The 225,754-nt window shown below is 60.4% G+C and carries 203 protein-coding genes, 4 tRNA genes and 4 pseudogenes (2 of these 211 only partly in view); 115 read left to right on the top strand and 96 right to left on the bottom strand.

Annotation, left to right across the window (positions count from 1 at the left end; translation table 11 throughout):
- On the top strand, positions 1-342 hold the 3' end of the coding sequence (locus tag ACWKV4_RS02110) for an amino acid ABC transporter ATP-binding protein (protein ID WP_483830471.1). 396 nt of this gene lie to the left of the window's left edge; the window shows 342 of its 738 coding nt (coding positions 397-738); its start codon lies off the left edge, out of view; its stop codon occupies positions 340-342.
- Positions 343-384: 42 nt separating this feature from the next.
- Here the strand turns inward: ACWKV4_RS02110 and ACWKV4_RS02105 are convergent, their stop codons facing one another.
- The 3 genes from ACWKV4_RS02105 to ACWKV4_RS02095 form a co-directional block, all read right to left on the bottom strand.
- Positions 385-1,227 carry a helix-turn-helix transcriptional regulator gene (locus ACWKV4_RS02105; protein WP_483830470.1) on the bottom strand — a complete coding sequence of 281 codons (843 nt, stop codon included), beginning with the start codon at positions 1,225-1,227 and terminating at the stop codon, positions 385-387.
- Between the two features lie 107 nt (positions 1,228-1,334).
- Positions 1,335-1,916, bottom strand: a complete 582-nt coding sequence (locus ACWKV4_RS02100) for an anthranilate synthase component II (RefSeq protein ID WP_483830469.1) — start codon at positions 1,914-1,916, stop codon at positions 1,335-1,337.
- On the bottom strand, positions 1,913-3,382 hold the full coding sequence (locus ACWKV4_RS02095; RefSeq protein ID WP_483830572.1) for an anthranilate synthase component I family protein: 1,470 nt from the start codon (positions 3,380-3,382) through the stop codon (positions 1,913-1,915). Before ACWKV4_RS02095 ends, ACWKV4_RS02100 begins: the two co-directional genes overlap by 4 nt.
- 653 nt (positions 3,383-4,035) lie before the next feature.
- Between ACWKV4_RS02095 and ACWKV4_RS02090 the strand changes: the two genes are divergently transcribed.
- The 7 genes from ACWKV4_RS02090 to ACWKV4_RS02060 all read left to right on the top strand — a co-directional run bounded on the left by ACWKV4_RS02090 (position 4,036) and on the right by ACWKV4_RS02060 (position 10,528).
- Positions 4,036-5,385, top strand: a complete 1,350-nt coding sequence (locus ACWKV4_RS02090; protein ID WP_483830468.1) for a phenylacetate--CoA ligase family protein — start codon at positions 4,036-4,038, stop codon at positions 5,383-5,385.
- An 11-nt stretch (positions 5,386-5,396) separates the two neighbouring features.
- Positions 5,397-5,942 (top strand): acetyltransferase, encoded by a 546-nt coding sequence (locus ACWKV4_RS02085; RefSeq protein WP_483830467.1) that lies wholly within the window; start codon positions 5,397-5,399, stop codon positions 5,940-5,942.
- A 1-nt stretch (position 5,943) separates the two neighbouring features.
- On the top strand, positions 5,944-6,627 hold the full coding sequence (locus tag ACWKV4_RS02080) for an iron-containing redox enzyme family protein (protein WP_483830466.1): 684 nt from the start codon (positions 5,944-5,946) through the stop codon (positions 6,625-6,627).
- Between the two features lie 3 nt (positions 6,628-6,630).
- A complete protein-coding gene (locus ACWKV4_RS02075) occupies positions 6,631-7,233 on the top strand; it encodes a flavodoxin family protein (protein WP_483830465.1) in 603 nt (200 codons plus the stop codon).
- 15 nt (positions 7,234-7,248) lie between these two features.
- The gene (locus ACWKV4_RS02070; protein WP_483830464.1) at positions 7,249-8,157 is read left to right on the top strand and encodes a DMT family transporter; all 909 of its coding nucleotides are present in this window, start codon (positions 7,249-7,251) and stop codon (positions 8,155-8,157) included.
- Positions 8,144-9,013 (top strand): alpha/beta fold hydrolase, encoded by an 870-nt coding sequence (locus ACWKV4_RS02065; RefSeq protein ID WP_483830463.1) that lies wholly within the window; start codon positions 8,144-8,146, stop codon positions 9,011-9,013. The genes ACWKV4_RS02070 and ACWKV4_RS02065 overlap by 14 nt, the downstream gene beginning before the upstream one ends.
- A 441-nt stretch (positions 9,014-9,454) precedes the next feature.
- A complete protein-coding gene (locus ACWKV4_RS02060) occupies positions 9,455-10,528 on the top strand; it encodes an aldo/keto reductase (protein WP_483830462.1) in 1,074 nt (357 codons plus the stop codon).
- A gap of 49 nt (positions 10,529-10,577) precedes the next feature.
- On the opposite strand, the gene ACWKV4_RS02055 is transcribed toward ACWKV4_RS02060, so the two are convergent.
- Positions 10,578-11,333: an SDR family NAD(P)-dependent oxidoreductase gene (locus tag ACWKV4_RS02055; protein ID WP_483830461.1), complete on the bottom strand. Its 756-nt coding sequence runs from the start codon at positions 11,331-11,333 to the stop codon at positions 10,578-10,580.
- Positions 11,334-11,592: 259 nt separating this feature from the next.
- On the opposite strand from ACWKV4_RS02055, the gene ACWKV4_RS02050 reads away from it, so the two are divergent.
- Complete coding sequence (locus tag ACWKV4_RS02050; RefSeq protein WP_483830460.1) at positions 11,593-12,495, top strand: AraC family transcriptional regulator; 903 nt, start codon at positions 11,593-11,595, stop codon at positions 12,493-12,495.
- A gap of 39 nt (positions 12,496-12,534) precedes the next feature.
- Here the strand turns inward: ACWKV4_RS02050 and ACWKV4_RS02045 are convergent, their stop codons facing one another.
- The 4 genes from ACWKV4_RS02045 to ACWKV4_RS02030 all read right to left on the bottom strand — a co-directional run bounded on the left by ACWKV4_RS02045 (position 12,535) and on the right by ACWKV4_RS02030 (position 17,464).
- On the bottom strand, positions 12,535-13,728 hold the full coding sequence (locus tag ACWKV4_RS02045; RefSeq protein ID WP_483830459.1) for an MFS transporter: 1,194 nt from the start codon (positions 13,726-13,728) through the stop codon (positions 12,535-12,537).
- Positions 13,729-13,797: 69 nt separating this feature from the next.
- Positions 13,798-14,634, bottom strand: coding sequence for a DeoR/GlpR family DNA-binding transcription regulator (locus ACWKV4_RS02040; RefSeq protein WP_483830458.1), 837 nt, complete (start codon positions 14,632-14,634; stop codon positions 13,798-13,800).
- A 52-nt stretch (positions 14,635-14,686) separates the two neighbouring features.
- On the bottom strand, positions 14,687-16,033 hold the full coding sequence (locus ACWKV4_RS02035; protein WP_483830457.1) for a GntT/GntP/DsdX family permease: 1,347 nt from the start codon (positions 16,031-16,033) through the stop codon (positions 14,687-14,689).
- 57 nt (positions 16,034-16,090) lie between these two features.
- Entirely contained in the window at positions 16,091-17,464 is a 1,374-nt protein-coding gene (locus ACWKV4_RS02030; RefSeq protein WP_483830456.1) for a hypothetical protein, read from the bottom strand.
- A 240-nt stretch (positions 17,465-17,704) separates the two neighbouring features.
- Between ACWKV4_RS02030 and otnK the strand changes: the two genes are divergently transcribed.
- On the top strand, positions 17,705-18,994 hold the full coding sequence (gene otnK / locus ACWKV4_RS02025; protein ID WP_483830455.1) for a 3-oxo-tetronate kinase: 1,290 nt from the start codon (positions 17,705-17,707) through the stop codon (positions 18,992-18,994).
- Positions 18,991-19,629 (top strand): 3-oxo-tetronate 4-phosphate decarboxylase, encoded by a 639-nt coding sequence (gene otnC / locus ACWKV4_RS02020; protein WP_483830454.1) that lies wholly within the window; start codon positions 18,991-18,993, stop codon positions 19,627-19,629. Before otnK ends, otnC begins: the two co-directional genes overlap by 4 nt.
- Before the next feature lie 62 nt (positions 19,630-19,691).
- On the opposite strand, the gene ACWKV4_RS02015 is transcribed toward otnC, so the two are convergent.
- The 9 genes from ACWKV4_RS02015 to ACWKV4_RS01975 form a co-directional block, all read right to left on the bottom strand.
- Positions 19,692-20,510, bottom strand: coding sequence for an ABC transporter permease (locus ACWKV4_RS02015; protein ID WP_483830453.1), 819 nt, complete (start codon positions 20,508-20,510; stop codon positions 19,692-19,694).
- A gap of 1 nt (position 20,511) precedes the next feature.
- On the bottom strand, positions 20,512-21,366 hold the full coding sequence (locus tag ACWKV4_RS02010) for an ABC transporter permease (RefSeq protein ID WP_483830452.1): 855 nt from the start codon (positions 21,364-21,366) through the stop codon (positions 20,512-20,514).
- A gap of 75 nt (positions 21,367-21,441) precedes the next feature.
- Positions 21,442-22,470, bottom strand: coding sequence for an ABC transporter substrate-binding protein (locus ACWKV4_RS02005; protein WP_483830451.1), 1,029 nt, complete (start codon positions 22,468-22,470; stop codon positions 21,442-21,444).
- Between the two features lie 191 nt (positions 22,471-22,661).
- Entirely contained in the window at positions 22,662-23,594 is a 933-nt protein-coding gene (locus tag ACWKV4_RS02000; protein WP_483830450.1) for a 2-hydroxyacid dehydrogenase, read from the bottom strand.
- On the bottom strand, positions 23,591-24,052 hold the full coding sequence (locus ACWKV4_RS01995; RefSeq protein WP_483830449.1) for a type II 3-dehydroquinate dehydratase: 462 nt from the start codon (positions 24,050-24,052) through the stop codon (positions 23,591-23,593). The genes ACWKV4_RS02000 and ACWKV4_RS01995 overlap by 4 nt, the downstream gene beginning before the upstream one ends.
- Before the next feature lie 15 nt (positions 24,053-24,067).
- A complete protein-coding gene (locus ACWKV4_RS01990) occupies positions 24,068-24,685 on the bottom strand; it encodes a glutathione S-transferase (RefSeq protein ID WP_483830448.1) in 618 nt (205 codons plus the stop codon).
- Between the two features lie 45 nt (positions 24,686-24,730).
- Positions 24,731-25,723, bottom strand: a complete 993-nt coding sequence (locus ACWKV4_RS01985; RefSeq protein ID WP_483830447.1) for an NAD(P)H-quinone oxidoreductase — start codon at positions 25,721-25,723, stop codon at positions 24,731-24,733.
- A 12-nt stretch (positions 25,724-25,735) separates the two neighbouring features.
- The gene (locus tag ACWKV4_RS01980; protein WP_483830446.1) at positions 25,736-26,896 is read right to left on the bottom strand and encodes an ABC transporter ATP-binding protein; all 1,161 of its coding nucleotides are present in this window, start codon (positions 26,894-26,896) and stop codon (positions 25,736-25,738) included.
- A gap of 182 nt (positions 26,897-27,078) precedes the next feature.
- Entirely contained in the window at positions 27,079-28,329 is a 1,251-nt protein-coding gene (locus ACWKV4_RS01975; protein WP_483830445.1) for a flavin-containing monooxygenase, read from the bottom strand.
- Positions 28,330-28,656: 327 nt separating this feature from the next.
- Here ACWKV4_RS01975 and ACWKV4_RS01970 point away from each other — a divergent pair, with 327 nt between their 5' ends.
- The 5 genes from ACWKV4_RS01970 to ACWKV4_RS01950 all read left to right on the top strand — a co-directional run bounded on the left by ACWKV4_RS01970 (position 28,657) and on the right by ACWKV4_RS01950 (position 33,991).
- On the top strand, positions 28,657-29,631 hold the full coding sequence (locus ACWKV4_RS01970; protein ID WP_483830444.1) for a LysR family transcriptional regulator: 975 nt from the start codon (positions 28,657-28,659) through the stop codon (positions 29,629-29,631).
- 281 nt (positions 29,632-29,912) lie between these two features.
- A complete protein-coding gene (locus tag ACWKV4_RS01965) occupies positions 29,913-31,436 on the top strand; it encodes an amino acid ABC transporter permease/ATP-binding protein (protein ID WP_483830571.1) in 1,524 nt (507 codons plus the stop codon).
- Between the two features lie 33 nt (positions 31,437-31,469).
- The gene (locus tag ACWKV4_RS01960; protein WP_483830443.1) at positions 31,470-32,342 is read left to right on the top strand and encodes a phytanoyl-CoA dioxygenase family protein; all 873 of its coding nucleotides are present in this window, start codon (positions 31,470-31,472) and stop codon (positions 32,340-32,342) included.
- A 27-nt stretch (positions 32,343-32,369) separates the two neighbouring features.
- A complete protein-coding gene (locus ACWKV4_RS01955; RefSeq protein ID WP_483830442.1) occupies positions 32,370-33,203 on the top strand; it encodes an ABC transporter substrate-binding protein in 834 nt (277 codons plus the stop codon).
- Positions 33,204-33,259: 56 nt separating this feature from the next.
- On the top strand, positions 33,260-33,991 hold the full coding sequence (locus ACWKV4_RS01950; RefSeq protein ID WP_483830441.1) for a class II aldolase and adducin N-terminal domain-containing protein: 732 nt from the start codon (positions 33,260-33,262) through the stop codon (positions 33,989-33,991).
- Positions 33,992-35,082: 1,091 nt separating this feature from the next.
- Here ACWKV4_RS01950 and ACWKV4_RS01945 read toward each other — a convergent pair.
- From ACWKV4_RS01945 to exaC, 4 genes are all read right to left on the bottom strand, one after another.
- On the bottom strand, positions 35,083-35,235 hold the full coding sequence (locus tag ACWKV4_RS01945) for a hypothetical protein (RefSeq protein ID WP_483830440.1): 153 nt from the start codon (positions 35,233-35,235) through the stop codon (positions 35,083-35,085).
- Positions 35,236-35,484: 249 nt separating this feature from the next.
- Positions 35,485-36,009 (bottom strand): inorganic diphosphatase, encoded by a 525-nt coding sequence (gene ppa, locus ACWKV4_RS01940; protein WP_483830439.1) that lies wholly within the window; start codon positions 36,007-36,009, stop codon positions 35,485-35,487.
- Positions 36,010-36,161: 152 nt separating this feature from the next.
- Positions 36,162-36,809, bottom strand: a complete 648-nt coding sequence (locus ACWKV4_RS01935) for a DedA family protein (RefSeq protein ID WP_483830438.1) — start codon at positions 36,807-36,809, stop codon at positions 36,162-36,164.
- A 233-nt stretch (positions 36,810-37,042) separates the two neighbouring features.
- Positions 37,043-38,563, bottom strand: coding sequence for an acetaldehyde dehydrogenase ExaC (gene exaC, locus ACWKV4_RS01930; RefSeq protein WP_483830437.1), 1,521 nt, complete (start codon positions 38,561-38,563; stop codon positions 37,043-37,045).
- Positions 38,564-38,758: 195 nt separating this feature from the next.
- Here exaC and mpl point away from each other — a divergent pair, with 195 nt between their 5' ends.
- The 3 genes from mpl to ACWKV4_RS01915 are packed head-to-tail and all read left to right on the top strand — an operon-like array spanning position 38,759 to position 41,011.
- The gene (gene mpl / locus ACWKV4_RS01925) at positions 38,759-40,108 is read left to right on the top strand and encodes a UDP-N-acetylmuramate:L-alanyl-gamma-D-glutamyl-meso-diaminopimelate ligase (RefSeq protein WP_483830436.1); all 1,350 of its coding nucleotides are present in this window, start codon (positions 38,759-38,761) and stop codon (positions 40,106-40,108) included.
- Entirely contained in the window at positions 40,105-40,734 is a 630-nt protein-coding gene (gene ubiX / locus ACWKV4_RS01920) for a flavin prenyltransferase UbiX (RefSeq protein WP_483830435.1), read from the top strand. Before mpl ends, ubiX begins: the two co-directional genes overlap by 4 nt.
- Complete coding sequence (locus tag ACWKV4_RS01915) at positions 40,727-41,011, top strand: YceK/YidQ family lipoprotein (RefSeq protein ID WP_483830434.1); 285 nt, start codon at positions 40,727-40,729, stop codon at positions 41,009-41,011. The genes ubiX and ACWKV4_RS01915 overlap by 8 nt, the downstream gene beginning before the upstream one ends.
- Before the next feature lie 3 nt (positions 41,012-41,014).
- On the opposite strand, the gene ACWKV4_RS01910 is transcribed toward ACWKV4_RS01915, so the two are convergent.
- From ACWKV4_RS01910 to ACWKV4_RS01900, 3 genes are all read right to left on the bottom strand, one after another.
- A complete protein-coding gene (locus ACWKV4_RS01910; RefSeq protein WP_483830433.1) occupies positions 41,015-41,656 on the bottom strand; it encodes a Rossmann-fold NAD(P)-binding domain-containing protein in 642 nt (213 codons plus the stop codon).
- Positions 41,657-41,675: 19 nt separating this feature from the next.
- A complete protein-coding gene (locus ACWKV4_RS01905) occupies positions 41,676-43,403 on the bottom strand; it encodes a C13 family peptidase (RefSeq protein ID WP_483830432.1) in 1,728 nt (575 codons plus the stop codon).
- A gap of 72 nt (positions 43,404-43,475) precedes the next feature.
- A complete protein-coding gene (locus tag ACWKV4_RS01900) occupies positions 43,476-43,652 on the bottom strand; it encodes a hotdog family protein (RefSeq protein WP_483830431.1) in 177 nt (58 codons plus the stop codon).
- A 166-nt stretch (positions 43,653-43,818) separates the two neighbouring features.
- Between ACWKV4_RS01900 and ACWKV4_RS01895 the strand changes: the two genes are divergently transcribed.
- Genes ACWKV4_RS01895 through ACWKV4_RS01885 form a run of 3 tightly spaced genes read left to right on the top strand, consistent with a single transcriptional unit; the run spans position 43,819 to position 45,494 of the window.
- Complete coding sequence (locus ACWKV4_RS01895; protein ID WP_483830430.1) at positions 43,819-44,187, top strand: CidA/LrgA family protein; 369 nt, start codon at positions 43,819-43,821, stop codon at positions 44,185-44,187.
- Entirely contained in the window at positions 44,177-44,893 is a 717-nt protein-coding gene (locus ACWKV4_RS01890; RefSeq protein ID WP_483830429.1) for an LrgB family protein, read from the top strand. Before ACWKV4_RS01895 ends, ACWKV4_RS01890 begins: the two co-directional genes overlap by 11 nt.
- 10 nt (positions 44,894-44,903) lie before the next feature.
- Positions 44,904-45,494, top strand: coding sequence for an LON peptidase substrate-binding domain-containing protein (locus ACWKV4_RS01885; protein WP_483830428.1), 591 nt, complete (start codon positions 44,904-44,906; stop codon positions 45,492-45,494).
- A gap of 13 nt (positions 45,495-45,507) precedes the next feature.
- Here ACWKV4_RS01885 and ACWKV4_RS01880 read toward each other — a convergent pair whose 3' ends face one another.
- Both ACWKV4_RS01880 and ACWKV4_RS01875 read right to left on the bottom strand, forming a co-directional pair.
- Positions 45,508-46,824 carry a bifunctional DedA family/phosphatase PAP2 family protein gene (locus ACWKV4_RS01880; RefSeq protein ID WP_483830427.1) on the bottom strand — a complete coding sequence of 439 codons (1,317 nt, stop codon included), beginning with the start codon at positions 46,822-46,824 and terminating at the stop codon, positions 45,508-45,510.
- Between the two features lie 2 nt (positions 46,825-46,826).
- Positions 46,827-47,513 carry a DNA-3-methyladenine glycosylase gene (locus tag ACWKV4_RS01875; protein WP_483830426.1) on the bottom strand — a complete coding sequence of 229 codons (687 nt, stop codon included), beginning with the start codon at positions 47,511-47,513 and terminating at the stop codon, positions 46,827-46,829.
- A gap of 163 nt (positions 47,514-47,676) precedes the next feature.
- Here ACWKV4_RS01875 and ACWKV4_RS01870 point away from each other — a divergent pair, with 163 nt between their 5' ends.
- The 13 genes from ACWKV4_RS01870 to ACWKV4_RS01810 all read left to right on the top strand — a co-directional run bounded on the left by ACWKV4_RS01870 (position 47,677) and on the right by ACWKV4_RS01810 (position 59,891).
- Positions 47,677-48,951, top strand: coding sequence for a glutamate-5-semialdehyde dehydrogenase (locus tag ACWKV4_RS01870; RefSeq protein ID WP_483830425.1), 1,275 nt, complete (start codon positions 47,677-47,679; stop codon positions 48,949-48,951).
- A 20-nt stretch (positions 48,952-48,971) separates the two neighbouring features.
- Positions 48,972-49,634: a nicotinate-nucleotide adenylyltransferase gene (gene nadD / locus ACWKV4_RS01865; RefSeq protein ID WP_483830570.1), complete on the top strand. Its 663-nt coding sequence runs from the start codon at positions 48,972-48,974 to the stop codon at positions 49,632-49,634.
- Between the two features lie 54 nt (positions 49,635-49,688).
- Entirely contained in the window at positions 49,689-50,087 is a 399-nt protein-coding gene (gene rsfS, locus ACWKV4_RS01860) for a ribosome silencing factor (protein ID WP_483830424.1), read from the top strand.
- A 6-nt stretch (positions 50,088-50,093) separates the two neighbouring features.
- Positions 50,094-50,561 (top strand): 23S rRNA (pseudouridine(1915)-N(3))-methyltransferase RlmH, encoded by a 468-nt coding sequence (gene rlmH / locus ACWKV4_RS01855; protein WP_483830423.1) that lies wholly within the window; start codon positions 50,094-50,096, stop codon positions 50,559-50,561.
- Positions 50,562-50,580: 19 nt separating this feature from the next.
- A complete protein-coding gene (gene mrdA, locus ACWKV4_RS01850; RefSeq protein WP_483830422.1) occupies positions 50,581-52,476 on the top strand; it encodes a penicillin-binding protein 2 in 1,896 nt (631 codons plus the stop codon).
- Between the two features lie 31 nt (positions 52,477-52,507).
- Positions 52,508-53,611, top strand: a complete 1,104-nt coding sequence (rodA, locus tag ACWKV4_RS01845) for a rod shape-determining protein RodA (RefSeq protein WP_483830569.1) — start codon at positions 52,508-52,510, stop codon at positions 53,609-53,611.
- A 17-nt stretch (positions 53,612-53,628) separates the two neighbouring features.
- Entirely contained in the window at positions 53,629-54,639 is a 1,011-nt protein-coding gene (mltB, locus tag ACWKV4_RS01840) for a lytic murein transglycosylase B (protein WP_483830421.1), read from the top strand.
- Entirely contained in the window at positions 54,639-55,658 is a 1,020-nt protein-coding gene (locus tag ACWKV4_RS01835; RefSeq protein ID WP_483830420.1) for a septal ring lytic transglycosylase RlpA family protein, read from the top strand. The genes mltB and ACWKV4_RS01835 overlap by 1 nt, the downstream gene beginning before the upstream one ends.
- 130 nt (positions 55,659-55,788) lie before the next feature.
- Positions 55,789-56,949 (top strand): D-alanyl-D-alanine carboxypeptidase family protein, encoded by a 1,161-nt coding sequence (locus ACWKV4_RS01830; protein ID WP_483830419.1) that lies wholly within the window; start codon positions 55,789-55,791, stop codon positions 56,947-56,949.
- Between the two features lie 81 nt (positions 56,950-57,030).
- Entirely contained in the window at positions 57,031-57,306 is a 276-nt protein-coding gene (locus ACWKV4_RS01825; RefSeq protein WP_040261588.1) for a DUF493 domain-containing protein, read from the top strand.
- A complete protein-coding gene (gene lipB / locus ACWKV4_RS01820; protein ID WP_483830418.1) occupies positions 57,306-57,956 on the top strand; it encodes a lipoyl(octanoyl) transferase LipB in 651 nt (216 codons plus the stop codon). Before ACWKV4_RS01825 ends, lipB begins: the two co-directional genes overlap by 1 nt.
- A 1-nt stretch (position 57,957) precedes the next feature.
- Entirely contained in the window at positions 57,958-58,965 is a 1,008-nt protein-coding gene (gene lipA, locus ACWKV4_RS01815) for a lipoyl synthase (RefSeq protein WP_483830417.1), read from the top strand.
- The gene (locus tag ACWKV4_RS01810) at positions 58,962-59,891 is read left to right on the top strand and encodes a S66 peptidase family protein (RefSeq protein WP_483830416.1); all 930 of its coding nucleotides are present in this window, start codon (positions 58,962-58,964) and stop codon (positions 59,889-59,891) included. The genes lipA and ACWKV4_RS01810 overlap by 4 nt, the downstream gene beginning before the upstream one ends.
- A 143-nt stretch (positions 59,892-60,034) precedes the next feature.
- Here the strand turns inward: ACWKV4_RS01810 and ACWKV4_RS01805 are convergent, their stop codons facing one another.
- The 4 genes from ACWKV4_RS01805 to leuS all read right to left on the bottom strand — a co-directional run bounded on the left by ACWKV4_RS01805 (position 60,035) and on the right by leuS (position 65,745).
- Positions 60,035-61,327: a lytic murein transglycosylase gene (locus tag ACWKV4_RS01805; protein ID WP_483830415.1), complete on the bottom strand. Its 1,293-nt coding sequence runs from the start codon at positions 61,325-61,327 to the stop codon at positions 60,035-60,037.
- Between the two features lie 67 nt (positions 61,328-61,394).
- On the bottom strand, positions 61,395-62,432 hold the full coding sequence (holA, locus tag ACWKV4_RS01800) for a DNA polymerase III subunit delta (protein ID WP_483830414.1): 1,038 nt from the start codon (positions 62,430-62,432) through the stop codon (positions 61,395-61,397).
- Positions 62,433-62,463: 31 nt separating this feature from the next.
- The gene (locus ACWKV4_RS01795; protein WP_483830413.1) at positions 62,464-63,069 is read right to left on the bottom strand and encodes an LPS-assembly lipoprotein LptE; all 606 of its coding nucleotides are present in this window, start codon (positions 63,067-63,069) and stop codon (positions 62,464-62,466) included.
- A gap of 69 nt (positions 63,070-63,138) precedes the next feature.
- Entirely contained in the window at positions 63,139-65,745 is a 2,607-nt protein-coding gene (gene leuS / locus ACWKV4_RS01790) for a leucine--tRNA ligase (protein WP_483830412.1), read from the bottom strand.
- A 218-nt stretch (positions 65,746-65,963) separates the two neighbouring features.
- Between leuS and ACWKV4_RS01785 the strand changes: the two genes are divergently transcribed.
- Together ACWKV4_RS01785 and ACWKV4_RS01780 are read left to right on the top strand one after the other, a co-directional pair.
- Complete coding sequence (locus ACWKV4_RS01785) at positions 65,964-66,233, top strand: hypothetical protein (RefSeq protein ID WP_483830411.1); 270 nt, start codon at positions 65,964-65,966, stop codon at positions 66,231-66,233.
- 49 nt (positions 66,234-66,282) lie between these two features.
- A complete protein-coding gene (locus ACWKV4_RS01780; protein WP_483830410.1) occupies positions 66,283-67,044 on the top strand; it encodes a YdcF family protein in 762 nt (253 codons plus the stop codon).
- Here the strand turns inward: ACWKV4_RS01780 and lnt are convergent.
- Genes lnt through ACWKV4_RS01760 form a run of 4 tightly spaced genes read right to left on the bottom strand, consistent with a single transcriptional unit; the run spans position 67,038 to position 70,901 of the window.
- Entirely contained in the window at positions 67,038-68,576 is a 1,539-nt protein-coding gene (gene lnt, locus ACWKV4_RS01775) for an apolipoprotein N-acyltransferase (protein WP_483830409.1), read from the bottom strand. The genes ACWKV4_RS01780 and lnt overlap by 7 nt on opposite strands.
- Positions 68,577-68,584: 8 nt before the next feature.
- On the bottom strand, positions 68,585-69,424 hold the full coding sequence (locus ACWKV4_RS01770) for an HlyC/CorC family transporter (protein WP_483830408.1): 840 nt from the start codon (positions 69,422-69,424) through the stop codon (positions 68,585-68,587).
- A 33-nt stretch (positions 69,425-69,457) separates the two neighbouring features.
- Entirely contained in the window at positions 69,458-69,922 is a 465-nt protein-coding gene (ybeY, locus tag ACWKV4_RS01765) for an rRNA maturation RNase YbeY (RefSeq protein ID WP_483830407.1), read from the bottom strand.
- The gene (locus ACWKV4_RS01760) at positions 69,915-70,901 is read right to left on the bottom strand and encodes a PhoH family protein (RefSeq protein WP_483830406.1); all 987 of its coding nucleotides are present in this window, start codon (positions 70,899-70,901) and stop codon (positions 69,915-69,917) included. The genes ybeY and ACWKV4_RS01760 overlap by 8 nt, the downstream gene beginning before the upstream one ends.
- A gap of 238 nt (positions 70,902-71,139) precedes the next feature.
- Between ACWKV4_RS01760 and ACWKV4_RS01755 the strand changes: the two genes are divergently transcribed.
- From ACWKV4_RS01755 to ACWKV4_RS01745, 3 genes are all read left to right on the top strand, one after another.
- Complete coding sequence (locus ACWKV4_RS01755) at positions 71,140-71,409, top strand: hypothetical protein (protein WP_483830405.1); 270 nt, start codon at positions 71,140-71,142, stop codon at positions 71,407-71,409.
- Positions 71,406-72,164 carry a Fic/DOC family protein gene (locus ACWKV4_RS01750; RefSeq protein ID WP_483830404.1) on the top strand — a complete coding sequence of 253 codons (759 nt, stop codon included), beginning with the start codon at positions 71,406-71,408 and terminating at the stop codon, positions 72,162-72,164. The genes ACWKV4_RS01755 and ACWKV4_RS01750 overlap by 4 nt, the downstream gene beginning before the upstream one ends.
- Positions 72,165-72,253: 89 nt before the next feature.
- A complete protein-coding gene (locus ACWKV4_RS01745) occupies positions 72,254-72,583 on the top strand; it encodes a DUF1820 family protein (protein WP_483830568.1) in 330 nt (109 codons plus the stop codon).
- Between the two features lies 1 nt (position 72,584).
- Here ACWKV4_RS01745 and ACWKV4_RS01740 read toward each other — a convergent pair whose 3' ends face one another.
- The 4 genes from ACWKV4_RS01740 to ACWKV4_RS01725 form a co-directional block, all read right to left on the bottom strand.
- Complete coding sequence (locus ACWKV4_RS01740; protein WP_483830403.1) at positions 72,585-73,133, bottom strand: tetratricopeptide repeat protein; 549 nt, start codon at positions 73,131-73,133, stop codon at positions 72,585-72,587.
- Positions 73,134-73,311: 178 nt separating this feature from the next.
- Positions 73,312-74,592: a glutamate-1-semialdehyde 2,1-aminomutase gene (hemL, locus tag ACWKV4_RS01735; protein WP_483830402.1), complete on the bottom strand. Its 1,281-nt coding sequence runs from the start codon at positions 74,590-74,592 to the stop codon at positions 73,312-73,314.
- A 23-nt stretch (positions 74,593-74,615) separates the two neighbouring features.
- Positions 74,616-75,239 carry a thiamine phosphate synthase gene (gene thiE, locus ACWKV4_RS01730; RefSeq protein ID WP_483830401.1) on the bottom strand — a complete coding sequence of 208 codons (624 nt, stop codon included), beginning with the start codon at positions 75,237-75,239 and terminating at the stop codon, positions 74,616-74,618.
- A 39-nt stretch (positions 75,240-75,278) separates the two neighbouring features.
- Entirely contained in the window at positions 75,279-76,076 is a 798-nt protein-coding gene (locus ACWKV4_RS01725; protein WP_483830400.1) for a bifunctional hydroxymethylpyrimidine kinase/phosphomethylpyrimidine kinase, read from the bottom strand.
- A 246-nt stretch (positions 76,077-76,322) separates the two neighbouring features.
- On the opposite strand from ACWKV4_RS01725, the gene ACWKV4_RS01720 reads away from it, so the two are divergent.
- Complete coding sequence (locus ACWKV4_RS01720; RefSeq protein WP_483830399.1) at positions 76,323-78,707, top strand: hybrid sensor histidine kinase/response regulator; 2,385 nt, start codon at positions 76,323-76,325, stop codon at positions 78,705-78,707.
- A gap of 48 nt (positions 78,708-78,755) precedes the next feature.
- Here ACWKV4_RS01720 and ACWKV4_RS01715 read toward each other — a convergent pair whose 3' ends face one another.
- From ACWKV4_RS01715 to ACWKV4_RS01705, 3 genes are all read right to left on the bottom strand, one after another.
- A complete protein-coding gene (locus ACWKV4_RS01715) occupies positions 78,756-79,361 on the bottom strand; it encodes a pseudouridine synthase (RefSeq protein WP_483830398.1) in 606 nt (201 codons plus the stop codon).
- 54 nt (positions 79,362-79,415) lie between these two features.
- Positions 79,416-80,882 (bottom strand): AMP nucleosidase, encoded by a 1,467-nt coding sequence (gene amn / locus ACWKV4_RS01710; RefSeq protein ID WP_483830397.1) that lies wholly within the window; start codon positions 80,880-80,882, stop codon positions 79,416-79,418.
- A gap of 85 nt (positions 80,883-80,967) precedes the next feature.
- Positions 80,968-81,447 (bottom strand): Lrp/AsnC family transcriptional regulator, encoded by a 480-nt coding sequence (locus ACWKV4_RS01705; protein ID WP_483830396.1) that lies wholly within the window; start codon positions 81,445-81,447, stop codon positions 80,968-80,970.
- Positions 81,448-81,900: 453 nt separating this feature from the next.
- Between ACWKV4_RS01705 and ACWKV4_RS01700 the strand changes: the two genes are divergently transcribed.
- A complete protein-coding gene (locus ACWKV4_RS01700; RefSeq protein ID WP_483830395.1) occupies positions 81,901-83,094 on the top strand; it encodes a DUF6515 family protein in 1,194 nt (397 codons plus the stop codon).
- Here the strand turns inward: ACWKV4_RS01700 and ACWKV4_RS01695 are convergent.
- The 3 genes and pseudogenes from ACWKV4_RS01695 to ACWKV4_RS01685 form a co-directional block, all read right to left on the bottom strand.
- Positions 83,079-83,978, bottom strand: a complete 900-nt coding sequence (locus ACWKV4_RS01695; protein ID WP_483830394.1) for a cation diffusion facilitator family transporter — start codon at positions 83,976-83,978, stop codon at positions 83,079-83,081. The genes ACWKV4_RS01700 and ACWKV4_RS01695 overlap by 16 nt on opposite strands.
- 3 nt (positions 83,979-83,981) lie before the next feature.
- Entirely contained in the window at positions 83,982-84,401 is a 420-nt protein-coding gene (locus ACWKV4_RS01690; RefSeq protein ID WP_483830393.1) for a polyribonucleotide nucleotidyltransferase, read from the bottom strand.
- Positions 84,402-84,635: 234 nt separating this feature from the next.
- A pseudogene (locus tag ACWKV4_RS01685) lies at positions 84,636-84,976 on the bottom strand (transposase); the annotation flags it as partial.
- A 608-nt stretch (positions 84,977-85,584) separates the two neighbouring features.
- Between ACWKV4_RS01685 and ACWKV4_RS01680 the strand changes: the two are divergent.
- From ACWKV4_RS01680 to hrpB, 4 genes and pseudogenes are all read left to right on the top strand, one after another.
- On the top strand, positions 85,585-85,845 hold the full coding sequence (locus ACWKV4_RS01680) for an AbrB/MazE/SpoVT family DNA-binding domain-containing protein (RefSeq protein ID WP_483830392.1): 261 nt from the start codon (positions 85,585-85,587) through the stop codon (positions 85,843-85,845).
- Positions 85,842-86,189 (top strand): type II toxin-antitoxin system ChpB family toxin, encoded by a 348-nt coding sequence (locus ACWKV4_RS01675; RefSeq protein ID WP_483830391.1) that lies wholly within the window; start codon positions 85,842-85,844, stop codon positions 86,187-86,189. Before ACWKV4_RS01680 ends, ACWKV4_RS01675 begins: the two co-directional genes overlap by 4 nt.
- Before the next feature lie 170 nt (positions 86,190-86,359).
- A pseudogene (locus ACWKV4_RS01670) lies at positions 86,360-86,641 on the top strand (helix-turn-helix domain-containing protein); the annotation flags it as partial.
- Between the two features lie 81 nt (positions 86,642-86,722).
- Positions 86,723-89,224 carry an ATP-dependent helicase HrpB gene (gene hrpB / locus ACWKV4_RS01665; RefSeq protein WP_483830390.1) on the top strand — a complete coding sequence of 834 codons (2,502 nt, stop codon included), beginning with the start codon at positions 86,723-86,725 and terminating at the stop codon, positions 89,222-89,224.
- Between the two features lie 620 nt (positions 89,225-89,844).
- Here the strand turns inward: hrpB and ACWKV4_RS01660 are convergent.
- Together ACWKV4_RS01660 and ACWKV4_RS01655 are read right to left on the bottom strand one after the other, a co-directional pair.
- The gene (locus tag ACWKV4_RS01660; RefSeq protein WP_483830389.1) at positions 89,845-90,927 is read right to left on the bottom strand and encodes an endonuclease/exonuclease/phosphatase family protein; all 1,083 of its coding nucleotides are present in this window, start codon (positions 90,925-90,927) and stop codon (positions 89,845-89,847) included.
- Between the two features lie 59 nt (positions 90,928-90,986).
- A complete protein-coding gene (locus ACWKV4_RS01655) occupies positions 90,987-91,658 on the bottom strand; it encodes a hypothetical protein (protein WP_483830388.1) in 672 nt (223 codons plus the stop codon).
- Positions 91,659-91,855: 197 nt separating this feature from the next.
- Here ACWKV4_RS01655 and ACWKV4_RS01650 point away from each other — a divergent pair, with 197 nt between their 5' ends.
- The 4 genes from ACWKV4_RS01650 to rhlE1 are packed head-to-tail and all read left to right on the top strand — an operon-like array spanning position 91,856 to position 95,402.
- Positions 91,856-92,590, top strand: coding sequence for a DUF2076 domain-containing protein (locus ACWKV4_RS01650; protein WP_483830387.1), 735 nt, complete (start codon positions 91,856-91,858; stop codon positions 92,588-92,590).
- Positions 92,577-93,086, top strand: coding sequence for an NYN domain-containing protein (locus tag ACWKV4_RS01645; protein ID WP_483830386.1), 510 nt, complete (start codon positions 92,577-92,579; stop codon positions 93,084-93,086). Before ACWKV4_RS01650 ends, ACWKV4_RS01645 begins: the two co-directional genes overlap by 14 nt.
- A 58-nt stretch (positions 93,087-93,144) precedes the next feature.
- The gene (yedA, locus tag ACWKV4_RS01640) at positions 93,145-94,023 is read left to right on the top strand and encodes a drug/metabolite exporter YedA (RefSeq protein ID WP_483830385.1); all 879 of its coding nucleotides are present in this window, start codon (positions 93,145-93,147) and stop codon (positions 94,021-94,023) included.
- Between the two features lie 47 nt (positions 94,024-94,070).
- A complete protein-coding gene (rhlE1, locus tag ACWKV4_RS01635) occupies positions 94,071-95,402 on the top strand; it encodes an RNA helicase RhlE1 (protein ID WP_483830384.1) in 1,332 nt (443 codons plus the stop codon).
- Positions 95,403-95,417: 15 nt separating this feature from the next.
- On the opposite strand, the gene ACWKV4_RS01630 is transcribed toward rhlE1, so the two are convergent.
- Both ACWKV4_RS01630 and ACWKV4_RS01625 read right to left on the bottom strand, forming a co-directional pair.
- The gene (locus ACWKV4_RS01630; RefSeq protein WP_483830383.1) at positions 95,418-96,659 is read right to left on the bottom strand and encodes a TIGR03862 family flavoprotein; all 1,242 of its coding nucleotides are present in this window, start codon (positions 96,657-96,659) and stop codon (positions 95,418-95,420) included.
- Between the two features lie 91 nt (positions 96,660-96,750).
- Entirely contained in the window at positions 96,751-97,674 is a 924-nt protein-coding gene (locus ACWKV4_RS01625) for a histone deacetylase family protein (RefSeq protein WP_483830382.1), read from the bottom strand.
- Between the two features lie 159 nt (positions 97,675-97,833).
- On the opposite strand from ACWKV4_RS01625, the gene tesB reads away from it, so the two are divergent.
- Positions 97,834-98,709 carry an acyl-CoA thioesterase II gene (tesB, locus tag ACWKV4_RS01620; protein ID WP_483830381.1) on the top strand — a complete coding sequence of 292 codons (876 nt, stop codon included), beginning with the start codon at positions 97,834-97,836 and terminating at the stop codon, positions 98,707-98,709.
- Complete coding sequence (locus ACWKV4_RS01615) at positions 98,702-99,286, top strand: HAD family hydrolase (protein ID WP_483830380.1); 585 nt, start codon at positions 98,702-98,704, stop codon at positions 99,284-99,286. Before tesB ends, ACWKV4_RS01615 begins: the two co-directional genes overlap by 8 nt.
- 102 nt (positions 99,287-99,388) lie before the next feature.
- Here the strand turns inward: ACWKV4_RS01615 and ypfJ are convergent, their stop codons facing one another.
- Positions 99,389-100,267, bottom strand: coding sequence for a KPN_02809 family neutral zinc metallopeptidase (gene ypfJ / locus ACWKV4_RS01610; protein WP_483830379.1), 879 nt, complete (start codon positions 100,265-100,267; stop codon positions 99,389-99,391).
- Between the two features lie 298 nt (positions 100,268-100,565).
- Here ypfJ and ACWKV4_RS01605 point away from each other — a divergent pair, with 298 nt between their 5' ends.
- Positions 100,566-101,456, top strand: a complete 891-nt coding sequence (locus ACWKV4_RS01605; protein ID WP_483830378.1) for a DMT family transporter — start codon at positions 100,566-100,568, stop codon at positions 101,454-101,456.
- Positions 101,457-101,459: 3 nt separating this feature from the next.
- On the opposite strand, the gene ACWKV4_RS01600 is transcribed toward ACWKV4_RS01605, so the two are convergent.
- The 3 genes from ACWKV4_RS01600 to ACWKV4_RS01590 form a co-directional block, all read right to left on the bottom strand.
- The gene (locus ACWKV4_RS01600) at positions 101,460-102,311 is read right to left on the bottom strand and encodes a shikimate dehydrogenase (protein WP_483830377.1); all 852 of its coding nucleotides are present in this window, start codon (positions 102,309-102,311) and stop codon (positions 101,460-101,462) included.
- A gap of 243 nt (positions 102,312-102,554) precedes the next feature.
- Positions 102,555-103,637 (bottom strand): tRNA (uridine(54)-C5)-methyltransferase TrmA, encoded by a 1,083-nt coding sequence (gene trmA, locus ACWKV4_RS01595; RefSeq protein WP_483830376.1) that lies wholly within the window; start codon positions 103,635-103,637, stop codon positions 102,555-102,557.
- Positions 103,634-104,929, bottom strand: a complete 1,296-nt coding sequence (locus tag ACWKV4_RS01590; RefSeq protein ID WP_483830375.1) for an NCS2 family permease — start codon at positions 104,927-104,929, stop codon at positions 103,634-103,636. Before ACWKV4_RS01590 ends, trmA begins: the two co-directional genes overlap by 4 nt.
- Positions 104,930-105,234: 305 nt before the next feature.
- Here ACWKV4_RS01590 and ACWKV4_RS01585 point away from each other — a divergent pair, with 305 nt between their 5' ends.
- From ACWKV4_RS01585 to ACWKV4_RS01570, 4 genes are all read left to right on the top strand, one after another.
- A complete protein-coding gene (locus ACWKV4_RS01585) occupies positions 105,235-105,567 on the top strand; it encodes a hypothetical protein (protein ID WP_483830374.1) in 333 nt (110 codons plus the stop codon).
- 111 nt (positions 105,568-105,678) lie between these two features.
- Positions 105,679-106,197, top strand: a complete 519-nt coding sequence (locus ACWKV4_RS01580) for a (2Fe-2S)-binding protein (protein ID WP_483830373.1) — start codon at positions 105,679-105,681, stop codon at positions 106,195-106,197.
- Complete coding sequence (locus tag ACWKV4_RS01575) at positions 106,194-107,183, top strand: FAD binding domain-containing protein (protein ID WP_483830372.1); 990 nt, start codon at positions 106,194-106,196, stop codon at positions 107,181-107,183. Before ACWKV4_RS01580 ends, ACWKV4_RS01575 begins: the two co-directional genes overlap by 4 nt.
- A complete protein-coding gene (locus ACWKV4_RS01570) occupies positions 107,180-109,372 on the top strand; it encodes a xanthine dehydrogenase family protein molybdopterin-binding subunit (protein WP_483830371.1) in 2,193 nt (730 codons plus the stop codon). The genes ACWKV4_RS01575 and ACWKV4_RS01570 overlap by 4 nt, the downstream gene beginning before the upstream one ends.
- 64 nt (positions 109,373-109,436) lie before the next feature.
- Here the strand turns inward: ACWKV4_RS01570 and ACWKV4_RS01565 are convergent, their stop codons facing one another.
- Positions 109,437-110,681: an MFS transporter gene (locus ACWKV4_RS01565; RefSeq protein ID WP_483830370.1), complete on the bottom strand. Its 1,245-nt coding sequence runs from the start codon at positions 110,679-110,681 to the stop codon at positions 109,437-109,439.
- Between the two features lie 220 nt (positions 110,682-110,901).
- On the opposite strand from ACWKV4_RS01565, the gene ACWKV4_RS01560 reads away from it, so the two are divergent.
- The 6 genes from ACWKV4_RS01560 (at position 110,902) to ACWKV4_RS01535 (ending at position 116,458) form a co-directional block, all read left to right on the top strand.
- On the top strand, positions 110,902-112,335 hold the full coding sequence (locus ACWKV4_RS01560; RefSeq protein ID WP_483830369.1) for a cytochrome ubiquinol oxidase subunit I: 1,434 nt from the start codon (positions 110,902-110,904) through the stop codon (positions 112,333-112,335).
- 3 nt (positions 112,336-112,338) lie between these two features.
- Positions 112,339-113,346: a cytochrome d ubiquinol oxidase subunit II gene (cydB, locus tag ACWKV4_RS01555; protein ID WP_483830368.1), complete on the top strand. Its 1,008-nt coding sequence runs from the start codon at positions 112,339-112,341 to the stop codon at positions 113,344-113,346.
- Positions 113,347-113,358: 12 nt separating this feature from the next.
- A complete protein-coding gene (locus ACWKV4_RS01550) occupies positions 113,359-113,502 on the top strand; it encodes a DUF2474 domain-containing protein (RefSeq protein ID WP_483830367.1) in 144 nt (47 codons plus the stop codon).
- 115 nt (positions 113,503-113,617) lie between these two features.
- Positions 113,618-114,001 carry a GtrA family protein gene (locus ACWKV4_RS01545; protein WP_483830366.1) on the top strand — a complete coding sequence of 128 codons (384 nt, stop codon included), beginning with the start codon at positions 113,618-113,620 and terminating at the stop codon, positions 113,999-114,001.
- Positions 113,995-114,966, top strand: coding sequence for a glycosyltransferase family 2 protein (locus ACWKV4_RS01540; RefSeq protein ID WP_483830365.1), 972 nt, complete (start codon positions 113,995-113,997; stop codon positions 114,964-114,966). Before ACWKV4_RS01545 ends, ACWKV4_RS01540 begins: the two co-directional genes overlap by 7 nt.
- On the top strand, positions 114,959-116,458 hold the full coding sequence (locus ACWKV4_RS01535) for a glucosyltransferase domain-containing protein (RefSeq protein WP_483830364.1): 1,500 nt from the start codon (positions 114,959-114,961) through the stop codon (positions 116,456-116,458). The genes ACWKV4_RS01540 and ACWKV4_RS01535 overlap by 8 nt, the downstream gene beginning before the upstream one ends.
- 2 nt (positions 116,459-116,460) lie before the next feature.
- On the opposite strand, the gene ACWKV4_RS01530 is transcribed toward ACWKV4_RS01535, so the two are convergent.
- A complete protein-coding gene (locus ACWKV4_RS01530) occupies positions 116,461-117,585 on the bottom strand; it encodes a methyltransferase (RefSeq protein WP_483830363.1) in 1,125 nt (374 codons plus the stop codon).
- 114 nt (positions 117,586-117,699) lie between these two features.
- On the opposite strand from ACWKV4_RS01530, the gene ACWKV4_RS01525 reads away from it, so the two are divergent.
- Entirely contained in the window at positions 117,700-118,470 is a 771-nt protein-coding gene (locus ACWKV4_RS01525) for a ferredoxin--NADP reductase (protein ID WP_483830362.1), read from the top strand.
- A 139-nt stretch (positions 118,471-118,609) separates the two neighbouring features.
- Positions 118,610-118,849 carry a hypothetical protein gene (locus ACWKV4_RS01520; RefSeq protein ID WP_483830361.1) on the top strand — a complete coding sequence of 80 codons (240 nt, stop codon included), beginning with the start codon at positions 118,610-118,612 and terminating at the stop codon, positions 118,847-118,849.
- Between the two features lie 57 nt (positions 118,850-118,906).
- On the opposite strand, the gene mscL is transcribed toward ACWKV4_RS01520, so the two are convergent.
- Positions 118,907-119,353: a large-conductance mechanosensitive channel protein MscL gene (gene mscL, locus ACWKV4_RS01515; RefSeq protein WP_483830360.1), complete on the bottom strand. Its 447-nt coding sequence runs from the start codon at positions 119,351-119,353 to the stop codon at positions 118,907-118,909.
- 189 nt (positions 119,354-119,542) lie between these two features.
- Between mscL and radA the strand changes: the two genes are divergently transcribed.
- Together radA and ACWKV4_RS01505 are read left to right on the top strand one after the other, a co-directional pair.
- Positions 119,543-120,910, top strand: a complete 1,368-nt coding sequence (radA, locus tag ACWKV4_RS01510; protein ID WP_483830359.1) for a DNA repair protein RadA — start codon at positions 119,543-119,545, stop codon at positions 120,908-120,910.
- A 68-nt stretch (positions 120,911-120,978) separates the two neighbouring features.
- The gene (locus ACWKV4_RS01505) at positions 120,979-121,668 is read left to right on the top strand and encodes an HAD-IA family hydrolase (protein WP_483830358.1); all 690 of its coding nucleotides are present in this window, start codon (positions 120,979-120,981) and stop codon (positions 121,666-121,668) included.
- A 57-nt stretch (positions 121,669-121,725) separates the two neighbouring features.
- Here ACWKV4_RS01505 and ACWKV4_RS01500 read toward each other — a convergent pair whose 3' ends face one another.
- On the bottom strand, positions 121,726-122,079 hold the full coding sequence (locus tag ACWKV4_RS01500) for a PilZ domain-containing protein (protein ID WP_483830357.1): 354 nt from the start codon (positions 122,077-122,079) through the stop codon (positions 121,726-121,728).
- Between the two features lie 212 nt (positions 122,080-122,291).
- On the opposite strand from ACWKV4_RS01500, the gene ACWKV4_RS01495 reads away from it, so the two are divergent.
- The 3 genes from ACWKV4_RS01495 (at position 122,292) to yjiA (ending at position 125,640) form a co-directional block, all read left to right on the top strand.
- On the top strand, positions 122,292-124,358 hold the full coding sequence (locus ACWKV4_RS01495) for a carbon starvation CstA family protein (RefSeq protein ID WP_483830356.1): 2,067 nt from the start codon (positions 122,292-122,294) through the stop codon (positions 124,356-124,358).
- 13 nt (positions 124,359-124,371) lie between these two features.
- The gene (locus ACWKV4_RS01490) at positions 124,372-124,572 is read left to right on the top strand and encodes a YbdD/YjiX family protein (protein ID WP_483830355.1); all 201 of its coding nucleotides are present in this window, start codon (positions 124,372-124,374) and stop codon (positions 124,570-124,572) included.
- Between the two features lie 90 nt (positions 124,573-124,662).
- Positions 124,663-125,640: a GTPase gene (gene yjiA / locus ACWKV4_RS01485; protein WP_483830354.1), complete on the top strand. Its 978-nt coding sequence runs from the start codon at positions 124,663-124,665 to the stop codon at positions 125,638-125,640.
- On the opposite strand, the gene ACWKV4_RS01480 is transcribed toward yjiA, so the two are convergent.
- The 4 genes from ACWKV4_RS01480 to ACWKV4_RS01465 form a co-directional block, all read right to left on the bottom strand.
- Complete coding sequence (locus ACWKV4_RS01480) at positions 125,641-126,201, bottom strand: hypothetical protein (protein WP_483830353.1); 561 nt, start codon at positions 126,199-126,201, stop codon at positions 125,641-125,643.
- 137 nt (positions 126,202-126,338) lie between these two features.
- Complete coding sequence (locus ACWKV4_RS01475; protein WP_483830352.1) at positions 126,339-126,929, bottom strand: hypothetical protein; 591 nt, start codon at positions 126,927-126,929, stop codon at positions 126,339-126,341.
- A 170-nt stretch (positions 126,930-127,099) separates the two neighbouring features.
- Positions 127,100-128,353, bottom strand: a complete 1,254-nt coding sequence (gene glyA, locus ACWKV4_RS01470; RefSeq protein ID WP_483830351.1) for a serine hydroxymethyltransferase — start codon at positions 128,351-128,353, stop codon at positions 127,100-127,102.
- Positions 128,354-128,488: 135 nt separating this feature from the next.
- Positions 128,489-132,292, bottom strand: coding sequence for a sensor domain-containing protein (locus tag ACWKV4_RS01465; protein WP_483830350.1), 3,804 nt, complete (start codon positions 132,290-132,292; stop codon positions 128,489-128,491).
- 243 nt (positions 132,293-132,535) lie between these two features.
- Here ACWKV4_RS01465 and ettA point away from each other — a divergent pair, with 243 nt between their 5' ends.
- Positions 132,536-134,200, top strand: coding sequence for an energy-dependent translational throttle protein EttA (gene ettA, locus ACWKV4_RS01460; protein ID WP_483830349.1), 1,665 nt, complete (start codon positions 132,536-132,538; stop codon positions 134,198-134,200).
- Positions 134,201-134,319: 119 nt separating this feature from the next.
- Here ettA and ACWKV4_RS01455 read toward each other — a convergent pair whose 3' ends face one another.
- The 4 genes from ACWKV4_RS01455 to ACWKV4_RS01440 all read right to left on the bottom strand — a co-directional run bounded on the left by ACWKV4_RS01455 (position 134,320) and on the right by ACWKV4_RS01440 (position 137,822).
- Positions 134,320-134,820 carry a GreA/GreB family elongation factor gene (locus ACWKV4_RS01455; protein ID WP_483830348.1) on the bottom strand — a complete coding sequence of 167 codons (501 nt, stop codon included), beginning with the start codon at positions 134,818-134,820 and terminating at the stop codon, positions 134,320-134,322.
- Between the two features lie 84 nt (positions 134,821-134,904).
- Positions 134,905-135,261 carry a hypothetical protein gene (locus ACWKV4_RS01450; protein ID WP_483830347.1) on the bottom strand — a complete coding sequence of 119 codons (357 nt, stop codon included), beginning with the start codon at positions 135,259-135,261 and terminating at the stop codon, positions 134,905-134,907.
- A 110-nt stretch (positions 135,262-135,371) separates the two neighbouring features.
- Complete coding sequence (locus tag ACWKV4_RS01445) at positions 135,372-137,225, bottom strand: Lnb N-terminal periplasmic domain-containing protein (RefSeq protein ID WP_483830567.1); 1,854 nt, start codon at positions 137,223-137,225, stop codon at positions 135,372-135,374.
- A 108-nt stretch (positions 137,226-137,333) separates the two neighbouring features.
- Positions 137,334-137,822 carry a DUF3015 domain-containing protein gene (locus tag ACWKV4_RS01440; RefSeq protein ID WP_483830346.1) on the bottom strand — a complete coding sequence of 163 codons (489 nt, stop codon included), beginning with the start codon at positions 137,820-137,822 and terminating at the stop codon, positions 137,334-137,336.
- 235 nt (positions 137,823-138,057) lie between these two features.
- On the opposite strand from ACWKV4_RS01440, the gene ACWKV4_RS01435 reads away from it, so the two are divergent.
- The 4 genes from ACWKV4_RS01435 to bamJ all read left to right on the top strand — a co-directional run bounded on the left by ACWKV4_RS01435 (position 138,058) and on the right by bamJ (position 142,209).
- Positions 138,058-140,499 (top strand): Lon protease family protein, encoded by a 2,442-nt coding sequence (locus tag ACWKV4_RS01435; RefSeq protein WP_483830345.1) that lies wholly within the window; start codon positions 138,058-138,060, stop codon positions 140,497-140,499.
- An 89-nt stretch (positions 140,500-140,588) separates the two neighbouring features.
- On the top strand, positions 140,589-140,921 hold the full coding sequence (locus ACWKV4_RS01430) for a PA4575 family protein (protein ID WP_483830344.1): 333 nt from the start codon (positions 140,589-140,591) through the stop codon (positions 140,919-140,921).
- A gap of 118 nt (positions 140,922-141,039) precedes the next feature.
- Positions 141,040-141,528, top strand: coding sequence for a TIGR00645 family protein (locus ACWKV4_RS01425; RefSeq protein WP_483830343.1), 489 nt, complete (start codon positions 141,040-141,042; stop codon positions 141,526-141,528).
- 63 nt (positions 141,529-141,591) lie between these two features.
- Positions 141,592-142,209 (top strand): BamJ family beta-barrel-assembly machinery protein, encoded by a 618-nt coding sequence (gene bamJ / locus ACWKV4_RS01420; RefSeq protein WP_483830342.1) that lies wholly within the window; start codon positions 141,592-141,594, stop codon positions 142,207-142,209.
- A gap of 165 nt (positions 142,210-142,374) precedes the next feature.
- Here the strand turns inward: bamJ and ACWKV4_RS01415 are convergent, their stop codons facing one another.
- The 3 genes from ACWKV4_RS01415 to ACWKV4_RS01405 form a co-directional block, all read right to left on the bottom strand.
- Positions 142,375-142,617, bottom strand: a complete 243-nt coding sequence (locus ACWKV4_RS01415) for a PA4570 family protein (protein ID WP_483830341.1) — start codon at positions 142,615-142,617, stop codon at positions 142,375-142,377.
- Between the two features lie 75 nt (positions 142,618-142,692).
- On the bottom strand, positions 142,693-143,031 hold the full coding sequence (locus tag ACWKV4_RS01410; protein WP_483830340.1) for a zinc ribbon domain-containing protein YjdM: 339 nt from the start codon (positions 143,029-143,031) through the stop codon (positions 142,693-142,695).
- An 89-nt stretch (positions 143,032-143,120) separates the two neighbouring features.
- Positions 143,121-144,089 (bottom strand): polyprenyl synthetase family protein, encoded by a 969-nt coding sequence (locus tag ACWKV4_RS01405; protein ID WP_483830339.1) that lies wholly within the window; start codon positions 144,087-144,089, stop codon positions 143,121-143,123.
- Positions 144,090-144,396: 307 nt separating this feature from the next.
- On the opposite strand from ACWKV4_RS01405, the gene rplU reads away from it, so the two are divergent.
- The 5 genes from rplU to ACWKV4_RS01380 all read left to right on the top strand — a co-directional run bounded on the left by rplU (position 144,397) and on the right by ACWKV4_RS01380 (position 148,111).
- Entirely contained in the window at positions 144,397-144,708 is a 312-nt protein-coding gene (rplU, locus tag ACWKV4_RS01400) for a 50S ribosomal protein L21 (protein ID WP_483830338.1), read from the top strand.
- 36 nt (positions 144,709-144,744) lie between these two features.
- Entirely contained in the window at positions 144,745-145,002 is a 258-nt protein-coding gene (gene rpmA / locus ACWKV4_RS01395; protein WP_483830337.1) for a 50S ribosomal protein L27, read from the top strand.
- A 192-nt stretch (positions 145,003-145,194) separates the two neighbouring features.
- The gene (cgtA, locus tag ACWKV4_RS01390) at positions 145,195-146,412 is read left to right on the top strand and encodes an Obg family GTPase CgtA (RefSeq protein ID WP_483830336.1); all 1,218 of its coding nucleotides are present in this window, start codon (positions 145,195-145,197) and stop codon (positions 146,410-146,412) included.
- A gap of 110 nt (positions 146,413-146,522) precedes the next feature.
- On the top strand, positions 146,523-147,641 hold the full coding sequence (gene proB, locus ACWKV4_RS01385) for a glutamate 5-kinase (protein ID WP_483830335.1): 1,119 nt from the start codon (positions 146,523-146,525) through the stop codon (positions 147,639-147,641).
- A gap of 8 nt (positions 147,642-147,649) precedes the next feature.
- Positions 147,650-148,111: a CreA family protein gene (locus ACWKV4_RS01380; protein ID WP_483830334.1), complete on the top strand. Its 462-nt coding sequence runs from the start codon at positions 147,650-147,652 to the stop codon at positions 148,109-148,111.
- A 201-nt stretch (positions 148,112-148,312) separates the two neighbouring features.
- Here ACWKV4_RS01380 and rpsT read toward each other — a convergent pair whose 3' ends face one another.
- Complete coding sequence (gene rpsT / locus ACWKV4_RS01375) at positions 148,313-148,591, bottom strand: 30S ribosomal protein S20 (RefSeq protein ID WP_483830333.1); 279 nt, start codon at positions 148,589-148,591, stop codon at positions 148,313-148,315.
- 198 nt (positions 148,592-148,789) lie between these two features.
- On the opposite strand from rpsT, the gene murJ reads away from it, so the two are divergent.
- The 6 genes from murJ (at position 148,790) to ispH (ending at position 156,161) form a co-directional block, all read left to right on the top strand.
- On the top strand, positions 148,790-150,328 hold the full coding sequence (murJ, locus tag ACWKV4_RS01370) for a murein biosynthesis integral membrane protein MurJ (protein WP_483830332.1): 1,539 nt from the start codon (positions 148,790-148,792) through the stop codon (positions 150,326-150,328).
- A gap of 135 nt (positions 150,329-150,463) precedes the next feature.
- A complete protein-coding gene (gene ribF / locus ACWKV4_RS01365) occupies positions 150,464-151,390 on the top strand; it encodes a bifunctional riboflavin kinase/FAD synthetase (protein ID WP_483830566.1) in 927 nt (308 codons plus the stop codon).
- A 21-nt stretch (positions 151,391-151,411) separates the two neighbouring features.
- Positions 151,412-154,243, top strand: a complete 2,832-nt coding sequence (gene ileS, locus ACWKV4_RS01360) for an isoleucine--tRNA ligase (protein ID WP_483830331.1) — start codon at positions 151,412-151,414, stop codon at positions 154,241-154,243.
- Positions 154,236-154,748 (top strand): signal peptidase II, encoded by a 513-nt coding sequence (lspA, locus tag ACWKV4_RS01355; RefSeq protein WP_483830330.1) that lies wholly within the window; start codon positions 154,236-154,238, stop codon positions 154,746-154,748. The genes ileS and lspA overlap by 8 nt, the downstream gene beginning before the upstream one ends.
- The gene (gene fkpB, locus ACWKV4_RS01350) at positions 154,741-155,178 is read left to right on the top strand and encodes an FKBP-type peptidyl-prolyl cis-trans isomerase (RefSeq protein WP_483830329.1); all 438 of its coding nucleotides are present in this window, start codon (positions 154,741-154,743) and stop codon (positions 155,176-155,178) included. The genes lspA and fkpB overlap by 8 nt, the downstream gene beginning before the upstream one ends.
- A gap of 35 nt (positions 155,179-155,213) precedes the next feature.
- Positions 155,214-156,161, top strand: coding sequence for a 4-hydroxy-3-methylbut-2-enyl diphosphate reductase (ispH, locus tag ACWKV4_RS01345; RefSeq protein WP_483830328.1), 948 nt, complete (start codon positions 155,214-155,216; stop codon positions 156,159-156,161).
- Here ispH and ACWKV4_RS01340 read toward each other — a convergent pair.
- Positions 156,154-156,687: a GspH/FimT family pseudopilin gene (locus ACWKV4_RS01340; RefSeq protein ID WP_483830327.1), complete on the bottom strand. Its 534-nt coding sequence runs from the start codon at positions 156,685-156,687 to the stop codon at positions 156,154-156,156. The genes ispH and ACWKV4_RS01340 overlap by 8 nt on opposite strands.
- 134 nt (positions 156,688-156,821) lie before the next feature.
- On the opposite strand from ACWKV4_RS01340, the gene ACWKV4_RS01335 reads away from it, so the two are divergent.
- From ACWKV4_RS01335 to thiO, 7 genes are read left to right on the top strand one after another with little or no spacing between them, the layout of a single operon-like run.
- On the top strand, positions 156,822-157,310 hold the full coding sequence (locus tag ACWKV4_RS01335; protein WP_483830326.1) for a GspH/FimT family pseudopilin: 489 nt from the start codon (positions 156,822-156,824) through the stop codon (positions 157,308-157,310).
- Complete coding sequence (gene pilV, locus ACWKV4_RS01330) at positions 157,307-157,792, top strand: type IV pilus modification protein PilV (protein WP_483830325.1); 486 nt, start codon at positions 157,307-157,309, stop codon at positions 157,790-157,792. Before ACWKV4_RS01335 ends, pilV begins: the two co-directional genes overlap by 4 nt.
- Complete coding sequence (locus tag ACWKV4_RS01325; protein ID WP_483830324.1) at positions 157,789-158,523, top strand: PilW family protein; 735 nt, start codon at positions 157,789-157,791, stop codon at positions 158,521-158,523. The genes pilV and ACWKV4_RS01325 overlap by 4 nt, the downstream gene beginning before the upstream one ends.
- A gap of 12 nt (positions 158,524-158,535) precedes the next feature.
- Positions 158,536-159,012, top strand: a complete 477-nt coding sequence (locus tag ACWKV4_RS01320; RefSeq protein WP_483830323.1) for a pilus assembly PilX family protein — start codon at positions 158,536-158,538, stop codon at positions 159,010-159,012.
- On the top strand, positions 158,999-162,175 hold the full coding sequence (locus ACWKV4_RS01315) for a pilus assembly protein (RefSeq protein ID WP_483830322.1): 3,177 nt from the start codon (positions 158,999-159,001) through the stop codon (positions 162,173-162,175). The genes ACWKV4_RS01320 and ACWKV4_RS01315 overlap by 14 nt, the downstream gene beginning before the upstream one ends.
- Positions 162,176-162,183: 8 nt before the next feature.
- The gene (locus ACWKV4_RS01310) at positions 162,184-162,603 is read left to right on the top strand and encodes a type IV pilin protein (RefSeq protein ID WP_483830321.1); all 420 of its coding nucleotides are present in this window, start codon (positions 162,184-162,186) and stop codon (positions 162,601-162,603) included.
- Positions 162,604-162,625: 22 nt separating this feature from the next.
- Complete coding sequence (gene thiO / locus ACWKV4_RS01305) at positions 162,626-163,723, top strand: glycine oxidase ThiO (RefSeq protein ID WP_483830320.1); 1,098 nt, start codon at positions 162,626-162,628, stop codon at positions 163,721-163,723.
- A 97-nt stretch (positions 163,724-163,820) separates the two neighbouring features.
- Here the strand turns inward: thiO and ACWKV4_RS01300 are convergent, their stop codons facing one another.
- From ACWKV4_RS01300 to bamD, 4 genes are all read right to left on the bottom strand, one after another.
- Positions 163,821-165,161 carry a sigma-54-dependent transcriptional regulator gene (locus tag ACWKV4_RS01300; protein ID WP_483830319.1) on the bottom strand — a complete coding sequence of 447 codons (1,341 nt, stop codon included), beginning with the start codon at positions 165,159-165,161 and terminating at the stop codon, positions 163,821-163,823.
- 2 nt (positions 165,162-165,163) lie between these two features.
- Entirely contained in the window at positions 165,164-166,768 is a 1,605-nt protein-coding gene (locus tag ACWKV4_RS01295) for a two-component system sensor histidine kinase NtrB (protein WP_483830318.1), read from the bottom strand.
- On the bottom strand, positions 166,758-166,988 hold the full coding sequence (locus ACWKV4_RS01290; RefSeq protein ID WP_483830317.1) for a PP0621 family protein: 231 nt from the start codon (positions 166,986-166,988) through the stop codon (positions 166,758-166,760). Before ACWKV4_RS01290 ends, ACWKV4_RS01295 begins: the two co-directional genes overlap by 11 nt.
- Positions 166,989-167,102: 114 nt before the next feature.
- Positions 167,103-168,128 carry an outer membrane protein assembly factor BamD gene (gene bamD, locus ACWKV4_RS01285; RefSeq protein ID WP_483830316.1) on the bottom strand — a complete coding sequence of 342 codons (1,026 nt, stop codon included), beginning with the start codon at positions 168,126-168,128 and terminating at the stop codon, positions 167,103-167,105.
- 158 nt (positions 168,129-168,286) lie between these two features.
- Between bamD and rluD the strand changes: the two genes are divergently transcribed.
- From rluD to ACWKV4_RS01240, 9 genes are all read left to right on the top strand, one after another.
- Complete coding sequence (gene rluD, locus ACWKV4_RS01280) at positions 168,287-169,249, top strand: 23S rRNA pseudouridine(1911/1915/1917) synthase RluD (protein WP_483830315.1); 963 nt, start codon at positions 168,287-168,289, stop codon at positions 169,247-169,249.
- Positions 169,246-169,980 (top strand): peptidoglycan editing factor PgeF, encoded by a 735-nt coding sequence (gene pgeF / locus ACWKV4_RS01275; RefSeq protein WP_483830314.1) that lies wholly within the window; start codon positions 169,246-169,248, stop codon positions 169,978-169,980. The genes rluD and pgeF overlap by 4 nt, the downstream gene beginning before the upstream one ends.
- A gap of 323 nt (positions 169,981-170,303) precedes the next feature.
- The gene (clpB, locus tag ACWKV4_RS01270; protein WP_483830313.1) at positions 170,304-172,868 is read left to right on the top strand and encodes an ATP-dependent chaperone ClpB; all 2,565 of its coding nucleotides are present in this window, start codon (positions 170,304-170,306) and stop codon (positions 172,866-172,868) included.
- Between the two features lie 271 nt (positions 172,869-173,139).
- Positions 173,140-173,215 (top strand) — tRNA-Asn (locus ACWKV4_RS01265).
- A gap of 4 nt (positions 173,216-173,219) precedes the next feature.
- Positions 173,220-173,296: transfer RNA gene (locus tag ACWKV4_RS01260), tRNA-Pro, on the top strand.
- Between the two features lie 6 nt (positions 173,297-173,302).
- A tRNA-Lys gene (locus tag ACWKV4_RS01255) sits at positions 173,303-173,378 on the top strand.
- A 970-nt stretch (positions 173,379-174,348) separates the two neighbouring features.
- A complete protein-coding gene (locus ACWKV4_RS01250; protein ID WP_483830312.1) occupies positions 174,349-175,641 on the top strand; it encodes an MFS family transporter in 1,293 nt (430 codons plus the stop codon).
- 318 nt (positions 175,642-175,959) lie between these two features.
- Positions 175,960-176,457 carry a CesT family type III secretion system chaperone gene (locus ACWKV4_RS01245; protein ID WP_483830311.1) on the top strand — a complete coding sequence of 166 codons (498 nt, stop codon included), beginning with the start codon at positions 175,960-175,962 and terminating at the stop codon, positions 176,455-176,457.
- Positions 176,458-176,467: 10 nt separating this feature from the next.
- Positions 176,468-178,606, top strand: a complete 2,139-nt coding sequence (locus ACWKV4_RS01240; RefSeq protein ID WP_483830310.1) for a type III effector — start codon at positions 176,468-176,470, stop codon at positions 178,604-178,606.
- Positions 178,607-178,805: 199 nt separating this feature from the next.
- Here ACWKV4_RS01240 and ACWKV4_RS01235 read toward each other — a convergent pair whose 3' ends face one another.
- Positions 178,806-184,424, bottom strand: coding sequence for a putative Ig domain-containing protein (locus ACWKV4_RS01235; protein ID WP_483830309.1), 5,619 nt, complete (start codon positions 184,422-184,424; stop codon positions 178,806-178,808).
- Positions 184,425-184,853: 429 nt separating this feature from the next.
- On the bottom strand, positions 184,854-186,296 hold the full coding sequence (locus ACWKV4_RS01230; protein WP_483830308.1) for a SulP family inorganic anion transporter: 1,443 nt from the start codon (positions 186,294-186,296) through the stop codon (positions 184,854-184,856).
- 505 nt (positions 186,297-186,801) lie between these two features.
- Here ACWKV4_RS01230 and ACWKV4_RS01225 point away from each other — a divergent pair.
- Together ACWKV4_RS01225 and ACWKV4_RS01220 are read left to right on the top strand one after the other, a co-directional pair.
- On the top strand, positions 186,802-188,103 hold the full coding sequence (locus ACWKV4_RS01225) for an MFS transporter (protein WP_483830307.1): 1,302 nt from the start codon (positions 186,802-186,804) through the stop codon (positions 188,101-188,103).
- A 152-nt stretch (positions 188,104-188,255) separates the two neighbouring features.
- Complete coding sequence (locus ACWKV4_RS01220; RefSeq protein WP_483830306.1) at positions 188,256-189,440, top strand: amino acid aminotransferase; 1,185 nt, start codon at positions 188,256-188,258, stop codon at positions 189,438-189,440.
- Positions 189,441-189,532: 92 nt separating this feature from the next.
- Here ACWKV4_RS01220 and ACWKV4_RS01215 read toward each other — a convergent pair whose 3' ends face one another.
- The 8 genes from ACWKV4_RS01215 to pilB all read right to left on the bottom strand — a co-directional run bounded on the left by ACWKV4_RS01215 (position 189,533) and on the right by pilB (position 197,646).
- Positions 189,533-190,558 (bottom strand): branched-chain amino acid aminotransferase, encoded by a 1,026-nt coding sequence (locus ACWKV4_RS01215; protein ID WP_483830305.1) that lies wholly within the window; start codon positions 190,556-190,558, stop codon positions 189,533-189,535.
- 153 nt (positions 190,559-190,711) lie between these two features.
- Positions 190,712-192,010, bottom strand: a complete 1,299-nt coding sequence (locus ACWKV4_RS01210) for an NAD(P)/FAD-dependent oxidoreductase (RefSeq protein WP_483830304.1) — start codon at positions 192,008-192,010, stop codon at positions 190,712-190,714.
- Between the two features lie 308 nt (positions 192,011-192,318).
- The gene (locus ACWKV4_RS01205; RefSeq protein WP_483830303.1) at positions 192,319-192,948 is read right to left on the bottom strand and encodes a DUF1780 domain-containing protein; all 630 of its coding nucleotides are present in this window, start codon (positions 192,946-192,948) and stop codon (positions 192,319-192,321) included.
- Between the two features lie 77 nt (positions 192,949-193,025).
- Complete coding sequence (gene yacG / locus ACWKV4_RS01200) at positions 193,026-193,229, bottom strand: DNA gyrase inhibitor YacG (protein WP_483830302.1); 204 nt, start codon at positions 193,227-193,229, stop codon at positions 193,026-193,028.
- Positions 193,226-193,849 carry a dephospho-CoA kinase gene (gene coaE, locus ACWKV4_RS01195; protein ID WP_483830301.1) on the bottom strand — a complete coding sequence of 208 codons (624 nt, stop codon included), beginning with the start codon at positions 193,847-193,849 and terminating at the stop codon, positions 193,226-193,228. The genes yacG and coaE overlap by 4 nt, the downstream gene beginning before the upstream one ends.
- On the bottom strand, positions 193,846-194,721 hold the full coding sequence (locus ACWKV4_RS01190) for a prepilin peptidase (RefSeq protein WP_483830300.1): 876 nt from the start codon (positions 194,719-194,721) through the stop codon (positions 193,846-193,848). Before ACWKV4_RS01190 ends, coaE begins: the two co-directional genes overlap by 4 nt.
- Positions 194,722-195,948, bottom strand: a complete 1,227-nt coding sequence (locus ACWKV4_RS01185; protein WP_483830299.1) for a type II secretion system F family protein — start codon at positions 195,946-195,948, stop codon at positions 194,722-194,724.
- A gap of 3 nt (positions 195,949-195,951) precedes the next feature.
- Positions 195,952-197,646: a type IV-A pilus assembly ATPase PilB gene (gene pilB, locus ACWKV4_RS01180; protein ID WP_483830298.1), complete on the bottom strand. Its 1,695-nt coding sequence runs from the start codon at positions 197,644-197,646 to the stop codon at positions 195,952-195,954.
- A gap of 227 nt (positions 197,647-197,873) precedes the next feature.
- Between pilB and ACWKV4_RS01175 the strand changes: the two genes are divergently transcribed.
- Positions 197,874-198,302, top strand: a complete 429-nt coding sequence (locus tag ACWKV4_RS01175) for a pilin (protein WP_483830297.1) — start codon at positions 197,874-197,876, stop codon at positions 198,300-198,302.
- A gap of 390 nt (positions 198,303-198,692) precedes the next feature.
- Positions 198,693-198,768: transfer RNA gene (locus ACWKV4_RS01170), tRNA-Thr, on the top strand.
- A gap of 223 nt (positions 198,769-198,991) precedes the next feature.
- Here the strand turns inward: ACWKV4_RS01170 and ACWKV4_RS01165 are convergent.
- Positions 198,992-199,702, bottom strand: coding sequence for a methyl-accepting chemotaxis protein (locus tag ACWKV4_RS01165; protein WP_483830565.1), 711 nt, complete (start codon positions 199,700-199,702; stop codon positions 198,992-198,994).
- 171 nt (positions 199,703-199,873) lie between these two features.
- Positions 199,874-199,990, bottom strand: a pseudogene (locus tag ACWKV4_RS01160) (HAMP domain-containing protein); the annotation flags it as partial.
- Between the two features lie 888 nt (positions 199,991-200,878).
- Between ACWKV4_RS01160 and ACWKV4_RS01155 the strand changes: the two are divergent.
- The gene (locus ACWKV4_RS01155; protein WP_483830296.1) at positions 200,879-201,652 is read left to right on the top strand and encodes an EAL domain-containing protein; all 774 of its coding nucleotides are present in this window, start codon (positions 200,879-200,881) and stop codon (positions 201,650-201,652) included.
- Here the strand turns inward: ACWKV4_RS01155 and ACWKV4_RS01150 are convergent.
- Together ACWKV4_RS01150 and nadC are read right to left on the bottom strand one after the other, a co-directional pair.
- Positions 201,649-202,194 carry a cupin domain-containing protein gene (locus ACWKV4_RS01150; protein WP_483830295.1) on the bottom strand — a complete coding sequence of 182 codons (546 nt, stop codon included), beginning with the start codon at positions 202,192-202,194 and terminating at the stop codon, positions 201,649-201,651. The two genes, ACWKV4_RS01155 and ACWKV4_RS01150, sit on opposite strands and share 4 nt — an antisense overlap.
- Positions 202,195-202,236: 42 nt before the next feature.
- Positions 202,237-203,085: a carboxylating nicotinate-nucleotide diphosphorylase gene (gene nadC / locus ACWKV4_RS01145; RefSeq protein WP_483830294.1), complete on the bottom strand. Its 849-nt coding sequence runs from the start codon at positions 203,083-203,085 to the stop codon at positions 202,237-202,239.
- 352 nt (positions 203,086-203,437) lie between these two features.
- Here nadC and ACWKV4_RS01140 point away from each other — a divergent pair, with 352 nt between their 5' ends.
- The 3 genes from ACWKV4_RS01140 to ampE all read left to right on the top strand — a co-directional run bounded on the left by ACWKV4_RS01140 (position 203,438) and on the right by ampE (position 207,152).
- Positions 203,438-205,657, top strand: a complete 2,220-nt coding sequence (locus tag ACWKV4_RS01140; RefSeq protein WP_483830293.1) for a DUF1631 domain-containing protein — start codon at positions 203,438-203,440, stop codon at positions 205,655-205,657.
- An 80-nt stretch (positions 205,658-205,737) separates the two neighbouring features.
- Positions 205,738-206,319 (top strand): 1,6-anhydro-N-acetylmuramyl-L-alanine amidase AmpD, encoded by a 582-nt coding sequence (ampD, locus tag ACWKV4_RS01135; protein WP_483830292.1) that lies wholly within the window; start codon positions 205,738-205,740, stop codon positions 206,317-206,319.
- Complete coding sequence (gene ampE / locus ACWKV4_RS01130; protein WP_483830291.1) at positions 206,316-207,152, top strand: regulatory signaling modulator protein AmpE; 837 nt, start codon at positions 206,316-206,318, stop codon at positions 207,150-207,152. The genes ampD and ampE overlap by 4 nt, the downstream gene beginning before the upstream one ends.
- A gap of 7 nt (positions 207,153-207,159) precedes the next feature.
- Here ampE and ACWKV4_RS01125 read toward each other — a convergent pair whose 3' ends face one another.
- Positions 207,160-207,939: a TatD family hydrolase gene (locus ACWKV4_RS01125; RefSeq protein WP_483830290.1), complete on the bottom strand. Its 780-nt coding sequence runs from the start codon at positions 207,937-207,939 to the stop codon at positions 207,160-207,162.
- Positions 207,936-208,937 carry a catabolite repressor/activator gene (cra, locus tag ACWKV4_RS01120; RefSeq protein WP_483830289.1) on the bottom strand — a complete coding sequence of 334 codons (1,002 nt, stop codon included), beginning with the start codon at positions 208,935-208,937 and terminating at the stop codon, positions 207,936-207,938. Before cra ends, ACWKV4_RS01125 begins: the two co-directional genes overlap by 4 nt.
- A 359-nt stretch (positions 208,938-209,296) precedes the next feature.
- On the opposite strand from cra, the gene ptsP reads away from it, so the two are divergent.
- The 4 genes from ptsP (at position 209,297) to ACWKV4_RS01100 (ending at position 216,470) form a co-directional block, all read left to right on the top strand.
- Positions 209,297-212,161 carry a phosphoenolpyruvate--protein phosphotransferase gene (gene ptsP, locus ACWKV4_RS01115; RefSeq protein WP_483830288.1) on the top strand — a complete coding sequence of 955 codons (2,865 nt, stop codon included), beginning with the start codon at positions 209,297-209,299 and terminating at the stop codon, positions 212,159-212,161.
- Positions 212,161-213,117, top strand: a complete 957-nt coding sequence (gene pfkB, locus ACWKV4_RS01110) for a 1-phosphofructokinase (RefSeq protein WP_483830287.1) — start codon at positions 212,161-212,163, stop codon at positions 213,115-213,117. The genes ptsP and pfkB overlap by 1 nt, the downstream gene beginning before the upstream one ends.
- Entirely contained in the window at positions 213,114-214,844 is a 1,731-nt protein-coding gene (locus ACWKV4_RS01105) for a PTS fructose-like transporter subunit IIB (protein ID WP_483830286.1), read from the top strand. The genes pfkB and ACWKV4_RS01105 overlap by 4 nt, the downstream gene beginning before the upstream one ends.
- 72 nt (positions 214,845-214,916) lie before the next feature.
- Complete coding sequence (locus tag ACWKV4_RS01100) at positions 214,917-216,470, top strand: alkaline phosphatase D family protein (protein ID WP_483830285.1); 1,554 nt, start codon at positions 214,917-214,919, stop codon at positions 216,468-216,470.
- Between the two features lie 40 nt (positions 216,471-216,510).
- On the opposite strand, the gene ACWKV4_RS01095 is transcribed toward ACWKV4_RS01100, so the two are convergent.
- From ACWKV4_RS01095 to ACWKV4_RS01065, 7 genes and pseudogenes are all read right to left on the bottom strand, one after another.
- Positions 216,511-218,859: a PepSY domain-containing protein gene (locus ACWKV4_RS01095; RefSeq protein WP_483830284.1), complete on the bottom strand. Its 2,349-nt coding sequence runs from the start codon at positions 218,857-218,859 to the stop codon at positions 216,511-216,513.
- Positions 218,860-219,038: 179 nt separating this feature from the next.
- Positions 219,039-219,513 (bottom strand): annotated as a pseudogene (locus ACWKV4_RS01090) (REP-associated tyrosine transposase).
- Positions 219,514-219,744: 231 nt separating this feature from the next.
- Positions 219,745-220,908: a type III PLP-dependent enzyme gene (locus ACWKV4_RS01085; RefSeq protein WP_483830283.1), complete on the bottom strand. Its 1,164-nt coding sequence runs from the start codon at positions 220,906-220,908 to the stop codon at positions 219,745-219,747.
- A 320-nt stretch (positions 220,909-221,228) separates the two neighbouring features.
- Positions 221,229-222,386 carry an osmoprotectant ABC transporter ATP-binding protein OsmV gene (locus tag ACWKV4_RS01080; RefSeq protein ID WP_483830282.1) on the bottom strand — a complete coding sequence of 386 codons (1,158 nt, stop codon included), beginning with the start codon at positions 222,384-222,386 and terminating at the stop codon, positions 221,229-221,231.
- Positions 222,383-223,036 carry an ABC transporter permease gene (locus ACWKV4_RS01075; RefSeq protein WP_483830281.1) on the bottom strand — a complete coding sequence of 218 codons (654 nt, stop codon included), beginning with the start codon at positions 223,034-223,036 and terminating at the stop codon, positions 222,383-222,385. Before ACWKV4_RS01075 ends, ACWKV4_RS01080 begins: the two co-directional genes overlap by 4 nt.
- Positions 223,033-223,938, bottom strand: a complete 906-nt coding sequence (locus ACWKV4_RS01070) for a glycine betaine ABC transporter substrate-binding protein (RefSeq protein WP_483830280.1) — start codon at positions 223,936-223,938, stop codon at positions 223,033-223,035. Before ACWKV4_RS01070 ends, ACWKV4_RS01075 begins: the two co-directional genes overlap by 4 nt.
- A 22-nt stretch (positions 223,939-223,960) precedes the next feature.
- Entirely contained in the window at positions 223,961-224,680 is a 720-nt protein-coding gene (locus tag ACWKV4_RS01065; RefSeq protein ID WP_483830279.1) for an ABC transporter permease, read from the bottom strand.
- Positions 224,681-225,083: 403 nt separating this feature from the next.
- On the opposite strand from ACWKV4_RS01065, the gene ACWKV4_RS01060 reads away from it, so the two are divergent.
- Positions 225,084-225,754, top strand: the start of a protein-coding gene (locus ACWKV4_RS01060) for a peptide chain release factor 3 (protein ID WP_483830278.1). 913 nt of this gene lie beyond the right edge of the window; 671 of the gene's 1,584 nt are visible here — the first part of the coding sequence; its start codon is at positions 225,084-225,086; its stop codon lies off the right edge, out of view.

Raw genomic sequence — 225,754 nt, 5'->3', positions numbered from 1 at the left:
CACAAGGCTGACGGTTACCCGGCGCAGTTGTCGGGCGGCCAGCAGCAGCGGGTGGCCATCGTGCGTGCCTTGGCTATGAAGCCAAAACTATTACTCTTTGACGAGCCCACTTCCGCGCTGGACCCGGAAACCGTAAACGAAGTGCTCAGCGTGATGAAAGAGCTGGCCCAAGAGGGCATGACCATGATTGTGGTCACCCATGAAATGGGCTTTGCCCGAGAAGTGGCCGACCGGGTAGTGTTTTTCGATGGCGGCAAGGTGGTGGAAAGCGCACCGCCGGCGGTGATCTTCAGCCAACCGAAAGAGGCTCGGACGCGGCAGTTTTTGGCGAACGTTCTCTAGGTCACGGCGCGCTGTTGTTACACAGTGTCTAGGCGGTCGATGTTATGGAGGTATTGAATCACAGAGGAGACAACTCCCCGGGTTACAGCATGACTTGCCAAGAACAGGTGAAATAATTCCATTGGTGGCAGCGATGCTGACAGCCTGCTGTCGGCTGACCGAGCCAAGCTTGCGCCTAGCATTAAGTAAGTGAAAATCGACTGTTCGTTCAGCGCAAGAAAGGATGTGACTGATCTCCCAGCTCGTTTTTCCGGCACCGGCCCAGTACAGGCACTCTATTTCTTTCGGCGTTAGGTCCTGACGCACTGGCGTCAAGGCGTATAAACGGTGACGCATGCCAGCCAGCAAGTATGGTACGAGCATGAATAGCTGGCTTATCGCATCATTTGAAAGACGTCGTTGATTCTCGACGTGGCTTTCTTCGAATGCCACGCTTAGCGTGCCCCTCAATAGTCCATAATGTAAAGGTATGCTCAGGCCGTTACGAAGGCCATATTGCGCGCGCTGCTCCCAAAACTGCCGCGAATGGCCACGTGCCTTTCGGTGCTCGGCGGCCCAGAATATTGGTACCAGTTCACGACGGCAGTGGGTAAGGATAGGATCAATCTTAATGAGTTCATGGCTGCAATAATGTTCCAGCCAGAGCTTGGGAAATGTAGTGATGACGTCGGCTAACGGGTTCTTGTCGTATTGATGAACTGGGCCAAGACTAATTAAGTATCTTGCGAAGCCTAGTTGGCCAAGTATTTTTTTTAGCGAGCGTTCCCAGTCGCAACGGTTGACGTGTTTTGCAATGCTGGTGAAACTGGTTAAGAGTACAGAAGCCTCCGCTTGCAGGTGCGTAGAAATCGACGCATTTTGTTTTTCCATAAACATTTCGCTCATGTTGAAATTATAATCTTTCCAGTCTCATGTGGATGCCGCCAATTTCTTGGGAGCACGCTTTTTAAGAGTCGCTATATGGTTAAAGCCAGTTTTGGATATGCCTAAAATTAATTTACATAATGCCTAATAAAGCTTCGGAAAAGGTCAAAGCCATTTTCGGTGAGGATACTTTCAGGGTGGTATTGAACGCCTTCTACTGCTAAGTTGCGATGGCGAACACCCATTATGTAACCATCGTCAGTGGACCTAGAGGTAACTTCCAGGCATTGAGGTAGGTCGAGGTATTCGATCATCAGGGAATGATAGCGCGTGGCCTTGATCGGGCGGCCTCGAGTGTGGGCGTAGACGCCTTTACCATCGTTTTCTATTTCACTTACCTTGCCATGCATCACATGAGGAGCGCGGCCGACCTTGGCACCGAACGCTAGGCCGAGGGCCTGGTGCCCAAGACAGACACCCAGTAGCGGTAATCGACCTGCAAAATGGTGGATAAGCTCAATATAGCCAACATCCGCTGGATGCCCGGGCCCGGGGCCTAGTACACAAAAGTCAGGTGCGAATGCTTCGATACGTTGAATTAAGCCCGGTTGGTCATGCCGCTCGACACAGGTTTCTAGGCCAAGTTCTTCAAGGTATTGGCTGATGATGAAGACAAAGCTGTCATAGGCATCGATTAAGAAAGCTTTCATACGGCGATCTCCTTTCCAGTGACCGCGCGGTAAACGGAACCCATCTTGTATAGTGTTTCTTTCCACTCCATTTCAGGCGTCGAGTCTGCAACTACGCCTGCAGATGCGCGCAGATAGTAGGTGCCCTGGTTATGCACTGTGGACCGGATGCATAGTGCCGTATTGACGCTGCCATCGAAGCCGATCAGGCCAAGTGCGCCTGCATAGATGCCGCGCTGGTTGCTTTCCATACCTTCAATCAGCTCCATCGCTCTAATCTTTGGCGCACCCGACATAGTCCCGGCGGGGAAGGTTGCACGGATTACGTCGTAAGCATCCAGCCCTGGGCGGAGCAGTCCCCGAACATTCGATACCATGTGGTAAAGATGGGAATATTCTTCCACCAGCATGAACTCATCGACCTCAAGGGAGCCTGCCTGGCAGACCCGGCCAACGTCATTGCGGCACAAGTCAATGAGCATGAGATGTTCCGCACGCTCTTTCTCCGAACGTGTGAGCTCTAACACTAACTCGGTCGGGTCAACCCCCGGTTTCTTGCCCACTGTCCCGGCTATAGGGCGCATTTCGATCAAGCCTTCCTTGATCCTGACGAACAGCTCGGGACTAGCGCCGATTAGGTCAATACCCCCAACGTGCGCAAGGTACATGTAGGGGGATGGGTTTCGCATGCGTAAGCCCTTGTAAACGTCGAACGGCGCAATCTTCGATCGAATACGAATCTCATGGCCTAGCTGGATCTGATACACGTCCCCAGCACGTATATGTTCCATGGCCATTGCTACTCGATGATTGAATTGTTCAGGGGTAACAGTGCGTATTTCTTCGAATGCTTGCGGATAGCGTGGTGGTTGTTGCGCACCGGAAGGAATTGGGGCCTGTAGAAATGAATAGTCCTGAAGTGTCCGCGCGCTCCACAAAGGATGATTATTTATCAGGGTCTCAATCGTGCCGTTGCTGTAATAATAAATTAGGGTCTGGTAAACCGACAAAGCAATGAGCGGATAGCTATGGTTTTCTTCCGCTAGATTTGGCAGGCGCTCGATCAAGCGCACACTGTCATACGAAAAATAACCGAAGTAGGCCAGGCTATGTGGCGCGCTAGGCTGTGGCGCGAACAAGCCTTGAATATATCGCAACAAATCCCAGGCGGCTTCGTGGTCCCGAAGTTCAATCTGCAGGTCGGGATCTATCTTCAGACCATATTCGCGCAAACAGTCATAAATGTGCCTGCAAAGTTCGGGCTGACCGCAAAGGCGGGCCTGCCGTTCATCGATACAAACTTCAAAAAGTGGCTCAAGGCCAATGATGGTGGCACGGCGATCCCTGCTGGGGCCAGAAAGAGACTCAAGAATAAACACCGAATTCTGGCCGAATTTTGCAAGTGCATGCGTGTAGATATCAAGTGCATCGGCTGATTGACGTTCTTCATGACGAGTAACTTCCACGTCTAGTATATTTTTTTCCATTGCTATTGTCATTCCTAGATTCAGCAGTGCAAGCGTTTTCAATAGATACACCAAGAAATAGAAAATGCTTGGCAAAATTTAAATTGGCTGAGTAATAACTCATTGCTGGCCAACGGCTATTTCCGATTTTATTAGGGCTACCACCTGAAAATTGTACAGACTAATAGTCAGCAGGGCATGGCGCCGTAGGCTTCAGGATTTGGAAAAGAAAAACCGGCGGACGGCTGTTAGGCCACGGATACTGGCCGTCGCTGTATTAGCAACGCCAAGTATTACTCTTAAAGATAGCCAAGACGGCGCGAGAACAGCTATTAGGATAGCTCTTCAAGGACCGGATAGCAGAAAGGTAGTAATACATGTCGGATGTCTCGGTCTTGGTTGGGAGACTAAGTTTCTCGAAGTTACCAGCTCATATTTGATCTGTCAACCATCTTGAGGCTCATTGTCAGCGTTAAAATTAATCTAACTATCCAATTAGGTATTAAACTGTAACAGGTCCAGCAATAATAAGAATGCCATGCATGGTTAAGATTTCGCGAATAGCAAGAAATAGCTTTGCGCGCAACTGCGGAATACAACAGCTGTGTAACAAGAATTTCAGACATTAACGTACTGGTCGCTGAGCTTTATTTCCCTCGCCCGGAGCGCCAGAGATGAAAGAGCAACTGGACAATTTCAAGAAAAGATACGACCTGATTCATCATGCCTACTGGACTGATACGCTAACCGATGCTGCCCTAGCCGAATGGCATCAACAGCAACTGTGTAACGTGGTCAATCATGTTAAGAAAAATTCGCCATTCTACGCCCGGCACTTGGCTGAGATCGATGCCAGCAACCTGAAGCTGGATGCTTTGACGGCCTTACCATTTACCACCAAGAACGATTTGCGAAAGGCGGGCTTTGATATTTTATCTGGCCCTCTGGAGGATGCGATCTTTTACTACGAAACCACTGGCACTACTGGCCCGGCAACCCCTTGCCCAAGGGATCGCAAAGAAAGCCACGCCAGCAATCGTCAATTGGCCATGGCCTATCAGGCAGTGGTAGAAAAGCATTTTTCCGGTGAAAAGCCCGTGGTCGGCATCATGGGCCCAACTGAAGTGCACTCTTTTGGGGATACTTTGGGCGACGTTTGCACACAGCTCAATTTGTGCAATGCCAAATTATGGCCGCATTCCCCAGTAATTGGTTGGCCCAAAGCGCTGCAGCTGTTGAAGGATCTACGTATTGGTATTCTGGCGTCGGCGCCAGGTCTGTTGTTAGCAATGGCGAAGGAGGCCGAGCAACAAGGCTTCAACCCACGTGAAGACTTTAGCTTACGCGCGTTCATGATGAGCGGCGAGTTATGCACACCGGCGCTGAAGAACAATCTATTCAGCCTATGGGGAGCAGAAGCATACAACAGTCTCTATGGCTCGCAGGAGGCAATGATCATTGCAGCTTGTAATGCCAATGACCAGTTAGTGCCTCATCGTCTGAACTATCTCATTGAGGTATTAGATCCGGTAACCAGTCGTAGCCTTGGAGCAACCGGCGAGGGTGAGTTGTGCGTGACCATGCTGATTCCTGGCAGCAAGCCATTGATCCGATACCGTACAGGCGACTTGGTATCGATCCAACCGCGCCCAGGCTATCCTCAGTCCATGCGTCACATCGTCAAGATTGTCGGTCGGGTCAAGGACGCTGTACAACTGAACGATCGTGCGTTTTCTGCAGCGCAGATCGAGCAGGCACTGCTTGAAGGCGTCGAACAATGCCTTGGCTACCAAATTATCCTCAGCTGTGCCAACGGCCGCGACACTGTCATTGCCAAGCTTGAAATGTCGCGTTTCTTCGTAGGTGACCGAGTACGCTTGGTACTACTAATCAAAGAGCGGATGCGCGAGCGTCTGGGGGTCAATGCCACAGTCATGGTAGTGGAAGACCTGGCAGAACATGTGAACTTAGGTAGTTGGTTTAGTTGGAAAGAAGCACGCATTGTTGATCAGCGTAAAGGCTAGTGAGTGCAGTTATGGGCCTCTCCGTACGTGTAATTAGTGCTACCAACCACCTTTTTGAAGCCGTTAAGCAACTCCGGATGCTCCATCTAGGAGAAAATCCAGCGCAGGAGGATGATTACGAGCGCCGCGAGCAGTTGCGGGATGCACTTTCCTACCACTTAGTCTATCTGGACGACGGGCATGTGGTCGGCACACTCCGGATTACCCCGTTGGGGCACGGCCTAAGTTTCGTCGAGCGAACGGTTGATGTGCATTCGCATTTCAAGATGCCGACCGATGCTTTCGACGCCAACCGCTTGGTGTTGGATGATCGCTACCGCGGCGGCTGCCATCTGCGCACTTTTTTGTTAGAGGCGGCAATCTGGCTGAAGACTAACACCCACTTGAGATTCATCTCGGCGCTCTGCCGTGGGCAACTGACTGCTCTCTATGTTGGGCTCGGCGGGCGGGTGCTTGTGGACCAGGTTACCTGGGTAGGAATGCAGACAGAGCGTCGCTACAGCTTAATTTACTTGGAACTCGAATATGTTTACCACATCCTCAAAGGAGCCAATTGAAATGCGAGCATTTATCAAGGAACTTGACGCTATCGTTGAAGCGGGCTGGGCCCAGATTAAGCAGGGTAAGTACTGGAAGTTCAGCCTGTCCAATGCTACACCACCTGCGCTTTATCAGCAGGTGATGCTGCAGGTTTACCACTACACCCGTTACAACTCGCTAAACCAGGCTGCCTGTGCCTTCAGCGCAGCCCCAGATCAGACCGCGCTGCTTCGTTTCGTCTATAAGCACGCCTTAGAGGAACTGGGTCACGAGCGTATGGTATTGCGTGATCTGGAGGCTGTCGGTTTGCTGCCTCAGAAGATGCCGGCACCGCTGGCACCCACTCAGGCACTGATTGCCTTCCTAAACGATTTGGCTATTCGCAAGGGGCCAATAGCACGACTGGGCTACAGCTATTGGGCCGAGGACGTATATGAGCATATTCAGCCTGTACTTGACCGTTTTCGCGCCGATCTGAACCTCAACGACGAGCAGATGACCTTCTTCGTCGCGCATTCGACCATTGACGAAAAGCATGCTGAGGAGGTCCGCCTAGCCATGGAGCGTGCGGTCAATACCGAGGAAGATCGTCTTCAGATAAAGGAAGTTGCCCGCGTGACCTTATGGTTGACCGGGCAATTATTGGAGGAAGCGTTGAATACTTATCTAGCAGGCGAAGAAAAATCGAGGGAGGCTTCCTGAGCAATGAAACTGGCTATCATAGTCGGTTCAAGCCGGCCTTTTGGGGTCAGCGCACGGGTGGTGGCGCTGGTTCGCCGACACATGGGCGAAGAGGCTGATATCGAGGAGATCTGGCTCAAAGAATATCGTATCGACTACTGCGATGCGGACAATGCCTGCTCGACGAAAGATTGCGCCATACCTGACGATGTGGAGCAATTGGTATCGCGCTTGGACCGCGCGGATGCTTTGCTCTATGTGCCGGTCATGCATGCCTACGGGCTCAACAGCCGCTTCCAAGCATTCCTAGAGCGGGTAGGTTATGGATATATGCGCCCTCGCCAACGCCCGCTCCGCGACAAGCTCGCAGCAATTGCCGTAGTCGGGCGTCGCTATGGTCACACAACCGTATTCGCTCAAGTCGTCCTAAATGTGCTTTTGAACAAGATGATTCTTGTGGGATCGGGCTTTCCTCCCTGCTTCCAGACCCAATTGGTCCACGATCCAGAAGCCGAACAGGCGTTGTGCGAAACCTTAGACCGGCTCGTCGAGCACTATCGTAGGCTCAATGTAATCGACTCCCATAGGGCAAAGCGCAAAGCCTTGTACGCCCGACTCAACTACTGAAGCGAGATGTTCGCCATGTCATTAAAAGACTCCATCCTCGCGTTGCTAGTGGCTTTCCTATGGGGCGCCCAGGTTACCGCAGTTAAGATCGGCGGTGCTGAGTTGCCCCCGATTCTGATGGTCGCCATGCGTTACGCGATTATGGCACTGTTCCTAATACCTTTCTTAGGACGCTGCCAACGGACGCGGATTGTACCGATGACGGTAATCTCGACGGTGACAGGGACGCTGCACTTTGGCCTACTGTATTGCGGCATAGCTCGGGTGGATGCTTCAACATCAGCGATCATCTATCAGCTGGCCACCCCGTTCTCGTTGATCTTAGCCTGTCTGGTACTCGGCGAAGTACTAAAATTAAAGGTGATTGTGGGCATTGTTACGGCGTTTTCTGGTGTGCTGGTATTGCTCGCTAGTGATGAAGCCAACGCCACGCTCCCTGGTATGGTACTGGTCGCGCTGGCTGCCTTGGCGTTCGCTATAGGGTCGGTATTGACCAAGCGGATGGGGCCTCTGGATCCTCTGGCGTTGAATGCCTGGACGGCAATTGTCGCGGCGACGCAATTGTTACTCTGGTCCTGGGCACAGGAAAGTGAGCAGTGGCCCATGGTGGTAAGCGCAAGCACACAGGCCTGGTGCGCGATGATTTACACCGCCCTCAGCGGTGGCTTGCTTGGGTTTGGCCTTTGGTTTTGGTTGCTGGGGCGTAACAACATCCAACAGTTGGCTCCGTATTTGCTATTGGTACCGATCTTTGCAATTGCCGTAAGCCAGGTCCTGCTTGCAGAGGGTATTAGTCAGCGCTTGCTATTGGGAGCCGTGCTTACGCTCTTGGGGGTCGCGCTCTGCCAACTACGCCTGCCTACGCGTAACGTTCTTAAATCTGCGGATAATCATGACCAGGAGCCGCTTGATGAACGTCGTTGATTGTTTACTACTTACGGCACTACGTAAGGTTAACCGCTGGCGTGTGGCGCTGAAACTGCGGCGCTACGGACGCCTGGCTTATCTAGAAAGTAGGCCCCAGGCGGGACCCAGCCTAGTATTGCTTCATGGTCTGGGTGCTAGCAAGGATCAATGGGGCCCAGCGGTAAGCAAGCTTGCCCGTGAACACCATTGCCTGTTCATTGACCTGCCGGGGCACGGGGAGTCTGCTCACTCGCCCAAACAGGCGCTTGGGCCGCAAGGAATGCTTACCGAGCTTGAAGGCTTGCTCGACTGGTTGTCGGCACGCCCTATCGTGTTAATTGGTAGTTCGCTGGGTGGTTGTGTAGCGGCGCTCTATGCCGCTAAGAAACCTGAGCGCATCACGGGCCTAATACTGTTGGCCCCTGCCGGGCTTGGCGAAGCAGCCTTGGGCCCCGCTCTGCAGGCACAAGAGATGGACTTCGGCTATCGTACGGTCGAGGAAATGCAGCGTTTCTGGAGCTTCTTGTTCGTACAGCCTCCCCAAGTTCCCGGCTGCCTTGCCCGTGCATTGGCCGCCAGCGGCCGAGCCAGATACGCAACTGTTCAGAAAATAGTTGCCGACACGCGACAAGAGGGGCTTGATCTACTGAGCGAGAGATTGCCGTACATCATCTGCAATACGCTAGTAATCTGGGGCAGCGACGATCAAGTATTTTCTACCGATATGCTAGCGATAATATTAAGGCAATTACCCAACGCTAACGGCAAGATTATTGAGCACACAGGGCACGTGCCTTACCTAGAGCGTGGCAGTGAGGTTGTAGCAGTCATCATGCAATTTTTGAAAGGTTTGCCTGAGCGGAAGGTTGGTTAATACTCAAGGGGAGTATGAACGGTTACTTGCCGCGTCCTATAGTACCTATTGATCGCTTATGTCTAAAGCAGTCGGACGTTTACGGCTTAGGAGTGGACTAGAACGATTGGGTGAATCTCCCAATATGACATCGACTCGCGTCTGTACCTATTAGAATATCCCCTACAATATATTCTATACATGAGGATTATGGACTGTCGACGGTGTTCGTAGCGGCTTCCGTCTGCATTAATCCGGGTGATTCTGAAGCCAGCCTCATCACGTCGATGTATCAGGCTACCAAACTCTACGGCTTGTAATGCTTGTCCAGATGAGCAGATCATCATCCCCTACGAGCAGACCCGGTTGAACGATTAAGCGCCCCAGGCCGTCGGTACTGGAGAGTGGGGCATCATGTGCCTGGTGCCTCTCTCCTTGATTCACGCATTAAAGGAGAACCCTATGAAGTATCGTGCGCTAGGCAATACCGGTTTACTCGTATCCGAGTTGGTCGTGGGAACGGTCCCCTTTGGTGGGCGAGGAAGTTTCGAAAAAACGGGCAGCGTAGATGCCAGCCAAGCGGCCCGCATGTTTGACCTAGCGTTCGACGCCGGTGTGAATATGGTGGATACGGCAGACCTGTATTCCCATGGCCTGGCGGAAGAGATCGTCGGCCAGGCGCTGGGTGAGCGGCGCAATTCCATCATTCTCGCCTCCAAGGCCCGCAGCCCCATGAGCGAGAACCGTAACGACAGTGGCGCCTCTCGCTACCACCTGATTCGTGCCTGCGAGGCCAGTCTCAAGCGCCTTGGCACTGACCATATCGACCTGTACCAGATCCATAACTGGGACGGCGTTACTCCGGTGGAAGAAACCCTGGCGGCCTTGGATCACCTGGTGCAGAGCGGCAAAATCCGCTACTTCGGCACGTCCAATTACACCGCTTGGCAGATGATGAAAACCCTAGGCGCGGCGCGCTTGAATGGCTGGCAGCAGCCCGTTTCCCAGCAGATTTACTACACCCCGGAAGCACGCGAAGCCGAGTACGAGCTACTGCCCATGGCGCTCGACCAAGGCTTTGCCACGTTGGTATGGGGGCCGTTGGGCGAAGGGCTGCTGACCGGCAAGGTACGCCGTGGTCAGCAAACCCCACCGAACACCCGCCAGGGCAGCGACTGGCCAGAACCCTACGTTCACGATCAAGAGCGCGCCTACGACATCATCGAAACCCTGATTCAGGTCGGTGAGCGCCACGGCTGCTCCATCGCCCGTGTCTGCCTGGCTTGGCTCAAGGACCGCCCTGGTATCACCAGCGTGATCACCGCCGGGCGCAACGAGGAGCAACTGCAAGACAACCTCAAAGCCGTGGAGCTGGTACTCGATGAGCAAGACTACAAGCAAATTGAACAGGCTACCCGCTTGGCGCCCCAGTACCCCTACTGGCACCGAATCGCCGCTGGCATGGACCGCATCGACCCCGCTGAAGCGCCTTTCCTGGATCTGTACCGGGAAACCATGAGCCAGAACAAGAAGTAAGCCTCTGCCCCCGAGGCTGCGGCATGCAGGTGCCCTACCGTCTCGGTGGCTAGATGGACTGGCCGCCAGAGGCTTCGATGCGCTGCGCGGTCACCCAACGGTTGTTCGGGCTGAGCAGGCTTGCCACCACCGGGCCGATATCGTCTGGCATACCTACCCGCCCCAGCGCGGTCATCTCCGCGAACTGTTTATTGAGCGAAGGTATGTCGCGTACGGCACCACCGAGAAAGTCCGTCTCGATCGCGCCTGGGGCCAGAGTATTGACCGTAATGCCCCGCCCGCCGAATTCCTTGGCCATGTACAGGGTAAGCACCTCGACCGCTCCTTTAGCGGCCGCGTACGCGGAGAACCCTGCCATGGAGGTGCGGGTCAGCCCCGATGAAAAATTTATGATACGGCCACCGTCATTCAACAACGGTGCCAAAGCCTGAGTCAGGAAAAACACGCCTTTAACGTGGGTGTTAAACAGCGCGTCGAATTGCGCTTCGGTGGTCTCCAGCAGCGTGGCCATTTCGCCCTGGCCAGCGTTGTTGATCAGGTGATCGAACGTAGCACGCTGCCAATGCTTCGCTAAGTGCTGGCCCACCTCTTCAGCAAACGCCCGGAACGCGCCCACATCGGTCACATCCAGCTGGAGCGCCACGGCCTGGCGGCCCATGGCGGTGATCGCGGCCACTACCTCCTGGGCTTCTTCCACGCCCTTGCGGTAGGTAAGTATCACATCGCCGCCACTGCGCGCGATAGCCAGCGCAGTGTTGCGGCCGAGCCCACGGTTGGCCCCTGTCACGATAGAAACGGTCGTCATGGTTTTCCCCTTGTTAAGTGGCGAATAAAGGTGCTGCAACAATGGCGCCTAAAAGGCCTGGCAGGCTGCCTGATCATTGAAGCGCCTTGCCTGTTCAGCCAAGGTTGCGCTTGCCTAGGCATGGTGTGGCGAAGCAAGAGGCGAGGGCGGTAGCGGGCTTGCCTATTCCTGCAAATGCCTTGCGGGATTATCCATTTTGATTGCGTACCTACGCGTTGAGCGCTGCAATACGCCGGATTGGCGCAGCAGGGGATAACTTATGAACGAGCTTCTTGAAGCGGCCAGCCGTTATGCGGATGCCAACCACCGGGCTGGCGTAGCGCTCACGCCCTTCGCTGGCGTGGTTGTCCTCAGAGAAACCCAGCCCACGCCATTGCTCTACGCCATCTCCAAGCCGCTGGTGGCCTTGGTGTTGCAGGGCCGAAAACGTGTATCCATGGGCAATGACACTGTTGAGTTTGGTGCGGCGGAATCGTTGATCATTTGCGCCGATGTGCCAACGGTCAGCCAGGTTACCCACGCATCTGGGAGCGAACCCTACCTGGCCTTGGTGGTGGAGCTTGACCAGGCCTTGATAGAGTCGCTGGTGGTCGAGATAGGGTCAGCCCCCTTCAGTGTGAATCAACCGCTGAGGGTCGAGCATACGGAGGCCGAAGTCGCAGACACCGCGCTACGCTTGCTGCGTCTTCTGGATAAACCGGCGTCGATCGGCATCCTGCAAGCCCAACTGCTCAGAGAACTTCACTACTGGCTGCTGTCAGGGCGCCACGGCGGTGCAATCCGGGCCCTTGGGGTTACCAGCAGCCATGCCTATAGAATCAGCCGCGCCACCGCGTGCATTCGCGAACACTTCGCCCGGCCGTTGCGCATGGAGCAACTGGCGGAGGTAGCAGGCATGAGCCTCTCTGGGTTCCATACCCATTTCCGAATGATTACCTCCCTCACGCCGTTGCAATACCAGAAGCAACTACGCCTGATCGAAGCCAGGCGCGCACTCCTCGAAGGCTTGCCCATCGCAAAAGCGGCCTATGACGTTGGCTATGAAAGCATCCCGCAATTCACCCGAGAGTACGGGCGCCTGTTCGGCTTACCTCCCGCAACGGACATTCGCCACGTAAAGCTGAGGCGTTCGGCTGCGCGGTCCCACCCGAAAACGTTTTAAACAGGCCATAGCAGGCGCACCCCCGGAAATAAGGGTCCGTTATAGCTTCGAAGGCTTGCTTATCGACCCCCCAAGCACATACAAGCCACCGCCCACGATCAAGAAGGCCGCCAGTACGTAGAACATCGCAATGGGCGGCAGGTAGGCCAGGGAGATCCCGCACACGATAGGCCCCAGGGCGGCGCCAAGGTTGGAGAGGTTCTGCGCGGCGTAATACATCCCTCGCAAGTGCATTGGGGCGATGCGGTCGATAAACATATATTCGGCGGGGAACACGATGATCTCCCCCAGGGTGAACAGCACCATGGCCAGGGCCCAGGCGAGCAGGCTGTTGGCCATGGAAAACCCGACCAAGCCGGCCAGGAACAACGCGAGCCCTGCCATTAGCCACTGGGTGAGGTAGCGCTGGTCGATACGTTTGCCCAGCCAGTATTGCAGGGTAATGACCACGCCCCCGTTGACCGCCAACAATATGGTGATCACCGAATACACGTGCTGCGCGTCGGAGGTCACCACCAGGTACTGGGACAGGTAAGCCGCGAACTGGCCGAACATTACCGCGCTGAGTATGCCGCCGAAGGTGAAGCACACCAGGCGCCTGTCCTTGAGCAGCACCTTGCCCACCTGGGCGAATGAAAAGGGGCTCACGTTTGAGGGGGCATGGGCCAAGCCACGGTCTGCACAGGCGGCATACACGCAGAAGAACAAAGTGCCCAGCGCCGCCGATATGATAAAGGGCAGCTTCAAGCTTACCCCCGCCAACCCCGCACCAATGAACGGCCCCACCGCGTAGCCGATGTTGATCAGGGTGTACCGCATGGAATACACACGGCTTTGTTCATGGCTAGGCAACAACCGCCCGAAGGTAGCCTTGGCGGCCACGTCGATCACCGAGTAGGCGAAGTTGAACAACACCAGCGACAGGAAAAACACCACCAGGCTCGGTGCCAGGCACATGCCCACAAAGCCCGAAATAAAGCAGCCGGTGAACGCCAGGATCAAACGGAAAGGCTTTAACTGGTCGGTCAGGTAACCGCCGTACAGGCTCAGCAGCGAGCCTGCGATCATCGCACCCCCCACCAAGGCGCCTACCTGCGAGACCCCCATGGCGTAGTGCGACGTCAGGTAAACCACCAGGTAGGGCACAGTGATCGCACGGCCCATGGTCAACAGCAACCCACTGGCCAGCAGCAGGTTTACATCCAGGGGGTAGCGTTTGAGGGCGGCGATCATGCTGCATCCTTGCGGCGGAGGGTTGCTCGGATCCTATACCAGCCACCCTCCAGGCGCTACAGCGGTTGGCTAACCCGCTTCGAGGGTGTCCATGGGCGAAGGCTCGACCAAGTCCAGCACCAAGCCCTGCCCCCGAATGCCTAACGCGGCAGCTTCCGCCAGAGCGGTGTCAGTGATGATCAAATCGAAGCTTTCCAAGGGCGCGATCTTAAAAGTGCCGAAGGTGCCGTACTTGGAGCTGGTAGCGATCAGGACGGTCTGGGCGGCAGAGTCCAGGGCAGCCTGCTTGACGTCTACCTTTGACGCCGAGGGGGTGGTGATGCCGCGCTTCAGGTCCCAGGAGCTGGCGGAGATAAACGCAATGTCCGTGGCCACGCGGCGCAAGGTGGCAGCGGCCAAGGGGCCGACGCTTGAACGGTTGGGGTGGTCCAGCTGGCCGCCGGTATGAATCACCTCCACTTCAGTAGCGTCGGCCAGGGCCTGAACGATGGTGAAGTCATTGGTGACTACCGTCATGCCCCGGTGCTGGCGGATGTACGGCACCAGCGACAGCGTGGTAGTGCCGGCGTCCAGGTAGACCGTCATGTCCGGGTGCAGCAGGGCCGCGGCCCGTTGCGCCATGCCCTGCTTTTGCGGCAACTCGGCCACCGCCTTGAGCTGATGACTGGGCTCGCTGCTCACTTGGCTGGCAATGCGCACACCCCCGGGCACCGAGTAGGCCAGGCCATCGCGCTCAAGGATGGCGATGTCCCGGCGTATGGTCATGTGCGAGCACTGAAACATCTCGGTGAGCTGATGCACGCTTAGTACGTGGTGGCGGCGCAATTGCCGCCACATCAGCTCGCGGCGCTGATCGGGGATGATCGGGGCGCCATTGCTCACTGCGTTTTCGTCTTTGTTCGGCACGTACCGGGGCTCCAGGTGAACGGCCCCGACAAGCGGGGTGCGGCCAATGATATCAACGAATCACCGCCTCGATCAGTAACACACCGATCAGCCCGATCACCGACTGCAGCGAGAGCATCAGGGTCCAGGTACGGAAGGTCTGGGCCACGCTCAACTGGAAGTACTCCTTGAACAACCAGAAGCCTGAGTCGTTGACGTGGGACAGCATGACCGCGCCGGAAGCGGTGGCCAGCACCAGCAACTCTGGAGACAGCTCCGGGTGGACCAAGGCGAGCGGGGCAACGATTCCCGTGGCCGCGACGGTGGCCACCGTGGCTGAGCCCACGCAAATGCGCAGCAGGGCGGCGATGCCCCAGGCCAGGATCAGCGGGTTCACTGGCCAGCCAGAAGCATGGTGGGTAATCAACTGATCCAGCTCGATGGAAGTCAGCATCTGCTTGAAGCCGCCACCCGCACCCAGAATCAGCAAGATGGCACCCAGCGGCGCCAGGCCCTTGTTGGCCATCTTGCCTACCTGGCTCAGGTTGAAACCAGAGCGCAGGCCCAGGGCGAAGAAGGCGAAGATCACCGCCGCCAGCAGGGACAGGATAGGGTTGTTCAGCGAGCCGAAGAAGCCATAGGCAGACGTGCCTTTGGTGGTGTAGGCCATGCCTAGGGTGCCGATCAGCATCAGCCCTGGCGGCAGCAAGACCGAGATGATCGACAATGCCAGGGATACCGGGCGCGCTTGGGCGTCTTCAGTGGCGCCCACGGGGCCTGCGGACAGGTCTGGAGCCGGGCCGAACCAGCGGCTGATGGCCTTGGTAAACAGCGGGCCGCAGATGATCGCGGTGGGCACGGCGATCAGCAAGCCATAGAAGATGGTCAGGCCGGTGTTGGCATGGAACGCGGCCACCGCCAGCGTGGGGGCCGGGTGTGGGGGCAGCAAACCGTGAGACACATACAGCCCTGCCGCCAGGGGCAGGCCGATGTACAGCAGGTGGGTGTTGGTGCGCTTGGCCACGGTGTACACCAAGGGCGCGAGCATGATGAAGCTCACGTCGAACAGGTGCGGCATGCCGATCAACAGCGCTGCGGCGCATACGGCCCAGGGCGCGTACTGCACCGGCCGCTGGCCAATGAAGGCGTTGGCGATACGGTCGGCGCCCCCTGAACCGAGCAAGATGCCGCCCAGTAAGGTGCCTAGGCCGATGACCGGGCCGGTTTTAGCCAAGGCGCCGCCAAAGCCTTTGGCGAAGCTTTCAACGGTTTCGTTGGCACCCACGCCCGCTACCAAACCCAACCCTAAGGCGGAAAGGGTAAGGGCGAGGAAGGGGTTGAGCTTGAGCTGGGTGATCAGAAGGATCAACGCCACGATGGCGCCTGTGGCCATCGACAGGGTAAGCAGTTCACTGGTCATAATTGTTATGGAACTCTGCTGGTAAAAGTAGGCGCCTAGCCCGGCGCCCGTGGGGTATCAGCGGCCAGTCACACCCTCGGCCCAGGCCGTGGCCAGGTCGGCGTCGTAGTGCTCCAGGTCTTCCAAGCGCAGCAGCTCGCCCGCGGCGATCGCCCGTTTGGTCGTAGCGTGGGCCGCCAGGTACAGCGGCGCTACGTTCGCCGGTGCCTCGCTGCCTTTGAGCAACACAGCCTGTACGCCGGTTACGTCGTGGTGATGGCCGCCCATGGCAAGCACGGTGCCTGCGGGGATATCCACCGTGGTACGGCCTGCGAGCACCGTGCACTGGGTCGGTGTGGCACTGCCCGAAGCACGCCCATGTAATACCGCATTGAGCAGGCTGATGGGGGTTTCCACGCCCATGAAGTGGTACGGCAGGTAGAGGCAGGCATAGCGGCGGTTGCGGCTTACTACATGGCCTTTCTGTGCCAGCAGCTCCCAGGTTGGGGCGTCGTGGGTACGCACTATCACGAACACGCCGCCAGCAAAGCTGGCTTCGTCTGGCAGGCGCAACACGTTGAAGACTTCGATCACGCCGCTGTTGTGCAGCACGCCACCGTCCTCGCGCAGGGCGTAGATATCCGCCAGCTCCGCGGTGCGCGCGATGGGGTAGTGCAGCAGCTCAATATCAGGCACCAAGCCGGTATTGGTGGCGACCACGGACATTTCGCAGTAATCGGCCGTGGCGCTGGTTTTCAGGCCATTGAGGGCCGCTCGACGCGCTTGAAGGGTGGCTTGCAGGTCATCGCCCAATTCCAACAGGCCGGCCATGGCCGGTGCGTCGATGGTGTGATCCAGCTGGGTAATGGTGCCCCTGCGTGGGTCGAACACCAAGTCGTATTCGCTGGACTTGCCCGCGGCAACGATCTCCAGGCCCAGGGTGCGGGCCCAACTGACCCAACCGATCAGGTTGGCGGGCTGGTCGCCGTCGGCGGTGGTGTAAACCACCTTGTGCTTGGCGGCCAGGCGCGACAGGGAAATGCCTGCGACCGAGTCCACCTCCTTGCTGACCATGGCCACGTGCCGGCCTTCTTCCAAGGCAAGCCGTGCCACGCGATGGCCGATGGCGGGGTTGCCTGTGGCTTCTACCAGAATGTCGTAACGCTCCGCCGCCAAGAGGTTAACGTCGGCAATCAGTACAATGGCGTCCTCGGGGGCCTGGGTCACGGCTTCGGCATCCTGGCACTCCACCAGTTGCTCGGCGCTATAGCCCAGTTCCAGGCACAACGCGCGCAGGCCAGCGACGTCCAGGTCACAGAGGATGGCCGGGAAGAGCTTGGGCATCAGCCGGGTTTGGGCAAGGAGGGTGCGAGAGAAGCCCCCTTTGGCACCGGTCAGCGCGTAACGGACCGTAGTGTCCGCCTGATCGGCGAACAGCAGTTCGAAGTTCATGATAGTCCTCACATAGCTTTTGTTCTGGCCCCAGGTCACTCAGCTGGCGATCGGGTGGCGGTGGCCTACCTTAGTGAGCTATTAACAAATAAGTCAAATAATTTCACACTGATTCACAGATTGGTTTAGGATTCTGTGCATTAATCGACTACCGGTCCAAGCGGAGCGGTGGCGTATGTTAGATTTTGTGAATCCGCTGGTAGCCTTGGTTACCCGCCTGATAGCGCTTTTGGAGACCCCATGATCCCTGCTCGTCGCCCGCTGCTGGGGTGTATCGCTGACGATTTCACCGGCGCTACTGACCTGGCCAACATTCTGGTGCGCAATGGCATGCGAACCGTGCAAACCATCGGCATTCCTGATGCCGCCACTGCCAGCGACCTGAGCGCGGACGCCATCGTGGTAGCGCTCAAATCCCGCACCATCGCTCCCGCCGAGGCCGTGCGTGAGTCTTTGGCCGCGCTGGCGTGGCTCAAGGCCCAAGGCTGCGAGCAGTTTTTCTTCAAGTACTGCTCTACCTTCGACTCCACGCCCGCAGGCAACATTGGCCCGGTAACCGAAGCACTGCAGGCTGAATTGGGCGCGGGGCTTACCATCGCCTGCCCGGCGTTTCCCGAGGCGGGCCGCACGTTGTTCCGTGGCCATCTGTTTGTTAACGACGGTCTGTTGAGCGAATCGGGCATGGAGCATCATCCGCTCACCCCTATGACCGACGCCAACCTGGTGCGCGTGCTGCAACGCCAAACCCAGGGCAAGGTAGGCCTGTTGCGCTACGACCACGTGGCCGCCGGCCCTAAAGCCGCCAAGGCGCGGTTGGCCGCGCTGCGCCAAGAAGGTGTAGCGATTGCCATCGCCGATGCTGTGTCCGACAAAGATCTGCAAACCCTGGGCGCTGCCTGTGCCGATTTGCCCTTGATCACGGGTGGCTCCGGCGTGGCCCAAGGGTTGCCCGGTAACTTCCGCCAACGCGGGCTGCTGGCTGACGTGGATGCCTCTACCGTACCGGTGATCGAGGGCCCTGCGGTGGTGCTGGCCGGGAGTGCGTCCCGCGCCACCAATGGCCAGGTCGCTGCCTGGCTTGAGGCCGGGCGGCCAGGTTACCGGGTGGACCCTCTGCAACTGGCCAAGGGCGAATCGGTAGTGGAGCAGGCCTTGGCCTTCGCCGACCGAGATGAACCGGTACTGATTTACGCCACCAGCGACCCGGCCACGGTCAAGGCCGTGCAGGCCGAATTGGGCGTGGAGCGCGCTGGCGCCCTGGTCGAAGACGCCCTGGCTACCCTTGCTAAGGCACTGTACCAGCGCGGCACCCGCCGTTTCGTGGTAGCGGGGGGCGAAACCTCCGGGGCCGTCGTGCAAGCCTTGGGCATTACCGCCCTGCGCATTGGCGGGCAAATCGACCCAGGCGTCCCGGTCACCGCAGCCTTCGGCCAGGGTGAGCCGCTGGGCCTAACCCTCAAATCGGGCAACTTCGGTAGCCCGGACTTCTTTAGCAAAGCCCTGCGTCGCCTTTCAGGAGAGTGGACATGAGCCGTGAAGCCTCCCTACGCGAGGAAATCTGCACCGTCGGCCATAGCCTGTACGGCCGCGGCTACACCGTGGGCAGTGCCGGTAACATCAGCGCCCGGCTCGACGACGGCTGGCTGATCACCCCCACCGACGCCTGCCTTGGTCGGCTGGACCCAGCCGCCATCGCCAAGGTAAACCAGGCAGGTGAATGGGTATCCGGGGATAAGCCCTCCAAAACCCTGGCCCTGCACCGCCAAGTGTATGACCGTAACCCCAGCGTGGGCGGCGTGGTGCATACCCACTCCACCCACCTGGTCGCCCTCACCCTGGCCGGCGTATGGCAAGAAAACGACATTCTCCCTCCGCTCACGCCTTACCAAGTCATGAAGGTAGGGCACATTCCCCTGATCGGCTACCAGCGCCCCGGCTCCCCTCTGGTAGCCCAACGAGTGGCCGAGCTGGCCAACGCGGTACGCGGTGTGATGCTTGAGCGGCTAGGCCCGGTAGTGTGGGAACGCTCTGTAAGCAAGGCCAGCTATGCGCTGGAAGAGCTGGAAGAAACCGCCCGCCTTTGGCTCATGACCCAACCCCGCCCTGAGCCGCTGAGCCAGGCGGTGTTGGATGAATTGAATGAGGTATTTGGGGCGGGGTGGTAGGGCCATAAACTCAAGGTGAACCTGATCCCGTTAGGGTCCAGAACAGGGTTGCCCAGCGCCGATCAGCGCGCCCCTTCTACATTCAATACCCGGCTCAGCCCGAGGAACCGATTGGCCAGGCTCAGCAAGCTGGCGGTGGCGGCGATATAGATCACCGACAGCGCGGCCAGCGTAGGGTCTGCGAATTCGCGCACATAGTTGTACATGGCCACCGGCAAGGTTTGGGTGGCCTGGGTCGTCACAAACAGCGAGGCGGTGAACTCATTGAAGGAAAGAATAGCGGCAAATAGCCAGCCACCGAAAAGGCCTGGCATCATCAGGGGGATGGTGATGGTCCATACCACCCGCAAGGGGGAAGCCCCAAGGCTTGCAGCCGCCAGCTCGATCCGCTGTTCCAGGTTGTGCAGCGACACGTACAGGCTGCGCAGCACAAAAGGCAGCACCAGCACGATGTGGCAGAAAACCACCAGCGCATAGCCCCGGCCAAGGTTCAGCTGCGCAACCATCATCAGCAAGCCCAGGCCAATGGTGAAATGCGGAATGAACAGCGGTGACAGCAGTACCCCTTCCAGCAGGCGTTTGCAGCGAAACGCGTAGCGGTGGATCGCAATAGCCAAGGCGGTACCTATCATCACTGCCAGGGTCGAGGCCCAGGCGGTCACTACCAGCCCGGCGTAGAAGCCCTTGCGAAAGTCGGTGTAGTTCAGCGCCCGTTCGAACCAGCGCAGCGACCAGCCCTTCGGCGGGAAAAACAACACCGAGGTGCTGCTGAACGAAGCAATGATCACCACCAGGGTGGGCAGCAGCACGAACAGCAGGATCAAGGCCACCAGTAGCTGCCCCGCATGGCCGAGCCATTTATCGCGAGTCGAACGAGTCATGTCAGTGGCCTCCAACGTTATGCAGGGGACGGGTTATGCGCTTGAGCGCGGCCAGCAGCATCACGGTCAGCACCAGCCCGGCGATGCTCAGCGCGGCGGCGAAGGGGAAGTTCAGGGAGGAAAACCCCAGCTGATACACCAGTGTCGCCACGGTACTCACCTTGCCGCCGCCAATAAGCTGGGGCGTGGCGAAGGCACTGAACGTCCAGGCAAAGGCTGTGGTCACGCTGGCCACGATACCCGGCAGTGACAGTGGCAGGGTCACGGTCAGAAAGGCACGGATCGGCCCCGCGCCCAGGCTGGTGGCGGCCTTTTCATAGGCCGGGTCGATGTGGGAAAGGCCGGTGGCAAGCATCAGTACCATGATGGGCATGGTCACATGCACCAGCGCCAGCACCACGCCGGTTTGGGTGAACATCAGTTGCAAGGGCTTATCGATGACGCCCATGGCCAGTAGCAGGCTGTTAAGAAAGCCACTGCTGCCCAGCACGATGATCCACGAATAGGTACGCACCACTTCGCCAAGAAACAGCGGGGTGATCGCAATGATCAAAATGGCCGACTTCAACCAGCCCGTGCGTGCGCGTACCAGTGCATAGGCCAGCGGGTAGCTCAGCAGCAGGCCGAGCAGGGCGGTCTTGACACTCAGCGACACGGTCGTGAGGAAGGCCTCGGCATACAGGCTTTTGAACAGCCCCTGGAAGTTGTCCAGGGTAAAGCCGCCCACGTCCAGCGAACCGGGGATAAAGGCCCGCACGCTGTACTGGAGCACGGTCAGCAGGGCAATCATCAGGCCCAGCGCTGTTACAGCCGAGGGCAGCACGAACCATAGGACAAACGCAGGTTTCCGAGTCACGGGTGATTCCACCGGGAGGGCCGGGGCCGGCCATTACAAAAAGGCGCTCATCCGCTAGCGAGCGCCGGCCTCAGGTTAATGAGCCATGATGTTTTCCGAGAACCACTTGCGCCAGTCAGCGGTTTTCTCCGCCCGCAGCTTGGGGTCGATATTCAAGGTTGCGTCCCACTGGGCGGCGGTAGTGAGCATGCCTGGCAACGTGGCGATTTCCGGGTCCACGTGCGCATTGGTCACCACAGGGCTGCCGTGGTTGATCTTGGCGATCTGGGCCTGCACGTCGGGGGAGAGGGCTAGGTTCATGAACGTGTAGGCAAGCTCGGCATGTTTGCTGCCCTTGTTGATGCCCATGGCGTCCACACCTAGTACAGCGCCTTCCTTGGGAATGGCCAGCTTGATGTCCACGCCTTCTTCGATCATGTGATAGGCATTCATGGACAGCATGACCTGCACTGGCGTCTCGCCCGTGGCGATCAACTGCTGGCTGTTGGCATCGTTGGTGTAGAAGGACTTGATGTTGGGCACCAGCGCCTTGAGCTTGTCCTGGCCTTTTTCCCAATGCTCGGCATCACTGCCGGAAAGCTTGGCTGACACCGCGATGATATGGCTGGGGTCCCAGTCCGGCAGGGCCAGGGTGCCTTTGAGTTCCGGTTTCCAGAGGTCCTGCCAGCTGTCGAAGGTTTCGCCCTTGGGTACCAGGTCCGGGCGGTAGCCGATGGTGTACACATAACCCCAGACGCCCAAGTGGGCAGGGCTGAGCTTGGCTTGCTTAACCAGGTTCACGGCGTTGGGCAGCTTGGCCAGGTCAAGGGTTTCGAACAGCCCGTCGTTGGCATACAGCCAGCCCACGTGTGAGGTGGTGAAGGTCAGGTCGGTTTCCGCGGTACCGGCCAGCTTGGCCTTGTTGAGGCGGTCGAGGGTGCCGCCGGTTACATACTCCACCTCTACACCGGTTTGCTTGGTGAACTCCTTACCAATGGCTTCGTCGATCAGGTCCTTGAAGCTGCCGCCCCAGGTGCTGACGATCAGCTTGTCGGCGGCGTTGACATCGGCCGTTGCGAGCAGGCTCGCGGCCAACAGGGTCAAGGCAAAGGCATTGCGCGGCATCTTCTGTTCCTTCTGGCTGATCTGAAAAAAAAGGGGCGTGATCGCTGCAAGTAGTGGGCCTTGGCGGGTTCAGGTACGCGGGCCATGATGGAGCGAGGCAGTCGGCTCGGTAAAACAGGCTTTGCCACGGCTGTGCATCGGAATTTCCGATGCAGGCCGGGCGCAAGCCTTGGCGGCGTTTCGAGGGTGGCTCAGTAACCTCGGGCTGGGTCTACCTGATGCAATACCGGCTCGCCCCGCGCCAGGCGCTGGATGTTGTCAGCGACCTGCCGCGCCGCCGTGGAGGGTATGGCCACCGACGCCAGGTGCGGCGTGATCAGTACGTTTTCCAATGCCCATAGCGGATCCTCCGGAGGCAGCGGTTCGCGGTCGAATACGTCCAGGGTCGCTTCGCTGATCTGCCCGTTGGCAAGCGCCGCCGTCAGTGCCTGTTGGTCGACTATCGCGCCTCGGGATACGTTGATAAAACAGCTGCCCTTGGGCAGCAGTGCCAGGCGCTCGGCGTTGAGTAGGCCTCGGGTCTCCGGGGTCAATGGCAGCATCACCACCAGGATGTCGCTGCTCGCGAGAAATACATCGAGGCTGTCCATGCCATTTACACAAGCCACGTTGCTCAGCTGTTTTTGCGAGCGTGACCAGCCGCGCACATCAAAGCCCTGGCGGGCCAGTTCACTTGCCGCGTACGAGCCCAGTTCACCCAGCCCCAATACGCCCACGCGGATGCTGGCGGGCAAGCGTGGGTGCAGGTAATGCCAGCGTCGGTCTCGCTGGGCGCGCTCGAAGGCGGGAATGTCTCGGGCGTAGCGCAATACTGCAAACAGCACGTAGCTGGCCATCATGCGGCCCATGTCAGGGTCGGACACACGGGTAATAGGCACTGGCGGCAGGTCGTCGCGCCCGACCAGGGCATCCACCCCGGCCCCCAGGTTCACCAACAGCCGCAGATTGCCGAACCGGTCGAAGAAACCTTGGGGCGGTTGCCATGCCAGCACATAGTGCACGGTATTTGGGTCGACTACGTCCTGCGCCTGGCAGATGTCCACACCGGGAAGCAACGGCGCCAAGAGCGCGCGCCAGTCATCGAAGCTGTCGTGCTGGCTGTAGAACACCAAGGTCGAAGTCATTGGGTGGCCTCGGTGGGTGCTGCTTCCAGAAGCTCTGCCACGGCGCTGATCGCCAGCCGATAGCCCATCGCGCCGAGCCCGGCGATTACCCCGGTAGCCGCCTTGGACACGTAGGAGTGATGGCGAAAGGGCTCGCGCTTCCAGATATTGCTCATATGCACCTCGATAACAGGCCCTTTGAAGGCGAGCAGCGCATCGAGAATGGGCACCGAGCTATAGGTGAGGCCAGCCGCGTTAATGATCACCGCCTCGGCCTGCAGGCGTGCCTCCTGAATCCAGTCCACCAGCACGCCTTCGTGGTTGCTCTGGCGGAACTCAAGGTCCAGCCCAAGGCTAGCGGCGTGGCGCAGGCAGCCGGCTTCGATGCTGGCAAAGCTCTCGCTGCCGTAGGTGCCGTTGGTGTCTAGCCCGTAAAGGTTGGCGTTGGGGCCATTGAGAAAGTAGACGGTACGTGGCATGGCTGACTCCAGAGGTCACTCGAAAGGCCGGGTTGCGACCATGGCGGGGTGCTGGTCGAACGCGTCGAACCACGCGGCTGTGGCGGGGTGGTTGGCGCGCCAGGCCAAATGGTCGAAGCGAAAATCCAGGTAGCCCAGGGCGCAGCCAAGGGTGATCAGGCCAATGTCGTCCGGCGCGGTGCCGTAGTGCGCAACCTCCGCCTCAATCTGCGCCAGGGCAGCCTCGATCTTGGTCAACTGCCCGCGGCTCCAGTCATCCCACTGTTTTTCCGCCGGGCGGGCCGCGATTTCATAGCGGGCCAGCAAGGCGGCGTCGAGTAAGCCGTCGCCCAAGGCCTGGCGGACCAGGCTGGCCCAGCGTTGCTCGCCCTGGGGAAACAGCGAACCACCGGCGTGCTGGTCGAGGTATTCGCAGATCACGCGGCTGTCGTACAGTGCCAGGCCCCCCGGGGTTTGCAGGGCAGGCACCTTGGCCAGTGGGTTGAAGCTGGCGATGCGCTCGTCACGTTTAACGGGGTGGGCGGCCGAGCTGAGCTTTTCTATCTGCTCGGCCAGGCCAAGGCAGTGGGCGACGACCATGACCTTGCGTACATAGGGGGAGGTTGGGGCGTAATACAGTTTGAAGGTTGGCACTGTCCTGTTCCTCGATACGTGGCTGAATAAGCGTAGCCTGTGGCGCTAGGGTATTAGCAGCACCTTGCCTAGGTTGGCGTTGCTTTCTAGCAGGCGGTGTGCTTGGGCGGCCTCGCTCAGTGGAAGGCGTGCATGAATCAACGGCCGCACCTGCCCTGACGCCAACCATGGCAGCAGGTGTTCACCCATAGCAGCCGCCAGGCGGGCTTTCTCTTCGGCGCTTTTGGGCCGCAAGGTAGAAGACGTAAGGCTCAAGCCTTTACGCATCAGCAGTTGCAGGTCCAGCTCGATCTTTGCGCCCTGCAGGAACGACAGGCTCACGTGCCGGCCGCCAGCGGCCATGGCTTCGAGGTTGCGCGCCACGTAAGGGCCGCCCACATTGTCCAGCACCACATCCACGCCTCGCCCTTCGGTGCAGTCAGCGATCACTTGAACGAAGTCCTGCCGATGGCGGTCGACGGCGCGCCACACCCCAAGCGCTTCCAGCAGGGCGATCTTCTGCGCGCCGCCAGCTGTGGCGATAACCCGTGCCCCGGCGGCATGGGCGCATTGTACGGCGAGGCTGCCGACACCGCTGGCCGCGCCATGGATCAACACACTATCGCCGGGCCTCAGCCGCCCCAGCTCGAAGAGGTTGTGCCACACCGTAAAGGCCGCTTCAGGTACACCGGCGGCCTCTTCCAGCGAGAGCCTGGCGGGCACCGGCAGGCAATGGCCGGCTGGGGCGAGGCAATACTGGGCATAGCCACCGCCATTAAGCAGGGCCATAACCTGATCGCCTACAGCAAATGCAGCCACCCCGTGGCCTACGGCGACTACGGTGCCGGCAGCTTCCAGGCCCAGCACGTCGGTGACGCCTGGCGGGATGGGCATGCCGGCGCGCTGCATCAGGTCCGGGCGATTGACCCCGGCGGCGGCCACACGAATCAGCACTTCGCCGGCCTGGGGTTGTGGCATCGGGCGCTCTACGCGCTCCAATACGTCGGGCCCGCCTGGCGCGCGTGCGATCACGGCACTGATGGTCTTTGGAATGGGCATAGGGCGTTTGGCTCAAAGAGTGGATGGAGCTTTGGCGGCGAAAGCGCACAGGCCCTCGCTGTCGAAGCGCAGGCCGGCCACTGCACCTATGGGCCAGTGGGTAAGGGCGCCCAGCCCGGACTGGCGGACGAACAACCGGTGCTGGCCCAGGGTGGGCACGTCCAAGTGAATATCCACGTGGTCCCCCTGGAACACATGGGTGACCACAGTGGCGCTTAGCAGCGTGTCCGGGCCCAATGCCTCTAGGCGGATATTCTCGGGGCGCACATAGACATCCAGCCGTGCGCCAACCTCGGCATAGACCCGGTCGGCAGGCAGTCGAAGGGCACTGTCGCCCACGGCCACGGTGGCCAGCTCGTCGCGGCTCAGGTAGCGACCCGGAAGGATGTTCACGTCGCCCACGAAACTGGCCACGAAGCGGTCCTGTGGGTGGCGATAGATCGCGTCCGGGGTGCCCACTTGGTGAACATGGCCCGCGGACATTACCACCACCCGGTCACTCATGCTCAAGGCCTCGCTTTGGTCATGGGTCACGAACACAGTAGTCACCCCTAGCTTGCGCTGGATATCCTTGAGCTCGATCTGCATCGACAGCCGCAGGTTCTTGTCCAGCGCCGAAAACGGCTCGTCCAGCAGTAGCACCTTGGGGCGGATCACCAAGGCCCGGGCCAGGGCTACCCGTTGTTGCTGGCCGCCGGAGAGTTCGCGCGGCTTGCGTTCGCCATAGCCTTGCAGTTTCACCAGCGCCAGGGCCTGCTCCACCCGCTGGGCAATCTCGGCCTTGGGCGCGCCGCGCATGCGCAGGCCATAGCCCACGTTCTTTGCCACGCTCATGTGCGGGAACAGCGCATAATTCTGGAAGACAATGCCGATTTCCCGCTGGTAGGGCGGGGTTTCGGTGACCAGCTGGCCGTCGATAAAGATCTCGCCGTTGTCGGCAGCGGCAAAGCCGGCCATCAGGTTAAGCAGGGTGGTCTTGCCGCAGCCAGAAGGCCCCAGCAGGGTGACGAATTCCCCTTCTTCAATCTTCAGCGACACCTCATGCAAGGCGATTGAGCCTCCGAAGCGCTTGAGCACCCGGTCCAGCCGCACGGCGATATTCGGCCTGGGCGCAGCAGCCGTGGGGGTGGCAGCGGGCGTCGTTTCAGGCATCTTGGTTTGTGCGGTCGCCATGGCGGGCTCCGGTAGCAAGGGGCAGGGGTTCAGGTGTCGGTCCAGTCGCCCCACGCACGTCCTTTGAATAATGAGTGGATCGAGCTTCACACCGCCCTGGCTCAGGCGAAACCAGCATTTGGGCGAGGTAGTGATTAGGAAAAGCCGAAGCCCGAGGCCGGCAGGTGTGCAGGGCTGATTGCTCAGGATTTTTCGTAAGCCATGTACTCATTCTGCAGAACGATGTGGTCGGCAATGTATTTGGCGTCGTGCCACACCCCATAGATAAAGGAGGAAGCGCGATTGACCAGGTTCGGCAGGCCCAGGAAGTACACGCCACTTTCAGCGCAGATGCCGCGCTTATGGAAGGGCTCGCCCTTGTCGTCGAAGGCATTGACCTTCAGCCAGCTGAAGTCGAACTTGAAGCCTGTGGCCCACAGTATGGTCGTGATGCCGGCCTTCTCCAGGTCCAGGCTCAGGATCGGCTGGGTCAGGCACTCAGGGTCAGGCAACAGCTCCCAGGCCCGCGGCTCGGGTTCAAAGGGCAGGCCGTTCTGCTCGATGTAGGCATCTGCGTCGCGCAGCACATCGAAATAGGCCCGGTCCCCCTCGGCCACGTTGGCCGCAAGGCCTGGCTCGAACGCCATCACCTGGCCGTCGAAGGCCTTGGTCAGCCCCACCAGGGTGATGCCCTGGTGAGCGAGGCGGCGAAAGTCTACCGTTTTGCCGCCTTCATAGCCGCTTACCGCGAACGCCACGTGCTTTTTCTTGGGAGTAATGCGCACCTCGTCCCACAGGCCCAGCGCGCCCAGCCACCAGCAGTAGTCACGGCCGCGATAGGCGCGGGGAGGGCGATAGTGTTCCCCCACCGAGAGATAGACAGCCTTGCCAGCCTTTTGCAGTTCCTCGGCGATCTGCGAACCTGAAGCACCTGCCCCCACTACCAGCACCGCGCCTTCGGCCAACTGACTGGGGTTTTTGTAGGCGCTTGAATGAAGCTGCTCCACTTTTGTGTGTTCGGGAACAATCTTGGGCACCGCTGGGCGCTGAAACGGCCCTGTAGCCGACACTACATTGGACGCCTCGATCACGCCCTGGGACGTGGTAACCGTAAAGCCCGGGCGGCCCTGGTTGCGCTCTACCTTGAGTACGTCCACGCCGGTGCGAATCGGCGCTTCCAACATCGCGGCATAGGTTTCAAAGTAGTCCGCCATGCGCTCTTTGGGAGGGAAGGCTTCCGGTGAGATCCCGGTGAATTTCAGGCCAGGAAAGCGATCGTGCCAGGCCGGGCCGTTGGCCACCAGGGAATCCCAGCGCTCCGACCGCCAGCGCTCGGCAATCCGGCTGCGTTCCAGCACAACATGCGGCACCTTCATAAGTGAAAGGTGCTCGCTCATCGCTATACCCGCCTGGCCCGCGCCGACCACCACGGTGTTGATTTTTTCCACTGACATATGCGTTTCCTAGAGATAGTCGACCTTTAGCGGGTCGCCGATGGCTTGCAGCGGCGGCACCTCGAGAAGGCACAGAAGCCTTGCAGGGTTGCATTGAGCTACGGCGTCAGTGTGAGCAAGCGCAGGGCCTATAGGAATTCTGCTTTTTGAACGTAGAGCTTAGGAAAAACCGAACCCGGCCTTGGCACTGAGACTGGCCCGCGGTTGCAGGACGCAGCTGAAGGGACATACGAGCGACCCGGCATGAACCGTGCAAAGTGGTTGCATAAAACGGGCGCGATTGTAGCCATCGTGGCTCGCCGACCCTTTCAAGCTGTGGAGGGCGTGATGCTCAGTCGTATTACTCAACGCCAACTGGAATACTTTGTCGCCTCCGGGGAAGCCGGGAGTATCAGTGCCGCGTCGGAACGCATTCACGTGTCGTCGCCATCGATTTCCGCGGCAATCACCCACATGGAAGCGGAGCTGGGTATCCAGTTGTTCATTCGCCACCACGCCCAAGGGGTGTCACTGACCGCGGTCGGCCGCCAGGTATTGCACGAGGCCAGGCTCATTCTTGAGCAGATGAGCAACCTCTATACGATTGCCTCGGAGTCATTGAACACTGTCCGCGGGCCGCTGCGGGTGGGTTGCCTGCACTCGCTTGCGCCCATGATTACCCCTGAGCTGGTGTTCGGCTTCGGTAGGGCCTTCCCGGGTGTACGCATTACCCAGGTAGAAGGCGACCATGAGCAATTGCTGGAGAAACTGCGCAGTGCTGAGATTGATATCGCCCTGACCTACGACTTGGCGGCCAGCGACGACATTGACTTCCAACCGCTGGCCAAGCTTCCCCCCTACGTCATGGTTGGGGATTACCACCCCCTGGCCAACCTGCCGGCTGTCACCGTGCAAGACCTCGAAGCGCACGCCATGGTGCTGCTGGACATCCCTTGGAGCCGCGAATACTTCCTGAGCCTGTTTCTCCATGCCGGCATCACCCCCAACATCGTGATGCGGTCGAGCAACCTGGAAACGGTGCGAGCCCTGGTGGGCAATGGCATCGGCTATACCATCGCCAATGCACGGCCCAAGGCCAACTTGTCCCAGGACGGCAAGCGCTTGATCCGCATCCGCCTGGCCGGCGGGCTGCACCCGCTGCAACTTGGCTATGCCACAGCCACCAACGCACAGCTGTCGCGGGTAGTGGCGGCATTTACCGAGCGCTGCCGCATGTTTGTGTCCGACCAGTACATACCCGGCATGGCGGCGCCAAGCTTCTTCGACCCGCACGCGGTACGGGCAACCGTTGATGTGGGATAGCTAGCGTGATCCGCGCGCACCGGGACAAGGCGCTGGTCAACCCTTGCGCCAGTGGACGCCCCAACGCGGTGCACAGGCTCGCCGAGCAGGACGGCCAGTGGGTAAGTTGCACAAAAAACCTCATAACGCTGCATCGGTTCTACCTATTCACTGCTCCGGTTAATCCTAATTGACCCCAGGTGCCTGCCTCCGCGAACCTCGTTTAAACGGTGCACACCGTGATGCGCGTTTACGTGGGGCGCCAGGTTGCACATCCAGATTTTTACGTTGAGCGTGGCGCAATGACATTCGACTGGAATTACCTGTTTGGCTTGCTGTGGGATACGGAGTTCTGGCGAGCGACGCTGACCGTGATCAAGCTCAGCTTTGTGACATGGGTGATCAGTATCGGGCTGGGCTTCTTTGTAGCCTTGGCCAAGCAGTCGAAACGGCCGCTGCTGAGCGCGCCGGCACGGGCTTATATCTGGCTGTTCCGCAGCCTGCCGCTGCTGGTGCTGTTGATTTTCGTCTACAACATTCCTCAGGCGTTTCCTTCTGCGTCGGTAGTGCTCGGGGACCCCTTCTGGGCGGGGCTGCTGGCCATGGTGCTGTGCGAAACCGCCTATGTCGCCGAGATTCATCGCGGTGGCCTGCTGTCGATCCACAAAGGCCAGGCTGAGGCGGCAAGAGCGCTGGGGCTGAAGTTTCTCGGCACCCAGTGGCGGGTGGTCATCCCCCAGGCGCTCAGGGTGGCCCTGCCTGCGTTGGCCAACGAATACATCTCCATCGTCAAGCTCAGTTCGCTGGTATCGGTCATCTCGCTGACCGAGATCCTTATGGTGGGGCAACGGCTGTATTCGCAGAATTTCCTGGTGATGGAGACCATGGCCGGCGTTGCGTTCTATTACGTGCTGATCGTGACTGTGTTCGATTTCCTGTTAAAACGCTTGGAGCGCTTCTTGGACGTGAACCAGCGCAATGTTTCGCGGGTACCCGATGCCCAGGTACTGGCCCTGGCAACACAGGAACGCGTTTTGGTGCAGCGCGTGGCAAGCACCGAACCACAGGCCCCGGCCCTGCAGGCTACCCGGCTGCACAAGGCCTATAACAACGTGGAGGTGCTGGGCGCGGTCAGCCTGCAAATCCAGCCAGGCGAGGTGGTGTCTGTGATCGGCCCATCCGGCTCGGGCAAGACCACGCTTATCCGTCTGCTCAACGGCTTGGAGCAGATCGACAACGGCAACATCCAGATCAATGGCCAGCCATTCATCCACCTGCACAAGCAGGGCGCGCAAAAGCCGCAATACGTCGAGCACGCCGAACACCGTCTGAACATCGGCATGGTGTTCCAGAGCTTCAATCTGTTCCCCCACCTGACGGTGCTGGACAACCTGCTAATGGCGCCGCGCTACCACCGCCTGGACCGCCTGGACGCGCTCAAGCAGCAAGCTTACGCGCTGCTTCACAAGGTAGGGATGCTTGATCACGCCTGGAAGTACCCGCACCAGCTGTCCGGCGGCCAGCAACAACGGGTGGCCATTGCTCGGGCCTTGATGATGCGTCCACAGATCATGCTCTTCGATGAACCCACCTCGGCGCTGGACCCGGAGAAGGTCAACGAAGTGTTGCAGGTCATCGAGGCCTTGGCCCAGGACGGCATCACCATGGTGATCGTTACCCATGAGATGAACTTCGCTTTCAAGGTATCGGACCGGATCGTCTTTATGGAGAAGGGGCGCGTGGTCTGCGATGACAAGCCCCAGGTGCTGCGCAGCGGCCATAACTCACGCGTCGAAGCATTTCTCAAGGATGTGTCCCTGGCGTGACCCTTTATCGTTCAAATTCCAAGAGGCATGCACATGATTGAGCAATGGCAGGTTGAGCAATTTCATCGCGATGGGTTTCTGGTAGTAGAGGGTGTGCTGGAGGCCGATGAGGTGGTCGCCCTGCAGCATGACTTCGATCAGTGGGTGGCCGAGAGCCGCAGCCACGACCAAGGCTGGGGTGAAACCCTCGATGGCCGCGCGCGCTTCGATGTGGAGCGCGACCACCGTGCCGATCACCCTTCGCTGCGGCGGGTAAGCTCACCCACCGAGATCTCGCCGGCTTACCAGCGGGTAGCATTGCAGTCATCCATGGCAGCTATCGCGGCGCGGCTGATTGGTGGCGGTGGTACGCGCTTTCATCACAGCAAGGTCAACTCCAAGCTGCCCCACACCGCCACCCAAGTGAAGTGGCACCAGGATTTTCTGTTCACGCCTCACAGCAACGACGACATTGTCACCGCCTTGCTGATGGTAAGCGAGGTAACACCAGAGAACGGCCCGCTGACGGTGATCCCCGGCAGCCACAAGGGCCCGTTGTGGTCGCACTGGCATGACGGGCGCTTTACCGGCGCCGTGGACGAGCAGGTCGTGGCCCAGCACTGCCAGGCGCCGGTAGCCTGTTTCGGCCCGGCAGGGGCGGTGTGCTTTATGCATACGCGCTTGCTACATGCCTCAAGCCCAAACGAGACCGAACTGCCGCGCACCCTGTTCATCGGCGTCTATGCCGCTGAAGACGCGTTGCCATTCGGCGAAAACCCTTTGCCCAGCGAGCACGCCGGCCTACTGGTGGCCGGTGAAGAAAGTGGCCTGGTGCGTTCCACGGCCAACCAGATGCGCCTGCCGCAGAAGCCCCGTGGTGCCTCTTTTTTTGTGCAACAAGCCGGGCACGACCAAGCCACTGCCTAACTTCTTTCAACCTTGCGGGAATTTACCATGACAGCGTTGCACACGATCGTTCGCCCTATCGCCCTGAGCCTGGTGGGCACCGCAGTGGCCATGGCCTCAATGGCCGCCTCGGCTTTCCAGCAGGACGGCAAGATCATCGCCGGTTCCGACGTTACCTTTTTCCCCTATGAGTACATGGATAACAACAAGCCGGCCGGCTTTGATATCGAGTTCCTCGATGGCTTGGGCAAGGTCATGGGGCGCAAGGTAGAAACCGTGGACACGCGCTTCCCTAACCTGATCACCGGCTTGCAGGGCGGGCGCTTCGACGTTACTAACTCGTCCATGTACATCACCGCCGAGCGCGTGAAGGTTATCGACATGATCCCGTACCTCAAGAGCGGGGAATCAATCCTGGCGCTCAAGGGGGCTGAGTTCCAGCCCAAGCGCCCGGAGGATTTCTGCGGTCACAAGGTCGGTTCCATGGCGGCGACCTCCTGGCTGCAACAGATGCACAAGCTGTCGGACGAATACTGCGTGAAGAACGGCCAACAGCCCATCGCCATCAGCGAATACAGCACCGACCCGCAGACCACCCAGGCACTGCTGGCCCACGCCGTTGAAGCGCAGATTACCGACGCGGCCGTGGCCCGTGGGGTGATCGACAAGCTCGGCGGCCGGGTGGTGATCTCTTCCGACACCCTGATCTACCCGGTACTCAACGGTTGGGGCGTGAAGAAGGGCAATGACCAGGTCAAGAGCGCACTGGTGGATGCACTGGACAAATACCGCGCCACGCCGGAGTACACCGCGCTGCTGGAGAAGTACCACTTCCAGGCGCCGACCGCCGACGACATCGCCACCCTGATGCCTAAACCCTGACCCTAGAAACGTGCGTGCCGCACCCTGGTGCGACCACGCACGGCGGAGAAAGCCCCATGGCGTTATCTATCGAAGAACAGGCCCGCATCGACCTGGCGGCGACGTTTCGCATTATCGCCCACCTGGATATGCACGAGGCTGTGGCCAACCATTTCAGTGCCGCGGTATCAGCCGACGGCAAGCGGTTTCTGATCAACCCCAAATGGAAACACTTTTCTCGCATTCGGGCCAGTGACCTGTTGCTGCTGGACGCTGACGACCCCAGCGGTGCCGACCACCCGGACGTGGACCCGACCGCCTGGTCCATCCACGGGCAGATCCACCGGCGCCTGCCCCAGGCCCGCGCAGTGCTGCACCTGCACCCGGTAAATACCACGGCGGTGGCCTGCCTGGCCAACCCTCAGGTGCCGCCCATTGACCAGAACACCGCGCGCTACTTCAATCGCGTGGCAGTGGATGAACTCTACGGGGGCATGGCCGATACCGAGGCTGAAGGGGAGCGCCTGGCTGGGCTGCTGGGCGACAAGCGCCGCCTGCTGATGGGTAACCACGGGGTGATGGTGATCGCCCCCAACATCGGCGAAGCCTTCGATGACATCTGGACGCTGGAGCGTGCCTGCCAGATTCTCGTTACAGCGTGGTCTACTGGCCAGCCGTTGAGGGTGCTGTCTGACGAGGTGGCTGAAAAGACCGCCCAAGGCTGGGAGAAGATCGCGGACTTCTCCCGGCGGCATTTCGAGGAAATGAAAGCGCTGATGATTGAGGCTGACCCGTCCGTGCTGGATTAAGCCCGCACGCGGCCTCGGTCTCAGTGGGCCAGCAATATGCCTTGGTCTACTTGGCGGATGTCGGTTCTGCCACAGAAGGCCATGGAGAGGTCCAGTTCGTTGCGGATTAGCAGAGAACGCTTGAAAGACGCCGGGAGCGGTATAGCGGGGGAATTAGGCTGGACGCGCCCTTCGCAGGAGGACGGGGCCGTTACTCCTTCTACGCTGACACCCGAAGACTGGTAGATGAGCTGGTGCGAAAATTATGCGCTGCTGAATACAATTTCAAGCCAGGTAGCGATATTTCAGACGATTGCCGCTTAACCTGAGCCTTCATCCAGTGCTCAAGCGGATGCCGTCTGGGCCGTCGCCGTTTTGCGTGGCATTCCTACGCGCTAGAGCATAGACCGAAACAAATCGTTTCTTAGGACAGGAGGCGGGTCTCTAGAGCAGCGTCTAGATCCGTGCTTGAGTGCGGACCAAGGTGTGGGTCGCAGGTGGTATTTTGCATCAAGCCCACATTGTGCGTGGCCTACAGGCATTAAAAAGCCGGCTTGTGGCCGGCTTCTCGTCGACGAGTTTGGCTTATTTTTGGTAAGCCGTGCCCATCTGCAAAAGGGAGGGTGTTGCGCTGGGGCAACGGGCGGGCTGACGGGTAGCTTGCTCGCCGGGCGCGGGCTAGAGCCTGTGCCGAGGGCGCACAGGATAGCGGCGGATGACGGGGTTGGGTAGGGGGATTTGGCGAAGGCGCAACGTTATTACGCGATTATGTGTAGGCGCTGGCGACAGCCTGCGAATCGGCCACCGCGCAAGCCTGGTCGTAACAACGCGGTAGGCGCCTGTAGGTGCGAGCGTAAGCTCGCGAACATAGGGTACAGGGGGGCCAGTGATGTCCTGTTCACCAGCTGTGCTGGCTTTTATCAAAAACAAATTAACCCTCTGATTTTAAAGGAATAAAATCACGTCATTTCAACCCGGTCTACGCCCGGCTTCCGAGCCTTGCGCCCCCGTTCGCCAGCTTCGCTGGCTCCACAGGCTGACCTGCGCACCTATCCAACGTCATACACCTGTTTGCTGCGCGACAGCGGGGCGCCTTGGCGGCGGGACGGCTCCTACAGCAGACAGGTGCCGCCGTAGATACCGCCTTCGTCCTTGTCGCGCAAACAGAGCCACACCACCCGTAGCAGCCGGCCTTGGCCGCGACTAGGTTCGACACCGTAGTGCGGCCAGTCGCGAGCAACCTCGGCTGCTACGCGGGTACACACGTGCCTCTCATCAAACAAAACTTAACCCTTTGATTTTAAAGGACCAAGATCACGGCACTTCAACCCGGTCTACGCCCAGCTTCCGAGCCTTGCGCCCCCATTCGCCAGCTTCGCTGGCTCCTACAGGTTGACCTGCGCACCTGTCCAACGTCATACACCTATTTGCTGCGTGACGGCTCCCACAGTAATTGCACCTGCCCATAAAAAACCCCAGCACAGGGCTGGGGTTTCTATCACAGTACCGCTCGCTTACTTGTAAGCAGCCACGGCCTTGGTGATTTCGGCGCGGGCGGCGTCGGCGTTGCCCCAGTCCTTGAGTTTTACCCACTTGCCCGGTTCCAGGGCCTTGTAGTTCTCGAAGAAGTGCTGGATCTGCTGCAACAGCAGGGGTGGCAGGTCGGTGTATTCTTTGACGTCTTTGTACAGCGCGCTCAGCTTGTCGTGAGGCACGGCTAGTACCTTGGCGTCGCCGCCGCCTTCGTCGTCCATCATCAGCACGCCAACCGGGCGGGCGCGGATCACCGAACCAGGCACCACGGGGTATGGGGTCACTACCAGCACGTCCAGCGGGTCACCGTCGTCGGCCAGGGTATTGGGGATGTAGCCATAGTTGGCCGGGTAGAACATCGGGGTGGCCACAAAGCGGTCAACGAAGAGCGCGTCGCTGTCTTTGTCGACTTCGTACTTGATCGGCGCATGGTTGGCCGGGATCTCGATAACGACGTGAATGTCGTTCGGCAGGTCCTTGCCGGCTGGGATCTTGCTGTAGCTCATCGATAGTGCTCCCTTAACAGTCGGATCGTTAGGCCAATGTTTGGCAAAGTGGCGGGATTATAGGCCTATCCCGAATCAGGCGTCACGCTAGGACCACCGTCCGGCTCTGCGGTTGCACGCCCAGGCTCAAACCGCGCATGGGCCTGCTCTACTTAGTGGGTAGACCCCTTGCTACCGGTGCGGGCGCGTATCACGCCCATGACCATCGGCACGAAGGACAGCGCTACGATCACCAGCACCAACAACGTGAGGTTGTGCTTGATAAAGGGCACATTGCCGAAGAAGTGACCCAGGGTGGTCAGGCTACCGACCCAGGCCACGCTACCGACCACGCTAAAGGCTAAAAAGCGTGGGTAAGGCATGTGCGCCACGCCGGCAACGAAAGGGGCGAAGGTGCGAATGATCGGCAAAAAGCGCGCAAGGGTCACGGTTTTGCCGCCGTGGTGATCGTAGAAGGCGCGGGTGCGGTCCAGATAGTCTCGGCGGAAGATCTTGGAATGGGGGTTGGCGAAGAGTTTTTCGCCGAGGGTGCGGCCCACGATGTAGTTGGTGGTGTCCCCCAGGATCGCCGCGGCCATCAGCAAGCCTACCAGCAGCAGAGGGTCCATCGCGCCACCGGCGGCCACGGCACCGGCAATGAATAGCAGCGAGTCTCCCGGCAGGAAAGGCATCACCACCAGGCCGGTTTCACAGAAAATCACTGCGAACAGGATCAGATAGACCCACCCGCCGTATTGGGTTACCAACTGGTTCAAGTAAACGTCCAGGTGGAGAATGAGGTCCAGCGGGTTTAAGTCCATGTACGTCTGCCTGCGCGCCGAGACGGCGAAAAAGCGGGCAGTATACGGGGCTGGGCACGCCAGTGACAGGCGGCGGTCTGGGCGGGCCACGCTGGCACCTATCGCCTGTAGGCGTGAGCGCAAGCTCGCGAAGAGACGGCACAGGCAACCAAGGAACGTACCCTTCGCCAGCTCGGCTGGCTCTTACAGATAATGACCAAAACGCTATCTATGCAGTATGCACAGGCCTGGCGTTAGAAGAACCCTAGCGGATTAATGTCATAACTCACCAACAGGTTTTTAGTCTGCTGATAGTGGTCGAGCATCATCTTGTGGGTTTCCCGGCCCACGCCAGACTTCTTGTATCCGCCGAAGGCCGCGTGGGCTGGGTACAGGTGGTAGCAGTTGGTCCACACCCGGCCTGCCTTGATGCCGCGGCCCATGCGGTAGGCGCGGTTGATGTCGCGGGTCCACACCCCGGCGCCCAGGCCGAACTCGGTGTCATTGGCGATGGCCAGGGCTTCGGCCTCATCCTTGAACGTGGTCACGCTGACGACTGGGCCAAAGATCTCCTCCTGGAACACCCGCATGCGGTTGTTGCCCTTGAGCAGGGTAGGCTGGATGTAATAGCCGGTGGCCAAATCCCCCTCGAGTTTTTCCACCTGCCCGCCGCTGAGTAACTCGGCGCCTTCATCCTTGGCGATTTGCAGGTAGGAGAGGATTTTGTCGAACTGCTGCTGGGAGGCTTGGGCGCCAACCATGGTTTCGGTGTCCAGCGGATCGCCACGTTTGATCTGTTGCACTTTCTTCATGATTTCTTGCATGAAGCTGCCGTAGATCGATTCCTGTACCAGCACGCGGGAGGGGCAGGTGCATACCTCGCCCTGGTTGAAGAACGCCAGCACCACCCCTTCGGCGGCTTTTTCGATAAAGGCCGGCTCGGCCTGCATGATGTCTTCGAAGAAAATATTCGGTGACTTGCCGCCCAACTCCACGGTGCTGGGAATGATGTTCTCCGCCGCGCACTTCATGATGTGGGAGCCCACGGGCGTGGAGCCAGTGAAGGCGATCTTGGCGATGCGCTTGCTGGTGGCCAGGGCTTCACCGGCTTCGCGGCCATAGCCTTGCACCACGTTGAGCACGCCAGGCGGCAACAGGTCACCGATAAGCTCCATCAGCACCGTAATCCCCAGTGGGGTCTGCTCGGCGGGCTTGAGCACAATGCAGTTGCCGGCGGCCAGCGCCGGGGCGAGTTTCCAGGCGGCCATCAGAAGGGGGAAGTTCCAGGGGATGATCTGCCCCACCACGCCCAGTGGTTCATGGATGTGATAGGCCACGGTATTACCGTCGATTTCCGCGGCACTGCCCTCCTGGGCGCGCAGGGCCCCGGCGAAGTAACGGAAGTGATCCGCCGCCAGGGGGATGTCAGCGTTCAGGGTTTCACGAATGGCTTTGCCGTTGTCCCAGGTTTCAGTGATGGCCAGCAGTTCAAGGTTCTGCTCGATACGGTCGGCGATTTTCAGCAGTACCAGCGAGCGGGCCTGGACCGAGGTGCGGCCCCAGTCCTCGGCGGCGGCATGGGCAGCGTCCAGGGCCTTTTCGATGTCTTCGGCACCGGAGCGGGGAAAGTCTGCGATGGCTTGCCCGTTTACGGGGGAGGTAGTGGTGAAGTATTGGCCCTTCACTGGCTCCACGAAGCGGCCGCCGATGTAGTTGCCGTAGCGTTCCTTATAGGAAACGGTCGCGCCTTCGGTGCCGGGGTGTGCATATCGCATGGGAGGTCTCCAGGGTCTTATTGTTGGAAGCGAGCACCTCAAGCGTAGAGCAAAGCAGGTGGTATCGGCGAGCACTTAACGTGTGGCAACGGATTGCCCCCTGGGGCATAGGCGTACCGGCCAGGCAGCCTAACGCTGCGGGTGAAATTCTTCTTGGCCTGGGCTACCCTGCCTCGACGTTTTTCGAGGTCCACCATGCATATTCATATTCTCGGCATCTGCGGTACGTTCATGGGCTCGCTGGCAGTGTTGGCCCAAAGCCTGGGGCACCGGGTCACCGGCTCCGACGCCAACGTCTACCCTCCCATGAGCACGCAGTTGCAGGCCCAGGGCATTGAGCTCACCCAGGGCTACGACCCCGCCCAATTGGCCCCCGCGCCAGACTTGGTCGTCATCGGCAATGCCTTGTCCCGTGGCAACCCGGCGGTGGAATATGTGCTCAACAAGGGCCTGCCCTATGTCTCCGGCCCCCAGTGGCTGGCAGATCATGTGCTGCAAGGCCGTTGGGTATTGGCCGTGGCCGGTACCCATGGCAAAACCACCACCAGCAGCATGCTGGCCTGGGTGCTGGAGCATGCTGGCATGGCGCCGGGCTTCTTGATTGGTGGCATTCCGCACAATTTCGACGTGTCGGCTCGGCTTGGGGATACGCCGTTCTTTGTGGTGGAAGCCGACGAGTACGACAGCGCCTTTTTCGACAAGCGTTCCAAGTTCGTTCACTACCGCCCGCGCACGGCCATCCTGAATAACCTGGAATTTGACCACGCGGATATCTTCCCCGACCTGGCCGCCATCGAGCGGCAATTCCATCACTTGGTCCGCACGGTGCCCAGCGAAGGCCTGGTGATTCACCCGGCTAGCGAAATCGCCTTGGCACGGGTGATTGGCATGGGCTGCTGGACCCCGGTACACACCACGGGGGAGGGCGGCCAATGGCAGGCCCGGTTGCTGGCCAAGGACGGCTCGCGCTTCGAGGTGAGTTTCGAGGGGCAGGCGCAGGGCGTGGTGGACTGGCCGCTAACGGGCCAGCATAACGTGGCCAATGCCTTGGCCTGCCTGGCCGCCGCTCGGCATGTGGGTGTAGTACCCGCCCTGGGGATTGAAGGCCTGTGTGGCTTTCGTAACGTCAAGCGGCGCATGGAAGTGGTCGCCCAAGTCAATGGCATCACCTTATACGATGACTTTGCCCACCACCCCACGGCCATCGCTACCACCCTGGACGGCCTGCGCAAACGCGTAGGGGCTGCTCAGGTGATCGCGGTGATAGAGCCTCGCTCCAACTCAATGAAGTTGGGCGCCCACCGTGATGGCCTGCCAGGCAGCGTGCGCGATGCCGACCAGGTGATCTGGTATGCGCCACCTAACCTAGGTTGGGATTTGGCCAGCACCGTGGCGCAATGCCCTGTACCTACGCTGGTGGCGAGCAACCTGGAGGCGATCATCGCTAAGGTGAAGGCTGAGGCGGCCCCTGGCGCCCACGTGGTGATCATGAGCAACGGCGGCTTCGGCGGCTTGCATGGCAAATTGGCGGAGGCACTGCAATGACCGGCCCTGAACGCATTACCGTAGCCATGACCGGGGCATCGGGCGCCCAGTATGGTTTGCGTCTGGTGGACTGCCTGGTGCGTGAAGACCGTGAAGTGCACTTTTTGATTTCCAAGGCCGCGCAGCTGGTGCTGGCCACGGAAACCGACGTCACCCTGCCGGCCAAGCCCCAGGCAATGCAGGCTTTTCTCACCGAGTACACGGGGGCCAGTGCTGGCCAGGTGCGGGTGTACGGCAAAGAGGACTGGATGGCGCCGGTGGCTTCCGGTTCCGGCGCGCCAGGCGCGATGGTGGTGGTGCCGTGTTCCACCGGTACTTTGTCAGCCATCGCCACGGGCGCCTGCAACAACCTGATCGAGCGCGCGGCAGACGTCGCCCTCAAAGAGCGGCGGCCATTGATAGTGGTACCCCGCGAAGCGCCCTATTCCACGCTGCACCTGGAAAACATGCTCAAGCTGTCGCGCATGGGCGTGGTCATCGTGCCGGCGTCCCCTGGTTTTTATCACCAGCCACAAACCATCGACGACCTGGTGGACTTCGTAGTGGCGCGCATTCTTAACCTGCTAGACATCCCTCAGGACATGCTGCCGCGCTGGGGTGAATACCATGTGGGTAACGATGAGTAAGGCGGGGCTGCTAGTGCTGCTGGCCTTGGCCAGTGGCTGCGCCAGCGTGAAAACCCTGGACGCCGCCAAGGCCGAGGCACCGCTGGTGTATGCCGGTACCCGGCTGGACTGGTATGCCTTGAAGGGTGGTTGCTGCCCACAGGACCGCTTCGGCGCCGAACCGCCCGCGTGGCCAGGGGTGGACCTGCCCGCCAGCGCCTTGCTCGATACCCTGCTGTTGCCGTTTTCCCTGCTGACCAGCCTGGGCGTGGGGTATCAGGCCCAGGGTGGGTTATAAGCGCTAACGCCCTAGCTTGCGCAACTCATCCGACTCCACCACGCGCACGCCCTCACCGTCTTCCAGCGCCAGGCGCCAGAGCGCCCAGGCCAGGTGACAGGCTTCGATGCCATGGTATTTGCCGGGTATCAACCGAGACAGCGGCGCTGCGAGCTGCTCGGCCAGGCGCGGCTCTGCACGGGGCCCGATCAACACTGATGGCCGCGCCAGGGTCAACTGGGGCCAGTGTTGTTCCCGCAGCGCGACTTCCAACTCGCCTTTCACCCGGTTATAGAAGGTAGAGGCGGTAGGGGCCGCGCCTATGGCACTGATCGCCAGCAAGTGACGCGCGCCCAGCTCCCTGGCCCGGCGAGCGAAGGCCAGCACCAACTCATAGTCGACGGCCTTGAAGGCTTCCTGTGAGCCGGCTTGCTTGAGGGTGGTGCCCAGGCAGCAGAAGGCGATATCCACCGGGCCTTCCAGGCGAGGCAGGAGGCTGCTGAGCTCACCCACCGGGTTGTCCAGGCGAGGGTGGTCTGCCAGGGGCCTGCGGGTGGGCGCCAGTACTCGGCTAACGGTAGGTTCGGTTAGCAGCCGGTCAAGCAGGTGTTCGCCGGTAAGGCCGGTGGCCCCGGCCAATAAGATACGTTGTGGTGTCAGGTACATAGGGCTTCCCTTCTGGCCATCAGTGGCGGCCTGGCGCTTGTTTGCCTGGGCTGGGCGCGCTGCCGCTGTGCAAGGCGTTGCTGGCCTGTTGCTGTCGCAAGCGGTGCCAGTGCTTGAGCACGCGGTCGGGTGCCCAAAGCTGAGGCTCTGAGGGCTCGAAATTCTCGGCCTGCTCACGCTGGGCCACGATGGCGCTGGCCTGCTGGAAGGCGGCTTGCAAGTCATCGGTGGTAGTCAAGGCCTGGGCGAAGAGCGCATCGCCAAAGTAGGTGAAATCCGCTTCCTCGGAGCAGCCGAACGATACCCGATCCGGCCGCGAGGCGGTCATCACCAGGGTTCGGTCGTTCTTCAGGGGGTCGATAAAACCACCTGAATAACAGGCTGAAATCACCACGATCTTGTCTCTGTCCTTCAGCGGCGCCAGCAAGGAGGCTAAGTCCTGGGCAGGCAGGTCGCCCAATTGCAACCGGGGCTGTTCCAATACCAATTCATGGTCCGCGGTGCCATGGCTGGTTAAGTAGATGAACACCAGGTCCTCTGGCCCGCTGCGCTGAGCGATGGTGTTCACGGCCCGCGCCAGGGTTTCACGAGTGGCCATCACACGGTCAGCCATGTGGTCCCGCTGGTTTACCAAGGTAATGCCACCCACGGCGCCAAACCGGGTGCCGAACAGGTCGCTGACGTAGTCTGCTTCACGCATAAACACGCTTTGCTCGCCATCACCGCCCAGGGTCAAGCTGTAGAGCTCGATCGCCGGGGTGGAGTTCGGCACCTGTGCCAGTGCCCGCTCCAACAGGGCCCCCTGGGTCAGCAGGGCCTGCTCAAGGGAGTCGGGCAGGGGGCGATCGTGCTCGTCGCGCACACGGCGACCTTCTAGCCAATAGCCTTCCTGCCGGGTGCCGTCGGCCAGTACCAAGGCGCCCTTGCCTTGGTAGGCATCGTTGATGAAGCCGCCGGTGTAGAGGCTACCGTCGGCTGACGACAACTGCCCATCGCCGTAAAAGTGCCAATCGACGAATTGGCCCTGGTAATGGCTGCCGTCGTTGGCGAAAAGGTCGCCCGGGCCATTGGGCGCGCCCTCCTTGAACTGGCCGATCCACACGTCCCCGGCCTGGGTTTCATAGCGGCCCTTGCCCTCAAGGCGGCCATGGTGGAATTCGCCGGTATAGCGATCGCCGTCGCCATTGCTGAAGGTGCCATGCCCTTCGAGCAAGCCATCGATAAAGTGGCCGCTGAACTGATTGCCGTCGGCGTCGGTGCGCACACCTTCGCCATTGGGCTGGCCGTGCTCGAAGTCCCCTTGATAGGTACTACCGTCGTCTAGGTCTAGGTGGCCGGAGCCTGCATACTGGTCGTTGACGAAGCCCCCCCGGTAAGTACGCCCAGGTGCCTTCAACGTGCCTTCGCCTTCGCGCTTACCGCGCTTGAAGCCGCCGGTGTAGGTGGTTTCACCCATGGTCAGGGTACCCTGGCCCTCAAACAACCCTTGCCTGAACTCACCTCGATACAGCTCGCCGTTAGGGCCGTGCCACTCCCCGCTGCCGTTCCACTGGCCGTCCTTGAAGGTGCCCGCGTACCAACTGCCGTTGGGGTAGTCCACACGGCCCTGGCCCTGCAGTAGCCCGTCGATCACCTGCCCATGGTATTGCCCCCCATCGGGCAGGCGGGCGTCAGCGGGCAGCAGCGGTTTGCCCTCGCCGCAAGCAGCGAGAAGCAGGCACAAGGCAACTGGAGCGAGTGGGCGCATGGCAGGGTCCGAGCAGTCAAGGCGCCGAGTATGCCGCACAACCTCTAGCGGGATACAGCCTTGGGGCGGCGCTCAGACGAAACAAAGGAATAATGGCTCGGCCATCAGCGCCGGTTTTTCTGCACCTTGCCTCTTTAAGGTGGTTCGTGCCCGCAGCAGCCACTGCCCAAGGCGCTTTTTGCTGGCCTCCAGCAAGGTTGCGTGCAACCGTACTTGAGCGTTGACTTGCACTGGCTGCAGGTAGCGCATGGTAAGCCTTCAGTGGTGCCAGGCGAAAAGCGCACCTGAACACGGTGCCCAGGTCATGGTCAAGGTAACCCAGGGGCTTACCCCTGCATGGATACCGTCTGGCACGGCTATACTGCGCGCCGATCCCAGGGCTCGTGTGCGAGGAGCCCCGTAACGGAGAAAAGCAATGCTATTGAGGGGGCTGACCTGGCTGATCGTATTCCAGCTGATTGGCACAGGTATTCACGAACTGTTCATGCCCATCCTGCCTGGGCCCATCGTCGGCCTGTTGTGCCTGTTGGGCTGGCTGATTTACAAAGGCGAGGTGTCCGCGCCGGTGGAGTTGGCTGCGTCCAGCCTGTTGCGTTACTTGCCGTTGCTGTTGGTGCCGCCAGCGGTGGGGGTGATGGTCTATGCCTCGCTGATCGCCCAGCATTTCTGGGCCATCGTGGGCGCTCTAGGGTTGTCGGCGATGCTTTCGGTAGGCCTGGCCGGATGGTTGATGAACCGGCTGATCGGCAGACGCGCCGAACAAGGTAGTGCCCATGATGCTTGATTGGCAGCGGGCCGCGGCTGCGGTCATCCATCACCCTTTGTTCGGTATTGGCGTAACCTTGGCCGCCTACCAATTGGCCATGGCCCTGTACGAGCGTACCCGCTGGGTATTCGTGCAGCCCGTGCTGGTGTCCATGCTCCTGGTAGTCGGGTCGTTGCTGGCCTGCGGTTTGAGTTACGCCGAGTACCGTCAAGGCACGGAAATTCTTGCCACGTTGCTGGGGCCGGCCACGGTGGCGCTGGGGGTGCCCCTTTACCTTAATCTGCGGCGGATCCGCCAGCTGTTATGGCCCACACTGATTACCTTGGTGGTGGGGGGCATAGTAGCTACTGGTTCGGGCCTGCTGTTGGGCTGGTGCTTTGGTATGGACCGGGAAACCCTGATGACCATGGCACCCAAGTCGGTGACGTCGCCCATTGCCATGCTGGTAGCGGGCCAGATGGGCGGGGTGCCAGCCCTGACGGCCGTATTCGTGCTGGTCACTGGGGTGATTGGCGGGATTTTCGGGCCGGGTATCCTGGGGCTATTGAAGGTCCAGGCACCGGAAGCGCGGGGCATGGCCCTGGGCCTTACCGCTCATGCGGTGGGAACGTCGGTCGCCTTGCAGGAAGGGGAAACCTGCGGCGGCTTCGCTGCCTTGGGCATGAGCCTGATGGGGGTGGCAACCGCGGTATTTCTGCCCTTAGCCGTAAGCCTGTTCGTATGAGGAATGCTTGATGAAGCTGCCGTTATTTCCGCTCAACACCGTGCTGTTCCCAGGCTGCATCCTGGACCTGCAGATTTTCGAGGCGCGCTACCTGGACATGATCAGCCGCTGCATGAAGCAGGGTGAGGGGTTCGGCATCGTGTGCATACTGGAGGGCAGCGAGGTCGGCAGCGCCGCTACCGCTCATGCCTTCCTGGGGTGCGAAGCCCGCGTGCTGGATTTCGAGAAGCAAGACAATGGCTTGCTGGGGCTGCGCATCCAAGGGGCTCGGCGTTTCGAGGTGCAGAGCACTGAGGTGCAACAGGACCAGTTGATCACCGCCGATGTGCGCTGGCTGGAGGAACCACCCGAAGCGCCGTTGCAGGACGAGGACGCTGACCTGCTGGCGTTGCTGACCGCATTGGCCGAGCACCCCATGGTGGCGGCCTTGGGCATGGGCGGCACGCCTGAAGGGCGCCAGGTGTTAGCCAATCGCTTGGCCTACCTATTGCCTTTCGAAGACGAGAGCAAGGTAGAACTGCTTGGGCTAGAAAATCCTGAGGCTCGATTGGGCGCTATTCAGGGCTTGCTTGAGCGGATGCAGGGCGAGCTTCAGGGGTGAAGCTCGCTTTACCTTAATAGGCATAACGCGTGAGCGCATCGGCCAGGTCGTGCCATACCGCCCAGCCGAACACCGCGACGCAGGGCACCAAGACCACGCACCAGGTGCGCCAGCTCAGAGGCTCCAAACGGTGTACCCGCAAGGTGATTGCCAACCCCGCCGCGCACACGAACACTGCCAACAGCGCCCCGGCTAGTACATCGGTGGGCCAATGAGCACCGAGGTATACCCGAGAGGAAGCGATTGCCAGGGCCGGCAGGCAGCCGAGGATCATCCAGGTCAAGCGCATGCGGGAGGGTTGCCCGCGACTGGCGAGCACTGCCAATACCAGGAAGAAGGCAAATGACGCCGAGCTATGGCCACTGGGCATGCTGTAGGTGGTCAGGGGTGTACTAAGCACTTCAGGGCGAGTACGGGCGAACAGCCATTTAAGGGTGCCATTGCCAATGGCGGTGCACAGCAGCACGCCGCCGGCAAACAGGGCGTGGCGCCAATGCCGGGCGATCAGCAGCAACAGCGTCAGCAGCATGCCCACGAACAGCTGGGTACGAAAATCCCCAAGCCGGGTCACCGCCACCACGATAGGGTCCAGTTTAGCGCTGCGGTGCTCCTGCACCAGGGCCACCAGCCCTTGGTCGAAGTGGGCAAGGTAGGGCCAGCCCAGGAACACCCCCAGCAGAAGAATAAAGCTGGCGGCGCTGGTCAGCACGGTGGCAGCCGGCTGGCGGCGCAGGCTGCTGTTGATGGCAAGGCCAATAAGCCCCACCAGGCCCACCGCGACTACCGCTGCCTGCGGCCAGAAGCCTGGCGGCAAGGGCAAGCGGACTGCTGCGCCAGTGGCCCACCCTGGCAGCAGGTAGGCCACCGCCCACCCTGCCGCGGCCAGCAGGCTGACCAGGGCGAACTTGATAAAGGGCATTTCCAGCATGCCCGCCACCATGGGCAGCATGGGCCGCAACGGGCCAATAAACCGTCCCACCAGCAAGCTGGCCACCCCATAGCGCTGGATAAAGTGTTCCGCGCCGGTGAGCCATTGTGGGTGGCTACGCAGCCCAGGCAAGCCACGAATGTTTTGCTGCAGGCCGCGGCCTATGGCGTACGATACGCCATCGCCCAGCAACCCGCCTGCGTAGGCCAAGAGCAAGGTATCGCCCAGGCCGAGCGCGCCGCCTCCGGCCAGGGCGGCCACGGCGAACAGCGCCACCGTGCCCGGCACGATGAGCCCGGCGATGGCCAGGCACTCCACGAATGCCACTAGGAAGATCGTCGCGCCCAGCCACTGCGGGTTGGCGCCGAGCCATTGATTCATTTCACCCAGCCAGGCCTGCATGGTTAATTTCCTTGGATCAGCAACTGATAATCACGCCCTTCGACCTGGCCCCGGCGCAGCGGGTTACGCGTGCAGAAACGAGCATACTGAGCATCGACAAAGCGGTACGGCAAATGTTCGTCCCGGCCCAAGGGAATGCCCAGGCGTGTGGTCTGGATTATTTGTTTCACTTCATTGCCAACATCGGCCACGTACAAGCCCTCGGGATCAAAACGGCGTGCGTTCCACATCGGGACCTTCAAGCCCAAGGCCCGGCACAACAAGGTTTGCCCGGCGCACAGGCGCTCCGGTGGGCGCGGCTCGCCACTGGCGCTAGGGTTATTAAGGGTCATCTGCGCCAAGGCGTTTTTATCACTGACGGCGTCGACCCAAGGGAAGCCGGATTTGATTAGTACGGCATTGCCCGGGCCTTGGGCGCTAAGGTTCAAAGAGTCGCCGCCACGGGCGTAATACATGTAGATATGCCCGCCATCGAGGAACATGGCGCGGCGGCTTTCGGTATAGCCCAGGGAGGAGTGGCTGCCTTTTTCGGCCTGGTAGTAGGCTTCTGTTTCGATGATGCGCGCGGCCAGCCAATAGGCGCCTTGGCGGTGGCGGATGACCTTGCCTAGTAGATCACGAGCGACCAGTTGAGCGTCTCGATTGAAGAAGGTGTCGGGTAAGGGCGTGGTGGGGCGAAGGTCGCTCATTCAAACAAAAGCCTGGGGAATGAATACAGATGATAGCAAGCGAACGCGAAAGGTTTCAGCGCGCTAAAGACGCTTGTTTGTAACCATCTGCCCGGCACCGCTGTTAGTCGTTACCCGTCACGGCTATAATCAGCGGCTTTCCTCTTTTCCAAGCCATGGAACCATGACTGAGCCTGTTCTCGATTACATGCACCGCCTTGGTCACGCCGCGCGCGAAGCCGCGCGACTCATTGCGCGTGCCAGTACAGGCGTGAAGAATCAGGCCTTGCTAGCCACCGCCGAGGCACTCGACCAGGCGCGCGAAGCGCTGGCCGCCGCTAACGAGCAGGACATGGCCAGCGCCCGTGCCAACGGCCTGGAGCCTGCCTTGCTGGACCGCCTGGTACTCACCCCGGCCCGGATCGACGGCATGATCGCCGGCTTGCGTCAGGTAGCGGCATTGCCCGACCCCGTGGGCGCTATTCGCGACATGAGCTACCGGCCTTCGGGCATTCAGGTGGGCAAGATGCGCGTGCCCCTGGGCGTGGTTGGCATCATCTACGAGTCTCGGCCCAACGTGACCATTGACGCCGCCAGCCTGTGCCTGAAGGCCGGCAACGCCACCATTCTGCGCGGCGGCTCGGAGGCCATTCATTCCAACCGCGCCATCGCCGCCTGTATCGGCAAGGGGCTGGAGGCCGCTGGCCTGCCCGCCACCGTGGTGCAAGTGGTGGAAACCACGGATCGCGCGGCGGTGGGGGCACTTATAAGCATGCCCGAGTACGTGGATATCATCGTGCCCCGTGGCGGCCGAGGGCTGATCGAGCGGGTCAGTCGCGACGCCCGGGTGCCGGTGATCAAGCACCTCGATGGCATCTGCCATGTCTATGTGTCGGCCCATGCCGACCTGGCCAAGGCCAAGCGCATTGCGCTGAACGCCAAAACCTACCGTTACGGCATTTGCGGGGCCATGGAAACCTTGCTGGTCGATACGTGCGTGGCGTCAGCCTTCCTGCCTGCCATGGCGGCACGGCTGGTGGAGAAGGGCGTGGAACTGCGTGGCTGTGAGCATACCCGCGCCTTCATCGACGCAATACCCGCCACTGAAGAAGACTGGCACACCGAGTACTTGGCGCCGGTGCTGTCCATTCGCGTAGTCGACGGCCTGGATGCCGCCATCGCGCACATCAACCACTACGGCTCGCACCATACCGATGCCATCGTTAGCGAGCACCAAGGCCAAGCGCGGCGCTTCCTTGCCGAGGTGGATTCAGCCTCGGTGATGCTCAACGCTCCTACCTGCTTCGCCGATGGCTTCGAGTACGGCCTGGGCGCGGAAATCGGCATTTCCACTGACAAACTCCACGCCCGTGGCCCAGTGGGCCTCGAAGGGCTGACCTGTGAAAAGTACGTGGTCATTGGCGACGGCCAGCTGCGCGGCGAGTCGAGCGCCCATTGAGCATCGAGGCACGGGCGCCGTTGCAGGCTCCAGTATCCCCGCGCAAGCGCATAGGCCTGCTAGGCGGAACCTTCGACCCCGTGCATATCGGCCACCTGCGCAGCGCGCTGGAGGTGGCCGGCGTGCTGGAACTGCACGAACTGCGCCTGGTACCCAATGCCCGGCCACCGCACCGCGATCAGCCACGGGTGAGCGCCGAGCAGCGGCTGGAGATGGTTGAGCGGGCGGTACTGGGCGTCGCGCCCTTGTGCGTGGATGGGCGTGAGCTGCTCCGAGATCGGCCGTCCTGGACCATCGACACGCTAGAAGCGGTGCGCGCCGAGCTGGCTATGGGTGACCAGCTGTTTCTATTGTTGGGTTGGGATGCCTTTTGCGGGCTACCGGGCTGGCACCGTTGGAGCGAACTGCTTCAGTACTGCCATATCATCGTGCTGCAACGGCCAGACGCCGACAGTGAGCCGCCCGATGCCCTGCGTAACCTGTTGGCCGCTCGCGCGGTCAGCGCCCCCACTGCCCTTCAAGGGGCAGCGGGGCAGATTGCTTTCGTCTGGCAGACACCCCTGGCGGTGTCCGCTACCCAGATCCGCCAGCTGCTGGCCAGTGGCAAGTCGGTTCGTTATCTGGTGCCGGACGCAGTATTGGCCTACATCGAGGCGCACGGGCTTTACCGCGCGCCCAATTGACCGGGCAGTCGCGGAATAGCCCGCGCCCCGCACACACAAGTTGATGAGTGTTATATGAAGAAGCATGCAATGAAAAGCGAAGAGCTGGTTCAACTGGCGACCGCGGCCCTTGAGGACATCAAGGCCCAGGACGTCCTCAGCATCGACGTGAAAGACAAAACCAGTATTACCGACTACATGTTGATCGCCACCGGTACCTCCAACCGCCACGTCAACTCCATGGTCGAGCACGTACGTGAAAAGGTAAAAGCCCAGGGCGTGCAGCCGCTGAGCGAAGAAGGCAAGGGCGACAGCGACTGGGTGCTGCTGGACCTGGGCGATGTGGTGGTGCATGTGATGACCTCCGCCGCGCGTCAGTTCTATGACCTGGAGCGCCTATGGCAGGGCGCGGAGCAAAGCCGTGCACAACACGCGCCGGACTACACCCATTTCGATCCGCACACGCCTGAATAAGCCATTATGCGTTTGCGTTTGATCGCGGTCGGTTCGCGTATGCCGAAGTGGGTCGAGGACGGCTGGCAGGAATATGCCCGCCGGTTGCCGGCCGAGCTGCCACTGGAGCTGGTAGAGATTCCCCTCAATACCCGGGGGAAGAACGCCGACGTGGCGCGGTTGATCCGCCAGGAAGGCGAAGCGATGCTGGCCAAGGTGCAGCCAGGGGAGCGTGTAGTCACCCTTGAGGTCCACGGCAAGTCTTGGAGCACCGAGCAGTTGGCCGGTGAGCTGGAGCGCTGGCGGCTGGATGCGCGTACGGTGAACTTCATGGTGGGCGGGCCCGAGGGCCTGGCGCCAGAAGTCTGTGCCAGGGCTGACCAGCGCTGGTCGCTGTCGGCGCTCACGCTGCCTCATCCGCTGGTGCGTATCCTGATTGGCGAACAGGTTTATCGGGCATGGACGGTGCTGTCCGGCCATCCCTACCATAAATAAGCCCCGAAAGCCTTCGCCGATGTCTCAGCCGATCCGCCTCAAGGACCATGAAAAAGACGCCCGCCTGGTGCGTGGGCGCGTGGTCGTGGGCGCGGTGGTTGTAATGGTGCTGGTGGCTGCCCTGGTGGCTCGGCTGTATTTCCTGCAGGTGGTGCAATACGAGTATCACTCCACGCTGTCGGAAAACAATCGGGTGCATGTGCAGCCCATTCCGCCAAGCCGCGGCCTGATTTACGACCGTAACGGTGTGATCATCGCCAACAACCGTCCCAGCTTTAACCTCAGCGTGACCCGCGAGCGGGCAGGGGACTGGGAGGCGATTCTCGACCGCATCGTCGAGGTGCTGGAGCTTACCCCCGAAGACCGCGCCTTGTTCGAAAAACGCATGCGCCAGGGTCGCAGGCCGTTCGAGCCGGTGCCGGTGATGCAAGAGCTCACCGAGGAGCAGATCGCCCGTATCGCTGTGAACCAGTTCCGCCTGCCGGGCGTGGAAGTGGTCGCCCAACTCACTCGTCATTACCCCCAAGGCGCGCATTTCGCGCACTCGGTAGGGTACATGGGGCGCATCAACGAGAAAGAGCTCAAAAGCCTGGACCCGGTCAACTACAGCGGCACCCACCAGATTGGCAAAACCGGCGTGGAGCGCTTCTATGAGGCCGAGCTTCACGGCCAGGTGGGTTACGAAGAAGTCGAAACCAACGCCCGAGGCCGGGTATTGCGGGTGCTCAAGCGTACCGACCCGGTGCCTGGCAAAGACATCGTGCTTACTCTGGATATCCAGCTGCAAGAAGCCGCCGAAGCCGCCTTGGGTGGGCGGCGCGGCGCGGTGGTGGCGCTTGACCCGCGCAATGGCGAGGTGCTGGCGATGGTGAGCCAGCCAAGCTTTGACCCTAACCTGTTCGTGACCGGTATCCCGTTCAAGCTCTACGCCGAACTGCGGGATTCCATCGACCGGCCGCTGTTCAACCGGGTGCTGCGCGGCCTGTACCCGCCGGGCTCTACCATCAAGCCCGCGGTGGCCATCGCAGGCCTGGACAGTGGCGTGGTTACACCCTCCAGCCGTGTGTTCGACCCGGGCTACTACACCTTGCCCAACTACGATCACAAGTACCGCAACTGGAACCGCACTGGTGACGGCTTCGTTGACCTGGACACGGCCATCATGCGCTCCAACGACACCTACTTCTACGACCTGGCTCATAAGCTGGGCATCGACCGCCTGGGCGATTACCTGCGGCGCTTCGGTATCGGCCAGCGCGTGTCCCTGGACATGTTCGAAGAATCTCCAGGCCTGATGCCTTCCCGGGAGTGGAAGCGGGTTACCCGCAAGCAGGTGTGGTACCCCGGCGAAACCCTGATTCTCGGCATCGGCCAGGGCTATATGCAGGCCACGCCATTGCAGCTGGCGCAAGCCACGGCATTGATTGCCAACAAAGGCCGCTGGAACCGCCCGCACCTGGCCAAAACGATTGAAGAGCAGCCACCGGTCGATCCTTCACCCATGGCGGATATCGTGCTGCGGGACCCCAGCGACTGGGCTCGGGTCACCCATGGCATGGAACAGGTGATGCAGGGCGCGCGGGGTACGGCCCGTAAGGCGGCCCAAGGCGCGATGTACCGGATCGCCGGCAAAAGTGGTACCGCCCAGGTGGTCGCCATTCGCCAAGGTGAGCGCTACGACCGCAACAAGCTTCAAGAGCGGCACCGAGACCACGCCCTGTTCGTAGGCTTCGCCCCGGCGGAAGCCCCCAGAATCGTCGTGGCGGTAATGGTAGAAAACGGCGAGTCCGGCTCGGGCGTGGCCGCGCCTGTAGTGCGCCAGGTTCTGGATGCCTGGCTGCTGGGCCCTGACGGCCACCTCAAACCTGAATACGCCAGCGTAACGGCCCCGGAGAAAACGGCCCGTGAAGAATAATTTCGACCGTATTCTGTCCAGCGAAGACGTGATGCGGCGCCGCGCCACCTTTTTACAGCGCATCCACGTGGATGGGCCGCTGCTTGTGTTGTTGCTGACGTTGGCCACGGGCAGCCTGTTCGTGCTGTATTCGGCCAGCGGCAAAAGCTGGGACCTGCTGATCAAGCAGGCTTCGTCCTTCGGCATCGGCCTGGTGTCGATGTTCATCATTGCCCAGTTGGAGCCGCGTTTCATGGCGCGCTGGGTACCTTTGGCCTACGTGCTCGGGGTGGTGCTGCTGGTGGTGGTGGACGTCATGGGCCACAACGCCATGGGGGCCACCCGCTGGATCAACATCCCCGGGGTAATTCGCTTCCAGCCCTCGGAATTCATGAAAATCATCATGCCGGCAACCATTGCCTGGTACCTGTCCAAGCGAACGCTGCCGCCCCACCTTAAACATGTAGTAATCAGCCTGGCGTTGATCGGTGTGCCGTTCGTGCTTATCGTGCGTCAGCCCGACCTGGGTACTTCGCTGTTAATCCTGGCCTCGGGTGCCTTCGTGCTGTTCATGGCGGGGCTGCGCTGGCGCTGGATACTCAGCGTAATCGCCGCGGCGGTGCCAGTGGCGGTGGCCATGTGGTTTTTCATCATGCACGACTACCAAAAGCAGCGGATCCTCACCTTCCTTGACCCAGAAAGCGACCCTTTGGGCACGGGCTGGAACATCATCCAGTCCAAGGCGGCGATCGGTTCAGGGGGCGTGTTCGGTAAAGGCTGGCTGCTGGGCACCCAGTCGCACCTGGATTTTTTGCCCGAGAGCCACACAGACTTTATCATCGCGGTTCTTGGAGAAGAGTTCGGGTTGGTGGGCATCTGTGCACTGCTGCTGATCTATCTGTTGTTGATTGGTCGCGGGCTGGTCATCACAGCCCAGGCGCAAACCCTCTACGGCAAGCTGCTGGCGGGTAGCCTGACCATGACCTTCTTCGTGTATGTGTTCGTGAATATCGGCATGGTAAGTGGGTTGTTGCCCGTGGTTGGGGTGCCCCTGCCCTTCATTAGTTACGGCGGAACTTCGCTTGTGACGCTACTGTCAGCGTTTGGGGTTTTGATGTCGGTCCATACCCATCGCAAGTGGATCGCTCAGGTTTGATTAAGGTGATGATTTCAATGCAAGCAATGCGTGGCTGGGTCGCTCGATACGCTCCTTGGGTCGGCCTGGCGGGCATCCTTGGCAACCCTGGCTCTTCGGTAGCCGGTGACTACGAGGGCTCCCCTCAGGTTGCTCAGTTCGTGGGCGAAATGACCCGCGATTACGGCTTTGCCGGTGAGCAGTTGATGGGGGTATTCCGTGAGGTCGAGCGCAAGCAGGCCATCCTCGATGCCATCTCCCGACCAGCCGAACGGGTTAAACCTTGGAAAGATTATCGCCCGATCTTCATCACCGATGCTCGCATCGCCCGTGGTGTGGACTTCTGGCGCCAGCACGAAGCGGCCCTGGCCCGTGCTCAGCAAGAGTATGGTGTGCCTGCCCAGGTGATAGTGGCGATCATCGGCGTAGAAACCTTCTTTGGCCGCAACACGGGTAATTACCGGGTCATAGACGCGCTTTCTACCCTGGGCTTCGACTATCCTCCCCGAGCTGACTTCTTCCGCAAGGAGCTGCGCGAGTTCTTGCTGCTGGCCCGTGATGAGCAAGTCGACCCCATGACGCTCAAAGGCTCTTATGCCGGGGCCATGGGCTTGCCGCAGTTCATGCCCAGCAGCTTCCGAGCCTATGCGGTGGACTTCGACGGCGACGGCCATATCAATATCTGGAGTGACCCGGTCGATGCCATTGGCAGCGTGGCCAGTTACTTCTCCCATCACGGTTGGGTCGCGGGCGAGCCTGTGGTCAGCCGCGCCGATGTGCGAGGCAGCCGCGCCGACGAGGGGCTGAGCCCAGGCCTGGACCCGACGAAAACCGTTGGGGAGTTGCGAGGGCTAGGGTGGTCGAGTCATGATGCGCTGCGCGATGACCTGCCGGTCGTTGCATTCAAGCTCGATGGGGAAGCAGGGCCTGAATACTGGATGGGCCTGAAGAACTTCTATGTGATCACCCGGTACAATCGCAGCGCGATGTACGCCATGGCGGTTTACCAATTGTCGCAAATGCTGGTTCAAGCACGGGGCACCAATTAATGCGGGCTTTGCCGTTTCGCACATCACTGAAGCTGACGTTCTACGGGGCAATGGCCTTGTTGGTCGCCAGTTGCTCCAGCAGCCGTGCGCCCGAGCCTCGCCCCAGCCCTACGTATACCGTGCGTGCCCAGCCGGGCCTGGACATCAACCGCGCCCACAAAGACGGCGCGCCTTGGTGGGACGTAGACGTATCTCGCATCCCCGACGCCGTGCCTACGCTGCACACCGGCCCTTACAAGGCCAACCCGTACACTGTGCTAGGCAAAACCTATTTTCCCATTCAGCAGGCCAACAGTTACGTGGCAGTGGGAACGGCCTCTTGGTACGGCACCAAGTTTCACGGCCAGAACACTGCCAACGGCGAGGTGTACGACCTCTACGGCATGAGCGCGGCCCATAAAACGCTGCCGCTGCCCAGTTATGTGAAGGTCACCAACCTGGACAACAGCCGCAGCGTGATCCTAAGGGTGAACGACCGTGGCCCGTTTTATTCGGACCGCATCATTGACCTCTCCTACGCCGCCGCTAAAAAGCTCGGTTATGCCGAATCCGGCACCGCTCGCGTGCGGGTAGAAGGCATTGACCCGCAGCAATGGTGGGCCCAGCGTGGCCAAACCGCGCCCATGGTGCTGCAGCAGCCGGCGGTTCAGGTAGCCCAGGCACGGCCAGCGCTTACACCCAGTACCGGGGCCATCGAACAGTACACGCCACCGCCGCAGCAGCATGCCGTGGCCACGGCACCGGTTAGCATCGACCCAAAAAAAAACGCTTCTGCGCAGGCAACTGGCCTCTATCTCCAGGTGGGCGCCTTCGCCAACCCGGACGCTGCCGAGCTGCTCCGTTCGAAGCTCAGTACCATGGTCAAGGCCCCGGCCTTTACCAGCCCTACGATTCGCAACCAGCAAACGCTCTATCGCGTGAGGCTGGGGCCGATCGGAACTCAGGATGAAGCCCAGCAAGTGCAGCACAGCATTCGCCTGGCCAACCTCGGCTCGCCGAGCATGGTCACCGCTGACTGATCAAGCAGGCCCGCGCCGGTTCGTGTCTTGAACCGGCGGCGCACCACGGACGGTCACCCACGTAAGCCCTTACACGGCTTTGAAAAGATTTGCCCATAGGGCCAGTGCCATGAGTAATCTCGAGAGACGGATGAACATCACCAACTTTGCCAAACGCCTGTGCTTGCTAGTTCCCTTGCTGCTTTCGCCCGCTGCCTGGGCCGCCGATCAGATGGTGCCGGCCGCGCCTCAATTGGCCGCGCGCGCCTATGTGCTGATGGAGGCCTCCAGTGGCAACGTACTGATCGACAGCAACGGTGACGAGCGCCTGCCGCCGGCAAGCCTGACCAAGCTGATGTCTGCCTACATCGCGACCCTGGAAATCCGTCGCGGGCAGATTGGCGAAAATGACCTGGTGACCGTCAGCGAGAACGCTTGGCGCACCGGTGGTTCGCGGATGTTCATCAAGGTTGGCTCCCAGGTGACTGTCAGCGACCTGCTGCACGGGATCATCATTCAGTCCGGCAACGACGCCACCGTGGCCCTGGCCGAACATATCGCTGGCAGCGAAGACGCCTTCGCCGACATGATGAATGCCACAGCCAAGAAGCTGGGCATGGACAACAGCCACTTCATGAACCCAACGGGCCTGCCGAACCCAGACCACTACGCATCCGCGCACGACATGGCGATCCTGGCACGGGCCATCATTCATGAAGACCCCGCCCACTATGCGATCTACTCCCAGAAGGAGTTCTTCTGGAACAACATCAAGCAGCCCAATCGTAACCTGCTGCTATGGCGCGACAAGACCGTCGATGGCCTGAAAACCGGCCACACCCAGGAAGCCGGCTATTGCATGGTGGCCTCGGCCGTACGTGATGGCACCCGTCTGATCGCGGTAGTGTTCGGCACCAGCAGCGAACAGGCTCGCGCCGCCGAAACGCAAAAGTTGCTGACCTACGGCTTCCGCTTCTTCGAAACCCAAACCTTCTATAAAGCCGGTACCGAGCTGAACAAGGCTCCGGTCTGGAAGGGCACCACCAATGAAGTCAAGGCAGGCCTGGCAGAAGACCTGACCATGACCCTGCCACGTGGCCAGCTGAAAAACCTGCAAGCCAGCATGACCATGAACCCTCAATTGACCGCGCCGATCGAAAAGGGGCAGGTTGTGGGTAAAGTGGAAGTGAAGAACGGCGACAAGGTTGTGGAAACCAAAGACCTCATCGCGCTGGACGGTGTGGAGGAGGGTGGCATCTTCCGCCGGTTGTGGGATAGCATTCGCCTATTCTTCTACGGCTTGTTCAACTAACGATCCGTCGGTTACCCCTCCCCAGCCCCTGGCTGCGGGAGGGGTAGCTTTTTTCCACGGCTTGATGAGGCCGTCACTGCCATGACAGACACAGATGTAAAGTCTCATATCATTGAATTTCCTTGCCCTGACTACCCGATCAAGGTAATCGGCGATACCGTCGTGGGGTTCAAGGATGCAGTCATCGAGATCCTCGCCAAATACGCCAAGGTCGATATCAAGAGCCTGGCGGAGCGGCAAAGCAGCAATGGCAAGTACACCACCGTCCAGCTGCATATCATTGCCACCGGTCAGGAACAACTGCGCGATATCAACAGTGCGTTGCGGGCCACCGGTTTTGTCCACATGGTGCTGTGATGCCCGGCTGCCTGGGCTTTCGCGAGCTCGGTCTGTTACCTTACGAACCGGTGTGGCAGGCAATGCGTCGATTTACCGACGAAGCCCGTGAGGGTACCCTGGGGGACGAGGTCTGGTTGGTCCAGCACCCGCCGGTATTTACCCAGGGCCAGGCGGGCAAGGCCGAACATGTGCTGCTCCCCGGTGATATCCCCGTGGTGCAGGTAGATCGCGGTGGCCAGGTTACTTATCATGGCCCCGGTCAATTGGTGGCCTACCTGATGCTGGATCTGCGCGCGCGTGGTTTCGGCGTGAGGGACCTGGTAACCCGTATCGAGCAGGCGCTTATCGCCTTGTTGGGCGATTACCGTGTGCAAGCGCAAGCCAAGGCCGATGCCCCTGGTGTATATGTGCGAGGCGCGAAGATTGCCTCCCTGGGTCTGAGGATCCGCCACGGCAGGTCCTTCCATGGCCTGGCCATGAACGTGGACATGGACCTGCGGCCGTTCCAGAGAATCAACCCGTGTGGCTATGCTGGCCTTGCCATGACGCAACTGGCCGACCATACCACCGGGGTAGACTTTTCCGAGGTTAGTGCCCAGCTGCGCGCGCAGCTCGTCGAACACCTCGATTATGCTGAGCAGACGACCCTCACGGGCGGAATCGACTGATATGACTACTGCGCAAGACACCCTCGCCAGCCCAGAGGCGGCCCTTCTGAAGCCCGCGCCGAAAAAGGTTGAAGCGGGCGTAAAGCTGCGCGGCGCCGAAAAGGTCGCTCGCATTCCGGTAAAGATCATCCCTACCGATGAGCTGCCTAAAAAGCCCGACTGGATTCGCGTACGTATTCCGGTGTCGCCGGAAGTCGATCGAATCAAGCAGCTGTTGCGCAAGCACAAGCTCCACAGTGTGTGTGAAGAAGCGTCCTGCCCAAATCTGGGGGAATGCTTCTCTGGCGGTACCGCTACCTTCATGATCATGGGCGACATCTGCACCCGCCGTTGCCCCTTCTGCGACGTGGGCCATGGCCGTCCCAAGGCGTTGGACGTGGACGAGCCCCACAACCTGGCGGTGGCCATCGCTGACCTGCGCCTGAAGTATGTGGTGATTACCTCGGTAGACCGTGACGACCTGCGCGATGGCGGTGCCCAGCACTTTGCCGACTGCCTGCGGGAGATTCGCAAGCTGTCCCCCGGTGTTCAGCTCGAAACCCTGGTACCCGATTACCGTGGGCGCATGGATATCGCATTGGATATCACTGCCCAGGAGCCGCCGGACGTGTTCAACCACAACCTGGAAACTGTTCCACGCCTTTACCGCGCTGCGCGCCCGGGTTCGGATTATGACTGGTCACTGGACCTGCTGCAGAAATTCAAGCAGCGCGTGCCCCATGTACCCACCAAATCGGGCCTGATGCTGGGCTTAGGGGAAACGGACGAAGAAGTGATCGAAGTGATGCACAAGATGCGCGAACACGACATCGACATGCTTACCCTGGGTCAGTACCTGCAACCCTCCCGTAGCCACTTGCCGGTGCAGCGGTTCGTTCACCCTGATACCTTCGCCTGGTTCGCCGAGGAAGGCCAGCGCCTGGGCTTCAAGAACGTGGCATCCGGCCCGCTGGTGCGCTCGTCGTATCACGCAGACCAACAAGCTCACGAGGCGAAGATCAAGCTTTGAGCGAGGTGCCGGGCAAACCAGTTTCCGCGTTGAGCCTGGGTGATTGCCTGGGCCTTATCGCTCCGGCTGGCCCTGCTCAATTCGATACGGTCGCGGCCCATGCCTGGGCTGCCGGCCATGGCTATGGCCTGAAGATTTTCCCTGGCGTGGCCCAGGCCAGTGGTTACTTGGCAGGCAGCGATCAGGTGCGCTTGGCCGACCTGCATGCCGCTTATGCTGACGCTGCCATCGCTGCCGTGTTGTGCATTCGCGGGGGCTATGGCAGCCCCCGGTTGCTGGACAAGATCGACTATAGCCTGCTCCGGGCCAACCCTAAGCCGTTCGTGGGCTACAGCGACCTTACTGCGCTGCACCAGGCCTTGTGGCTGGAAACCGGCCAAGTGAGCTTTCACGGCCCCATGCTGCGGCCTGACCTGCTAACTCCGCGCCTGCCGCCTACCGAGGCATTGCTGTTGCGCATGCTAAGAGGTGAGCTGGCAAAGGGTGACACCGTGGCACACCCTGCGGATTGGCCATTGACGACTTTGCACGGCGGTCATGCCCAAGGGCGGCTAACCGGCGGCAACCTCACGATGATAGGTGCTTCCCTTGGCACGCCGTGGGTAATCGACACCCACGGTGCCATTCTTTTTATCGAAGACGTGAACGAGCCGTTGTTCCGGATCGACCGTACGCTTAATCAGCTCCGCTTGGCCGGTAAGTTCGAAGGGCTTCGTGGGGTGCTATTGGGGGATGTGGCCAAGGTCGAACTCGGCCCGCTGTATGCCTTGGTACAGGAAACCTTCGCCGACGCCCGCATTCCTGTATTGGCTGGCTGGCGAAGCGGCCATTGCGACCCCAACCTGACCCTGCCCCTAGGGGCTCAGATCCAGCTAGACGCTGACAAACAGTGCCTGGTTTTGGCCCAAGACATTACCGCTCGATAATCCACCCGCCTGTAGGCGCGAGCACAGTTCGCGTGCACATTGACCGCAGAGCCCTTGTAGGAGTGAGCGCAGCTCGCGAACAGGCCGTACAGCCAACACCTGTAAAGCCTGTGAGTTCGCGCGCTTCGCTGGCGCCCACCCTGTTATTGGGTGGCGCCCCGCAGGCTCTCCAGCAGCTTATGGGTGGGGTAACCATCGGCAGGCCAGCCTCGGGCTTGCTGGGCGGCGCGGATGGCTTTGCGCGTGTTGGCGCCGATGATGCCGTCGGCAGTACCAGCATCGTATTGAGCAGCGGTTAACAGGGTTTGCAGCTCCATCCGCTCAGAACGGCTTAGGGGTAGGTCATCCTTCGGCCAACTACCTAATACATAACCCCCCGACGAGAACCGTTGAGACAACAGGCTCACCGCCAGGGCATAGGACGACGAGTTGTTGTACTTGAGGATGGCGCGGAAGTTGTCCAGCACCAAGAAGGCCGGGCCACGATAGCCGGCGGGCAACAATAGGTTGGCTTGTGCGCCCTCGAGCCCCGGTGTCAGTGTGGTGCCAGCAGGCAGCTTTACCCCCTGCGCCAACCAGTCAGCCACGGGCTTGCGCAGGCTACCGTCTGCTTGCGCATAGTCAAAGCCTGAGGGCAGTTGCACCTCCATGCCCCAAGGCTGGCCCCGCTGCCAACCTGAGGCTTGTAGGTATTGGGCTGTAGAGGCCAGGGCGTCCACGGCGCTGTTCCAGATATCCCGTCGCCCATCGCCATCGAAGTCCACGGCATGGGCATTATAGGTAGTAGGAATGAATTGGGTCTGGCCCATGGCGCCAGCCCAGGAGCCCAGCATATGGGCAGGGTCGATGTCCCCGTTCTGGATGATCTGCAAGGCCGCGACCAACTGTTCCTGAGCAAAGCCTGGGCGACGGCCTTCATAGCCTAGGGTCGCGAGCGAGCGGATGACGGACTTATCACCCTGGAACTGGCCGAAGCTGCTCTCCATGCCCCACACCGCTACCAGCGCCTGTCGATCCACCCCGTAGCGTTGTTCGATACGCTGCAAGGCATCGGCGTATTGCCCCATCAAGGCTTGGCCTTTGCGCACACGCACCGGTGATACCGCGCTATCCAGGTATTCCCATACCGGGCGGCTGAACTCTGGCTGGCTGCGGTCGGCCTGGATCACGGCCGGGTCCGGGCTCAGGCCATTGAACGCGGCGTCGAATACATCACTGCGAATACCGGATTGCAACGCATGGGCACGAAAACCAGCCTGCCATTGCTCAAAACTCTGGCCGGGTAGCTCAGGCGCCGTTACCGCGCTGGCGGCCGCGGGCGTGCCGGGCAGGGCATCGGCAGCGGTGGGCGTTTCCGAACAGGCAGCGAGAAGGAACAGGCTGGACGCGAACAGAACTCGGCTGGAGCGACGGCGGCAGATACGGCGAAGAAGCATGCAAGGGCCCAAGCATTGAAAGAAGTGGGAAAACCTTAACACGCCGCGGGCCTGGGCCGCCAAGGGCCTATTGCGCGGGAAGCGGGAAGCGCTGGCCGCACATCAGCAGGCTAAGCCTGGAAAGGCCAATCCAGACCGAGCCCGGTGCCTGCCCTTTGATCTGGGCATCCAGTGCTTGGGCGTCTTGTAACAGTTGGTTCCAACGCAATGGGGTATACCGCTGCATGGCTTTGCCTACCAGAGGGCGGCGTTTATCCCACACGGGCGGTTTCATTTGGCTGAAGGCCTTGTCCAACGGTACGCCTTGACTGAACAACTGAGCCACACCCGCAAGCGTGCGCAGCTCTCGTGCTACAGCCCAAAGGATCACCGGCGCTTCTACCCCCTCGCCACGAAGCCCTTCCAGCACCCGTAACGCATGAGCGCCATCGCCGGCCAATAGAGCATCCACCAGCCCGAAGACGTCGAAGCGCGCGCTGTCGGCGACCGCGGATTGCACGGTTTCTAGGGTGACCTGGTTACCCTCGGCCAGCAATTTAAGTTTTTCGACTTCTTGGGCTGCCGCAAGCAGATTGCCCTCCACCCTGGCCGCAATCAGTTCCACGGCTTCGGGGTGAGCCGTCAGGCCGGCCTGCGCAAGCCGTTGGCTGATCCACTGGGGCAAATGGCTGGCATCCACCGGCCACACCTGCACAAATTGTACGTGCGGGGCGTTGATCAAACCGGAAGCCCATTTGGTTTTCTGGGCGCTGCCATCCAACTTAGGCAGGCTGATCAATAACAGGGTGTCTTCGGCGGGGCGCCCGCAATACTCCAGCAGCGCGGCCGCGCCTTTGTCACCCGGCTTGCCACCGGGCAAACGCAACTCTAGCAAACGCCTTTCTGCGAACAACGACAGGCTGGCCCCGGCCTGGAGCAAGCTGCCCCAGTCGAAGTTGGCATCGGCGTTGAACACCTGGCGCTCATCGAAACCCTGACGGCGGGCAGCGGCACGCACCGCGTCGGCCGCCTCCTGGCACAACAACGGCTCATCGCCACTGATGATGTAGATGGGGGCCAGCGTGCCCTGCAGATGCTTGCCCAGTTGGGCCGGCGCGAGTTTCATCAACTGGCCCCTGGGCGGTTACCGCGGCTGATCACTGCGCCGGCAATTGCATGGGGGACTGTTGCGGCGTTTGATCACGAATGCGCTGGGCCTCGGCTTCAGCAGCAGCGTCCGCCTCGGCCTTGGCATTAACTTCCGCCTGGCGCTTCTGCAGCTCGGCCGGGGTAAGCCGTGCCAGGCGCAGCATCATGCGCTGAATCAGCTCACGGCGCATTTCAGCGCGTACGCGGCTGGATTCCTGATCGGAGCCGGTCAGGTTATTGCTGTCGTGTACGTACACCTTTTGTACATCCATGTGATCATCCAGCAGTACCCGCTGTTGATCGCCGGTGATGGTGTAGTCCACACGCAGGCTGAGTTCGTATTCGGCGGTGCGAGAAGAGCCAGTGTAGGTAGCGCTGCGGCTGTCTTCGCTCTCCTGGGTGAGGTTCAGCGTGTAAGGCGCGCCGCTCACGACCTTGACGCCACTGCGCTCAAGCGCCGCGCGCAGGTCTTTGACCGTCTGACCATAAGCATCACGGGCCTTGAGGTCCATTTCTTTGACAGCCATTTCATTGGTGCCGGTACCACGCAGGTGGAAGCCGCACGCGCTTAGCAGCGTCGCGAGCCCCAGTACCAGCAAGTTACGTTTGATCATGCTTGTTGCTCCTTCAAACCTTTTTAGCCTGCGCATCCCAAGGCGTTCGAGAACGCCCTGGGACCGGGATCAGTTAGCGACGATGTTGACCAGCTTACCGGGTACCACGATAACCTTACGAATGGTCTGGCCTTCAGTGAAACGCAGCACGTTTTCATTGGCGCGAGCCGCCGTTTCGATGGCTTCGCGGCTGGCGCCAGCAGGCATGTCGATCTGCCCACGCAGCTTGCCGTTGACCTGAATCACCAAGGTCAGCGTGTCTTGGGCCAGGGCCGCTTCGTCATGGGTAGGCCAAGCAGCGTCGATCACCGGTGTCTCGTGGCCCAAGCGCTGCCACAGCTCATGGGACAGGTGTGGCGTGATTGGTGCCAACAGCAGGGTTACTGCCTCCAGGCCTTCATGCAGCAGCGCGCGGTCTTGCTCGCTGGCCTGAGGGGCTTTTTCCAGCACGTTCATTAACGTCATCACCTGGGCGATGGCGGTGTTGAACTTGTGGTGCTGGCCCACATCCTGGCTGGCCTGGCGGATTGCCAGGTGGGTGGCGCGGCGCACGAGCCTCTGGCCGTCGTTGAGCCCATCTACGTTCAGCGCCTTTGGTAGGCCTTGGCTTACATGAGCCTGGGCAAGGCGCCAAACGCGGCGCAGGAAGCGATTGGCGCCTTCTACACCGGTGTCGGACCACTCGGCGCTCATGTCGGGCGGCGAGGCGAACATCATGAACAAGCGGCAGGTGTCGGCACCGAACTGATCGATCATCGACTGTGGGTCGACGCCGTTGTTCTTGGACTTGGACATCTTCTCGGTCCCGCCAATTTCCACCGGCAGGCCATCGCTGCGCAGCCGCGCGCTGATCACCTTGGCCTTGGCATCCCGCTCCAGGTCCACATCGGCGGGGTTGAACCAAGTTTTGCCGCCATTGGCTTCGTTGCGGTAGTAGGTTTCGGCGATGACCATGCCCTGGGTCAGCAGGTTCTTGAAGGGCTCGCTGGAGGTGACCAGGCCTTCGTCGCGCATCAGCTTGTGGAAGAAGCGCGCATACAGCAGGTGCAGAATGGCGTGTTCGATCCCGCCGATGTACTGGTCTACGGGCAGCCAGTGGTTGGCCGCGGCCGGGTCCACCAGGCCGCCCTCATAATGAGGCGAAGCGTAGCGGGCGAAATACCAGGACGATTCCACGAAGGTGTCCATGGTGTCGGTTTCGCGCCGGGCGGCCTGGCCGCAGCGGGGGCAGGCGCACTCGTAGAATTCTGGCAGGCGTGCCAGGGGGGAGCCTGCGCCATCGGGTACCACGTCTTCTGGCAGTACCACCGGCAACTGGTCTTCAGGCACGGGCACATCACCGCAGGCGTCGCAATGCACGATCGGGATCGGGCAGCCCCAGTAGCGCTGGCGGCTGATGCCCCAGTCGCGCAGGCGGTACTGCACGCGAGCCTGGCCGAGGTCTTTCTTAAGCAGGGCCACTTCCATGGCGTCGAACGCGCCCTCGAAGTCCAGGCCGTCGAACTCACCCGAGTTGATCAACTGGCCGTGTTCGCCGTAGGCCGCTTGCCACGGGGCAGGGGTGGTGTCCCCGGCGCTGGTGCGTACCACGGGCTTGATGGGCAGGCCATACTGGGTGGCGAATTCGAAATCGCGCTCATCATGGGCGGGCACGGCCATGACCGCGCCGTCGCCGTAGTGCATCAGCACATAGTTGGCAACCCAGACCGGCAGCTTTTCGCCGGTCAGTGGGTGCTCCACGAAAAGATCCGTGGCGCGGCCCTTTTTCTCTTGGGTGGCTACGTCGGCCTCGGCCACGCTGCCTGCCTTGCACTCAGCGATGAACGCTTGAAGCTCAGGGTTACCGCGAGCGGCCAGGGTCGCCAGCGGGTGCTCGGCGGCCACGGCCACGTAGGTAGCGCCCATCAGGGTATCCGGGCGAGTGGTGAAGACCTTAAGCGCGCCGGCTTCGCCAATGGAGGCCTGGTTGTAAGGGAAGCGTACTTCCATGCCCTTGGATTTGCCGATCCAGTTGCGCTGCATGGTCTTGACCTGCTCTGGCCAGCCCGGCAGGTCGTCGAGGCTTTGCAGCAACTCTTCGGCATAGGCGGTGATCTTGAAGTAGTACATCGGGATTTCCCGCTTCTCGATCACGGCGCCCGAGCGCCAGCCGCGGCCGTCGATCACCTGCTCGTTGGCCAGCACGGTCTGGTCCACCGGGTCCCAGTTCACCGTGCCGTTCTTGCGGTAGATCACGCCCTTTTCGAACAGGCGGGTGAACAGCCACTGCTCCCAGCGGTAGTAATCCGGCTTGCAGGTGGTGACTTCACGGGACCAGTCGATCGCCAGGCCCAGGCTTTTGAGCTGGGTCTTCATGTAGGCGATGTTTTCGTACGTCCACTTCGCCGGCGCCACGTTGTTTTTCATGGCGGCGTTTTCCGCCGGCATGCCGAAGGCGTCCCAACCCATGGGCTGCAGCACGTTTTTGCCGAGCATGCGCTGGTAGCGTGCGATCACGTCGCCGATGGTGTAGTTGCGCACGTGCCCCATGTGGAGCTTGCCGCTGGGGTACGGGAACATGGAAAGGCAGTAATAGGTCGGCTTGCCGGGCTCTTCACTGACTTCAAAGGACTTGCGCGCATCCCAGAAAGCTTGGGCGGCGGCTTCGATTTCGCGAGGCTGGTAGAGTTCGTGCATGGCTACTTTTGGCTGGGGAAGTGGGTGACCCGGGCTGACGTGCGCAGCGGCCAACGATCCAGTGTCTTGATGAACGCCGTAGCATACATGACCCCCGTGGAACCTGTGAAACGCTGATTGCTGCCCTGCCTCCGTTGGTCGCGGCGCCAGCCCTCCCTGGCCGGTGGCGCTAAGCTGTTGGGTGGGGAACGAAGTCTCGACAGTAGAGGGGTAAGCGGATGGTGCAAACACATCTCACAACCATGGAACCGGCGCTGTACGAGCGCTTGATCGACCGCCTAGGGCTGGCCTTGGACGCGGCGCGTACCGCTGTGCATTTGCGCAAGGAAATGCCAGATGAGCTTGAGCTAAAAGGGCTCAGCGCGGCTGAATTCGAATGGCTCAGCGCCTACCTGCACGCGTGCGTGAACCCGCACAAGGCGGTCAACCGGCCCTCTCGTGAGTCGGCGGGAAAAGTGGTCTGGCTCAAGGATAAGCGTCGCCGCTAACGCCAGCGCACCTGTTAGGCTTGGGCTTTCTCCTTGGCAGAGGTGCCCGATGCTTCCCCGCTACCTACTCAAACAACTGCTGTTCCCGCCGGGCATTCTTATTGTGCTATTGCTGGCCGGGTGGTTGTTACGCCGTCGCGCCCCTAGGTTAGCCAATACCTGCATGCTGATGGGCGTGATAGGCCTAACCCTGATGAGCCTGCCTGCCATGGTGCGGTTGGGGGCTTCGGCGCTGGAAACCGAACCGCCCTTGCCGCCAGCGAGTTGGGCCAGCCTTGGCCAACAGGCTCAAGCGATCGTGGTGTTAGGCGCAGGCCGAGAGCGGGGCGATCCTGCCTGGAATGGCGAGGATCAGCCTACCGGCGTGGCATTGGAGCGCCTGCGCTATGCCGCGCGCCTGGCCAAGGCCAGCGGCTTGCCCATTCTGACCTCTGGCGGGTTGCATTATGGCCAGCCGCCCAGTGAAGCCGAGATCATGGCTGAGTCGTTGCAGCAGGATTTCGGTGTGACCACCCATTGGCTGGAATCCCAAAGCCGCACCACCTGGGAAAATGCCGAGTTCAGCGCACATATGCTCAAGGCCGAAGGCATTGAGCGTGTGGTAGTGGTAACCCAGGCATGGCATTTACCCCGCGCACGCTGGAGCTTCGAGCATGCAGGCCTGCAAGTAGTGAGTGCGCCGGTGGGCTTTCTTGGCCGCAGTAGCGGGCGCCCCTGGGGTGGCTGGGTGCCCGATGCCAAGGCCTTTTGGCAAAGCAGCCAACTGCTGAACGAAGCTGTTGGTCAGCTAGGCTACCGCCTGTTCTATTGAGCCGTGGAGGTGGCCAGTGCTGGCTTTGCCAGCCGGCCCCGCCAGATGGCCCAGGCGAAAATCAACGCGCACAGGCTAATTAGCGGCCAGGAGCGCCAGTGCAGGTAAGGGGTAAGGCCGCTCATGGGCATCACCTCGCCATACATCACACCCACCTCGAATGAAGGCAAGCGCTCGGTGATCTGTCCATAAGGGTCAATCAGCGCCGTAACTCCACTGTTGGTGGCGCGGATCATCCAGCGGCCCGCTTCCAAGGCCCGCATGCGCGCCATTTGCAGGTGTTGCAGCGGGCCGATGGAGGTGCCGAACCAGGTATCGTTGCTGATCGTCAGAAGCAGGTCGCTGCGTGCCGCCATGCCAGCGGCGAACTCGGGGTAGACCACTTCGTAGCAGATATAGGGCGCGATCCGGTAACCCTTGGCGTTCAGCAAGGGCTGGTCAGCCGGCCCTCGGGCGAAGTCCGACATGGGCAGGTCGAAGAAGGCGATCAATCCACGCAGCAGTTCTTGCAAGGGCACGTACTCGCCGAACGGCACCAGTTTCTGCTTCAGGTACGTGCCATTGCCTTCGCCAACCACCGTGATGCCGTTGTAGTAACGGCGCTGCTGATCGACGTCTTGGCGGATAGGCACGCCAGTGATCAGCGCCGATTGCCGGCTGTTAGCGAAATCGCCAAGCCGATCCAGGTACCCCTGAGCGCTGTTGAGCAGGACCGGCACGGCGGTTTCTGGCCAGACGATCAAATCCGTGCGGCGGGCGCCCAACGTGAGGTCACGGTAGAGCGCCAGCTGCGCGTCGATCTGCGCGGGGTCCCACTTCAGGCTTTGGGCAATGTTGCCTTGGAACGCCGCCACGCTAAGGGGGTTGCCCATGGGGGAAGTCCAGGCTTTGCCATTCACCATCAAGGCAACCAGCCAGGGTGCCAGCAGTAACAGCGCCCCAGCGGCCAGCGCAGGCTTGGCCGAGCGTAAGCGGGGCAGGTTGCAGAGCAACGCGGCCGTAAGCGCCAAGGCGAAGGAGACCAGCCACAATCCACCTACCGGAGCCAAGCCCGCCAAGGGGCCGTCCATTTGGCTGTACCCCATGTAAAGCCAAGGGAAGCCGGTGAGGAACCACCCACGAAATGCCTCTTGGGCCACCCATAGTGCGGCAAACCCTAAGGCATCGCCCAGCGGCGCCTGATCACGACGAATCAGGCGCGCCCACAGCCAGGCCGGTAGCGCGAAAAAGAGCGCGACCCCGGCGATAAAGCCGAGCATCAACAGCCCTGCCAGCAGGGCCGAAGCTCCGCCGTAGGTATGAATGCTGACGTAGATCCAGCTGGTGCCTGCGGCAAAAGTGCCGAAACCGTAGCACCAGCCCCTCAGCAGCGCCTGGCGTGGGGAGAGCTGACGCAGGCCCAGGTAGAACAGTGCCAGTGATACCACGGCCAACGGCCAGAGATCGAACGGCGCCAAGGCCAGGGTGGTGAGGCCTCCAGCCACCGCGGCCAGCAGGTTACCGGGCCAGCCGGGGTGGGTCATCCAACGCATAGTGCTCTCTAGCGGTTGATCGGGGTCAGGCGCAGCAGGTGTATGCGGCGGCTATCGGCATTAAGGATGCGGAAACGGTAGTTACCGATCTCAGTGGTTTCGTTGCGTTTAGGCAGGTGCCCGAACGCGCTCATCACCAGGCCGCCGATGGTATCGAATTCGTCGTCGGAAAAATCACTGTCGAAGGATTCGTTAAAGTTTTCGATCGGCGTAAGGGCTTTGACCAGAAAGTCCCCGCTGGGAAGCGGCTTGATGTAGCTGTCTTCCTCGACGTCGTGTTCGTCCTCGATATCGCCTACGATCTGCTCCAGCACGTCCTCGATGGTGACCAGGCCGGCCACGCCGCCGTACTCGTCGATCACGATCGCCATGTGGTTATGGTTGGCGCGAAACTCGCGCAGCAACACGTTCAGGCGCTTGGATTCGGGCACAAACGTGGCCGGGCGCAGCATGTCCTTTACGTTAAAGCCGTCTGTGCTGCCCTGGAGAATCAACGGCAACAGGTCCTTGGCCAACAGCACGCCCAGCACCTCGTCATGGTTTTCACCCATGACCGGGTAGCGAGAGTGGGCGGAATCGATCACCGCCGGGAGGAAGTCCTTTGGTGGCTGGACAGACTTGATGGTTACCATCTGAGAGCGCGGGACCATAATATCCCGGACTTGCAGGTCGGCCACCTGGATGGCGCCCTCGACGATGCTCAGGGCTTCGCTGTCCAGTAATTTGTTGCTGTGTGCTTCCCGCAGAAGCTCCAGGAGCTCCTGGCGGTTCTTCGGCTCATGGACAAAAGCCTGGGTGATTTTTTCCAGCCAGGACTTTTGCCCGTTGCTCGATCGGTCTTCGCTCATGGCGTTGTTACTCGTGTTCCTTAATACAGCGGCTTAAGAAATGGTGAGGGTTTCGGCATAGGGGTCAGGGTGACCCAGTTCAGCAAGCAAGGCTCGTTCCAGGCTTTCCATCTCTTCGGCTTCCTCGTCATCGAGGTGGTCATAGCCCAGTAAATGCAGGCAGCCATGAATCACCATATGCGCCCAATGAGCCTCCGCTGGCTTGCCTTGTTCGGTAGCCTCTCGGGCCACGACCGCGGCACAGATCACAAGGTCGCCCAGTAAAGGGATGTCCAGCATGTCATCCGGCACATCCGCCGGGAACGACAACACATTGGTAGGGTAATCCCGCTGCCGGTACGTGTTGTTCAGCGCTTGCCCTTCGGCTTCGTCAACAATGCGGATGGTCAGTTCCGAATCCGCCGTGCGCTGGCGCAGGGCAAGCTCACACCACTGGCGCAGCTGCGCCTCGCTGGGCGTAAGCGCGGAACTGGCCTGCTGCAGGTCAAGCTCAACCATGGCGCCCATCGCCCTTGGCCTCGTCGAAGCGCTCGTAGGCTTCCACGATACGCTGTACCAGCGGGTGACGTACTACGTCTTTGGGCTTGAAGTGGGTAAAGCTGATGCCCGGTACATCCTTGAGCACGTCCATCACATGGGCCAGCCCCGAGCGCGTGCCCTTGGGCAGGTCCACCTGGGTAATGTCGCCGGTGATCACTGCCGTGGAGCCAAAGCCAATCCGGGTCAGGAACATTTTCATCTGTTCGGTGGTGGTGTTCTGGCTTTCATCCAAGATGATGAAGCTGTTGTTCAGCGTGCGGCCCCGCATATAGGCCAATGGGGCGATTTCAATCACCTGGCGCTCGATCAGCTTGGCCACATGCTCGAAGCCCAGCATTTCGTAAAGTGCGTCGTAGAGCGGGCGCAGGTAAGGGTCGATCTTCTGCGCCAGGTCCCCTGGAAGAAAACCGAGCTTCTCGCCAGCTTCTACCGCGGGGCGCACCAACAGGATGCGACGCACTTGCTCTCGCTCCAAGGCATCTACGGCACAGGCCACGGCCAGGTAGGTTTTGCCCGTACCCGCTGGGCCAATGCCGAAGTTGATATCATTGCCCAGGATTTCTTTCACGTACCGCTGCTGGTTCAAGCCGCGTGGGCGAATCATGCCTTTGCGCGTGCGCAGGGTGACCGCCACTTCGTTGTTGGCCGGGTCGTTGAGCGCTTCGACGGCCGACTCCTGCAAGAACAGGTGAACCCTGTCAGGGGATAGCTCGTTTGCCTTGGTTTCCCGGTACAGGCGCCGCAGTAGCAGTTCAGCGGAGTGGGTGGCCCCTGGGTCGCCGATAAGCTCGAACTGGTTGCCCCGGTTGCGGATTTCCACGTCCAGGCGCTGTTCAAGCAGGCGCAGGTGCTCGTCGAATTGGCCACACAGGTTGGCGAAGCGGCGAGCTTCAAAGGGTTCGAGGGTGAAGCGATGAGGTTCTATGGGTGCGTTCAAGGTCGTTTTAAGGCCGCTCTACGGCTAAGGGAATTGAAGTGAAGGATACCCCCAGTGAAGGGAAGGTGAAAGCGCAACGCTTCAAAGCTACGACCATTCCGGGAAGCATGGCCTAAGACCTGAGCAAATAGCTTACAGAGGTCGGGAGTTACAACGTTTAACAGGTGGTCATAGGCTTTGAGGCGCATCCATTTAGTATTCCTGTACAATGACTTTGCATCGAGCAGGAGGGCTATTCATGACCAAACCCATCACCAAGAGCGTCGCGAGCCATGTGCGCAAGCTTGCTAAGGATCATCAGGTCACGGCAAAACGTGATGGTATCAGCCGTATGGCAGCCAGTGTGACCCTACTTTCCGGTGACACCGTCGTGCTGGATAGCATCGAGCAGCTTCTGGTCAACCTCAAGCGTAAAGGGGTAATGAGTACTTCAGATATCCTTGATCTGCAAGTGCGCTACCTACAAGAAAAAAGCGCAAATCAAGCGGGTGAGAACACCCAGGCGTGAGCTTTGATCCTTTTGGCGATTTCGCCACGGCGGGCTACCTGCGAAATATTTACCAGCTCAAAGACCCTAGTGTCGTTAAACGGCTGGAGCATACGTCCTTCGAGTCAAACGTCGAAGATGCGCTAGCTTATCTGGCAAGCCTGAATGAGATCGACTACACAGGTATCCTTCGCGTTCACAAAATGCTTTTTTCCAGTTTTTATCCATGGGCGGGTCAAGATAGGCAGCAGGTTGCACCACATTTGCGAGTTACAAAAGGGCAGCAGGATGATCCAGCTGTTACTCAATTTGCAGATCCCTGCGATATCAAGCGTGCAACTGAGTATGCACTTCAGCAGGCGGCTAAGCATGACCGTTTCAAGGAGCGGCCTGGCGAGGTCATGGGGCTTCTAGCATTGGCTCATCCGTTTTTAGACGGTAATGGGCGTACCATTCTCTTGGTTTATATGGAGCTTTGCTTCAGAGCAGGTTTTGGTATCGACTGGTCTCAAACGATCAAGGATGACTACCTACGGGCATTGAGCAATGAAATCCAAGACCCAAGAGACAGACCTCTCGATGCCTATTTAAAGCCGCGGGTCGTTAAGGTAGCCCAGCGTGGAGACTGGCCAGCCATGATAAGCGAGATTAAGGGGCTGGATGGCTTGGACAAAGACGGAATAACCTATGAAAACCTTGCTACCTCTAGGCGCCAACCAAGTTATAAGACTTATCACGGCACAGCTTTCGACAGGTCCGACACGCCGAAAGGCTGATCGTCAAAGCATCGAGGGGCAGGCACAGCTTGCCTGATTCACTCCATGCTATCATCGCGCCCTCTTTTACCCAGATACTCCCGCACACGATGACCAAGCGCGACGCTCCTATCTTCAAAGTGATCTTCCTCAATCAGGGCCAGGTGTTCGAGATGTACGCCAAGCACATCTACCAGAGCGAGCTGTGGGGCTTTCTGGAAATTGAGGAGTTCGTGTTCGGCGAGCGTTCGCAGATGATCGTCGACCCAGGTGAAGAAAAGCTCAAGACCCAGTTCGACGGGGTGGTGCGCAGCTTTGTGCCAGTGCATGCCATCGTACGTATCGATGAAGTGGAGCGCCTGGGCACGGCAAAAATCTCTGAAGCCAAGGCCACCACGGGCAATGTGATGCCTTTCCCGATGCCTTTGCCCGACAAGTGAGTCAAGGCAGCGGCGAGAAGGGCGTGCGGCCGTCGGCGGTTTGCAACTCCAGCAGGTACTTGCGGAAGATCTGCCCCAGTACCTGAGTAGCCCGCTCCAAGTCTTCGGGGTTCATGCTGGCGGTTACTTCATCGGCTGCGTCCAGTGCATCCTCTGCACCATTAACGGCGGCCATTTTGAGCACAATGTACGCTTGGATGTTATTAGCAGGCACCCCTTCACCCCGGGAAAACATCAGCCCCAGGTGATATTGCGCTTCGGCATGCCCCTTGAGGGAGGCCTGCTCGAAATAAGTCAGCGCCTGGTTGAAATCACGTTCAGCCAACTTGCCGTCGTAATAGTACCGCCCCAACTCATATTGAGCCTGTACATCCCCACTCGCGGCCGCTTGCTGGCAGGTGGCAACGGCCTGGGGCAGGTCTGCCGGGGCGCTGTTCAAGGTGCAACGGCTGGGCGCGGGCATCAGCAACGTGTTGCCACCTGCCTGGGCCAGGAGCGGTTCGAGGAGCAACAGGCAGCCCATGGCAAGGGCGCGGCCGGTGCGGTTCATGGAGATCGATTTACCTCTGAGCGGGTGAGCAGGGCCACCCTCGCGAAAACAATGCGCACATTATGAAATAAGCCAGCCGCACCTTACAAAGCTTTACTCGGATTTTTCCTACTGGCCACTACCGCGCTATTGCATTAGGGCCCCCTATTTGTGGGTGGCCCTAGGCAGGAGGGTGCTGTTACAAGCTGGCGAACGCTCGCTCGGCGGCGTCCAAGGTGAGCTTAAGCTCCACTTCGCCATGGGCAATGGAGGTAAAGCCAGCCTCGAACGCGCTAGGGGCCAGATAAACCCCGCCGTCCAGCATCAGATGGAAGAAGCGCTTGAAACGTTCCGCATCGCTGGCCATCACGTCCTGGAAGGTCACGATATCGTCGGCACCGCTGAAGTACAGACCGAACATACCGCCCGCTTGAGTGGTTACGAAGGGGATTTGAGCGGCATCGGCGCGTTGCTGCAGGCCATCGAGCAGCGCGCTGGTGTAGGCACTGAGTTCATCATGGAACCCCGGCCGGCTGATCAGCTTGAGCGTGGTCAGGCCAGCGGCCATGGCCAGTGGGTTACCCGATAGCGTGCCGGCCTGGTACACCGGGCCCAGCGGGGCGATATGCGACATGATCTCGCGCTTGCCGCCGAAGCAGCCCACCGGCATGCCGCCACCGATGATCTTGCCGAAGGTGGACAGGTCGGGGGTTACGTTGTAGTACGCCTGGGCGCCGCCCAAGGCCACGCGAAAGCCGGTCATGACTTCGTCGAAGATCAACACCACGCCGTGTTGGTCACACAGGTTGCGCAGGCCTTCGAGGAAGCCCGGCGCCGGTGGTACGCAGTTCATGTTACCCGCCACGGGCTCCACGATAATACACGCCACTTCAGTGGCAGACTCGGCCAAGGTTTTCGCAACCTCATCCAGGTCGTTGAAGGGCAGGGTGAGGGTGTGCCGAGCAAAGGCTGCCGGTACGCCGGGGGAGCTGGGTACGCCTAGGGTCAACGCGCCGCTACCAGCTTTCACCAAGAGGCTGTCGGAGTGGCCGTGGTAGCAGCCTTCGAATTTAATGATGCTGTCCCGACCGGTGTAGCCACGGGCCAGGCGGATCGCGCTCATGGTGGCTTCGGTGCCCGAGCTGACCATGCGCACCATCTCCATGGACGGCACCAGCGAACACACCAGGTCTGCCATGGTGGTTTCCATTTCGGTGGGCGCGCCGTAGGACAGGCCGTGCTCGAGTTGATCACGTACCGCCTGGAGCACGTCCGGGTGGCTGTGGCCAAGGATCATCGGGCCCCAGGAGCCTACGTAGTCCACATAGCGCTTGTCATCTTCGTCCGTTACGTAGGCGCCAGCGGCATGCTTGAAGAACAGCGGCGTGCCGCCCACGCTCTTGAACGCGCGCACGGGTGAGTTCACGCCACCGGGAATGTGTTTCTGGGCGGCGGCGAACAGGTTTTCAGAGCGGGACATGGCAGTGAGCCTCTTGAGTCGGGTCAGGCGCTGAACAGCGCATTGAAAGCACGGGCACGGCGGGTCACTTCGGCGGCGCTGTCGGCGGCGAACAGGGCATGGACCACGGCGAGCAGGTCCGCGCCACGGGTTAGTAGCTCAGGGGCGTTATCCAGCGTGATACCGCCAATGACGCAAATGGGCAGCGTGAGCTCGCGCCGGGCCTCGGTGAGCAGTTCCAGGCTGGCTGGCGGTGCGTCGGGCTTGGTTGCGGAATTGAAAAACCGACCGAAGGCCACGTAGCTGGCACCCTCGGCGGCGGCTTGGGTCGCAAGGGCCAGGCTGGCATGGCAGGTGGCGCCAACGATGGCCCGATGACCTAGCAGGCTACGGGCTGGGGCCAGGGGACCATCGGTTTGCCCCAGATGTACCCCCACACCCAGGCGCGCGGCCAGTTCGGCGTCGTCGTTGATGATCAGGCGAGTGTCGTAGTGTTCGCACAGCCGCTTGAGGGCCTCGGCCTCACGCAAGCGCGCGGCATCGCCCTGGTGCTTGTCGCGGTACTGCAACAGGGTTACCCCGCCGTCCAGAGCCGCTTTAACGTAGTCAAGAAAGCGCCCCTGAAGCAGCTGGGGGTCGGTAATCGCGTACAGGCCGCGTAGTTTCATATCGTACCTATTGGCCCTTGAGGCAACCGCAGGCCGCGATCAAGAGCAGAAGTCCAGTGGCAGCCGACGCGGTACATATTGCCCTTGGCCCAGGCGCTCGGCATCCCTAAGGGTGCGCCAGGTGTAATCCAGGGCCGAGTTCACAGCACTAGGCAAGGCCTCGCCTTGGGCCAACCGACCGGCCAAGGCACTGGCCAGGGTGCAGCCCGAGCCATGGTAGCTGCCTGGCAGGCGCTGGCAAGTACGGGTGGCTCGCACGCCGTCGCGGCCATACAAGCGGTTATGGATGTCCTGTTCGTCTCCGTGCCCGCCGGTAATCAGCACATAGGGGCAATGCACCAAGAGTTTGTCGGCACACGCCTCGGCACTGCCTTCTGGAAGCTCGGCAAGAATGCGTGCCTCTGGCAGGTTAGGGGTAGTTACCGTAGCCAAGGGCAGGATGCGCTCGCGGATCGCGTAGCCGACCTCATCCTTGCCCAGCCGCCCACCACCGCCCGCTCGTAGCACCGGGTCACAGACCACTGGAATACCAGGGTTGGCAAGGATCAGCTCGGCCACGGTGTCGACCATCTCCAAAGAGCCAAGCATGCCCAGCTTGATAGCCGCGATGGGCGAGTCGGCCATTATGGCGTGCGCTTGGGCCAGCACCCAGGCGCGGTCCAGCACTCGAAAATCCGTGACGTCCACGGTGTTCTGCACGGTAAGCGCGGTGACCGCCGGGGCGGCGTGGCAGCCTTGGGCAAGCAGGGCTTCGATGTCGGCCTGAAGGCCAGCGCCACCGCTGGGGTCATGGCCGGAGAGGCAGAGCACTACGGGGCGGGAAGTGTAGGTATTCATGGGCGCCGAGCTTACCATCAAACCGTCCAGGGAGCGCGAGGGTGGGGGGATTTTGCCATGGGGATGGGCGCGACTGTCAGCCCTTGATTGAGCAATGGGCAGCCGTCGGCAAGTGCGGCTGGCAGGAGGCAGGCAGCAATGGCTATGGTAGGATGCGCGCAAAATTGATAACAGGTTGCCAGCACGTCGACTCAAAGGGAAATTGGGGGCTTTCCCGACTGTTGCCAGTGGCCTTGCCGGGGCTGTATGCGCTACATTTTCCTTCTTTTACTGTGCTGGTTGCCCTCGCTGGCAACGGCAATCGACTTTGACGACAGTACCCGCACCTTGCCCCTTGGGCAGGCGCTAGGGTATTTCGAAGATAAAACCGGCACCGCCACCGTGGATCAAGTGCTTGGCCAGGCCTTCACGCCCAATACCACCAGTGTGCTGAACGCAGGCTATTCCAGCTCTGCGTTCTGGCTGAAGGTGGACCTGCGTTACCTGCCCAAAGACGATGAAAGCGGCGCCCGGACCTGGCTGCTGGAACTGGCCTACCCGCCCATGGACCACGTGGACCTCTACCTGCCCGACGATGACGGGCACTGGCAGCTGGAGGCGCGTACGGGTGACGAACTGCCCTGGAGCAGCCGGCCCATCCGCCAAAGCAACTACGTATTCAACCTACCGTTCAAGCCAGGCGAAGCGCGCACGGTAGTGCTGCGAGTGCAGAGCGAAGGGTCGGTGCAGGTGCCTCTTTCGTTGTGGGCCGCTGATGCGTTTCTGGAAGCTCAGCCCGAGCGTTTCTATGTATTGGGGCTGATCTACGGCGTTTTGCTGGTGATGCTGGTGTACAACCTGTTCATCTACGTGAGCGTGCGGGACACCAGTTACCTGTATTACATCTGCTACATCGCGTCCTTCGGCCTGTACCAGGTTTCAGTCAACGGCGCCGGGATTCAGTTCTTCTGGCCGAACAACCCTTGGTGGGCCAACGCCGCCACGCCTTTCTTCATCGGCGCGGCAGCCTTCTTCGGCTGCCAGTTTTCCCGCACCTTCCTGCGTACCGCCAGCCATGGCCGCTGGCTGGATCGCGTGCTCATGGCGCTGATGGCCACGGGCGCGGTAGTGATGGTCATGTCGTTGATGGCCAGTTACGGCATCGCGTTGCGGCTGGCCACGGGGCTGGCGCTGGTCTTTACGGTAGTGATCTTCAGCGCGGGGATCATCGCCTGGTTCAAGGGCTTGCGTCAGGCCCGCTATTTCATGATCGCCTGGTCGGCGTTCCTGATCGGTGGCGTGGTTAATACCCTGATGGTATTGGGGCTGCTGCCCAATATGTTCCTGACCATGTATGCCAGCCAGTTGGGCTCGGCCCTGGAGGTAGCGCTGTTGTCGCTGGCCCTGGCGGACCGGATTAACGTGATGCGCGAACAACAGGCCCAGGTGCTGCTCGATGCCGGACAGAAGCTTGAAGCAATGAACCAGCGCCTGTCGGAAAGCAACCGCCTCAAGGACGAGTTCTTGGCCACGGTGACTCACGAGCTGCGCACCCCCATGAACGGGGTGATTGGTTCGTTGGAACTGATGCAAACCCTGCCCATGTGCGAAGAGATGACGGCCTACCAGCAGACCGCGTCTCGTTCGGCCAAGGACATGATGGGCATGGTGGACCACATTCTGATTTTGACCGAGCTGCAAGCTGGGCAACTGTCACCCCGGATGGAGCCCTTCCGCCTGCAAGTGCTGCTGGACAGCCTGCATATGCAGTTCATTGGCCAGGCCACTGAAAAAAACCTGGCGCTGCATACCGAGGTAGTGCCGGGTGTACCTGCAATGCTGCGCGGCGACCTTAAGAAAACCGCCTTGTGCCTGGGTTGCCTATTGGATAACGCTATCAAGTTCACCCGCCAGGGCTCGGTGGCCTTGACGGTGGAAGTGGTGGAGCATCACTACAACGAAGTACGGGTAGTGTTTCGGGTAAGCGATACCGGGATTGGGTTTAACCTCTCCAGCGATGCCTTGTACCAGCAGTTCTACCAAGTGGACGGCTCCACCACCCGTGAGCACGGGGGGCTTGGAATAGGCCTTGCCATTTGCCGAGAGCTGGCCACGCTGATCGGTGGTACTTTGAGCCATCACTCGGTACCCGAGCAGGGCAGCCGATTCGAGCTGGCGTTGAACCTTGGGGTGGAAGAGCCTGTGGCGGTAGAGCTGCCTGGGCCAAGCGCGCCCTCGGCCCACAATGGGCGTCGGCCAGGCCAGTTCACGCTGGTGATGATCGAAAACGAGCGCGTTGACCAATTGGTGACCCGTGGCATGCTTCTGCGGCTGGGCTATCAGGTACGCAGCCTGGGCAATGAAACCGCCGCCGTGGCACTGCTGCGCTCGCAAGCCAATGGCGCCTTGTTGCTCAATGGCAGCGAATCGATAGAGGCCGCTCTGGAACAGGCGACGCGCGTGCGCCAACTGGCTGGGCCGGCACGGTTCCCGATACTGGCAGTGGTCGATGAGGCTCTAGGGCTGGACCCTAGGCGCTACCTGGAAGAGGGCCTGGACGCCGTAATCGCCCGCCCAGTGCGGTTCGACAGTTTGCAGGCGCTGTTGGCGGAGATATTGCTCAAGGAGGCTTCGGTAATAGAGCAGGCTTAGCAAGTGCGAACCTAGGTAAGGCGCCGCCGAAAGCCTGCGGTGCCTTGGCTATATCAGTGCGGGATCAACCTCGCGCCACGCCCCAGGCGCCAACCCGTCCAGGCGCAGCGGCCCAATGGCTACCCGCACTAGCCGCAAGGTGGGCAAGCCTACGGCGGCCGTCATGCGCCGGACCTGTCGATTGCGCCCTTCACGGATCACCAGTTCCAGCCAGGCCGTGGGCACGCTTTTACGAAAGCGCACTGGCGGGTTGCGCTCCCATAGCGCAGGCTCGTCGATCAGCCGGGCCTCGGCAGGCAGGGTAGGGCCGTCATTGAGCACCACGCCTGTACGCAGTTGCGCCAATTGCGCGTCCTGCGGCTCGCCTTCCACCTGCACCCAATAGGTTTTCGCCAGTTTGTGCTTAGGGTTGGCGATACGGGCTTGCAGGCGGCCGTCGTTGGTCAGTAGCAACAGGCCTTCGCTGTCGCGGTCCAGCCGGCCGGCGGGGTATACGCCTGGCAGGGTCAGGTAGTCCTTGAGGGTAGCACGGCCCTGATCGTCACTGAACTGGGTCAGCACGTCATAGGGCTTGTTGAGCAGGATCAACCTCGGGGAGGCTGGCGCGGGCTTGGCGATACGGCGCGGTGAGGCACGGCGGATTGAGGCGGGCATGGGGCAAAACCGATTGCAGCGGGGCCGATAGCATACCAGCCCCGCTGCCCGCTATCAGCGGAAGGGTGGCTCGTCGAAGCTGCGCAGCTTGCGTGAGTGCAGCGCGTTGAGCTGGGTGCGCAGAAGGTCCAAGGCAGCGATACCGATGGTCAAATGCTGGCTAACCGCGCGGTTATAGAACGCGTTGGCCGAGCCGGGCAGCTTGATCTCGCTGTGCAGGGGTTTGTCCGACACACACAGCAAGGTGCCATAGGGCACGCGAAGCCGGTAGCCCTGGGCGGCGATGGTGCCGCTTTCCATATCCACTGCCACGGCACGGGACAGGTTGATCAGCGGGCGTTCCTCGGCCCAGCGCAGCTCCCAGTTGCGGTCGTCGTAGGTCAACACGGTACCAGTGCGCAGGCGTTTTTTCAGCTCGTCACCACGCTCGCCGGTGATCTGGGCCGCAGCCTCTTGCAGCGCCAATTGCACTTCGGCCAGGGCCGGGATCGGGATATGCGGCGGCACCACGCGGTCGAGAATGCCATCCCGGCGCATATAGGCGTGGGCCAGCACATAATCGCCGATGGTCTGGGATGCGCGCAGGCCACCGCAGTGGCCAATCATCAGCCAGCAGTGAGGGCGCAACACGGCCAGGTGGTCGGTGATGTTCTTGGCATTGGACGGGCCCACTCCGATGTTCACCAGGGTGATGCCATCGCCGTCCTGGGCGATCAGGTGGTACGCCGGCATTTGGTAACGGTGCCAAACCACGCTGGCCACCAAAGCCTGGGCCTCACTGTGGTCCATGCCTTTTTCAATAACCACGTTACCTGGCATCACCAGGCGCACAAAGCGCGGGTCGCTTTGCAGTTGTTCCAGGCCGTGGGCCACGAACTGGTCCACGTAGCGGTGGTAGTTGGTCAGGAGAATCCAGGGCTGCACGTGACGCCAGTCGCTGCCGGTGTAATGCACCAGCCGACGCAAACTGAAGTCCACCCGGGCGGCGTCGAATAGTGCCAGCGGCAACGGGTCGGCGTTGGCCCAGTCGTACAGGCCATCGGCAATGTTGTCGGTGGCGGCAGACAAATCCGTGCTGGGAAATACCCGGGCCAGGGCCGCGGCGGTAATGCCGCTGCCGGCCAGCTCATCCCCTTGCTCGACTACATAGGGGTAGGGAATGTTCTGCTGGCTAACGCCCACTTCAAGGCGCACGTCAAAGTCCCGCATCAATGGCACCAGTTGCTCAAGCAGGTATTTGCGGAAGGCCGCGGGCTGGGTCACGGTCACCGAATAGGTGCCCGGCAACTGCAACTTGGCGTAGGCACGCGTGGTGCTGGGTACCTCGCCGTGGGACTGGTACGTCAGGCGCAGCTCGGGGTAGCGGAATTGCGCCCGGGCCTCTGGGCTAGGTTCCAGGCGGTCTTTCAGGTAACGCTTCAAGGCCTGACTTAGCGCGGTGGTCGCGCGCTCATGCAGCCAAGCCAGGCGGTCCACGGCCTGTTCGGGAGTGGTAAAGGCTTCAAAGGTATCAAGGGTCACAGGCGGGTCCTTCTCTTCTGGCAGGCGTTTATCTTGCCCGTTTCGAAGGCTTTTAACATCTCTGTGCGACACGGGCGTGACGCGCCTAGCTGCGCAGGTGCGTCAAGGGCAGCTCCGAGCTTGCCAGCACCTGGTTGAGCACGAAGCTTGAGCGCACGCTGGTTACGCCTTCGATACGGGTAAGGTGGCCCAACAATAGTTGCTGGTAGTGGTCCATGTCCTGCACCACCACCTTGAGCTGGTAGTCCGCTTCCATGCCGGTCACCAGGCTGCACTCCAGCACCTGGGGCAGGTTGCGAATAGCGGCCTCGAAGTTCTCGAAGCGTTCGGGCGTGTGCCGGTCCATGCCGATCAATACATAAGCGGTGAGGTTCAGGCCCAGCTTCTTGCGGTCCAGCAGCGCCACTTGACGGGTGATATAGCCGTCATCTTCCAACTGCTTGACCCGCCGTGAGCAAGGCGAAGGGGACAGCCCGATGCGCTCGGCCAACTCCTGGTTGGAAATGCGCGCGTCACGTTGCAGTTCAGCAAGGATACTCAGGTCGTAACGGTCCAGTTTGCCCATGGTGGCGGCTCGTAATAAGTGAATTGCGGAGGATTATCACCATGGGGTGATAAATTGCGCAATAGGCACGTAGATGGGCAATCTTCGCAATCTTCTGCTGCACGGCTCGCGATAAGCTTTACCTCAAGATCACCGCCCGGACACCTGTCCACTGCGAGCCGCCCAATCAGGCCGCTTGCGGCCACCGCCCCCACAGGTGCGAGCTGGCCACCGGGTTGACGCTGGCTCAATCAGGCCGGCTGTAGTGAGCCGCCGCCACAAGCAGCGTGCCTGGACGAAGTTCGCAAAGGGAGGCCATGGGGCCTCTTTTTTTATGGGCGTTTCCCAGCCACCCCTGCTTATGAAATGCAGGTTCACGCCGATACCTCTGGCGAAGGGCTCGCTAAGCGGGCCGCGAACCGCCTTGGGTTTTCCCAGTCCAATCAGGGTGCCCGCACATCCATGAGAACTCCCATGAAAACCCACAGTTGGTGCCTCGCCAGTGTGTCCATGTTGTGCCTGTGCATAGGCACCCCAACGTTCGCGGACAACAATGCCAGCGACCAACTACGAGGGAGCGCGCCCAGTGGGCAAAACGGCGGCGGGCGCCTGGGCCCAGGACAGGGCGGGAGCGGGGGCGGGCAAAACCCAGGCCGGCCCGGCAACCCTGGCGGTGGCAATTTCGGCGGGCCTGGGCAGCAGCACCCTCAGCCGCAGCCGCAGCCGCAAAACCCAGCTGCCAGCCGCCCTAACCCTTATATGCCAGACAAGTACCGGGCCGATCAGTATCGCCCTGACAATTACCGGCCAGGTTCAAACCGCCCTGATTTAAATCGCCCCGACTACAACCGGCCTGAGCCCGGCCGCCCAGGCTTCAATGGCCCTGGTCCAAACGACCCCTATGATGGCCGCCCAGACAACCGCCCTAACCCAGGTTGGCATGGTGGCCCCAATGGCGGCAGTGAACCGCCCGCCAGCAGCCTGCCTATCCAGCCCAGGCCAGACGAGGTGCGCCAGACCGAACCACCGCTACGTGGCAGTTACCCGGACCTGCCTCGACATTATGGGGATCACCGCTGGGGCGATGGAGACGACCGTTGGCCAGGGCGAGGCAACGGTTGGGGCCCTGGCCCGCAGTACCGGCCTGGCCAGCGTATCGACCGCTTTCCAGGGGATCACTACCGCGTGCCCTACCGGGGCAGCGATTATTTCTATTCCAGCGGCTATTGGTATCGCCCCAACGGGCCGGGCTACGTGGTAGTGGCGCCGCCGCGGGGCATTCGGGTGCGCTACCTGCCGGACTACGCCAGCCGGGTGTGGATTGGGGGTGGCATGTTCTTCCTCGCCGCTGGCACGTATTACCAATGGGCTAATGACACCCAGGAGTACGTGGTGGTCGAGGCGCCTGACGCGCCGGTGCAGTCCCAGCCTCAGCCAGTGCCCCAGGCCATCGCCTCGCCAGGCGGCTATGACGTGGTCTTCTACCCCGCCAACGGGCAAACCCCAGCGCAGATGGAGCGGGACCGCTACGAATGCCAACGCTGGGCCGCCCAGCAAACCGGCTTTGACCCCGGTACCGCCACCTATGCCCCGTCCGAGCAAGTGGTAGGGCTGTTCCGGCAGAACATGGCTAATTGCTTAGCCAGCCGAGGTTATGGCTTTAACTGAGCGTGAGAAACGGCTTCTTCAGGGTCGGCATGCACCAGCACTTCGGCCTTGGGGAATTGCTTGATGATCGCCGCCTCAACCTGCTCACATAAGGCGTGGGCCACAGACAAGGTAAGCTGCCCTGGCAATTCCAGGTGCAGTTGCACGAACCAGTGTTGGCCGGATACCCGCGTGCGCAGGTCGTGAGCACCCAGCACGCCCGGCACAGTGCAGGCCAGGGCAAGCATCTGGTCCGCTACGCTTTGGGGCAACTCTTGGTCCATCAGAATGGCGGTACTTTCCTTGCCGATCTGCACCGAACTCCAGAGGATGTAAATGCCAATCAACAGGCCAAATACCGCGTCCAGCTGGGGGTAACCCTGATTGGCCAACACCAGCGCCACCAGAATGCTGCCGTTGAGCATCAGGTCGGAACGGTAATGCAGCGAGTCGGCGCGCACCGCCGTGGAGCCGGTTTCCTTGACGACCTTGTGCTGCAAGGTCAGCAGGGCCAGGGTCAGCACCAGCGACAATACCATCACCGCAATGCCCAACCCCGCTTCGCCCAAAGGCTCGGGGTTACGCAGGCGCGCCACGGCTTGTACCGTGATCAGCACCGCGCTCAAACCAATGAATAACGCCTGGCCCATACCCGCCAAGGCTTCCGCCTTGCCATGGCCATAGCGGTGGTCCTCGTCGGCGGGGCGCAGGGAGTAATGCACCGCCAGCAAATTAAGGAAGGACGCCGCGCCATCGAGAATGGAGTCCGTAAGCCCAGCCAGCAGGCTGACCGAGCCACTGAGGTACCAAGCCACCGCCTTGCACAGGATCAACACCGTGGCCACCCCTAAGGAGGCTCGGGTCGCCAGGCGCAGCAGGCGGCGATGGCGCGGGTCGACGGCCATGGCTTAGGCGGCCGGGCGCAGGCCGTAGGCTGCCAGTTGCTCCACGCTGCCGTGGTGCTGGATCAGGCGCGGGTCATCCAAAGGCAAATGCTTGCCTAGCTGGGTTTCCAGAATCGCCTGCAGGCGCTTGTTGTCCACGCTGCCATCCGGGTTGACCGCGCCTTTGAGCAGCTCAGGCGCCACTTGCGCATGGGTACCACCCGGCAGGTAGATAGCGCCGGTGGCGAAGTCCACGCCAAAGGCGATCAAGCCTGGAATCACATAGAACAAAATGCCCACGGCATCGAGCACCGCGATCACCGGGTCGATCTTGCCGTCGATCTGGCCGCGACGGTCGGGCCAGAACAGCGTGCCGCATGCGGTCAACTGGGTCAGTACCGAGAGCACCAGAACACCGCCGATCATACGAGATGGGAAACGCATGAATTTCTCCTGGGTTAAGTGGCTCAGCCATTCCTATAAATGGCCGTAACCGCCAACTACGACCATAGCCGAGCCGTTGCGGTTCGCCGTTATACTCCGCGTTGGGCTGTGGGGCCAGTGACAGGGGCTGAGCCGTCTGCACACTCACCGAAAAGCACCGTATGGCTCTATCACCCTAGCTGCTCCCTCGGTACATTTCAGCCCACATCAGAATGAAGGCTCCAGCCAACGTCCGTAATGCTCCAGCAGGTGGCGGAAACTCATGATTGTGGTGTCTTCGGGATCGGCGCGCTGAGTGTGAGGCGGGCGAACTGGCGCATCGGCGTGATCTCGTACAGTGCTTCCTCCATCGCCGGATCGCTCAGCGAGAACCCGTTCTGCAACAGGTGGATGCGCAGCATGGTTTCCAGGGAATAGGGCTTGCGACCCCCGCCGGCCTTCGGATAGTACGGTTCGATCAGCGCGACCAGCCCTGCCCAGGGCACGACTTGATCCATCTCGGCCAGGAACCGCTCGCGCCGGGTTTGCTTGTGTTTGCCGGCGTACTCGAAATCGGAAAAGCTCATCTGGCTCATGGCGTCTGTCGGTTTGGCTGGGCGATGAGCTATTTCAGCATAGGTTGCCGGGCGCGTGCAGACTTGATCGGAGAATCCCTAGGGGATGCCGACCGCGCAACGTGTACCTGACCCATGACCGTTGCCTTACTGCGCTTGATGCGTGGCTAGCGAGCGGTGCGCCTGAAGCGCCGCTGGGGTCTTTTGGGCGTCGATGAGTACCGTGGGTTTCGTCCAGGGTCAAAGCTCGTCATGACGCACAAAGGGCAAAGCTTTGAACTCGCTTTCAAGCATCGCCTGTTGGAGAGCAGCCCAGAGGTGTATCGGGCATGTGATTCGCTGCAACAGACCATCAGCAGGCTCTACCAGCAAGCAGCCATAAAGTAGGGATCATTGCATAGTGGACGGCGCTCGCTGGCAGCTAAGGTGCTGGCCGCGACTGGCGATGTTGAAACCGTGCAAATGATTCTTGGGCATGCCGAGCTGGATCATTCCAAACCGTATCTATCAGTGGATCAAGGCACTATACGGCGCGCTTTTGGGGTGGCATTGTAGATACTATGTTTATACTAAACGTTTGCGTTTGATATTTCAGGTATCTACAATGTTTACACGCTTTGGAGGTGTTTATGGAAGTCAAAATTCAGCAATGGGGCAACAGTGCGGCCATCCGCCTGCCGTCTGCCGTGCTTAAGCAAATGAGTCTAGTTAGCGGCGACGTGCTGCTGCTCAATGTCGATTCAACTGCCGAAGCCATGACGCTCAAGCCCGCGAAAGCTAAGCCGCGTTACCATTTGGCCGACTTGATGGCACAGTGCGACTTGAACGCGCCGGAGCCTGCCGAATTGGCCGCGTGGAACTCAATGCCAGCAGTCGGGCGTGAACTGTGAGGCGGGCCAAATTCAACCGGGGTGACATTGTACGTCTGAACTTGAATCCTACCGCTGGCCGTGAGCAGCAGGGCGATTTTCGTCCGGCGCTGATCATTTCGCCTGCGGCCTTCAACGTTTCAGGCTTGGTCCTGATTGCGCCCATCACCCAAGGCGGCGATTTTGCCCGCTATGCCGGGTTTACCGTGCCGTTGAGCGGTTCTGGCACCGAGACGCAAGGCGTCGTGCTGTGCAATCAAATCCGCACTGTTGACCTTGAGGCCCGAGGCGCCAAGCGCGTGGAGTCGGTCCCCGAGGTTGTGATGGACGATGTACTGGCCCGCATTCAAGTGCTGATTGAGTAAGGAAAAGTCCTCACTTATTACGGAAAAACTGGAGGCGACATGAATTTTTTGAAGGGCGGTTTCAGAAGCTGAGTGCAACACCTTGCTATTGAATTAAAGGTAGACGCTCATGATGCTTAGCCATCAGGCGGTCTCAGTGACCAAGTGCAACACCCAAGGTAAGGTGCTGCATGACTACTCACTACATCCATCTGACCGCCGAAGAGCGTGTCACCCTCATGCTCATGCCCCTGCAGGGCTCCTCGCTGCGTGCCATAGCCGCCGTGCTGGAGCGCCATCCCAGTACACTTAGCCGAGAAGTGCGTCGCCAGCCTGGTCCAGGCTATTACGATGCCAGCGCTGCCGGAGTAAGAGCACGCGTCTTGAGGCATGTACCTCGGCGCAGAAAAATACTCGATCCCGAGTCTGAGTTGTTCCAGGTGGTACGCAGCCTGTTGGCCAAGGGCTGCTCTCTTTCGGCCTAGAGTTTGCCGGGCCAGCAGTAAGCGGATCATTCATACCCTGTATAATTCCGGGTCCCACACGGAGAAAACATGAACCCATTGCCCATCGATGCCGCCCTACCGGCCCTTCTCAAAGCCCTGGGCGATCGCAATGAGGTTGTGCTCCAAGCCCCCCCAGGCGCAGGCAAGACCACACAAGTTCCCCTAGCACTACTCGACCAAACGTGGCTCGCCGGTCAAACCATCCTGATGCTCGAGCCCCGACGCCTGGCCGCCCGCGCCGCCGCTGAACGGCTGGCGAGCCAACTGGGCGAGACGGTTGGCGAAACTGTGGGCTACCGTATTCGCCTGGAGAGTAGGGTAGGGCCGCGCACCCGTATCGAGGTGGTGACCGAGGGCATACTCGCCCGCCGCTTGCAGGATGACCCGGCCTTGGAAGGAGTGGGGTTGGTGATTTTCGATGAATTTCACGAGCGTAGCCTGGATGCCGACCTGGCCTTGGCGCTGGTGCTGAACGGGCGTGAGCTGCTGCGTGATGACCCGCCGCTTAAAGTCCTGTTGATGTCCGCCACCCTGGAGGGCGAGCGGCTGTCGGCTTTGTTAGACAACGCACCGGTCGTGAGTAGCGAAGGGCGCATGTTCCCGGTTGACGTGCGCTGGGGCCGCCCGTTGCAGCAAGGCGAGCAGTTGGAAGCGCGGGTTGAGGCCACGGTACTGCAAGCTTTGGATGAGCAAGCCGGTAGCGTGCTGGTGTTTCTGCCGGGGCAGGCTGAGATCCGTCGGGTGCAGCAACGTTTGGAGGCCTCACTTGGAGGCTACCCTGGCGTGCGGCTATGCCCACTGCATGGGGAGCTGGACTTGGCCGCCCAGTGTGCGGCCATCGAGCCTGCGGCGGTGGGTGAGCGCAAAGTGGTGCTGGCCACCAACATCGCTGAAACCAGCCTGACCATCGAGGGGGTGCGGGTGGTAGTGGATGCCGGCCTGGCCCGCGTGCCTCGGTTCGACCCTGGCACGGGTATGACCCGCCTGGCTACCCAGCGTATTTCCCGCGCCAGTGCTACTCAGCGGGCTGGCCGTGCAGGGCGTTTGGAACCTGGCGTGTGCTATCGGCTGTGGTCTGAAGCCCAGCATGAGCAACTTCCCGCCTATGACAGTGCTGAAATCCTCCAAGCCGACCTGGCGGGGTTGGCCTTACAACTGCACCGCTGGGGCGCCGAGCCCGATCAGTTGCGCTGGCTGGATGCGCCACCCGCCGCCGCCCAAGCCCAGGCCAATGACCTGCTCACACGTTTAGGCGCTCTCGACGCCAGCGGCCGGTTGAACACCCACGGCCAGGCCATGGCCTCGCTGCCTGCGCACCCGCGCATCGCGCATTTGCTGCTACGGGCCAAGGCTTGGGGGCTGGAAGCGCTGGGTTGCGATTTGGCCGCCTTGTTGGGCGAACGGGATATCGCCCGTGACAGCGGCAAGGACCTGCACAGCCGCATGGCGCTGGTACAAAGCGGCCGCGCGCCGCAACGGATCAAGCAACTGACGAAACAATATCGGGGCCTGCTTAATGGTCAGCCCGCGCCCAACCAACCGGTGAACGAGCCCCAGGCCGACCGTTGGCTAGGTGCTGTGCTGGCCCAGGCCTACCCGGACCGCATCGCCCAGCAACGCCGCCCGGGTAGCGCCGACTACCGCCTGGCCAACGGCCGCGCAGCCCAGTTTGGCGAGCCGGACGCGCTGATGAAACAGCCATGGCTGGTGATCGCAGACCTGGGCAGCCGCCAAGGCCAGCGGGAAGAGCGGATCTACCTCGCCACAGACCTCGCCCCTGAACTGTTCGACACCGTGCTGGCGGACCAGGTACAGCGCCACGAGGTACTGGAGTGGGATGAAAAAGAAAACACCCTGCGTGCCGAGGCCCAATGGCGAGTGGGGGATTTGGTCCTGCGGCGGGAGCTACTTACGGGCCTAAGCGATGCCGCCCGTAGCCAAGCCTTGGTGGACGTGGTGCGTCGCAAGGGCTTGGCCCTACTGCCCTGGACCCCTGACCTGCGCCAGTGGCAAGCACGGGTGCTACTGCTGCGGGGGTTGGATCTCGCCACCGGTAGCAGCGAATGGCCGGATGTCAGCGACGAGGCGCTGCTGGCCACCCTTGAAGACTGGCTGGCCCCCTGGCTGGGCAAGGTCACCCGCCTGGCTCACTTCGCTCAGTTGGACCTGCACGGCATCCTCCAAGGCTTGCTGCCCTGGCCGTTGCCCCAGCGCCTGAATGAGCTAGCGCCCACTCACCTTTGCGTACCCTCCGGCTCCTCCATTCGCCTGGACTACAGCGAGCACCCGCCTATCCTGGCAGTACGCCTGCAAGAACTCTTTGGCCTGGCCGACACCCCACGCATCGCTGGCGGCCGGCTGCAAGTCAAGCTGCACCTGTTGTCCCCCGCCCGCCGCCCCGTGCAAGTGACCCAAGACCTGGCCAACTTTTGGCGCAGCACCTACGCCGAGGTGAAAAAGGATTTGAAAGGGCGCTACCCCAAGCACTACTGGCCTGATAACCCGCTGGTGGCAGAGGCTACGGCCAGGGCGAAGCCGCGGGGCATGTAGGTACCGCGTGACCGTTATTGCATAAACGCGATTGCGGTAGGAGCCAGCGGAGCTGGCGAATGGTGCGTCATCAGGTGCCTGTGCCGTACATTCGCGAGCGTTGCTCGCTCTCATCAAACAAAACATAACGCTTTGATTTTAAAAAACTAAGATCACACTGCTTTAACTAGCGCTATGCGCGTTGGACGGCGAAGCCGTCCCCGTGCACAGGACTCACAGACGCTGCGGACTGCGCCCCAGCGGAAGCCGTGCCGGAAGGAGGGAACCCCCGACACTGGCGGGGGCCGACCGTAAAGCGTTAATGGTTTTTCCCCTTTTTGCCGAAACAAACGGGGCCGGCCTTCCGGGGGGTCGCCGTAAAGGCGAAACCAGACGGTAGCGCCACCGCGCAGCAGGATATGCACGTCATGGCTAGGCCAATATTTGCTTTGCGCCAAGACGGTTGGCTCGGGTTTCCAGCCTTTGGATGTCGATCATTCGCCAGCTTCGCTGGCTCCTACAAGGAGCCAGATCAAGCACCGCAGAGCCAATGTCATGCACCCTGTTTGCTGTGCGACAGCGCGGCGCCTTGGCGGCGGGACGGCTCCTACAGGCGATAGCAGCAGGGCCGAGCCATGCGGTTACGGTGCCTTACCCGGCACCACAAACCGCCCCATCAACGGCAAGTGATCGGAGATCCCCAAGGTATCTTCCTGCCTGACCCGTGCTTCGAGCTGTTGCAGGCGCGGGCTGTGGACGAGGTAGTCCAGGGTGCGGTCCGGGCCGTTAGCGTTGGCCGGGAAGTGGGTGAACCAGTCGGCGCGGTCGGTGCCGCTGGCTTGGGCATTGCTGGGCACGATGGGGTAGCGCTCCCACAGCAGATGCAGGTCGTTGTCGGGGGAGTAGCGGTTTTGCTCGCTGGGTTCTAGCCGTGGGTATTGGCCCAGGGGCAGCAGATTGAAGTCCCCGCCCAGTACCCAAGGGGTGCCCAGGCCTTCGAGCCGGTCTACCCGCGCCGCCACGGCTTGCAACTGCTGGGCTTGGGTGCTGCTGCCTTTGCGGTAGGGCTCCAGGCGCGTGTTGAGGATCGCCAAATGCTCACCCCCGGGTAGCGGCAAGTAAGTGGCGAGCAGTACCCGTTGCGGCTGAAACAGGCTTAGCCGGTGAGCCATACTAGGAAGCTGCCAGCGCTCAGCCTGGTCGATACGGTAACGGCTGAGCGTGGCCACTTTGCGGCCTACGCTGCCAAACACGCGAGGGTCCGGCACGAAAGTGGCCTTCCAGTCGAAGGCATCCACGCTGCAGGGGTAGAGGTCTACCAAACGTTCTTGCAGCAGCGCGAGCTGGTCCTGGTAGCCGGTGGCCTTGGCGCCGTCGTCTAGCTCTTGCAGCAAAACAACGTCCGGTTGCTCTTCGCGGATCACACGCACCACTTCGTCCAGGTCGTGGGCAATGTCTTCAGCGCTGGGGCGGTTATCATGGGTTCGGTCGGCCCCGTCGGGGGCGTCGTACCAGAACAGGTAGCGCTTGCCCGCCAGGAACTGCACGTTCCAGGTCATCACCTTGAGCGGTTGGCCTGGGGCCAATAGCGGCGCGGCCCCTTTGCACACGGGCGTGACAACCGCGTGTGGCGCGGGGTGCCAGGAGAGATGCCAACCCAGTACGGCCAGCGCGATGGCAGCCAATAGCAGGACCAGCAAGGCAGTACGCAGTCGTCGGATCATCGGCTCGGCTACGGCATTGCGAAGCCTGGAGCATAACCGAGGCTACGCGTTGGCCCAAGCTATGCGCGCGGTTCTCGCAAGGTGGGGTCGGTTTCAAGCATGAATAACCGGAACAGCAGCACGGTCGTGAGCAATTGCACCAGCCCGCTTACGCAGTCGATGGCCAACGTAAGCCAGGGGTTGTCGTCGTCCGGCCATAATGCCGCGCTGGCAAAATCCAGCAACCACAAGGGCATCAGCACGATCAGCACACAGCTGAGCACGCGCCAGAACGGCGCCTTGGTCAAGGCAAAGCTTTGCTTGATCGCTTCCAGTGGGCCCAGGCCGCGCAACACCATCAGGTATTCGGAAAACGCCAGGCGCGCCATTAGCCATAAGCCAGGCAGCAGGTACAACGCCATACCCAGCAATACAGCGAAGGAGCACACGGCCGCGAGCAGGGCAAAGCGCGGCCATAACCGCATGCCCGTGGCTAACAGCAGGCGAAGGGGTGGGTGTTCGCCGTTGCTGCGCGAATCAAGATAAAGAATGAGCGCCGCGGTGTAGATAGGGTAGAACAGCAGCCCTATGAGGATGTCGAACGCTCCACGAGAGGCGCTATGCACCTGCGCATCCACCAGTTGTTCGGCCACGGACTGTAACGCTAGCAAAGGCAGGCACAGCCGTACGATGGAAAACAGGTGAGTGCGGAAGAAGTAGAGCGAATCTTGAACAATGGTAAGCAGGTTCATTGCGCCGATGTCTTGGGCCAGGCAGGCCCATCACTGTACCGGATGCTTTAGGCGCGGCAAACGCTTGCCGAGGCTAAGCCGAGGCAATTAACAATTTTTCATGCCAGGCGCTCGTTGAATCGCCTGGCCTGAGCCCCATAATACTGTGCAGGTGGCCCTTCAGGGGCCGACCCTCCACGGCAATTGACGAGGTCGCCATGAACAGCGAAGAACAAAGCCTGATCGACGGACTGTTTTCCCGGCTCAAGCAAGCCGAAGCGGACGGTAGCCCGCGTGATGTCCAAGCTGAACAGCGTATCCGTGAACATGTGACCCAACAGCCCGCCGCAGCCTACTACATGGCACAGGCGATTTTAGTGCAAGAAGCAGCGGTCAAGCGCCTGGACGAAATGAACCGCCAGCTCAAGGCCGAGCTTGAGCAAGCCCGCGCCGGTACTGGCAAGGCCCCGGCTCAGAGTGGTGGATTTCTCTCTGGCTTGTTCGGCGGCCGCGATCAAACACCCGTGCCCGCAGCGCCCGCGGGTGGGGGTTGGCGCGAGCCCGCCCGTGGCTACGCGCCGCCAGCCCAGCAATACCAGCCCGCCGGCCAACCGGGTTACCAACCTGGCTTTGGCCAGCCTCAAGCACCCGCTGGCGGCGGCTTTATGCGAGGGGCGCTGCAAACCGCCGCGGGCGTGGCGGGCGGCATGATGTTGGCCGAAGGCCTCAGCAGCCTGTTCCATCACGACAACCCCTCTCAGGAAATCGTCGAAATCATCCGCGACGAGCCCGCGCCCGCGTCAGACCAAGTCGCCGACCAAGGCGGTTGGGGTGAGGACAACTCGCAATTGGTGAGCGACAACAACTGGAACAACGACCAAGGCGGCCTCTCCGACGCCGACTACAGCGGTGACGGCGGAGGGTTCTTGGCCGATGATGATGACTACGTCTGACGCCACCAGCACCGGCGGGCGACGCATTGCGTTGTTCGCCGATGTGCAAAACCTCTATTACACCGTGCGCCATGCCCACGGTTGCCATTTCAATTACGCCGCGCTCTGGGCCCAAGTGGCCAAGCGTGGCTCGATCGAGTTGGCCTTTGCCTACGCCATCGACCGTGGGGACCCTAAGCAGCAGCAATTCCAACGCATCCTGCGCCAGCTGGGGTTCGAGGTGAAGCTCAAACCCTATATCCAGCGCAGCGACGGCTCCGCCAAAGGCGATTGGGACGTGGGCATCACCATCGATGTCATGGAGGCAGCAGCAGAGGTCGACGAAGTGGTACTGGCGTCGGGCGATGGCGATTTTGATTTGTTGCTCCAGCGCATCCAGCAGCGCCATGGGGTAGAGACCACGGTCTATGGCACACCGGGGCTCACGGCCAACTCGCTGATTCGCGCCGCCAGCCACTATGTACCTATCGAAGGCGAGCTGCTGTTGCGCCATTGACTGGACGCCCGGCGTTTGGCTCGTACAATGGGCGCCTTTCTCGCCTTGAGCGCCTGCCATGTCCTCCCGCCCTGTCCCCGCCTTACTGATTGGTGCCTTTCTAGCGCTGTATGTGGTGTGGGGCTCTACCTACCTGTTTATTCGCATTGGCGTAGCGTCTTGGCCGCCGCTTACCATGGCGGGTATTCGCTTCCTGGTGGCCGGGGCTATTCTCTACGGCATCCTGCGCGTGCGTGGCGCGCCTCGGCCTACAGCGCCGCAATGGCGCGCGGGTGGCTGGGTGGGCCTATTGCTGCTCGGTTGCGGTAACGGTGGGGTGACACTGGCCGAGCATGCTGGGGTGGCCTCAGGGGTAGCCGCGCTGGCGGTAGCGACCATGCCCCTGTTTACCTTGCTGTTCGGGTTGTTCTGGGGGCAGCGTAACTCGCGTCTGGAATGGGCCGGCATTCTGCTGGGCCTTGCAGGCATCTGCCTGCTGAACCTGGGTAGCAACCTGCAGAGCAGCCCCGGCGGCGCGGCCTTGTTGATATTCGCCGCCGCGGCTTGGGCCTTCGGCTCGGTGTGGAGCCGCCACTTGCCCCTGCCCGCGGGCGGCATGGCCAGCGCGGTGGAAATGCTGATCGCCGGTGGCGCCTTGCTCATCTGCGGGCTGCTCAGTGGCGAGCGGATAACCAGCTGGCCCAGCCTGACCGGCTGGCTGGCCCTGGCGTATTTGATCGTGTTCGGTTCGATCGTGGCCTTCAACGCTTATATGTACCTGCTCAAGCACGTTCGGCCAGCCGCCGCGACCAGCTATGCCTACGTCAACCCGGTGGTGGCGGTACTGCTGGGCATTGCCTTCGCCGGGGAGCGCATCGGCGGCTGGGAGGTGGTGGCGATGCTGGTGATCGTCGGCGCGGTAGTGTTGATTGGTTTGCCGCAATGGCGGCGGCGCTGATCCGAGGTAAACTGCGCGCCTTGCCAGTTTACTTCTAGGTATACCTGATGACTTTCGCTTCACTGGGCTTGATCGAGCCGCTGCTAAACCAGCTGCAAAGCCTGGGCTACGACACGCCTACGCCCATTCAGGCGAAGGCCATCCCAGCGGTGCTGGCTGGCCGTGACCTGATGGCCGCCGCGCAAACCGGCACCGGCAAAACCGCCGGCTTTGCCTTGCCCCTGCTGCAACGGCTGACCCTCCAAGGCAGCCAGGTAGCCAGCAACAGCGTACGCGCGTTGGTGTTGGTGCCCACGCGGGAGCTGGCCGAGCAAGTGCATGCCAATATCAAGGCCTACGCCGAGGGGCTGCCGCTGCGTACCTATGCGGTATACGGGGGCGTGAGCATCAACCCGCAGATGATGGCGCTGCGCAAAGGCGTGGATGTGCTGGTGGCCACGCCGGGGCGGCTATTGGACCTGCACCGCCAGAACGCGGTGAAGTTCAGCCAGGTGGAAACCCTGGTGCTGGATGAAGCCGACCGCATGCTGGACCTGGGCTTTGCCGAAGAGCTGCGCGACCTGTACGCCGCCTTGCCCAAGCGGCGACAAACCCTGTTGTTCTCGGCCACCTTCTCCGACGCCATTCGTTTGCTGGCCGGGCAAATGTTGGAGGAACCCCTGAGCATCGAGGTAAGCCCTCGCAACCAAGCCGCTACTACCGTGCGCCAATCGGTGGTGCCCGTGGATAAAAAGCGCAAGCCTGAGCTGTTTTGCCACTTGCTGCGCCAGCGCCGCTGGAAGCATGTGCTGGTGTTCGCTAAAACCCGCAACGGCGTGGACCAACTGGTGGAGCGCTTGCAAGGGCTGAACGTAGCGGCCGATGGCATTCACGGGGACAAGCCCCAAGCTACACGTCAGCGCGCGCTGGACCGCTTCAAGGCAGGTGAACTGACGGTGTTGGTGGCCACCGACGTAGCCGCCCGTGGGCTGGACATCCAGGACCTCCCCCTGGTGGTGAACCTGGACCTGCCCATCGTGGCCGAGGATTACGTGCACCGCATTGGCCGCACGGGCCGCGCTGGCGCTACGGGTGAGGCGATTTCGCTGGTGTGCGCCGATGAGGTCGAGCAACTGGCTGCGATCGAAGCCCTGACCCGGCAAACGCTCAAACGGGTGGACGAGCCTGATTTCGAGCCGGACCACCGGGTGCCAGAAACCACCGCTGGTGGGCAGGTACTGAAAAAACCCAAAAAGCCGAAAAAACCCAAAACCACTGGCGGCAAAGCCACCCTCGGCCGCTGGACCGAAAGCCACGATGCCCCTGTGGCCGAACCCGCGGTAAAGCCGGTGCGCAAGGTGCCGGCCTTCAATACCGGGCCGCGTAAGCGCAAGCCTTAAGGCCAAGTGGGACGGTTAGGCCGCGCCTAGGCGCCCCACATAGTCCATAACCCCTTGGGCAGCCTGGCGCCCACTGGCGAAACACGCGGTCAGCAGGTAACCGCCGGTGGGGGCTTCCCAGTCCAGCATTTCGCCAGCGCAGAACACGCCAGGCAAGGCCGTGAGCATCAGCCGGTTATCCACAGCCGTGGGTCGTACCCCACCGGCCGTGCTGATGGCCTCATCCAAGGGCCGTGGCCTTACCAGGGTCAGTGGCAGCGCTTTAATTGCCTGGGCCAGGCGGGCAGGGTGCTGATACACCACAGCCGTGGTCAGCTCTCGCAAGAGGGCTGCCTTTACCCCTTCCAAGCGCAATTGGCCTTGCAGGTGGCGCGCCATGGAGCGTGAGCCCCTGGGTTTGCTTAGGGCGGCTTCCACCTGGGCCAGGCTGCGGGCGGGCAGCAGGTCCAAGGTAAGGGTGCAGTGGCCGGCGCGGTTGATGGTTTCGCGAATCCGGGCACTGAGGGCGTATACCAGGCTACCTTCCACTCCGGTTTCGGTAATCACGCACTCGCCTATCCTAGGCGGCTCACCGGCCAGGCTCAGGGCAATGTTCTTCAACGGCGCGCCAGCGAAACGCTCCTTGATCAGGCCACTCCAAGCGCTCACTTCAAAGCCACAGTTGGCGGGCTGCAAGGGCGAGACGGGAACATCGCGCCCCACGAGCCAAGGCAGCCAGGCGCCGTCCGACCCCAGGCGTGCCCAACTGGCGCCGCCCAAGGCCAGCACGGTGGCGGCGGGGTGGATTTCTTGCTGGGTGCCGTTGTGTTCCATCAGTAGGCCGCCGCGTGTGCCCCAGCCCAACCAGCGATGGCGGGTGTGGATGACCACGCCACCGTCCCGTAGGCGCTTGAGCCAGGCACGCAACAGGGGCGCGGCTTTCATATCCGTAGGAAACACCCGCCCCGAACTGCCGACGAAGGTATCGACCCCCAAGCCATGAATCCATGCCCGTAGCGCCTGGCCATCGAAACCCGCGAGCCAGGTGCCGACCCAATCGGCTTGCTCGGCATAGCGGCCAACGAAGGCAGGCGAGGGTTCGGCATGGGTGATGTTCATTCCGCCCACGCCCGCCAGTAGAAACTTGCGCCCCACCGAGGGCATGCGCTCGTACAGGTCTACGGCCATCCCTGCCTGGCTGAGCACTTCGGCGGCCATCAGGCCCGCGGGGCCACCGCCAATGATTGCCACCTTGGGGGCAGGGGAGGTTACCGCCATGGAAAAGCTCGCCGAGGAAAAAGGGGGGCGTAGTGTAACGCAGCTGCGTGCAGCAAGCGGCAAGTGGTGCGCTACAGAAGGTATGCTTGCCTTACAGCCGGTGGTTCGTGGAGGCCCATACGTTGCGGGAAACCTGATGCAAAATGCCATGGCGCCGTGCCAGGGCGTGGCGGTCTTTACTGTAGCCACCGCCGATCACGCCCATTACCGGGATGTCTCGGCCCAGGCAATGCCGCAGCACCCGTTCGTCACGGGCTGCAACCCCCGCGTCGGTAAGCTTCAGGTAACCCAAGGCATCGTCTTTATGCACATCCACGCCTGCGTCATAGAGCACCAGGTCCGGTTGATAGAGCGGCAGCAGGTAATTGAGCGCATCGTCCACGGTCCGCAGGTAGGCTTCATCTTCCATGCCCATGGGCAGGGGTATGTCCCAATCGCTATGGGCCTTGCGTGCGGGGAAGTTTTTCTCGCAATGCAGCGATACCGTGATCGCCTCTGGCGTATCGGCAAGGATGCGCGCGGTGCCGTCCCCCTGGTGTACATCGCAATCGAAAATCAGCACCCGCTGTACCCGCCCGGCCGCCAGCAAGTAACGGCTGACCACGGCCAAGTCGTTGAAAATACAAAAGCCTGCGGGGTAGTCGTAATGGGCATGGTGAGTACCACCCGCCAGGTGGCAGGCCAGGCCGTGTTCCAGGGCCAACTCTGCCGTCAGTAGCGAGCCGCCTACCGCCCGCACGGTGCGCCGTGCCAGGGCCTCGCTCCAGGGCAGGCCCAGGCGGCGCTCATCTTCCCTGGCCAGTTCGCCGGCCATGTAGCGCGCGATATAATCCGGCGCGTGGGCCAGCGCCAGTACCTCGGCCGGGCACAGGAGCGCGCGATGCAGGTGCTCCGGAATGACCACCCCGGTGCTTAGCAAGTGGTCATGGAGCAGGCGAAACTTCTCCATCGGGAACCGATGCTCCACCGGGAAGGGCGGGCTGTAGTCTTCGTGATAAACCAGAGGTAAAGGCATGGTCGGCCCGCTGTACGAAAGTCAAGAGTGTGCCAGCTTTGCAATAGGGGGCCAAAGGCCGTGTGAATGGGCGCTGTTCCTTGAACGCAGATCACTTCAGGCACATGGACATCAAGGTATGATGGCTTTTTCTGATCTATGTAAACCGAGGTAACACCCATGAGCCATGTGCTGGACGATCTCGTCGACCTGCTCACCCTAGAGCCGATAGAGGAAAACCTGTTCCGTGGCCGTAGCCAAGACCTGGGTTTTCGTCAGCTATTCGGCGGGCAAGTGCTGGGGCAGTCGTTGTCGGCGGCCAGCCAGACCGTAGAAGACGACCGCCATGTGCATTCGCTGCACGGCTATTTTCTTCGCCCTGGCGATGCTTCGTTGCCTGTGGTGTACATGGTTGACCGGGTACGTGATGGCGGTAGTTTTTCCACACGGCGTGTAACCGCGGTACAAAAAGGCAAAACGATCTTCACCTGTTCGGCGTCTTTCCAATACGACGAAGAAGGGTTTTCCCACCAGAGCGCCATGCCTGACGTAGTGGGCCCGGAAAACCTACCCACCGAGCTGGACCTGATGCGCCAGATGGACGAAGCCATACCCGTTCACATGCGGGAAAAACTACTGTGCGCCAAGCCCATCGAAATGCGCCCCGTGACTGAGCGGGACCCTTATAACCCGGCCCCAGGGGAGCCGGTGAAGTACGTGTGGTTCCGCGCCGATGGCGCCTTGGCCGACACCCCGGCCTTGCACAAGTACGTGATGGCTTATGCGTCGGACTTCAATCTGCTGACCACGGCGTTGCTGCCCCACGGCAAGAGCGTGTGGCACCGGGACATGCAGATAGCAAGTCTGGACCATGCGCTATGGTTCCACGGCAACCTGATTGCCGATGACTGGCTGCTGTACGCCTTGGACAGCCCATGGGCGGGCAATGCCCGAGGCTTCAGCCGCGGCAGTGTGTATAACCGCGCCGGCCAACTGGTTGCGTCCTCTGCCCAAGAAGGGCTTATTCGTCACCGCAAGGACTGGCCTGATGCTTGAGACTATCCGCCACTGGGTGTTCGACATGGATGGCACCCTCACGGTAGCCGTGCATGACTTCGCGGCTATTCGCACAAGCCTGAACATCCCCGCTGACAGCGACATCCTCGGCCACTTGGCCGCCTTGCCGGCCGACGAAGCCGCCGCCAGCCATGCCTGGCTGCTGGAGCACGAGCGCGAGCTGGCTATTGCTTCCCGCCCCGCGCCGGGCGCCGTCGCGCTGGTGAACGCGCTTGCTGAGCGCGGCTGCCAGTTGGGCATCCTTACCCGCAACGCGCGCGAGTTGGCGTTGATCACCTTGGCGGCCATCGGCGTAGATAGCTGCTTTGCCCCTGAGAACGTTTTGGGTCGGGAAGACGCCGCCTACAAACCCAGCCCTGAAGGCCTGCTCAAGCTGGCTAGCCGCTGGCAGGTGTCGCCGCAGAATATGGTGATGGTGGGTGATTACCAGATGGACCTGGCCTGCGGCCGTGCTGCCGGCATCCGCACGGTGCTGGTCAATTCGCCCCACAATGCCTGGCCGGAATTAACGGATGTGCATGCGGTGGATTGTGGGGTGTTGTTGAAGATGGTGTGAAGCTGGTCACCCGCATTGTAGGAGCCAATGACAGTTGGCGAACCAGCTCTGGCCCCGGTTCGCGAACTGGCGCTCGCTCCTGCAACCCCAACCAATCAGGCTTTACAGGCTCCTGACGCTGAACGTATCGCACTGGTCCATCTGGCCTTTCTCGAAGCCGGCCTTGAACCAATGTACCCGTTGGGCCGAGGTGCCGTGGGTGAAGGAGTCCGGCACTACGCGGCCTTGGCCTTGCTGCTGCAGGCGATCATCACCGATGGCATTGGCGGCGTTCAGGGCTTCTTCCACATCGCCTGGCTCCAACCACTTCAAGCGTTGCTGGGCATGGTTGGCCCACACACCGGCGAAGCAGTCCGCTTGCAGCTCTTGGCGCACCAGCAGGCCATTATCGCCTTCCATGCGTTGGCCTTTCTGCCGCGCGGCGTCTACCTGACGCGCGATACCGAGCAAGCTTTGCACGTGGTGACCTACTTCGTGGGCGATCACATAGGCCTGGGCGAAGTCGCCCGCGGCGCCGAAGCGCTGGCTCATTTCGGTGAAGAAGGCCGTGTCCAGGTACACACGGTGGTCCGCTGGGCAATAGAACGGCCCAACCGCTGAAGACGCCGTACCACAGGCGGAATTCACCCGCCCACTGAAAAGCACCAGGGGCGGGTCTTCATACTGGCGGCCATTTTCTTTGAAAATCGTGGTCCAGGTATCCTCGGTATCCCCCAGGATGGCCCGCACGAATTCGGTCTGGTCGTCCGTTGCCGGGGTAGCGCGCTGTTGCGTAGGTGCTGGCGCACTGCCTTGGCCGGTCAGTTGCCCCAGAATTTGCATTGGGTCTTGGCCAGTAAGCAGACCGAAGCCTACGATCAGCACCACCGCGCCGAGGCTCAGGCCCTTGCCGCCCATACGAAAGCCACCGCCTCCGCCACCACCGCCATCACCTCGTGCATCAACGACGTTGTCGCTGCGTCGGCCTTTTTTCCACAGCATGCTGGGTGTCTCCTTAAAATTTCCAATAACCGAAGGGCTATGTAAAAGCCGCACAGTGGCAGGGGTTGCCTGGCTCGCTCGGGCAGTCACCTAAGCAGCCTAGGTAACCACTCAGGTTTCTCGCACCCTCTGTTCGCAAGGTACGACAACGATTTGCCGCTGAATTTCAATAATGGGCCTGGCCAAGACGAAAAGTCTGGTTGCGGCTTGGCTGGCTTGTATTGGCGAAGGAACTGGGTTCTAAATACAAACGCCCTGCTTATAAGCAAACCGCCGCGTACTGGAACGCCTTTGACCGATGAGCAAAAACACCCTGTCGCTGAATGGAAGCAGCCAGCCGCTCAGAGGCATGCTGTTGATGGTGATCGCCACACTGTTGTTTTCCAGCCACGATGTGCTGTCCAAGTACCTGTCCGGCTTTTATCCGGTCATGCTGGTGATCTGGGTGCGTTACTTCGTTCACACCTTGCTGATGATGGGGATTTTTCTGCCCCAGTCGGGGCTGCGCATCCTGCGTACCAAGCGGCCAGGGCTGCAGGTACTGCGGGCCTTGTGCCTGCTGGGTACCAGCCTGATGTTCGTTTCAGGCTTGCAGTACATTCCCCTGGCCGAAGCCACCGCGGTCAACTTCCTCGCGCCCTTGATGGTGACCGCTTTGTCCGTGCCCTTATTGGGGGAGCGGGTCACCGTTGGCCAATGGGCGGCGGTACTGGTGGGCTTTTGTGGCGTTATGACCATCGTTCATCCAGGCGGTGAGCTGTTTACCCCGGCAATCCTGTTCCCTTTCGGGTCGGCATTGTTTTTCTGCTTCTACCAGTTACTTACCCGCAAGGTAGCGGAAGTAGACAGCCCCACTACCAGCAACTTCTTCGCTGGCATCTTCAATACCCTGTTGATGAGTGCGGTAGTGCCGTTCTTCTGGCACTGGCCTAGCTGGCTGGACGGCCTGTTCATGCTGGCCCTGGGGGGGTGCGGCATGACCGCCCACCTGCTGCTGACCCAGGCGTTCCGCCATGCGCCGCCGGCGCTACTCGCCCCCCTGGGTTACTGCCAGATCGTGTTTGCGGGGCTTTATGGCGTGCTGGTGTTTCACCACAGCCCAACGCCTACCACAGTGGCCGGGATCGTGGTGATTTGCGCGAGCGGCGTGGCCGCGGCCTGGTTGCAGCGCCGAGCCAAGGCCGGCTAAGCCCTACAGGCTATGAAAATGCGCGCTCATGCGAGCGGCATCAGGCTCAAGGCCGGTAAACAGTTCAAAGGCCTTTACTGCCTGGAACACGGCCATGGCGCTGCCGTCCAGGGTACGGCAGCCCTGTGCGCGAGCATCGCGCAGCAGTTCGGTTTCCAGCGGAAAGTACACGATCTCCGCCACCCACAGCTCGGCGCGCAGCAGGGCCTTGGGGACGGGGCTGCCTGGCAGCTTGGCCATGCCCATGGGCGTGGTATTAACGAGGCCATTGGCCTGAACCACGGCCTGGGCCAGGTCAGTGCCCACCCGCGCCGGCGCGCCAGGGAAGTGCGTATTGAGGTTATCCACCAAGGCTTGGGCGCTGTGGAGGTTGAGGTCGAACACCGTCAACTGCCGCACCCCTTCCAATAACAAGGCATGGGCCACCGCGCAACCCGCGCCGCCGGCACCCATCTGCACCACCTGCTCCCGGGCCACGCCTGTTAGCCCACGGCGAAACCCTTCGGCAAAGCCCAGGCAATCCGTATTGTGGCCCACCCGTTTACCTTGCTTCAGCACCACGGTGTTAACCGCCCCTATGGCTTTGGCTTCGGGGGAAAGCTCATCGAGCCGCGGGATGACCGCCTGCTTGCTGGGGTAAGTGATGTTAAGCCCAGTGAAACCCATCCGCTGCGCGGCGGTGAGCAGTTCTTCCAGCGCGCTATTGCTCAGCCCCAGCACATCGAGGTCTACCAGCCGATAGACATAACCCAGGCCTTGTGCACGGCCTTCCTGCTCATGCATGGCCGGCGTGCGAGATAATTGAATACCTGAGCCGATAAGCCCGATAAGAATGCTTTCAGGGGTGGATAACATCTGACGCTCCGAGGTGCTGGCTGGCCTGAACTGGCGCGAGGCCATGGCGCCTGGATTGTACCCTGTCACCCGCCTGCCAGGGCATGGCAGCCACTGAACATATCCAGGCCTGAACCTGCGCCACCTGGCGGGTGCTTAGGCGCTCTTTACCTCGTTTGAGCGTGGCGTAAATGACGTGGGTGGGGGTGAAAATGTGAACGCCCAGGGCCGCTACCTTGGGCATCCAGCTGGTTCAGCCGGGCTTCAGCGGCGCACCAGCAATACCCCTGCTTCCATGTGATGGGTGTAGGGGAACTGATCGAACAGCGCACAGCGGGCGATGCGGTGAGTGCTGCTCAATTGCTCCAGATTCACCGCCAAGGTGTCCGGGTTGCAGGAGATATACAGGATGTTATCGAAGCGCCGGGTCAGCTCGCAGGTGTCTGGGTCCATGCCCGCCCGGGGCGGGTCCACGAATACCGTGCCGAACTGGTAGCTGGCCAGGTCGATTTCTTGCAGGCGGCGGAACGCTCGCACGCCGTTCAAGGCCTGGGTCAGTTCCTCGGCCGATAGCCGCGCCAACTCCACATTACCCACGGCGTTGTCGGCCAGGTTATGGAGCGCGGCGGCCACGCTGGTTTTGCTGATTTCCGTGGCCAGCGCCTTGCGCACCCGCGTGGCCAGGGGCAGGGTGAAGTTGCCGTTGCCGCAGTACAGCTCAAGCAGGTCATCTTCACGCGGGCCAAGGGCCTCGTAGGCCCAGTTGAGCATGTGCTGGCACACCTGGCCGTTGGGCTGGGTAAAGGCACCTTCGGGCTGGCGATACTGGAAGGCGCGGCCGCCGACGGTCAGGGTTTCGCTCACGTAGTCACGCCCAATCACGACCCGCTGGCCACGGGAGCGGCCAATCAGGCTCACCCCAAGGCTCGCGGCCAGGGCCTGGGCGTGTGCCTCCCACTGGCTATCTAATGCCCGGTGGTAGCACAGGGTAACCAGCGCGTCGCCCGCCAGGGTGGTGAGAAACTCCACCTGGAACAGCTTATGGCTCAATACCTCGCTGGCTTGCCAGGCTGCCTTGAGCTGAGGCATCAGTTCATTGATGCGCGCGCTGGCCACGGGGAACGCTTCGATCAAGATAGGCGTGCGATTGTCGCCGGGGTTGAACATTGCATAATGGCGCTGTCCACCCTCTCGCCATAGGCGAAACTCAGCCCGCAAACGGTAATGCTCGCGGGGGGACTCGAATACCTCGGCCTCTGGGGCATCGAAAGGCGCCAACAGGGCCTTCAAGCGTGCCACCTTAACCGCGAGTTGTTCTGCGTAGCCCGCCGGGTTGATGGCCGTCATGCGTTGAACCAGCCCAGCTTGATCACGAACAGCACTGAAAGAATGATCAGCGCTGGGTTCAGGTCGCGTACTCGGCCCGAGGCCAGTTTCATGGCTGTCCAGGCGATGAAGCCGAAGGCGATACCGTTGGCGATGGAGTAGGTCAGGGGCATGGCCAGGGCAGTAACCACCACCGGCGCGGCTTCGGTAATGTCGTCCCAGTTGATTTCCGCCAAGCCCGAGGTCATCAGTACGGCCACGAACAGCAAGGCCGGGGCGGTCGCATAGGCCGGGACGCTACCGGCCAGGGGCGAGAAGAACAACGCCAACAGGAACAACACCGCCACTACGATTGCGGTCAGGCCCGTACGGCCCCCGGCGCTTACCCCGGCGGCAGACTCGATGTAGCTGGTAGTGGTGGAGGTACCCAGCAACGAACCAGCCATGGCGGCGGTGCTGTCGGCGAGCAGTGCCCGGCCCATCTTCGGCATATGGCCGTCCTTGCCCATCAGACCGGCGCGCTTGGCCACGCCGATCAACGTGCCAGAGTTGTCGAACAGGTCTACGAACAGGAACGCGAAGATCACGCTGACCAAGCCAATGTTCAGCGCGCCTGCAAGGTCGAGCTGAAGGAAGGTCGGCGCCAGCGAAGGTGGCAGCGAAACCACGCCATTAAAGGCACTGAAACCAAAGGCGATGGACACCAGGGTAACGGCCAGGATGCCGATCAACACCGCGCCCCGTACCTTGCGTGCTTCCAGGGCCACGATCAGCACGAAACCCAGTACGGCAAGAATGGCGCCCGGCTGCTTGAGGTCGCCCAAGCCCACCAGGGTAGCGGGGTTATCCACCACGATACCGGCGTTCTGCAACGCGATCAGCGCGAGGAACAGCCCAATGCCCGCGGCGATCGCGCTGCGTAAGGGCAGGGGAATACTGTTAACGATCCACTCTCGAATCTTGAAGATCGACAGTAAGAAGAAGCACACCGCCGAGATAAACACCGCGCCCAGCGCCACTTGCCAGGTGTGCCCCATGTGCAGCACCACGGTATAGGTGAAGAAAGCATTCAAGCCCATGCCAGGGGCCAGCGCGATGGGGTAGTTGGCGATAAGCCCCATCACCGCCGAACCAATGGCCGCCGCCAGGCAGGTGGCAACGAACACCGCGCCTTTGTCCATGCCCGTGCCACCGAGAATGCTCGGGTTGACGAACAGGATGTAGGCCATGGCCAGGAAGGTGGTAACCCCCGCCAGCACTTCGGTGCGCACGTTGGTGTTGTGTGCTTTTAACTGAAACAGCCTTTCCAGCATGCCCGCTCCCCGGGGGCGCCCCATGGCGCCTTGAATGATGGCCCGATCAATACAGCAGCGCTGCGTCAAGGGGCCCAAAAAAGCCGCGCATCATACCAGCCGCTGGGGCACCGGTGAACGGATAGCGCAGCCGTGTGCGGGTTTATCACAATAAAACCCATGCCGCTGGTCAGTCCTGGCTGGGGTTGTTTTATGGTTTCCATGGTAGGCCATGAAGAGAATGAGCGCCGCTGTCTGGCGCGAAACCTTAGTTACGTCTCGATGCTCCAAGCGATAATTCCAGCAGCATGTAGTAAGGCGCCAATATGACGGCTGCGATTCCCCTGATCACTATCCTCAACGTAGCCTCTACCGTGCTGTATCCAGGTGCCAGTGGCGGTATTACCGGCTGCAAGCTGCCCTCCATCATGGCAGGCGTGACGCGGTGTGAGCTTCATTTTTCCGATGGGGTTCGCGCCAGGGGTTCCCTCCTTGGCGTGGAAGAAAACGGTTGGCTGTTACTGGTGCTTGGGTATACCACCTCCCAAGGCCGGGAGGTCCAACCCAAGGGCTGGGCCCTGGAACAACTTGAGCGCGAGGGCCGCGGGCACTTTCGTATTCGCTCCATGATCCCCGCCGGGCCTGTGAGTGTGACCTAAGCCGCTCGCGAGCAAGCGCTCGCCCAGTGAACGAACCGGGCTCGAAAAAAGTCGTACAGGTACAGACGCAGGCACACAGACTTGCGCGACCGACCGTGAGGCTTCCCCCTAATGAGCGCCCTATCAGACCGTGCTGGCGTGGACTGCTACGCCAGCCACGCCATCCAGTTCACCCTTAACGGCCAACCGCAAACGCTGGATGTGTTGCCTTGGACAACCCTGCTGGACTTGCTGCGAGAGCGGCTGGACTTGGTAGGCAGTAAAAAAGGCTGCGATCACGGTCAATGCGGCGCTTGTACCGTGCTGGTGAACGACAAACGGGTAAATGCCTGCCTCACCCTAGCGGTAATGTGCGATGGCGCTTCCCTTACCACCGTAGAAGGCCTGGCCCAAGGCGATACCTTGCACCCGCTGCAAGCCGCGTTCATCAAGCACGATGCCTTTCAATGCGGTTACTGCACGCCCGGCCAGTTGTGCTCGGCGGTGGGAATGCTTAAGGAAGGCCGCGCCACCTCCACCGATGACATCCGCGAACAAATGAGCGGCAACCTATGTCGCTGTGGCGCCTACGGCAACATCCTCTCGGCCATCGAAGAAGTGGCGCAAGCCCCTGGGGAGGATGCGCTGTGAACCCCTTCAACTATGTGCGCGCTACCGATGTGAACGAGGCCCTGGCGCAGTTCCGGCCAGGTAGCCGCTTTATTGCCGGTGGCACCAACCTACTGGATTTGATGAAGGAAAACGTGGCCCGGCCTGAGCGGTTGATTGATATTACCCGCTTGCCCTTGGGTGACATTACTGAGCTAGACGACGGCCGTGTGCGTGTGGGCGCTTTGGTAAGCAATGCGGACCTGGCCTATGACCCGCTGATCAAGGCCCAGTACCCGCTATTGAGCCAGGCGATCCTTGCCGGTGCCTCACCACAGCTGCGTAACATGGCCACCACTGGCGGTAACCTGCTACAGCGCACGCGCTGCTACTACTTCTACGACGCCGACATGCCTTGCAACAAGCGTGAGCCCGGCACGGGTTGCCCGGCCCGCACAGGCCTTAACCGCATCCATGCGATTTTCGGCAGCAGCGAGCATTGCGTCGCCACTCACCCTTCTGACATGTGCGTGGCATTGGCCGCGCTGGAAGCCCGAGTGGAAGTGCAAGGCCCGGGCGGCACTCGTGTTATCGACTTCGGCGATTTTCACCGCCTGCCGGGTGACCATCCGGAACAGGACAACACCCTGGCCGAAAACGAGCTGATCCTCTCCATAGAGCTGCCTGCCGAGCGCTTCACTACCCATAGCTATTACCTAAAAGTGCGCGATCGCAGGTCTTATGCCTTCGCTCTGGTGTCCGTGGCCGTGGCGCTTGAACTGGACGGTGACGTGATCCGCACCGCACGCGTGGCCATGGGCGGCGTGGCCCACAAACCCTGGCGCAACCCAACGGTGGAAGTGGCCTTGGTGGGTCAGCCGGTCAGCCATGAAACCTTCACTGCCGCGGCCGATGCCATGGTCAAAGATGCCCAACCCCTGGAAGGCAATGCCTTCAAGGTAAAACTGGCGCGCCGGGCGATCGTCCGCGCCTTGGATGAAGCCGCACTGGGAGGGGCACGCGCATGAATGCAATCGGTAAACCCATGGACCGTGTGGATGGCCTGCTTAAAGTCACAGGCCAGGCCCGCTATGCCGGCGAATACCCGGAAGAAGGCCTGCTATACGGCAGCGTGGTCTCCAGCACCATCGCCTCCGGCCGAGTGGTGCGCATCGATGCCAGCGCCGCCTTGGCCTTGCCAGGCGTGATCGAGGTCATGGACCACGGCAACCGCCCGCCCATGGCCGGTGATGACGAAGACTATAGCGACGATGACGCCGCTGACGGCAAGCCCTTCCGCCCTCTGTATAACGACCGCGTGCTGTACAACGGCCAACCGCTAGCCTTGGTGATTGCGGAAAACCTGGAGCTGGCGCGCCACGCTGCTTCTTTGGTGAACATAGAGTACGTGGAGCATAGCTGGTGCTCGGACCTGCGCGCTGAGTTTTCCAAGGCCGAGCCGGCACCTGCCGAATTGCCAGAACCCCGGGGTGATTTTGATGCCGCTTATGCCGCCGCGGCGTATAAGGTCGATGTGACCATCGAGACGCCCATTGAGCACCACAACCCCATGGAGCCCCATGCCAGCACGGTGATCTACAAGGCCGACGGCACGCTCGAAGTACACGACAAAACCCAAGGCACCCAGAACTGCCAAACCTACCTGTGCCAGGCGCTGGGCCTGGAAAAAAACCGAGTTCGGGTACTGGCTGCCTTCGTAGGGGGTGCGTTCGGTTCTGGCTTGCGCCCACAGTATCAACTGCCCTTGGCGGCTATGGCGGCGCTCAAGCTGCGCCGTTCCGTGCGGGTTACCCTGACCCGTCAACAGATGTTCACCTTCGGTTATCGCCCGCGCACGGTACAAAATGTACGCTTGGCCAGTGATGCGGGCGGCAAGCTGGTTGCCGTGGCACACCACGCCACTGGGCAAACCTCGCGCTTCGAGAAATTCACCGAGCATGTGGTGGAGTGGAGCGGCATGCTGTACCACTGCGAGAACGTCAAGCTCAGCTATGACTTGGTGCAGGTAGACCTGTATACGCCGCTGGACATGCGCGCCCCTGGCGCAGCCTTGGGCCTAATTGGCCTTGAGTGCGCCATGGATGAACTAGCCGAGCAGTTGAACATGGACCCGGTGACCTTCCGCGAGCTTAACTTCGCCGAAAGTAACCTTAACGAAGGCAAGCCTTATTCCAGTAAGGCCTTGATCGCCTGTTACAACGAAGGCCGTGAGCGCTTTGGCTGGGCCCGCCGCAATGGCGAACCCCGTAGCCAGCGTAAGGGTAAAAAGCTGGTGGGCCATGGCATGGCCGGTGGAGTATGGGAGGCCATGCAAATGCCTGCCAGCGCCCGCGCCAGCCTGGGTAAGGATGGCCGCCTGACGGTAAGCACCGCGACCACCGACATTGGTACCGGCACTTATACCGCACTGACCCAGATTGCCGCCGAGGCCGCCGGCCTGCCACCCGAGCGGGTTACCATTCGTTTGGGCGACTCGTCCCTGCCCACCGCGCCCCTGCAAGGTGGCTCGTTCACCATTTCATCGGTCGGTACCGCAGTGCAGCAGGCATGCGAAGCGTTGCATAAGCAAATGCTTACTGCCGCCGCCAGCATCGACCCTGAGTTCGCTACCCTGACCATGGACCGGGTGCAGTTCACCGACAGCGCGTTGGTGTGGGGCGAACGCCAGTTGAGCTTTAGTGACTTGGTGCATGCCAGTGGTACCGATGCGCTGGAAGTACAGATCGACGCAGAGCCGGACAAGAAGCGCGAGGACTACAGCACCGCCACGCATTCGGCAGTGTTCGTTGAGGTCGAGGTAGACGAAGACCTGGGCACCGTTCACGTAACCCGCGTGGTCAATGCGGTAGCGGCAGGCCGTGTAGTGAATCCCAAAACCGCCAGTAGCCAGATCCTGGGCGGGGTGGTGTGGGGCATTGGCATGGCCCTGCATGAGGAAACCCTCACGGACCACGCCTTTGGCCGGCATATGAACCACAACCTGTCCGAGTATCACGTTCCCGTACAGGCGGACGTAGGCGACATCGACGTGATCTTCGTGGAAGAACACGACACCATTGTCAACGCCTTGGGCTCCAAGGGTGTAGGGGAAATCGGCCTGGTGGGCGTGGCGGCGGCGGTATCCAATGCCATCTACAATGCCACCGGCAAGCGGGTGCGGGACTACCCCATTACCCTGGATAAACTCCTCGGCTAATGCTGCCCAAGCCAGGCTCAGCCCCAGAGCCTGTGAGGCTGAGCCTGGCTTGAGAACCGCCCCTTTATACCGCGACAGGCTTTTCTTCGACGGGGGCCTGCATATGGTCCCGGTTCGCCAAACTGGGGAACAGCTTCATCCAGGTGCCTGTAATCACCAGTGTGCCTACACCGCCGATTACCACGGCCGGCACCGTACCGAACCAGTGGGCGGTCAGGCCAGATTCGAACTCACCCAGTTGATTAGACGCGCCAATGAACAATCCATTGACCGCGCTCACCCGGCCACGCATGGCGTCGGGGGTTTCCAGTTGCACGAAGGCCCCACGGATCACCATGCTGATCATATCCGCCGCGCCCAGTACCGCCAGGGTCGCCAGCGAGAACCAGAAGGATGTGGACAAGCCGAAGGCAATGGTTGCCACCCCGAACACGCCCACGCCAGCGAACATGATCCGGCCCACCTTGCGCTCGATGGGGAAGCGCGCCAGCCAGAAGGACATCAGCAATGCCCCCACCGCGGGTGCGGAGCGCAACAGCCCCAGCCCCCAGGGGCCAGTCAGCAGAATGTCCCGGGCGAATACCGGCAGCAAGGCGGTGGCGCCACCGAGCAATACAGCGAACAGATCCAGAGAAATCGCCCCAAGGATGTCTTGCCGACTGCGGATAAACCGAATCCCCGCCAGCAACGAATCCAACGTGGCCCGGCCTGTGGGCAAAGGCGTGTCACGCTTGGGCAGGCTTAGCATCAGGCTCAACGCCAACAGGTACAGCACCACCGTGGGCCCGTACACCCACACGCTGCCAAAGGCGTAGAGAAAGCCGCCCAAGGCTGGCGCGACGATGGTCGCGGTTTGCATGGCCGACGCCGACGCGGCCACTGCTCGAGGGAACAGCCCCGGCGGCACGATGTTAGGCAGTAGTGCCTGGGTGGTGGGCATTTCGAAAGCGCGGGCACCGCCCAAGCAAAACGCCAGCACAAAAATCATCTCGCGGCTGACATTGCCCGTGCCGCTGCCCAGCACTAACGCCAGTGCCACCAGCGCCTGCAGGCTTTGGCAGATGGCCGCTACCTTGCGCCGGTCATAACGGTCTGCCACATGCCCGGTATGCAACATAAACAGCACCCGTGGCGCGAACTCCACCAGGCCGACCAGCCCCAGGTCCAGCACACTGCCGGTGAGTTGGTACAAGTGCCAACCGATGGCCACAGTGAGCATTTGAAAGCCGCTGGCAGTACAGACCCGCGCTAGCCAGAACGCGAGAAAGGGGCGGTGGTGCCTAAGTAGCGGGGGAGCGTCGGTAGCCATGAAGGGCGGTGGCCTCAAAAGGGCGGGGGGGCTGCAGATTATCACTCATCTGTAACAAGAAGTTGCTTCGCTTGCATTAAACCTGCCGTTCTGGGCGGGTGTGTCAATCGGTCACGCGGCACTGCACCACAGGCCTGGTTGCATGGAACAGAGCTACTCTATGGAGAGTCATTGATGTGCATCAATGCCGCGCTCCGCTTCGCCTGTTAGAGGAAACCCTATGTTCGGTTCAGAGGCGCTAGACCTCGCTCGCATTCAGTTTGCGTTTACCGTGTCGTTCCATATCTTGTTCCCTGCCATCACCATCGGTTTGGCCAGTTACCTGGCGGTGTTGGAAGGCTTGTGGCTCAAGACGAACAACGGCGTGTACCGCGAGCTTTACCACTATTGGTCAAAAATCTTCGCGGTCAACTTCGGCATGGGGGTGGTTTCCGGCTTGGTGATGGCTTATCAGTTCGGCACCAACTGGAGCCGCTTCTCGGACTTCGCGGGCGCCGTGACCGGGCCACTGCTCACCTATGAAGTGCTTACGGCGTTCTTCCTGGAAGCGGGCTTTCTAGGCGTGATGCTGTTTGGTTGGAACCGTGTGGGCCGCGGCTTGCACTTCTTCGCCACGGTCATGGTGGCCATCGGCACGCTGATCTCGACCTTCTGGATTCTGGCCTCCAACAGCTGGATGCACACGCCCCAGGGTTACCAGATCGTCGACGGTCGAGTGATCCCGGTGGACTGGCTGGCGGTGATTTTCAACCCGTCATTCCCCTACCGCCTGGCCCACATGGCCACGGCGGCCTTTGTAGCCACTGCGTTTTTCGTGGGCGCATCGGCGGCCTGGCACCTGTTGCGCGGTCGCAATAGCCCCGCGGTGCGCAAGATGTTCTCCATGGCCATGTGGATGGCACTGATCGTCGCGCCTATCCAGGCCATGATCGGTGACATGCACGGGCTCAATACCCTGGAGCATCAGCCAGCGAAAATCGCTGCGATCGAGGGCCACTGGGAAAATACCGACGACGGGCCTACGCCGTTAATTCTGTTCGGCTGGCCCGACATGAAGGCTGAGAAGACCCGTTTCGCGGTGGAGGTGCCTTACCTGGGCAGCTTGATCCTGACTCACAGCCTCGATAAGCAGATCCCCGCCCTCAAGAGCTTCCCAGCTGAAGACCGGCCCAATTCCACCATTGTGTTCTGGTCGTTCAGGGTCATGGCCGGCCTGGGCATGTTGATGATCGCGGTCGGCCTGTGGAGCCTGTGGCTACGTTGGCGTGGCAAGCTGTACGACACTCGCCTGTTCCACCGCGTGGCCTTGTTCATGGGGCCCTCCGGCCTGATTGCATTGCTCGCCGGCTGGTTCACCACTGAGATCGGGCGCCAGCCCTGGGTGGTGTATGGCCTTATGCGTACCAAGGATGCTTCGTCCTTCCATGATGTGGGCCAGATGAGCTTTACCCTTGGGCTGTTCGTGCTGGTGTACTTCGCCGTCTTCGGCGTGGGCTTCGGCTACATGATGCGCCTGGTGCGCCGCGGTCCGGCCACTGTCGCCCCGCACAGTCATGGTGGCCCTGGGCAACAACGTACTCCGGCCCGGCCGCTGTCCGCCGCCCATGAAGAAACCCCTGAAGACCACCATGCCACCCCTGGCGAGAGGAACTGACCCATGGGCATCGATCTATCTTTGATCTGGGCCATCATCATCATCTTCGGTGTGATGATGTATGTGGTGATGGACGGTTTCGACTTGGGGATCGGGATTCTTTTCCCCTTCACGCCCCAAGAGCACGACCGTGACGTGATGATGAACACGGTGGCGCCGGTGTGGGATGGTAACGAGACCTGGCTGGTACTGGGCGGGGCAGGGCTGTTCGCCGCGTTCCCCCTGGCCTACTCGGTGGTGCTCTCGGCGCTGTACCTGCCGTTGATCCTCATGCTCATCGGTTTGATCTTCCGCGGCGTGGCGTTCGAATTCCGCTTCAAGGCCCGCACCGACAAGCGTCATATCTGGGACAAAGCCTTCATTGGCGGTTCACTGTTGGCCACCTTCTTTCAGGGCGTTGCTTTGGGTGCCTATATCGACGGCATCAAAGTGGTGGGGCGGACCTACGCCGGGGGCGCGTTCGATTGGCTCACGCCGTTCTCGCTGTTCTGTGGCCTGGCCCTGATCGCCGCCTATGCCCTGCTCGGTTGCACCTGGCTGATCATGAAAACCGAAGGCGAGCTGCAAGCGCGCATGCACCATTTGGCACGGCCGCTGACCCTCTTGATGTTGGCCTTGGTGATCGCGGTCAGCCTCTGGACGCCGCTGGCCCACACGGCCATCGCTCAGCGTTGGTTCACCCTGCCAAACGTGTTCTGGTTTATGCCGGTGCCGGTGCTGGTGGTGCTCGCGACCATCGGGTTACTCCGCGCCGTAGCGCGTAAAGCGCACTACACCCCGTTCGTGTTGACCCTGGTGTTGATCTTCTTGGGCTACAGCGGCTTGGGTATCAGCCTATGGCCGAACATTATTCCGCCGTCGGTCAGCATCTGGGAGGCCGCCTCGCCACCGCAGAGCCAAGGCTTTGTGTTGGTAGGTACGTTGTTCATTCTGCCGCTGATCTTGGGTTACACCTTCTGGAGCTACTACGTGTTCCGCGGCAAGGTGACCACTGAAGACGGCTATCACTAGAGGTTCCTGCTTATGCAAACGCCCGACGTGAAAAAACCCTTATGGCAGCGGCTGGGTTGGCTGGTGTTGATCTGGGTGCTGAGCGTAGTCAGCCTCGGCGTGGTGGCCGGGCTGCTGCGATTGTTCATGGCAGCGGCAGGCATGCGCAGCCATTGATGGGCTCGGCCCAGGTGCAATGCCTGGGCCGTACCTAGCAAACTGCTAGGTTATGTTTCCTCCTGCCTTTTTCTAGACTCTGCACGGCTACCCAGTCTAGGGATGGACCGTGCCGGTGTCGTTACCTTCTTTTGCCTCATTTGCCCGTTACGCCTGCGTTGGCGTGCTCAATACCTTGGTTCACTGGGGGGTGTTTTTCGCTCTGCTGTATGAAGCCGGTACCACCCAAAGCCTCGCCAACCTCACGGCGTTTCTAATAGCGGTAAGCGTTAGCTACGCAATTAACGCTGTCTGGACCTTCAATGCACCACAGTCACGCAAGGGGTATCTTCTTTACCTGGGTTTTATGGGGTTATTGGCCCTGGGCATCGGCTGGATGGGGCAATGGTTGGCCGCGCCGCCATTGTTAACGGCAGTGATATTTTCGGCGGTAAGTCTAGGGGTGGGGTATGCCTATGCCCGCAGGGTGGTGTTCAAAACAGGGGTCACCCCATGCTGATCTCGCTGGTAGTGCCGGTATACAACGAACAGGACGCCGTGCCGCTGTTTTTCAATGCAGTGAAGGCTGTTGCCCTAGGCCAGCCCTACGAGATCGAAGTTGTATTTATCAACGACGGCAGCAGCGACGGTACCGTTGCGGCAGTGGAGCACTTGCTCGCCACCGAGCCCTTGGTGACCTTGATCAACCTCAGCCGTAACTTCGGTAAAGAGTCCGCCTTGCTAGCGGGGCTGGAATACGCCACGGGCGCTGCGATTATCCCCATGGATGTGGACCTGCAAGACCCGGTTGAGCTAATTCCACAATTGGTAGCGCGCTGGCAAGCCGGGGCCGACATTGTGCTGGCCAAGCGTATGGACCGCAGCGCCGACAGCCTGCTCAAGCGCAAGAGCGCACAATGGTTCTACCGCGTTCACAACGCCATGAGCCCTAACAAGATCGAAGAAAACGTTGGTGACTTCCGTTTGCTCTCGCGCAAAACCGTGGAGCAGATAAAAGCCATGCCCGAGCGTAATCTATTTATGAAGGGCTTGATGCAGTGGGTAGGCGGGCGCCGGGCAATCGTCGAATACAGCCGCCCCGAGCGGGTAGCGGGCACCACCAAGTTCAACGGCTGGAAGCTCTGGAACTTCGCCCTAGAAGGCATTACATCGTTCTCGACCTTACCTTTGCGGGTATGGACCTACATAGGCGTGGTTATTGCCCTGGCCGCCTTGCTGTATAGCGCCTGGGTGGTGGTTTCCATGCTGCTTTGGGGTAACGCCGTGGCCGGGTATTCCTCGTTGATGGCCGCTTTGTTGTTCTTAGGCGGTATCCAATTGATTGGTATTGGGGTATTGGGTGAATACGTTGGGCGTATATACGCCGAGGCGAAGTCGAGGCCGCGCTATTTGGTGGACAGCGTAGCTCGGCACGGGGCGGCGGCTACCACCATCCAGGGTGTGGGGGGCGTTACGCATGAGTAAAAAGGCTTCCTTTATACTGAAAATAACAACTCGAGAATTACTGCCGTGGCAGGCCGGGCTTTTTTTGTTTGCCGCAATGTTGCTCTACAGTCTGCCCCTGATCATCAACAATTATCCTTATATAGACGACACGGCCCGCAGCCTATTTACCTCCACGCTATGGCAAGAAGAAGGCCGAATCGTTGGTGATTACCTGCTGTATATATTGACTCAAACCACAGCCGCGCTTGACGTTTTTCCGCTAACTTTATTGGTAGGCATGCTGGCCATGGCCTATGGCATGGCGAGGCTGGCCACTCATTGGTTCGAACGGCCAACGCTCATACACTGTGCTATTTTACTGCCGCTCTGGTATAACCCGTTCTACCTGCAGGTAATGTCCTATCACTACGATGGTTTTACTATTAGCGTAGGTATTGCTTTTATCCTGCTTGCCATCAGCTTTACCCATCGCTTACGCGTATTACGTTGGTGTATCCCAGCTTTATTGATTGCAGCTGCCACAGGCACTCATCAGGCAACGTTGAACGTTTTCTCAGGCCTCGCTTGCTTGAACGTTCTGCAAGTTGCTTATAAAGCGGGAGGGCGCCAAGCCTGGCAAACAGCTATGCGTCATGGAGCCAGCCTGGTGGGTGCGATGATCATCTATCGGTGCACCGCCTATACCACGCTTACGCGAGACAGGGGCGGGTTGATATGGCCCTCTTTCGGACAGTGGTCTGAGCGTCTTACGCTGATCGTCGAGAAAGTAGGCTTATTCATCACCCCCATCAATGCCGGTGTCTTTATTGGCCTGGCTATCGCTGCCGGAGCGGGTTTTGCCGTAGTGGTATTACGCGTATGGAAAGTAGAACGTGCGCCTGGGTTGCGCTGGATGCATGTTGGCCTCTGCCTGGCTTGCATAGCGGGTGTGGCCCTGTCCGTTGGGGGTGTGTTGTTATTTTTGTACAATATGGAAAACAACCTTGGCGCCCGGGTGCTTGTAGGCGTCGCCCCCTTGCTTATGACGCTAATGTTTCTGGCACATATTGGGCTCAAACGCCTCAAGAAGCCAATGACTTGGCTACTGTATTTGCCCCTATTGTGCTTTATGTCTTTTGCTTTTGCGTACGGCCAGGTAATGGCTGACAAAAAGGACCTGGAAAGCTTTACCCGTATCCTGCTAGCAACTGATTTGCTGAATACGCCTGGGGTGTACTCAGCTGAAGAAATCGTATTGTTGCGAGAGCCTAACGGGCCACTCTTTTCACCTGTCTGCGTTCAGGCAGCCTTGCCCGCAATGGATTACATTTTTGGTAATCATTATCTGATGCTGCCAGAACAATTATTCAAGTGGGGGCTTGGCAAGGTTCGGCTAAAGTTCCGATTTACAGTGCCGCCTTTGCATAATCTGGTACTGACGCGGCCTTTCTATCAGATATACATTGAGGAAAACATTGCTTATGTGAAATTCATGCCAGCTGTAACCCGGCTGGCGTGCCAATTTCCATAGCATTACTTGCGCGCCTTCAACACCACAAACTTAGGATTGGCCCCCACCTGCTCGACCCCCCGGAACAACCGCGCCAACTTGGCGTGGTAACCCAAATGCCGGTTGCCCACGATATAAAGCGCGCCGCCGGGTACCAAGGCCTCGCGGGCCTGCTGGAACATGCGCCAGGCGAGGAAGTCCCCCACCACTTGCTGCTGGTGGAAGGGTGGGTTGCACAGCACTACGTCCAGCGACCCGGCGAGCTGGCCTGCCAAGCCGTCGCCAGCGTGAATAGCCACCGGGCGGTCACCCAAGGCCGCCGCCCAGTTCTCCCGCGCTGACTGCACGGCCATAAAGGATTCATCCACCAGGGTGTACTGGGCATTGGGATTCTGCTGCGCGCTGGCGATACCCAGTACCCCATTGCCGCAGCCAAGGTCAGCAACTCGCGCCTGGCCCAGGTTGCGGGGCAAGTGAGGCAGGAAGGCCCTGGTGCCGATGTCCAGGCCTTCGCGGCAAAACACATTGGCGTGGTTGATCAGCGTGAGTGGCGGGGTATCGAGCACATAATGAGTTGGGTAGGGGGAGGTGGCTGGCGCGCGAGCAGCACGGGTGGCTGTGAGCAAACGAGCTTTTTTTACCGCCAATGAGGCCTGCACCGGGCCGATGTACTGTTCCAGCAAATCCCCCGCGGCCCTGGGCAAGTGCTTGAGCATGGCGCCAGCCACTACCTGCGCGCCTTCACACAGGTGGGGCTGCAGCCGAATCAATTGCTCTTCCAGCAGCGCCAGGGTTTTGGGTACACGTACCAGTACGTGGTCGAAAGGCCCACTCAGAGGATCGCTGGCGGGCACTAGGGTCAGGCTGTCGAAGGCATGGCCGTTGCGGGCCAGGTTCTTGCCCAGGGCCAGCGCCCCAAGATAGGAATCCCCGCTGGTGGTCACATTGAATTGGCCGATCAGGCTGGCCGCCAGCGCGCCAAAGGCATCGTTGAGGATCAGCACCCGCGCGCTGGCGGGCAGGTTCAGGTTGGCCAGGTGCTCCAGCAGGTAGTGATCAGCGGCATCGAAGGCCTGCAACGGTTCGTCGACCTGCTCAGGTTGGCGGATAAGGTCAAGTTGAGCGAAGGCGTTATCGAAGCGGGGCATGGCGTGGCTCGGTCGTGCGAAAAAAACAGCAATTCTACGGGCTTTCCACACACCGCGTCGGTGTTTGTCGAGGCGCGATTGCGCCACACTAGGCCCATAACACCTGGAGGCTCCATGAGCGATGAGAAATTCACCCGTCAGCGCCTGCTGGCGGTGCACACCCTGACCCCAAACCTGTTCACCCTGCGTACCACCCGCGACGCAGGCTTTCGCTTCCAGGCTGGGCAGTTCGCGCGCCTGGGCGTGACCAAGCCTGATGGCTCGGTGGTATGGCGTGCGTATTCCATGGTGTCGTCACCTTTTGATGAGTTTCTCGAATTCTTCTCGGTAGTGGTGCCCGATGGCGAGTTCACCAGCGAGTTGGCCCAGCTGGAAGTAGGGGATGAACTGCTGGTAGAACGTCAGGCATTCGGTTATCTCACCCTGGACCGTTTCGCTGATGGCCGTGACCTTTGGCTGCTGGCTACCGGTACAGGGCTGGCGCCATTTTTGTCGATTTTGCAGGGGTTCGAGGCCTGGGAGCGCTTTGAGCGAATTTTCCTGGTATATAGCGCCCGTTTTGGGCAGGACCTGGCCTACGGTGAGTTGATCGCCGGGTTAGAAGGCCGCGACTACTTGGCTGAGTACGCCTGCAAGCTCACCTACTTGCCACTGGTTAGCCGTGAGCCATGGGCAGGGGCGCTGCACGGGCGCATTACCGACCTGGTTGCCAATGGTGCCTTGGAGCAGGCGGCAGGCATGAAGCTCACCCCGGAGCATTCCCGGGTGATGATCTGCGGCAACCCACAGATGATCGACGACACGCGCGCACTGCTCAAGGCCAGGGACCTGCAGCTAAGCCTTAGCAGAAGGCCTGGTCAAGTGGCCGTGGAAACCTACTGGTAAGCCGCGGCAGGGTAATGGTTCTCGCTGTTTGACCCCAGCGACCTGGCTTAGCCTTCGCTTATCGCAGGTCAGCCGACGAAGGTTCGGGCAGGCCTGCGGTAACAAACAGGAAGCCCATTACTTATCAAGGATGCTTACCATGAAGTTGACTTCGGCGTTCACCCTATTGCTGTTGACCGCGACTACTGCTTACGCGCAACCTTCCGAACACGCGCACGAACATGAAGATGAAAGGGTTTCGGAAGAGGACGTTATGAGTGCTAACCCCCGCAGTGGCCGGCAAAAGCGCGGCATCGCGCCCGTTGTGGGGATGGCCTGCGCCGAAGGGTACAAGCACATAGGCGATAACTGCGTTCAGGCGAATATCGACTTCGAATGATAGCTAGGCCGGCGTAAGGGCGCTCACCTTCCCCTTATCGCTGGCCTTTGACGGCCATTACCCCAGTGGCGGGTTAAGCGGCACAGCCGGCGTAGCCTTGACGTTTTGCTCCTTGAGCAAATCGCGAATCTCGCCTAGCAATACTTCTTCTTTGCTCGGGCTCGGCGGTAGGCTGGGTGCTTTGGCTTCTTCACGCTTGAGCCGGTTGATGGCTTTTACACCGATAAAGATCGCGAAGGCCACGATCACGAAGTCCACCACGGTCTGAATAAACTTGCCGTATGCCAACACGACCGCTGGGGTGTCGCCGTTAGCCGGGCGCAGGGTAATGGCAAGGTCCGTGAAATTGATCCCCCCGATCAGCAGCCCCAGGGGCGGCATGATGATGTCCCCTACGAACGAGGACACGATTTTGCCGAAGGCCGCGCCGATGATGATACCCACGGCCAGGTCGACCACGTTGCCTTTGACTGCGAAGGCCTTGAACTCTTTGATCAGGCTCATTGACGAATCCTTTTTTTCAAGTGAGATATTCACGAAGCCTTTTTTACCTAAACCCTAATAAAATCCGGGTGTTAGCGCTTGGCTTACTGTTAAACAAGACCGGCGATAAGTCGATTAGTTTTGTTTCGGTCGTGCCGTTTACCCAGAGGGGCGGAGTATCATGGTGCCCTTTACCCCTGGAGTGCCCCAATGGCCAAGGCAAAGCGCATGTACGGCTGCACAGAGTGCGGCGCGACCTTTCCCAAATGGGCTGGCCAGTGTGCCGAATGTGGCGCCTGGAACACCTTGGTAGAAACCATGATCGAGGCCGCCCCGACCGCCAGCGGGGGCGGCCGCACCGGTTGGACGGGTGAACAGGCTTCGGTGAAAACCCTGGCCGAAGTGAGTGTGGAAGAAATCCCGCGGTTTTCAACCGCGTCCACTGAACTGGATCGGGTATTGGGCGGCGGCTTGGTGGATGGGTCCGTGGTGTTGATCGGTGGTGATCCCGGCATCGGCAAATCCACCATTTTGCTGCAGACCCTATGCAACCTGGCTGAGCGCATGCCTGCTCTGTATGTCACCGGGGAAGAGTCGCAACAACAGGTTGCCATGCGTGCCCGTCGCCTTGGTTTGCCCCAGGACAAACTCAAGGTGATGACCGAAACCTCCATCGAAACCATCATCGCCACGGCCCGGCTGGAAAAACCCAAGGTGATGGTGATCGACTCCATCCAGACCATCTTCACCGAGCAACTGCAGTCCGCGCCAGGTGGCGTGGCCCAGGTGCGGGAGAGTGCCGCCTTGCTGGTGCGTTTTGCCAAGCAGAGCGGCACGGCAATCTTCCTGGTGGGTCATGTCACCAAAGAAGGCGCGTTGGCCGGCCCTCGGGTGCTTGAACACATGGTCGATACCGTGCTGTATTTCGAAGGCGAATCCGATGGCCGCTTGCGACTGTTGCGGGCGGTTAAGAACCGCTTTGGGGCCATCAACGAGCTAGGCGTGTTCGGCATGACTGATCGCGGCTTGAAGGAAGTGTCCAACCCCTCCGCGATCTTCCTCAGCCGAGCCCAGGAAGAGATTGCCGGCAGCGTGGTCATGGCCACCTGGGAAGGTACCCGGCCCATGCTGGTGGAGGTCCAGGCCCTGGTCGACGACAGCCACCTGGCCAACCCTCGTCGAGTGACCCTGGGGCTAGACCAGAACCGCCTGGCCATGTTGCTGGCGGTATTGCATCGCCACGGAGGTATTCCTACTCATGATCAGGACGTCTTCCTCAACGTGGTAGGCGGGGTCAAGGTGCTGGAAACCGCCTCGGACCTGGCCCTGATGGCAGCGGTAATGTCGAGCCTGCGCAACCGCCCCTTGCCCCATGGCTTGCTGGTGTTTGGCGAGGTAGGGCTGTCTGGCGAGGTACGCCCGGTACCCAGTGGCCAGGAGCGTTTGAAGGAGGCTGCCAAACATGGCTTCAAGCGCGCCATCGTGCCCAAGGGCAACGCACCTAAGGAAGCGCCGGCAGGCCTTGAGGTAGTGGCCGTGACCCGGCTGGAGCAGGCGCTGGACGCCTTGTTTGAATAACAGCGAAGGGCCTTGACCTGGCGAGTGGGGTCCAGTATCACCGTGTTTTAACTTGCGCAGGATTTCCCATGGTGACTGCTCCTACCTCCGCTCGGCAGATCAAGGCCGTGATTTTCGATATGGACGGCCTGTTGCTGGACACCGAGGGGATTTACACCGAAGTGACCCAAGCCATCGCCCAGAAGTATGGCAAAACCTTCGACTGGAGCCATAAGCAACACATCATTGGCCGAGGTGCCCGAGATTTGGCCCATTACGTGGTAGAGGCGTTGGAACTGCCTATCAGCGTGGACGAGTTTCTTGAGATCCGTGCGCCGCTGATGACCGCGCGCTTCCCTGAGGCTCTGGGCATGGTGGGCGCCGAGGCCCTGGTGCGTCACCTGAAGGCCAATGGCGTGCCCATTGCGGTCGGCACCAGTTCATCCAGCAAATACTTTGCGTTGAAAACCCAGCAGCACCAAGAATGGTTTTCGCTGTTTGATACCATCGTCACCGCGGACGACCCGGAGGTAGGCGCAGCCAAGCCCGCACCGGATATTTTCTTGGTCGCGGCACGTCGCTTAGGTGTGGCGCCTGCCGATTGCCTGGTGTTCGAAGATTCTCCTTTCGGAGTGACCGCCGCCAAGGCCGCGGGCATGTTCGCCTTGGCGGTGCCCGATTCGGCCATGGACCCGGAGAAATACACTCATGCCGATGGGCGCCTGGGCAGTTTGCTGGAGTTCACCCCAGAGCACTGGGGGCTGCCAGCGTTTCCCTGAGCGTTGCCATTCGCGCGGCGCCCCAAGGCGGGCGCCGTTCACGAATGGGCCACAGCCTCAGCCGATTAGCGCGCTCAGCTCTCGCTCCAGCGCCGCTTCATCGCCCAGATTCAGTTCTACCAGTCGGCGCAGGTGGGTGATGGAGTCCACGTCGATATGCATGCATTGGAAGCCCAGCTGACCGTTATTGTCATGACGCAGTGTGACTTGCATCGCCAGGGTTTCCTCGCCCAGGTCGATAGTCACGTCAAAGGGGGCTTCAGCGTTGCCTTTCCAACCTTCCGGGCGCTCTACCAGCAGCCCTTTGAGGGACAGGTCCAACAATTTAACCGTCCAGGCATGCTGCCCTTGGGTCATTGAGGTATGTGCGTCAAAGGTGATGCGTTTAAAGCGACGGCGTTCTTCGGTCATGGGTACGTCCTCGATGAGCCCCGTCTACGCGGGAGGCGTTCTATGCTGCCGTGGGCAGAGGCGGGCGGCAATGCCAGGCGCGCTATTTTATGATGCTGTGTACGAAAACATCTCTAACTATAGGATTTGGATCGCAGTTGGGGGTGTGTTCAGCAAAAACTGTGGCTAGACTGGCACCGGGCTTTCCGTTCCCACATGCTGGAATAAACAATATGAAAAACAATAATAGCCTGGCCCGCCACTTACCGTGGCTCGTGGTGGCAGTCATTGGTGCTTGGGCACTCGGGGTGGTGGCCCTGCGCCGCGGTGAAACCATCAACGCCCTGTGGATCGTCGTGGCCGCGGTCGCGATCTACCTGGTAGCTTACCGTTACTACAGCTTGTTCATCGCAGAAAAGGTCATGCGGCTTGATCCGCGCCGGGCTACCCCGGCGGTGCTCAACAACGATGGCCTGGATTACGTTCCTACCAATAAACACATCCTGTTTGGGCATCACTTCGCGGCTATTGCGGGCGCTGGCCCCTTGGTAGGCCCCGTGCTGGCCGCGCAAATGGGTTACTTGCCCGGCACCCTGTGGCTGATCGCAGGCGTGGTGCTGGCTGGCGCGGTGCAGGACTTTATGGTGCTGTTCCTGTCCACCCGGCGCAATGGTCGCTCGCTGGGCGACATGGTGCGCGAGGAAATGGGCCGGGTGCCTGGCACCATCGCCTTGTTCGGTTGCTTCCTGATCATGATCATCATTTTGGCGGTGTTGGCGCTGATTGTGGTCAAGGCCTTGGCCGAAAGCCCGTGGGGCGTCTTTACCGTGATGGCGACCATCCCCATCGCTGTATTCATGGGCGTATACATGCGGTTTATCCGCCCTGGCCGGATCGGTGAGATTTCGCTGATCGGCGTAGTGTTGCTGCTGGCGTCCATCTGGGGCGGTGGGCAGGTCGCCGCTGACCCGGTATGGGCCAAAGCCTTCACCTTCAGCGGTGTGCAGATCACCTGGATGTTAATCGTGTATGGCTTCGTTGCCGCCGTGATGCCGGTGTGGCTGATTCTGGCCCCGCGCGATTACCTGTCTACCTTCCTGAAGATCGGCACCATCATCGCGTTGGCCATCGGCATTCTGGTAACCATGCCCGAGCTGAAAATGCCAGCCCTCACCCAGTTCGTGGATGGGACCGGGCCGGTGTGGAAGGGCGCGTTGTTCCCCTTTTTGTTTATCACCATCGCGTGTGGCGCGGTGTCTGGCTTTCATTCGCTGATTGCGTCGGGCACCACGCCCAAGTTGTTGGATAACGAAGTCAACGCCCGTTATATCGGCTATGGCGCCATGCTGATGGAGTCCTTCGTAGCCATCATGGCCATGGTTGCCGCTTCGGTCATCGAGCCAGGTGTGTACTTCGCGATGAACAGCCCCGCGGCAGTGGTGGGCGGTGATGTGAACGCCGTGGCGGCCGCGGTGAGCAGTTGGGGCTTTGCGGTGTCTCCAGAGATGTTGCAGGCAGTGGCCCACGACATCGGCGAGAACACCATCCTGGCCCGGGCCGGCGGCGCGCCAACCCTGGCGGTAGGTATCGCGCAGATCCTGCACACCGTACTGCCGGGTGAGAACACCATGGCGTTTTGGTACCACTTCGCGATCCTGTTCGAGGCGCTGTTTATTCTTACGGCCGTGGATGCCGGTACCCGTGCAGGCCGCTTCATGCTGCAAGACCTGCTCGGCAGCTTCGTGCCTTCCCTGAAGCGCACGGAGTCCTGGGGCGCCAATATGATTGGTACCGGTGGCTGCGTGGCGTTGTGGGGTTACTTGCTCTATCAGGGCGTAATTGACCCACTGGGCGGTATCAATACCCTATGGCCGCTGTTCGGTATCTCCAACCAGATGCTAGCCGGTATCGCCCTGATGCTAGGCACCGTGGTACTGCTGAAAATGAAGCGCCAACGGTATATCTGGGTCACCCTGGTACCTGCCATATGGTTGCTGATCTGCACCACGGCCGCAGGCTTCATTAAGTTGTTCGATCCAAACCCGGCGGTAGGCTTCCTGGCCCTGGCCAGAAAGTACAGCGACGCACTGGCCTCGGGCCAGGTGCTGGCGCCGGCCAAGAACATCGACCAGATGCAGCACGTGATCTTCAATGCTTACACCAACGCAACCCTGACCCTTTTGTTCCTGTTCGTGGTGTTCGCAGTGCTGCTGTTCGCGTTCAAAACCGGTTATGCCGCGCTCGGCAAGCGTGAACGCACCGATAAGGAAGCGCCATTTCAGGCGGTTTCAGGTACTTAGGGAGCGCTGAACGATGTTCAATGACCTGAACCGACTGGGCAAATACCTTGGGCAGGCGGCACGCCTGATGGTAGGCATGCCGGACTACGATAACTACGTGGAGCACATGCGCGTTAACCATCCCGAGCAGCCGGTAATGGACTACGAAGCGTTCTTCCGGGAACGCCAAGAGGCTCGCTACGGCGGCGGCAAAGGCTCGCCCCGCTGTTGCTAGGCGGTTAGCGTTGTCTCGTTCCCGGGCCTTGCCCGGGAATGACCCCTTCGGCGATGGGCAATGTGTACACCCAACCTCTAGAGGCATCCCTTGCCAGATATTTCCCCTATTCCCGTTACCATCCTTAGCGGCTTTCTCGGCGCGGGCAAAACCACGCTGCTGCGTTACCTGCTTCAGGCTGAGCATGGCCTGAAGCTGGCTGTTATTGAAAATGAGTTCAGCGAGGCTGGCATCGATAGCGAGCTGTTAGGCGTTGAGCCAGTGGAGATCGTGACCCTGTCCAATGGCTGCGTGTGTTGCAGTGTACACACCGACCTGACCAAGGCGTTGTTCCTGCTGCTGGAGCGTATAGACGCTGGGCAGATCGTTTTTGATCGGCTGGTGATCGAATGCACCGGCCTGGCCGACCCCGCGCCTGTGGCGCAAACCTTCTTTATAGAAGAAGAGCTGCGAGACCGTTATGTGCTCGACGGCATCGTGACGCTGGTGGATGCTTTCCATGCCCATGAGCACTTGAAGCAGACTATCGCCCAGGCGCAGGTGGGGTTTGCCGATCGCCTGCTGGTGAGCAAAACCGACCTGGTTGAACCGCAGGCGTTCAATGCCCTGAGCGAGCGCTTGGCCCGTATCAACAACCGCGCGCCCATCCGAGTGGTGGACCATGGGGAAATCGACCTGGCGGAGCTGCTGGACATTCGTGGGTTCAACCTCAATACGGATCTTGGCGCAGGCTTTATCCGCCGCGCGCCAGTGATCGGGCAAGGCAGCGACCGTATTCGTAGTTTTGTTTTGCGCACCAGCGCGCCCCTGGATATTGATCGCCTGAGCGAGTTTATGAATGAGTTGCTAGAAGCCCATGGCCGTCAGTTGCTGCGTTACAAAGGCGTACTGAGCATCGCTGGCGAACCGCGCACCTTGGTCTTTCAAGGGGTACTCAAGCTCTACGGCTTTGACTGGGATCGGGAATGGCAGGCCGGCGAGTCCCGAGAGAGTGTGCTGGTGTTTATCGGTGATGACTTGCCGGAAACGACCATCAGCGAGCGATTCCGGCAAATGGCGGCACAGTGATCACAGCTCCTCAGGCGAACTGACCCAAGGCACGTTGCGCTCCAACAGCCTCAGTACCCACAGCTGGGTATTCCCTGCCTTGGCGGCCAGGTATTCGAACGGGCTGTTGGGCCTGCGGCTTCGGCCAACAATTTTGCCGTTATAAGCCAGGCCAGCCAGGTTCGTATCCGTGATCAGGTCTGTATAGCTGGCGGGGTCACCGTTGGGTTTGAGCAGGGTGAAGGTACTGGCGGCGCGTACGGAGGAGGGCAGCAGCCCAAGGTACACGTCGTCGTACGTCACTACTGCCTTACCAAAGTGCTCGCCAGGCTCTCGCACATAAAGGCGGTAGCCGTTGGTTGTATGACGAAAATACAGTGCAATGGCTTTGTCGGTCGCTCCTGGCTGACAGCTGAGCATGGGTGAGTCGTTGCGGATGGTCCCTACCAGGTGAGGCACGGTGACGGGTAAACCAAGCCAGTTCACCCAGGCGGGTTTGCCTATCAAGGTGTTGAGGGCATTGACCGGCTGGGTGCCAAACCAGAGCGTGGCGATAAAAGACTGTTGTCGGTGAGTGAGCATGCTGCACGTCCTTGTACGCAGCAGTGCCGGGGTGGCACTGGAAGCCGCACCATAGACAAACCCCAAGGGCGAGCACAGCGGACAGCCCTTCCTTGGCAGCCGCTGAAAAGCCCAGCGCAGTGCTGGGCTCACCTCCCTCAGCCAAGCCAGTCGGCTTCGCGCTCCACCAGGTTCACCTCAAGCGTTACCGGCTGGGCGCCAGGCGCCGCGGCGAGGTAACCGCCACGGGCATGGATGCCGAACAGAGCCACGGGCGCGCCGCTGGAGGCAAGCATCAGACGGGCTTTGAAGGTGTTCTCGCTGTTGTCGAAAAGGTCCAGCGGCAGGCTGGTATCAGCCTCCACCAGGCGCCACAGGGAGGGGTCTTTGGTGGTAATGGCCTGTGCTTCCAACAGGCCGGGTGCGGTACTGAATACACCCTGGCCGAATTGAGCACCACTGCGCACATAGAGGCGGTAGCACCCGCCGGTAGGGCGGAAATACAGCAGCACCGGAGCTGCCTCGATGACATGAAAGTCCACAAGCCCTACCTCTCGTTCATGGGCCCAGGCCTCATCGGGCCCGCTGAGGGTGCCTAGCGCCTGAGAGGCGTTGATCACAGGTTCAGGCGAAGGGGCGCCACTAGGGCTGGCTACCCACACCTCGCGGTCGGCGGCTTCTTGAAGAAAGGTGATGGGCTCGCCATCGAAGGACAGGGTGGCGGTAAAAGAGCGGGCTTTATCTGACATAGTGAAGGCTCCTGATCGCGGTATGGCGCAAGGCCAAGGGGTTCGCCAATGGGTTCGGCGAGCGCAGGATAGGTGCAGGTTACTGATGGTCTTCAGCAGGAAAGGTTTCGCGTTGGCGAGGTATCACGGATGGTATAAGGCCCAGGTCCGGGCCTTATACTGGAGAGGTATTACTTGCCGTATACCGGTAGGCGAGCGCAGATGGCTTGAACCTTACCACGCACGTCGTTGATAACGGCTTCGTTGTTCAGGTCGGCCAGGATGTCGCATATCCAGCCAGCCAGCGCGCGGCAATCGGCTTCGTTGAAGCCACGGGTGGTGACGGCTGGGGTACCGAAACGCAGGCCAGAGGTCACGAACGGAGAGCGTGGGTCGTTGGGTACTGAGTTCTTGTTGACGGTAATGTGAGCGCGACCCAGGGCGGCGTCCGCATCCTTACCAGAGATGTCCTGCTTGATCAGAGACAGCAGGAACAGGTGGTTCTCAGTACCGCCAGAGACTACATCAAAGCCACGCTCGATAAACACGCTGGCCATCGCCTGAGCATTTTTGACCACCTGCTGCTGGTAGGTCTTGAACTCAGGCTGCAGCGCTTCCTTGAAACATACGGCCTTGGCGGCAATCACATGCTCCAGCGGGCCACCCTGGGCCCCTGGGAACACGGCCGAGTTGAGCTTCTTCTCGATGTCGGCGTTGGCGCGGGCCAGGATCAAACCGCCACGTGGGCCGCGCAGGGTTTTATGGGTGGTGGTGGTGACCACGTCGGCGAAAGGCACCGGGTTAGGGTACACGCCAGCGGCTACCAGGCCTGCCACATGGGCCATGTCCACGAACAGGTAAGCGCCCACTTTGTCTGCGATTTCACGGAAGCGAGCAAAGTCCAGTTTTTGGGAGTAGGCGGAGAAGCCGGCCACGACCATTTTCGGCTTGTGCTCTACAGCCAGGCGCTCGACTTCGTCGTAGTCGATCAAGCCGTTGGCGTCGATGCCGTACTGCACGGCGTTGTACAGCTTGCCCGAAGAAGATACCGAGGCGCCATGGGTCAAGTGGCCGCCGTGGGCCAGGCTCATGCCCAGGATGGTATCGCCCGCTTGCAGCAGGGCCAGGTACACCGCCGAGTTGGCCTGGGAGCCGGCATGGGGCTGCACGTTGGCGTAGTCGGCACCGAACAGCGCTTTAGCGCGATCGATGGCCAACTGCTCGACCACGTCCACGAACTCGCAGCCGCCGTAGTAACGCTTGCCTGGATAGCCTTCGGCGTACTTGTTGGTCAGCACCGAGCCCTGGGCTTCCATCACCGCCGGGCTGGTGTAGTTCTCGGAGGCGATCAGCTCGATGTGATCTTCCTGACGCACGGCTTCCTGCTCCATGGCGGCGAAGAGGTCGGCGTCGAACTTGGCAAGGGTCAAATCACGGCTGAACATGGCGGTCCTCAAGGATCGGCAGAGAGAAAGCCGCCATTCTACCGCCTTCAAAGGCAGCTACAAGCGCCAAGCGTCAAGCGTCAAGCCCAAACGCGACAGGCCGTTAACTTGCAGCTTGCCCAAAGGCGCCGCGCTTTAATCAAACATAAACAAGGCATCGTTGCTAAATTGCGCCGCGAAGCGGTTGGCCTGCATTGGCCGGCCGAACAGGTAACCCTGCACTTCGTCACAGCCGTGCTCCCTGAGGAAGGCTAACTGCTCATAGGTTTCCACGCCTTCGGCGATCACCGAAAGGTTCAAGCTATGGGCCATGGCGATGATTGCCCTGGCAATCTGTGCGTCCTGTTCGCCCTCGGGCAGGCCGTCAACAAAGGTACGGTCGATTTTCAGCACGTCGATGGGAAACTGCTTGAGGTAGTTGAGCGAAGAGTACCCCGTACCGAAGTCGTCCACCGCAATGCTCAAACCCAGCTGTTTAAGGCCGTCGAGAATGTGCATGGTTTCGTCCACTTCGCGCATCAGGATGCTTTCGGTCAGCTCCAGCTCCAGGCAGGCCGGGGGCACGCCGGACTCTTGCAGAATACTGGCGATGCGCTTGCCCAGCTGGCCATCGGAGAATTGTCGGGCCGAGAGGTTCACCGACACCTTGGGTACGCGCACGCGGGCCTGGTGCCACGCTTTGAGCTGGCGGCAGGCTTCGGCCAGCACCCAATCACCGATCTCCACCACCAGCCCTAGCTCTTCCAGCACCGGGATAAAGTCCCCGGGCGGCACCAGGCCACGACGCGGATGTTGCCAGCGCAGCAGGGCCTCGGCCCCGGTCAGGCGTTTGCCGTCCCCGCTGAGCTGAGGCTGGTAATAGAGCATGAACTCTTTTTGTTCCAACGCATGACGAAGGTCGCTTTCGAGCTCCAGACGCTCCAGCGCACTGGCGTTCATGTCGGCCTGATAGAACTGGAAGTTGTTCTTGCCACGCTCCTTGGCATGGTACATGGCCGTATCGGCGTTTTTCATCAACTGGCTCAGCTCGCTGCCATCCTGGGGGCTGAGGGCAATGCCAATGCTGGCGGTCACGAAAAACTCGCGGTTTTCCAGCACAAAAGGCGCGTGCAGGTTGCCCAATATCTGCTCAGCCACATGGATCGCCCGCGTTAGCGCGGCCTCACGGCTGCCTCTGGGTTGCAGCAACAGGGTGAACTCATCGCCCCCCATGCGCGCCACGGTGTCGTCATCGTCCACGCACGCCAGCAGCCGCATGGCCATGTCCTTGAGCATGCGATCACCGGCGGCATGGCCGAGGGAATCGTTGATGGGTTTGAAACGGTCCAGGTCCAGGAACATCAACACGACCCAGGCCTTTTGCCGTTCGGCCTGCTGCAAGGCGGTAAACAAGCGGTCCTGGAACAGGGTGCGGTTAGGCAAATGGGTGAGGGCGTCGTAATAGGCCAGGCGGTGAATACGTTGCTCGCTGGCCTTGCGCTCGCTGATATCGCTGAAGAAGCACACGTAACTGGCCAGGTCGCCGTCTTCATCGAGTACGGCAGTGATGCCTACCCAGGCCGGATAGTGCTCACCGTTACGCCGTTTAAGATGAATCTCGCCTTCCCAGCTCCCCTGCAGGTTCAGTTGTTTTACCACGTAATCAAGGTGAGCTTCCTGCTGATTGTTAACGGTCAGCAGCGACGGCAACTGGTCCAATACGTCAGCCGCCGCGTAGCCGGTGACTCGAGTAAAGGTTTCGTTGACCTGCACGATGTAACCGGCCGGGTCGGTGATCAGAATGGCGGAGGTAGAGTGCTGGAACACCGTAGCGGCCATGCGCAGGTCTTTTTCCGCCCGCCGTTGCTGGCTAACGTCGCGGCCTACGCCAAGCAGGCCTTCGAAATTATCGTGTTCGTCCCAGATCAGCACCAGACGCAGTTCGATAGGGATCGTACGGCCGTCGGCGCAGAGGCAGTCCAACATGAAGCTCTGGCTCTTGACCTGATCACGCAGCCGCGCCAATGAAGCGGGAGCGTCCATCGCTGTACGCACCTGGGCCAAGAACGCCTCTATGGCCGCGATTTGGCTAGGCGTGGTGATGGTAGACTGCCAGCCATTAGTGAATAGGGCTGGCACGCTAAAGCCGAGCATGTTCTGCACGGACGGGCTGATGTAATTGAGCTTCAAGCTGCTGTCGGTGGAAAAGATCACATCGCTAATGCTTTCGGCCAGCAGACGGTAGCGCTGCTCGCTATCACGCAGTGACTGGCTGGCTTCGGCCTGCTCGGTGATGTCCTTGGCCACCCCGATGATCCGCGTCACTTGACCGTCGGCCTCTTGGGTGAGGGTCTGCTCGCGAAGTTCGAAACGGCGCCAATTGCCATCGCGGTGGCGGAAGCGCACTTGACAGAGCATTGGGCCCACATAACCGGTGTCGCGCTGGTACTGGCGAAGGGCGAGGTATTGCTGGCCGTCCACTGGATGCATCAAGGCTTCCCAGAACTGCTCGCCCAACTCGTCCACTTCTTGCTGGGTGTAGCCCAGGGTCAGGCCCAGATTGTGGTTGCTGTAGATAACCCGACGCACCAACACGTCACCCACGTAGAGATGATCAGGCACCGTCATGACCACATCCGACCAGAAGCGCTCCCGCTCGGCCAGCGACAGTTCCGCTTGCTTGCGCTGGGTCACGTCGTTGAGGCTGAGCACTACCTCATCCACGTCACCGTCATCGGGCATACGAATCTGGCCCCACAGGTGACGCGGCCCTTCGGAGGTGTCGAGGGTGAACTCCAGTTCCACCATGCCAGGCACCAACAGCGCTTCGATCAGCTTATGAGGGAGGATGTCGCTTTCCAGCCCGTGCTGGTCGATCAATCGCACCCATACGGCATGGGCGTCGGCCACCTGTAGCAAATCCAGGGCTACATGGTTCGCCTCGGTCAGTCGCATGGCCTGGCGCAGCCCGGCCTGGTCCGCAAGGGTGGCGGGCCAGCGCTGGATGTCTTCGGCCCGCTGTACCTGGGCCTGCGTTAGCCGCTGGCGTAATTCGCGCAGATCGAATACGCACAACCCTACGCCAGCGCCTTGGAAGATGTCTTGGTAGCGCCGACGCTGTGCCTGGGCGTCGCGCTGGCGGCGGCGCAGGTCTCGCAGCACCCCTATTGGCAGCAGGGCGCAGGCCAGCCCCAAGGCAAGTTTGCTCAATAGCCCGGGCAGCAGCGGCAAGCGTGCCTGCCTGGGGTCGAACAACGCTTGTAGTTGCCAGTCACTCCCTTCTAAGGCATGGCTGTCGATGATCAGGCTTTGCTCATGCGGGGAGGGCGGCTCCACCGCAGCGGCTGGCGCGCCAAGGCGGGGGTCCCGGTCCAGCACTTGGCCATGGCTATCGGTCAGTAACCACTGAGGCCAGCCATATGCCTCAAGCCCCGTGGTGAGCGCGTCATACACCGACGGCGCGAAGCGCAGCAGTATGTGGCCCGCGCCGCGCGGATCGCGTAGCAACAGCCAAACCTGTTGCTCGCCTGGGCCTCGGGCATACCTGTAACGGGCGGTACCCGCCTGTTGCACCAAGGCTTCCAGGCTCGAAGACAGTTCTGGATCGAAAGCCTGGCCGGCAAGCGGGCGGCCCTCGGCATCCAGCTCCAGCCTAGCGAGCAGGTAGGCTTGGCTGGGGCTTTGGGTATCTAAGGTAGCAAGCAACAGGTCACTAATGTTGCGCTCGGCAAACAATGCCATATTGAGTTGCAAGCGGCTGGCCAGGCTGGCGCTGTGATCCAGCGCATTACTGCGCTGTTCGGCTTGATTGCGCTGATATTCGTTCAGCACCTGCCAGGTCAGCAGTGCGATCAGTAGCAGCGACAGCACAGCCAACGCGCTTTTCAGGGGGCCAGAGAAACCTCTGCCCGGCACGGAAGTGCGGCGAGGCACGGGCGATGAGTGATCGAGATGGCTCAAGACTGAAATCCTGCGGGGTGGCCTGTTGCCGTTCGTGGCGCCACGCGTACTCGGTGAGGCGTAAGCGCCTGATGATAGCAGGCACATGCCTGCTTGGCAGGCTAGCATGAACCGCGCCCTGGCACTGTGCTAGTACCCAGCCCCGGAAGTTTGCCCTCCATCACGCATTCCGGTAGCTTTGGCCGCTTCCCAGCGCGCTTTTATTGCCCCGCGCGCCATCATCGTGAGCAGTCAGGTTTACCCATGGCCCAATATGTTTACACCATGCATCGGCTCAGCAAGGTTGTGCCACCGAAGCGTGAAATCCTCAAGAATATTTCCCTGTCGTTTTTCCCTGGCGCCAAGATTGGCGTGCTGGGCCTGAACGGCTCGGGTAAGTCCACCTTGCTGCGGATCATGGCCGGTGTCGACAAGGAGTTCGACGGCGAAGCCCGGCCCATGCCAGAGCTCAACGTCGGCTACCTGCCCCAGGAGCCGCAGCTGGACCCGGCCAAGAACGTTAGAGAGGTGGTGGAAGAAGCGGTTTCGGCCATCAAGGACGCCCAGGCGCGCCTGGATGAAGTCTATGCGGCCTACGCCGAGCCCGACGCGGACTTCGACAAGCTGGCCGCCGAACAAGCCAAGCTAGAGTCCATTTTGCAGGCTTCCGACGGCCATAACCTGGAGCGCCAGCTAGAGGTAGCCGCCGATGCGCTGCGCCTGCCGCCATGGGAGGCCCGTATCGAGCACTTGTCCGGTGGTGAAAAGCGTCGCGTGGCCTTGTGCCGGCTGTTGCTGTCGGCACCCGACATGCTGCTGCTCGACGAGCCCACCAACCATCTGGATGCCGATTCTGTTGCCTGGCTGGAGCGCTTCCTGCACGACTTTCAGGGCACCGTGGTCGCCATCACCCACGACCGTTACTTCCTGGATAACGTGGCTGGCTGGATTCTCGAACTCGACCGGGGACAGGGCATTCCTTACGAGGGCAACTACTCTGGCTGGCTGGAAGCGAAGTCTGATCGCTTGGCCCAGGAGTCCAAACAGCAGTCGGCCCATGAAAAAGCCTTGAAAGAGGAACTTGAATGGGTGCGCAAGGGCGCCAAGGCTCGACAGTCCAAATCCAAGGCCCGCCTGCAGCGCTTCGAGGAACTGCAATCGCAGGAATTCCAGAAGCGTAGTGAAACCAACGAGATCTACATCCCGGTTGGCCCGCGCCTGGGCGATAAAGTGATCGAGTTCAAGAACGTCACCAAAAGCTACGGCGACCGGGTGTTGATCGACAACCTGTCGTTCACTATGCCCAAGGGCGCGATCGTGGGCGTGATCGGCGGTAACGGCGCGGGTAAATCCACGCTGTTCCGCATGATCATGGGTAAGGAGCAGCCTGATTCCGGCGAGATCGAGATCGGCGAAACCGTGCAGTTGGCCTGTGTGGACCAAAGCCGCGAAGACCTTGATGGCGCCAAATCGGTGTTCCAGCAGATTTCCGATGGCTCTGACCAGATCCGCATTGGCAACTACGAGGTTCCTTCACGCACCTACGTAGGGCGGTTCAACTTCAAGGGTGGCGATCAGCAAAAGTTCGTCAAAGACCTCTCCGGTGGTGAGCGCGGGCGCTTACACCTGGCGTTGACCCTTAAAGAAGGCGGCAACGTGCTGTTGCTCGACGAACCCTCCAACGACCTTGACGTAGAAACCCTGCGTTCGCTGGAAGAGGCCCTGCTGGACTTCCCTGGCGCGGCCATCGTGATCTCCCACGATCGGTGGTTCCTTGACCGTGTGGCTACGCACATCCTGGCGTATGAGGACGACTCGCAGATTATCTTCTTCGAAGGTAACTATACCGAGTACGAAGCTGACCGTAAGAAGCGCCTGGGTGAGGCCGCCGCGCAACCGCATAGGGTGAAGTACCGTAAGTTGGCGTAAACCCTTATACGCCAACTTCGTTGGCTCCTACAGAGGGTTAGCGAATGCGGTTCCCGCGCAGCCGCATGGGATGAAGCTGATGTAGGGGCCAACGCCAGTTGGCGAATGCGGTCTAGCGCTTAAGCAGGCGTGGCGGAAATCGCCAAAATTTCCAGGGCCAGGTCGCCTGCCGGGCGGCGCCAGATAACCTCGTCGCCAACCCGCGCGCCCATCAACGCACCGCCCAGTGGTGAGGCCCAGTTGATCAGGCCTACGCCTACGTCGGCTTGGTCCTCGCCCACCAGGCACACTTGGTGGTGCACATCCTGCTCATCGGCATAGCTGACCCAACTGCCGATCTGCACGACTTCGGTTTCCGTCACGGGGGCCACGACCTTGGCGCTGTGCAAACGCTGATTGAAATAGCGCAGGTCGCGCTCTAGGTCTGCCAAGGCCTGGCGGTCGGCGCGGTCACCCAGCGCGCTTTGCTCGATATGCAGCGAACGCAACTCGTCAGCGCGCGCCCGAAGTTGGACCATCCCCGACTCCGTCACATAGTTAGGGTTTGAACTCACCTGTCGCTCCACCGGTTGGCTGGCCTGGGCGGCGGCTTGATCTTCGTTTACAAATGCGCGGCTCATGCTGCGGTCTCCCCTTATCGTCCATTCTCGTGAGTTAGGCAGCGATGACCCTGCGGGAGTTTCCCAAAGCACGAGCAAGGGGGGTTATCGACCGCGATAAGCCTTTGCTTTGCCATTGTTTATGTCCCGCTGCCAGTCCCGATCGCGATCGTTGACGACTTTGTCGTGCAGGTCCTGCTGCTCTTGGCTGGCCAGCGTGGCCTGGCACTGGCGAAAGCCATCGTCCCAGCCGCTGGAGTAGAGCTTGTCGCTCAGATAGCGGGTCACGTTCTTGGTGAAGGCACCTGTGATAGACCCCGCTGCGCCACGCCCGCTGCCACAGCCGTCCTGATAGCCGTCGGCGAAGGCTGGGGGGTAGCCTTGCTGTAGCAACTGCTCGTGAGTGTTCTGACAACCCGTTACAACCAGAACGCCAACCACCACACACCAGCGGATGTTCATGTCCGATACCTCGAGCATCGGGCCCATTGCCCGGCATAGGTATAAGTTTAGGTGCTATTTTGTGGAGCGGCTGTCAAATGTCGATGATGGCTGTGTTAGTGGTAGCAGTGTTAGTAGTGGTACCACTTCACCTCTAGCATCACCTCGTTGATGGGGCCTGCCAGGTGGCTGAAATCCCGTTGAGCGCTTAGCCGCAACCCTAGGTTAGGGCTCAATTCCCATTGCTGGTTCAGGCTCAGTTGCCGCCGGGCCTCGCCATTGGTGAAGTAATCGCCGCGGGCTTCCAGGCGCAGGTTGCCCAACCCATTGCGCCACAACAATCCGGTGTCGTAGCCCAGCGCTGGCGCGGCAAAGGCTGCGAAATCATTATTGTGCTCCACCCGTGCGGTACCCATGACAAAGCCCAGCAGTTCTGGGGCCAACTGCCAGGTGCCGCCCATGCCGCCATTGATGTGCGACACCAGCACCGCGTCGCCATGTTTACCCGGCACCCGTTCCAGGCCCCCAGTCACTTGCCAGGACCAGGGCTTGAGCAGGGCGCTACGCGGTGATAGCGAGCGGATGGTCGCCAGGTTCAATTGCTGCAGCTGCCAGTTGCCTCCTTCGTACTGGCGTACTTTTAGCCCACCGATTTCGATCTGCGCGCCCAAGGGGAAGCCATAAGCATTGTCGTTAAGGTCGTGGTACGCCATGCGCAGGCCGTATTCGGCGAAGGCGCGATCATCCCGGTTGCCCAGGCCCACTTCCCAGGTACGGGAGGGGTGGCCTTCTTCTGGCAGGCCAGGTTTTTCCACCTGCAGTGCAGGCGGTGGGTTCCGGTTGATGGCCTGCAGCAAGGCGAAGTTGCGCTGGCTGCGTTCGGCATCCCGTGCCTGGCCATTGGCCCGGTAGCGATCAAGGCGGTACGCGGTGTCTAGAACCAGCGCCTGGCGGTCGCGAGGCAGGGCGGAAAACTCAGGGGCGCCTACGGGGTTGGCGGCACTGGCGGCACGGTCGGCCAGGGCTTGTTCCTGGGCCGTTAGCGGTTCTGCCCGGGCCTGCAGTTCCCGTTCACGAGAGGGCCGGTAGTCGATTTCCTTTACCAGCCCAGCGGCTTTCACCGCCTTGACCGTGTCCGTGGGGATAGCGGCCAGGGGGAACTGCTCGGTCAGTTGCAAGCCAGGGCGCGCTACTTGTAGCAACTCCAGCAGACGGTACGAGCAGTTTTCATCGAAAAAGTAATAGTCGAAACGGATTTGCTGCAGCTCCCACACGTGCTCGACCAGGCGCCCGGTTTCTTCGGGGCTCAGGCTCAGGTGGTATTCCCACAGGTCGCGATTCTCCAGGCTACGGTACTCGGCCAGCTTTTGCTGGTAGGGCACCAGGGAGAACAGCCCGGGGTAGCCGCCGGCCAGGCCTTTCCAGGCGTAAAGCATGCTGTTGTCGCTGCCCTCTACATAAGCACCGAAATTGATCGCATAGCTAAGCAGGGCGGTTTGATCGGCCTGGGTATCTGCCTGGTCGATTCGCAGCAATGTATGTCCAAACATGGAAGAAGGGCTATTGAGGTAGGCGGCGGGAAATACCAGCACTGCCGAGTGGGGTGATATATCGCCATACCAGCGTTCAAAGGCCGGGCACTGCACACTGGGTAAATCCGTCAGGTTCAGGGCCTGACGTAGCCAGCGGGTACGGGCGGGAAATACACATTGAGCGTGGCGGTCGCCCAGGCTGGCCGGGGCATAGAGCGCCTGTACAGTGGCGGCCAGTTCGTGCTCGGGCTGGTAACGACCATCGGCGGCGAGGAAGAACCGCGCATCGTCCACATAGCTGTGCCAGCCGCTTAATCGCTTGTGTTCATAGTGCCCCAAGGCAATCCAGTTCGGGTCGCGGGCCAAGCGTTCGAGGTTGGCCGGGGCCGTAAGCGCAGCCGCATCGAAAGAGGTACAGGCCAACAAGGCCAGCCACAGCAAGCGGGTCAGCATCCATTCCATCCGGGCACGATTGCGAGAGGCCCACCCCAGAAAGGGGTGGGAGGTATTACCAAGCGGTGGCCAAAACGGCGTAGCGCTAAGGCCTATGCTTGCCGGACCTTACGCCTGGGCGGCGTATTTTGCCAGGCGCGGATCGTTTTTCAGCACGTTCAGGGTGTTGGTATGCACGTCTTCGGCGGTCACGTCGGCGGTTTTGAAGATGTCGCCGAAGTGCTGGTGGGTCACGCTGGAGAAGTAAGCGCGGTCTTCAGGCGTTACGCCCAATACCACGGCATAGGTGGTCAGCGCTTCGCCGTTACCTTTGGCCATGTCTTCGGAGAGCTCGTCCATCATGCCGTTCATGGCAATCCAGGACTTGCCGCCGTAGGTCAGCGCGCCATTGGTGGTGCAGCCGTTGGTTCCCGAGGTCATGCCGAAGGTGGCGTTACCCGAGGTGCCGTTGGTGGTGGAAGCCAGGAAGTGCGCCGGGGTGCCGCGCTGGCCTTCGAACAGCATGTTGCCCCAACCACAGTCCGGGCCACCAGGGGCCTGGGCGAAAGCCTGGAGGGAGGCGACGGTGAACAGGGAGCCAAGCAGAATCCGTTTCATAGCATTGTTCTCGCATGTCGATCAAAATGGCCTGGGGCCCTGCCGAGCACCAGGTGCGAGCCCGCCATGGGGCTGGGCGCGCACTTTGGAGTTTAGGCGCAGTTCGCGGTTCCGTTGGCGTGACCTTGATATTTAAGTAAACAGCCTTACACCCTCCTGCCGGGCTGGCCGTTCTTGCCAGCCACGCCCCGCCAGCGCGAGAATGCTCCATGGTCTGTCATTCAAAGGAAGCCCGATGCCCGATTCCGCCGCTGCTCGCTTACGTCTCGCCCCTGAAGCCCTGGCCCGGCCCTTTACCGCAGAGCAGTTTCGCTTCGCCAGCACCGAAGACATCGAGCCGTTCCGTGGGGTGCTAGGGCAGGAGCGCGCGGTCGAGGCGCTGCAGTTCGGCGTTGCCATGCCGCGCCCCGGCTACAACGTGTTCGTGATGGGGGAGCCAGGGACCGGGCGTTTCTCTTTTGCCAAGCGCTACCTCAAGACCGAAGCCAAGCGTCTGCAAACGCCCAACGACTGGGTGTACGTGAACAACTTCGATGAGCCTCGCAATCCTCGGGCGCTGGAAATGCCGCCGGGCAGCGCGGGGGCGTTCATCAGTGACATAGGCGCGTTGATCGACAACCTGTTGGCTACGTTCCCCGCGGCCTTCGAGCACCCTTCGTATCAGCAGAAAAAAAGCGCCATCGACCGCGCTTTCAATCAGCGCTATGACCGGGCCCTGGATGTCATCGAACGCGCGTCGCTGGAGAAGGGCATTGCCCTGTACCGTGACAGCAGCAATATCGCCTTCACCCCCATGCTTGAAGGCAAGGCTCTGGACGAGGCTGAATTCGCCCAGTTGCCCGAAGAAGAGCGCGAACGCTTCCACAGTGATATCTCGGAGCTTGAAGAGCGCCTCAACGAAGAGCTGGCCAGCTTGCCGCAGTGGAAGCGTGAGTCAAGCAACCAGCTGCGCCAGCTCAACGAAGAAACCATCACCATCGCCTTGCAACCCTTGCTGGGGCCCCTGTCTGAGCGCTACTCGGAATTTGCCGGGGTATGTGCCTACCTGCAGGCCATGCAAGTGCATTTGCTGCGCACTGTGGTTGAGCAATTGGTCGATGATCCCAAGCCGGACGCCATTGCCCGCAAAATGCTTGAAGAACAATACGCGCCGAACCTGGTGATTGGCCATCACGCCAGTGGGGGGGCGCCCGTGGTCTTCGAACCGCACCCTACCTACGACAACCTGTTTGGGCGTATTGAGTACAGCACCGATCAAGGCGCGCTTTACACTAACTACCGGCAGTTGCGGCCAGGTGCGTTGCACCAGGCCAACGGCGGCTTCCTGATCTTGGAAGCCGATAAAATGCTCGGCGAGCCCTTTGTGTGGGATGCGCTCAAGCGCTCGTTGCAGTCGCGCCGGCTGAAAATGGAATCGCCCTTGGGCGAGTACGGTCGCCTGGCCACGGTGACCTTGGCGCCGGAGATGATCCCGCTGAATGTAAAAGTGGTGATCATTGGTTCGCGGCAGCTGTATTACGCCTTGCAAGACCACGATCCGGATTTCCAAGAGATGTTCCGGGTACTGGTGGACTTCGACGAAGACATTCCCATGGATGGCGACAGCCTGGAGCAATTCGCCCAGTTACTCAAAACCCGTACTTCGGAAGAGGGCATGGCGCCCCTGAGCGCCGATGCCGTCGCGCGCCTGGCCACCTACAGCGCACGCCTGGCCGAACACCAGGGGCGGCTGTCGGCCAAGATCGGTGATTTGTTCCAGTTGGTGAGCGAGGCGGACTTTATCCGCCAGGTCGCGGGGGACCCTATCACCGACGCCGGCCATATCGAGCGCGCGCTCAAGGCCAAAGCCACCCGTACCGGTCGGGTATCGGCGCGAATTCTCGACGACATGCTCGCCGGTATCGTGCTGATCGACACCACGGGCGCGGCGGTGGGCAAATGCAATGGCCTGACCGTGCTGGCGGTGGGGGATTCGGCCTTTGGCGTGGCGGCGCGCATCTCGGCCACGGTGTATCCGGGCAGCAGCGGCATCGTGGACATTGAGCGCGAGGTTAACCTGGGCCAGCCTATTCACTCCAAGGGGGTGATGATTCTCACAGGTTACCTGGGTAGCCGTTACGCCCAAGAGTTTCCTCTGGCGATCTCCGCCAGCATCGCCTTGGAGCAATCCTATGGCTACGTCGATGGTGACAGCGCCTCGCTAGGTGAAGCCTGCACTTTGATTTCGGCGCTGTCTCGTAAACCCCTCAAACAATGTTTTGCCATTACCGGGTCCATTAATCAGTTCGGTGAGGTGCAAGCGGTAGGTGGGGTGAACGAGAAGATCGAAGGCTTCTTCCGCCTGTGTGAGGCTCGCGGCCTGACCGGGGAGCAGGGTGCGATCATCCCCAAGGCCAACGTGGCCACTTTGATGCTGGATGAGCGGGTGGTCCAGGCAGTGCGCGAGGGCAGGTTCCATGTGTACGCGGTAAGCCAGGCCGATGAAGCCCTTAGCCTGCTGGTGGGCGAGGAGGCCGGAGCCCCTGATGCCGAGGGCAATTTCCCAGAAAGTAGCGTCAATGCCCTGGTGGTGGACCGGTTGCGTGCCATTGCCGAAGTGATCAGCGAAGAAGAACTGCGGGACGCTGAGCGCGAGCACAAAGTTGAAGCGTTGGCCGAGGTAAAGCCCTGTTCTTAGGCGACCACTCGGCGCTCACACGGCTGAGTGGTGAAATTTTCAGGCCCTGCGCGGTCACAGGAGAATCAACCCGCGCAGAGACCTTTCCCATGGCTCACTCGCTCAGCCTTACCCGTCAGTGCCTAGGCCTTGAAACCCGTATCGAATGCATGATCCGCCCGGTAGCCGGTAATGTTGGGCACTGGACGCTGCTGTTCGCAGCTGGGATGGCCGGGGAGCAACCTTCCGCCGTAAAGGCCCAAGGGCCGTTTCACGGCTCCCAGGCGGCGGAAGCCGTGTTAGGCGCCATTGTCGACAGCCTGACCCTTCATGGTTACCAACTCCAACACGACCCGCAGATCTGGGATATCCACTTGCATGGGCAACTGCGCAAGGTCAACGCGGAGCGGGGCCGCCAGTTGGGGCGCAGTTCAAACGTGTAGGAGCTGGCAAAGCCAGCGAACCCAACCTGTAGGCCCCAGCATTCCGGCCAGCGGCTTCGCTGAGCCGCGCCGACATTGCTATACTCCCGGCCGTTTGTCTGGCCACCTGTGAGTTGCAATGGAACGTTTGATTGAAAGAAGCATGTACGCCTCCCGCTGGCTGCTTGCCCCCATTTACCTTGGCTTGTCCCTGGGGTTGCTGGCCCTGGCCCTGAAATTTTTCGAAGAAATCTTCCACGTTATTCCCAACGTGTTCGTGTTGGCCGAATCCGAGCTGATTCTGGTGCTGCTGTCGCTGATCGACATGGCGCTGGTAGGCGGCTTGTTGGTGATGGTGATGATTTCGGGTTACGAGAACTTCGTCTCTCAGCTAGACATCGACGAGGGTGCCGAGAAGCTCAGCTGGCTGGGCAAGATGGACTCTTCCTCGCTGAAGATGAAAGTAGCGGCGTCCATTGTGGCGATTTCCTCGATTCACTTGCTGCGGGTGTTTATGGATGCTCAGAACATCCAAGCCGAACACCTGATGTGGTACGTGATCATCCATATGACGTTCGTGATTTCCGCGTTTGCCATGGGCTACCTCGACAAGCTCACCAAGCATTGATGTGCTAGGCTGCACCCCTTTTTGGCCTGGGCCGGTCTACCGGCCCCTCGACGGAGCAGCGTAATGTCCGAACTCAACCTTTCTACTGACGAGACTCGCGTCAGCTATGGCATTGGCCGCCAGTTGGGCGATCAGATCCGTGACAATCCACCGCCTGGCGTAAGCCTCGATGCGTTGATCGCAGGTCTCACCGATGCCTTCCAGGGTAACGCCAGCCGCGTGGGCCCTGAAGAGCTCAACAATGCGTTCCGTGCCATTCGTGAAGTCATGCAAGCCGAAGCTCAGGTCAAGGCAGAAGCCGCGGCGGGCGAGGGCACGGCCTTCCTGGTTGAGAACGCCAAGCGCGAAGGCGTGACCACGCTCGCCTCTGGCCTGCAATTCGAGGTGATCAACGCAGGTAGCGGCGAAAAGCCAACCCGTGAAAGCACCGTGCGCACCCATTACCACGGCACGCTGATCGATGGCACCGTGTTCGACAGCTCCTACGATCGTGGCCAGCCCGCGGAATTTCCCGTAGGCGGCGTGATTGCTGGCTGGACCGAGGCCCTGCAACTCATGGGTACCGGCAGCAAGTGGCGTTTGTACGTACCAAGCGAACTGGCCTACGGCGCTCAGGGTGTAGGTTCGATCCCGCCGCACAGCGTGCTGGTGTTCGACGTGGAGTTGCTGGAAATTCTGTAATTGCTCATGTGATTCTTATCGCCCTCGCACGAGCGGAATTATTGTAGGAGCCAGCAGAGCTGGCGAACAGTACGTCATTAGTTGCCTGTGCCGTCTCTTCGCGAGCTTGCGCTCGCTCCTACAACAGGAAGCAGTGACCATGACAGCCTTGCCGATGCCTACCCCTCAATGCAGCTCCCCAACTGGGCGCAATGCACGGGCATAGCAGAACAAAAACAGGTTGCGGACCAATTCCTTCTGCACCTGCGGCTCGATTGAATTGAGCCCTTCGAAGGTTAGCTCTCCTTGCTCACGCAATTCGTCCAGCGCGTCCTCGTGAAGCACCGCGCATACCTCACCGGTTTCTCGATGAAGGATGCGCAAGTAGGGGTGGGTGCGGTCCAGCCAAGCGTCGATAAGGTAGGTCACGATTATTCTCCTTGATGGTGTTCATTGAGAATAATTCGTATTCGCAAAATTGCAAAGGTTTATGGTGCCCGGTCGTCAGGCCTTGCGCACGAACTCTGACTTCAACTTCATGGCGCCGATGCCATCGATCTTGCAGTCGATATCGTGATCCCCATCACACAGGCGAATATTGCGCACTTTGGTGCCCACCTTGACCACCAGCGACGTGCCCTTGACCTTCAGGTCCTTGATGACCGTCACGCTGTCTCCGTCCTGAAGGGTATTGCCCACTGAGTCCTTCACTACCGTCGCTGCGTCGTCCGCGGTGGCAGCGGCCCCTGGAGCCCATTCATGGGCGCACTCGGGGCAGACCAACTGGCCGGCATCTTCGTAGACGTATTGCGAACCGCATTGGGGGCACGGAGGTAGGGACATAAGAGGCTCCTTGGAAGTGGAAACGAACGCGGCCGCTCTGCGCAGTGCTGGTTGTGCACGGGGAGAGCGGCTGCGCTACAGCGGTAACGTCAGTAGGTGCGAGCGACGGCGAACTGGCTCAGTTCGATCAGGCCGTCACGGTAGTCGCTAGGCGCAAGGGCATCCAGGCAGGCAATGGCGCGGCCGGCAAACCCCTGGGCCATCTGCGCGGTGTAGGCCAGGGCCCCGGAAGCCTCGACGGCCTCGCGAATTCGCTCCAGGTCTTCGATGCCGCCTTTTTGGATGGCTTGGCGTACCAGGGCAGCTTGCTCTGAAGTGCCTTCGCGCATGGTGTAGATCAAGGGCAGGGTAGGTTTGCCTTCAGCCAGGTCGTCGCCTACGTTTTTGCCTAGGGTTTGCGCATCGCCTTTATAGTCGAGTAGGTCATCCACCAGTTGGAAGGCTACGCCCAGGTGGTCGCCGAACTGACGCAACGCCTGCCGCACCTGATCGCTGGCGCCGGCCAGGGCCGCCGCGCTGTGGGTCGAGGCTTCGAAGAGCATGGCGGTTTTGCCACGGATGACTTCCATGTAGGTTTCTTCGGTGGTGCTGGCGTCGCGCACCTTGGACAACTGCAGCACTTCGCCTTCGGCGATGATGCGAGTGGCCTGGGAGAGGATTTGCATCACGGGCATCGAGCCTAGCTCGACCATCATTTCGAAGGAGCGTGAATAAAGGAAGTCCCCCACCAGCACACTGGGGGCATTGCCCCACATGGCATTGGCGGTGGAGCGGCCACGGCGCATGCCGGACATGTCCACTACGTCATCGTGAAGCAGGGTAGCGGTGTGCAGGAATTCGATGGTTGCGGCCAATAGCCGCAGCTTGTCGCCTTCGTAGCCAAGTGCCTTGCCCGTCAACAGTACCAGCAGTGGGCGAAGGCGCTTGCCACCCGCGGAGGTGATATAGTCGCCGATCTTGGAGACCAGCGGCACGCGCGAGGTCAGCTGCTGCTTGATGATCTCGTCGACGGCGGTGAAGTCTTCCGCCACCACGCGATAAAAGGCTTGGGGTTGCATCAGCGGCTAGCGCTCCATAAAGGTTGCGCGGCATGCTAGGTGGCAGGTCCCGGCCTGTCAAGGCAAAGGCCCCGCGCCACGCGGCTCCAAGGGTAATGGCAGGGGGCGCGAAGGTACCTGCCCCCTTGCACGACAGGCCTTGGTTGCGTACAATCGCGCACCCTGAACTTCCTGGGCATCACCTGCCTTACGCAATTGCAGATTGGGCTTCCGTAAGGGGCCGTAGGGTTCCCCACCCGCTGCAGCCATGCCAGCCACTACTTCTTTCTATAAAGCGCTGGGTGAGCAGGATTAACGGAGAAATACCATGTACGCAGTAATCGTTACCGGTGGCAAGCAATACAAGGTCGCCGAAGGTGAATACCTGAAGATCGAAAAACTGGAAGTTGCCACTGGCGAATCCGTAACCTTCGATCGCGTTCTCTTGGTCGCCAATGGCGATGACGTGAACATCGGCGCGCCCGTCGTGGCAGGTGCCAAAGTGGTTGCTGAAGTCGTAGCGCAAGGCCGTCACGATAAAATTCGCATCATCAAGTTCCGTCGTCGTAAGCACCACATGAAGCGCATGGGCCACCGCCAGTGGTTCACCGAGATCAAAATCACCGGTATCCAGGCCTGATTCCTAGCCTGATCCGCACATTGGAGTATTGAACTCATGGCACACAAAAAAGCTGGTGGTAGTACCCGTAACGGTCGCGATTCCGAAAGTAAACGCCTTGGCGTGAAAATGTTCGGCGGCCAGGTCATCAAGGCTGGCAACATCATCGTGCGTCAGCGCGGCACCCAGTTCCACGCTGGCTACGGCGTTGGCATCGGCAAGGACCACACCCTCTTCGCTAAAGTCGAAGGCGTGGTGAAGTTCGAAGTCAAAGGTGCTTTCGGTCGTCGTTACGTTAGCGTTATCGCGGCCTGATCGCGATTCCGCTGAAAAGCCCTGTCTCGCGACGGGGCTTTTTTGTTTGTAGTGAGTCTCTTGCAAAGCTGTCTGCTTGGGCTCCAGCGCTGTTTAACACAGGTGTGGATTGGGGCGCTGCGCTCATTTTTGCAAGAGCCTTATGTTCCCTGGCTTATACGGCTCGCCCCCTAAGGCGAGAGGCATGTTTTTATGAAGTTTGTTGATGAAGTATCCATCCGCGTAAAAGCGGGCGATGGCGGCAACGGTTGCATGAGCTTCCGCCGCGAAAAGTTTATCGAGAACGGTGGCCCTAACGGCGGTGATGGGGGTGACGGCGGCTCCGTGTACATGGTGGCCGACGAGAACCTCAATACCCTGGTGGACTACCGCTACACGCGGCACTTCGATGCCCAGCGTGGCGAGAACGGCGGCAGCACCGATTGCACCGGGGCCAAGGGTGAAGACCTGGTACTGCGTGTGCCGGTTGGCACTACCGTGATCGACGCCGGTACCCAAGAAGTGATCGGTGACCTGGTCAAGGCCGGCCAGCGGCTGATGGTGGCCCAGGGCGGCTGGCACGGCCTTGGCAACACCCGTTTCAAATCCAGTACCAATCGCGCGCCGCGCCAGACAACCCCTGGCAAGCCGGGCGACCAGCGTGACTTGAAGCTGGAGATGAAAGTGCTGGCCGATGTGGGCCTGCTGGGCTTGCCGAACGCGGGTAAAAGTACCTTCATTCGGTCGGTGTCCGCGGCCAAGCCTAAAGTGGCGGATTATCCCTTCACCACCCTGGTGCCTAACTTGGGCGTGGTAAGCGTGGACCGTTGGAAGAGCTTCGTAGTCGCCGACATTCCTGGGCTGATCGAGGGCGCTTCGGATGGCGCTGGCCTGGGTATTCGTTTCCTCAAGCACCTGGCGCGTACTCGCTTACTGTTGCACCTGGTGGACATGGCGCCCTTCGATGGCACCAGCGCGGCCGATGCCGCCGAGGTCATCGTTAACGAGCTGGTGAAGTTCAGCCCTTCTCTGGCCGAGCGTGACCGCTGGCTGGTGCTGAACAAGTGCGACAATCTGCTCGAAGAAGAGCACGATGCCGCGGTCAAGGAAGTGGTCGATCGCCTGGAGTGGGAAGGCCCGGTGTATGTGATTTCTGCCCTGGCCAAGGAAGGTACCGAGCGCCTGAGCCGTGACATCATGCGCTACCTGGAGCTGCGCGCCGAGCGCCTGGCCGAAGACCCAGCCTTCGCCGAGGAGGCCGCCGAACTGGACCAGCGTATTGAAGATGAGGCCCGTGCTCAGCTGCAGGCCCTGGACGATCAGCGCGCCTTGCGCCGCAGCGGCGTGAAGAGTGTTCACGACATCGGTGACGATGACGATTGGGACGAAGAAGACGAAGACGGCCCGGAAATCATTTACGTGCGCGATTAAAAGGTTGCAGTACACTGGGGCGCCCCGGTTGGTATGGCAGGCACTGCTTCCATACTGGCCGGGGCGTTGTTGTTCATGGGGTTTTCAGGAAAGCAGGCAAGGATTCAATCATGCGGAGCAAGGTGACGGGGGCGCAGCGCTGGGTTGTCAAAATTGGCAGCGCGCTGCTCACCGCCGACGGCAAAGGCCTAGACCGGGCGGCCATGGCGGTGTGGGTCGAACAGATGGTGGCCTTGCACGAAGCGGGCGTGGAATTGGTGCTGGTGTCCTCGGGCGCCGTAGCTGCTGGCATGAGCCGCCTGGGTTGGGCTCAGCGCCCCACGGCCATGCACGAGTTGCAGGCCGCCGCGGCCATCGGCCAGATGGGGTTGGTGCAGGCGTGGGAATCGAGTTTCGCGCTACACGATCGGCGCACTGCCCAAGTGCTTCTGACCCATGATGACCTCTCCGACCGCAAGCGTTACCTCAACGCCCGCAGCACTTTGCGCGCCTTGGTAGAGCTGGGTGTAATCCCGGTGATCAACGAAAACGACACCGTGGTGACCGACGAAATCCGTTTCGGGGATAACGACACCTTGGCGGCCCTGGTGGCGAACTTGGTGGAAGCCGACCTGTTGGTGATCCTTACCGATCGCGATGGCATGTTCGACGCCGACCCTCGCGCCCACCCTGATGCTCAGCTGATTAGTGAGGCCCGTGCCGACGACCCGTCACTGGATGCCATCGCTGGCGGAACTGGCGGTGCCCTGGGGCGCGGCGGCATGCAGACTAAGCTGCGCGCCGCGCGCCTGGCCGCCCGCTCTGGCGCCCACACCATGATCGTCGGCGGGCGCATTGACCACGTGCTGGCCCGGCTCAAGGCTGGTGAACGCCTGGGTACCTTGCTATCCCCCGAGCGTGGGCTGCTAGCGGCGCGCAAACAATGGCTTGCTGGCCATCTACAAACCCGTGGCACCCTTGAGTTGGATGAGGGTGCTGTAAAAGCCTTGCGGGCAGACAGCAAGAGCTTGCTGCCGGTTGGCGTCAAAGCCGTGCAGGGCGCCTTCCGCCGCGGCGAGATGGTGGTCTGCCTGGCGCCGGATGGCGCTGAAGTGGCAAGAGGGCTTAGTAACTACAGCGCTGCGGAGGCCCAGAAAATCATTGGTCAGCCTTCCGATGCGATTCACGGCGTGTTGGGTTATATGGCTGAACCTGAGCTGATCCATCGCGATAACCTGATTCTGGTATGAGGTGGCTCATGAAAGCTTTTAGTAAAGCGCTGTTGGCGCTGGTATTCACCCCCTTGTTGGCACAGGCTGAGGCCATTGGCGAAGTGTCCACGGTGTTCAAGTTCGTGGGGCCCAACGACCGTATCGTGGTCGAAGCGTTCGACGATCCCAAGGTGGAGGGTGTGACGTGCTACCTGTCGCGAGCCAAGACCGGTGGCGTCAAAGGTGGGTTGGGCTTGGCCGAAGACCGCGCCGAGGCTTCCATTGCCTGCCGACAGGTAGGCGCCATACGTTTTGCCCAGCCGCTCAAGGACGGGGAAGAGGTATTCAAAGAGCGCACATCTCTAGTGTTCAAGACCATGCAGGTCGTGCGCTTCTTCGATGCCAAGCGCAATACCCTGGTGTACTTGGTGTACAGCGATCGCCTGATCGAAGGCAACCCACAAAACGCCGTCACGGCCATTCCGATTTTGCCCTGGCCAGTGCGGTAGGCCCAACACAGGCGTGGCGCACTGGCACGATTACTGGAGCCAGCAAAGCTGGCGAACAGTGCGTCATGGGTTGTCTATGTCGTCTCTTCGCGAGCTTATGCTCGCTCCTACAGGCGATAAAAGCCGTCGTAACAGGGCGGGACGTAGCGAAGGGCAACAAAAAACCGGCCACGAGGGCCGGTTTTTTATGAAGCGCGTTGCTTAGGCGGCAGCGGCGGTCTTCAGGGCCTTGATGTGGCCATTCAAGCGGCTCTTGTGGCGAGCGGCCTTGTTCTTGTGGATGATGCCTTTGTCGGCCATACGGTCGATTACAGGCACAGCCAGGGTGTAGGCGGTTTGGGCTTTCTCAGCGTCTTTGGTGTCGATCGCTTTGACTACGTTCTTGATGTAGGTACGAACCATCGAACGCAGGCTGGCGTTGTGGCTGCGACGCTTCTCAGCCTGTTTTGCACGTTTTTTGGCGGAAGGTGAGTTGGCCACCGTCGAGCTCCTCGAAAGACTTGGGTAATAGCAAACAAATAAGGCCGCGAATCATGCCGATGCGCGCCACTATTGTCAAGGGCGAACGCGCTAAGTTTGCACGGCGGGCAGGACGAACGGCGGTGAGCAGAAAACCTTCCCTTCCGCCACGTGGGCTGTACACTTTCGCCTTTTTGGCCCAGCGGCGCAATTATTCCAATGAATCTGCTTAAGTCTCTGGCTGCGGTCAGCTCGATTACCATGATTTCCCGAGTGCTGGGTTTCGTGCGCGACACCCTGGTGGCGCGGATCTTCGGTGCCGGCATGGCTACCGATGCCTTCTTTATCGCCTTCAAACTGCCTAACCTGCTGCGCCGGATCTTTGCCGAGGGCGCGTTCTCCCAGGCGTTCGTGCCTATTTTGGCCGAGTACCGTCAACAGCAAGGGGATGAAGCCGCCCGTACCTTCACCGCCTATGTGGCAGGTTTGCTTACCCTTGCCCTGGCCATGGTCACGGCCCTGGGCATGCTGGCCGCGCCTTGGGTAATCTGGGTCACCGCGCCTGGCTTTACCGACACGCTCGAAAAATTCCAACTCACCAGCGCGCTGCTGCGGGTGACTTTCCCTTATATATTGCTGATCTCGTTGTCATCCCTGGCGGGCGCCATCCTCAATACCTGGAATCGGTTTTCCGTACCTGCCTTCACGCCAACGCTGCTTAACGTGGCGATGATCGGTTTTGCACTGTTCCTGACCCCCTATTTCGAGCCACCGATCATGGCCCTGGCCTGGGCGGTTCTGGCCGGCGGCCTGGCGCAGTTGGTCTATCAATTGCCACACCTGAAGAAGATCGGCATGCTGGTACTGCCCCGGCTAAGCCTGCGCCATGAAGGTGCCAAGCGGGTACTCAAGCAGATGGGGCCGGCAATTCTGGGCGTGTCGGTCAGTCAGATCTCCCTGATCATCAACACCATTTTTGCGTCCTTCCTGGTGGCGGGCTCAGTGTCCTGGATGTACTACGCCGACCGGCTTATGGAACTCCCTTCCGGGGTATTGGGCGTCGCGCTAGGTACCATCCTGTTGCCGACCCTGTCGCGTACCTACGCCAACAAGGATCGGCACGAGTATTCACGCATCCTCGACTGGGGGTTGCGCTTATGCTTCCTGCTGGTAATGCCTTGCGCCGTAGCCCTGGCCCTGTTGGCCGAGCCATTAACAGTGGCGCTGTTCCAATATGGCCGTTTCGATGCGTTCGACGCAGCCATGACCCAGCGCGCGCTGATGGCCTATGCGGTGGGCCTTTTGGGGATCATCCTGATCAAGGTACTGGCGCCGGGCTTTTACGCCCAACAGAACCTGCGTACCCCAGTCAAGATCGCCTTGGTTACGTTGCTGGTCACTCAGTTGTTCAACCTGGCGCTGATCGGCCCGCTCAAGCATGCGGGGCTGGCCTTGGCCATTAGTGCCGGCGCGACCCTCAATGCCGGGTTGCTGTACTGGCAATTGCGCAAACAGGGGATGTTCCAGCCTCAGCCGGGCTGGTCAGGCTTTCTCCTGCGGCTAGTGGTCGCGGTAGTGGCCATGGGCGGTGTGCTGTTGGGCCTGATGAGCGTGATGCCGCCTTGGGCCGATGGCGCCATGCTGGAGCGCTTCCTGCGCCTGGGCGCGTTGGTGGCGGTGGGGGCGGCCACCTATTTCGTCGCGTTGCTGGCCATGGGCGTGCGCCTGCATCAGTTCGCCCGTCGGGGCCTGCATTGAAATGTAGGTGAACAGGCCGAATATAGGGCTCATCGCCGCCTGTTTATCACATCATCGCCCAGCCTCTGCGCTGTTGCCTGTCGCCCAGGGCTAGGTGTGGTTATAATCGACCACTTTATGAGCAAGAAGCGCGCTATGCAGCTGGTCCGAGGCCTTCACAATCTACGCCCCCAGCATCGGGGCTGTGTCGCCACCATAGGCAATTTCGACGGAGTGCACAGGGGCCATCAGGCTATCCTCAAGCGCTTGCGCGAGCGTGCCCGTGAGCTTGGCGTGCCTAGCTGTGTGGTGATCTTCGAGCCACAGCCGCGCGAGTACTTTACCCCTGACAGCGCCCCGGCGCGGCTGTCGCGCTTGCGAGACAAGCTCGAGCTGTTGGCCGCCGAAGGCATCGACCGGGTGCTGTGCCTGGCCTTCAACCAACGGCTGCGGGGCTTGAGCGCGGCTGAGTTCGTAGAGGCCATCCTGGTCAATGGCCTCGGGGTACGCCACCTGGAAGTGGGGGACGACTTTCGCTTCGGCTGCGATCGCTTGGGTGACTTCGATTTTCTGACCGAGGCTGGCCGTATTCACGGCTTCACCCTGGAAGCGGCCCGCACGGTAGAAGAAGCCGGCGTGCGGGTCAGCAGCACCGAGGTGCGCAAGGCCTTGGCCGCTGCGGATTTCCCCCTGGCCGCACGTCTGCTGGGCAGGCCGTTTTGCATCAACGGCCGCGTATTGCATGGGCAAAAACTGGCCCGCCAGTTGGGTTGGCCCACCGCTAATGTGCAGCTCAAGCGGCGTCGGGTACCCTTGACCGGGGTGTACCTGGTCAGCGCCATGGTCGAAGGCCGCCCTTGGCCGGGTGTGGCCAACATTGGGGTACGCCCCAGCGTGGCTGGGGATGGCCGGCCGCACCTGGAGATTCACTTGCTGGACTTCGCCGGCGACCTGTATGGCCGGCGCTTGACGGTGGAGTTCCACCAAAAGCTGCGCGATGAGCAGCGTTTCGCCTCACTGGAGGCGTTGAAGTCGGCGATCGACGCGGACGTCGCCGCCGCCCGTGCCCATTGGCAGGGCTAACCGCCTAATGAAGAGCCTGAAATGACCGATTACAAAGCCACGCTAAACCTTCCGGACACCGCCTTCCCCATGAAGGCCGGCCTGCCCCAGCGCGAGCCGCAGATACTGCAGCGCTGGGACAGCATTGGCCTGTACCAGAAGCTGCGTGAAATTGGCAAGGATCGGCCCAAGTTCGTGCTGCACGATGGCCCACCCTATGCCAACGGCAGCATTCATATCGGTCATGCGGTCAACAAAATCCTTAAAGACATGATCATCCGTTCGCGCACCTTGGCAGGCTTTGACGCCCCCTATGTGCCGGGCTGGGATTGCCATGGCTTGCCCATCGAGCACAAGGTCGAGGTGACCCACGGCAAGGGCCTGTCCGCGGACAGAACCCGCGAGCTGTGCCGCACCTACGCTGCCGAGCAGATCGAAGAACAGAAGGCTGGTTTCATCCGCCTGGGCGTCCTGGGCGACTGGGCCAACCCCTACAAGACCATGAGTTTTGTCAACGAAGCGGGGGAAATCCGCGCCCTGGCCGAGATGGTCCGCGGTGGCTTTGTGTTCAAGGGCCTTAAGCCCGTGAACTGGTGCTTCGACTGCGGCTCGGCCCTGGCCGAAGCTGAGGTGGAATACGCTGACAAAAAGTCCTCCACCATCGACGTAGCCTTCCCCGTGGCCGATCAAGCCGCCCTGGCCGATGCCTTTGGCCTGCCCGGGCTGGAAAAGCCCGCCGCGATCGTGATCTGGACCACTACCCCTTGGACCATCCCGGCCAACCAGGCGCTGAATGTGCACCCGGAGTTCACCTATGCCCTGGTGGACGTGGGCGACCGCCTGCTGGTGCTGGCCGAGGAACTGGTGGAAAGCTGCCTGCAACGTTACGGCCGTGAAGGGGTGACCCGCGCCACCACCACGGGCGCGGCCTTGGAGAATATCCACTTCCAGCACCCGTTCTACGAGCGCCTGTCGCCGGTGTACCTGGCCGATTATGTTGAGCTAGGCGCCGGTACCGGCGTGGTGCACTCGGCTCCCGCCTATGGCGTGGACGACTTCTTGACCTGCAAACGCTACGGCATGCACAACGACGACATCCTCACGCCTGTGCAAAGCAATGGCGTGTATGTGGACAGCCTGCCGCTGTTCGGTGGCCAGTTCATCTGGAAGGCCGGTACCGCCATCATCGAAAAGCTGGCCGAAGTGGGTGCGCTGATGCACAGCGAAACCATCACCCACAGCTATATGCACTGTTGGCGTCACAAAACCCCGCTGATCTATCGCGCTACCGCCCAGTGGTTTGTGGGCATGGATAAGCAGCCGGTGGTAGGCGACACCCTGCGCGAGCGCGCCCTCAAGGCCATCGAGCACACCCAGTTCGTACCCGAGTGGGGCCAGGCGCGCTTGCATTCGATGATCGCCAACCGGCCCGACTGGTGCATCTCGCGCCAGCGTAACTGGGGCGTACCCATCCCGTTCTTTTTGCACAAGCAAACCGGCGAACTGCACCCCCGCACCGTCGAGTTGATGGAAGAAGTGGCCCAGCGCGTGGAACAGGAAGGCATCGAGGCCTGGTTCAAGCTGGACGCCGCTGAGCTGCTGGGCAACGAAGCCGCCGACTACGACAAGATCAGCGACACCCTGGACGTGTGGTTCGACTCCGGTACCACTCACTGGCACGTGCTGCGCGGCTCCCACCCCATGGGCCACGAGCAGGGGCCACGCGCCGACCTGTACCTGGAAGGCAGCGACCAGCACCGTGGCTGGTTCCATTCCTCCCTGCTCACCGGCTGCGCCATCGACGATCACGCCCCCTACCGGGAGCTACTCACCCACGGCTTCACCGTGGATGAGAACGGTCGCAAGATGTCCAAGTCTCTGGGTAACACCGTGGCGCCGCAAAAGGTCAGTGACACCCTGGGCGCCGACATCATGCGCCTGTGGGTCGCATCCACCGACTACTCCGGTGAAATGGCCGTCTCCGAGCAAATCTTGCAGCGCAGTGCCGATGCCTACCGGCGCATCCGTAACACTGCCCGCTTCCTGCTTTCCAACCTCACCGGCTTTGACCCGGCCCAGCACTTGCTGCCACCCGAAGAGATGCTGGCGCTGGACCGCTGGGCGGTGGATCGCGCCTTGCTACTGCAGCGTGAACTCGAAGAACACTATCAGGCCTACCGGTTCTGGAACGTGTACTCGAAGGTGCATAACTTCTGCGTGCAGGAGTTGGGTGGTTTCTACCTGGACATCATCAAGGACCGCCAGTACACCACCCCGGCCGACAGCGTGGCGCGGCGCTCCTGCCAGACCGCGTTGTTCCATATCGCCGAGGCACTGGTGCGCTGGATCGCGCCTATCCTGGCATTCACCGCCGACGAGATCTGGGAATACCTGCCTGGCGAGCGTAACGAGTCGGTGATGCTCAACGGTGCCTACACCGGCCTGACCGAGCTGCCGGAGAACCTTGAGCTGAACCGTGGCTTCTGGGAGGGCGTAATGGCCGTCAAGGCTTCGGTCAACAAAGAGCTGGAAAACCAGCGTGCCGCCAAGGCCATTGGTGGCAACCTGCAGGCCGAAGTTACCCTCTACACCGACGAGGCCGTGCAGGGCGACCTGAGCAAGCTGGGCAACGAGCTGCGCTTCGTGCTGATTACCTCCAAGGCGACCCTGGCCCCGCTGGCCGCGGCCCCGGCGGATGCCGTGGTCACCGACCTGGCTGGACTCAAGCTCAAGGTGGTCAAATCCACCAACACGAAGTGCGCCCGTTGCTGGCACTTCGTGGAAGACGTGGGCACCCATGCCGAGCACCCGGATATCTGCGGCCGTTGCGTGACCAACCTCACCGGTACAGGCGAGGAGCGTCACTATGCCTAACGCGGCAGGGCGCTTCGGGCGCCTGGGGTGGTTGTGGTTGAGCGCGTTGATGCTGGTGCTGGATCAGGCCGCCAAGTACTGGTTCGACCACAACCTCTACGAGGGGCAACGGGTGACGGTCATCCCGGGCTTCTTCGACTGGGTACTGGCCTATAACCGAGGGGCGGCGTTTAGCTTCCTGGCTGACCATTCTGGCTGGCAACGCTGGCTGTTCTCGCTGATCGCCGTGGTGGTCAGTGCCGTGCTGGTGGTCTGGCTCAAGCGGCTGGGCCCGCGTGATACCTGGCTCTCCATAGCGCTGGCCCTGGTATTGGGTGGCGCCCTGGGCAACCTGTGGGACCGCGTGGTGCTTGGCCATGTCATCGATTTCATCCTGGTGTACTGGCAGGACTGGCGCTACCCGGCGTTCAATATCGCTGACAGCGCCATTACCGTAGGCGCGGTGATGCTGGCGCTGGACATGTTCAAATCGAAGAAGAAGTCCGGAGAGCAGGCCCATGACTGATATTCGCATCGGCCAGAACACCCAGGTCACGCTGCACTTTGCGTTGCACCTGGAAGACGGCAATACCGTGGACAGCACCTTCGACAAGGCCCCGGCCACGTTCAAGGTTGGCGATGGTAGCCTGCTGCCAGGCTTCGAGAACGCGCTTTTCGGCCTGAAGGCTGGAGATAGGCGCAACTTGAGCGTGCCGCCGGAGAACGCCTTCGGCCAGCCCAATCCACAGAACCTGCAAGTGATGCCTCGCAGCCAGTTCCAAGACATGGAGCTGGCCGAGGGTTTGCTGGTGATCTTCAACGATGCGGCCAATACCGAGCTACCGGGCATCGTCAAAGCCTTCGACGAGCAGCAGGTCACGGTAGACTTCAACCATCCGCTGTCTGGCAAAACCCTGCGGTTCGAAGTCCAGATCATCGACGTTCAGGCTCTTTGAGCCACCCCAACAGGCGCAGCGCCGTGGAGCCTAGCATGCACATCAAACTCGCCAACCCCCGCGGTTTCTGCGCGGGCGTGGACCGAGCCATCGAGATCGTCAACCGTGCCCTGGAAGTGTTCGGGCCGCCGATCTATGTGCGCCATGAGGTGGTTCATAATAAGTTCGTGGTGGCGGACCTGCGCGAGCGCGGCGCTATTTTCGTCGAAGAGCTGGACCAAGTGCCGGACGACGTGATCGTGATCTTCAGTGCCCATGGCGTATCCCAGGCCGTGCGCCAGGAAGCCGCTGGTCGTGGTTTGAAAGTGTTTGATGCGACCTGCCCTCTGGTGACCAAGGTGCATATCGAAGTAGCCCGCTATAGTCGTGACGCTCGGGAAACCATCCTGATCGGCCACCAGGGGCACCCTGAGGTCGAAGGCACCATGGGCCAGTACGACACTCGCAGTGGCGGCGCCATTTACCTGGTGGAAGACGAAGCCGACGTGGCCAGCCTGCAAGTGCGAAACCCAGATAACCTGGCCTTCGTGACCCAAACCACCTTGTCCATGGACGATACCGGTCGCGTGATCGACGCCTTGCGAGCGCGTTTCCCGAACATTGGCGGCCCCCGTAAGGATGACATCTGCTACGCCACGCAGAACCGCCAGGACGCGGTCAAGCAATTGGCCAGCGAATGCGACCTGGTACTGGTGGTCGGTAGCCCTAACAGCTCCAACTCCAACCGTTTGCGTGAATTGGCCGAGCGCTTGCAAACCCCGGCGTACCTGATCGATGGCGCGCAAGACCTGCGCCAGAGCTGGTTCGAAGGGGTAGGGCAGGTAGGCATCACCGCTGGCGCTTCCGCACCTGAAGTGCTAGTGCGCGGGGTTATCCAGCAACTTCAGGCCTGGGGTGCTACCGGGGCCGATGAACTGGCGGGGCGTGCAGAGAACATCACCTTCTCCATGCCCAAGGAGCTACGGGTCAAAACCCTTAGCTAAGCGGGCATAAGTCTGTGGGCGCCCCTTCTCGGGTTACCCGCACTCGCCCGGTACGGGCCACCACCACCCGACGGTGGCCGCTGTCCCCTTCTTCGCACAAATGAAAGGTACCAGCCAAGGCGCCTTGGTTAGTGAGGCGAGGTACGCCCAAGGGGTCAAAGCCGATATGGTCTTGTAGGTTGCGGGAGGCGCTTACCGGCACCCGGCCATCGCTGGCGCGTATGTGTAGCACTGGGTTGTCAGGGTCTTGCAAACCGCGGCTGCTCTCGTCCACTACCATGCGCCAGCCGTTAGTCCAGTTCGCATCCAGAGGCTGCAGGATCACCCTGCGGTTGCGTTCGATGGCTTCCAGGCGTGCGGTGCGCAGGCCGCTGGCCAGTTCGTTGGCGAACGTTAGCCTGCGTTGCTCGACAACCAGGCCACTAAATGCCGGTGCAGCCAGGTGAGCCAGTATGGCAAGTACGGCAGTGGCGACCAGTATGTCCAACAGGGTAACGCCTTGGGCGGTTTTAGCAGTGAGGGGCATGAAATCATCCTTGATAATTTTTCCGAGGGGCACGCATCCAATGCGCTGGCTCTGCTGAAATAACGGTATATGCTTTGCCCAGAAGTCCGACGCTGGGGCTGGTTTATAGTCGGCGCGTCGAGGTGGAGGCTGCAATGCGTCAAGGTATCAAGGGATTTACCCTCATCGAACTGCTGATCACCATCGCGGTGCTGGTGATCGCTGTCACCATGCTGGTGCCCGCGTTTTCAGGCCTTATCGCCCGTAACCGGGCAGATGCGGACATGGCCGAGGTCAGCCGGGCATTGGGGTATGCGCGCCTGGAGGCGATCGACAAGGGCACGCGGGTGCGGGTTACGCCCGAATCGCCCGGTGTATGGCGCGGTACATTGGTGGTAGCTGCCATTACCACCGCTAAACCCGCTGGGGAGCCGCCGCTGCGAACAGTTGGCGCCCTGGGCGGCAATGCGACCCTGACCGTTGGCGCGGGGACGACCAAACCGGACTATATCGAATTCAACAGCCTGGGCGCCTTGGCCGTGCCAGCCGAGGCGGTGCTGCTTACCTATATCAACGGCAGCGAAGGGCGAGCCCTGCGGGTCTGCGTCAATGGCCGGATTGTGCAGGGGGGCAACTGCACATGAAGCACCAGGCCGGGATCTCCCTTATCGAAGTGCTGATCGCGCTACTGGTTATGACCCTGGCCCTGCTAGGGGCCGCGGCGCTTCAGCTCAACGCGCTCAAATACACCGGCAGCTCTAATTTGCGTACCCAGGCCAGCTTTATTGCCTACGATATGATGGACCGCATTCGGGCAAACAGCGGGGCCAACTATGAGTTGCCCAACCTCAGCTCGGCGCCCAGAGCTGGCAGCCTGACAGACCCGCGGATTCAAGACCTGGCCGACTTCAGAAACAATGTTATGGCCATGTGCGGGCCCCAGGGCCAAGCCTTCATCAGGGTAAAAGATTCCGTGTATACGGTTTCCATCATGTGGGATGACAGCCGCGCCGGTAACATGTTTACGGCCGATAACAACGCTCCCACCGGGCCTGTTTTGCAAACCTTTGTGCTGACCAGCCGGGTAGCCGCGCCTCCTGCCGCTAAAGCAGGTGCCGCGCCATGAATAGTCGCGAGCGCGGCCTCAGCTTGATCGAACTGATGGTCTCCTTGGCGCTGGGCCTGATTATTGTACTAGGCGTAACCCAGGCGTTTATTTCAGCCAAGAACACTTACCTGACTCAGAATGCCGCCTCGGCCATGCAGGAGGACGCCCGCTACTTGCTCACCCGTATGAGCCAGGAAATCCGCATGACCGGCATGTTCGGCTGCCTGTCGACCATTACGCCACCGGCTAATGATCCGCAGTTGTTCACGACGGCCCAAGGCAAGCCCATTACCTGGACAGTGGACGCCGCCAAGGGCAATACCTTGATGCTGGTCACCGCCGACGTGGGCAGTGCAGGTACCACGCCCACTTGGACGGTGGTATCGGATTGCGTGACCAACGCCACGGCCTATAACGGCGCCGCGCCGGCTGCGATAGTGGCTACGCCCGGGCAGTTAGCTTTCCTGGCGCGGCAAGTGTTCTATAGCTTCCGGGATAACACTATCTTCACTGGGCCTCCGAACGCCCAGCAGCCCTTGATCAGTAATGTGGGCAAGTTCGACGTGTTGTTCGGTATCGCGGCCGACGCCACTGGCGCTTCGGTGGCCAGCTATGTGGCCGTGCCCACTGTCGCGCAGATGGAAATGATCCGTACGATACGGCTGACCCTTACGATGACAGACCCTAACAACAGGGTAAGGGACCAGCAGTATTCCGTAGTCGCGGCCCTGCGTAATCGGCTGCAGTAAAGGAGGCGATCAATGAGCCCAGGTTTCGCGTCGCCCCCTACTCAGCGCGGTATGGCCTTGATCGTAGCATTGGTGTTTTTGTTGTTGCTGACCCTGCTGGGGTTGGGCTCCATGCAAAACGCCACCCTGCAGGAAAAAATGAGCTCCAGCGTGCAGTTTCGCAACCAGTCGTTCCAGCTGGCGGAGGCTGCGTTGCGGGTGGGTGAAGGGATTGTAGCGGCGCCTGCCTATACCACGCCGTTGTGCGCCAATACGGCGGCTTGCGCCCCCCCAGATACCTCTAAGGTATTTGGCCCTGGCAATAACGGCAATGTCACATGGGTCAAGGCAGGTGAAGATAACAATAGCCTGTACGCCATACAGCGCATTGGCGCCACGACTGGGGCGGTCTGGATCAAAGGCCAATCCGCGACCCTTTACCGCATTACCGGCGTCGGCATCGTAGGCAACGCCCGCACCGTGCTGGAGAGTATTTATGCCAAATATTAATAGGCGGTTGCGTGGCTTGCGCGCGCTAATGGTGGGTGTATTGCTGGGGTTGTATGTGTCTGGCTCGGCCTATGCGGCCTTTACACCAACCACTGCACCCTTGCTTAGCTCTGCCGCTGTTACCCCCAACGTAATGCTGTTGGTGGATGACTCTGGGAGTATGAACAACCTCATTCGGGCTCAGGGCTTCGATCAGTCTATTCCTCAGCCTCAGCTTTATCCGTGCGCCAATAAAAGCTGTAGTGATGTTGCTGTCCCCGCTATGGATAACGAAAACTTCTTCTTAGGAAGTCTTGTGTCGGAAGGCTGTGAGCGAGGGTATGCGTTCTATCGTGTTAAAGGTAACAATAGAGGTGATCGGGTTTGCCTAAGTTTGCCTGATCCCGTGGGTAATGGAAATACGCGTTATTCTGTGCGTTATTTATCTTATTTAATTGGATTGCTGTCGACCTCTACAACCTACAAGGACTACACGGATGGAAGCATTCCCACTGACTATCGCATCAACGTAGCGCGCACTGTGTCTTCAACCTTGGTAACCGCCAACCGGAGCTTACGCATTGGTCTTGCTACGTTCAACGTGGCGACGAGCAGGGCGCCGGGTAACGGTGGGTATATTGTGCGTGCGATTTCGGACCTACAGGCAACCTCCAATACGACAGCGGCGACAGCCAATTCAAACTATAAGGCGTTATTGTCAGCTATCGGTAGTCTCGATGCTGTCTCCAATACACCGCTTGCTGAAACCTATTATGAAATCACGCGTTACTTTCGAGGGCTTTCCTCAGCTTACAACTCTGGCATTTCTTACTCTAGCCCTATTCAGTACCGCTGCCAGCGGAATTTTGGGGTGGTTATTACTGATGGGCTACCGACCTACGATAGAACCTTCACTAGCGACAGCGAGCCTGCAGTAACTAAAGACACGCCCACGCTACCGAACTGGGATGAAAACTCAAAAAATGACGGCGATGATCAAGCCGGAGATGGCGAAGGCGATACCCTGTACCTAGATGACATTGCCAAGTTCGCTTATGACATCGATATGCGCACCGGCAGTGACCCCAGCGATAATGCGAAAAAAAGCTGGGACGCCACAGATTTTCCAAAACAGAACCTGCTTACTTACACCGTAGGTTTCACCGCTGCTAACCAGATGCTCTCAGACGCCGCCAATTACGGCCGCGGCAAGTACTACCAAGCCAGCGACAGTGCCACACTGACTACCGCCTTGTCTCAGGCATTGAATGAAATCAGCTCCAAGGCCGGTTCTGGTGGCGGGGGTACTACCACGTCCTCTACCAGTTACAACGCCAACTTCTATTACCAAAGCCTGTACGACCCCACGGACTGGAGCGGCACCATCCGGGCTTATGCGTTCGGTAGTGACGGCTCGCTTAACACCACTGGCACGCCTACCTGGACCACCAACACTACCATGGCCGCAGGAAACACCGCAGGTACTTTCCAGTCCTGGAACACCTCTACCAATAAAGCTATCCCCTTGATGTACGACAGTTTTTCGGCGGATCAACGTAGCGTGATTGATGCCAGCTTGAAGAGCCTGAGTACCCGTAGCAGTACTGGTGCCAATCTTAAAGGTGCTGACTTGATCGAGTGGACCAAAGGGGCTGCACCTGCGGGCCTGAAGGTACGCACCAGGCTATTGGGCGATGTGATCGACTCTCCGGTCGTGTTTGCTTCTGGCAACACCCAAACCGCTGCCGACCTGACGGGGGATACGTCATACAGTAACTACTTGAGCATCAAGGCCAGCAAGATGACCAATAGCCTGTTGGTCAACGCTAACGATGGCCTTACTAACGTTATCAATGCCACCACGGGCCAGCGCCGCTTTGCTTACTTACCCTCTACCACGCTGTCTAATTTATACCTGGTGGAAGACCCTACCTATGTAGACGGGGTATCTCACAAGTTTCTCAACGACGGTCAGTTGTCAGTATTCGATGCCCAAATCGGGACCGCCTGGAAAACCATTGCCTTTGGCGGTACAGGCGGCGCGGCCAAGGCGTTTTATGCCCTTCAGCTGTTCGATACCAATACAGATAGCCTAAGTGCTTTATGGGAAATACGCGCGCCGGATAGCCCTAACCCGGTAAATGCGTTCAATGACTTGGGCTATGCCTATGCCAAGCCCGATGTGGCAAGGCTGCCGGACGGCACTTGGGCAGCCTTTATCAGCAATGGCTACGGTAGCAATACAGGTGTGGCGGCCTTGTATATCGTCAACGTGGCCACGGGCGCACTGATCAAAAAAATAGTGGTAGACCCTACGGAAACGGACAACGGTTTATCGTCGGTCAAGTTGGTAGTCAATGCCGCCAACGTAGTGCAGGCTGCCTATGGCGGGGACCTCAAGGGCCGCCTATGGAAGTTCGACCTGAGCGGCGCTTCTACGTCCAGCTGGGGCCTCGCGTTTTCAGGCAAACCACTGTTTACAGCCCCTGGCGGCACCAGCCAACCCATCACCGCTCAACCCCTGATAGCCCCCAACCCTACCAGTGGTTACATGGTGTACGTGGGCACGGGTAAATTCCTAGAAACAGTGGATAAAACCTCAACCGCTACCCAAGGCTTCTACGGCATTTGGGATGCTGCTGGCGGCGCGGGGAATTTCACAGTTACCAATCTGCAGCCTCAAGCCATTACCAGCACATTCAGTGGCACAGGTGGTTCCTACCTCACGGTGTCTCAAAACACTGTGGATTACACCACCAAGAAAGGTTGGTACTTGCCGCTCTCGTACAACAACACCATGGTTGGCGAGCGGGTGATCAATCAGGCCACCTACACCCGTGGGCGGATCGTTTTTACCACCGCCGGTGTCGATACTTCAGACCCCTGCGCCAGCCAGGGCTTCGGGCGGTTGATCGAATTGGACGGTATCACCGGCAACATGCTGACTTACCCAGTGATCGATACCAACGGCGACGGCTTGGTCAACAGCGATGATGAGGTGTCTGCTGGCATGAGCTTCGCCAATGGTATTCCCACCCTCAACTCCGTGGTAAGCGATAGTTCTGGTTCCTCATCGACACCGGATACCAAGGTGATCAACACGTCTAACGCAGCCGTAACCAGCATCAAAGAGCTTGGCGGCAGCGGAGGAGGACGTCGGATCATGTGGCGGCAAATACAGTAGGAGTGGGTATGAGAAGGACGACCAAAGGCTTTACCCTGATCGAGCTGATGATCGTGGTGGCGGTGGTGGGTATATTGGCTGCGATTGCCTACCCCAGCTATATGAACTACGTGCGCAAAAGCCATAGGGCCGAGGTCGCCCAGTTATTGGTGGAGGCGGCGCAAAACCTTGAGCGGTGGTACTCCCGAGCGGGGCAATATACGCCTAGAGAGGGCGTACTTCCGGCGTACACGCCGCCAGCGGGGAATGCCTGGTACAACATAAAGGTGGACTTGAAAGACACCTCTTTCGTTATGACCGCAACCCCGGTGAATAACACCATGATGGCTAATGATGTGTGCGGCAGCTTCTGGATTAAGGAAACAGGTGAGCGTGGTAATTCTGCCTTACCTGCCGGCACGACTAACGCCTTCTGCTGGGGCCGTTAAGCTTTTTTTTACTGAGTCCTCAATGAGCAACCCCGAACACATTATCGTCGTAGGGGCAGGCGTTATTGGCCTGCTCACCGCCCTCAATCTCGCCACCGAAGGCTGTCGTATCACCTTAATGGATCGCCAGCAGGCGGGCAGGGAAGCTTCTTGGGCCGGGGGTGGAATCGTGTCTCCTCTCTACCCTTGGCGCTACAGCCCTGCGGTGACGGCCCTGGCCCATTGGTCTCAGAGCTTTTACCCACAGCTGGGCGACCGCTTGTTCGGCCTTACCGGGGTAGACCCGGAGGTGCACGTAACCGGCCTTCACTGGCTGGACCTGGAGGATGAAACCAACGCGCTGGCGTGGGCCCAGCAAAATCGACGTCCATTGGCAAAGATCGATATCAATCAGGTATACCGCGAGGTACCCCCACTCGGTCCAGGCTTTACCAGCGCCTTGTATATGGCGGGCGTTGCTAATGTGCGTAACCCGCGCTTGGTCAGGGCCCTACGCGCAGCCTTGGAGGCAATGCCGAACGTGCAGGTACGCGAACAGCGCGCCGTGGAAGGCTTCGTACAGCAGCAAGGCCGGGTGGTGGGCGTACGTGCCCAAGGTGCTGACCTGCTGGGCGATAAGGTGGTGTTGACCGCCGGGGCTTGGAGCGGTGAATTGTTGGCCACCTTGGGGCTTACGCTACCTGTGGAGCCGGTGAAGGGGCAGATGATCCTGTTTAAGTGCCAAGAGGATTTTCTACCTGCCATGGTACTGGCCCGCACCCGGTACGCCATTCCGCGCCGGGATGGCCATGTATTGGTAGGCAGCACCCTTGAGCATGCAGGTTTCGACAAAACCCCTACGGAGCAGGCCATGCTTAGCCTGCGCGCTTCGGCCCAAGACCTGCTGCCAGCCCTGAAGCACGCTGAACCCGTCGCCCATTGGGCCGGCCTGCGGCCTGGTTCACCCGAGGGTATCCCCTTTATCGGCCCCGTGCCTAGCCACCCTGGGCTATGGCTCAATTGTGGGCATTACCGCAATGGCTTGGTACTGTCCCCCGCGTCGTGCCAGCTGTTGACCGACCTGATGCTGCAACGCCCGCCCATCGTCGACCCCGCGCCCTATGCGCCCTATGCGGAGTAGGAGCGAGCACCAGCTCGCGAAGGCGGCCTATTGGGCGATAAAAGCCTAACGGGCCGGCCCCGTTCGCAAGCTGGCGCTAGCTCCTACGGGCGAATACCTACTCGAGGCCTAGTTTCTTCAACCGATAGCGCATGGAGCGGAAGGACATATTCAGCCGCTGGGCGGCGGCAGTGCGGTTCCACCGGGTTTCCTCAAGGGCCTGAAGGATAAGCGTACGCTCAATGTTCTCCAGGTAGTCCTCAAGGTTATCGACCTGCGCCAAGTCGTGGTCGGCCTCGTCACGGGAAGGGGCCGCGTCGGCCAGGCGCAAGTCGTTGGCGTGGATCGCGTCGTTCTCGCACAAGGTATAGGCCCGCTCCAGCATGTTTTCCAACTCTCGCACATTGCCGGGAAAGCGGTACTGGCGCAGAGTAGCCTGAGCGTCGGGCGCCAAGCGGGCCGGTGGCGAGGCCCCAGTGACGGCCAGGCGGGCCAGCACGGACTGCGCGATGGCGTCGATATCCTCTCGGCGCTCGCGCAGCGGAGGTACCCGTAGCTCGATCACATTAAGGCGGTAATACAGGTCTTGGCGGAAGCGCCCGGCCTGCACCTCCTGAGCAAGGTCTTTGTGGGTCGCGCATAACACTCGCACATCCACCACTACCTCTACCTGGCCGCCCACGCTGCGTATGGCTTTCTCCTGAATGGCCCGTAGCAGTTTTACCTGCATGGCCAGGGGCAGGTCGGCTACCTCGTCAAGGAACAACGTGCCCCCATCCGCCGCCTGGAATAGCCCAGGTTTATCCTCCACGGCACCGCTAAAGCTGCCCTTGCGGTGGCCGAAGAACTCGCTTTCCATCAGCTCGCTAGGGATGGCGCCGCAATTGACCGGAACGAAAGGGCGTTCGCTACGTGGCCCTTGGTCGTGAATCTGCCGGGCCACCAGCTCCTTGCCGGTACCGGATTCACCGCTGATGTATACAGGCGCCTGGCTGCGTGCCAGCCGGCCAATCTGCTTACGCAGGGCTTGCATGGGCGGTGAGTCGCCTATTAGCCGGTCATCGGCCGACATCAATTCAGCGCCCTTGGCACCCAGGCGCAGCGCGGTGCCCACCAGCTCGCGCAAACGCGGCAGGTCCACTGGCTTGGTTAGAAAGTCAAAGGCACCGGCCTTGAGCGCGTTGATGGCAGTGTCCACGTTGCCATAGGCGGTGATCATCGCCACGGGCAGGTTGGGGTGGCGCTGTTGGATATGCTGGACCAGCTCAAGGCCGGTGCCGTCGGGCAGGCGCATGTCCGTAAGGCACAGGTCGAACGGCTCGCGCCCAAGCCATTCCCGCGCCTCCTTCACGTTGCGAGCCCCCCGGGTCTCCAGCTTCATGCGCCCCAGGGTGATCTCCAACAATTCGCGGATATCAGGCTCGTCGTCGACGATCAGAACTTTTTGCCGTGGTGTCATGTTCAGGCCTGCCTACGCGCATGGGCAAAGGTAATACGCATACAACTCCCGCCCCGGCTGCCAGGCCGGTAATCCAAGTGAGCGCGGTTGCCTTCGCACAACTCCCGGGAAATATACAGGCCTAGCCCGGTGCCCTTGGTTTCAGTAGTGAAAAAAGGCTCGAACAAGTGCTGAAGTTTCTCCGAAGGCACGCCAGGGCCGTCGTCTATCACATCCAGGATCGCCAACCCGCTGGTGGGGTCTATCCCCAGCTTCAGCCACACTTGGGCCTGCACATGGTTCAACCCACTATAGCGCAAGCCGTTCTGCACCAGGTTGGTCACTACTTGGGTCAGGTGGTGAGGGTCCATTCGGGTTTCGATCGGCGTGTCGGCGAACCCTTCGGCAATCTGTATATGAAGCTGGTGATGGCTAGGGGCGGTAGCCAGGAATTCTTCGACGAAGGCTTCCAGCCAGGCGCGCAAATCCAGCATTTGAGGCAAGGCAGGGCGGCGTCTGGAGAGCTGCAAGACGTTTTCGATCACCAGGTTCATACGCTTGGACTGGTCCAGAATGATCTGCACCAGGCGCCGGTCCGAGTCGTTGAGCGCGTCGGACTCCTGCAGTAGTTGCCCGGCGTGGCTGATCGCGCCTAGAGGGTTGCGCACCTCATGGGCGATACCTGCCGTCAACCGCCCTAGTGCCGCGAGCTTGAGCTGCTGGGCCTGCTGGGCGATTTGTGAAAGGTCTTCAAGGAACACCAGGGTTTGCTGTCCGGCACCACGGCTTAGCGCGATAAAACTGACCTGCACCGGTGGGCCGTCAGCCTTGAGCTTGAGGCTGTTCACGCGCATCGCGGGGTTTACCCGCCATTGCAGCAGGCGCTCGATCAGGTCTGGAGCCAGCGTGCTGATCAGCTGTCCAGCCAGAGCGGCACGTCCAAAAAGGGTTAGCGCGCCCTGATTAGCCAATTGCACCTGATGCTGGGTATCGAGCACCAGAATGCCGGTTCGCATTCGCTGCAGGATAAGCGCGTTGAGTTCTTCGAGGTTGTTTACATCGCTGGCGCGCTGCTCGGCCAGGTTTTCGCTGGTGCGCAGCAAATGGCTCAAGCCTTGGACGATCAAGGCCACGGCAAAGCACAGCACGCCCAAAGAGCCTGCCTGAACGTAATCATTGGCGGCAGCGGCGCGGGCAAAACTTAGGTAAAAGGTAAGGTAAATGATGCCAATGGACGCCAAAGCGGCGATTACCAACCCAAGCCGCCCGCGCAGCAACAGGTTGCTCATCGCTACCGAGGCGATCATCAGGTTGCCGATACCACTGGGGATGCCACCGCCTGCGTAAAACAAACCGGACAGCAGAATGATATCGGCCGTTGAAAGGCTGAACACCCGGGCCGAGCGGTGTGCGTTGCCGAAGCTTAGGCTCACCACCAAGTTGAATAGCAGGTAGAGCCAGCTGCCGATGCGAAACAATTGCCCGTCGGCCAGTTCCAGTAAACGGTTGTCCATCTCACTGGAAATCAACAGCACCAAGCTGATACCGATGACCAGCCGGTACAGGTGATACAAGCGCAGCATCCGCCGCGCCTGGGCCTTGCCACTGGCGCTGGCCTCAGCGGTCACTCGAAGCGGGCCCCAGCTTCAGGTGGGCGTTGCTGCAATACCAGTTCACGCCATTAGCCAATGCACGATCACTAGGTAGGTGAATGCCACAGTGCGCGCAGCGGACCATGGGCAAGGTAGTGCCCGAGGGGCGCGCAGCGGAGGATTTTGGCGCTTTGAACTTGCGCCACAGCCAAAGGGCGAGGGCGATAAGGGCGATCCAGAAGAGCAGGCGAATCATGGCGGGGGCTTCTGCAGGGGAATAAAGGCGCAGTGTAGCCAAGCGAGATGGGGGAGGGCTAGCGGGGCTGACAGTGATGGCCAAGCCTTTACAGGCCTGGCCATCGGGCCAGGATCAGTCGAACAGGCCGAAGGTCAAACGGCTGAACCAGGAGCGATGAGGCTTGGCGTCCACGTTTTCGGCCGGTGGCTCGTCGGCGCTGCCGCCTTCGTCCGCTGGGCGCAGTTCACGTGGGATGTTGTCCTTCGCATCCTGGTACTGCTTGGCCAGCTCTTGGTTGGCGCGGCTTTCGCTAGGCGGCGGCGGTGTATCGTCGCCTTCGATCAAGCCCAGGGTGGCCTTGGACAGCCACGAGCGGTTATCGGCTTCCTCCCTGAGCGGCACGAATTGGCCGTCTTTGAGGCTGGGGTGGTCGGGGTAGTTGTATTTCAAGGTTTGCAGGCTGGTATCGGCCAGGTCGTCCAGGTGCAAGTGCTGATAGCTTTCGACCATCACGGCCAGGCCATCGCCCACTGCTGGAGTTTCCTGGAAGTTTTCCACCACGTAACGGCCACGGTTGGCCGCGGCTACATAAGCCTGGCGGGTGATGTAGTAGTGGGCCACGTGAATTTCGTAGGCCGCCAGCAGGTTGCGCAGGTAGACCATGCGCTGCTTGGCGTCGGGGGCGTAACGGCTGTTGGGGTAGCGGCTGGTGAGCTGGGCGAATTCGTTGTAGGAATCTCGCGCCGCGCCAGGGTCGCGCTTGGTCATGTCCAGCGGCAGGAAGCGGGCGACGATGCCGCGGTCCTGATCGAAGGAGGTCAAGCCCTTGAGGTAGTAAGCGTAGTCGACGTTAGGGTGCTGAGGATGCAGGCGAATAAAGCGCTCGGCAGCCGACTTGGCGGCCTCGGGCTCGGCATTCTTGTAGTTGGCGTAAATCAGCTCCAACTGGGCCTGGTCGGCATAGCGCCCAAACGGGTAACGGGATTCCAACGCCTTCAGCTTGGCCGTCGCACTGGTATAACTGCTGTTATCCAGGTCGGTCTGGGCCTGCTGGTACAGCTCGGCTTCGCTCAGGTTTTCGTCGACCACTTCCTTGTTCGACGAACAGGCGGCGGTAAGGCCGACAATGGCGATCAGCAGCAGGTGTTTCAGTTGCATGGCGGCTTGCGTCCCTTAACAGCCGCTGTCTTGGGCGCGGCCGTCCTGTTATGATGAGCGCCCCGCGAACCTCCGGGACGAAAGACGCCGTATTTAACCACAAGCGCGCAGCTGAAACCAAAGGCTGTGCGGCCGCGCTGTTTCCTGTGTAGCCAAGCATGCCCGAGATCATCCGGCTAACCGCCGAAGTCACCCCTGACCTGGGAGGCCAACGCCTCGATCAGGTCGCCGCGCAATTGTTCGCGGAATTCTCCCGCTCCCGCCTGTCTGGCTGGATCAAAGACGGCCGCCTGACCGTGGATGGCGCCGTGCTGCGTCCCCGCGATACCGTCCATGGCGGCGCCGTGCTGGCCTTGGAAGCCGAGCAAGAAGCTCAAGGCGAATGGGTCGCTCAGGATATCGAACTGGATATCGTCTATGAGGACGACCACATTCTGGTGATCAACAAGCCCGCGGGCCTGGTGGTTCATCCGGCTGCTGGCCATGCCGACGGTACGTTGCTCAATGCCTTGCTCCACCATGTGCCGGATATCGTCAACGTGCCCCGCGCCGGCATCGTGCACCGCTTGGACAAAGACACCACCGGTCTGATGGTGGTCGCCAAAACCATGCAGGCCCAAACCCAGCTAGTGGGCCAGCTGCAAAAACGCAGCGTCAGCCGTATATATGAATGCGTAGTAGTGGGCGTGGTGACCGCCGGTGGCAAGATCAACGCCCCCATTGGCCGCCATGGCACCCAGCGCCAGCGTATGGGTGTAATGGACAACGGCAAGCCAGCGGTGAGCCATTACCGTGTGTTGGACCGCTATCGCTCCCATACCCATGTGCGCGTGAAGCTCGAAACCGGCCGCACTCACCAGATCCGTGTACACATGGCGCACGTGGGTTTTCCTCTGGTAGGGGACCCGGTGTATGGCGGCCGCTTCCGTATTCCACCAGCGGCCAGCCCCAGTCTGGTAGACGCCCTCAAGACCTTCCCGCGCCAGGCGCTGCACGCGCGCTTTCTGGAACTGGACCATCCTGAAACCGGCGAACGCATCGGCTGGGAATCCCCTCTGCCAGATGATTTCGTGTGGTTGGTGTCCTTGCTCAAGCAAGATCGCGAGGCCTTCGTCGGATGAGCCTGCTGGCCGGCAGTCTGTTGCTGCCGGACTGGCCCGCGCCGGCCAACGTGCGCGCCTGTGTCAGTAGCCGCAGCGGTGGCGTGAGCCAAGGGCCGTTCGCCAGCCTCAACCTGGGTGATCATGTGGGGGATGACCCCGCCGCCGTGGCTGAGAACCGTCGTCGCCTTACAGCCCTGTGTAACATACAGCCGGCCTGGCTGCGGCAGGTGCATGGCATTGGCGTGGTCGAGGCCAACCCTGCCAGCCAGGTTGAGGCTGATGCCAGTTGGTCGTCTACGCCCCAGGTGGCGTGCACAGTGATGACCGCCGACTGCCTGCCCGCGTTGTTTACCAACCGCGCCGGTACCCGGGTGGCCGCGTCGCACGCGGGTTGGCGGGGCCTGGCCAATGGCGTGCTAGAGGCCACCGTGGCCAGCTTGGCGTGCCCCCCTGAAGAAGTATTGGTGTGGCTGGGGCCTGCCATTGGCCCGCAAGCCTTCGAAGTAGGCGAAGAGGTCAGAGAAGCCTTCACCGCCAGCCACCCCGGCGCCAGCGAAGCCTTCATGCTCGGCGCACAGCCCGGCAAGCTGATGGCCGACATCTATGCCTTGGCGCGCCTGCGACTATCGGCCATTGGCGTCAACGCGGTATACGGCGGCGGCCTGTGCACGGTGTCGGATGAACGCTGGTTCTCGTACCGCCGTGCTGCCCGTACCGGGCGCATGGCATCGCTGGTGTGGTTGGTGTAGGCACGAGCGAAAAGCGCCAATACCCGGGCACCACTTTTCTTTGTAGGCGCTGGCGCCAGCCAGCGAATAACGAACATACGGCACAGGCACCCAATGGCGTATTGTTCGCCAGCGTTGCTGGCTCCTACGGCAATCGCGCTTGTGTGGTGAGGATCAATACGCCATCTACAGGCCATCACCTCAAGCCTTGCTACCGATCAACGCCCCCGCTGCTTGAATCTTGAACAATCGGCCTCATCTAAGCGGTATCCCAGGCAGGTTGTCTCTTCATCTATACGGAGTTGGATCACGCTCCGGCCTGCCTCCATCAGGAAGGTATCTCCATGCGTATAGACCGTTTAACCAGCAAATTGCAGTTGGCGCTGTCGGACTCTCAATCCCTGGCCGTTGGGCTGGACCACCCTGCCATCGAGCCTGCGCATTTGATGCAGGCGTTGATCGACCAGCAGGGCGGCTCCATCAAGCCCTTGTTGATGCAGGTGGGCTTCGACGTGAACAGCCTGCGTAAAGAGCTCACCAAAGAGCTCGACCGGCTGCCGAAAATCCAGAACCCCACCGGCGACGTGAATATGTCGCCTGACATGGCACGGCTACTCAATCAGGCTGACCGCTTGGCCCAACAGAAGGGCGATCAATTCATTTCCAGTGAGCTGGTGCTGCTGGCGGCCATGGATGAAAACACCAAGGTCGGCAAGCTGCTGCTGGGGCAGGGTGTAAGCAAAAAGGCCTTGGAAAACGCCATCAATAACTTGCGCGGCGGCGATGCCGTTAACGACCCCAACGCCGAGGAATCCCGCAAGGCGCTGGAAAAGTACACCGTCGACCTAACCCGCCACGCCGAGGAGGGCAAGTTGGACCCGGTCATTGGCCGGGACGACGAAATCCGCCGCACGGTGCAGGTGTTGCAACGCCGTACCAAAAATAACCCGGTCCTGATCGGTGAGCCGGGCGTGGGTAAAACCGCTATCGCTGAGGGCTTGGCCCAGCGCATCATTAATGGCGAAGTGCCCGACGGCCTTAAGGGTAAACGCTTGTTGTCCCTGGACATGGGCTCGCTGATCGCGGGCGCCAAGTTCCGTGGTGAGTTTGAGGAGCGCCTCAAGGCAGTACTCAACGACCTGTCCAAGCAGGAAGGGCAGGTGATTCTGTTCATCGACGAACTGCACACCATGGTAGGGGCGGGCAAGGGCGAAGGCTCGATGGATGCGGGCAATATGCTCAAGCCGGCCTTGGCCCGGGGTGAGCTGCACTGCGTAGGCGCTACGACCCTCAACGAATACCGCCAGTACATCGAAAAAGACGCGGCCCTGGAGCGGCGTTTCCAGAAGGTGCTGGTGGACGAGCCGACCGAAGAGGACACCATTGCCATTCTGCGCGGCCTCAAAGAGCGTTATGAGGTGCACCACAAGGTGGCTATCACCGATGGCGCGATCATCGCCGCAGCCAAGCTCAGCCACCGCTACATCACCGACCGTCAACTGCCCGACAAAGCCATCGACCTGATTGATGAAGCGGCCAGCCGCATTCGTATGGAGATTGACTCAAAGCCCGAGCAACTGGACCGCCTGGAGCGGCGGTTGATCCAGCTGAAAGTCGAATCCCAGGCCTTGAAGAAAGAAGAGGACGAAGCCGCCCGCAAGCGCTTGGAGAAGCTCACCGAAGAGATCGCTCGATTGGAGCGCGAATACGCTGATCTGGAAGAAGTATGGGTGTCGGAAAAAGCCGAGGTGCAAGGGTCTGCCCAGATTCAGCAGAAGATCGAGCAGTCTCGCCAAGAGCTGGAGGCCGCCCGTCGGCGCGGCGATTTAAGCCGGATGGCCGAGCTGCAGTACGGGGTTATCCCGGACCTTGAACGCAGCCTGCAAATGGTCGACCAGCATGGTAAATCGGAAAACCAGCTGTTGCGCAGCAAAGTCACCGAAGAAGAGATCGCTGAGGTGGTCTCCAAATGGACTGGCATTCCAGTGTCCAAAATGCTGGAAGGCGAGCGAGACAAGCTCCTGAAAATGGAAAGCCTGCTGCACGAGCGTGTCATCGGCCAGGATGAAGCCGTGGTGGCGGTCTCCAATGCCGTGCGTCGCTCTCGCGCAGGCTTGTCAGACCCCAACCGCCCCAGCGGCTCCTTTATGTTCCTGGGCCCTACTGGGGTAGGTAAAACCGAGCTGTGCAAAGCCCTGGCGGAGTTTTTGTTCGACACCGAAGAGGCCATGGTGCGGATCGACATGTCCGAGTTCATGGAAAAGCACTCGGTCGCGCGGTTGATCGGCGCGCCGCCAGGCTACGTGGGCTATGAGGAAGGCGGGTACCTGACCGAAGCGGTGCGTCGCAAGCCCTATTCGGTGGTGCTGCTTGATGAGGTAGAGAAGGCTCACCCGGACGTGTTCAATATCCTGTTGCAGGTGCTAGAGGACGGCCGCCTCACCGATAGCCATGGGCGCACGGTGGACTTTCGCAATACGGTGATTGTAATGACCTCCAACTTGGGGTCGGCGCGTATTCAGGAGCTGGTAGGGGACCGTGACGCTCAGCGAGCCGCGGTGATGGACGCGCTGTCGTCCCACTTCCGCCCTGAATTTATCAACCGGGTAGATGAAGTGGTGATTTTCGAGCCTTTGGCGCGGGACCAGATCGCGGGCATTACCCAGATCCAACTGGGGCGCCTACGTGGCCGCCTGGCAGAACGCGACCTGGCTTTGGAGCTATCCTCAGAGGCCTTGGACAAGCTCATTGCCGTGGGCTATGACCCGGTCTATGGCGCGCGGCCGTTGAAGCGGGCCATCCAGCGCTGGATAGAAAACCCGCTAGCACAGCTGATTCTAAGCGGCGCCTTCCTGCCAGGGACCTCCATCGAGGCCAAGGTAGAAGGTGACGAGATCGTATTTGGATAATAAGTGTGAATCAGCGGCTGCATACCCCTTGCAGCCGCTGTCGATGTTATATATCATGCGCCCCGCTTGAGTTGCCCTTGGTACCACCGGTTCTGCCGGTAGCAGAAAAAAGATGCAAATCAGCATCTTAGTGCTAAAACAGGGGTTGACAGGGTAAAACGAAGGTGTAGAATGGCGCGCCTCAGCACAGCGAACGTAGCGATACGCAGCAGGGCATGAGTCGAAGGTCCGGCCTTCGGTAGATTCAAAAGGTTGTACCGTTGTATGTAGTTCCGCGATAGCTCAGTCGGTAGAGCAAATGACTGTTAATCATTGGGTCCCTGGTTCGAGTCCAGGTCGCGGAGCCAACTTCGGGGTGTAGCGCAGTCCGGTAGCGCGCCTGCTTTGGGAGCAGGATGTCAGGAGTTCGAATCCCCTCACCCCGACCATTTCCCGGGTCGTTAGCTCAGTTGGTAGAGCAGTTGGCTTTTAACCAATTGGTCGTAGGTTCGAATCCTACACGACCCACCATGTAGAAAAAGGCACCCAATAGGGTGCCTTTTTTTGTCTGGATTTCAGTATCTTTGACGCTGTTCACTATATTCGTCAAAAAAAGGCACAGCCTGTAAAAATTTAACGACACCTTGCTTGAAGGTTATTAACGCATAAGATGTTTCAAGATACGCTTATGGTTAATTGGTCACACATAATGCACCTGCTTGTAATATGCCCTGAGCCTCTGCCCTAACAGGGCGCTATTTGTAAACTGGGTACATCCAGCGAAAGTTAGCAGGTTGTTATCCAAGGAATAGTAGGCCTTGGTCTGATCAAAGCCTAGGCCCTACAAGTCAAAGATAGGTGCCAGGGTTAGAACAAGTGCTGCTTGTCATTGCAAGCCGTACTCTGCCCTGGTACGGTCGTACCAGCTGAAATGCTTGCGCTAAAGCAGGGGCGGTATGCATGGCTAGCGTCTTACCGAGGCCACATCTGAATTTTACTGCCGTTGGTCGCTCCACGTTAGGTCAGTCAGCCGCTTCAATGAGTGTACGCCAGAGCTTGTTCTGGTCACCAGTTACTCCAAGCATCCGTTATTCAAGGGAATATCCTTCGCTGAAACGTTTCTTTCTCCGTGCCTGAACACTGCGCACGTACTAAGGCCAGCGTGTTCCCATCACAGAATTTATTTCGATACAGAGGCAACGGTTGCGAGCTGTCTCCATAGCATTGTAATCTTGCCAGCGTCAATCAAAGCCAGGTGGAACTGAGAGGTAAATGTTTTAACTAGCCCTCATAGAGGCTAGCGCAGACGCAGTAAAACTTCTGAGTGGTTTAGATTGCCGTTTTGGTTCCACTTATCTCTTCTTACGGCTGTGTTCAGTGCCATGGAGGCTTTTTCTTAGACTTCCAAGCACCGTTCATGCACGTTATGAAGTGTTTGAGTGATTTCCTGTAGCCCAAAATGTTACGGTGTGTGCACGTAACCCTACTAGAAGAGATAATAATGACAACGACGCATTACACGGGTGAAGAGCGGCGCAAGCGCATTTTCGCCATTGTCGGCGCATCTTCCGGCAACCTGGTCGAGTGGTTCGACTTCTACATTTACGCCTTCTTCGCGCTTTACTTCGCGCCTTCATTCTTTCCGTCGGAAGATCACACCGTGCAGCTGGTGCAAAGCGCCGGGGTATTCGCCGCGGGCTTCCTGATGCGTCCAGTGGGTGGCTGGCTGTTCGGGCGGATTGCCGACCGTTATGGCCGTCGTACGTCCATGATGATCTCCGTGGTCATGATGTGCGCGGGTTCTCTGGTCATCGCTTTCCTGCCTACCTATCAAAGCATTGGCCTGGCGGCGCCATTCCTGCTGCTGTTGGCGCGTATGTTCCAAGGCCTGTCGGTTGGCGGCGAGTACGGCACCACCGCTACCTACATGAGCGAAGTGGCCCTGAGCGGCCAGCGTGGCTTCTTTGCCTCCTTCCAGTACGTCACCCTCATCGGTGGCCAGTTGCTGGCTGTGCTGGTGGTGGTGATCATGCAGCAACTGTTCACCAAGGCCGAGCTAACGGCTTGGGGCTGGCGCATTCCCTTCGTGATCGGTGCACTGGCCGCGCTTGTTGCCCTGATGCTTCGCCGCTCGCTGGAAGAAACCCTCAAGCCGCAAACCCGTGAAGACAAAGACGCCGGTACGCTGAGAAGCCTATTCAAGCACCACCGTCTGGCCTTCATCACCGTGCTGGGTTACACCGCCGGTGGCTCGCTGATCTTCTACACCTTCACCACGTACATGCAGAAATACTTGGTGAACACCGCCAAGATGAGCGCCGAAACGGCCAGCTTTGTCATGACAGGCGCGTTGTTCCTGTTTATGTGCATGCAGCCGGTGTTCGGTGCGCTGAGTGATCGTATCGGCCGCCGTAACTCGATGCTGTGGTTCGGCGGCCTGGGTGCCATTTGCACCATGCCCATCCTGATGACGCTAAAAACCACTACCAGCCCGGTGGTTGCCTTTGTACTCATTACTCTGGCCCTGGCCATCATCAGCTTCTACACCTCCATCAGTGGTCTGGTAAAAGCCGAGATGTTCCCACCCCAGGTGCGGGCGTTGGGTGTAGGCCTGTCCTACGCCGTGGCCAACGCCGTGTTCGGCGGTTCGGCTGAGTTTGTAGCCCTGAGCCTGAAAAGCGGTGGTAACGAAAACGCGTTCTACTGGTACGTGACCGTGATGATGGTCGTGGCCTTCCTGTTCAGCTTCAGGTTGCCGAAAAAGGCCGCGTATTTGCAGCATGACAACCACTGAGTAGCTCGGCCGGCCCTTGCCTGACACGGTAGTCTTCAGGCAAGGGCCAAGCGACTGAAGCTAAACGACCGAGGCCCTTGGGCTAGGCTGGGATTGCATTTCCCAGCTTGGCCCAGGGGCCTTGGTTTTTTAATGCCTAGAAAATGGGTCAATCAGGTCTGAGCTGGGGCATACCGGGGCCCTCAAAAAGTATAGCCGCCGAACGTCGTCCCCTCGGCAGATATCAAATTGGCGGCACACTGGAACTGAATAGCGTAGGTTGCCACACATAAGGTCACTGGATGCGTCTCGGCGTCCTAATAATAATATAGGCTCATCATGACTACTGCCGTTTATTCAAAATTGATTGATCAGCTTTGCGAACTGACGATGATTTCCAACCCTTCTTCATTTTATGAGCAAGCAAACCTGTCCGTCAAAGACGTAGATTTTACCCTGCGCCATAACGCCGGCGCGGGGGAGGGTGAGGTGGTTATTTATTGCAGCTATGGGGCTATCCCCAAAGCCAATAGGGAGCTCATCCTGCAACGTCTCTTAGAGGCCAATCTTTTGCTAGCTAATAATCCATTCAGCCCGTCGTTGTCATACAACGCGAGCAGTGAGGATGTTGTGCTGTGCGGGTATGTGATTATGGAGAATCTCCAAGCTGAGCGTTTGCTCGCAGTGATGGGGGGCATGGCTGATATGGCATTGGCATGGCGCAAAACCTACTTCATTGAGGGAGGGCAGGAGCGCAGTAGCAATAACCCCTCAACTCAGTCATCTACAAACTCTGCCAAATCCACACTCAGCGTGAACGCTGCTTTGTTGCGTTAAGGAGATCGTCATGACTCATCCAAGCATTAGTAGTCACAATCTTGCGCTCTCTACTTCCGCGCTTGTATTGCGCCAACAGCAGGACGATCAAATCAGTGCAGCCCCCAGTGGTCTTGCTGCGCAAGTCAGGCCTTCTGGCAAAACCGTAGTGCCTTATGATTTCAGACAGGGCGGATTCAATGTTAGCCAGCCTGAGTTAAAGCGGGCAATGCCAGAGCTGGACTCAGAAGTTAGAAAACTTCAAAAGATAAGCCCTGAGACTAACCCATTAGGTTATGCGCAAGCCCATATGGTGCTTGAAGGCAAGATATTGAACGCCATGCCTAGCATGAGCTATAAAGCAGTTCAGCAAATGCTGGCTCAATCTCATGGCATTTCTCATCCCGCACTGGGGGGGCATGAAGAATTAAAGCAGCTAGACGAAGACCTCTCTAATTACCTTGCTAAGAGTGGTGAGCAGGCTAAAGAAAACGGTGGATTCAAAGGGGTTATAGACAGGCACGTCGCGCGCATGGGCGACACCCTTGGATTTTGCCATTCGCTTTATGATAACGCTCTTGAGGGAGCCTCCCCAGAACAGCAAGCAGTCATCAAAAAAAGTCGCCAAGGGTTCGAAGGCTATGCCACCAGCTTCATGAATGAAGCGACTAAAGAATTACCTGACCTACTAACAAAGTTCTTTGAGAACCGCATTGCACACGCGAAAGGTGTTATCAATAGCGACAAAACAAGTGAATTTCAACTTGGTGCTGCGAAGGAAGAATTAGCCAAGCTCGAAAAAGCCAAAACCGAATTTTCACTATCAGGTAGCGCTAAAAACAAAGACTCCGAGATTCCTACTCTAGGAGATGCACTAAAGGCGAGCGACAGACTGAAAACAGGCCTTAACAATATTGGCCGCACCAATTATGTTGACGCCTTGAAAGAAGACCGATCATCAATCGGTAAAAAGGTGAAAAACTCAACGGGTCTGCTTTTGGCCAAAGGTATACCACAAGGCGCGTCGTCTGAACTGCACCTCGGTTATGCTCGTTCAGCTATTGACCAGCACATGCAAAGTATCGATGCGAGTTTGCCTGGTCAGGTTTTCGCGACCGCAGCGGTGACAGGTGCCGCGCATAAGCTGGTTAGCGATGGTATTCGGCCTTTTATGCAGCTGCTTATGGATCAAAGCATTGGGCTTAGTACAGTTAAAGCAGACGCTCTCAAAACCTACCCTAAGCCGCTTGAAGTTGTAGCCGTTAACGGCGTGCGAGCTAAGAATTCAAATCTAGATGCGCAAATTGCTACTCAGTTGGAGAAGCGTGAGGACTATAAGCGAGCTCAAAATGCCAATAATTTTGGCACGATGAGTGGGGACTTCACCGGCTTTACAGCGTTCGGTGGGGCCAACGCGTTACGCGACTTGTTACAGCAATTCACTGAACTAAACGGTGATAGCATTCATGCCCGCGCCCTTGCATCTGCCGTAGGCGGCCTGGCAATGGCGGGGGGGCAGGAAGTGGCTAAGTACCTACAAACACACGGCGATGAAAATATCCCCACTCATGTTCTTAAACGAAACGACCAAGACTTCAAACCGGCGTTGGCCGCTACTGTTAAAGGTGCCAAAGCCGCGCTTGATCTCACCGCAAGGGCTACATATAACGACTTGGCAGGCCGAATACTCAGCTTGGCCGAAGGTCTCGCAATGAGTACGGCCGTAGCCAAGGGTACAGCAGTGGAACTCACTGATCCTGTTCGAGAAAAAATGATTCATGCGATAGGATCATATTTCTCATCTGGTCTGACCTTACAACCCTTCTTCTCCAATAACCAGGCAGCGCCGGAGAACAAGGCGATAGGGGGGGGCAAGGATGATCCTGCGAAGCGATTGAACGTTCCTTTGAAGAACTTCACAGGCGGGCCTAGCGCTCGAACCCAAGACCCTAAAACAGCGCTTGGGGTCGTCGAAACCGCTATCCATGGTGCGCGTGGGGCTTCGCAGGTAATTCCGCAAGGGGTTATTGCAGGTGCCAACTTCATTGCTGACAAAGTTGAAGAAGCGCTTTCGAAAACGGAAACCCAAGAAGAGCACGAGATGGGTGCAATGGAGGCAGGCAAAGCAGGTAAGGCAAAGCCTGGCACAGCGGGGCAAGCGAGTACGTAACCAAGTTGACCAGGGGGCTACTGCCCATCACGCCCAACTTACGGTTGTCTGCTGCTTAAAAAGCCCCTGGCGCCGTGAGGTGCCAGGGGCTTTTAGGTTCACAGGCAGATAACACTGGCCATAAAGCTGCTGTTACAGAGCCGTATTGCCTTGGCGCCCCGGAGCGCGACCCCCGAGGCCCCTGTTCAAGGCCTACTGCTTAAGCGGCGAAGTCACTCTGGTGCAGTTGAGTGACACCTACCAACTGAATCTCGAACTCGGGATTGGCATCGGCGTTCACGCTGCCGTACAAAATGCCATTCTCCAAGCGCAGCTGACCAGCGGCGTTGGTGCTGTCGAAGGCCTGGCTGCCGATAAAGCTGAAGCTTTCCTTGGTTGCGGTAGCGGTATTGGCATCAATGCCGGTGAAATCCAGCTTGTCGCCTTCGGCGCTCTTGAAACCCATGATGACGTCCCGCAGGTTGCCCAGCCCCATGTCACTCAGGGCTTTGAACGCATAGGTGTCCGCGCCGGTGCCACCAGTGAGGGCGTCGGTACCTGCGCCGCCAATCAGGGTATCATCGCCACCGCCGCCCATCAGGGTATCGTTGCCCGCGCCGCCGTTAAGCACGTTGGCGGCGGTGCTACCGGTGAGGGTATCGGCGAACTGGCTGCCGATCAGGTTTTCGATGTACTTGAGGCTATCCATGCCCGAACCGCCGGTGTTTTGCTGAGCGCTGGTGTTCAGGGCCAGGGTCACGCCTGCGGTGGCGAAGGCATAGGACGCAGTGTCGTTGCCGCCACGGCCATCGAGCACGTTGTTGCCGCTACCGGCGAACAGGAGGTTGTCCAGCCCGTTACCAATGCCATTGGCGGCGCCAGTGGTATTGATCACTAGGTTTTCCACGTTGTTGGAAAGCGTCCAGCTGGCCAGGCTGGTGAACACCGTATCGATGCCACCGATTGCGCTGTCGCTGCTCTTCTCTACGGTGGTGTCGTCGACGTTATCCACATAGTAGATATCCGAACCGTTGCCACCGGTCATGCTGTCGGCGCCACCCTTACCGTCCAATACGTTGGCCGCATCGTTGCCGGTGATGAAGTTGCGCAGGCCGTTACCGGTGCCGTCGATAGCCGAATAGCCGGTCAGCACCAAGTATTCGAGGTTATCCCCAAGGGTCCAGCTGACCGACGAGCGCACCGTGTCGATCTGGCTGGCGGCATCGTTGGTTTCGGTTACGGTGTCGAACGCGTTGTCGACGATATACACGTCCTTGCCGTCGCCACCGACCATGGTGTCAGCGCCCAAGTCACCATCAATGGTGTCGTTCCAGGCGCTGCCCATCAGGGTATCGTCCTGGTCGGTGCCGGAGATATAACCGCCTTTTTGGCTGTTTACATCGTCGTACACATCCTGTGCCGTACGGTTGTCGGTAAGGTCGCCCTTGTAGCCCAGGTCATCGGCGATGGCGTCCGCCAAGCGCTGGCCCACGATTTCGGCGGACTCTTCATGCAGGTGCCATACGTCGTCAGGGTAGGTGACGGGGTCAGCCTCTTCGCGCAACGGCAGGTCGGTGTAGTCCACGGCCAGCACCACGTCCGCGCGTTCCGCGGCGATCGCTTCCTGAGCGGCACGCACGGCAGTCACGCCATTCTGAATCGAGGCGATCTTGGTTTCGTCATAACCCCGTACGCGTGCGGAGTCGGCGTCGTAGTGGCCGGTTTCCATCAGATAGACCTTGAAGTCGCCCAACTGCGCGTGCAGGTAGTCGAATACCTTCAGGGTCGATTCCTTGTACAGCGCCGCTTGTGCAACGGGGTCGGCGGCGCGGCCGATTTCCTGCGCGCCTTCTTCGCCCTGGCCCCACACGATGCCCATGGTCACGTTGTCGATGGCCTTGAGGCTGGCGAGCTGTTCTTGCAACAGGCCTACCGCGCGCAGCAAGGCTGGGCCCGGCTGGTTGGTGTCGGTCAGCCACCAAGACAAGCGCAGTTCCTCGGGGTTGCCGGTAGACAGGCCGCACACGGTGCTGCCGCCCACGGCCACATCGATACCATTGTCATCGGCGTCGGTGAACTGGCTGCGCACATCGTATTTGGTGTACTTGGACAGGTCGTTGACCATCTCGGTGATGCCTGATTGGCCATCGTCTTCGCTCATGCGCAGCAAGCGTGCGTTGGACTGGCCCAAGGTTGGCAGGAAGAGAATGTCTTGCTGAGCGCGTTGAGCGAACACAAAGTCATCGGCACTCAGGCTGTTGGCATAGTTGCCCTGCAGCGTGATTTCGAAGCGGTTGCCGTCGGCATCGGTCTCGGCAGACTTGACGTAGGTCTTGCTGCCGTCATCGCTGGTGGTGATGTACAAGGTATGGTGGCTGCCGTTACCCAGGCCCACGATGCCCAAGGCCGAGACGTCGATCTTGTCCACGCCCACGGTAAAGTCCGTGATGGTGTCGGTGGCGGTGATGCCATCGGCGTCGTAGTCGCGGTAGCTGTCGCTCAAGGCCGAGTAGCGGAAGGTGTCCGCTCCCGCGCCGCCAGTAAGGCTGTCCCGCCCGGCGCCGCCGTCGATCACGTCATTGCCACGGTTGCCGTTGATGGTATCGGCGCCATCCAGGCCCAGGATCAAGTCCTCACGGGTGGTACCTTCCAAGGTTTCCCCGTCCCAGGTACCGGTGATGGTGGTGGGCGGTGCATTGGCTACGGTCAGGGCGAACACGTCGCTGGCCGAGGCGCCCTTGGTGTCGGTGGCGGTAACCAGGAAGTTGTAAACGCCCGCGGCGTCATTATCCGGCGTGCCACTGAAGGTCAGGGTCTTGGGGTCGAAGCTCATCCAGGCGGGCAACGGCTTGCCGTCTTGAAGCGCCGCGGTGAAGGTCAGCCGATCAGCATCGGCGTCGGTGAAGGCCGCGCGGGACAAGGTGTAGCTGTACGGGGTGTTTTCCGTGGCGGTGCTGTCTTGCAGCGGGTCGCTGACCACGGGAGCATGGTTCGCCGGCAGGGTTTCGGAGGTGAACACGAAGTTCGCCGCGGTCAGGGTTTTGAGGTAATTGCCCTGCAAGGCCAGCTCGAAGCGGTTGCCGTTGGCGTCCGCGTCTTTGTCCTTGATGTAAGTGCGGTTGGTGCTGCTGTTGTAGGAGATGTTCAGCGTACCCTCAAGGCCGTTACCCAACCCGATAAAGCCCAGGGTGGAGACGTCGATCTTGTCCGCGTTCACGTCGAAGTCGGTGATCAGGTCGGTAGCGCTAGCCGAGTCGGTACGGTAGCTGTCCAGCACGGAAGTGAAGCGGAACACATCGGCGCCGGTGCCACCGGTGAGTTTGTCAGCGCCAGCGCCGCCCACCAGCAGGTCGTCGCCAGCTTTGCCGTTAAGGGTATCCGCGCCTGCCAAGCCTAATAATTGCTCGCTGGCATTGGTGCCTGTGAGGGTGTCTTTACCGGCAGTGCCGGTGAGTGTGCTGCCGGTTTCTTCCACGTCTTTGATGTCCAAGGTAAAGGTATCGCTAACCGTGCCGCCTTTGCCGTCATTGGCAATCACGACTACATCCAGCGCGCCTGCGTCGCTGAAGCTTGGGGTGCCGGTGAAGGCACGGGTCGCGGGGTCGAATGTCAGCCAGGAGGGCAGGGCGCTACCATCCGCCAGGTTGGCGGAATAGCTTAGGGTGTCGTTGTCTGAGTCGCTGAAGCTGGTAGCCGGTACCACATAGGAGAACGGTGTGTTCTCTGTGGCGTTTTTGTCGAGTAGCGGGGTAGCTACCACAGGCGCATGATTCTCTAGGGTAGCCGCGGAAAACACGAAATTGCCCGCGGTCAGCTTGTTCAGGTAATTGCCAGTCAGGGCCACTTCGAAGCGGTTGCCATTGGCATCTGCTTCCAGGGATTTGATATAGGTCTTGGTGCCTGCACTGTTGAGGGCCAGGTACACCGTGCCGTTGCGGCCATCGCCCAGGCCGGTGATGCCGAGGGCCGAGAGGTCGATCTTGTCCGCGGTAACATCAAAGTCAGTGACCAGGTCGGACACGGTGTCGCCGCCGGTGCTGTAGTTGCGGTAGCTGTCCAGGCGGCTGGCATACACGAAGGTATCGGCGCCCGCGCCACCGGTCAGGGTGTCGGCCCCGGCACCGCCGTTGATACGGTCGTTACCGGCACCGCCATTGATGCTGTCCTCGCCAGCCAAGCCGTTGAGGGTGTCCGCGCCGCCCGTGCCGGTCAGCGAGTCGCTGCCCGTGGTGCCCTCGATGGTACGTTGGAACAGGAAGTTACTGGCGGTGAGGGTGCTGGCCAGGTTGCCGTTCAGGGCCAGCTCGAACCGGTTGCCACTGGCATCGGTGTCGTAGCTCTTGATATAGGTGCGGTCGGTGTTGCTGTTGTACTGCACCAGCAGGGTGCCGTTGTAGCCATTGCCCAGGCCTTTGAAGCCCAGGTCTGCTACATCAAGGGTATCGCTGGCCACGTTGAAGTCGGTGATCTGGTCGGTGAAGCTAGAGGTGGCGGTGCGGTAGCTGTCGGTCAGGGCGCTGAAACGGAACACGTCCGCGCCGGTGCCGCCGGTGAGCTTGTCGGCCCCTGCGCCACCCATCAGGATGTCATCCCCAGCACCACCGTTAACAGTGTCGTTCCCGGCACCGGCAATAATCAGGTCATTGTTGGCGGTACCGTTGAGGGTATCGGAGCCGTTGGTACCGTTGATGGTATTGGTAGGTAGCGTATCGCCAACATAGGTGCCATCGCCGTATACCAGGGTGGCGCCTTTGCTGGTCTGGCTGATGTCATTGCCCACGATAGTATTGCGGTCTGTACCGTCTTCGTTGCGCTCCGCCACCCCGTAGGTGGAGTTGGCGCCGCCGGTGATGGTGTTGTCGATGACTTGGTTGTCGCTGCCGGGGAAGAACTTGCCTGATACGCCAGTGGTATCGTCGTAGCTCTGGATGATCACTTCCGGCACAGGGGCGTTCAGCGCGTTGTTGGTCAAGGTGTTGCCAGTGACGATCACGCCGGTGCTGCCATAGATGCGCACGCCAGCGCCACCGTTGTCGTGGATGTTCACGCCAGTCACGGTGACGTCGCTGGAGAGTTTTACCAGCACGCCCTCGGCGCCGTTGTTGTAAACATTGCCGCCTTCGATGGTGACGTTATAGGGCGAAGGAATGTTTTCGCTGCCCCGCTGAACCACGATACCGTTGCCACCGTTGCCGTAGGCCACGTTGCCGGTCATGGTGAAGTCATTGGTGCTGGTCACGATGTTGAAACCATGGCGGTCGTTGTCATACGCCACGTTGTTCACATACTTGGTATCGATCATGTAGTCCGCAACGAAGCCGTCCAAGCCGTTGCCATGGGATACACAGTTCTCGATCAGCATGTTGATGGTTTGCTCGTGAGGGTCGAACCCGTAGCCGGAGCAATCCTTGATCTCTACGCCGCTCAGGGTCACGTTGCTGTCGTGCCCGTCCTTGCCAGGAATGTAGCCGTTGAACCAGCCGTCGATCTTGCCGGTGGTGTGTTCCCGGTTGCCATCGATGGTCAGGTTGCTAAGGCCGAAATCATGGGTTTCCTCACCGTAGGCGGAGCGGATGACCCCGGTGATCTTGGTATCGGAACCATCGGCCACCTTTACAGTGGTCTTGCCGGCGCCTTCACCTTCCATATGCACATTGTTCTTGAGCATCAGGCAGCCGTCGGAAGGCTCCTCGCCCGCGGATACGATATAGGTGCCGGTGGGAACGAACACGGTGCCACCACCTGCCGCCGAGGCTGCGTCAATGGCTGCCTGCATGGCCGCTGTATCATCCGTGACACCGTCACCAACAGCGCCAAAATCCTTTACATTGAAAATCATGTGCTTGCTCCGGTCCGGGGAAGAGATATGGAATCAATGCCAATAAGTTAGCGCTGGGTACCGGAGGTATATGACACAGTTCTCAGAAATGGTTTTCCCCGTTCATCATTAACCGTCAGGAACCGGGCATAAATCACAAAACCGCCACTTTTCTGCCGAGTCCTTGGCGGTAGGTCTGATGCGAGAGCGTCAAATGAGCAGTGTTGCGTCAAAAAGCGGGCGTTTTTAAGCGATTTTTTGGCGGAGACTGAAACGCTACAGCGCAAGCGTCAGTGAGCCAGCGCTGCGCTACAGGTACGGTGCTAAAGCCGGGAAGTCCTTTGAAGGCGAAAGAAGAGGAGTGACGCCGCATGGCAGAAGCAGTAGGAGTCAGAAAACTGAAACATACCGCCCTGGCGTTTTATTGTCGGCCTTAGGCCAGGGAGAAGATCAAACGGTACTGACGCCGGCCCGATGCAATAGCGCGCTGCAACGTGGCGACAGGTTGGTCAGTTCTACATCACGCCCAAGGGCGCGATAGCGCGCCAACAGCGCCTGAAGCGCGGCGATGCCGGAATGGTCGGCGATCCGCAGGCCGGAGCAATCGATCAGCACCGAGGCAGGGCCCTCAGCCGGGTGGAACAAAGACTGAAACCGCGTGGTAGAGGCAAAGAACAAGGTGCCATAAAGGTGGTAGCAGCGTTGCGTGTCGGTATCGGTGTACTCGACGCGAATATCATGGGCGTGTTGCCAAGCAAAGCTCAGCGCCGCGATCACGACCCCACACAGCACGGCCGTGGCCAGGTCGGTAAATACCGTGATGAGGGTTACCGCCACCACGACCAAGGCATCGTGGCGAGGAATCTTATCCAGCACGCGCAGCGAGCCCCAGGCGAAGGTCTGCTGGGCCACTACGAACATCACGCCTACCAGCGCGGCCAACGGAATGCGCTCGATCCACGGGGAAAGGAACAGGATGAACATCAGGATCATCCCACCACTGACCACGCCCGAAAGCCGACCACGCCCGCCCGAGGAGAGGTTGATCATGGTCTGGCCGATCATGGCGCAGCCGCCCATACCGCCGAACAGCCCCGAGGCCAGGTTGGCCGCGCCCAAGGCTACGCACTCACGGTTCGGTTGGCCGCGGGTTTGCGTGATCTCGTCCGTAAGGTTGAAGGTGAGCAGGGTTTCCAGCAGGCCGACCGACGCCATCAGCAAGGCATAGGGCAATACGATACGCAGTGTGTCCAGCGTCCAGGGCACGTTGGGAAGGTGGAACCGCGGCAGCCCGCCAGCGATGTGGGCCATGTCCCCTAGGGTACGGGTGGGCAGGTCAAGCGCGGTCACCAACAGGCCTACGCCGAGGATTGCCACCAAGGCTGGCGGCACGTTGCGGGTCAGCTTGGGCAACAGCCAAACCACCGCCATGGTGGCTGCCACCAACCCCAGCATTACCCACAGCGCGGTACCCTGCAGCCACTGCTCGCCTTGCTTGAAATGCTCTAGCTGGGCCAAGGCGATAACAATGGCCAAGCCATTGACGAAGCCCAGCATCACCGGGTGCGGCACCATGCGGATCAGCTTGCCCAGCCGTAATGCCCCGAACAGCATCATCAATAGCCCACCGAGCACCACCGTGGCCAGCAGGTATTGGGCGCCATGTTGTACCACCAGAGCTACGATCACCACCGCCATGGAGCCGGCCGCGCCGGAAATCATGCCAGGCCTGCCGCCCAGCAACGCGGTGAGGGTGCATATAAAGAAGGCGCCATACAGCCCCATCAAGGGGTTGAGGTGAGCCACCAAGGCGAAAGCGATGCATTCAGGCACCAGGGCGAATGCCGTGGTCAGCCCGGCCAGGGCATCCCGGCGCAGGGAGGTAAAGCGCATAACACCTCAGGGTCAAGAAAAAGGCACAACGCCCCCGTGCGCCGCTGGGGTAGGCCAGGGCGGGCGGGGGCGTTATTGGAATGGCGGCACTATAGGCAATCGCTGAGCGGTTGGCCAGTGGCGCGGGCCTCGAGTGGCTGAATGGGCGGCCGCTGCCGTGGCTTCACCTATCGCCCGTAGGAGCTAGCGCCAGCTAGCGAAGATAGGGCACAGGCATAGACAATGTTCGCCACCTCTGCTGGCCCCTACAGCGAAGTAGGTTGTCATACGACTTGGTCCATAAACACATGAGCTTTAGCCGTTTCCTCCGCAGGTTTGCTCTAACCAGCGAATTTTTGACCCATCGGTCTCTTTTGCTTCGATGAATGAAACCCTATTCAGGGTATTTGAATGCGCACATATAGGTTTGACAGGGTACGAGCACTTACCTATAAAGGCCAACAAGTACGACGACATATGTCGTTACGATTTGCTCCTACAAAAACAAAATAAAGAGTGCTAGCTCATGAAAATCAAAGGCATCCGTTGGTGGATGGTGGCCCTGGTGACGTTTGGGCTTATCGTCAACTACCTGGCCCGCAACACCCTGTCGGTGGCTGCGCCCACCCTGATGAAAGAACTCACCATCTCCACCGAGCAGTATGCCAATATCGTGGTGGCCTGGCAGCTGTGCTATGCCTTTATGCAGCCAATTGCTGGGTATGTGCTCGATGCCATTGGAACCAAAATGGGGTTCTTTACCTTCGCGCTGGCATGGTCCGCGGCCTGTGCGGCAGCGGCCCTGGCGACGGGTTGGCAGAGCATGGCGTTCCTGCGCGGCTTGCTGGGGCTTACCGAGGCCGCTGGCCTGCCAGCGGGTGTAAAGGCCACGACCGAGTGGTTCCCTGCCAAGGAGCGCTCGGTCGCCATCGGCTGGTTCAACATCGGCTCCTCCATCGGTGCCTTGCTGGCGCCTCCGCTGGTGGTATGGGCTATCTTGCAAAGCGGCTGGCAGCTAGCGTTTCTGATCGTGGGCGCGCTGGGCATTGCCTGGAGCTTTCTCTGGCTGGTGCTGTACAAGCACCCGCGTGACCAACGCAGGCTGGGCGAGGAGGAGCGCCAGTACATACTGTCCGGGCAGGAGGCGCACTTCAAGGACGAGCCTCGGCAAAAAGGTGGTTGGAAGACGATCATTAGCAGCCGTAACTTCTATGCCATCGCGTCGGCCCGCATTTTGTCAGAGCCCGCCTGGCAGACCTTCAACGCCTGGATTCCGCTGTACTTGATGACCGAGCGGCATATGAACATCAAGGAAATCGCCATGTTCGCCTGGCTGCCTTTCCTGGCGGCAGACCTAGGCTGTGTGCTGGGCGGCTACCTAAGCCCGTTCTTCCACAAGCATATGAAGGTATCGCTGTTCACCTCTCGCAAGCTGGTGTTGCTGTTCGGCGCGAGTTGCATGATCGGCCCGGCCTGCATTGGTTTGGTCGAAAGCCCCTATACGGCAATCCTGCTGCTGTGCATCGGTGGTTTTGCCCACCAAACCCTGTCCGGGGCGCTTTATTCGATTACCTCCGACTCCTTTGGCAAGCATGAAGTGGCCACCGCCACTGGCATGGGTGGAATGTTCGGTTACCTGGGCGCCGCGGCCTTCACCTTGGTCTTCGGCGTGCTGGTTACTAAGATTGGCTACAGTCCATTGTTCGTGGTGCTAGCGGTGTTTGATGTGCTTGCCGCGGTGATCGTCTGGACCGTAGCTCGCGAACTGGTCAAACCGCCAGAGCCTACCCACAGCCCAGACCTGCACGGGCGCCCCGCAGTCGCCTGATCGTCGGTGGCGATCGATACCCCGCGCTAGTGACCATGCCTTCAGGCAACCGGCCATCGCGGGGTGTATGCCTTGACCCCTATGGGCCTGTGTGGGCTAATCTTCCCCGCATGGGCTTTTGCGCCCGGATCATTCCCTACTTGAGGTGCACAATGTTCGAACACTTACCCCTATACGCTGGCGATCCTATATTGGGGCTGATGGGGGCGTTCGCCGACGATCCACGGGCGAACAAGGTCAATTTAGGCGTAGGTATTTATTACGACGAGTTGGGCCGCGTGCCGCTGTTGCCCTCGGTCCAGGCTGCCGAAGAGCTGCTGGTATCCGAACATCAGCCTCGTAGCTACTTACCCATGGAAGGCGTGCCTGCTTATCGCAAGGTGGTAGAGCAACTGCTGTTCGCCGACAGCATAGATACCGCCCGCAATGGCGTGGCGATCATTCAGACCGTAGGCGGCTCCGGCGCGCTCAAGGTGGGTGCGGATTTCCTCAAAACGGCTTGGCCGGATTCTCAAGTGTGGGTGTCGGACCCTACCTGGGATAACCACCTGGGGATTTTCCAAGGCGCGGGCTTCAAGGTAAATCGCTACCCGTACTTTGAGCCCACAACCAAGGCCTTCGATTTTGACGGCGCGGTACGCGCGTTGGAAGGCATACCGGCCAAGGCCGTCGTACTGTTGCATCCCTGCTGCCACAACCCCACCGGCATTCAGCCAGAGCGGGAACACTGGGTGAGGATCCTCGACGTGCTGCAAGCGCGAGATGCCATTCCCTTCCTCGACATTGCCTACCAAGGCTTTGGCAAGGGCCTGGATGAAGATGCCTGGCTGATCCGCGAATGCGCGCGCCGAGGCATGGAGTTCCTGGTATCCAGCTCTTTTTCCAAAACCTTCTCACTTTATGGCGAGCGGGTAGGGGCGTTGAGTGTTCATACCACCAAAAGCAGCGAGGCGCAGGTGCTGGGCCAGTTGAAACTGCATGTGCGCCGTAACTACTCCAGCCCGCCCATGTTCGGCGCCAGCATCGTTGCCCGGGTGTTGGGTGACGCGCAGTTGAGCAAGCAGTGGCAACAAGAGCTGGCCCAGATGCGCGAACGCATTATCGCCATGCGCGCGGCGTTGGTCGAAGGCCTGAGCAAGCGCCTACCGGAACGGGATTTTGCGTTCCTCGCTCATCAGGAAGGCATGTTCGCTTACACCGGGCTAAGCGCCGAGCAAGTACGCGCGCTAAAGGCTAAGCATGGGGTGTATGCGGTGGAAACCGGGCGGATTTGCATCGCGGGCCTGAGCCCGAGCAACCTGGACCACGTGATCGAAGCCTTCGCGGCGGTGATGTAAACCACCGCGAGATAAAAAGCTGTAGGAGCGAGCAAAGCTCGCGAACGGAGGTTTTTCGACCTGTTCGCCAGCTGCGCTGGCTCCTACAGGGGCTAGTCGACTTTTATGATCCAGCCTTGTGGGCCTTCGATTTCGCCGGTTTGAATGCCCGTAAGCTCTTTGTACAAGCGCTGAGTTATAGGGCCTACTTCGGTTTCGCTGTGGAATACATGCAGCTTGCCTTTGTATTCGATCCCCCCGATGGGGGTGATCACCGCGGCGGTACCACAGGCACCGGCTTCGGCGAAGCGATCCAGCTCATCGATCAGTACATCGCCTTCGATCACGTCCAAGCCCAGGCGGCTGGCCGCCAGTTCCAGCAGGGACAGGCGGGTAATGCCTTGCAGGACCGAACTGGACTTGGGCGTTACGAATTGCTTGCCATCTTTGGTGATGCCAAAGAAGTTGGCCGAGCCTACCTCCTCGATCTTGCTGTGGGTTTGTGGGTCCAGGTAAATGCAGTCGGCAAAGTTCTGCTTCTTGGCTTCGGCACCCGGCATCAAACTGGCAGCGTAGTTACCGCCTACCTTGGCGGCACCGGTGCCATTGGGGGCCGCGCGGTCATAGCCGGAAATCACAAAGTTATGGGGCTTCATGCCGCCTTTGAAGTAAGGGCCTACGGGTACGGCAAACACGCTGAAGATAAACTCCGGGGCGGTGCGCACACCGATGTTGTCACCCACGCCGATCACGAAGGGGCGCAAGTACAGGGCCCCACCAGTGCCGTAGGGCGGGATGAAGCGTTCGTTGGCCTTGACCACCTGTTTGCAGGCGTCGATGAACATCTCCTCAGACACCTGCGCCATCAGCAAGCGGCCGCAGCTGCGCTGCATGCGCAGGGCGTTCTGGTCAGGGCGGAACAGGTTGATCGATCCATCCTTGGCGCGGTAGGCCTTTAACCCTTCGAAGCACTGCTGGCCGTAATGCAGCGCGGTGGAGCCTTCGCTGATGTGCAGCACATTGTCTTCGGTCAGTTCGCCCGGCTGCCAGGCGCCGTCGCGCCATACAGCGATGTAACGCAGGTCGGTTTTGATGTATTCGAAGCCCAGCGTGTCCCAATTGATGCTTTCGTTGCCCATGACGCCCTCGATCGACAGTTTGGCTGGCTACGGCAGCCGTTCTCCACCTAGGGATAATAATGATTTCTGAGGATTTGTCCGAGGCTTTCGCGCGTTAACTGGCATACAGGCGCTGCACTGGCAACCACGGCTCGAAAGCACCGTCCTCAACCTTCAGTGCAACTTGAGGCGCGGTTCGGTACCTCGGCCCAAACGGTTGCCCAACATGGACATAGCGGTACGGAACACGCCATAGAGGGCCATCTGGTGCATGCGGTAAAGGGACACGTAGAACATCCGCGCCAGCCAGCCTTCGAGCATCACGCTCCCGGTAAGGTTGCCCATCAAGTTGCCTACGGCAGAGAACCGCGACAGCGAAATCAGTGAGCCGTAGTCGGTGTAGCGGTACTCCGGCAAGGTGCCACCTTCCAGGCGTAACGTGAGCACCTTGACCAACAGCGAGGCTTGTTGGTGAGCGGCCTGGGCGCGGGGCGGCACGTTGCGGTCGGTGCCCGGTTGTGGGCAGGCGGCGCAGTCGCCGAAGGCAAAGATGTTATCGTCCCGAGTGGTTTGCAAGGTAGGGCGTACCTGCAACTGGTTGATCCGGTTAGTTTCCAGCCCATCGATGCCTTCGAGGAAGGCCGGTGCGCGAATGCCCGCAGCCCATACTTTGAGCCGCGCCGGGATCAGCGTACCTTCAGACGTCACCAAGCCATCAGCGATGACCTCGCTCACGGCCGCGCCAGTGAGCACGGTTACGCCCAGTTTTTCCAGGGTGCGGTGCACCGGCGTGCTGATGCGCTCGGGCAGTGCTGGGAGTACCCGCGGCCCGGCCTCGATCACAGTGATACGCATGTTTTCAGGTCGAATGCGGCCCAGGCCATAGGCGGCCAGCTCATGGGCCGCATGGTGCAGCTCGGCGGCCAGCTCCACGCCCGTGGCACCCGCGCCAACGATGGCCACGGTGATTTCTTCCTGATGGTCTTCTGCTTGGGCGTGGGCGCGCAGGTAAGCGTTGAGCAACTGTTGGTGGAAGCGCTCGGCCTGGGCACGGGTATCCAGGAACAGGCAATGCTCGGCTGCGCCTTTGGTGCCGAAGTCATTGGTGGTGCTGCCCACGGCGATCACCAAGGTGTCGTAGGCCAACTCACGCTCGGGTACCAGCTCCGCCCCGTTGGTATCCCGGGTAGGGGCCAGGGTAATGCGCTGGCGCGCCCGGTCCAGCCCGCTCATGCGGCCCAGCTGGAAGTCGAAGTGGTTCCACTTGGCCTGGGCCAGGTAGTTGAGTTCGTCACCCGAAGAGTTGAGTGAGCCCGCCGCTACTTCGTGCAGCAGGGGCTTCCAGATATGGGTGAGGTTGGCGTCCACCAAGGTAATGCTGGCTTTGCCGCGCTTACCCAGGCCTTTGCCAAGGCGGGTCGCCAATTCCAGGCCGCCGGCGCCGCCGCCAACGATCACGATGCGATGTTTCATGGAGGTATCTCATAAGGTTAAAAAAATTCGGGGTGCGGCTGGGCACGATGGCCAACCGAAAGCACGGGAGGGGGCGAGCGCAAGGCAGCTTCGAGCGCCCCTCCAGGCTGTAGCGATGTTCAGGTCGCGCGAATAGACCGCCACTTTGGGCAAAATGTTGCACGGTGCGCGAATTTGTTCTTTCAATGAAGAAAGCAGTTGGGCGGGGAGCGACTAAGGCAGGGGCGGGCATGTTACAAGAGGGCCAGCAGGTTGCGTGATGCCCTAGTTGTATCACCCCCGGCAGCGGGGCGCCATGGCCAGCAGGGTTAGAGTGTGATGCCTACGTCAAACAGGATGCTACGGCCCAAGTGTGCCCGTAGGAAATCCGGTGCCCCAGGGTGAGCGAACAGCACCCGGGCGAAGTTGGGCCCTACCAGGGAGAGTGAGCGCCAGCCTTGGCGCAGGTACTCCGTAGGGGGTGGGAAATGGCTATTGAGGTTGAGCGCTTCACGCTTGAGGCTGGCGAAAGCGACCATGTCCAGGGTGCTCAGGTCTAGCCCGCGCTCTAGATAATTGTGGGCTTTCTTGCGCAAAGTAGGGCCCAGCCGTGCCAGTAACTCTGGTGCGCGAATCCGCTTGGGCCGGGCCTCTCGACGAACCAGTTGGCGCAGGGAGAACGCACTGCGGCGGCGCTGAAGCTCTTCTCGCCACTCGTCATTGAGCCGGCGGCCTTCGTCCAGCACGAAAAACACTTCAAAGTTGGCGTCGCGAAACAGTACATCCGGGGGTTCCTGGCTGACGGGCAGGAATTCCTCGGTCGCATGGGTGATGTTCAAGCCTTGCAGCAGCCGCTGGCACACCCAGCGCTCGCGTTCCCACTTGCGAGCGTTGGATAGCAGCGCGTTCGCCTGTTCGGCTTGGGTGGTCAACAGGCGCAGGTAGTCCGAATCATCCATGGCCTTGCCTCATGTGCGGCTTGGCCTATTGGTAACAGCGATGGCGAGGCAGGACAAGCCCTGATTGGAGTGGCTGACTAGTGCTGGCTCGGGGGAAGGTCGCCGGTAAACAACTCATCCTCGGATTCTTCACGCCCGGCGATCTTATGTTCCTCCGACGCCCAGGCGCCCAGGTCGATCAGTTTGCAACGGTCAGAGCAAAAGGGCCGGGTAGGGGAAGCGCTGCTCCATTCCACGGGTGCCCCACAGGTAGGGCAATTGACGAGCGGGGGTTGGGTCATGATCGGTTTCCAGCTAAAGACAAATAAACGGTATGCAAATGGTCAACCTCGGCGTGCAATGCCTCAAGGCTGGCATTGTTGAGGAGTATATCGTCGGCCAGCGTGCAGCGTGCCTCCCGGGTGGCTTGGGCGGCCAAGATGGCCTCGACCTGAGCTAGGCTGGTGCCGTCACGGCGTAGGGTCCGGGCAATCTGCAGCTCTCGCGGCGCGTCGATCACCAATAGGCGGTCGGCCAAGCGGTACTGCCCTGACTCTACCATCAAGGGCGACACAAATACCGCGTAGGGCGAGCGGGCGGCGTCCAGGCGCTGGGTGATTTCCTCAGCAATAAGGGGGTGTAGCAGCTGTTCCACCCATACCCGTTGGGCACTGTCGGCAAAAATCCGAGCACGCAGGGCCGCGCGATCCAGGTTGCCCGTGGCCAATAAAATGCCGTTGCCAAAATGCTCCGCAAGGGCCGCCAGAGCGGGTTGGCCAGGCTCCACGACCCAGCGCGAGGCCAGGTCCGCGTCGACCACTTCAATCCCCAGCTCGGCAAAACGGTCAGCAGCCGCGCTCTTACCGCTGCCGATACCGCCGGTCAGGCCCAGCACCCAGGGGCGAGGTGTAACTAAGGTCATTGGCCAAGCCCCGCGAAATCCAGGTAAGCATGGGTGAGGCCGGCGCCCCAGATCACGGCTACCCAGCCTGCCATGGCCAGATAGGGGCCAAATGGAATGGGCGTACTCCGGTCAGCACCGCGAGCCCTGAGCATCAGGGTGCCAACTACCGCCCCTACCGCCGACGACAGCAAAATGGTCAAGGGCAGCACGTGCCAGCCGCCCCAGGCACCGATCAGCGCCAACAGCTTGAAATCTCCATAGCCCATGCCTTCCTTGCCGGTGATCAGGCGGAAGGCCCAGAACACCAGCCACAGGCTCAAATACCCGGCTACCGTGCCCCATACCGCGTCAGACAGGGGCACGAACAGCCCCAGTGCGTTGACCACCAAGCCCAACCAGAGCAAAGGCAACACCAGCGAGTCAGGCAGTAGCTGGTGATCGATATCGATCATGCTCATGGCCAGTAGGCCCCAGGTAAGCACCAGCATGGCCGCCGCTTGCCAGGTAGGGCCAAACTGCCAGGCGATTACAGCCGACAACAGCCCGCAGGCCAACTCCACCATGGGGTAGCGGCGAGGAATGCGGGTTTGGCAGGCCGAGCAGCGGCCGCGCAGCCAGAGGTAGCTCACGACCGGAATGTTTTCCACAGCCCGGATCGAGTGCCCGCACTGGGGGCAGGCGGAGCGAGGGACCATCAGGTTATACACAGGCGCTGGCGCTTCGACGGGCAGTTGCAGGTACTCCCGAGCCTGGGCTCGCCAGCTGGCGTTCATCATGATCGGCAGGCGGTGGATGACTACATTGAGGAAACTCCCCACCAGTAAACCCAACACTAAGGCACATAGGACGGTGGCCAGCGGCGAGCTGGCCAAAAGGTCAAAGGCAGGCATTTAGACGACGGAACCAAGCTGGAAGATAGGAAGGTACATGGCAATGACCAGGCCGCCAACCAGCACACCCAGCACCGCCATGATCATAGGCTCCATCAGGGTAGTAAGGCTGGACACGGCATTGTCGACTTCTTCTTCGTAATAGTTAGCGACCTTGCCGAGCATTTCATCGAGGGCGCCGGACTCCTCGCCAATGGAGGTCATTTGCACCGCCATGCTGGGGAACACCCCGGTGGAACGCATGGACGCATTGAGCTGCATGCCGGAGGACACGTCCTGGCGCACCTGATTCACCGCAGTGCGGAACACCACGTTACCCGTGGCCCCTGCTACGGAATCCAAGGCTTCCACAAGAGGAACGCCTGCGGCAAAGGTGGTGGACAAGGTACGGGCGTAACGGGCCACCGAACTCTTATAAAGAATCTGCCCAATGATCGGCGTTTTAAGCAGGGCGCGGTCGATGGTGTCGCGGAATTTCACATTCTTCTTATAAGCCCGGCCAAATAGCCAACCTACGCCAACCAGCGCGGGCAGCACGATATACCACCAGTTTTGCAGCAGCTCCGAGAGGTTGATGACCATCTGGGTAAAGGCCGGTAGCTCCGCCCCAAAACCTTCGAACACACTTTGGAACTGCGGCACTACTTTGATAAGCAAAATGCCCGACACAATAAAGGCCACCACCAACACCGCGATGGGATAGGTCATGGCTTTTTTAATCTTGGCTTTGAGGGCCTCGGTTTTTTCTTTATAAGTGGCCACACGGTCCAGCAGCGTTTCCAATGCGCCGGCCTGTTCACCGGCATGTACCAGGTTGCAGTAAAGGTCGTCGAAGTACTCTGGCTTGCGCCGTAGGGAGTTGGCGAAGCTATTGCCCGCGGCGACTTCCTGTTTTAACTCGTTTACCAAGTCCCGCATGCTTTGTTTATCCACGCCTTCGGCAATAATGTCGAACGCCTGCAGCAGCGGCACCCCGGCACGCATCATGGTTGCCATTTGCCGGGTGAAAAAGGCAATGTCCAGGGGCTTGATCTTCTTGCCCCGGCTAAAGACAGAGTTGGACTTCTTGCGGATTTTGCCCGGCACCACGCCTTGGCGGCGCAGTTGGGCCTTGATCAGGGCCACGTTGAGCCCCGTCAGCTCGCCTTTGACCCGGTTACCCTTGCGGTCCACGCCTTCCCAGCGAAATACGCTGGCTTGTGGGGCCTTAACTGCTTTTACCGCCATGGCTTAATCCTTGGTCACCCGGTTGACTTCTTCGAGGCTGGTGACGCCTTGCATGACCTTTGCCAAACCCGACTGACGCAGGTCGCTGAACCCTTCCCGGCGCATCTGCACGGCGATATCGATGGAGTTAGCCGCCTCCATGATCAGCCGCTGTAACGCCGGGGTATTTTTCACCACTTCATAAATGCCCTGGCGGCCTCGATAGCCGTTGTTGCACTGGTCGCACCCCTTGGGCTCATACACCTTGAAGGTGCCAATGCTCTCTGGCGGGAAGCCTTCTTCCAGCAGTGCGTCCCGAGGAATGTCCTTCTCGGTTTTGCAATGGGGGCAAAGTTTGCGGGCCAGCCGCTGGGCAATGATCAGGCTAACGGACGTAGCGATGTTAAAACCGGCCACCCCCATGTTTTGCAAACGGGTGAGGGTTTCCGCGGCGCTGTTGGTGTGCAGCGTAGACAACACCAAGTGGCCGGTTTGCGCGGCCTTGATAGCGATTTCAGCGGTTTCCAGGTCTCGGATTTCCCCCACCATGATCACATCAGGGTCTTGCCGCAGGAAGGAGCGCAGGGCCGAGGCAAAATCCATCCCCTGGCGGGGGTTTACGTTGACCTGGTTGATGCCCTCCATGTTGATTTCCACCGGGTCCTCGGCCGTGGAAATGTTGATGTCTACGGTGTTGAGGATATTAAGGCCGGTGTACAGCGACACGGTTTTACCCGAGCCCGTGGGCCCGGTCACCAGGATCATCCCCTGGGGCTGACTCAGCGCCTCCATGTATAGCTGCTTTTGGTTTTCTTCATAGCCCAACGCATCGATACCCATCTGCGCGCTGGTTGGGTCCAGGATACGCATCACGATCTTTTCGCCCCAGAGCGTGGGCAGGGTGTTTACCCGAAAGTCGATGGCCTTGCTCTTGGAGATGCGCATTTTGATGCGCCCGTCTTGCGGCTTGCGCCGCTCGGAGATATCCAGGCTGGCCATGACCTTTAACCGCGCGGCAATCCGCCCAGCCAGGCTAATGGGTGGCCGGGCCACTTCCCGCAACATGCCATCGGTGCGAAAACGCACCCGGAAGGCGCGCTCGTAAGGCTCGAAGTGAAGGTCCGACGAGCCGCTGCGGATGGCATCCAGCAGCATTTTGTTGACGAAGCGCACTACAGGGGCGTCGTCTGCATCGCCGCCAGGGGCGTCGTTACGGTTCTCGTCAACCGTTTCTACATCCAGGCTGTCCAGGTCCACGTCGGCCATGTCTTCCAGGCCGGTGGTGCTCTCGAAGAAACGGTCAATGGCATCGCCAAGCTTGTCGTCTTCTACCAGAATGGCTTCAGCGTTCAGGCCGGTGTTGAACTGGATATCCGTAATGGCCTGCTGATTGGTGGGGTCCGACAGCCCAATAAATAACCGGTTGCCGCGCCGCCACAGGGGCAGGGCGCGATGCTGGCGCACCAGGCGCTCGTTGACTATGCCCTGGGGGAAGGAATCCCGGTCCACGGTGGAGAGGTCCAGCACCGCCATGCCAAATTGGTCTGCCGCCAGTTGCGCGATATCGCGGCCTTTGACCAGCTTGGTTTGGACCAAGTAATGCACCAGAGGAATTTTATTGCGCTGCGCCTGCTGGAACGCTTGCTGGGCGTTCTTCTCGTTCAATAGCTCTGCTACGACCAACTGCTTGGCCAGGCCGGTAAGGGCGATATCATTCATGAGTGGCAAAACTCCTTCGGTCGCTGATTTATAGCGTAGTCGACCCATGGGTGCCAAACGATTGGTACAAAGTGACAAAAAACGTCAGTTTGCGACGGCTTAAGGTTAGCGGCTAAATACTGGCCACCCAGTGCATAAAGCCTTTATGTGGGGAGAGAGGCATTTGGCATGCTGGTTGCTCAAGCCCTGACAGGCCATCAGGCCCTCTCGCATTCAGGAGTACGCGTATGAACAACCAAAAGGGTTTTACCCTGATTGAATTGATGATCGTTGTGGCGATCATTGGTATTTTGGCGGCGATTGCGATTCCGCAGTACACAAAATATCAATCCAAGGCTAAGGTTGCAGCAGCCGTTGCTGAAACCTCCGCTTTGAGAGTAGGCGTAGATGACCGTTTAAATAATGGTTATGACGTTGCTGCTGCTACTGATGTAGGTGCAGCTGCAGCTGCAACTAATAACTGTAGTGCGCTTACTGCTGCGGGTACGGCAGCGGCAGGTACCGCCACAGTAACATGCGTAATTACAAATGCCCCAGTTGCTGTCCAAGGTCGAACTATCACTTGGACCCGTGTCGCTGCTGGTACTTGGACCTGCACTAATGATATAGAGGCTGCTAATAAGTCGTTAGCACCTAGAACCTGTGGAGGGACGTAAAGTTATTCCCTAATAATTACCAGCAATTATATGGTGATGGATTCAAGAGAATAATCTCAATAGAGCTGATGGTTGCTATTGCGACCATCAGAATTTTTGGGCTAGCATTCTGATTAAGCGATATTGACGCCAGCATTGACGTCCAGCAATTGTCTAGTGCGCGTGATCAATAACGAAATAACAGCGCCTCTCTCACTTGTATACTCACGAATCTACCTTATCCAGTCACCGACGGCGTAATTACCTATACTCGCCCTTGCATCCACGTCTGGACCGATCACGGAATTCTCAGTGTTGGCTGCGTCTATGCTTCCTAGGCAATTGATTCTTAAACTCTTATCACTGGTTGCCAGCCTCGGCATCTGATGGTAAGTTCTGCACCCGAAACACGCCGGTGTAGCTCAGTCGGTAGAGCAGCGCACTCGTAACGCGAAGGTCGCAGGTTCGATTCCTGTCTCCGGCACCATCTCTCTTGCGGCCTTGCCCGCAGCCTTAATCCCCAGATACCTAAATGCCGCTGGTGCGCGAGCTTTGCTCGCTCCTACACGCGATAGATGCCGCCTTAGATACTGTCCTGGCACACGACGAACTGCTGTAGGCGCCAGCGGAGCTGGCGAACGGGCGTCATTAGTTGATAGAGCGGTAGAGGTGCGCGCGTATCCGAAGGCGCACGCGCATTGGGTGGTGGGTTAGCCCAGGCGGGCGGTGAGGGCGTTCATTTGGCCGGAGAGGTCGTGCAGGCGGCCGCTGGCGTGTTCTGTGCCTTTTACGCTCTGCTGGTTGGCCACGGCGATGGTGGTGATTTCCGTCAGGTTGCGGGAAATGTCCTCAGCCACAGCGGTTTGTTCTTCGGCGGCGGTGGCAATCTGCTGGTTCATGCCGCGAATGGCTTCGATGGCGCTGGTGATGCGCTGGAGCATGGCGCCGGTGTGGTTCACCTGCTCCACGCTCTGTTCGCTGCGCTGCTTGCCCCCTTCGATAGCACGGGCAGCGTCGTGGGTGCCCAGTTGCACGGCATCGATGATCTGGTTGATCTCGGTGATGGACGAGGAGGTGCGCTGGGCCAGGCTGCGCACTTCATCAGCTACCACGGCAAAACCGCGGCCGGCTTCCCCCGCGCGGGCGGCTTCGATGGCGGCGTTCAGGGCCAAAAGGTTGGTCTGCTCGGCGATGCCGCGAATCACTTCCAGTACCTTGCCCACGCGGCCGCTGTCGGTTTCCAGCTTGCGGATCACCGAAGCGGTGGTTTCGATTTCCATACGCATATGGTTGATGGCTTCAATGGTGCCTTGCATTACCTTCTCGCCCTGTTGAGCGGAATCGTCGGCCTCTTCAGCGGCGCGGGCGGCTTCCTGGGCATGGCGGGCTACTTCCTGAGCGGTAGCGGACATTTCATGCATGGCCGTTGCCACCTGATCGGTACGGCTGAACTGGTCTTCGGTGCCCTGGGCCATCTGCCGGGCAATCTGGTGCAGGGCGGAGCTGGCGCCGTCGAGTTCGGTGGCGTTGCGCTTGAGACGAGTGAAGGTTTCGTCGAGGAAGTCACGCAGGGTGTTGGCGGCGATCGCCAGCTGGCCCAGTTCGTCTTCGCGGTCATTGTGAACCCGGTCCTTGAATTTGCCTTTGCTCAAGTCAGTCACATAGGCGATCAAGCGAGTCACCGGTTGTACCAGGCGGCGGCTGACCATCCACAGGCTCAAGCCGGCCACCGCGATGGCGGACAGGATCATTACCAACAAGCCTACCCACATGCCTCGTTCGGCGCTGGCACTGATGCTGGCAGCCTGTGCTCGGGCATCGGTGCTGATGTCCTTGGCCAACTGGCTAAGCTGTTCAGTGGTGGTGCGGTCAATGCCCTGTACGGCTTTGTCGCCGGCGGCCGAGTCCGCGTTAGCGGCGATAAAGACATCCCGGCCACGGGTGTAGGCGGCTAACAACGCTTGGTGCTCGTTACGCACTTCAATGGCGCGCTGTTTCAAATCAGCGGTGAGGGTGGGTTCAGCAACCAGGTCAGCCAGCAGCTTTTGCACGGCACTGTGGCGGTCCTCGAATTGCCCCCAGTATTTGTCACGGTCGGCAGGCTGTTTGCCGCGCAACAGCACGTTTTTCCATTCCTGCACTTGGGTCTTGAATTGCAGGTTGGTTTCTTCAACCAATTGTGAGGCGTGTACGGGGCCTTCGACCAAGGTGCGGTAGTCGCGCACACCGTTGGCTAAAAATTGGAAACAACCCAAGGCAATAAGCAAAATGGCTAGCAAGCTACCGCCAATGAGCAACAGCATCTGGGCCTTCAGGGAGGTCTTTAGTGACATGATCGATTCTCGAGCGCAAGGTAGGGGGCTTGTTTGTCTGGAACACTCCCTGTCCCTCACCAAACGTATCGGCGGGGCTCAGACGTTGTTTAGCGCACTAAGTACCGTTCGTCTGCTAGCCCCAAGAAAACCTTAGCGCGGCCGAAACCCTTGCGTCTGGGCCGTGCGCCTCTTATGCGACATTCAGATCGCTTATAGCCTTGGCACAATCTCGCCAAGGTGGTGTCTAAGTGCCACTAGCCCTATTTTTTTTGGGAGATGCCCATGCCCAGGCCCGTTTTCGATCAACCCTTCATACCCGTAGGGTGCGCCCAATGCCGCTCGCGGGAGAAGCTTGGCTTCGACTTCACCATGGCTTTCCAGCCCATCGTTCATGTACCCAGCGGCGTGCCTTTCGCCTATGAAGCCTTGGTGCGTGGGCTCAATGGCGAGGGGGCAGGTGAGGTATTGGCCCAGGTCAACGACAGCAACCTGTATCGCTTCGACCAGGCCTGCCGGGTGAAGGCCATCGAGCTGGCAACAGGCCTTGGCTTGGCCGAGTTACCGGACTGCAAGCTGAGCATTAACTTTTACCCCAACGCGGTTTACCGCGCCGACGCTTGCATCCGCGCTACGGTAGAGGCCTCGCGGCAGTTCGACTTCCCGCTAAACCGGCTGATGTTCGAAGTGATGGAGGGCGAGCGGGTGGAAGACCCTGACCACTTGAAGTCGATCTTTGCCGAGTACGAACGTCAGGGCTTCACCACTGCCATCGACGACTTTGGCTCAGGCTATTCGGGCCTCAACCTGCTGGCGACCTTTCAGCCGCAGGTGATCAAGCTGGACATGGTGCTAACCCGTAATATCGATGATGACCCAGTACGCGAAGCCATCGTCTCCGGCATCATCCATGCCGCTAAACGGTTGGGCATACAGATCATCGCCGAAGGCGTAGAGACAGAGGCCGAGCGTGACGCCTTGCTTGGCCTGGGCATCGAGCTGATGCAAGGGTACCTGTTTGCTCGCCCAGAAGTGGGCCGCCTTCCCCTGGCCTACTAAAAGTTGGCGGGTGTATTGGCGCTGATGATTTCTGCTTCGTCAGGGCCGATGTTCTTGAAGCTATGGGGCAGGGTGGTTGGGAAGTAATAACCGTCCCCCGGCTGCAGGATGCTCACTTCACCATTGATGGTCAGCTCGATGGTGCCACGGGTCACCAGGCCACACTCTTCGCCTTCCGGATGCACGATGGGCTTGCCACTATCAGCCCCTGGCGCGTACAGCTCGCGCAGCAACCGAATGGCCCGATCCTTGACCGTGGCCCCTACCAGCAGCAGGCGCACGCCGTTACGGCCCAGGTCTGGCTGGCTCGCGGCACGGAAGATATGCGGGTTTTCCACCGGTGTTTCGTCTTCGGTAAAAAAATCCGCCAAGGACATGGGAATGCCTTCGAGCAGCTTTTTCAGCGAGCTGATGGAGGGGCTGACGCGGTTTTGCTCGATCAATGAAATCGTGGCGTTGGTAACGCCGCTGCGCCTGGCCAACTCCCGCTGGGAGAGTTGATGGCGTTCACGCACCCGTTTAAGTCGTGGCCCGATGTCCATAGCACCCTTATCGATAAGAAAACAAAGCGCGGCCAGGGCCGCTTACAGGCTCAGACGCATCGACAGGTCGACCGCCCTTACATCCTTGGTGAGGGTACCGATGGAAATGTAATCCACACCCGTTTCAGCCACCTCGCGCAGCGTGCTGTCGTTGATCCCGCCGCTGGCCTCCAGCCGGGCCCGGCCCGCGGTGAGGCGCACGGCCTCGCGCATATCCGCCAGGCTCAGTTCGTCGAGCATGATGATGTCTGCGCCGCCGGCCAGGGCCTGGTTGAGTTCATCAAGGCTTTCCACCTCCACTTCCACCGGCTTGCCAGGGGCAATGCCGTGGGCGGCGGTAATGGCAGCGGCAATCCCGCCACAGGCGGCAATGTGGTTTTCCTTGATCAGGAAGGCGTCGTACAGGCCGATCCGGTGGTTGTGGCAACCGCCGCAGGTAATGGCGTATTTCTGTGCCAGGCGAAGGCCTGGCAAGGTTTTGCGGGTATCCAGCAGACGTACCGAAGTGTGCGCCACCTGGTCGGCATAATACCGCGCGCGGGTGGCTACGCCGGAGAGCAACTGCAGGAAGTTCAGCGCCGAACGCTCGCCTGTAAGCAGGGAGCGGGCGGGGCCTTCCAGCGTAAACAGCACGTGGTCAGGCTTGGCGTGATCGCCATCGACCACCTGCCAATGCACGGCTACCCGTGGGTCCAATTGGCGGAACACCGCGTCTACCCAGGCCGTGCCGGCAATTACGCAGGCTTCCCGAGTGATGACTTTGGCTCGGGCCAGGCGCTCGGCGGGAATGAGCTGCGCGGTGATATCGCCCGCGCCTACGTCTTCGAGCAGGGCCCGGCGCACATTGGCTTCGATTTCCGTGCTTAGGTCTGCGATCCTTAGGTTCGGCATGGGCAACTCCGGGTCAAATTCGGGGGCGATTATAGGGTAGTGCCCGGCCGCCGCGCACCCTGGATCATACCGCCGGGCGCAATTGGTTTTTTTATCTGGCCGAGGGAGCTTTTGCGCGTGTTTGCGGTCTATGCGTCATTAGGCTTTCGCGCGAAATACAGCGCAATTGAGCATTCCGAGATCAGGTTCACAACCCTGAATATTCAGTGATGACGCCACAGGCTTGGCGAATCATGCTCTAGGCTACCTACTCTTGACCTTCGCAGCTCGCGAAGGGCCGCTTGGTGCCAGGGTTTAGGTTGTGGACGCATTCGACTACCCCGTACCTAACCATTATTGACAGGAGCCAGTCATGGCCACAGATGGCAAAGTGGTGCCGCTCAAGGCGCCGATCGACCAGGCGGCCTCTGCCCCCTTGGCCCGTTTGCCGGTGGTATTGCTGCAGGTACGTGATAAAGCGGCTCAGCAGCTTAAGGATGGCTTGCAGGCCCTGTTCGATAATGCCGACGACACTTTGTTCGAGATGGCGGACAAAGCCCTTAACAACGTCGACCAGAATACCTTCTTCGAAGCCATGCGGGACCTGCGCCTCAAGCGCAAGAACATTGAACGCGGCTTTTTAGAGAAATTCTACGAATCCTTCGTGCGCATTGGGCAATACGACGTAATGGACAACCCTGCGCCGGCGCCCACCTACGACAAGCTGGCCTTGGTGCCCAATGACGAGCTGGAGCGTACCGTGGCGCTGGACGCCATGGTGGGCAAGGTATTGGCGCGGGACGGCCTGGCCCTCAGCCAGCTGACCATTCGCCTCAATACCCTCGTGCCCAGCAAGCTCACCGATGCCAGCAACCCCCTGGGCCCGGCGATGCTGTGCGAGTACTTCCTCCAGGCCGGTCGTACCTTGGGCGTGGAAATCAAGGTCAAGCTGATCGTATTGAAGCTGTTCGACAAGTACGTGCTCAGCGACACCGATCACCTCTACGCCGATGCCAACCAGTTGTTGATCGCTACAGGCATATTGCCCGAACTCAAGGCCGCCCCTAGCCGCCGGGCCGAGGATCGACCAGCCACGGCGCGCAAGCCCCGGGGTAGTGAACCCCTGGAAGAGGGCGCTCCTGCTCGCCCTCATACCCAGCTCGACGAAAGCGTGCGCGAGGTGTTCACCGCTTTGCAGGACCTCCTGCACACCGTGCGTGGCAGCGTGGCCCCCAAGCTAGATGCCCCTTCGGACGCTCAGCCTATTTCCACCAACGATCTGTTGCGGCTGCTTTCGCACTTGCAGCAGTACGTGCCTGCCAATGCTACCAGCCACGAAGACTACGACCTGCGCTACCAGCTAGAGCAGTTGTTGACCCGAGTGAGCGTAAAAAGCGGGAAATTCCGCGTGGTAGGCGGGGTCGACGAGGACGTGATCAACCTGGTGGCGATGCTGTTTGAGTTCATTCTCGACGACCGCAACCTGCCGGATTCGCTCAAGGCCCTGATTGGCCGCTTGCAGATTCCGATGCTCAAGGTCGCCGTCCTGGACAAAAGCTTCTTCAGCCGAGGCGCCCACCCCGCTCGCCGTTTGCTGAACGAAATCGCCAGCGCCGCCATGGGCTGGAGCAGCCGGGACGAATCCCAGCGCGATGCCCTGTACGCACGCATCGAGCAGATTGTGCAGCGCCTGCTCAATGACTTCGTAGATGACCCGTCGTTATTTTCTGAGTTGTTGGTGGACTTCCTTGCCTTTACCGGTGAAGAGCGTCGCCGCAGCGAGTTGCTCGAGCAGCGCACCCGCGACGCCGAGGAGGGCCGTGCCCGGGCAGAACTGGCCCGCATGCAGGTACAGTTCGAGCTTAACCGCCGCCTGATGGGTAAAACCCTGCCGCAGGTAGTGGTGCGCTTGCTGGAGGAGGCCTGGAGCAAATTTATGCTGCTTACCTGGCTTAAGCACGGCGGGCAGTCTGAGGAATGGAAAGCCGGCTTGGCGACCATGGACCAGTTGATCTGGAGCGTGGTGCCCCATGATGACCCGGCCAGCCGTCAGCAGTTGTTGGAGATGGTGCCCGGCTTGCTTAAGTCCCTGCGCGAGGGCCTGACCAGTTCGGCCTTCGACCCGTTCGCCACCAGCCAGTTTTTCAGCCAGCTGGAAAACCTGCACGTTCAGGCCTTCCAGCGGGAAACCCTGGGTACCAGCTTGCCAGGCCCGGCCAATGACCCGGCGCTGGTGCAAGTGCTGGATGAAATCGTGCTGGAAGGGACTGACACAGCCCCGGCCAGCGAAGCCAGCATGCGAGTGTCTGAAGATGACCCTGTGCTGCAGCAGGTTGACGCGCTGCGCCCAGGTACTTGGGTAGAGCTCGAAGAAGAGGAAGACTACCGCCTGCGTTGCAAGCTCACCGCGATCATCGAGAGCACGGGTAAGTACGTATTCGTCAACCGTACCGGCATGAAGGTACTGGAAAAAACCCGCATGGACCTGGCCCAGGAATTCAAGCAGGGCAGCATCCGGGTGTTGGATGACAACCTGCTGTTCGACCGCGCGTTGGATGCGGTAGTGGGCAAGTTGCGCGAGCTGAAAAAATAAAGCTCAGAAGCTCAAGCGCGCTGCGCTGCCTGGCGTAACCGGGCATACTGCGCGCCTGACTCGATAGCTTAGGTACGGTTATGGTGCTCGATGAGGTCCACCTGGATCCCGTCACCGGCTGGTGCGGTGGCATACGCCATTGCCCATCGCCCAACTTCAATGCCCGCCCCGGCGATGAAGTCTCCCTGCTGGTTATCCACAACATCAGCCTGCCCCCAGGGGCTTTCGGCACGGGCAAGGTGGTGGAGTTTTTTCAGAACCGCCTGGACCCCGCCGAACATCCCTATTTTGCCAGCATTGCTCAAATGACGGTCTCGGCGCACTTTTTGATCGAGCGCAACGGCACGATCATTCAGTTCGTGTCCTGTCGAGATAGGGCCTGGCATGCGGGTGTGTCTACCTTCGAGGGCCGCGAGGGGTGCAATGACTTTTCCCTGGGGATAGAGCTGGAAGGCACCGACGCGCTGCCCTACACCGATGCTCAATATGCCAGCCTGGCCCATTTGAGCGAGGAGATCCGTAAGGTTTACCCGGTCATCGGGCCCTCGCGTATTCAAGGCCATTGCCATATTGCCCCTGAGCGCAAAACCGACCCCGGCGCTGCGTTTGACTGGGGCAGGTACTTGGCTGGTCTAGGCGTTATAAAGGAGAAGAACGCGTGAGCTTCCTCGTATTACTGATGGTGGTGTGGATCGAAAAGCTATCGGCGTGGCGCCCACGGGTGCAACGTGACGGCTGGTTCCTGCGTGAGCTGCGTGGCCGTGAAGCCGCGGGCAGGCCAGGTGCCCGCCCCGGGTTGGCCTTGGTGCTGCTGGTAGGGCTGCCGGTGGCGCTGGTGGCGGTGTTGCTATGGGCCTTGAGCGCCGTGGCCTATGGCTGGCTTGCGTTGCCTGTGCATGTGCTGGTGTTGCTGTACAGCCTGGGGCGGGGAGCGCCTAAGGTCGCCATGGGGCCGTTGCGCGACGCCTGGCGCCGCAATGATAGCCAAGCTGCGCTGCATGTGGCCGAGCGCGACCTTGGCCTGACCGCCGATACCGCCGCGGGCCTGGCTGAACGCGCCCAAGGCTGGGTACTGTGGCAAGCGTTCCAAAGCTTTTTTGCCGTGGTGTTCTGGTACAGCCTGCTGGGGCCCGCGTTGGCATTGGCCTACCGGCTGCTGGCATTGGTCGAGCAGCACAGCCTGAACCCGGCGTTGGCGGGTGAGGCAGGGCGGCTGCGGCACGCGTTGGACTGGTTACCCGCCCGGGTGCTCGCGGCAAGCTTTGCCTTGGTGGGCAACTTCGTGGTGGTATGCCGCTGGATGCTACACGAACTGCTGGATTGGCAAGGCAGTGCTGCCCGTTTCGTGGAACACACCGGCCGCCTGGCCGCAGACGTGACCACGCCCTCCGTCGAACCGGTCGCCGCGCTGGACGCGCTCTGGGCCTTGTTGCAAAGGGCGGCGGTGCTCTGGTATGCACTGTTCGCGCTATGGACCCTGCTGTATCACGGTTAAGCGCTCATCAGGCCCAGCCCAGTACCTCGTAGGCATTGCGTGTGCTGGCCTGGGCTAGCGCCTCGGGCGTCACCTTCAACAAGGCTGCCAGGGCGTGGCAGATATCCGGCAAGTGCAATGGGCTATTGCGCATGCCGGCGTGCATGCTGGGAGCCATGTCTGGGCTATCGGTTTCCAGCACGATGCTGTCCAGGGGCAGCCGTGGCACTACCTTGCGCAGGCGCAACGCTTGAGGCCAGGTTGGCGCGCCACCCAGGCCCAGCTTGAACCCCAGCTTCAGGTATTCCCGCGCCTCCTCATCACTACCCGCAAAGGCATGGATCACCCCCTTTTTGGGCAATGCGTAGCGCTTGAGGGTGGCGATAACCGCCGCATGGCAATGGCGAGCATGCAGCAGCACCGGTAATTGAAAATCCACTGCCAGGCGCAATTGTGCCTCGAACAGCCACTGCTGGCGGTCACGGTCCAGGTCTTTGAGGTAATAGTCCAGCCCGAATTCACCCAAGGCGCACAGCTTGGGATGGCCCGCCAGGCGTTCCAGCCATTGGCACAATTCATCCACATGGCCTTGGGTATGTTCACTCAGGAACACCGGATGCAAACCCAGCGCCGCGTATAGGCGGTCATCGCTTTCGGCCATGCGCCACACTCGCTCCCAGTTGGGCCGATGCACGCCCAGCACCACCACCCGTTGTACCCCGGCGCCTTGCGCGGCATCCAGCAAGGCGCCACGGTCAGCGTCGAACTCCGGAAAGTCCAGGTGAGTGTGGGTGTCCACCAGCATCATGCGGGGCCTTCGTGAATCCGCTGCTTGAAGGTACGGGCGATGGCATGCACGCCTGGCTGATAGTGTTTTTCTTCCAGCGCGTTAAGGGCGACCTCCAGCGCACGCGAGGCGATCAGCTCGTGTTGCTGGGCCATGGCATTGATAGGCAACGGCAGGAAGTCCAGCAGTTGAGTATCGCCGAAGGTGCCCAGGCGCAAGGCCCGGTCGGCCAGGTCACGGCCTTGGAGCACGTCGAACACACCTTGCAGCAGCACATAAGAAGTGGTGACCAAGGCGCCTGGCAAGCCGCCCAGTTCGCTGATCAATTCTTGCATCAGCCGCTGACCACATTCGCGGCTAAATACTTCGCCTTCGCGCACCAGCACGGTGCCCGGGAAGTGGGTCAAGGCATCGGCAAAACCGCCGGCCCGCTCCTTGCTGATGCTCATGTCGGGCTGCGCGCCGATCAGCGCGATCTGCCCCAGGCCCGGCGTGAGCAAGCTGGCGGTGAGCAGGCGCGCGGCCTGGCGGTCATCGCTGATCACCGAGCAGAACAGGCTGGGGTCCATCTGCCGGTCGAGGGCGATCACCGGGGTGCCACGGCTCTGGATTTCGCGGTAACAGGCATCGTTGGCCGGCAGGCAACTGGCCACGAACAACGCATCGCAGCGGCGGGCGCGGAACAGCTTCTGCAACTGGCGCTCGCTCTCGGCGTCGTCGTCGGAGCTTGCGATCAGCAGTTGGTAGCCCCGCGCCCGGGCCTTCTGTTCGAGGATTTTGGCGATTCGGGCAAAGCTTGGGTTTTCCAGGTCGGGCAGAATGAACCCGAGGGTGCGGGTACGTTGGCTGCGCAAGCCAGCGGCCTGAGGGTTGGGGGTAAAGCCGTGCTCGTCCACCACTGCGCGCACTCGCGCAACCGTGGTTTCACTGATGCGCTGCTGCGCGGCCTTGCCATTGATGACGTAGCTTGCGGTGGTCACCGAGACCCCGGCCAGACGGGCAATATCGCTGAGTTTCAAGCAGAATTTCCTTGTATGGCGCCCCAGGCCCCATCCGGCAGCCCTCTGGGTATGCAATGGGCATTGTCGCTGATATGGCCGTGCAGTGCAGGGCCAGTTTGCCTAGGCTGCCCGATAGCAGGCTTTCCCTCGCCTGATGATTTCGAGTAACGTGCGCTACTTCACAGATTAAACGTTTCAGCCAACCTGATTGCGATAAATCCAAGGGTCGGGGGTCAGAGCCAGGCTGTATTAATGCCACTCACTGCCTGAGTGGTTTGCCTTTCGGGGCTCGCCTAGGGTCAATGATAGCCCCGGCGGGCTGAAACACTCACAACAATACCTGAGCGCCCGTTCGATGGCGCGATAAGGAGTCAGGCATGCTCGAGCTTACCTCGCAGCAGATTTCAATGGGCCAGGCTGCCCCGGACAAAGCCGCGGCGCTAAGCCTGTTGGCTGACCGGCTGGTGGCGGACGGGTTGGTTGCCCAAGGCTATTTGCAGGGTCTACAAGACCGCGAGGCCCAGGGCTCGACCTACCTGGGCCAGGGGATCGCCATCCCTCACGGTACGCCAGCGACCCGCGACCAAGTGTTTACCACCGGCGTGCGCCTGTTGCAGTTCCCCGAAGGGGTGGATTGGGGCGACGGTCAGCGGGTGTACCTGGCCATCGGCATCGCGGCCAAGTCCGATGAGCACCTGCGTCTGCTGCAGTTGCTCACCCGCGCGCTGGGCGAGACCGACCTGGGCGAAGCCTTGCGCCACGCCGCTGACCCGGAAGCCTTATTGAAATTGCTGCAAGGCGCGCCACAGGCACTGGCCCTGGACGCCCAAATGGTCGGCCTGACGGTTCCTGCCGAGGACTTCGAAGAACTGGTGTGGCGCGGCGCTCGCCTGCTGCGCCAGGCTGAATGCGTAGGGAACGGCTTTGCTGGCGTACTGCAACAAACCTCGCCTTTGCCCTTGGGCGAGGGCTTGTGGTGGTTGCACAGTGAGCAGGCGGTCAGCCGCCCCGGGTTGGCCTTCGTGACCCCCGAGCGGCCCTTGCAGCTGGACGGCCAAACGGTCAATGGGCTGTTCTGCCTGGCCAGCCTGGGCGAGGCCCATGAGGCCTTGCTGGAGCGGCTATGCGCGCTGCTGATCGCAGGCCGCGGCGAAGAGCTGTTCCACGCGGCCAACAGCCGTGAAGTGCTTGAAGTGCTCGGTGGTGAGATCCCGCCGGACTGGCCAAGCATTCAGGTCACCCTGGCCAACGCTCATGGGTTGCACGCCCGCCCGGCTAAAGAACTGGCTCAATTAGCCAAGGGGTTCGAGGGTGAAATCCAGGTACGGCTGCTCGGCAGTGGCGAGGCGCCGGTATCCGCCAAGAGCCTGAGCCGCTTGCTCAGCCTGGGCGCGCGCCGGGGTCAGGTGCTAGAGCTGGCGGCCGAGCCAGGTATCGCCGAGCAGGCCTTGCCTGCCTTGTTAGCCGCTATCGAAAGCGGTTTAGGCGAAACGGTAGAGCCACTACCCGTGGCCACCCCAGAGCAGTTGAGCGCACCCCAGGTTACACCCGTAGCCGTTCCTGCCCCGCCGGCGGGCATGACCCTGCGCGCGGTGCCCGCCTCGCCAGGGATCGCCATGGGCCCGGCCCACGTCGAGGTAAACCAGCCGTTCGACTACCCGGCTCGCGGCGGCTCCCCTACAGCGGAGCGGGCACAATTGGACGCGGCCATCGCCGAGGTGCGCGCGGCCATCGGCGGTTTGGTGGAGCGCAACAGTGCCCAGGCCATCCGCGATATTTTCATCACCCACCTGGAAATGCTTGACGACCCGGCCTTGGTGGAAGAGGTCGCCCAGCGGCTGCGCCAGGGCGACAGCGCCGCGGCCGCCTGGGTGGCGGTGATCGAGGCTGCGGCAGTACGCCAGGAAGCCTTGCACGACGCCCTGCTGGCTGAACGCGCCGCTGACCTTCGTGACATTGGCCGCCGCGTGCTGGCGCAGCTCTGTGGCGTTAAAACCACCGAGGCACCGGATGAACCCTATGTACTAGTGATGGACGAAGTGGGCCCATCGGATGTCGCCCGGCTTGACCCGGCCCGCGTGGCGGGCATCCTGACTGCCCGTGGCGGCGCCACCGCCCACAGCGCCATCGTGGCCCGTGCCTTGGGTATTCCTGCCGTGGTGGGTGCCGGTGACAGCGTGCTGCGGATCGCCTCGGGTACCGCGCTGTTGCTCGATGGCCAGCGCGGCCTGGTTACCGTGGCACCGGCCGAGCAAGCCCTGGCCCGGGCGCGCCTGGATCGCGACCAGCGGGCCGCGCGCCTGGCCGCCGCCGCCGAGCGTCGCCATGAGCCTGCCGTTACCACTGACGGTCACGCGGTGGAAGTATTCGCCAACGTGGGTGAAGCCGCGGCGGTAGCCGGTGCGGTAGAGCAGGGCGCCGAAGGCATCGGGCTGCTGCGCACTGAATTGATCTTTATGGCCCACCCCATGGCCCCGGACCAAGCCACCCAGCGCGCCGAGTACCTGCGCGTGCTCGATGCCCTGGAAGGTCGGCCCCTCGTGGTGCGTACTCTGGACGTGGGCGGGGATAAACCCTTGCCTTACTGGCCGATCCCGGTCGAGGAAAACCCCTTCCTGGGGGTGCGCGGCATTCGTTTGACCCTGCAACGCCCAGAGCTGATGGAAACCCAGCTGCGCGCCTTGCTCCAAGCCGGCGCCGGCCGCCCACTACGAATCATGTTCCCTATGGTGGGCACGGTAGAGGAATGGCGGCAGGGCCGTGACATGGTCGAGCGCCTGCGCCAGGAGCACCCGGTGGATGACCTGCAATTGGGGATCATGATCGAGGTGCCGTCCGCCGCGTTGCTGGCACCGGTGCTGGCCGCCGAAGTGGACTTCTTCAGCATCGGCACCAATGACCTGACCCAATACACCCTGGCCATCGACCGTGGCCACCCAACCCTGTCCGCCCAGGCCGATGGCCTGCATCCGGCGGTATTGCAGCTGATCGACATCACCGTGCGTGCCGCCCATGCCCATGGCAAGTGGGTAGGGGTATGCGGCGAACTGGCCGCCGACCCGCTGGCCGTACCTGTGTTGGTAGGGCTGGGGGTGGATGAGTTGAGCGTATCGGCGCGCAGCATCGCCGAAGTGAAGGCAGAAGTACGTGGCTTGGCCCTGGCGTCGGTCCAAGGCCTGGCGCGGCAAGCCCTGGTGGCTGCGAGCGCGGGTGAAGTCCGCGCCCTGGTGGAGAACGCATGATGGCAAGGATTTTAACCATTACCCTCAACCCGGCCCTGGACCTGACCGTCGAGTTGCCAGCGCTGCGGGTGGGCGAGGTCAACCGGGGCGAGGCGCTGCATGAGCATGCCGCCGGTAAGGGCCTGAACGTGGCCCAAGTACTGGCAGACCTGGGCCATCAGCTCACGGTCACCGGCTTTTTGGGCAGCGATAACCCCGACCGCTTCGAGGCCCTGTTTCGCCAGCGCGGTTTCACCGACGCCTTTATCCGGGTGCCTGGCGAAACCCGCCGCAATATCAAAGTGGCCGAAGCCGATGGCCGCGTTACGGATATCAACGGTAACGGCGCTCGGGTGTCCACCGAGAATCAGGCAGCTTTATTGGAGCGCTTGACCAAGATTGCCCCGGGGCATGAGGTGGCTATCGTTGCTGGCAGCCTGCCCCCGGGGGTAAGCCTGCCCTGGTTGCACCAATTGCTGGAGGTGTTGCACGGGCTTGGCTTGCGGGTGGCCTTGGACACCAGCGGCGCGGCCCTGCGTACCGGCCTTGGGTGCCGACCGTGGCTGGTCAAGCCCAATACCGAGGAACTGGCCCAGGCCTTGAATGCCCCAGTGGAGGACCTGGCCGACCAGGCCAGCGCCGCCAAGGCCTTGCACGGCCGTGGTATCGAGAACGTAGTGATTTCCCAGGGCGCTCAAGGCGTGAGCTGGTTCACTCCACATGACGCCCTGCATGCCCTGCCGCCCACGGTGGCGGTTGCCAGTACCGTAGGCGCTGGCGACTCGCTGCTGGCGGGGATGGTGCACGGCTTGCTGAACCAAACCGCGCCGCAGAACACCTTACGCACCGCCACGGCCATCGCTGCCATGGCCGTGACGCAGATCGGTTTCGGTATCACCGACCACGCCGCTTTGGAGCGGCTTGAAAGTGGCGTGAGCGTGCGCCCCCTGGCCGCGTTCGAGGAGACCCCCCAATGAAACTTGCCATTATCACCGCCTGCCCAGGCGGGCGGATCTCCAGTGTACTCAGCGCCCGCCTGCTGGACGGCGCCGCCCAGCGCCGTGGCTGGAGCACCTGCGTTGAAATCCACGACCCGCGGCAGCCGGAGCGGCACCTCTCACCGCTCAATATCGAAGAAGCAGACTGGGTGCTGGTGGTCAGTACCGGCCCGGTAGAGCTGGATCGCCTGAGCGGCAAGCGTGTGTATCAAAGCACGCCCGCCGAAGCCTTGGGCAACGTGGACGCCTTCCTCGATCGTGCGCTGGCCGAGGCCAGCCCTTATGAACCTGGGCAACGGCCCCAGGCCACCGGCGCCCCTAATAGCCAGCCTAGCATCGTGGCCATCACCGCCTGCCCGACCGGTGTGGCCCATACCTTTATGGCCGCCGAAGCGCTGCAACAGGCCGCTACCCAGCTGGGGTACGCCTTCAAAGTGGAAACCCAAGGTTCGGTGGGCGCGCGTAACCCCCTGAGCCCGGCTGATATCGCTGCCGCCGATGTGGTGCTGTTGGCTTGTGATATCGAAGTGGCGACCGAGCGCTTCGCGGGCAAGCGGATCTTCCGCTGTGGTACTGGCATTGCCTTAAAGCAAGCTCAGGCCATGTTGCAAAAAGCCTTGGCCGAAGGCCAGGTGGAAGGCAGCAGCGCAGCCGGCGGCGCCCCAGCCACCCCGGAAAAGCGCGGTGTGTATAAGCACCTGCTCACCGGCGTGTCCTTTATGTTGCCCATGGTGGTGGCGGGCGGCCTGTTGATCGCGTTGTCCTTCGTGTTCGGCATCGAGGCATTCAAGGAACCCGGGACCTTCCCCGCCGCGCTCAAGCAGGTGGGCGATGCGGCTTTCACCCTGATGGTGCCGCTGTTGGCCGGTTACATTGCCTGGTCCATCGCCGACCGCCCAGGCCTGGCGCCTGGGATGATCGGCGGGCTGCTGGCCAGTACCCTGGGCGCGGGCTTTATTGGCGGGATACTGGCCGGGTTTATCGCCGGTTACAGCGCCAAGGGGATTAGCCGCGCGGCCCGTTTGCCCGCCAGCCTGGAATCCCTCAAGCCCATCTTGATCATCCCGCTGTTGGCCAGTTTGGTGACCGGTTTGGTAATGGTGTACGTGGTAGGCGCGCCAGTGGCAGGCATGCTCCATGGTCTGACGGCGTTCCTAAACAGCATGGGCACCACCAATGCCGTGTTGCTAGGCATTCTGTTGGGCGGCATGATGTGCATCGACCTGGGCGGGCCGATCAACAAAGCCGCCTATGCGTTTTCAGTAGGGCTGTTGGCCGGCCAAACCGCTGGGCCCATGGCGGCCACCATGGCGGCGGGCATGGTCCCACCCATTGGCCTGGGGCTGGCGACCTTGCTGGCGCGGCATAAGTTTGCCCAGGCCGAGCGGGAAGCGGGCAAGGCGGCAATGATTCTCGGCCTGTGCTTTATCTCGGAAGGGGCCATTCCCTTCGCGGCCAAGGACCCACTACGGGTAATCCCGGCCTCCATGGTGGGCGGCGCGCTCACCGGTGCGTTGTCCATGTACTTCGGTTGTAAGCTGGTGGCGCCGCACGGCGGGCTGTTCGTGTTGTTGATCCCCAACGCCATGAACCATGCCCTGTCGTACCTGGTGGCGATCGTCGCCGGTAGCCTGGTTACTGCCTTGGTGTACGCAGTGTTGAAGCGGGCGGAAGCCCAGGCGTTGTCGGTGCCTGAGGCGGCTTAAGCCGAGGGTGTACACGCGGCTGTCATCTTTTTACCGTTAATTAGGCTCCTTCATACCGTGAAGGAGCCCGCCATGAGTGAATTCCCCATTGCCCGCCGCCGCCTCTTGCAAGGCGTGGGTGCTGGCCTGTTACTGCCTGGCTTGGCGCCAGCGGTACTGGCCTCGGTCAAGGACCGGCCGCAACTCACCGATGGCGTGCAGTCTGGGGACCCACTGGGCGACCGGGCAATGATCTGGAGCCGCTGTGATCGCCCCGCCAAGCTGGTGGTGGAGTGGGACACCCGCAGCATGTTCCCTCAGCCCAGGCGAGTGACGTCTAGCCTGGTCAGTGCTGCCAGTGACTTTACCGGGCGTGTGGAGCTCACTGGCCTGCCAGCCGGGCAGGCCATCTTCTACCGGGTATGGTTCGAGGACGCCAACACCGGCGTGGCCAGCGAGCCCTGGTTCGGCCACCTGCGCAGCGTACCCACTCAGCCGCGGGACATTCGCTTCGTATGGAGCGGCGACACCGTGGGCCAGGGCTTTGGTATCAACCCAGATATTGGCGGCATGCGCATTTACGAAGCCATGCGCCTGCGCCTGCCAGATTTTTTCATTCACAGCGGCGACACCATCTACGCCGACGGCCCCGTGCCTGCCCAGCTCACCACAGAAGATGGCCGTGTGTGGCGCAATCTCACCACCGAGGCCAAGAGTAAAGTGGCCGAAACCCTGGCCGATTACCGAGGCAACTACCGCTATAACTTGCTGGATGACAATGTGCGGCGGTTCAACGCCGAAGTGCCGCAGATCTGGCAATGGGACGATCACGAAGTGACCAATAACTGGTCCCCCAGCAAGCAACTGGACAGCCGCTACCACACCCGTGACATTCAGCAACTGGTAGGGCCGGCGCGCCAGGCTTGGCTGGAGTACGCACCCATGCGGCGGCAGGCGGCCGACGGCGGTAGCCGGGTGTTTCGGCGCATCCCCTATGGCCCCACGCTGGACGTGTTCGTGCTGGACATGCGCAGCTACCGTGGCGGCAACGACGCTAACCTGGGCGAGCGCATTGATCCCAACAGTAGCTTCCTGGGCCGTGCCCAGCTGGATTGGCTGAAAGCTGAATTGGCCGCCTCCAAGGCCCAATGGAAAGTGATCGCCGCCGACATGCCCGTAGGCCTGGGCGTACCGGACGGTGAGGTCAGCCCAGGGGTCAACCGCTGGGAGGCCATCGCCAACGGCGATGACGGCCCGGCCAAAGGCCGTGAGCTGGAAATCGCCGAGCTATTGAGCCACCTGCGCCAGCAGCAGGTGCGCAATACGGTGTGGCTGACGGCAGACGTACACTACTGCGCCGCCCACCACTATCACCCCGACCGCGCCACCTTTCAGGATTTTGACCCCTTCTGGGAATTCGTTGCCGGCCCGCTCAACGCCGGTAGCTTCGGGCCCAACCCGCTGGATCAGACCTTTGGCCCCGAACTGATTTTCCAAAAAGCGCCCAGGGCACAGAACACCTCGCCGTTCGCAGGTTTTCAGTTCTTCGGCGAGGTGAACATCGAAGCGCAGAGTGGCGAGATGACCGTCACCCTGCGCGACCTGGACGGCGTGGCGGTGTTCGAGCAAAAACTGCAACCGGCCTGATTCAACGCTAAACCTCGCCTGCCCTCAAGCAGGGCGCTGATCAGTACACATCCCGCCGATAGCGCCCTGTCTCGATCAGGCCTTCCACCACGCCATCCCCTAGTACTGTGCGCAGGGCGTCATCCACGCCTTGGGCCATGCCCTCCAGGCTGCCACATACATAAATCGCAGCGTCGTCTTCGAGCCATTGCCGTACTGCCATAGCCTCTTCACGCAGCACGTGTTGCACATAGCGTTTTTGCGCCTGGTCTCGGGAAAATACCGGGGTCAGCCGTGCCAAGTCACCGCGGGCGTGCCATTCGCCGAGCAAGGCCTCGAAGGGGTAGTCCGTGGCGCGATTGCGCTCGCCGAAGATCAACCAGTTACGCCGCTGCCCGCGCTCGATACGGGCCTTGAGCAAGCTCAGCAGGCCGGCCAGGCCACTGCCGTTGCCAATAAGGATGAGCGGGCGGTCGTCCTCGGGAAGGTGGAAGTTAGAATTAGGGCGCAGCCGAGCGTCCAGGCACGTACCCAGCGCTGCCTGGGCCGTGAGCCAGCCGGAGCAAACCCCCAGCGTGCCATTAGCCAGGCGATGTTGGCGTACCAGCACGCTCAGGTAGCCGTCGTTGGAGAGCGAGGCAATGGAGTAGGCCCGAGGTTGGGTCGCCAGTGCCTGCCCCGGTGGTAGCACTTCCAGCAGGTCACCTGCCTGCCAGTGAGCGCCGCTGGGTAAGGCGAGTTTAAGCTCGAATAGCGGCGCCCCCGCGCTGCCTGGGTTGAGCAGGCGGCGTTCGAGCAGTGGCCAGCCTTGAAAGGGCGCCGGGCCAGCCACGCCATCACCGGCAGCGCAGTGTTCACCCAGTGCGTGGTGCCAGCGTTGAAGGTCAGCCTCGTTTGCGTTGTCCACCTCCATGGTGGGGAACAGCGGGTGCGCGCCCTGGGCTTCGAGCCAGCCGGCCAGGCGATGGCCAAAGCCGCAGAAATGGCTGTAACCGCGGTCCCCCAGGGCCAGTACCGCGTAGTCCAACTGGGGCAGCGGCCATTGCCGCGCGGCCAGTTGCCGCTCGAACAACCGCGCGGCATCCGGGGCGTCGCCCTCGCCAAAGGTGCTGACCACGAACAGCGCCCGGCTGGCGTTTTTAAGGTCGCTTTCGCTCACCGCGCCAAGGCTCACCACTCGCGCGCCCTGGCCGCTGGCTTGCAGGCGCGCGGCGGCTTGCCAGGCCAGTTGTTCGGCCAAGCCGGTTTGGCTGGCAAAGGCCACCAACCAGCCTTCCTGCTGGCCGTTCAGGCCTTGGCGGCTAAGGCGAACGTGCCTGGCCTTGCGGCGGCGATCCAGGTACAGCAGCCAGCCGGTGATAAAGAACAGCGGCATGCACAGGCCAGCTGCCGTTATCAGCACCCGCCCGGGTAGCCCTAGATAGCTGCCGGTATGCAAGGCGTAGTTACTGGTGAACAAGCGCTCACCCAAGGGCTTATCGGCGTAGCGTTCATGGGTGAGCACAGCGCCGGATAGTGGGTCCAGCTCGATAGGGTTGAAGGCGCGATCATGGGGCGAGCTGTTCAGCAGATAGAAACCGGTGGCCGGTTGCCCGGCGGCCAGAGGCAACTTCAGGTTAAAGCTGCTCAGCCCAGGCCCGGCCGCGGTTTGAATGGCGCGCCACAATGCGTCTACATCCGTTTGCGGAACAGGTTGCGCGTGGGCCTGTTTGCGGCCCTCGCCACGCGGTGGGGCAGTTGCGCCCGTCAATAGCCGGGAGGCACCATCACGGTACCAGTCGTAAGACCACATCAGCCCTGTGCAGGCTGCTACCAGGTAACATGCCAGGCACCAGGTACCGGCCACGGCGTGTAGGTCCCACTTAAACGCCCGACCGCGCTTGGCCCAATTCAGGGTCAGCCAGGCGCGCCAATGCAAAGGCTGCCTAGGCCAGCGCAGATACAGGCCGGATATACAGAAAAACAACAATGCCAGGGTGCAGGCGCCGGTGATTTGCTTACCGGTTTCACCCATGGCTAGAAAGCGGTGTAACTTCAATACGAAGGCGAAAAAGGCTTCCCCGCTAATACCCTGCCGCAACATCCCAGTATAAGGGTCTACATAAGCCATCGCGCCCTTACGTTCTCCGGGCGCCGGCATGAAAAACACCCTGGAGGCTTGCCCGCCCCGCGTGTTTATCCATAAGCCGTTTACTTTCTCTGGCTGCTGAGCTTCCACCCGTTCTATCAGTTGCGAAAGGGGCAATATGCCCGCGTCACTGCCCTGCACCTTCAGGGTATTGGGGTTAAGCGCCAGCAACAGCTCAGGCTGAAAGGAATATACCGCGCCAGTCAGCCCCATCAGCGAAAGCACCAAGCCCGCGCTTATGCCGAACAGCCAGTGAAGTTGGAAAACCGTTTTCTTGAACACGTGCCTGCCCGTTGAACGATCTGGAGGGGCGTTATAGCAAAATCCAGCTGCCCGGGTCGCCTTCAGGTGCTCTACCCAATGCCTTCGCCAGCGTTGCTGGCTCCTACAGTAGGGCGTGTGCCCGTAACCGGCTGTAGAAGCCAGCGCAGTTGGCGAATGGGCAGGTGTAACAGGTGTGGTTACCCTCTACCGCTCAACCACATGGCGTCCCATAACGGGTATTGACCTACGTGGGTGACCAGCCCTGCTCTTACAGGATTGGCTATTACATAGCGGGCGGCGGATTTCAGGTCTTCCCCTTGCCTCAGCGCGCGGTCGTAAAAGCCTCTTTGCCAAACAGGGCCGGTGCGCGCGAGTGCTTGATTGATGGCAATCGCGGAGCGTGCCTTTACTCTTTACTCTTTGCACGGCCCGGGCCAGGGCGCCCTTCCTCAGTTGCATAAGCCAGTGCAAATGGTCTGGCATCACCACCCATGCAATGGTCAATGCATGCCTCTCATCGTGCTCTCGCCTTAATTGCTGACACACCAATCGCCCGATTTGCCATTGAGCGAAGGTCAGCTCACGTCTATAGGTATTGGTAGTAATCAGATACACGCGACCGATTTCGGAAATCCTGCCTTTACGAAGATCTTTGCCCCTGTAATGCCGCATAAATGGCCCTCCTTGCCAAAAATGAAAGGCTAAAAGGTGTGAGGCAAGAGATAAATAGGCAGGCTTTTGCGGGATATAACGGACGTAGGAGCCAACGCCAGTTGGCGAATGGACTGGCAGGGTTGCCTGAGGTTGCCCCGCCAATCGCTTTCGCCAGCTTGGCTGGCTCCTACCGTTATCGGACGTAGGAGCCAACGCAGTTGGCGAACGGGCGGGCGAGGCGCCACGGAGTTACAGGTAATAGGCCTTCAAGGGTGGGAACCCGTTGAATTCCACGGCGCTGTAGCTGGTGGTATAGGCACCGGTCGATAGCCAATACATACGGTCACCAATGGCCAGGTTCAGCGGCAGGCCGTACTTGTAATGCTCGTACATGATGTCGGCGCTGTCGCAGGTGGGGCCGGCGATGACCACTTCTTCCATCTCGCCCTTCTTCTCGGTCCAGATCGGGAATTTGATGGACTCGTCCATGGTTTCGATCAGGCCGCTGAATTTACCCACGTCGGTGTAGACCCAGCGCTCTACGGCTGTACGCGACTTGCGCGCCACCAAGACCACTTCACTGACCAGAATGCCTGCGTTGGCGATCAGCGAGCGGCCCGGCTCCAGAATGATTTCTGGCAGGTCATCACCGAAGTCTTCCTTGAGGAAGCGAATGATTTCCTCAGCATAGGTTTCCAGGCTGTTGGTGCGGGTGATGTAGTTGGCCGGGAAGCCGCCGCCCATATTGATCAGCTTCAGTACGATGCCGTCTTCTTCCTTCAAGCGCTCGAAGATCACTTTCACCTTGGCGATGGCCGCATCCCATACGCTGATATCCCGCTGCTGGGAACCCACATGGAACGAAATGCCGTAGGGCACCAGGCCCAGGTCTCGGGCCAGGATCAACAAGTCCATGGCCATGTCGGTCTGGCAGCCGAACTTGCGCGACAATGGCCAGTCCGCCGTGGTCGAGCCCTCGGTAAGAATGCGCACATACACCTTGGCACCCGGGGCGGCTTTGGCGATGTTGCGCAGGTCCGCTTCCGAGTCCGTGGCGAACAGCCGCACGCCCTTGTCGTAGAAGTAGCGGATGTCCTTGGACTTTTTGATGGTGTTGCCATAGCTGATGCGCTCTGGGCCCACGCCGCAGCCCATCACCTTGTCAAGCTCATAGATAGAGGCGATATCAAAGCTTGAGCCTTTGTCGCGCAGCAATTCGATGATCTCAACAGCCGGGTTGGCCTTCACCGCGTAATACACCTTGGCAAACTCGAAACCGGCGCGCAGGTCGTCATAGGCCTGGCTGATGATCTGGGTATCGATCACCACGAACGGGGTTTCCTGGGTGTCGGCGAACGTCTTCATTTTCTGGAAGGTTTCGCGAGGATAGTAGTCTTCGACCTTGATCGACATACACCGAACTCCTTGGGGGAAGCGAGCGTGAAAGAGGATGAAACCTAATGCCCTGTGTATCCCCTATGACCTCTGTCTGGTGATCGATACTCAAGCCGGATCAACCCGTTTCAGCGGGGAACATTTGGCGCGCACTGTAGGGCGTGAGCGCGTTGAGATCAATTAAAAATGTCGCGTTTAAATAAATTAAACGTCGCATTTAAATAAATTAAACAGTCTAGAAGCCTACCAGGCTTCGCTTGGTCCCATAGCGTTCGGCAGCGCACTCAACCGGTAGGGCCGGGCGAAGCCCGGGAAACCTTCAGACACCGGCGCCGGACTCAGCTAGCCACCTGCTCCGCGGGGGATACGATACTGGTTTTCATACCCTTGGACCGGCCGGAGCTTAAGTAGGCCGCGATGGATTCCTGGGTGACTTCGCCCAGGAACACGTTCTCAGCGTCCAGCACTGGCAGCCATGAGCGGTTGAACTCGTACATGCGCGACAGCAGGATGCGCAGGTTCTCGTCGTAGGCAGCAGTGCCGTTGAAGGGCCGCAAGAAGGTGGCGCAGCTGCCTTGCTGGCGGTAAAGGTCACGGCGGCGCACGTAACCCATGGCCTTGTTGGCCGCATCGGTGACCACCACGTAACGGCGGTCGTGTTCGTCCATCAACTCCAGAGCGTCGGTAACGGGGGTCTGGGGGTTTACTGACGGGGCGTTGTCAGCGGCGTCCTCGGCTTTTACCAGCAGCAGGCGCTTGAGCGTGCTGTCCTGACCCACGAAGTTGCTGACGAAATCATCCACCGGGTGGGCGAGGAGGGTATCGGGGTGGTCCAACTGCAACAACTTGCCAGCGCGGAAGATGGCGATCTTATCGCCCAGTTTGAGGGCTTCGTCGATGTCATGGCTCACCATGATCACCGTTTTGTTCAGCGCCCGTTGCATCTCGAAGAACTCGTTCTGGATCATCTCCCGGTTGATCGGGTCCACCGCGCCAAAGGGCTCGTCCATCAGCAACAGCGGTGCATCGGCGGCCAGGGCGCGGATCACGCCGATACGCTGCTGCTGGCCGCCGGATAGCTCGCGCGGGTAACGGTTCAAGTACTGCTTGGGCTCCAGCTTGATCATGCCCATCAGCTCTCGCGCCCGCTCGCGGCACTTGTTTTTGTCCCAGCCCAGCAAGCGCGGTACCACCGTGATGTTCTCTTCAATGGTCATGTTGGGGAACAGGCCGATCTGCTGAATCACATAGCCGATCTTGCGGCGCAGGGTGACTTCGTCCAATGAACTGGTGTCTTCGCCGTTGATCAACACCTTGCCTGAGGTGGGCTCGATCAGCCGGTTGATCATCTTCAAGGTGGTGCTTTTGCCGCACCCGGAAGGGCCCAGGAACACGCAGATTTCCCCTTCGTTTACGGTCAGGCTCACCGCGTCCACGGCACGCACGTCCTTGCCGTTGCTGTTGAAGGTTTTGGTCAGGTTCTGTAGTTCGATCATTTGAGCAGTCCTTTCGGGGTCAGCGAGCGTTGCAGCCATTGCAGGAGCAGGTCGGCGATGATGGCGAGCAGGCTCACCAATACCGCGCCAACGACCAGCATCGACATATCGCTGCGGCTGATGGAAGTCAGGATAAGCACACCAAGGCCGCCGGCCCCGATGGTGGCGGCGATGGTCATCACGCCAATGTTCATGACGACCGCGGTGCGCACACCGGCCAGGATCACCGGCACGGCAATGGGCAGCTCCACCATGCGCAAGCGTTGGCCGAAGGTCATGCCGATGCCGCGGGCGGCTTCGCGGATACCCGGCTCGATGCTGGTCAGCGCCAGGTAGGTGTTACGCAAGATCGGCAGCAGCGAATAGAGGAACACCGCGGTAATGGCTGGCAACGGGCCCAGCCCTTGGCCGAACTTGGAATAGAACGGCAGCAATAGACCGAACAGCGCGATGGAGGGAATGGTCAGCAGTACCGTGGCGCTGGCCTGCAGGGGGCCGGCCAGGGCGGGGAAGCGAGTCATCAGTATGCCCAAGGGTACGCCGACCAGGATCGCCAAACTGACCGCGACCCCCACCAGCATTACATGCTGCCCCGTGAGATGGATAACCTGGTGCCAGTCGATATGGGCGAAGGTGTCGAGCAGGTTCATTTCGCCTCCTGGGTCAGTTCAGGGTGCTTGGCCAGGAACGCCTGCGCCACCTTGGTGGGGCTGTCGTGCTCCACGTCTACCTGGGCGTTGAGCTGGCGCATGGTGGCGTTGTCTAGCAGGTTGGCCAAGGGCGTGAGCAGCGTCGCCAGCTCGGGGTGGGCCTCAAGGTAGTCCTTGCGAATCACAGGCGCCGCGGTGTAGTCAGGGAAGTAATGCAGGTCATCCTCCAGCACCTTCAGGCCGAAGGAATCCAGCCGTCCATCGGTGGTGTACACCAGGCCCGCAAACACTTGCCCATTGCGCAGCGCGGTATACACCAGGCCTGCGTCCATCTGGCGGATATCCTCGCGGGTGAATACCAGGCCGTAGGTTTGGGTCAGGCCTACCAGGCCGTCAGGCCTATTGGCGAACTCCGTGTCCAGCGCTAATACATGGCCCTTTTTCGGCTCGCGCTTCACCACCTCGTTCAGTTGGCTAATGCTGTTGACCTGGGGATATTGCTGGGCGATTTTTTCCGGTAACGCCAGGGCGTAGGTGTTGTTGAATTTCGACGGCGCTAGCCACGCCAGGCCTTTTTGCGCATCCAGGGTTTTTACCCGCTGGTAGGTGGCTTCGCTGTCGAGCTTTTCGTTCACATGGTTGTAGGACACCAGCGATACGCCCGTGTATTCCCAGAGCAGGTCCAACTGGCCGGTTTCCTGGGCGCTACGGGCAATGTTGCTGCCCAGCCCTGAAGTGATCTGTACGTCATAGCCTTTGGTTTTCAAGTATTCGGCGGTCAGGGTGGCCAGCACGGTTTGTTCAGTGAACACCCGAGCACCCACGCGTAACACTGGATTTTGCGCGTGGGCCTGGCCCGCGCACAGCAGGGCCAAGCCCAGCATCATGCAGAGTCGTTTCATAAGAGGTCCTTGTCGGCCAGGCTCAGCGAGCCGGGGCCAGCCCACGTTCGAGCCAGGTACGGCTGGCAAAAGTGACGATGCCGTCAAGCAGCAGGGCGAGCAGCGCGGTGCAGGCGGCGCCCAGCACCAACTGCGGCTGGTTGTTCAGGGCGATGCCGGGGAAAATCAGGCTGCCCAGGCTGTTGGCGCCGATCAGGAACGACAGCGGCGCGGTACCCACGTTGAGCGCCAGGGCTACCCGCACACCACCGATAATGATCGGCACCGCGTTGGGCAACTCCACCTGCCACAACACTTGGCGTGGCGTCATGCCGATCCCGGTCGCGGCCTCCTTGAGCGAGCCTTCGACGTTCTTCAGGCCTTCATAGGTGTTGCGTACGATGGGCAGCAACGAGGCCAGGAACAAGGCGAAAATCGCCGGCCATGCGCCAATGCCCAGAATGCTCAAGGCAATGGCCAGCACCGCCAAGGGTGGCACGGTATTGCCAATGTTGAACACCTGCATGAAGCGCTCGGCGCTATGGGCGCGAGCCGGGCGGCTAAGCCAGATGCCTGCGGGAATACCCACAACGATTGCAGCGAACATCGAAACCAGTACCAGCTCAAGGTGGGCTTGCAAGTAGAACCACAAGTCACTCTGGTAATGCCGTAGTGTGTCTACACCGATCCAGTGGACCAGCAGGGCCAGGATCACCGCGATAACCGCGGCGCCCAACAGCCCCTTTCCATAGCCATTAGCCATAGAAGGACTCCTCTTTCCAAGTCGGCGCGGCGTTGCGTGGCACACCCTAAGGGCTGCCAGCTAGCTGCGCGAGATGCAGCCCGTACACGTTGCCTGGCAAACAGGGCGCGATGCGAGCCATGAGCACAACCCGTCGGGCTGAATATGGCCAGTGCGGCCGTCCCGAGAGGCATCGTATCGAGTGAATGGACGCCTTCAGCGCCGCAAAGGTTCACATGTACGGCTTCGTTTGGCCAGGCCGGGGTGTCTGTGGCGGGCTCTGGGCTTGCTGGCCGTGGGTGCTTCCAAGCGCCTGCGCCCCAGGTATTCAGGGCGTTTCGCCGCTCGCCAAGAGGTTGAACAGCAGTAGGTGTTTATACGCTATAATCCGTGCCCTTTTTTACCGTCACCCTGGGCACCCTTCATGACCCAACAGGCCGCTGAAGTCGCGAAGCGCCGTACCTTCGCCATTATTTCTCACCCCGATGCGGGTAAAACCACCATCACCGAAAAGCTGTTGCTGATGGGCAAGGCGATCGCCGTGGCCGGTACGGTAAAGTCGCGTAAGTCCGACCGCCATGCGACCAGTGACTGGATGGAAATGGAAAAGCAACGGGGCATCTCTATCACCACCTCGGTGATGCAGTTCCCTTACCGCGAGCACATGATCAACCTGCTCGATACCCCCGGCCACGAAGACTTCTCCGAAGACACCTACCGCACCCTCACCGCGGTGGACTCGGCGCTGATGGTGCTGGACGGCGGTAAAGGCGTAGAGCCGCGAACCATCGCGTTGATGGACGTGTGCCGCCTGCGTGACACGCCTATCGTAAGCTTTATCAACAAGCTGGACCGGGACATCCGCGACCCTATCGAGCTGCTCGACGAAATCGAAGCCGTGCTGAAGATCAAGGCCGCGCCCATTACCTGGCCCATCGGCTGCTACCGGGACTTCAAGGGGGTGTACCACCTCGAAGGCGATTACATCATCGTCTACACCCCTGGCCACGGCCACGAGCGCACCGATGTGAAGATCATCGAGAAGCTCGATTCGGACGAAGCCCGTTCGCACCTGGGCGATGAATACGACCGCTT

The organism is Pseudomonas artemisiae (assembly GCF_057128685.1).
This window is presented reverse-complemented; position numbering and strand designations above follow the sequence as displayed.

What these genes read in the sequence shown, in the direction of transcription:
- mscL (WP_483830360.1), bottom strand. Translation starts at nt 119,353, where the DNA reads ATGAGCCTGATCAAAGAGTTCAAGGCCTTCGCAGTCAAAGGCAACGTG.
- ACWKV4_RS01240 (WP_483830310.1), top strand. Translation starts at nt 176,468, where the DNA reads ATGACTCATCCAAGCATTAGTAGTCACAATCTTGCGCTCTCTACTTCC.
- pfkB (WP_483830287.1), top strand. Translation starts at nt 212,161, where the DNA reads ATGGCAAGGATTTTAACCATTACCCTCAACCCGGCCCTGGACCTGACC.
- ACWKV4_RS01070 (WP_483830280.1), bottom strand. Translation starts at nt 223,938, where the DNA reads ATGAAACGACTCTGCATGATGCTGGGCTTGGCCCTGCTGTGCGCGGGC.
- hemL (WP_483830402.1), bottom strand. Translation starts at nt 74,592, where the DNA reads ATGTCCCGCTCTGAAAACCTGTTCGCCGCCGCCCAGAAACACATTCCC.
- ACWKV4_RS02095 (WP_483830572.1), bottom strand. Translation starts at nt 3,382, where the DNA reads ATGGAAAAAAATATACTAGACGTGGAAGTTACTCGTCATGAAGAACGT.
- ACWKV4_RS01185 (WP_483830299.1), bottom strand. Translation starts at nt 195,948, where the DNA reads ATGGCGGTAAAAGCAGTTAAGGCCCCACAAGCCAGCGTATTTCGCTGG.
- rhlE1 (WP_483830384.1), top strand. Translation starts at nt 94,071, where the DNA reads ATGACTTTCGCTTCACTGGGCTTGATCGAGCCGCTGCTAAACCAGCTG.
- ACWKV4_RS01795 (WP_483830413.1), bottom strand. Translation starts at nt 63,069, where the DNA reads ATGATCAAACGTAACTTGCTGGTACTGGGGCTCGCGACGCTGCTAAGC.
- mrdA (WP_483830422.1), top strand. Translation starts at nt 50,581, where the DNA reads ATGTCTCAGCCGATCCGCCTCAAGGACCATGAAAAAGACGCCCGCCTG.
- pilV (WP_483830325.1), top strand. Translation starts at nt 157,307, where the DNA reads ATGAAGCACCAGGCCGGGATCTCCCTTATCGAAGTGCTGATCGCGCTA.
- ACWKV4_RS01500 (WP_483830357.1), bottom strand. Translation starts at nt 122,079, where the DNA reads ATGACCGAAGAACGCCGTCGCTTTAAACGCATCACCTTTGACGCACAT.
- ACWKV4_RS01105 (WP_483830286.1), top strand. Translation starts at nt 213,114, where the DNA reads ATGAAACTTGCCATTATCACCGCCTGCCCAGGCGGGCGGATCTCCAGT.
- ACWKV4_RS01405 (WP_483830339.1), bottom strand. Translation starts at nt 144,089, where the DNA reads ATGCAACCCCAAGCCTTTTATCGCGTGGTGGCGGAAGACTTCACCGCC.
- ACWKV4_RS01495 (WP_483830356.1), top strand. Translation starts at nt 122,292, where the DNA reads ATGAAAAACAATAATAGCCTGGCCCGCCACTTACCGTGGCTCGTGGTG.
- ACWKV4_RS01450 (WP_483830347.1), bottom strand. Translation starts at nt 135,261, where the DNA reads ATGAACATCCGCTGGTGTGTGGTGGTTGGCGTTCTGGTTGTAACGGGT.
- ACWKV4_RS01525 (WP_483830362.1), top strand. Translation starts at nt 117,700, where the DNA reads ATGAGCGATGAGAAATTCACCCGTCAGCGCCTGCTGGCGGTGCACACC.
- ACWKV4_RS01870 (WP_483830425.1), top strand. Translation starts at nt 47,677, where the DNA reads ATGACTGAGCCTGTTCTCGATTACATGCACCGCCTTGGTCACGCCGCG.
- thiE (WP_483830401.1), bottom strand. Translation starts at nt 75,239, where the DNA reads ATGAAACTACGCGGCCTGTACGCGATTACCGACCCCCAGCTGCTTCAG.
- lipB (WP_483830418.1), top strand. Translation starts at nt 57,306, where the DNA reads ATGCCCGGCTGCCTGGGCTTTCGCGAGCTCGGTCTGTTACCTTACGAA.
- ACWKV4_RS01900 (WP_483830431.1), bottom strand. Translation starts at nt 43,652, where the DNA reads ATGCGCTACCTGCAGCCAGTGCAAGTCAACGCTCAAGTACGGTTGCAC.
- ACWKV4_RS01190 (WP_483830300.1), bottom strand. Translation starts at nt 194,721, where the DNA reads ATGCCTGCCTTTGACCTTTTGGCCAGCTCGCCGCTGGCCACCGTCCTA.
- ACWKV4_RS02005 (WP_483830451.1), bottom strand. Translation starts at nt 22,470, where the DNA reads ATGCCGCGCAATGCCTTTGCCTTGACCCTGTTGGCCGCGAGCCTGCTC.
- bamD (WP_483830316.1), bottom strand. Translation starts at nt 168,128, where the DNA reads ATGCAACTGAAACACCTGCTGCTGATCGCCATTGTCGGCCTTACCGCC.
- ACWKV4_RS01155 (WP_483830296.1), top strand. Translation starts at nt 200,879, where the DNA reads ATGCCCAGGCCCGTTTTCGATCAACCCTTCATACCCGTAGGGTGCGCC.
- ACWKV4_RS01965 (WP_483830571.1), top strand. Translation starts at nt 29,913, where the DNA reads ATGACATTCGACTGGAATTACCTGTTTGGCTTGCTGTGGGATACGGAG.
- ACWKV4_RS02015 (WP_483830453.1), bottom strand. Translation starts at nt 20,510, where the DNA reads ATGACTCGTTCGACTCGCGATAAATGGCTCGGCCATGCGGGGCAGCTA.
- ACWKV4_RS01300 (WP_483830319.1), bottom strand. Translation starts at nt 165,161, where the DNA reads ATGACACCACGGCAAAAAGTTCTGATCGTCGACGACGAGCCTGATATC.
- yedA (WP_483830385.1), top strand. Translation starts at nt 93,145, where the DNA reads ATGTCCTCCCGCCCTGTCCCCGCCTTACTGATTGGTGCCTTTCTAGCG.
- ACWKV4_RS01625 (WP_483830382.1), bottom strand. Translation starts at nt 97,674, where the DNA reads ATGCCTTTACCTCTGGTTTATCACGAAGACTACAGCCCGCCCTTCCCG.
- trmA (WP_483830376.1), bottom strand. Translation starts at nt 103,637, where the DNA reads ATGACGGCCATCAACCCGGCGGGCTACGCAGAACAACTCGCGGTTAAG.
- ACWKV4_RS01785 (WP_483830411.1), top strand. Translation starts at nt 65,964, where the DNA reads ATGGTGCAAACACATCTCACAACCATGGAACCGGCGCTGTACGAGCGC.
- ACWKV4_RS01910 (WP_483830433.1), bottom strand. Translation starts at nt 41,656, where the DNA reads ATGTACCTGACACCACAACGTATCTTATTGGCCGGGGCCACCGGCCTT.
- ACWKV4_RS01745 (WP_483830568.1), top strand. Translation starts at nt 72,254, where the DNA reads ATGACCAAGCGCGACGCTCCTATCTTCAAAGTGATCTTCCTCAATCAG.
- ACWKV4_RS01475 (WP_483830352.1), bottom strand. Translation starts at nt 126,929, where the DNA reads ATGTCAGATAAAGCCCGCTCTTTTACCGCCACCCTGTCCTTCGATGGC.
- ACWKV4_RS01780 (WP_483830410.1), top strand. Translation starts at nt 66,283, where the DNA reads ATGCTTCCCCGCTACCTACTCAAACAACTGCTGTTCCCGCCGGGCATT.
- ACWKV4_RS01830 (WP_483830419.1), top strand. Translation starts at nt 55,789, where the DNA reads ATGAACATCACCAACTTTGCCAAACGCCTGTGCTTGCTAGTTCCCTTG.
- ACWKV4_RS01340 (WP_483830327.1), bottom strand. Translation starts at nt 156,687, where the DNA reads ATGCCCCTCACTGCTAAAACCGCCCAAGGCGTTACCCTGTTGGACATA.
- ACWKV4_RS01150 (WP_483830295.1), bottom strand. Translation starts at nt 202,194, where the DNA reads ATGGACATCGGGCCACGACTTAAACGGGTGCGTGAACGCCATCAACTC.
- pilB (WP_483830298.1), bottom strand. Translation starts at nt 197,646, where the DNA reads ATGAATGATATCGCCCTTACCGGCCTGGCCAAGCAGTTGGTCGTAGCA.
- ACWKV4_RS01660 (WP_483830389.1), bottom strand. Translation starts at nt 90,927, where the DNA reads ATGATCCGACGACTGCGTACTGCCTTGCTGGTCCTGCTATTGGCTGCC.
- cgtA (WP_483830336.1), top strand. Translation starts at nt 145,195, where the DNA reads ATGAAGTTTGTTGATGAAGTATCCATCCGCGTAAAAGCGGGCGATGGC.
- ACWKV4_RS01695 (WP_483830394.1), bottom strand. Translation starts at nt 83,978, where the DNA reads ATGGCCGTCGACCCGCGCCATCGCCGCCTGCTGCGCCTGGCGACCCGA.
- ACWKV4_RS01075 (WP_483830281.1), bottom strand. Translation starts at nt 223,036, where the DNA reads ATGAACCTGCTCGACACCTTCGCCCATATCGACTGGCACCAGGTTATC.
- rsfS (WP_483830424.1), top strand. Translation starts at nt 49,689, where the DNA reads ATGAAGAAGCATGCAATGAAAAGCGAAGAGCTGGTTCAACTGGCGACC.
- ACWKV4_RS01895 (WP_483830430.1), top strand. Translation starts at nt 43,819, where the DNA reads ATGCTATTGAGGGGGCTGACCTGGCTGATCGTATTCCAGCTGATTGGC.
- ACWKV4_RS01725 (WP_483830400.1), bottom strand. Translation starts at nt 76,076, where the DNA reads ATGAATACCTACACTTCCCGCCCCGTAGTGCTCTGCCTCTCCGGCCAT.
- otnC (WP_483830454.1), top strand. Translation starts at nt 18,991, where the DNA reads ATGAGCCGTGAAGCCTCCCTACGCGAGGAAATCTGCACCGTCGGCCAT.
- ACWKV4_RS01230 (WP_483830308.1), bottom strand. Translation starts at nt 186,296, where the DNA reads ATGCGCTTTACCTCCCTGCGCCGGGATGCCCTGGCCGGGCTGACCACG.
- ACWKV4_RS01445 (WP_483830567.1), bottom strand. Translation starts at nt 137,225, where the DNA reads ATGCTGACCCGCTTGCTGTGGCTGGCCTTGTTGGCCTGTACCTCTTTC.
- ACWKV4_RS01540 (WP_483830365.1), top strand. Translation starts at nt 113,995, where the DNA reads ATGCTGATCTCGCTGGTAGTGCCGGTATACAACGAACAGGACGCCGTG.
- ACWKV4_RS01875 (WP_483830426.1), bottom strand. Translation starts at nt 47,513, where the DNA reads ATGAGCGACCTTCGCCCCACCACGCCCTTACCCGACACCTTCTTCAAT.
- radA (WP_483830359.1), top strand. Translation starts at nt 119,543, where the DNA reads ATGGCCAAGGCAAAGCGCATGTACGGCTGCACAGAGTGCGGCGCGACC.
- ACWKV4_RS01880 (WP_483830427.1), bottom strand. Translation starts at nt 46,824, where the DNA reads ATGCAGGCCTGGCTGGGTGAAATGAATCAATGGCTCGGCGCCAACCCG.
- clpB (WP_483830313.1), top strand. Translation starts at nt 170,304, where the DNA reads ATGCGTATAGACCGTTTAACCAGCAAATTGCAGTTGGCGCTGTCGGAC.
- ACWKV4_RS01935 (WP_483830438.1), bottom strand. Translation starts at nt 36,809, where the DNA reads ATGGACTTAAACCCGCTGGACCTCATTCTCCACCTGGACGTTTACTTG.
- ACWKV4_RS01995 (WP_483830449.1), bottom strand. Translation starts at nt 24,052, where the DNA reads ATGCCACGTACCGTCTACTTTCTCAATGGCCCCAACGCCAACCTTTAC.
- mltB (WP_483830421.1), top strand. Translation starts at nt 53,629, where the DNA reads ATGCAAGCAATGCGTGGCTGGGTCGCTCGATACGCTCCTTGGGTCGGC.
- ACWKV4_RS01125 (WP_483830290.1), bottom strand. Translation starts at nt 207,939, where the DNA reads ATGATGCTGGTGGACACCCACACTCACCTGGACTTTCCGGAGTTCGAC.
- ACWKV4_RS01490 (WP_483830355.1), top strand. Translation starts at nt 124,372, where the DNA reads ATGTTCAATGACCTGAACCGACTGGGCAAATACCTTGGGCAGGCGGCA.
- ACWKV4_RS01480 (WP_483830353.1), bottom strand. Translation starts at nt 126,201, where the DNA reads ATGCTCACTCACCGACAACAGTCTTTTATCGCCACGCTCTGGTTTGGC.
- ACWKV4_RS02090 (WP_483830468.1), top strand. Translation starts at nt 4,036, where the DNA reads ATGAAAGAGCAACTGGACAATTTCAAGAAAAGATACGACCTGATTCAT.
- ybeY (WP_483830407.1), bottom strand. Translation starts at nt 69,922, where the DNA reads ATGGTTGAGCTTGACCTGCAGCAGGCCAGTTCCGCGCTTACGCCCAGC.
- ACWKV4_RS01970 (WP_483830444.1), top strand. Translation starts at nt 28,657, where the DNA reads ATGCTCAGTCGTATTACTCAACGCCAACTGGAATACTTTGTCGCCTCC.
- ACWKV4_RS01165 (WP_483830565.1), bottom strand. Translation starts at nt 199,702, where the DNA reads ATGCATGAAATGTCCGCTACCGCTCAGGAAGTAGCCCGCCATGCCCAG.
- fkpB (WP_483830329.1), top strand. Translation starts at nt 154,741, where the DNA reads ATGACTGATATTCGCATCGGCCAGAACACCCAGGTCACGCTGCACTTT.
- ACWKV4_RS01770 (WP_483830408.1), bottom strand. Translation starts at nt 69,424, where the DNA reads ATGAGCGAAGACCGATCGAGCAACGGGCAAAAGTCCTGGCTGGAAAAA.
- ACWKV4_RS01585 (WP_483830374.1), top strand. Translation starts at nt 105,235, where the DNA reads ATGACGGCTGCGATTCCCCTGATCACTATCCTCAACGTAGCCTCTACC.
- ACWKV4_RS02065 (WP_483830463.1), top strand. Translation starts at nt 8,144, where the DNA reads ATGAACGTCGTTGATTGTTTACTACTTACGGCACTACGTAAGGTTAAC.
- ACWKV4_RS01680 (WP_483830392.1), top strand. Translation starts at nt 85,585, where the DNA reads ATGGAAGTCAAAATTCAGCAATGGGGCAACAGTGCGGCCATCCGCCTG.
- ACWKV4_RS02070 (WP_483830464.1), top strand. Translation starts at nt 7,249, where the DNA reads ATGTCATTAAAAGACTCCATCCTCGCGTTGCTAGTGGCTTTCCTATGG.
- ppa (WP_483830439.1), bottom strand. Translation starts at nt 36,009, where the DNA reads ATGAGCTACAGCAAGATCCCAGCCGGCAAGGACCTGCCGAACGACATT.
- ACWKV4_RS01960 (WP_483830443.1), top strand. Translation starts at nt 31,470, where the DNA reads ATGATTGAGCAATGGCAGGTTGAGCAATTTCATCGCGATGGGTTTCTG.
- ACWKV4_RS01065 (WP_483830279.1), bottom strand. Translation starts at nt 224,680, where the DNA reads ATGGCTAATGGCTATGGAAAGGGGCTGTTGGGCGCCGCGGTTATCGCG.
- ACWKV4_RS01080 (WP_483830282.1), bottom strand. Translation starts at nt 222,386, where the DNA reads ATGATCGAACTACAGAACCTGACCAAAACCTTCAACAGCAACGGCAAG.
- pgeF (WP_483830314.1), top strand. Translation starts at nt 169,246, where the DNA reads ATGAGCCTGCTGGCCGGCAGTCTGTTGCTGCCGGACTGGCCCGCGCCG.
- ACWKV4_RS01885 (WP_483830428.1), top strand. Translation starts at nt 44,904, where the DNA reads ATGAAGCTGCCGTTATTTCCGCTCAACACCGTGCTGTTCCCAGGCTGC.
- rplU (WP_483830338.1), top strand. Translation starts at nt 144,397, where the DNA reads ATGTACGCAGTAATCGTTACCGGTGGCAAGCAATACAAGGTCGCCGAA.
- mpl (WP_483830436.1), top strand. Translation starts at nt 38,759, where the DNA reads ATGCATATTCATATTCTCGGCATCTGCGGTACGTTCATGGGCTCGCTG.
- otnK (WP_483830455.1), top strand. Translation starts at nt 17,705, where the DNA reads ATGATCCCTGCTCGTCGCCCGCTGCTGGGGTGTATCGCTGACGATTTC.
- cydB (WP_483830368.1), top strand. Translation starts at nt 112,339, where the DNA reads ATGGGCATCGATCTATCTTTGATCTGGGCCATCATCATCATCTTCGGT.
- thiO (WP_483830320.1), top strand. Translation starts at nt 162,626, where the DNA reads ATGAGCAACCCCGAACACATTATCGTCGTAGGGGCAGGCGTTATTGGC.
- ACWKV4_RS02105 (WP_483830470.1), bottom strand. Translation starts at nt 1,227, where the DNA reads ATGAGCGAAATGTTTATGGAAAAACAAAATGCGTCGATTTCTACGCAC.
- rpmA (WP_483830337.1), top strand. Translation starts at nt 144,745, where the DNA reads ATGGCACACAAAAAAGCTGGTGGTAGTACCCGTAACGGTCGCGATTCC.
- ileS (WP_483830331.1), top strand. Translation starts at nt 151,412, where the DNA reads ATGACCGATTACAAAGCCACGCTAAACCTTCCGGACACCGCCTTCCCC.
- ACWKV4_RS01955 (WP_483830442.1), top strand. Translation starts at nt 32,370, where the DNA reads ATGACAGCGTTGCACACGATCGTTCGCCCTATCGCCCTGAGCCTGGTG.
- ACWKV4_RS01215 (WP_483830305.1), bottom strand. Translation starts at nt 190,558, where the DNA reads ATGGGCAACGAAAGCATCAATTGGGACACGCTGGGCTTCGAATACATC.
- ACWKV4_RS01505 (WP_483830358.1), top strand. Translation starts at nt 120,979, where the DNA reads ATGGTGACTGCTCCTACCTCCGCTCGGCAGATCAAGGCCGTGATTTTC.
- ACWKV4_RS01520 (WP_483830361.1), top strand. Translation starts at nt 118,610, where the DNA reads ATGAAGTTGACTTCGGCGTTCACCCTATTGCTGTTGACCGCGACTACT.
- murJ (WP_483830332.1), top strand. Translation starts at nt 148,790, where the DNA reads ATGAATCTGCTTAAGTCTCTGGCTGCGGTCAGCTCGATTACCATGATT.
- ACWKV4_RS02085 (WP_483830467.1), top strand. Translation starts at nt 5,397, where the DNA reads ATGGGCCTCTCCGTACGTGTAATTAGTGCTACCAACCACCTTTTTGAA.
- ACWKV4_RS01430 (WP_483830344.1), top strand. Translation starts at nt 140,589, where the DNA reads ATGGCTCACTCGCTCAGCCTTACCCGTCAGTGCCTAGGCCTTGAAACC.
- ACWKV4_RS01825 (WP_040261588.1), top strand. Translation starts at nt 57,031, where the DNA reads ATGACAGACACAGATGTAAAGTCTCATATCATTGAATTTCCTTGCCCT.
- ACWKV4_RS01565 (WP_483830370.1), bottom strand. Translation starts at nt 110,681, where the DNA reads ATGGCTACCGACGCTCCCCCGCTACTTAGGCACCACCGCCCCTTTCTC.
- ACWKV4_RS01435 (WP_483830345.1), top strand. Translation starts at nt 138,058, where the DNA reads ATGCCCGATTCCGCCGCTGCTCGCTTACGTCTCGCCCCTGAAGCCCTG.
- glyA (WP_483830351.1), bottom strand. Translation starts at nt 128,353, where the DNA reads ATGTTCAGCCGTGATTTGACCCTTGCCAAGTTCGACGCCGACCTCTTC.
- ACWKV4_RS01605 (WP_483830378.1), top strand. Translation starts at nt 100,566, where the DNA reads ATGAGCAAAAACACCCTGTCGCTGAATGGAAGCAGCCAGCCGCTCAGA.
- lipA (WP_483830417.1), top strand. Translation starts at nt 57,958, where the DNA reads ATGACTACTGCGCAAGACACCCTCGCCAGCCCAGAGGCGGCCCTTCTG.
- rlmH (WP_483830423.1), top strand. Translation starts at nt 50,094, where the DNA reads ATGCGTTTGCGTTTGATCGCGGTCGGTTCGCGTATGCCGAAGTGGGTC.
- ACWKV4_RS01985 (WP_483830447.1), bottom strand. Translation starts at nt 25,723, where the DNA reads ATGCCCATTCCAAAGACCATCAGTGCCGTGATCGCACGCGCGCCAGGC.
- ACWKV4_RS01250 (WP_483830312.1), top strand. Translation starts at nt 174,349, where the DNA reads ATGACAACGACGCATTACACGGGTGAAGAGCGGCGCAAGCGCATTTTC.
- ampD (WP_483830292.1), top strand. Translation starts at nt 205,738, where the DNA reads ATGGTGCTCGATGAGGTCCACCTGGATCCCGTCACCGGCTGGTGCGGT.
- exaC (WP_483830437.1), bottom strand. Translation starts at nt 38,563, where the DNA reads ATGCGATATGCACACCCCGGCACCGAAGGCGCGACCGTTTCCTATAAG.
- ACWKV4_RS01600 (WP_483830377.1), bottom strand. Translation starts at nt 102,311, where the DNA reads ATGTTATCCACCCCTGAAAGCATTCTTATCGGGCTTATCGGCTCAGGT.
- bamJ (WP_483830342.1), top strand. Translation starts at nt 141,592, where the DNA reads ATGTCCGAACTCAACCTTTCTACTGACGAGACTCGCGTCAGCTATGGC.
- ACWKV4_RS01630 (WP_483830383.1), bottom strand. Translation starts at nt 96,659, where the DNA reads ATGGCGGTAACCTCCCCTGCCCCCAAGGTGGCAATCATTGGCGGTGGC.
- ACWKV4_RS01140 (WP_483830293.1), top strand. Translation starts at nt 203,438, where the DNA reads ATGGCCACAGATGGCAAAGTGGTGCCGCTCAAGGCGCCGATCGACCAG.
- holA (WP_483830414.1), bottom strand. Translation starts at nt 62,432, where the DNA reads ATGAAACTCGCGCCGGCCCAACTGGGCAAGCATCTGCAGGGCACGCTG.
- ACWKV4_RS01245 (WP_483830311.1), top strand. Translation starts at nt 175,960, where the DNA reads ATGACTACTGCCGTTTATTCAAAATTGATTGATCAGCTTTGCGAACTG.
- ubiX (WP_483830435.1), top strand. Translation starts at nt 40,105, where the DNA reads ATGACCGGCCCTGAACGCATTACCGTAGCCATGACCGGGGCATCGGGC.
- ACWKV4_RS01425 (WP_483830343.1), top strand. Translation starts at nt 141,040, where the DNA reads ATGGAACGTTTGATTGAAAGAAGCATGTACGCCTCCCGCTGGCTGCTT.
- ACWKV4_RS01560 (WP_483830369.1), top strand. Translation starts at nt 110,902, where the DNA reads ATGTTCGGTTCAGAGGCGCTAGACCTCGCTCGCATTCAGTTTGCGTTT.
- ACWKV4_RS01315 (WP_483830322.1), top strand. Translation starts at nt 158,999, where the DNA reads ATGCCAAATATTAATAGGCGGTTGCGTGGCTTGCGCGCGCTAATGGTG.
- ACWKV4_RS01650 (WP_483830387.1), top strand. Translation starts at nt 91,856, where the DNA reads ATGAACAGCGAAGAACAAAGCCTGATCGACGGACTGTTTTCCCGGCTC.
- ACWKV4_RS01890 (WP_483830429.1), top strand. Translation starts at nt 44,177, where the DNA reads ATGATGCTTGATTGGCAGCGGGCCGCGGCTGCGGTCATCCATCACCCT.
- ACWKV4_RS02080 (WP_483830466.1), top strand. Translation starts at nt 5,944, where the DNA reads ATGCGAGCATTTATCAAGGAACTTGACGCTATCGTTGAAGCGGGCTGG.
- ettA (WP_483830349.1), top strand. Translation starts at nt 132,536, where the DNA reads ATGGCCCAATATGTTTACACCATGCATCGGCTCAGCAAGGTTGTGCCA.
- ACWKV4_RS01715 (WP_483830398.1), bottom strand. Translation starts at nt 79,361, where the DNA reads ATGCCCGCCTCAATCCGCCGTGCCTCACCGCGCCGTATCGCCAAGCCC.
- ACWKV4_RS01915 (WP_483830434.1), top strand. Translation starts at nt 40,727, where the DNA reads ATGAGTAAGGCGGGGCTGCTAGTGCTGCTGGCCTTGGCCAGTGGCTGC.
- lnt (WP_483830409.1), bottom strand. Translation starts at nt 68,576, where the DNA reads ATGCGTTGGATGACCCACCCCGGCTGGCCCGGTAACCTGCTGGCCGCG.
- ACWKV4_RS01580 (WP_483830373.1), top strand. Translation starts at nt 105,679, where the DNA reads ATGAGCGCCCTATCAGACCGTGCTGGCGTGGACTGCTACGCCAGCCAC.
- ACWKV4_RS01705 (WP_483830396.1), bottom strand. Translation starts at nt 81,447, where the DNA reads ATGGGCAAACTGGACCGTTACGACCTGAGTATCCTTGCTGAACTGCAA.
- ACWKV4_RS01235 (WP_483830309.1), bottom strand. Translation starts at nt 184,424, where the DNA reads ATGATTTTCAATGTAAAGGATTTTGGCGCTGTTGGTGACGGTGTCACG.
- ACWKV4_RS01645 (WP_483830386.1), top strand. Translation starts at nt 92,577, where the DNA reads ATGACTACGTCTGACGCCACCAGCACCGGCGGGCGACGCATTGCGTTG.
- ACWKV4_RS01380 (WP_483830334.1), top strand. Translation starts at nt 147,650, where the DNA reads ATGAAAGCTTTTAGTAAAGCGCTGTTGGCGCTGGTATTCACCCCCTTG.
- ACWKV4_RS01615 (WP_483830380.1), top strand. Translation starts at nt 98,702, where the DNA reads ATGCTTGAGACTATCCGCCACTGGGTGTTCGACATGGATGGCACCCTC.
- rluD (WP_483830315.1), top strand. Translation starts at nt 168,287, where the DNA reads ATGCCCGAGATCATCCGGCTAACCGCCGAAGTCACCCCTGACCTGGGA.
- ACWKV4_RS01950 (WP_483830441.1), top strand. Translation starts at nt 33,260, where the DNA reads ATGGCGTTATCTATCGAAGAACAGGCCCGCATCGACCTGGCGGCGACG.
- ACWKV4_RS01835 (WP_483830420.1), top strand. Translation starts at nt 54,639, where the DNA reads ATGCGGGCTTTGCCGTTTCGCACATCACTGAAGCTGACGTTCTACGGG.
- rodA (WP_483830569.1), top strand. Translation starts at nt 52,508, where the DNA reads ATGCGGCGCCGCGCCACCTTTTTACAGCGCATCCACGTGGATGGGCCG.
- ACWKV4_RS01740 (WP_483830403.1), bottom strand. Translation starts at nt 73,133, where the DNA reads ATGAACCGCACCGGCCGCGCCCTTGCCATGGGCTGCCTGTTGCTCCTC.
- ACWKV4_RS02035 (WP_483830457.1), bottom strand. Translation starts at nt 16,033, where the DNA reads ATGACCAGTGAACTGCTTACCCTGTCGATGGCCACAGGCGCCATCGTG.
- ACWKV4_RS01205 (WP_483830303.1), bottom strand. Translation starts at nt 192,948, where the DNA reads ATGGATGATTCGGACTACCTGCGCCTGTTGACCACCCAAGCCGAACAG.
- ypfJ (WP_483830379.1), bottom strand. Translation starts at nt 100,267, where the DNA reads ATGCTGTGGAAAAAAGGCCGACGCAGCGACAACGTCGTTGATGCACGA.
- ACWKV4_RS01210 (WP_483830304.1), bottom strand. Translation starts at nt 192,010, where the DNA reads ATGAAACATCGCATCGTGATCGTTGGCGGCGGCGCCGGCGGCCTGGAA.
- ACWKV4_RS01975 (WP_483830445.1), bottom strand. Translation starts at nt 28,329, where the DNA reads ATGTCAGTGGAAAAAATCAACACCGTGGTGGTCGGCGCGGGCCAGGCG.
- ACWKV4_RS01310 (WP_483830321.1), top strand. Translation starts at nt 162,184, where the DNA reads ATGAGAAGGACGACCAAAGGCTTTACCCTGATCGAGCTGATGATCGTG.
- ACWKV4_RS01175 (WP_483830297.1), top strand. Translation starts at nt 197,874, where the DNA reads ATGAACAACCAAAAGGGTTTTACCCTGATTGAATTGATGATCGTTGTG.
- leuS (WP_483830412.1), bottom strand. Translation starts at nt 65,745, where the DNA reads ATGCACGAACTCTACCAGCCTCGCGAAATCGAAGCCGCCGCCCAAGCT.
- ACWKV4_RS01700 (WP_483830395.1), top strand. Translation starts at nt 81,901, where the DNA reads ATGAAAACCCACAGTTGGTGCCTCGCCAGTGTGTCCATGTTGTGCCTG.
- ACWKV4_RS01530 (WP_483830363.1), bottom strand. Translation starts at nt 117,585, where the DNA reads ATGCCCCGCTTCGATAACGCCTTCGCTCAACTTGACCTTATCCGCCAA.
- ACWKV4_RS01590 (WP_483830375.1), bottom strand. Translation starts at nt 104,929, where the DNA reads ATGCTGGAAAGGCTGTTTCAGTTAAAAGCACACAACACCAACGTGCGC.
- ACWKV4_RS01225 (WP_483830307.1), top strand. Translation starts at nt 186,802, where the DNA reads ATGAAAATCAAAGGCATCCGTTGGTGGATGGTGGCCCTGGTGACGTTT.
- ACWKV4_RS01455 (WP_483830348.1), bottom strand. Translation starts at nt 134,820, where the DNA reads ATGAGCCGCGCATTTGTAAACGAAGATCAAGCCGCCGCCCAGGCCAGC.
- ACWKV4_RS01410 (WP_483830340.1), bottom strand. Translation starts at nt 143,031, where the DNA reads ATGTCCCTACCTCCGTGCCCCCAATGCGGTTCGCAATACGTCTACGAA.
- ACWKV4_RS01905 (WP_483830432.1), bottom strand. Translation starts at nt 43,403, where the DNA reads ATGCGCCCACTCGCTCCAGTTGCCTTGTGCCTGCTTCTCGCTGCTTGC.
- ACWKV4_RS01320 (WP_483830323.1), top strand. Translation starts at nt 158,536, where the DNA reads ATGAGCCCAGGTTTCGCGTCGCCCCCTACTCAGCGCGGTATGGCCTTG.
- ACWKV4_RS01655 (WP_483830388.1), bottom strand. Translation starts at nt 91,658, where the DNA reads ATGAACCTGCTTACCATTGTTCAAGATTCGCTCTACTTCTTCCGCACT.
- ACWKV4_RS02000 (WP_483830450.1), bottom strand. Translation starts at nt 23,594, where the DNA reads ATGACTTCGACCTTGGTGTTCTACAGCCAGCACGACAGCTTCGATGAC.
- ACWKV4_RS02100 (WP_483830469.1), bottom strand. Translation starts at nt 1,916, where the DNA reads ATGAAAGCTTTCTTAATCGATGCCTATGACAGCTTTGTCTTCATCATC.
- hrpB (WP_483830390.1), top strand. Translation starts at nt 86,723, where the DNA reads ATGAACCCATTGCCCATCGATGCCGCCCTACCGGCCCTTCTCAAAGCC.
- ACWKV4_RS02050 (WP_483830460.1), top strand. Translation starts at nt 11,593, where the DNA reads ATGAACGAGCTTCTTGAAGCGGCCAGCCGTTATGCGGATGCCAACCAC.
- ACWKV4_RS02075 (WP_483830465.1), top strand. Translation starts at nt 6,631, where the DNA reads ATGAAACTGGCTATCATAGTCGGTTCAAGCCGGCCTTTTGGGGTCAGC.
- ispH (WP_483830328.1), top strand. Translation starts at nt 155,214, where the DNA reads ATGCACATCAAACTCGCCAACCCCCGCGGTTTCTGCGCGGGCGTGGAC.
- yacG (WP_483830302.1), bottom strand. Translation starts at nt 193,229, where the DNA reads ATGACCCAACCCCCGCTCGTCAATTGCCCTACCTGTGGGGCACCCGTG.
- nadC (WP_483830294.1), bottom strand. Translation starts at nt 203,085, where the DNA reads ATGCCGAACCTAAGGATCGCAGACCTAAGCACGGAAATCGAAGCCAAT.
- coaE (WP_483830301.1), bottom strand. Translation starts at nt 193,849, where the DNA reads ATGACCTTAGTTACACCTCGCCCCTGGGTGCTGGGCCTGACCGGCGGT.
- proB (WP_483830335.1), top strand. Translation starts at nt 146,523, where the DNA reads ATGCGGAGCAAGGTGACGGGGGCGCAGCGCTGGGTTGTCAAAATTGGC.
- ACWKV4_RS01690 (WP_483830393.1), bottom strand. Translation starts at nt 84,401, where the DNA reads ATGCGTTTCCCATCTCGTATGATCGGCGGTGTTCTGGTGCTCTCGGTA.
- ACWKV4_RS01440 (WP_483830346.1), bottom strand. Translation starts at nt 137,822, where the DNA reads ATGAAACGGATTCTGCTTGGCTCCCTGTTCACCGTCGCCTCCCTCCAG.
- ACWKV4_RS01085 (WP_483830283.1), bottom strand. Translation starts at nt 220,908, where the DNA reads ATGTCGATCAAGGTCGAAGACTACTATCCTCGCGAAACCTTCCAGAAA.
- ACWKV4_RS01290 (WP_483830317.1), bottom strand. Translation starts at nt 166,988, where the DNA reads ATGATTCGCCTGCTCTTCTGGATCGCCCTTATCGCCCTCGCCCTTTGG.
- lspA (WP_483830330.1), top strand. Translation starts at nt 154,236, where the DNA reads ATGCCTAACGCGGCAGGGCGCTTCGGGCGCCTGGGGTGGTTGTGGTTG.
- ACWKV4_RS01570 (WP_483830371.1), top strand. Translation starts at nt 107,180, where the DNA reads ATGAATGCAATCGGTAAACCCATGGACCGTGTGGATGGCCTGCTTAAA.
- ACWKV4_RS02045 (WP_483830459.1), bottom strand. Translation starts at nt 13,728, where the DNA reads ATGATCGCCGCCCTCAAACGCTACCCCCTGGATGTAAACCTGCTGCTG.
- ACWKV4_RS01535 (WP_483830364.1), top strand. Translation starts at nt 114,959, where the DNA reads ATGAGTAAAAAGGCTTCCTTTATACTGAAAATAACAACTCGAGAATTA.
- ACWKV4_RS01100 (WP_483830285.1), top strand. Translation starts at nt 214,917, where the DNA reads ATGAGTGAATTCCCCATTGCCCGCCGCCGCCTCTTGCAAGGCGTGGGT.
- ACWKV4_RS01550 (WP_483830367.1), top strand. Translation starts at nt 113,359, where the DNA reads ATGCAAACGCCCGACGTGAAAAAACCCTTATGGCAGCGGCTGGGTTGG.
- tesB (WP_483830381.1), top strand. Translation starts at nt 97,834, where the DNA reads ATGAGCCATGTGCTGGACGATCTCGTCGACCTGCTCACCCTAGAGCCG.
- ribF (WP_483830566.1), top strand. Translation starts at nt 150,464, where the DNA reads ATGCAGCTGGTCCGAGGCCTTCACAATCTACGCCCCCAGCATCGGGGC.
- ACWKV4_RS01805 (WP_483830415.1), bottom strand. Translation starts at nt 61,327, where the DNA reads ATGCTTCTTCGCCGTATCTGCCGCCGTCGCTCCAGCCGAGTTCTGTTC.
- ACWKV4_RS01325 (WP_483830324.1), top strand. Translation starts at nt 157,789, where the DNA reads ATGAATAGTCGCGAGCGCGGCCTCAGCTTGATCGAACTGATGGTCTCC.
- ACWKV4_RS01980 (WP_483830446.1), bottom strand. Translation starts at nt 26,896, where the DNA reads ATGGCGACCGCACAAACCAAGATGCCTGAAACGACGCCCGCTGCCACC.
- ACWKV4_RS02030 (WP_483830456.1), bottom strand. Translation starts at nt 17,464, where the DNA reads ATGAACTTCGAACTGCTGTTCGCCGATCAGGCGGACACTACGGTCCGT.
- ptsP (WP_483830288.1), top strand. Translation starts at nt 209,297, where the DNA reads ATGCTCGAGCTTACCTCGCAGCAGATTTCAATGGGCCAGGCTGCCCCG.
- ACWKV4_RS01220 (WP_483830306.1), top strand. Translation starts at nt 188,256, where the DNA reads ATGTTCGAACACTTACCCCTATACGCTGGCGATCCTATATTGGGGCTG.
- ACWKV4_RS01720 (WP_483830399.1), top strand. Translation starts at nt 76,323, where the DNA reads ATGCGCTACATTTTCCTTCTTTTACTGTGCTGGTTGCCCTCGCTGGCA.
- ACWKV4_RS02055 (WP_483830461.1), bottom strand. Translation starts at nt 11,333, where the DNA reads ATGACGACCGTTTCTATCGTGACAGGGGCCAACCGTGGGCTCGGCCGC.
- ACWKV4_RS02060 (WP_483830462.1), top strand. Translation starts at nt 9,455, where the DNA reads ATGAAGTATCGTGCGCTAGGCAATACCGGTTTACTCGTATCCGAGTTG.
- ACWKV4_RS01335 (WP_483830326.1), top strand. Translation starts at nt 156,822, where the DNA reads ATGCGTCAAGGTATCAAGGGATTTACCCTCATCGAACTGCTGATCACC.
- ACWKV4_RS01755 (WP_483830405.1), top strand. Translation starts at nt 71,140, where the DNA reads ATGACCAAACCCATCACCAAGAGCGTCGCGAGCCATGTGCGCAAGCTT.